This window comes from Streptomyces coelicoflavus (genome assembly GCF_003112555.1).
GTDB lineage: Bacteria > Actinomycetota > Actinomycetes > Streptomycetales > Streptomycetaceae > Streptomyces > Streptomyces coelicoflavus.
The window spans coordinates 287291-517976 of the sequence record NZ_BEWB01000008.1 but is presented as its reverse complement, the minus strand read 5'-3'; the positions used below and the strand labels follow the sequence as shown (position 1 = coordinate 517976).

The 230686-nt window shown below is 72.7% G+C and carries 140 protein-coding genes and 2 pseudogenes (2 of these 142 cut by a window edge); 86 read left to right on the top strand and 56 right to left on the bottom strand.

Annotated elements, in window-relative coordinates:
• The 11 genes in view from Sco07f_RS21710 to Sco07f_RS21660 are tightly spaced (at most 19 nt apart) and all read right to left on the bottom strand, a layout consistent with a single transcriptional unit that may run on beyond the window.
• Positions 1-730: the 5' portion of a sedoheptulose 7-phosphate cyclase gene (locus Sco07f_RS21710; protein ID WP_087788926.1), read on the bottom strand. 452 nt of this gene lie to the left of the window's left edge; the window shows 730 of its 1182 coding nt (coding positions 1-730); the start codon lies at positions 728-730; its stop codon lies beyond the left edge, outside the window.
• Between the two features lie 12 nt (positions 731-742).
• The gene (gene malQ, locus Sco07f_RS21705; RefSeq protein WP_108988844.1) at positions 743-2851 is read right to left on the bottom strand and encodes a 4-alpha-glucanotransferase; all 2109 of its coding nucleotides are present in this window, start codon (positions 2849-2851) and stop codon (positions 743-745) included.
• Complete coding sequence (locus tag Sco07f_RS41230) at positions 2848-5931, bottom strand: HAD-IIB family hydrolase (RefSeq protein ID WP_159106967.1); 3084 nt, start codon at positions 5929-5931, stop codon at positions 2848-2850. Before Sco07f_RS41230 ends, malQ begins: the two co-directional genes overlap by 4 nt.
• A gap of 17 nt (positions 5932-5948) precedes the next feature.
• The gene (locus Sco07f_RS21695) at positions 5949-6857 is read right to left on the bottom strand and encodes a carbohydrate kinase family protein (RefSeq protein WP_108988871.1); all 909 of its coding nucleotides are present in this window, start codon (positions 6855-6857) and stop codon (positions 5949-5951) included.
• Between the two features lie 14 nt (positions 6858-6871).
• Positions 6872-7993 (bottom strand): sugar phosphate nucleotidyltransferase, encoded by a 1122-nt coding sequence (locus Sco07f_RS21690; RefSeq protein WP_108988842.1) that lies wholly within the window; start codon positions 7991-7993, stop codon positions 6872-6874.
• Positions 7986-10061 carry a glycosyltransferase gene (locus tag Sco07f_RS21685; RefSeq protein WP_108988841.1) on the bottom strand — a complete coding sequence of 692 codons (2076 nt, stop codon included), beginning with the start codon at positions 10059-10061 and terminating at the stop codon, positions 7986-7988. The genes Sco07f_RS21690 and Sco07f_RS21685 overlap by 8 nt, the downstream gene beginning before the upstream one ends.
• A 19-nt stretch (positions 10062-10080) precedes the next feature.
• A complete protein-coding gene (locus Sco07f_RS21680) occupies positions 10081-11544 on the bottom strand; it encodes a hypothetical protein (protein ID WP_108988840.1) in 1464 nt (487 codons plus the stop codon).
• Positions 11545-11550: 6 nt separating this feature from the next.
• Positions 11551-12357, bottom strand: coding sequence for an ABC transporter permease (locus Sco07f_RS21675; RefSeq protein ID WP_087788920.1), 807 nt, complete (start codon positions 12355-12357; stop codon positions 11551-11553).
• The gene (locus Sco07f_RS21670) at positions 12354-13178 is read right to left on the bottom strand and encodes an ABC transporter permease (RefSeq protein ID WP_087788919.1); all 825 of its coding nucleotides are present in this window, start codon (positions 13176-13178) and stop codon (positions 12354-12356) included. Before Sco07f_RS21670 ends, Sco07f_RS21675 begins: the two co-directional genes overlap by 4 nt.
• Entirely contained in the window at positions 13175-14200 is a 1026-nt protein-coding gene (locus tag Sco07f_RS21665; RefSeq protein ID WP_108988839.1) for an ABC transporter ATP-binding protein, read from the bottom strand. The genes Sco07f_RS21670 and Sco07f_RS21665 overlap by 4 nt, the downstream gene beginning before the upstream one ends.
• On the bottom strand, positions 14197-15495 hold the full coding sequence (locus tag Sco07f_RS21660) for an aspartate aminotransferase family protein (protein ID WP_108988838.1): 1299 nt from the start codon (positions 15493-15495) through the stop codon (positions 14197-14199). The genes Sco07f_RS21665 and Sco07f_RS21660 overlap by 4 nt, the downstream gene beginning before the upstream one ends.
• A gap of 233 nt (positions 15496-15728) precedes the next feature.
• On the opposite strand from Sco07f_RS21660, the gene Sco07f_RS21655 reads away from it, so the two are divergent.
• Together Sco07f_RS21655 and rfbB are read left to right on the top strand one after the other, a co-directional pair.
• Positions 15729-16802, top strand: a complete 1074-nt coding sequence (locus Sco07f_RS21655; protein ID WP_108988837.1) for a glucose-1-phosphate thymidylyltransferase — start codon at positions 15729-15731, stop codon at positions 16800-16802.
• Between the two features lie 77 nt (positions 16803-16879).
• The gene (gene rfbB / locus Sco07f_RS21650; RefSeq protein WP_108988836.1) at positions 16880-17857 is read left to right on the top strand and encodes a dTDP-glucose 4,6-dehydratase; all 978 of its coding nucleotides are present in this window, start codon (positions 16880-16882) and stop codon (positions 17855-17857) included.
• A 17-nt stretch (positions 17858-17874) separates the two neighbouring features.
• Here the strand turns inward: rfbB and Sco07f_RS21645 are convergent, their stop codons facing one another.
• A complete protein-coding gene (locus tag Sco07f_RS21645) occupies positions 17875-18903 on the bottom strand; it encodes a LacI family DNA-binding transcriptional regulator (protein WP_007388257.1) in 1029 nt (342 codons plus the stop codon).
• Between the two features lie 404 nt (positions 18904-19307).
• Between Sco07f_RS21645 and Sco07f_RS21640 the strand changes: the two genes are divergently transcribed.
• The 12 genes and pseudogenes from Sco07f_RS21640 to Sco07f_RS21585 all read left to right on the top strand — a co-directional run bounded on the left by Sco07f_RS21640 (position 19308) and on the right by Sco07f_RS21585 (position 41113).
• Complete coding sequence (locus tag Sco07f_RS21640; protein ID WP_108988835.1) at positions 19308-20582, top strand: extracellular solute-binding protein; 1275 nt, start codon at positions 19308-19310, stop codon at positions 20580-20582.
• Positions 20583-20695: 113 nt separating this feature from the next.
• Positions 20696-21703 carry a carbohydrate ABC transporter permease gene (locus tag Sco07f_RS21635; protein ID WP_007388233.1) on the top strand — a complete coding sequence of 336 codons (1008 nt, stop codon included), beginning with the start codon at positions 20696-20698 and terminating at the stop codon, positions 21701-21703.
• A 22-nt stretch (positions 21704-21725) separates the two neighbouring features.
• On the top strand, positions 21726-22631 hold the full coding sequence (locus Sco07f_RS21630) for a sugar ABC transporter permease (protein ID WP_108988834.1): 906 nt from the start codon (positions 21726-21728) through the stop codon (positions 22629-22631).
• A gap of 76 nt (positions 22632-22707) precedes the next feature.
• On the top strand, positions 22708-24348 hold the full coding sequence (locus Sco07f_RS21625; protein WP_244942101.1) for a glycoside hydrolase family 13 protein: 1641 nt from the start codon (positions 22708-22710) through the stop codon (positions 24346-24348).
• Positions 24345-25412 carry a LacI family DNA-binding transcriptional regulator gene (locus tag Sco07f_RS21620; RefSeq protein ID WP_108988832.1) on the top strand — a complete coding sequence of 356 codons (1068 nt, stop codon included), beginning with the start codon at positions 24345-24347 and terminating at the stop codon, positions 25410-25412. The genes Sco07f_RS21625 and Sco07f_RS21620 overlap by 4 nt, the downstream gene beginning before the upstream one ends.
• Positions 25413-25733: 321 nt before the next feature.
• Positions 25734-27431: a carbohydrate-binding module family 20 domain-containing protein gene (locus Sco07f_RS21615; protein ID WP_087788912.1), complete on the top strand. Its 1698-nt coding sequence runs from the start codon at positions 25734-25736 to the stop codon at positions 27429-27431.
• A gap of 113 nt (positions 27432-27544) precedes the next feature.
• Positions 27545-30622: pseudogene (locus Sco07f_RS21610) on the top strand (alpha-amylase family glycosyl hydrolase); the annotation flags it as partial.
• A gap of 47 nt (positions 30623-30669) precedes the next feature.
• The gene (gene pulA / locus Sco07f_RS21605) at positions 30670-36015 is read left to right on the top strand and encodes a pullulanase-type alpha-1,6-glucosidase (RefSeq protein ID WP_108988831.1); all 5346 of its coding nucleotides are present in this window, start codon (positions 30670-30672) and stop codon (positions 36013-36015) included.
• A gap of 829 nt (positions 36016-36844) precedes the next feature.
• Positions 36845-37102 (top strand): annotated as a pseudogene (locus Sco07f_RS40675) (helix-turn-helix domain-containing protein); the annotation flags it as partial.
• 111 nt (positions 37103-37213) lie between these two features.
• Positions 37214-38230 (top strand): tyrosine-type recombinase/integrase, encoded by a 1017-nt coding sequence (locus Sco07f_RS40670; protein ID WP_306425765.1) that lies wholly within the window; start codon positions 37214-37216, stop codon positions 38228-38230.
• A gap of 49 nt (positions 38231-38279) precedes the next feature.
• On the top strand, positions 38280-40139 hold the full coding sequence (locus tag Sco07f_RS21590) for a gamma-glutamyltransferase family protein (protein WP_108988829.1): 1860 nt from the start codon (positions 38280-38282) through the stop codon (positions 40137-40139).
• 128 nt (positions 40140-40267) lie between these two features.
• Complete coding sequence (locus tag Sco07f_RS21585; RefSeq protein ID WP_054101389.1) at positions 40268-41113, top strand: inositol monophosphatase family protein; 846 nt, start codon at positions 40268-40270, stop codon at positions 41111-41113.
• 77 nt (positions 41114-41190) lie between these two features.
• Here Sco07f_RS21585 and Sco07f_RS21580 read toward each other — a convergent pair whose 3' ends face one another.
• Positions 41191-41871 carry an NAD(P)H oxidoreductase gene (locus Sco07f_RS21580; RefSeq protein ID WP_054101388.1) on the bottom strand — a complete coding sequence of 227 codons (681 nt, stop codon included), beginning with the start codon at positions 41869-41871 and terminating at the stop codon, positions 41191-41193.
• Between the two features lie 113 nt (positions 41872-41984).
• Between Sco07f_RS21580 and Sco07f_RS21575 the strand changes: the two genes are divergently transcribed.
• The 3 genes from Sco07f_RS21575 (at position 41985) to Sco07f_RS21565 (ending at position 44987) form a co-directional block, all read left to right on the top strand.
• The gene (locus Sco07f_RS21575; protein ID WP_434092080.1) at positions 41985-42917 is read left to right on the top strand and encodes an AraC family transcriptional regulator; all 933 of its coding nucleotides are present in this window, start codon (positions 41985-41987) and stop codon (positions 42915-42917) included.
• A 95-nt stretch (positions 42918-43012) separates the two neighbouring features.
• A complete protein-coding gene (locus Sco07f_RS21570) occupies positions 43013-44422 on the top strand; it encodes a phytoene desaturase family protein (protein WP_108988828.1) in 1410 nt (469 codons plus the stop codon).
• Between the two features lie 52 nt (positions 44423-44474).
• Positions 44475-44987 carry an O-acetyl-ADP-ribose deacetylase gene (locus tag Sco07f_RS21565; protein ID WP_108988827.1) on the top strand — a complete coding sequence of 171 codons (513 nt, stop codon included), beginning with the start codon at positions 44475-44477 and terminating at the stop codon, positions 44985-44987.
• Positions 44988-45086: 99 nt separating this feature from the next.
• Here the strand turns inward: Sco07f_RS21565 and Sco07f_RS21560 are convergent, their stop codons facing one another.
• Positions 45087-46265, bottom strand: coding sequence for a Cmx/CmrA family chloramphenicol efflux MFS transporter (locus Sco07f_RS21560; RefSeq protein WP_108988869.1), 1179 nt, complete (start codon positions 46263-46265; stop codon positions 45087-45089).
• 414 nt (positions 46266-46679) lie between these two features.
• Here Sco07f_RS21560 and Sco07f_RS21555 point away from each other — a divergent pair, with 414 nt between their 5' ends.
• From Sco07f_RS21555 to Sco07f_RS21535, 5 genes are all read left to right on the top strand, one after another.
• Positions 46680-48236, top strand: a complete 1557-nt coding sequence (locus Sco07f_RS21555; protein ID WP_167468168.1) for an ABC transporter substrate-binding protein — start codon at positions 46680-46682, stop codon at positions 48234-48236.
• 32 nt (positions 48237-48268) lie between these two features.
• The gene (locus Sco07f_RS21550) at positions 48269-49237 is read left to right on the top strand and encodes an ABC transporter permease (RefSeq protein ID WP_042821919.1); all 969 of its coding nucleotides are present in this window, start codon (positions 48269-48271) and stop codon (positions 49235-49237) included.
• Between the two features lie 5 nt (positions 49238-49242).
• Complete coding sequence (locus Sco07f_RS21545) at positions 49243-50130, top strand: ABC transporter permease (RefSeq protein ID WP_108988868.1); 888 nt, start codon at positions 49243-49245, stop codon at positions 50128-50130.
• Positions 50131-50234: 104 nt separating this feature from the next.
• The gene (locus tag Sco07f_RS21540) at positions 50235-51161 is read left to right on the top strand and encodes an ABC transporter ATP-binding protein (RefSeq protein WP_387916454.1); all 927 of its coding nucleotides are present in this window, start codon (positions 50235-50237) and stop codon (positions 51159-51161) included.
• Positions 51154-51822 (top strand): ABC transporter ATP-binding protein, encoded by a 669-nt coding sequence (locus Sco07f_RS21535; RefSeq protein WP_108988825.1) that lies wholly within the window; start codon positions 51154-51156, stop codon positions 51820-51822. The genes Sco07f_RS21540 and Sco07f_RS21535 overlap by 8 nt, the downstream gene beginning before the upstream one ends.
• Before the next feature lie 37 nt (positions 51823-51859).
• Here Sco07f_RS21535 and Sco07f_RS21530 read toward each other — a convergent pair whose 3' ends face one another.
• Positions 51860-53260, bottom strand: a complete 1401-nt coding sequence (locus Sco07f_RS21530; RefSeq protein WP_108988824.1) for an RICIN domain-containing protein — start codon at positions 53258-53260, stop codon at positions 51860-51862.
• Between the two features lie 281 nt (positions 53261-53541).
• Here Sco07f_RS21530 and Sco07f_RS21525 point away from each other — a divergent pair, with 281 nt between their 5' ends.
• Positions 53542-57459: a glycoside hydrolase family 2 TIM barrel-domain containing protein gene (locus Sco07f_RS21525; RefSeq protein WP_108988823.1), complete on the top strand. Its 3918-nt coding sequence runs from the start codon at positions 53542-53544 to the stop codon at positions 57457-57459.
• Between the two features lie 27 nt (positions 57460-57486).
• Here the strand turns inward: Sco07f_RS21525 and Sco07f_RS21520 are convergent, their stop codons facing one another.
• Positions 57487-57849, bottom strand: coding sequence for an ArsR/SmtB family transcription factor (locus tag Sco07f_RS21520; protein WP_007387945.1), 363 nt, complete (start codon positions 57847-57849; stop codon positions 57487-57489).
• Positions 57850-57934: 85 nt separating this feature from the next.
• Between Sco07f_RS21520 and Sco07f_RS21515 the strand changes: the two genes are divergently transcribed.
• The 4 genes from Sco07f_RS21515 (at position 57935) to Sco07f_RS21500 (ending at position 63049) form a co-directional block, all read left to right on the top strand.
• The gene (locus Sco07f_RS21515; protein ID WP_174855400.1) at positions 57935-59848 is read left to right on the top strand and encodes a heavy metal translocating P-type ATPase; all 1914 of its coding nucleotides are present in this window, start codon (positions 57935-57937) and stop codon (positions 59846-59848) included.
• Positions 59849-59927: 79 nt separating this feature from the next.
• A complete protein-coding gene (locus Sco07f_RS21510) occupies positions 59928-61412 on the top strand; it encodes an AlkA N-terminal domain-containing protein (protein ID WP_280524567.1) in 1485 nt (494 codons plus the stop codon).
• A 65-nt stretch (positions 61413-61477) separates the two neighbouring features.
• The gene (locus Sco07f_RS21505; RefSeq protein WP_108988821.1) at positions 61478-61969 is read left to right on the top strand and encodes a methylated-DNA--[protein]-cysteine S-methyltransferase; all 492 of its coding nucleotides are present in this window, start codon (positions 61478-61480) and stop codon (positions 61967-61969) included.
• 228 nt (positions 61970-62197) lie between these two features.
• Positions 62198-63049, top strand: a complete 852-nt coding sequence (locus Sco07f_RS21500; protein WP_108988820.1) for an LLM class flavin-dependent oxidoreductase — start codon at positions 62198-62200, stop codon at positions 63047-63049.
• A gap of 22 nt (positions 63050-63071) precedes the next feature.
• Here the strand turns inward: Sco07f_RS21500 and Sco07f_RS21495 are convergent, their stop codons facing one another.
• The gene (locus Sco07f_RS21495) at positions 63072-63797 is read right to left on the bottom strand and encodes an SIR2 family NAD-dependent protein deacylase (protein ID WP_108988819.1); all 726 of its coding nucleotides are present in this window, start codon (positions 63795-63797) and stop codon (positions 63072-63074) included.
• A 40-nt stretch (positions 63798-63837) separates the two neighbouring features.
• Entirely contained in the window at positions 63838-64332 is a 495-nt protein-coding gene (locus Sco07f_RS21490; RefSeq protein ID WP_108988818.1) for an NUDIX domain-containing protein, read from the bottom strand.
• 222 nt (positions 64333-64554) lie between these two features.
• On the opposite strand from Sco07f_RS21490, the gene Sco07f_RS21485 reads away from it, so the two are divergent.
• Positions 64555-65679, top strand: coding sequence for a glycerate kinase (locus Sco07f_RS21485; protein ID WP_174855399.1), 1125 nt, complete (start codon positions 64555-64557; stop codon positions 65677-65679).
• Between the two features lie 253 nt (positions 65680-65932).
• On the opposite strand, the gene pssA is transcribed toward Sco07f_RS21485, so the two are convergent.
• The 9 genes from pssA to Sco07f_RS21440 all read right to left on the bottom strand — a co-directional run bounded on the left by pssA (position 65933) and on the right by Sco07f_RS21440 (position 76770).
• Positions 65933-66751 carry a CDP-diacylglycerol--serine O-phosphatidyltransferase gene (pssA, locus tag Sco07f_RS21480; protein ID WP_007387957.1) on the bottom strand — a complete coding sequence of 273 codons (819 nt, stop codon included), beginning with the start codon at positions 66749-66751 and terminating at the stop codon, positions 65933-65935.
• 22 nt (positions 66752-66773) lie between these two features.
• A complete protein-coding gene (locus Sco07f_RS21475; RefSeq protein ID WP_108988816.1) occupies positions 66774-67430 on the bottom strand; it encodes a phosphatidylserine decarboxylase in 657 nt (218 codons plus the stop codon).
• A 170-nt stretch (positions 67431-67600) separates the two neighbouring features.
• The gene (locus Sco07f_RS21470; RefSeq protein WP_108988815.1) at positions 67601-68806 is read right to left on the bottom strand and encodes an acyl-CoA dehydrogenase family protein; all 1206 of its coding nucleotides are present in this window, start codon (positions 68804-68806) and stop codon (positions 67601-67603) included.
• 2 nt (positions 68807-68808) lie between these two features.
• The gene (locus Sco07f_RS21465; RefSeq protein ID WP_011030945.1) at positions 68809-69321 is read right to left on the bottom strand and encodes a MaoC family dehydratase; all 513 of its coding nucleotides are present in this window, start codon (positions 69319-69321) and stop codon (positions 68809-68811) included.
• Positions 69322-69326: 5 nt separating this feature from the next.
• Entirely contained in the window at positions 69327-70289 is a 963-nt protein-coding gene (locus Sco07f_RS21460) for an HpcH/HpaI aldolase/citrate lyase family protein (protein WP_054101988.1), read from the bottom strand.
• Positions 70286-72313, bottom strand: a complete 2028-nt coding sequence (locus tag Sco07f_RS21455) for a protein meaA (RefSeq protein WP_087788895.1) — start codon at positions 72311-72313, stop codon at positions 70286-70288. Before Sco07f_RS21455 ends, Sco07f_RS21460 begins: the two co-directional genes overlap by 4 nt.
• Positions 72314-72323: 10 nt before the next feature.
• Entirely contained in the window at positions 72324-73667 is a 1344-nt protein-coding gene (ccrA, locus tag Sco07f_RS21450) for a crotonyl-CoA carboxylase/reductase (protein ID WP_054101987.1), read from the bottom strand.
• Between the two features lie 345 nt (positions 73668-74012).
• Entirely contained in the window at positions 74013-74828 is an 816-nt protein-coding gene (locus Sco07f_RS21445) for a TetR family transcriptional regulator (RefSeq protein WP_042821942.1), read from the bottom strand.
• Between the two features lie 136 nt (positions 74829-74964).
• Entirely contained in the window at positions 74965-76770 is a 1806-nt protein-coding gene (locus tag Sco07f_RS21440; protein WP_108988814.1) for a 3-hydroxyacyl-CoA dehydrogenase family protein, read from the bottom strand.
• Between the two features lie 384 nt (positions 76771-77154).
• Here Sco07f_RS21440 and Sco07f_RS21435 point away from each other — a divergent pair, with 384 nt between their 5' ends.
• Complete coding sequence (locus Sco07f_RS21435; RefSeq protein WP_007387977.1) at positions 77155-77781, top strand: adenylosuccinate lyase; 627 nt, start codon at positions 77155-77157, stop codon at positions 77779-77781.
• 486 nt (positions 77782-78267) lie between these two features.
• Here the strand turns inward: Sco07f_RS21435 and Sco07f_RS21425 are convergent, their stop codons facing one another.
• The 4 genes from Sco07f_RS21425 to Sco07f_RS21410 form a co-directional block, all read right to left on the bottom strand.
• Positions 78268-78813 (bottom strand): GNAT family N-acetyltransferase, encoded by a 546-nt coding sequence (locus tag Sco07f_RS21425; protein ID WP_108988812.1) that lies wholly within the window; start codon positions 78811-78813, stop codon positions 78268-78270.
• Complete coding sequence (locus Sco07f_RS21420) at positions 78810-79208, bottom strand: RidA family protein (RefSeq protein ID WP_108988811.1); 399 nt, start codon at positions 79206-79208, stop codon at positions 78810-78812. The genes Sco07f_RS21425 and Sco07f_RS21420 overlap by 4 nt, the downstream gene beginning before the upstream one ends.
• Before the next feature lie 42 nt (positions 79209-79250).
• Positions 79251-80834, bottom strand: a complete 1584-nt coding sequence (locus tag Sco07f_RS21415) for an alpha/beta hydrolase (protein WP_108988810.1) — start codon at positions 80832-80834, stop codon at positions 79251-79253.
• Positions 80835-81048: 214 nt separating this feature from the next.
• Entirely contained in the window at positions 81049-82095 is a 1047-nt protein-coding gene (locus Sco07f_RS21410) for an Rv2578c family radical SAM protein (protein WP_108988809.1), read from the bottom strand.
• Positions 82096-82293: 198 nt separating this feature from the next.
• Here Sco07f_RS21410 and Sco07f_RS21405 point away from each other — a divergent pair, with 198 nt between their 5' ends.
• The 4 genes from Sco07f_RS21405 to Sco07f_RS21390 all read left to right on the top strand — a co-directional run bounded on the left by Sco07f_RS21405 (position 82294) and on the right by Sco07f_RS21390 (position 89030).
• Positions 82294-82737 carry an SRPBCC family protein gene (locus Sco07f_RS21405; protein WP_108988808.1) on the top strand — a complete coding sequence of 148 codons (444 nt, stop codon included), beginning with the start codon at positions 82294-82296 and terminating at the stop codon, positions 82735-82737.
• Positions 82738-82887: 150 nt separating this feature from the next.
• Positions 82888-85356 carry an MFS transporter gene (locus Sco07f_RS21400; protein WP_108988807.1) on the top strand — a complete coding sequence of 823 codons (2469 nt, stop codon included), beginning with the start codon at positions 82888-82890 and terminating at the stop codon, positions 85354-85356.
• A 145-nt stretch (positions 85357-85501) separates the two neighbouring features.
• Entirely contained in the window at positions 85502-88003 is a 2502-nt protein-coding gene (locus Sco07f_RS21395; protein ID WP_167468167.1) for an ATP-binding SpoIIE family protein phosphatase, read from the top strand.
• Between the two features lie 274 nt (positions 88004-88277).
• Positions 88278-89030 carry a class I SAM-dependent methyltransferase gene (locus Sco07f_RS21390; protein WP_108988805.1) on the top strand — a complete coding sequence of 251 codons (753 nt, stop codon included), beginning with the start codon at positions 88278-88280 and terminating at the stop codon, positions 89028-89030.
• Between the two features lie 243 nt (positions 89031-89273).
• Here Sco07f_RS21390 and Sco07f_RS21385 read toward each other — a convergent pair whose 3' ends face one another.
• Entirely contained in the window at positions 89274-90740 is a 1467-nt protein-coding gene (locus Sco07f_RS21385) for an MFS transporter (RefSeq protein ID WP_218030742.1), read from the bottom strand.
• 140 nt (positions 90741-90880) lie between these two features.
• Here Sco07f_RS21385 and Sco07f_RS21380 point away from each other — a divergent pair, with 140 nt between their 5' ends.
• The 6 genes from Sco07f_RS21380 (at position 90881) to Sco07f_RS21355 (ending at position 97587) form a co-directional block, all read left to right on the top strand.
• Entirely contained in the window at positions 90881-91618 is a 738-nt protein-coding gene (locus Sco07f_RS21380; RefSeq protein ID WP_108988804.1) for a TetR/AcrR family transcriptional regulator, read from the top strand.
• Between the two features lie 242 nt (positions 91619-91860).
• Positions 91861-92694 (top strand): M55 family metallopeptidase, encoded by an 834-nt coding sequence (locus tag Sco07f_RS21375; protein ID WP_007387982.1) that lies wholly within the window; start codon positions 91861-91863, stop codon positions 92692-92694.
• On the top strand, positions 92687-94018 hold the full coding sequence (locus Sco07f_RS21370) for a M20/M25/M40 family metallo-hydrolase (RefSeq protein ID WP_108988803.1): 1332 nt from the start codon (positions 92687-92689) through the stop codon (positions 94016-94018). The genes Sco07f_RS21375 and Sco07f_RS21370 overlap by 8 nt, the downstream gene beginning before the upstream one ends.
• An 87-nt stretch (positions 94019-94105) precedes the next feature.
• Positions 94106-96061: a S9 family peptidase gene (locus Sco07f_RS21365; RefSeq protein ID WP_244942091.1), complete on the top strand. Its 1956-nt coding sequence runs from the start codon at positions 94106-94108 to the stop codon at positions 96059-96061.
• Complete coding sequence (locus Sco07f_RS21360) at positions 96058-96990, top strand: S66 peptidase family protein (protein ID WP_108988802.1); 933 nt, start codon at positions 96058-96060, stop codon at positions 96988-96990. Before Sco07f_RS21365 ends, Sco07f_RS21360 begins: the two co-directional genes overlap by 4 nt.
• 18 nt (positions 96991-97008) lie before the next feature.
• Positions 97009-97587, top strand: a complete 579-nt coding sequence (locus tag Sco07f_RS21355) for a GNAT family N-acetyltransferase (protein WP_108988801.1) — start codon at positions 97009-97011, stop codon at positions 97585-97587.
• Here Sco07f_RS21355 and Sco07f_RS21350 read toward each other — a convergent pair.
• Entirely contained in the window at positions 97559-97906 is a 348-nt protein-coding gene (locus Sco07f_RS21350; RefSeq protein ID WP_042821946.1) for a DUF6204 family protein, read from the bottom strand. The two genes, Sco07f_RS21355 and Sco07f_RS21350, sit on opposite strands and share 29 nt — an antisense overlap.
• A 167-nt stretch (positions 97907-98073) precedes the next feature.
• On the opposite strand from Sco07f_RS21350, the gene Sco07f_RS21345 reads away from it, so the two are divergent.
• On the top strand, positions 98074-100122 hold the full coding sequence (locus tag Sco07f_RS21345; RefSeq protein ID WP_108988800.1) for a DUF5107 domain-containing protein: 2049 nt from the start codon (positions 98074-98076) through the stop codon (positions 100120-100122).
• A gap of 65 nt (positions 100123-100187) precedes the next feature.
• Here Sco07f_RS21345 and Sco07f_RS21340 read toward each other — a convergent pair whose 3' ends face one another.
• Positions 100188-100538, bottom strand: a complete 351-nt coding sequence (locus Sco07f_RS21340) for a VOC family protein (protein WP_087788883.1) — start codon at positions 100536-100538, stop codon at positions 100188-100190.
• 80 nt (positions 100539-100618) lie between these two features.
• On the opposite strand from Sco07f_RS21340, the gene Sco07f_RS21335 reads away from it, so the two are divergent.
• Positions 100619-101152: a phage holin family protein gene (locus Sco07f_RS21335; protein ID WP_107417648.1), complete on the top strand. Its 534-nt coding sequence runs from the start codon at positions 100619-100621 to the stop codon at positions 101150-101152.
• A gap of 88 nt (positions 101153-101240) precedes the next feature.
• Here the strand turns inward: Sco07f_RS21335 and Sco07f_RS21330 are convergent, their stop codons facing one another.
• Positions 101241-102203 (bottom strand): LLM class F420-dependent oxidoreductase, encoded by a 963-nt coding sequence (locus tag Sco07f_RS21330; RefSeq protein WP_007445584.1) that lies wholly within the window; start codon positions 102201-102203, stop codon positions 101241-101243.
• A 182-nt stretch (positions 102204-102385) separates the two neighbouring features.
• Here Sco07f_RS21330 and Sco07f_RS21325 point away from each other — a divergent pair, with 182 nt between their 5' ends.
• The 13 genes from Sco07f_RS21325 (at position 102386) to Sco07f_RS21265 (ending at position 112575) form a co-directional block, all read left to right on the top strand.
• Positions 102386-104278, top strand: coding sequence for an FAD-dependent oxidoreductase (locus Sco07f_RS21325; protein ID WP_108988799.1), 1893 nt, complete (start codon positions 102386-102388; stop codon positions 104276-104278).
• Positions 104275-106122 carry a transketolase gene (locus Sco07f_RS21320; RefSeq protein WP_087788881.1) on the top strand — a complete coding sequence of 616 codons (1848 nt, stop codon included), beginning with the start codon at positions 104275-104277 and terminating at the stop codon, positions 106120-106122. Before Sco07f_RS21325 ends, Sco07f_RS21320 begins: the two co-directional genes overlap by 4 nt.
• 128 nt (positions 106123-106250) lie before the next feature.
• Positions 106251-107156 carry a non-homologous end-joining DNA ligase gene (gene ligD, locus Sco07f_RS21315; protein WP_007445591.1) on the top strand — a complete coding sequence of 302 codons (906 nt, stop codon included), beginning with the start codon at positions 106251-106253 and terminating at the stop codon, positions 107154-107156.
• A gap of 99 nt (positions 107157-107255) precedes the next feature.
• On the top strand, positions 107256-107621 hold the full coding sequence (locus tag Sco07f_RS21310; protein WP_007445592.1) for a gas vesicle protein GvpO: 366 nt from the start codon (positions 107256-107258) through the stop codon (positions 107619-107621).
• Between the two features lie 68 nt (positions 107622-107689).
• Positions 107690-108127 carry a gas vesicle structural protein GvpA gene (locus Sco07f_RS21305; protein WP_007445593.1) on the top strand — a complete coding sequence of 146 codons (438 nt, stop codon included), beginning with the start codon at positions 107690-107692 and terminating at the stop codon, positions 108125-108127.
• Positions 108124-108897 (top strand): GvpL/GvpF family gas vesicle protein, encoded by a 774-nt coding sequence (locus Sco07f_RS21300; protein WP_108988798.1) that lies wholly within the window; start codon positions 108124-108126, stop codon positions 108895-108897. The genes Sco07f_RS21305 and Sco07f_RS21300 overlap by 4 nt, the downstream gene beginning before the upstream one ends.
• Positions 108898-108901: 4 nt before the next feature.
• Positions 108902-109165, top strand: coding sequence for a gas vesicle protein GvpG (locus Sco07f_RS21295; protein ID WP_108988797.1), 264 nt, complete (start codon positions 108902-108904; stop codon positions 109163-109165).
• The gene (locus Sco07f_RS21290; protein WP_108988796.1) at positions 109162-109815 is read left to right on the top strand and encodes a DNA primase; all 654 of its coding nucleotides are present in this window, start codon (positions 109162-109164) and stop codon (positions 109813-109815) included. Before Sco07f_RS21295 ends, Sco07f_RS21290 begins: the two co-directional genes overlap by 4 nt.
• Positions 109812-110921, top strand: a complete 1110-nt coding sequence (locus Sco07f_RS21285) for an SRPBCC family protein (protein WP_108988795.1) — start codon at positions 109812-109814, stop codon at positions 110919-110921. Before Sco07f_RS21290 ends, Sco07f_RS21285 begins: the two co-directional genes overlap by 4 nt.
• The gene (locus tag Sco07f_RS21280) at positions 110918-111244 is read left to right on the top strand and encodes a gas vesicle protein (RefSeq protein ID WP_007445598.1); all 327 of its coding nucleotides are present in this window, start codon (positions 110918-110920) and stop codon (positions 111242-111244) included. Before Sco07f_RS21285 ends, Sco07f_RS21280 begins: the two co-directional genes overlap by 4 nt.
• Positions 111241-112089, top strand: coding sequence for a GvpL/GvpF family gas vesicle protein (locus Sco07f_RS21275; protein ID WP_108988794.1), 849 nt, complete (start codon positions 111241-111243; stop codon positions 112087-112089). Before Sco07f_RS21280 ends, Sco07f_RS21275 begins: the two co-directional genes overlap by 4 nt.
• The gene (locus tag Sco07f_RS21270; protein ID WP_003972471.1) at positions 112086-112268 is read left to right on the top strand and encodes a gas vesicle protein; all 183 of its coding nucleotides are present in this window, start codon (positions 112086-112088) and stop codon (positions 112266-112268) included. The genes Sco07f_RS21275 and Sco07f_RS21270 overlap by 4 nt, the downstream gene beginning before the upstream one ends.
• A gap of 1 nt (position 112269) precedes the next feature.
• On the top strand, positions 112270-112575 hold the full coding sequence (locus Sco07f_RS21265) for a gas vesicle protein K (RefSeq protein ID WP_007445600.1): 306 nt from the start codon (positions 112270-112272) through the stop codon (positions 112573-112575).
• A gap of 64 nt (positions 112576-112639) precedes the next feature.
• Here the strand turns inward: Sco07f_RS21265 and Sco07f_RS21260 are convergent, their stop codons facing one another.
• From Sco07f_RS21260 to Sco07f_RS21250, 3 genes are all read right to left on the bottom strand, one after another.
• Complete coding sequence (locus tag Sco07f_RS21260) at positions 112640-112810, bottom strand: hypothetical protein (RefSeq protein WP_007445585.1); 171 nt, start codon at positions 112808-112810, stop codon at positions 112640-112642.
• 54 nt (positions 112811-112864) lie between these two features.
• Positions 112865-113686 (bottom strand): class I SAM-dependent methyltransferase, encoded by an 822-nt coding sequence (locus Sco07f_RS21255; protein WP_108988793.1) that lies wholly within the window; start codon positions 113684-113686, stop codon positions 112865-112867.
• An 89-nt stretch (positions 113687-113775) separates the two neighbouring features.
• A complete protein-coding gene (locus Sco07f_RS21250) occupies positions 113776-115281 on the bottom strand; it encodes a bifunctional phosphatase PAP2/diacylglycerol kinase family protein (protein WP_108988792.1) in 1506 nt (501 codons plus the stop codon).
• Between the two features lie 158 nt (positions 115282-115439).
• Here Sco07f_RS21250 and Sco07f_RS21245 point away from each other — a divergent pair, with 158 nt between their 5' ends.
• Positions 115440-117059, top strand: coding sequence for an ABC-F family ATP-binding cassette domain-containing protein (locus Sco07f_RS21245; RefSeq protein ID WP_108988791.1), 1620 nt, complete (start codon positions 115440-115442; stop codon positions 117057-117059).
• A 49-nt stretch (positions 117060-117108) separates the two neighbouring features.
• Here Sco07f_RS21245 and Sco07f_RS21240 read toward each other — a convergent pair whose 3' ends face one another.
• A complete protein-coding gene (locus Sco07f_RS21240; RefSeq protein WP_007445588.1) occupies positions 117109-118230 on the bottom strand; it encodes a baeRF2 domain-containing protein in 1122 nt (373 codons plus the stop codon).
• 62 nt (positions 118231-118292) lie between these two features.
• On the opposite strand from Sco07f_RS21240, the gene Sco07f_RS21235 reads away from it, so the two are divergent.
• Positions 118293-118571 carry a DUF6158 family protein gene (locus tag Sco07f_RS21235; RefSeq protein ID WP_054101968.1) on the top strand — a complete coding sequence of 93 codons (279 nt, stop codon included), beginning with the start codon at positions 118293-118295 and terminating at the stop codon, positions 118569-118571.
• A 173-nt stretch (positions 118572-118744) separates the two neighbouring features.
• Here the strand turns inward: Sco07f_RS21235 and Sco07f_RS21230 are convergent, their stop codons facing one another.
• Complete coding sequence (locus Sco07f_RS21230) at positions 118745-119287, bottom strand: type 1 glutamine amidotransferase domain-containing protein (protein WP_108988864.1); 543 nt, start codon at positions 119285-119287, stop codon at positions 118745-118747.
• Between the two features lie 40 nt (positions 119288-119327).
• Positions 119328-119726 carry a DUF2795 domain-containing protein gene (locus tag Sco07f_RS21225; protein ID WP_007445606.1) on the bottom strand — a complete coding sequence of 133 codons (399 nt, stop codon included), beginning with the start codon at positions 119724-119726 and terminating at the stop codon, positions 119328-119330.
• A 205-nt stretch (positions 119727-119931) separates the two neighbouring features.
• Between Sco07f_RS21225 and Sco07f_RS21220 the strand changes: the two genes are divergently transcribed.
• The 7 genes from Sco07f_RS21220 (at position 119932) to Sco07f_RS21190 (ending at position 128453) form a co-directional block, all read left to right on the top strand.
• The gene (locus tag Sco07f_RS21220; RefSeq protein WP_108988790.1) at positions 119932-122322 is read left to right on the top strand and encodes an ATP-binding cassette domain-containing protein; all 2391 of its coding nucleotides are present in this window, start codon (positions 119932-119934) and stop codon (positions 122320-122322) included.
• 69 nt (positions 122323-122391) lie between these two features.
• Positions 122392-122820, top strand: coding sequence for a helix-turn-helix transcriptional regulator (locus Sco07f_RS21215; protein WP_007445608.1), 429 nt, complete (start codon positions 122392-122394; stop codon positions 122818-122820).
• Between the two features lie 5 nt (positions 122821-122825).
• On the top strand, positions 122826-123242 hold the full coding sequence (locus Sco07f_RS21210) for a VOC family protein (RefSeq protein ID WP_007445609.1): 417 nt from the start codon (positions 122826-122828) through the stop codon (positions 123240-123242).
• 290 nt (positions 123243-123532) lie between these two features.
• The gene (locus Sco07f_RS21205) at positions 123533-124333 is read left to right on the top strand and encodes an RNA polymerase sigma factor SigF (RefSeq protein WP_007445611.1); all 801 of its coding nucleotides are present in this window, start codon (positions 123533-123535) and stop codon (positions 124331-124333) included.
• 139 nt (positions 124334-124472) lie between these two features.
• A complete protein-coding gene (locus Sco07f_RS21200) occupies positions 124473-125408 on the top strand; it encodes a hypothetical protein (RefSeq protein ID WP_108988789.1) in 936 nt (311 codons plus the stop codon).
• Between the two features lie 826 nt (positions 125409-126234).
• Positions 126235-127410: an aminotransferase class I/II-fold pyridoxal phosphate-dependent enzyme gene (locus tag Sco07f_RS21195; protein ID WP_244942090.1), complete on the top strand. Its 1176-nt coding sequence runs from the start codon at positions 126235-126237 to the stop codon at positions 127408-127410.
• Positions 127407-128453 carry an MBL fold metallo-hydrolase gene (locus Sco07f_RS21190; RefSeq protein ID WP_108988788.1) on the top strand — a complete coding sequence of 349 codons (1047 nt, stop codon included), beginning with the start codon at positions 127407-127409 and terminating at the stop codon, positions 128451-128453. The genes Sco07f_RS21195 and Sco07f_RS21190 overlap by 4 nt, the downstream gene beginning before the upstream one ends.
• Positions 128454-128489: 36 nt before the next feature.
• On the opposite strand, the gene Sco07f_RS21185 is transcribed toward Sco07f_RS21190, so the two are convergent.
• Both Sco07f_RS21185 and Sco07f_RS21180 read right to left on the bottom strand, forming a co-directional pair.
• The gene (locus Sco07f_RS21185) at positions 128490-129116 is read right to left on the bottom strand and encodes a DedA family protein (protein WP_087788867.1); all 627 of its coding nucleotides are present in this window, start codon (positions 129114-129116) and stop codon (positions 128490-128492) included.
• Positions 129113-129886, bottom strand: a complete 774-nt coding sequence (locus Sco07f_RS21180; protein ID WP_164138852.1) for an MBL fold metallo-hydrolase — start codon at positions 129884-129886, stop codon at positions 129113-129115. Before Sco07f_RS21180 ends, Sco07f_RS21185 begins: the two co-directional genes overlap by 4 nt.
• A gap of 94 nt (positions 129887-129980) precedes the next feature.
• On the opposite strand from Sco07f_RS21180, the gene Sco07f_RS21175 reads away from it, so the two are divergent.
• The 6 genes from Sco07f_RS21175 to Sco07f_RS21150 all read left to right on the top strand — a co-directional run bounded on the left by Sco07f_RS21175 (position 129981) and on the right by Sco07f_RS21150 (position 137579).
• On the top strand, positions 129981-130382 hold the full coding sequence (locus tag Sco07f_RS21175; protein WP_007445582.1) for a hypothetical protein: 402 nt from the start codon (positions 129981-129983) through the stop codon (positions 130380-130382).
• Positions 130383-130498: 116 nt separating this feature from the next.
• Positions 130499-132640 carry a phage holin family protein gene (locus Sco07f_RS21170; RefSeq protein WP_244942089.1) on the top strand — a complete coding sequence of 714 codons (2142 nt, stop codon included), beginning with the start codon at positions 130499-130501 and terminating at the stop codon, positions 132638-132640.
• Positions 132641-132721: 81 nt separating this feature from the next.
• On the top strand, positions 132722-134122 hold the full coding sequence (locus Sco07f_RS21165) for an amino acid permease (RefSeq protein WP_108988786.1): 1401 nt from the start codon (positions 132722-132724) through the stop codon (positions 134120-134122).
• 80 nt (positions 134123-134202) lie between these two features.
• Positions 134203-135264 carry an ATP-binding protein gene (locus Sco07f_RS21160; protein WP_007445630.1) on the top strand — a complete coding sequence of 354 codons (1062 nt, stop codon included), beginning with the start codon at positions 134203-134205 and terminating at the stop codon, positions 135262-135264.
• Positions 135261-137066: a vWA domain-containing protein gene (locus Sco07f_RS21155; RefSeq protein ID WP_108988785.1), complete on the top strand. Its 1806-nt coding sequence runs from the start codon at positions 135261-135263 to the stop codon at positions 137064-137066. Before Sco07f_RS21160 ends, Sco07f_RS21155 begins: the two co-directional genes overlap by 4 nt.
• Positions 137067-137153: 87 nt before the next feature.
• Entirely contained in the window at positions 137154-137579 is a 426-nt protein-coding gene (locus Sco07f_RS21150) for an OsmC family protein (protein ID WP_003972448.1), read from the top strand.
• 20 nt (positions 137580-137599) lie between these two features.
• On the opposite strand, the gene narI is transcribed toward Sco07f_RS21150, so the two are convergent.
• From narI to Sco07f_RS21120, 6 genes are all read right to left on the bottom strand, one after another.
• Entirely contained in the window at positions 137600-138322 is a 723-nt protein-coding gene (gene narI / locus Sco07f_RS21145; RefSeq protein WP_007445619.1) for a respiratory nitrate reductase subunit gamma, read from the bottom strand.
• On the bottom strand, positions 138319-138813 hold the full coding sequence (narJ, locus tag Sco07f_RS21140; protein ID WP_108988784.1) for a nitrate reductase molybdenum cofactor assembly chaperone: 495 nt from the start codon (positions 138811-138813) through the stop codon (positions 138319-138321). The genes narI and narJ overlap by 4 nt, the downstream gene beginning before the upstream one ends.
• Positions 138814-138817: 4 nt before the next feature.
• Complete coding sequence (narH, locus tag Sco07f_RS21135) at positions 138818-140413, bottom strand: nitrate reductase subunit beta (protein ID WP_108988783.1); 1596 nt, start codon at positions 140411-140413, stop codon at positions 138818-138820.
• Positions 140413-144108 carry a nitrate reductase subunit alpha gene (locus Sco07f_RS21130; RefSeq protein ID WP_108988782.1) on the bottom strand — a complete coding sequence of 1232 codons (3696 nt, stop codon included), beginning with the start codon at positions 144106-144108 and terminating at the stop codon, positions 140413-140415. The genes narH and Sco07f_RS21130 overlap by 1 nt, the downstream gene beginning before the upstream one ends.
• A gap of 154 nt (positions 144109-144262) precedes the next feature.
• The gene (locus tag Sco07f_RS21125) at positions 144263-145087 is read right to left on the bottom strand and encodes an SAM-dependent methyltransferase (protein ID WP_108988781.1); all 825 of its coding nucleotides are present in this window, start codon (positions 145085-145087) and stop codon (positions 144263-144265) included.
• Between the two features lie 72 nt (positions 145088-145159).
• Entirely contained in the window at positions 145160-146023 is an 864-nt protein-coding gene (locus tag Sco07f_RS21120; protein ID WP_087788859.1) for a Sco1979 family transcriptional regulator, read from the bottom strand.
• Between the two features lie 218 nt (positions 146024-146241).
• Between Sco07f_RS21120 and Sco07f_RS21115 the strand changes: the two genes are divergently transcribed.
• Positions 146242-146688 carry a hypothetical protein gene (locus Sco07f_RS21115; RefSeq protein WP_087788858.1) on the top strand — a complete coding sequence of 149 codons (447 nt, stop codon included), beginning with the start codon at positions 146242-146244 and terminating at the stop codon, positions 146686-146688.
• Here Sco07f_RS21115 and Sco07f_RS21110 read toward each other — a convergent pair.
• The 3 genes from Sco07f_RS21110 to Sco07f_RS41120 are packed head-to-tail and all read right to left on the bottom strand — an operon-like array spanning position 146660 to position 155600.
• Positions 146660-147820, bottom strand: a complete 1161-nt coding sequence (locus tag Sco07f_RS21110; RefSeq protein ID WP_108988780.1) for an alpha/beta fold hydrolase — start codon at positions 147818-147820, stop codon at positions 146660-146662. The two genes, Sco07f_RS21115 and Sco07f_RS21110, sit on opposite strands and share 29 nt — an antisense overlap.
• On the bottom strand, positions 147817-150345 hold the full coding sequence (locus tag Sco07f_RS21105) for a thioester reductase domain-containing protein (RefSeq protein WP_108988779.1): 2529 nt from the start codon (positions 150343-150345) through the stop codon (positions 147817-147819). Before Sco07f_RS21105 ends, Sco07f_RS21110 begins: the two co-directional genes overlap by 4 nt.
• Positions 150342-155600, bottom strand: a complete 5259-nt coding sequence (locus Sco07f_RS41120; RefSeq protein ID WP_108988778.1) for an HAD-IIIC family phosphatase — start codon at positions 155598-155600, stop codon at positions 150342-150344. Before Sco07f_RS41120 ends, Sco07f_RS21105 begins: the two co-directional genes overlap by 4 nt.
• A 1007-nt stretch (positions 155601-156607) precedes the next feature.
• On the opposite strand from Sco07f_RS41120, the gene Sco07f_RS39770 reads away from it, so the two are divergent.
• The 13 genes from Sco07f_RS39770 to fabD all read left to right on the top strand — a co-directional run bounded on the left by Sco07f_RS39770 (position 156608) and on the right by fabD (position 223061).
• Positions 156608-156778 carry a hypothetical protein gene (locus tag Sco07f_RS39770; protein ID WP_159106966.1) on the top strand — a complete coding sequence of 57 codons (171 nt, stop codon included), beginning with the start codon at positions 156608-156610 and terminating at the stop codon, positions 156776-156778.
• A gap of 63 nt (positions 156779-156841) precedes the next feature.
• Entirely contained in the window at positions 156842-157540 is a 699-nt protein-coding gene (locus Sco07f_RS21095; protein WP_108988863.1) for a 4'-phosphopantetheinyl transferase family protein, read from the top strand.
• Entirely contained in the window at positions 157537-166443 is an 8907-nt protein-coding gene (locus Sco07f_RS21090; RefSeq protein ID WP_108988777.1) for an SDR family NAD(P)-dependent oxidoreductase, read from the top strand. Before Sco07f_RS21095 ends, Sco07f_RS21090 begins: the two co-directional genes overlap by 4 nt.
• 15 nt (positions 166444-166458) lie before the next feature.
• Positions 166459-175485 carry a non-ribosomal peptide synthetase gene (locus tag Sco07f_RS21085; protein ID WP_108988776.1) on the top strand — a complete coding sequence of 3009 codons (9027 nt, stop codon included), beginning with the start codon at positions 166459-166461 and terminating at the stop codon, positions 175483-175485.
• Complete coding sequence (locus tag Sco07f_RS21080; protein WP_108988775.1) at positions 175482-177164, top strand: cytochrome P450; 1683 nt, start codon at positions 175482-175484, stop codon at positions 177162-177164. Before Sco07f_RS21085 ends, Sco07f_RS21080 begins: the two co-directional genes overlap by 4 nt.
• 264 nt (positions 177165-177428) lie before the next feature.
• The gene (locus tag Sco07f_RS21075) at positions 177429-178169 is read left to right on the top strand and encodes an SDR family NAD(P)-dependent oxidoreductase (protein ID WP_108988774.1); all 741 of its coding nucleotides are present in this window, start codon (positions 177429-177431) and stop codon (positions 178167-178169) included.
• A 55-nt stretch (positions 178170-178224) separates the two neighbouring features.
• On the top strand, positions 178225-179328 hold the full coding sequence (locus tag Sco07f_RS21070) for an SIS domain-containing protein (protein ID WP_159106965.1): 1104 nt from the start codon (positions 178225-178227) through the stop codon (positions 179326-179328).
• A gap of 64 nt (positions 179329-179392) precedes the next feature.
• Positions 179393-194104 carry an SDR family NAD(P)-dependent oxidoreductase gene (locus Sco07f_RS21065; RefSeq protein WP_244942087.1) on the top strand — a complete coding sequence of 4904 codons (14712 nt, stop codon included), beginning with the start codon at positions 179393-179395 and terminating at the stop codon, positions 194102-194104.
• A complete protein-coding gene (locus Sco07f_RS21060) occupies positions 194101-197577 on the top strand; it encodes an amino acid adenylation domain-containing protein (RefSeq protein WP_108988772.1) in 3477 nt (1158 codons plus the stop codon). Before Sco07f_RS21065 ends, Sco07f_RS21060 begins: the two co-directional genes overlap by 4 nt.
• Positions 197578-197642: 65 nt before the next feature.
• The gene (locus Sco07f_RS21055) at positions 197643-198776 is read left to right on the top strand and encodes an adenine nucleotide alpha hydrolase family protein (RefSeq protein ID WP_087788849.1); all 1134 of its coding nucleotides are present in this window, start codon (positions 197643-197645) and stop codon (positions 198774-198776) included.
• A 23-nt stretch (positions 198777-198799) separates the two neighbouring features.
• Positions 198800-201439 (top strand): type I polyketide synthase, encoded by a 2640-nt coding sequence (locus Sco07f_RS41115; RefSeq protein ID WP_108988771.1) that lies wholly within the window; start codon positions 198800-198802, stop codon positions 201437-201439.
• A gap of 65 nt (positions 201440-201504) precedes the next feature.
• Positions 201505-219744: a non-ribosomal peptide synthetase gene (locus Sco07f_RS21035; RefSeq protein WP_159106964.1), complete on the top strand. Its 18240-nt coding sequence runs from the start codon at positions 201505-201507 to the stop codon at positions 219742-219744.
• Entirely contained in the window at positions 219741-223061 is a 3321-nt protein-coding gene (fabD, locus tag Sco07f_RS21030) for an ACP S-malonyltransferase (protein ID WP_108988770.1), read from the top strand. Before Sco07f_RS21035 ends, fabD begins: the two co-directional genes overlap by 4 nt.
• A gap of 28 nt (positions 223062-223089) precedes the next feature.
• Here the strand turns inward: fabD and Sco07f_RS21025 are convergent, their stop codons facing one another.
• Positions 223090-223908 (bottom strand): helix-turn-helix domain-containing protein, encoded by an 819-nt coding sequence (locus Sco07f_RS21025; protein WP_108988769.1) that lies wholly within the window; start codon positions 223906-223908, stop codon positions 223090-223092.
• 125 nt (positions 223909-224033) lie between these two features.
• Between Sco07f_RS21025 and Sco07f_RS21020 the strand changes: the two genes are divergently transcribed.
• The 3 genes from Sco07f_RS21020 to Sco07f_RS21010 all read left to right on the top strand — a co-directional run bounded on the left by Sco07f_RS21020 (position 224034) and on the right by Sco07f_RS21010 (position 227057).
• Complete coding sequence (locus Sco07f_RS21020) at positions 224034-224339, top strand: 4a-hydroxytetrahydrobiopterin dehydratase (protein ID WP_007388966.1); 306 nt, start codon at positions 224034-224036, stop codon at positions 224337-224339.
• A 4-nt stretch (positions 224340-224343) separates the two neighbouring features.
• The gene (locus Sco07f_RS21015; RefSeq protein WP_108988768.1) at positions 224344-225084 is read left to right on the top strand and encodes a class I SAM-dependent methyltransferase; all 741 of its coding nucleotides are present in this window, start codon (positions 224344-224346) and stop codon (positions 225082-225084) included.
• A gap of 77 nt (positions 225085-225161) precedes the next feature.
• Positions 225162-227057, top strand: a complete 1896-nt coding sequence (locus tag Sco07f_RS21010; RefSeq protein WP_108988767.1) for a rhamnogalacturonan lyase — start codon at positions 225162-225164, stop codon at positions 227055-227057.
• A 3-nt stretch (positions 227058-227060) separates the two neighbouring features.
• On the opposite strand, the gene Sco07f_RS21005 is transcribed toward Sco07f_RS21010, so the two are convergent.
• The 3 genes from Sco07f_RS21005 to Sco07f_RS20995 form a co-directional block, all read right to left on the bottom strand.
• Positions 227061-227306 carry a hypothetical protein gene (locus tag Sco07f_RS21005; protein WP_087788843.1) on the bottom strand — a complete coding sequence of 82 codons (246 nt, stop codon included), beginning with the start codon at positions 227304-227306 and terminating at the stop codon, positions 227061-227063.
• Positions 227307-227505: 199 nt separating this feature from the next.
• On the bottom strand, positions 227506-230175 hold the full coding sequence (locus tag Sco07f_RS21000) for a cellulose binding domain-containing protein (RefSeq protein ID WP_108988766.1): 2670 nt from the start codon (positions 230173-230175) through the stop codon (positions 227506-227508).
• 252 nt (positions 230176-230427) lie between these two features.
• On the bottom strand, positions 230428-230686 hold the 3' portion of the coding sequence (locus Sco07f_RS20995; RefSeq protein WP_108988765.1) for a glycoside hydrolase family 48 protein. The gene runs 2663 nt beyond the window's last position; the window shows 259 of its 2922 coding nt (coding positions 2664-2922); its start codon lies beyond the right edge, outside the window; the stop codon is at positions 230428-230430.

Here is a 230686-nt window from a genome sequence, read left to right as displayed (position 1 = left end):
TCCGCAGCACATACTCCTCCAGCCGGCCGTCGGCGGACGGCCGGCCGAGGAAGACGTCCGGGTGATCCTCAAGGGTCCGCAGCAGCTCCTCGTCCAGGATCACCGCCATCTTCACGATCTCCGCGAGTCCGCAGCGGATCTCACGCGGGGGCAGCGTGGTGAGGAACGCGGGATCATTGATGGAGGCGTGAGCCGGGTGGTAGGCACCCAGCATGTTCTTCGTGCGCAGGGCGTTGACACCGGTCTTCACACCGACACCGACGTCCACCTGCCCCACCAGCGTCGTGTTGACCTTGACGTAGCGGACACCGCGCGCGTACATGGACGCGGCGAAGCCGACGACGTCTGCGACTATTCCGCCGCCCACCGCCAGCATCACCCCATGACGGTCGAGTCCGGCGGCCTTGGCGGTGGCGCAGACGTCCTCCGCGGCGGCGAGCGTCTTGTGCTGCTCGCCGGTCCGCAGCGTGTGGACACTCCAGTCCCCCGGATCGACATGGGCGTTGAGATAGGCGCGCAGCCGGTCACCGTGCAGTCCCTCGATCGTGGGGCTGACGAATGCGACGACCCTGCGGCCCATGAGTGCGCGCGCGAGGAGCGGATTCTCCTGGTCGAACACCCCTGTGGTGAGGTCCACGCGGTAGGCGGTGCCCTCGGGCGCCAGCAGGTCGAAGCCGGTGGCGTCCTCGCGCACGCCCGGCTCGACCGGGGCAAGAACCTGGCCTGACATCTCTCTCCTTGCTCAGTGGACTCGTGAACGGTGGGAAGGCGTGAACAACTCGGTGACTCTCCGGAGCAGCGGGTGGTCCGGCAGATCCTCCAGCGGGACCGGGCACCCGGTGGCGTCGGCCACGGGAAGCCTCCAGTTGGGGTGCACCGCGGCCGATGTCCCCGGCAGGTTCTGCGGCATCAGGTCCCCTGTTGCGTCCGGCAGCCACACACCGAGGAGCCGCGCCGGAGTACGCAGCAGAAAGGCGTGCAGTGCGACGAGGGCGGCATCCCGGTCCTCGGAATCGGCGCCGTCCGGCAGCAGGCCGAGCCGGGTCAGCTCCGCGAGCCAGCCATCGCGTTCGGCGGCGGCCTCGGCCTTCTCCTCCGTCTCGGGGCGGGTCAGCAGGCCGAGCCCGGCGCGCAGTTCCACATGCTCGCCGCTCAGCCACGCGGAGGTGGTCGGCAGGTCGTGGGTGGTGAGTGTGGCCAGGCACTCCTGACGCCACTGGTCGGGCGGAAGCGGTCCATGCCGGCCCTCCGACCCGCCGACGTACTCGAAGCGCTGCACGGAGGTGCCCAGCACGCCGAGGTCCGCCAGGTGCTCCCGGACGCCGGCCTCCACCGTGCCGAGGTCCTCCCCGATGACGGCGGCGCCGGCCCGGTTGGCCTCCAGCATCAGTGTGGCGAGCAGTGCGTCGGAGTCGTAGCGGACATAGGTGCCGGCGTCCGGCGCGCAGCCGTCGGGGATCCACCACAGCCGGAACAGGCCCATGACGTGGTCGACACGGAGCGCGCCGGCGTGCCGGAGCCCGGCGCGCAGCAGACCCGCCAGCGGGCGGTAGGCCGCGGCCGCCAGCGCGTCGGGCCGCCAGGGGGGTTGTCCCCAGTTCTGGCCGTGCGGGTTGAAGTCGTCCGGTGGCGCGCCCACGCTCATGCCGGCGGCGAGAAAGCGTTGGTACGCCCAGGCGTCCGCGCCGTGGGGCGAGACGCCGACAGCGAGATCGTGCACGAGCCCGATCGGCATGCCCGCGGTGTGGGCCTGGTGCTGGGCGTCGGCGAGCTGCTCGTCGGTGAGCCAGGCGAGCCACTGGTGGAAGCCGATGTCGTCGGCGAGTTCGGTGCGGGCTCGGGCGACTGCTGCCGAGCGTGGATCGCGCAGGTCGGCAGGCCACGTGTGCCAGTCGCCGGCGTGTACCTCCGCGAGGGCGCACCAGGTGGCGAAGTCGGTGAGTTCATCACCTTCGCGCTGGACGAAAGAGGCGAAGGAAGCGGCGCGGCCGGGACTGAGCGGCGCCGCCCCGTGGATGCCGCGCAGGGCACGCAGCTTGAGGGCGCGTACAGTCTCCCGGTCGATCAGGGACTGTCCCCGCAGCACCCTGTCGTTGAGGGCGCGCGCCTGTGCCACGCAGGCGTCGACGTCGCGACGCTCGGCCGGGTCCAGATACGAGTACTCGGGTATCGCCTCCACCCGCAGGTGCAGGGGATCGGGGAAGCGGCGTGAGCTGGGCCGGTAGGGCGACGGGTCGGTCAGCGGTCCCGGCTCGGCGGCGTGCAGGGGACCCAACTGGAGGAATCCGGCACCCAGCGCGCGCCCCGACCATGCGGCGAGGTCCGCCAGGTCTCCCAGGTCGCCCATGCCCCAGGAGCGTCGCGACAGCACGGAGTACAGCTGGACGAGGAAGCCCCAGTGTCGGCCCTCGGGGACCGCGAGCCGTGCCGGGGCCACCAGCAGGGCGCAGTCGCCGGCACCGGTCGGGCCCTGGACGTGCAGGGTGTGCAGTCCGGCGGGCAGCGGATCGTCGAGTGCGGCCCTTCCCGCACCGTTCTCCAGTTCCACGTGGCCCTCGGTGTCACGCGGCAGGCCGAGCGCCTCCAGCCGTACGGTCTCGGGCTGCCGGAGTACGACGCACGGGGGCAAAAGGCGGGTACGGGAGCGAAATTCGTGCCGGGCCAGGGCGTCCCGCGCCGCCGCGGGGGTGGCGGCGTCCACCCCGCAGGCGGCGAGAACGGCGACCAGGGTGTCGGGCGCGACGTCGACGCGGACACCGCGGTCGGTGGTGTAGGAGGTCGCCACGCCGTGGGCGCGGGCAAGGCGGACAAGGGCGTCGGCCATGGTCAAGTGCCCTTTCTGGGCGGTCATGCGTGACGTTCGGAGGGGGTGCGGCGGTTCTGCGCCCCGGGGGTGAAGAGCCGCTCCAGGACCACCGCAACCCCGTCCTCTTCGTTGGGCGGTGCGATCTCGTCGGCGGCGGTGAGCAGGGCCGGGTGGGCGTTGGCCACGGCGACGCCGTGCGCCGCCCAGGTGAGCAGGGGGACGTCGTTGGGCATGTCGCCGAAGGCGATGGTGTCGCTCGCGGCGCAGCCCAGCAGCCGGGCGGCGCGTTCGACCCCGGCGGCCTTGGTCGTACCCGGCGGCAGCACCTCTACCATGCCCTTCACGGAGTGGACGACCGTCACCTCGTCGCCGAACAGACTCTGGGTGAGCGCGGCCAGCCGGTCCTCGTCGACCTCGGGATGGTGCAGGATCAGCTTGTCGACGGGACTGTCCCACAACAGATCCCGGTCGGTGGTCACGTCCCAGCCGTGGCGCACACGTTGCCCGAAGCCTTCGGTCACCTTGAACCGGCTGTCCGGCGGCGCCGTGACGACGCCCAGCTCGACGGGACCGAGCCTCTCCTCCACGCCCGCCACGACGCGGCGTGCGAGCGTACGGCCGAGGGAGGCCGAGGACAGCAGCCGTCGCGAGCCGGCGTCGTACAGCTGGGCGCCCTGTCCGCAGACGGCCAGACCGCGGTATCCGAGGGCGTCGAGGATGTGCGCGCAGGCCGAGGCCGGGCGTCCGGTGGCCACGAGGTGGTGCGCTCCCGCGTCGGTCACCGCCGCGAGGGCGGCACGGGTTCGTGGAGAGACGGTCAGGTCGTCACGCAACAGGGTCCCGTCTAGATCGGTTGCGACCAGCCGGAACGGTGGCCGGCGTAGCGGCAGGGTGTCCCAGCGGACGTGACCGGAGGCCAGCGTGAGCATGACGGACAGGTCGCGCCCCGCCGGAGCGGCGTCGAGTACGGCCCGGAAGGAACCGGGCCGACCGTCCTGCGGAGACAGGGCGTGGAACACGGCGCCGGTGCCGGGGGGCACCGGCTCGTCGGACGCGAGGGCCTCCGCGGCGGTCTCGCCCGCGGCCGGCCGGGAGCCGCCCGAGACGGCGTCCGGTCCGGTGCGAGCGCCCCTCCGACCTTCCAGCACGGCCTCCACCCGAGCCACGTGCTCGTGCCGGTACGTCACCTCCCACCGGCCGTTCGCCGTACGTCGAACGGTGCCCCGGTCGTGAACCCGGGCGGTCAGGTCGGAGCGACCGGCCACCACGGCGTTGTGCAGCGCGGTGGTGAACTCGGCCTCCCGCCACGCGGCCTCGAAGAGTCGTTCACACGCCTGCGGATCCACCGCCCCGCCCGCGCGCTCCCACGCGCCGAGGTCCCCGCGGGTGAGCGCCGCCTCCCGGATCTCCTCGGGGTGCTGGTCCCAGGCGCTCGCGGGCAGGTCGTCGAACCAGCCGTACGCGATCGCCTCGCGCACGGGGAACGGCCGGACCCGGCCATGGAGAAGCCCCTCGAAGGCGTCCAGCCGGGTGCGCGCGGCGCGTTCCCAGGTGAACCTCCGGGCCAGGGCGCGCGAGTTGGCGGACAGCCGGGCATAGGTGGGGTCGGAACCGTCGACGTGCGCGGCGAAGACACCGACCGCCGTGCGGATCCGCGCGGCCAGGCCGCGGGCGAGCGCCGGGTCGTCGTCGCGGAACGAGCCGGGCACCGAGAAGCCCGTCGCCTCGGGATGTCCGCTCGGCAGAGCGTGCCGGAAGTGCCGGGTGACGTGCTGGTCGGTGGCGATCGGCACGGCTCCGCAGGCCATCGCCTCGGCCTGCGCGATGAGGAAGCCGTCCAATTCGAACTTGGACGGGTAGACGCAGAAGTCGGCGCACGCCGCCTCCTCGAAGAGGGTGTCCTCGTCCGCGAGATCCCACGCGAGCCGGAGCCGGTCGGGGTGGCGGTCGGCCACGGACTGGAAGTACGCGTTCGCCGCGGCGCCGTCTCCGGTGGAGCAGCGGAGGAGGAACCCGGCCTCCACTCCGTCGTCCAGCAGTTCCTCGACAGCCCGCATCAGTTCCAACTGGCCCTTGTGGTGCACCGCGTAGCGTGCCGCGTGGTAGAAGACCGGAAGTGCCGGATCGATACCCAGACGGCGCAGCACCTGGTGCCGGTCGACCGAGGCCGTGTCGCGCGCCAGCCAGGAGTCCGTGACGGCGCAGCCACCGGTGATCACGCGGTCGGCGCGCTGCCGCAGCGTCCGGGCCACCGGCAGCGTCTCGAAGAGCGCCTGCACGGGCGTGTCCCGGAATGTGCTGTAGTACGCGCGCTGTCCCGGCGACACGAAGTCGACCAGATCGGCGTGGGCGGCTATCAACGGGAACAGGCCGACGTGGTCGGGGCCGTACTCGACGTGCATCCGGGTCCCGGCCAGGCCGCGCGAGAGTACCGCCCGCGTCGAGCGCTCCTCGGGCGGCGGGCCGTCCAGCGCGTCCAGGTCCACGTCGGCCACGCCGAACAGCTTCAGCATCCGCGTCACCTGGGGCCGGTACACCTTCTGCCCGATCGGGGCATTCGCGGCGACGGTGCTGACCGTGTGGAGGAATGGATCGGGGGCGAGAACCGGGGGCAAGAGGTAGTGATAGGCGGGTTCGAAGGCGTGCACCACGGCGGGTTCGTCCTCCGACCGCAGGTACTCCTGGACGAACCGCAGTCCCTCGGCCTGGAACACCAGCGGCTTGAAGTGGGAGAGGTCCCTGCCCTCGACGCCCGGTGGCGGATACAGCCGGTCGGGCAGCAGGTCGAGATACGCGTTGGACAGGAAGTACACGTCCACGCCGTCCAGACGCAGCCGGTGCACCGTGGTCGTCACGTCCACGTCCAGGTCGGCCGGCCACGGGGCCCAGACCTCGGGATCGAGCGCCAGAGGCACCGTGCGGGTGCGGGTGAGGTGCGGCAGGTCCTCGATGCCGTGGGCGGCCCGCAGCCGGTCCACGTGCCCGTGTCCCGGCGTGACCAGCGAGACGCGGTGGCCGTGCGCGGCGTAACGGCGGGAGAGCTGCCACACCAGTGGAGACAGTCCGCCGCGCATCAGGCGTGGGTCGAAGCCGCCGCATTCGAAGGAGAAGGTGATGATGTGCACGTCGTGCGTTCCCGTCGTCAGCCGTCGGCCCCGGCGCGCGCACAGCCCGCCCGCAGCCCGTCCCGGTCGATGAACTCGGTGTGCGTGCCCGCGCTCGTGCATGCGAACGCTCCGGACACCGATCCGGCGAGCACGCAGTCGGCCACCGGCCTTCCCTGCGCGAGTGCGTACAGGAACGCGCTCACGAACGCGTCCCCGGCGCCGTTGCTGTCCACGACGGGACGCTCCGGTCGTACGGCGGGGTAGTGCCGCACGCTCGTGTCGCCGCGTTCGAGGACGTGGCAGCCGGCTGCCCCGTCGGTGGCGACGACGAGGCGCGCGCGGCCCCGGTCCAGGATGGAACGCAGTACCTCGTCGAGACGTTCGTGGACCGCGGCGGCGCTCATGAAGACGTAGTCGGAGGCGACGGCGTAGGCCAGGTGGTGCGGGTTGGCACCGTCCCAGTCGTGCAGGTCCGTGGAGCAGGGGACGCCGAGGCGGTGGATGTCGGCATACATGTCCAGCGTGACGCCCGTGATGGACAGGTGCACGTGCCGGGCCCGCTCCAGGAAGGGCAGGTAGAAGGCGCGGGGCAGCCGCAGGTCGGCCGGATGGCGGCCGTCGTAGAAGGAGAAGCGCCGCCCCTGCGCGTCGACGAGATTGACCCCGCGCGGAGTGCCGTGCGGCGAGACGACGTGACTGAAGTCGAGCCCGGACGTGGCGTACGCGGCGAGGATCTGGTGGCCTTGTGCGTCGGCGCCGAGGAAGTCGATGAACTTGGTGGTGAGCCCCAGGGCGTGCGTGCCGCGGGCGACGCCGTTGCCGGTGTGAGCCACGTAGTCACGCACCGGTGGTACGAACACGGAGTCGCCGGGCGGCACCCTGAGTTCTGGCACCCGGACGATGGTGTCCACACCGGCCCCGCCCGCCACCAGGATGTCGTACATGCTCGAGGAAACGGTCACGTCAGTACTCCTTCTGTCCGCGCTATGGGCTGGATCGTCCCGTTCTCCAGAACGACCGACGCATCGATGTCGGCGCCCGCGGGCACAGCGGCACCCGGAAGGACGACACTGCGACGCACCCTGGCGCCCGCACCGATCCGGACCGCGGGGAAGATCACACTGCGTTCCACCTGCCCCTCGTTGACCAGATCCTGGGGCACCCAGGACAAACGAACGCCGGGGGAGTCGGAGATCCAGGCGCGCCGCACGTCGGGGCGCACGGTGCACGGCATCCGGTCCGCCGGGAGACCGGCGCGCGGATGGTCCGCGAGGGCCAGGTGCGCCCGGTGGTACCGCTCGACGGTGCCGATGTCCGCCCAGTGCCCGTGCACTTCGTAGCCGCGGATGTCCTCGCCGGCGGCGAGCATGGCCGGGATGACGTCGCGGCTGATGTCGTGCTGCCAGTCGGTGCCCTCAAGCTGTTCGAGGTGGCGGTGGAGCACCTCGGCGTCGAAGACGCAGAACGCCGCGAACACCAGGTCGGAGGTGGGCTGCTCGGGCTTCTCGACGAACTGTGTGAGGCGGTTGTCCGCGTCGAAGTCGACCATCCCGAACAGGTGCACCCAACGTCGCTCGATGCGCTGGTAGGCGATGGTCAGGGCGGCTGCCGACGCCCTGTGCGAGGCGATGAGAGGGCCGTAGTCGAAGCGGTAGACGTGATCGGCGTGCAGCACGAGCACCTGTTCCGTGCCCGGGCCGAAGATGTAGGGCGCCTTGCGGATCAGAGCATCGGCCGTGCCCCGCTCCGGTGCCCCGGAGCGGGGCGGGAGGCGGCGTGGAAGGAGGCCGGCAGGCGCGTCCCGGTAGGCGGAGTCGTACGGCCCGAAGTGCACCCGCAGGCCGGGCCGGGCGTTCCACACCTGGTGCAGGTCGTCCATGAGCTGCCGCTCCTCGAACTGCGACAGCAGCAACACCTCGCCCAGCCCGGACCGGTGCGCATTGGCGAGGCTGAAGTCGATGAGCCGGCAGGCCCCGCCGTAGGGGATCAGCGGCTTGAGGCGGCCGGTGCCGAGCGGCCCCATGCGCCGGCCCTCCCCACCGGCGAGGAGGACGGCGCGTACCCCGGTACGGTCAGCCACGACGCACCTCGTCCCAGACCACGCGACCGGAGTCCAGGGTGAGCAGCAGCAGCGCGCCCGGCCCGGGTGCCGGACCCGTGAACGTGCCCGGGGCCGTGCGCTCCAGAGCGCGTACGCCGGGCCGCGCCCGCGGGCCGCTGTCGGAGGCCGGCGACACGACCTCGACCCGGACCGCCTGCGGGAGCCGGTAGAGCAGGGAGCCGTCCGGCGTGAGGCGGGCGCGCGTGCGCAGCCGAGTCAGATCGTCGGCGCCTATCACGCCCGGCCGGCCGCGCTCCGCGGCGCGCTCGCACGCGGCGAAGTCGGCGCGTGCCCAGGCCGCGTCGAACAACTGCCGGACCGCGGCGTCGTCCAGTGGCGCACGGCGCTCGTAGGCGTCCACATCACCGCGGGCAAGGGCCGCCTCCGCAGTGCGTGCCGGGTCCTCCACCAGGTCGAACCAGCCGTGCCGCAGGGCGAGCTCGGGATCGAGCCGAGGGGGTTCGCCCTGCCACAGCCGGGCGAACTCCGTCAGGTGCAGATCGGCGCAGTGGGCCCAGGTGAACACTCGGGCGACGGCGGACGCCCGCCGGGCCAGCTCCCGGTACCGCTCGGGTTCCTCCCGCCACAGGGCGGCCGCCTGACGGATGCGGGTGGCGAGAGCGGCGACCAGCAACTCGTCGTCCTCGGCGAACGAACGGTTCACGGCGAAGCCGGTGGCAGAGTCCGGAGGGTCCGCGTGTCCGAAGTGCGCCATGCCCCGCTGGTCCGTGGCGATCGGCACCGAGCCGACGGCCATGGCCTCGCACTGTGCGATGAGGAACGTGTCCATCTCGAACTTGGAGGGGAACAGGCAGAAGTCCGAGGCGGCCGCGTACCCGAACACCTGCCGCTCCGGGACCCGTTCCCACTCCAGGTGCAGCCTCCCCTTGTGCCGGGCGGCGACCTCGTGGAAGAACGGGTCGTCGATGCCGCTGCCGGAGATGCAGCGGATGACGAAGCTGGCCGCGAGTCCCTCGCTCAGCACCCGGTCGACGGCGCGGACCAGCTCCAGCTGACCCTTGTGGTGGACGGCGTAGCGGGCGTTGTGGAAGAAGGCCGGCAGGTCCGGGTCCAGGCCCAGCCCTTCGAGCACCTCGGCGCGGTCGACGTCGGCGGGGTCCCAGGCCAGCCACTGGTCCGAGATGGCGCAGCCGCCGACGAACATCTTGTGCGCGTTGCGGCGCACCACGTCGGCGATCGGCAGGCGTCCGAAGAGATCCTCGAACGGGGTGTCACGGAAACCGGCGTAGAAGTCCAGCTGGCCCGGCGAGAGAAAGTCGATCAGATCGGAGTGGTCGGCGGTCAGCTCGTAGACGGCGAGGTTGTCCGGCCCGTACTCGTAGTGCAGATGGGTGAGTTGCTGGTACTGGACCATGGCCGCGGGCGCGGCGACGGGCGGTTCGGGAGCACGCGCCGGAAGCGGAGCACCCAGCAGTTCGAGCAACCGCCGCACCTCGGGTCCGTACACTTTCTTCGCGATGGGCATGTTGCTCTGCACGTTGCTCACGACCAGTTTCGAAGGGTCGTCGCGCAGCGCCGCGGGCAGCAGGTAGTGGTAGTAGGGCTCGTGCGCGTGTACGAGCGCTTTCTCGTCACCGAACCAGGTACGCAGGAACCGCACAGCGTCCACCTGGAAGACCAGGGGCTTGAAGAAGACCAGGTCGCTGCCCTTGCTCTGGTACGGCGGGTAGAAGGTGTCCGGCAGCCGGTTCAGCCAGTCGTTGGCGAGGAAGTACAGGTCGACGCCGTCCAGGCGGATGCGGTGCGCGGTGGTGGTGAGCGCCAGCGCGGCCTCGGCGGGGAAGTCCCGCCACACGTCCGGGTCGAGCGGGACGGGCAGCGTGTACGCGTCCTCGTACGGCAGGTCCTCGACCTCGTAACGGGTGCGCAGGTCGTCGAGGCGCCCGTGGGCCGGGGTCACGATGGAGACCCGGTGGCCGCTCTGGGCGAACTTCTTCGACAGGTTCCACAGGTAGACGGACGTGCCGCCCTGGATGAAGGTGTGGTCGAAGCCGCAGCATTCGAAATACGTCTCGATGATGTGCATACGCGGTTCCAAAGCTCGGTCACTTCCTCGCGAACGCGGCGGCCGGCGCGAGCGCGCGGGCGTGACGCAGGTCGATCGCCGCGTGGTAGGGGCGGGCATGGGCCTGGTTGTAGGTGAGCTCGTGCAGCAGCCTGCGGACGTACAGCAGGCGGCGCAGCGGGTGGTCGGAGGCGGAACCGAGCAGCAGTCGTGTCACGTGCCGCCGCCACGCGTCGGCCGCCGCGAACACCTGCCGCAGCATCGCCCGCCGGGCTTCGGGCCAGTGCGGAGCACCGTCCAGAGAGCCGAGCATCGTCTCCAGCGAGTCCACGCCGAGTCGTCGCGCGGCCTCGAACGCCGCCTCGTCGGCCGCGAAGTACTCCAGAGCGCGCTCGAGAGCGACCAGGTCCTGCAGAGGCGACTGCCGGGGCCAGTCCGGGTCGTCGGGGCCGAGCGCCGGCGTGGACAGGTCGAGCACCGTCATGCGCCAGCCGGTTCCGGCCCTCGTGTCGCCGTCGGCCGCGCACAGCAGATGGGAGAGGTGCAGGTCACCGTGGCAGGGTCCGGATGCGGGAATGTTCCCGTCGTCGAACTCCGCCGCGAGCGCGGCGAGTTCTGTGTGCAGGGCGTCGAAGGCGGCCTCGTGCGCGGGCTTCGGCAGTGCCAGTCCGGTGCCGTGCCGGGCGAGACGGTCGGCGCGGTCCACCGCGTCGTCCAGGGCCTCGCGCACGGGATACTCGGCGGCGCCGCCCAGCCGGTGTGCCAGGTCCCGGTGGAAGTCGCCCAGGAACTCGCAGGCCCGGCGCAACCGTTCTTCCAGCGGCCCCAGGTGGGAGCGGACGACCTCCTCGACGGACGTGGTGCCCGAGAGCCGCGGCCACATCGAGCGGAGGTTCCCGCGCAGCGGGACGTCGATGCCCTCGCCCTGGACGTACTGGTAGATCACGCCGAGCGGAGTGCGGGACGTGCCGTCCGGCGCCACGTACGTGTAGTCGCCCACCCACTGAGGGGTGCGGCCGGTGCCGTTCATGCGGCGCAGCAGCTCCGGCTCGTGGATGGTCTCGTCCAGACGGCGGTACGTCTTGTGGATGCAGGCCGTGCCCGACACGTCCACCAGCGACAGCGCGTTGGAGGACCAGCCCTGCTCGAACGGCAGGCGCCGCACCCCGATCGGACCGCGCCCGGGTCCCCGGAACTCGACGGACCCGCCTCGCGCTGTAGGCAGCTTTCCGCCGGTCAGCGTACGGGTCACCGCGGCGACGTCGAATGCCTCGCTGCCGTGCGCCGCTTGGAAGCCGCCGCCGTCGGTTCCGCGCACCGGTACGAAGAACCGGCGACCTGACGCGGGACCGCCGACGGCCGCCACGATCAGGAGCAACGCCGCCCCGCCGAGTACCGCGTGATCGATCCGCTCGAAACGCTCGGCGGCGCGCGCGTCCTCGGGCATCCAGGGGGCGGCGCGCAGCAGCCCGTCCAGGCCCGCATCCGCTTCGGCACCGTGCATGTGCTCTCAACTCCCGGTCGTGTCGTGGATGGTCAGACCTCGCCGCCACACCGCGAGTGCGAGCGCGACCGCTCCCGCCGTCACCACTGGCAGCCACACCACCAGCCCGGTGTCGCCGGTCAGCAGATAGGTGCAGGGCACGTATGACGTGAAGGCGAAGGGCAGCACCCAGGTCAGCAGGGCTCGCAGGGTCGGGTGGTAGATGTCCAGCGGGTAGGAGGTGAACTCGGAGACCTGGTTGGCCGCGTACATGGCGGGCAGGCTGGTGACCGTCCAGAAGGACAGCGAGGCGAACAGGAGCTTCACCGCCGAGTGGATCAGCGCCCCGCACAGGACGAACAGCGGGGCCAGTGCCCACTGGGTGGCGGTCAGGTCCAGGTCGAGATGAGATCCGGACCAGCCCACGAGGGCCGCGCCGACGATCAGTTCGCCGAACCCGTCCGGGTGCAGGAACCGCTCGGAAAGCAGTGAGAACAGCGGGCTGACGGGCCGCACCAGGTGCCGGTAGAACTCACCGCGCTGCACCAGCTTGCGGCTCAGCTCCCACAGCTGGTCGGTGAAGAGATGGTCGAGGCCCCGCGGCAGCAGGGAGAAGCCCAGCAGGAACACCACCTCGTGGTACGACCAGCCGCCCACCACCGGCACCTGCCGGAACACCAGGCCGACCACGGCCGTCTGCACCCCGACCCGGACCAGGAACGCGCCGGCACCGAGCAGGAAGTCCAACCGGTAGGCGGTGAGCCGGTGCAGACCGACACCGCCCAGGAACCAGGACAGACGCGCGTACCGCGCCGCCGTGCTCCATGCGCTCATCCGCCGAGCACCTCCAGCCGGCCGAGTGCCGCCCGCCACAGCACGGCACACACGGCCCCGAGCCCCAGGACCCAGCCCACCTGCTGCACCAGGACCTGCAGTGCCCCGGCGGCGCCGTCGTAGCGGCCCAGGAGCAGCGTCAGCGGGCCGTCGACCATGCCCCGGAACGGCAGCCAACGGGCGAGGGCCGCCAGTGGCTGCGGCATCAGCGCGATCGGCACCAACTGCCCGGCGAAGAAGGCGACCACACTCTGCTTGACCATGCGGACGCCCCAGGTGTTCGTGGTGACGAAGCCGGTCATGCCGGTGAGCAGGTTGACGCAGAACGCGATGAGCACCGAGAACACGGTGGACAGCGCGAACAGGGCCACGTCGCCTGGACGCGGCACCGTGAGAGGTACCAGGAGGGCGAAGAGGACCAGGACCGGCACCGCGACGAGCACCGCGTTCGCCGCGACGACCGGCAGGCTGGCGAAGAACCGCACCAGCGGATAGCTGACAGGGCGCACCAGCATCACGGCCACGTCCCCGCGGTAGACCTCGGCGGCGACCTCGTCGTCCACCCGGTTGGTGTGCAGTACCTGGAGCACCTGCGCGACCAAGAGGTAGGTGGTGATGCCCGTGAGGGTGAAGCCGCCCGGCCCACCGTCCGCCGGAGTGTCCGCGTAGACGGCGCGCCACAGGAACACGGTGACGGCCGCGCCCGCGGCCGCGGTCATGCCGGTGATCACGAACATTGAGCGGTACTGCAGGAGTGACTGCAGCCCTCCTGTCGCGAACGGGAGGTAGGCCCGCACCGCGCGCATCGTGGGTGGCTTCACGCGGCGTCCACCTCACGGAGGGCCGCGTCACGTCGCTGCCCGTAAATCTGGCGCAGCACGTCCTCGAGGTCGGGCTCGGGCGCGTAGCAGTCGGCCAGGTCGAAGCGTTCCAGGAGGAAGGCGAGTACGCGGCGGGAGGTGAACTCCGTCGCGGGGTAGTCGACGTGGACGCGGCCGCCGTCGACCACCGTGGCCCGCACCCCGGGCAGTCCCTGCTCCACGATCGCGCAAGCGGCGTCCGGCGCGATCGGGTCGCGGTGGTCGAAGAGGACGGCACGCCGGTCGGCCGAGCGCAACAGGTCCTGGATGCTGCCCTGATGCACCACCCGGCCCCGGTCCACCACCAGGGCGCTGTCGCAGATGGCCGCGATGTCGGCGATGTCGTGACTGGTCAGTACGACGGTGGTGCCCAGCTCGCGGTGAGCGTGGTTGACCAGTTCGCGCACGGCCTCCTTGAGCACCATGTCGAGCCCGATCGTGGGTTCGTCCCAGAACACCACCGCCGGGTCGTGCAGCAGGCTCGCCGCGATCTCCGCGCGCATGCGCTGTCCGAGGCTCAGCTGCCGCACCGGTGTGGTCCCGAGCGCGTCGATGTCGAGGAGGTCGCGGTACAGGGCCAGGTTGCGCCGGTAGACGGGGTCCGGGATGTCGTAGATCCGCCGCAGGATGCGGAACGAGTCCGGCACGGACAGGTCCCACCACAGCTGGCTGCGCTGCCCGAAGACGACCCCGATGGACCGGGCGTTGCGCTGCCGGTGGCGATACGGCTCTATGCCGCGCACCCGGCAGTACCCCGCCGTGGGGGTCGTGATGCCGGTGAGCATCTTGATGGTGGTGGACTTGCCGGCGCCGTTCGCGCCGATGTAGGCGGTGCGTGAGCCGGCCGGGATCTCGAAGGAGACGCCGTCCACGGCGCGTACCACCCGGTGTCTGCGGGTGAAGAGGGTGGCGAGCGAGCCCGCCAGGCCCGGCCGCCGCTCCGGGATCTTGAACTCCTTGACCAGTTCGTGTGCGACGATCACGCGTCCACCGCCTGTTCGATCGCCTTCGCGAGCAGTCCGACACCCTCGTCCACCAGCGCCTCGTCGATCGTGAAGGGTGGTGCGATGCGCAGCACGTGCCCGCCGAGCGCGACCCGCAGCCCCAGATCCAGCGCGGTCGTGTACACGGAGCGCGCGAGTGCGGGGGAGGGGGTGCGGCTGGCCCGGTCGGTCACGAACTCCAGGCCCCACAGCAGCCCGAGCCCGCGCACCTCCCCGAGGTTCTCGAACCGGTCGTGCAGTGCTCGGAGCCGGTCACCGAGCACCTCGCCGAGACGGTCCACCTGTTCGATCAGGCGGTCCCGCTCGATGACCTCCAGGGTCGCGCGTGCGGCCGCTATCCCGAGCGGGTTGCTCGCATAGGTGGAGGCGTACGCACCCGGTGTCGCCGCGGCGGGATCGTGCAGCAGGTCGTGGCGGCCCGCGAGCACGGCGAAGGGGAAGCCGTTCGCCATGCCCTTCGACATGGCCACCAGATCCGGCTCCACCCCGACGCGGTCACTGGCCAGGAAGGCGCCGGTGCGACCGCCGCCCGTGAGCACCTCGTCGGCGACGAGCAGCACACCGCTTGACCGGCAGGCGTCGGCGATCTGGTCCCAGTAGCCGGCCGGCGGCACGATGACGCCGGCCGCGCCGAGCACCGGCTCGAAGACCAGGGCCGACGTGCTGGGCTTGTCGGTGATGTGGCGGCGTACCAGCGACGCGCAGCGCACACCGCAGGACGGGTACTCCAGGTCCAGCGGACACCGGTAGCAGTAGGGCGCGTAGCCGAGCACGCTGTTGCCCGCGAACGACTGGTGACCGATGTCCCAGTGCACGAGCATCCGTGCCCCCAGCGTTTTGCCGTGGAAGCCGTGCCGCAGCGCGCCGATCCGGTTGCGTCCCGGTGGTGCGGTCGCCTGTACGACGCGCAGGGCGGCCTCGACCACCTCGGCACCGGTGGAGAACAGCGCGTATGTGTCGAGGTGTTCGGGAAGCAGCCGGGCCAGGGTGTCGAGGAGCCGCGCCCGGTCGGGCGTGGCGGTGTCGTGCACGTTCCACAGCCGGTGTGCCTGGGCGGTGAGCGCCTCGACCACCTCGGGATGGGTGTGCCCGAGGGACTGCGTGAGGGTGCCGGCGGCGAAGTCGAGGTACTGGTTGCCGTCCAGGTCGGTCAGTACGGGGCCGCGTCCTTCGGCGAAGACCCGTCGTCCCGCGGTCGCCTCCTCGGAGGCTCCGGGTGCCAGGCGCAACTCCTCCCGCTCCAACTGGTCGAGCTGGTGGTGCTGGTGCCTCACGGCGGCTCCCTACGGTGTGAACTGAGCTGTGGAGCAAGGGTTTTGGTTGGTGAGGACTCCGAGTGAAACACCGTGGCGACGATCTCAGCAAGTCGTTTCTGAAAATTTCAGAAGCGCCTTGCACGGTGTTGCGAACTCTGCTTGAGTCGAAATGCGCCCCGCTCACCGAGCTGGACCGAGGAGGAGTCAGTGCGACCGCACTCACCGCAAGAACCGCCCCGCCGGAGGTCCGTGTGAAGGCCCTGCTCCTGGCAGGCGGGACGGGTAGCAGACTGCGTCCCTTCACCCACACCGGTGCCAAGCAGCTGATGCCGATAGCCAACCGGCCGGTTCTCTCCTACGCGCTCGACGCGCTGGCGGCCGCCGGAATCGCCGAGACGGGCATCGTCGTCGGCTCCCACGAGAGGGAGATCCGCCGGGTGGTCGGAGACGGCTCGGCCTTCGGCCTGCGGGTCACCTACCTGCGCCAGCACCGCCCCCTGGGCCTCGCCCATGCGGTGCGGATCGCCCGCGACTTCCTGGGCGACGACGACTTCCTCCTCTACCTCGGCGACAACTACCTGCCCGAAGGGGTCACCGGGTTCCTGCGGCGAGCCCGGACCGAACGGGCGGCGGCCCGGCTGCTGTTGACGCGGGTCGCCGACCCGACCGCCTTCGGTGTGGCCGAAGTCGAGGGAGGTGACGAAGGCAGGGTGCTGCGGCTGGAGGAGAAGCCCGAACACCCGCGCAGCGATCTGGCCCTCGTGGGCGTCTACGCCTTCACCGCCGCCGTGCACGAGGCGGTCCGGTCCATCTCCCCCTCCGCCCGCGGGGAACTGGAGATCACCCATGCCGTCCAGTGGATGATCGACCAGGGGCTTCCAGTGCGCGCGGAGACCACGGCGGCGCCCTGGCGGGACACCGGCAGCGTCGACGACATGCTGGAGGTCAACCGGCACGTCCTGGATACCGTGACCGGAGGCATCGAGGGCAAGGTCGACGCCGAGAGCACGGTACGCGGACGGGTCCTCGTCGCCGAGGGAGCCGTGGTGCGGGGCTCACGGATCACAGGTCCGGCGATCATCGGCGCCGGAACAGTGGTCACCGACTCCATGATCGGGCCCTATACCGCGGTCGGTGAGGACTGCCGCATCGAGGACAGCGCGATCGCCCACTCGGTTCTGCTGCCCGGGGCACGGATCGCGGGCGCCCCACGCATCGAGGACTCCCTCATAGGCCGCGGCGCGGTCGTCGTGGCGTCCCCGCGGCTGTCGCGCTCGCACAGGCTCGTCATCGGGGACGACAGCAGGGTCCACCTCACTTCGTGACAGCCTGCCGGCCGGAACGCACCGATGCGCCCCGCCACCGTCGACGACCACTCCAAGGACAAGGTGCACACGACCTCATGACCCGACGCATCCTCGTCACCGGCGGAGCCGGCTTCATCGGCTCCGCATACGTTCGTGCCCTGCTGGGGCCGGCCGGGCCACCGGGCATCGAGGTGACCGTGCTCGACGCCCTCACGTACGCCGGCAGCCTCACCCGCCTGGAATCCGTCACCGGCGACCCTCGGCTGTCCTTCGTACACGGCGACGTGCTGGATGCCCGTTCGGTGGAGCGGCTCGCCGCTCAACACGAGGACATCGTGCACTTCGCGGCCGAGTCCCACGTCGACCGGTCGATCGCCTCCGGCGCGGCCTTCACCCGCACCAACGTCATGGGCACCCAGACTCTCCTCGACGCCGTGCTCCGACAGGGCACCCGCACCTTCGTCCAGGTCTCCACCGACGAGGTGTACGGCGACCTGCCGGCCGGCGCCGCCACGGAGGACTCCCCGCTGAGCCCCAACTCGCCCTACGCGGCGTCCAAGGCCGCCGCCGACCACGTGGCACTGGCTCATCACCGCACGCACGGCCTGGACGTCCGGGTGACACGCTGTTCGAACAACTTCGGTGCCTACCAGCATCCCGAGAAGCTGATCCCGCGCTTTGTGGCGGCGCTGTTCAGCGGCGGCAAGGTCCCGGTCTACGGGGACGGGCTGCAGGTGCGGGACTGGCTGTCGGTCGACGACCACGTGCGGGGCATCGAACTCGTCCGCACGGCGGGCCGCGCCGGTCGCGTCTACAACATCGGTGGCGGTACCTCACTGACCAACCTCGACCTGACCCACCGGCTGCTCGAACTGTGCGGTGCCGGCCCCGACCGCATCGAGCACGTGGAGGACCGCAAGGGGCACGACCGCCGCTACGCGGTGGACCACACGCGTATCACCCAGGAACTCGGCTACCGACCGTCCGGCGATTTCGAGCGGGCGCTCGCGCGGACGGTGACCTGGTACCGCGAGCACCCGCACTGGTGGCGACCGCTGTACGAGTCAGCCTGACCGGTTCCCCGGAAGGATCAGCGGGGGCGGGTGATGGGCGCCGCGGTGGTCGAGCCGCGTACCACGAGCTCGGGCATGAACATGAACTCGGTGTGGGGCGCGGGGGTTCCGCCGATCTCCTCGAGAACCGCGCGGACGGCGGCCTGGCCCATGGCATGCACCGGCTGACGAATGGTGGTGAGGGGCGGGTCGGTGAAAGCGATCAGCGGAGAATCGTCGAAGCCGACCACGGAGACGTCCTGGGGGACCCGGCAGCCGGCTTGGCGGGCGGCTCGGATGGCGCCCAGCGCCATCATGTCGCTGGCGCAGACGATGGCCGTGCAACCTTGCGCAAGGAGCGCAGTACCCGCTGCCTGGCCCCCCTCCATGGTGAAGAGGGAGTGCTGCACAAGCTCCTCGCCCTGTTCCTCACTCAGGCCCAGATACCCGGACATCCCGGCCAGGAAGCCCGCGATCTTGCGTTGCACCGGGACGAACCGGCGCGGGCCGACGGCGAGGCCGATCCGCGTGTGGCCGAGCGAGGCGAGGTGCTGCACGGCCAAGCGCGTCGCGGCATGGTCGTCGGTGGATACGAAAGGGGCCTCGATGTGCGCCGAGAACCCGTTGACGAGCACGAACGGTATGCCCTGACCGCGGAGTTGGTCGTACCTCTGGGTGTCGGCGGTGGTGTCGGCGTGCAGCCCGGAGACGTAGATGATGCCGGAAACGCTGCGTTCCACCAGCATCTCGGTGAGTTCGTCCTCGGTCGAGCCGCCCGGAGTCTGGGTGGCGAGGACCGGCGTGTATCCCTGGCGCGTGAGCGCCTGGCCGATGACCTGGGCGAGCGCGGGGAAAATGGGATTGTCCAGCTCGGGGGTGATCAGGCCCACCAGGCCGGCGCTTCGGGTGCGCAACCGCGGCGGTCGCTCGTACCCGAGTACGTCGAGTGCCGCCATGACGGACTCGCGGGTGCCGGTGGCCACTCCTGGCTTGCCGTTGAGCACGCGACTGACGGTGGCTTCACTGACTCCCGCCTGGGCTGCGATGTCGGAGAGCCGCGCGGTCATGGACAGGGACTCTACCCGTTACCAGAGGGAAAGCCCACCAGCACCGGACGGCCACCGTGATGGTGTAGCCGGTGTCCTTGCGGAATACCTTGCAGCCCCGTGCGGCGCGAAGAGAGAAGCTGTTGGGCGGACCGGGCCCATCATCGTCTGTTTTGCGGTGATTCGCGTCACTGCATGCCAAGGATGCGCGGGACGTCAAGTATTCCGTCAGCAACTGATGGGTTACGAAGAAGTAACGATGGGCAGTTCTTGCAGAAAATTCGCGCAACGTCTTTCGCCAGTCTTTCTCCACTGTTACGTTCACGTCGCCCGGTGGCCGCGACGGCTCAGTCGGCAAGTCGGCCAGAGGTACGGACGGGACCGTTCCTCGCCCACTCACGGGCCTTCACCCTCTAGGAGATCTCATGCGGCGTGGCATAGTGACCACCGCGGTGGTGGCGTCCCTCGCACTCGCGGCGACGGCCTGCGGCGGAAGCGATGACGGGGGCAAGGCCTCCGGCCCCGTGACCATCACATGGTGGGACACGTCGAACGCCACCAACGAGGCGCCCACGTACAAGGCCCTGATCAAGGACTTCGAGAAGGCCAACCCGGACGTCAAGGTCAAATACGTCAACGTCCCCTTCGACCAGGCCCAGAACAAGTTCGACACGGCGGCCGGCGCCAGCGGCGCACCCGACGTGATTCGTGCCGAGGTCGGCTGGACCCCGGCCTTCGCGAAGAAGAGCTACCTGCTGCCGCTCGACGGCACCGTGGCGCTCGACGAGCAGGATAAGTTCCAGCCGAACCTGATGAAGCAGGCCCAGTACGAGGGCAAGACGTACGGTGTTCCGCTGCTCACCGACACGCTCGCGCTCGTGTACAACAAGGAGCTCTTCGAGAAGGCGGGCATCAGCGAGGCGCCCAAGACCTGGGACGAGCTGAAGAAGGCCGCCGCCACCGTCAAGGACAAGACCGGCGTCGACGGGTTCTTCGGTTCCGAGAAGGGCTACTACCTCGAGCCGTTCCTCCTGGGCGAGGGCACCGACACGGTCGACGCCGAGGCCAAGAAGATCACGGTGAACTCCGCCAAGGGACAGAAGGCGGCCGAGACCTGGCTGAGCCTGTTCAACGGCAAGGGCCTGCACAAGGCGGACGTCACGGCCGACTCGTACGCGCACCGCCAGGACGCGTTCGTCAACGGCAAGGTCGCCATGACCATCGAGGGTCCCTGGGAGATCACGAACTTCTACAAGGGCACCGCGTTCAAGGACAAGAACAACCTCGGTGTCGCCACCGTCCCGGCCGGTTCCACCGGCAAGGCGGCCGCTCCGACGGGCGGCCACAACCTGTCCGTCTACGCCGGATCCGACAAGGCCCACCAGGACGCGGCCCTGCAGTTCGTCAAGTGGATGACCTCCGCGAAGACGCAGGAGCAGATCGCCCTGAAGAACTCGACGCTGCCCACGCGCTCGGACGCGTACACCGAGAAGGTGACCGCCGACCCCGGCCTCGCCGGATTCCAGAAGGTGCTCTCCGCCGCCCAGCCGCGGCCCGAGCTGCCCGAGTACAGCTCGCTGTGGGGGCCGCTCGACCAGGAGCTGCCCAAGGCGGCCAGTGGCAAGAAGAGCCTCGACGCAGTCCTGTCCTCCGTCGAGGTCCAGTACGGCAAGCTCCTGCCCGACGGCTTCAGCAAGTGACGCGCTGATCGAGCGCTCCCCGATCAGGTGCCGCGGCCCCGCCCCAACAGCCCGCCCCGCGTGGCGGGCCGCGGCACCCGTTACACCCGCCCCAGACCAGAAGGTGTTTCCTCATGACTGTCGCCGTGGAGCGCCCGGCCGCACCCAGTGGTGACGACCGCGGCCGGCGTCCGGGCCTCATCACCCGTCTCAAGAGCGGCTACCAGAAGCACTGGTACGCCTACGCGATGATCGCCCCGGTCGTTGTCGTGCTCGCCGTCATCGTGCTGTATCCGCTGGTCCGGGGCTTCTATCTGACGCTGACGGACGCCACGAGCCTCAACTCCGCCCGCACCATCGGCGTCAACCACATCGACGCCACCTACAAGTTCATCGGCCTCGACAACTACGCCGACATCCTGTGGGGACCGACGGCGTACGACCGCTTCTGGTCCCACTTCATCTGGACCATCGTCTGGACGGCCGCCTGCGTCGCGCTGCACTACGGTCTCGGTCTCGGCCTGGCCCTGCTGCTCAACCAGAAGGGGCTGCGCGGCCGCACCGCCTACCGGATGATGCTCATCCTGCCGTGGGCCGTGCCGACGTTCGTCACCGTCTTCGCCTGGCGCTTCATGCTCGCCGATGCCGGCGTCGTCAACACGACGCTCGACGCGCTCGGGATGCCCTCGCCGGCCTGGCTGGAGGATCCGCTCTTCCAGCAGATCGCCGCCATCATGGTCAACACCTGGTGCGGTGTGCCCTTCATGATGGTCTCGCTCCTCGGCGGCCTGCAGTCGATCGACTCGACGCTGTACGAAGCAGCGGAGATGGACGGCGCGAACGCCTGGCAGCAGTTCCGCAACGTGACCCTGCCCGGGCTCAGGTCGGTCAGCTCCACGGTCGTGCTGCTCGGCGTGATCTGGACGTTCAACCAGTTCGCGATCATCTTCCTGCTCTTCGGCAACACCGCGCCGGACGCGCAGATCCTGGTCACCTGGGCCTACTACCTCGGCTTCGGACAGACTCCGCGAGACTACGCCCAGTCCGCGACGTACGGCGTCCTGCTGCTGTCCCTCCTCATCGTGTTCACCTCCGTCTACCGCCGCTGGCTGAACCGCAACGACGTGCAAGCCGCCATCTGACGCCGCAGGAGCAGCCACCATCATGAGCACCCAGACCCTTTCCACCTCACCGGCCCTGGACCCGGTCGAGACGTCCGTGCCGCGCAACGCTCCGCGCCGTGGCCGGCGCAGCCGCGGGGTTTCGGTGGCCACGCACGCCGTGCTGGTCGTCGCGAGCCTCGTCGCGCTGTTCCCGATCGGCTGGCTGGTGTTCCTCTCGCTCGGCCCGGGCAAGGACGACTACCTCCATCCCTCCCGCATCCTCGACACCGCGACCCTGAGCAACTACTCGTTCGTGCTCGAGCACACCAACTTCCTCAAGTGGCTGGGCAATACGCTCATCGTGTCCCTCGGCACCACCGTGATCGGGGTACTCGTGGCGGCGACCAGCGGATACGCCGTCTCACGGATGCGTTTCCCGGGCTACAAGAAGTTCATGTGGGTCCTGCTGATCACGCAGATGTTCCCCATCGCGGTCCTGATGGTCCCGATGTATGTGATCCTCTCGGACCTCCGCCTCATCGACACCTACGCGGCGCTCATCCTGGTCTATCTCACGACCGCGGTGCCGTACTGCGCCTGGCTGATGAAGGGCTACTTCGACACGATCCCCGTCGAGATCGACGAGGCCGGCCGGGTCGACGGACTCTCGCCGTTCGGCACGTTCTTCCGTCTGATCCTGCCACTGGCCCGCCCGGGCCTGGCCGTCGCTGGGTTCTACACCATGATCACGGCCTGGAGCGAGGTCGCGTTCGCCACCACGTTCATGCTCGACGACCAGAAGTACACCCTCGCCGTCGGCCTGCAGAGCTTCGTCAGCCAGCACGACGCGCAGCGTCAGTACATGGCCGCGACGGCCGTACTGATCGCCATCCCGATCTCCGCAGTCTTCTACCTCGTTCAGAAGAACCTGGTGACCGGTCTGACAGCCGGTGGCACCAAGGGCTGAGAACCCGCCCGCACCACTGACCCGTTGTCCGGCCCCTCACGTCTCAAGGGACATCATGAGCCAGTACCCGACCGACATGGCACCTGCCCGCGTCACCTCCACCCGCGAAGCCGCGGACTGGTGGCGAGACGCCGTCATCTACCAGGTCTACCCGCGCAGCTTCGCCGACAGCAACGGAGACGGCACCGGTGATCTCGAAGGCATCAGGCAGCGCCTCCCGTATCTGCGCGATCTCGGCGTGGACGCGGTCTGGCTGAGCCCGTTCTACGCCTCTCCGCAGGCGGACGGCGGCTACGACGTCGCCGACTACCGTGCCGTCGACCCCATGTTCGGCACTCTGCTGGACGCCGACGCGCTGATCCGCGACGCCCACACCCTGGACCTGCGCATCATCGTCGACCTGGTGCCGAACCACTCCTCGGACCAGCACGAGTGGTTCAGGCGCGCGGTCGCCGAGGGGCCCGGGTCGCCGCTGCGGGAGCGCTACCACTTCCGCCCCGGCAAGGGGGAGAACGGGGAACTGCCGCCCAACGACTGGGAGTCCATCTTCGGTGGCCCCGCCTGGACCCGGCTGCCGGACGGCGAGTGGTACCTGCACCTCTTCGCGCCCGAGCAGCCCGACCTCAACTGGGAACACCCCGCCGTCGCCGACGAGTTCCGCTCGATCCTGCGGTTCTGGCTGGACATGGGCGTCGACGGCTTCCGCATCGATGTCGCCCACGGCATGGTCAAGGCCGAGGGCCTGCCCGACCTCGGCGGAAGCGACCAGCTCAAGCTGCTCGGCACCGACGTCATGCCGTTCTTCGACCAGGACGGTGTCCACGACATCTACCGCGCCTGGCGCCTCATCCTCAACGAGTACGACCGGGACAGGATCTTCGTCGCCGAGGCATGGACCCCGACCGTCGAGCGCACCGCCAACTACGTCCGTCCCGACGAACTGCACCAGGCCTTCAACTTCCAGTACCTGGGCGCACCCTGGGACGCCGCCGAACTCCGCGCGATCATCGACAGCTCCCTCGACGCCATGCGACCCGTCGGCGCCCCGGCGACCTGGGTGCTGTCCAACCACGACGTCACCCGGCACGCCACCCGATACGCCAACCCGCCCGGCCTCGGCACGCAGATCCGCACTCCCGGTGACCGCGCGCTGGGCCTGCGTCGTGCCCGCGCCGCGACGCTGCTGATGCTCGCGCTGCCCGGCTCCGCCTACATCTACCAGGGCGAGGAACTCGGCCTGCCCGACGTCACCGACCTGCCCGACGAACTGCGCCAGGACCCGTCCTTCTTCCGGGCCCAGGGCCAGGACGGCTTCCGCGACGGCTGCCGGGTGCCGATCCCCTGGACCCGCGAGGGCTCCTCATACGGCTTCGGCGCCGGCGGCAGCTGGCTGCCGCAGCCGGCGGGCTGGGGCGAGCTGAGCGTCGAGGCGCAGACCGGCGTCGCCGGCTCCACTCTCGAGCTGTACCGCACCGCCCTCGCCGTGCGCCGCGAGCAGCCGGGCCTCGGCGCCGGCACCGACGTGGTCTGGCACGACGACGCCCCGACCGGAACCCTGAGGTTCGACCGGCCCGGCTTCGCGTGCACCGTCAATACGACGGGGAGCGCGGTCCGCATCGCGGCACCCGGCCGCGTACTGCTCGCATCGAGCCCGGTCAGGGCAAGCGGCGACGAGTTCGAACTGCCCGCCGACACGGCCGTCTGGTGGGAGGTATGACGGCCTTGCGGCCGCTTCGCGCAACCGAGACCGGCACGCTGCGCCTCCACGACATCGCGGCCCAGGCGGCGGTGAGTGAAGCCACCGTCAGCCGGGTGCTCAACGGCAAGCCCGGCGTCGCCTCCGGTACCCGGCAGAAGGTCCTCGCCGCGCTCGACGTGCTCGGCTACGAGCGGCCGACACGGCTGCGCCGGCGCAGCGCCGGACTCATCGGGTTGGTCATCCCCGAGCTGACCAACCCGATCTTCCCCGCGTTCGCCCAGGTCATCGAGCAGGTCCTCGCGGGATACGGGTACACCCCGGTGTTGTGCACCCAGATGCCGGGCGGGGCGACCGAGGACGAACTGGTCGAACAGCTGGAGGAGCGCGGTGTCAACGGCATCGTGTTCCTTTCCGGGCTGCACGCGGACACCACGGCGGACGCGTTGCGCTATGCCCGGCTCGCCGAGCGGAAGGTGCCGTTCGTCCTCATCAACGGGTTCAACGAACACGTCAACGCGCCGTTCGTGTCCCCGGACGACCGCTCGGCGGCGCGAATGGCCGTGCGGCACCTCGTGGATCTCGGACACGAGCGCATCGGCCTGGCCGTCGGGCCGACCCGTTTCGTACCGTCCCGGCGCAAGGCGGAGGGCTTCGTGGCCGCGCTGCACTCCTTCCTCGGTACGCCCGGTGACGAGGCCGGGAGGCTGATCCAGCGCACGCTGTTCAGTGTCGAGGGCGGCCATGCTGCCGCCGGCGCGCTGCTCGACCAGGGCTGCACCGGCATCGTCTGCGGCAGCGATCCGATGGCGCTCGGCGTCATCCGGGCGGTGCGCGAGCGAGGCCTAGACGTGCCGCGGGACGTGTCGGTGATCGGGTTCGACGACTCACCGCTGATCCCGTTCACCGATCCGCCGCTGACCACGGTGCGCCAGCCCGTACAGGCCATGGCGACCGCGGCGGTGGGAGCGCTCCTGGAAGAGATCGGCGGTACCCCGGTCCAGCGGACGGAGTACGTTTTCCAGCCCGAGCTGGTGGTGCGGGGCTCTACGGCGCAGGCGGCGCGGAGCCAGGCGCACGCCTAGATCCCTGAACGGGCCGGTGTGTACCGCTCCGGTCCGGGCCGGGCGCGTGTGGCCCGGTGCGGACCGGGCCACCGGCACCGGACCGGAAGCGTGGTTGAAGGTAACACCGTCGGAACTCTTGCGTAAGTCCTTGCAAGAAGAATTCCCCATTGAATGCGGCGGTTTGGCGAGAGTGGGGTCGAAGGGGTTGACCATGAAGGCGCCTCCCCATACGGTCGGCCCGCAACCATTTGCAGCAAGATTCATCGATGCGGTGGTTGACTCCATCCCCCCCACCAACCCCACGGGCATGGCGCGTTGCCCTTCGACTCAGGAGGAACCATGGCCAGAAAGTCCGTGGCTGCCGCACTCGCCGTCGTGGCGGGAGCCGCTGCCGCCGTCACGGTCCCGGCCCCGGCGCAGGCCGCGCCGGTCGGAGACAAGGACGTCACCGCGGTGATGTTCGAGTGGAACTTCGCATCGGTTGCCAAGGAGTGCACCGACACGCTCGGCCCCGCCGGCTACGGCTACGTCCACGTCTCACCGCCCAACGAGCGGGTGCAGGGCAGCCAGTGGTGGACCGCCTACCAGCCCGTCAGCTACAAGATCGCCACCCGGCTCGGTGACCGCGCCGCGTTCAAGAGCATGGTCGAGACCTGCCACGCGGCCGGAGTGAAGGTCGTGGCCGACACCGTCATCAACCACATGGCCAACTCCTCCGGCACGGGTACCGGCGGCTCCACGTACAGCAAGTACGACTACCCGGGCACCTACTCCGGCGCGGACATGGACGACTGCCGCACCGACATCACTGATTACCGGGACCGCTGGAACGTCCAGCACTGCGAGATGGGCAGTCTGCCCGACCTCGACACCGGCGAGGAGTACGTCCGAAAGACCATCGCAGGGTACCTGAACGACCTGCTCTCCCTGGGCGTCGACGGATTCCGCGTCGACGCCGCCAAGCACATCGCCGTCGACGACCTCAAGGACATCAAGTCGCGGCTCACCGACCCGAACGCGTACATGAAGCTGGAAACGATCGGAGCCCCGGGGGAGGCCGTGCAGCCCAGTGAGTACCTGGGCGTCGGCGACCCGCAGGAGTTCACGTACGCCTATGATCTCAAGCGGGTCTTCAGCGGCGAGAAGCTCGCGTACCTGAAGAACTTCGGGGAGGACTGGGGGTACCTGCCGAGCGACAAGGCGTCCGTGTTCGTGACCAACCACGACACCGAACGCAACGGCCGGACGCTCACCTACAAGGACGGCGCCACGTACACGCTCGCCCAGGTCTTCTCGCTGGCCTGGCCGTACGGTGCTCCGGACGTGCACTCCGGCTACTCCTTCACCGACACGGCGGCGGGCGGCCCCAACGGCGGTCAGGTGAACGCCTGCTACACCGACGGCTGGAAGTGCCAGCACGCCTGGCGCGAGGTCGCGAGCATGGTCGCCTGGCGCAACACCGCCCACGGCGAGGCCGTGACGGACTGGTGGGACAACGGGAACAACCAGATCGCCTTCGGCCGCGGATCCAAGGCGTACGTCGCCATCAACCACGAGGGCGGATCGCTGACCCGCACGTTCCAGACCTCCCTGCCCGCCGGTGACTACTGCGACGTGCAGAGCGGCAAGGGCGTCACGGTGAACTCCGCCGGCCAGTTCACGGCCACGCTCGGGGCGAACACCGCGCTGGCCCTGCACGTCGGTGCCAAGACCTGTGGTGGCGGCAGCACCGACCCCGAGCCGGCCGCCGGCGCCTCGTTCCGCGTGAACGCCACGACCAGCTGGGGCGAGAACATCTACGTCACCGGCGACAACACCCGGCTCGGCGACTGGAACCCCGACAACGCACTCAAGCTCGACCCGGCCGCCTACCCGGTCTGGAAGCTCGACGTCAGCCTCCCGGCCGGGACCTCCTTCGAGTACAAGTACCTGCGCAAGGACGCGAACGGCAAGGTCACCTGGGAGAGCGGCGCGAACCGCACCGCGACCGTCTCGTCGTCAGGCACCGTCGTGCTCGGCGACACCTGGCGCGACTGAACACCCGCACCTCCACGACCCACGGCCGCCCGGTGCCGCGCCTCGCCGCAGGCGCCGGGCGGCCGGACGTGCCCCGGATCCCAACCGACCGCACAGACGAGGAGCACACACGCGTGACCGGCTCTCTGCGAAGATCCGTTCTCACCACGGCGCTGGCGACCGTTCTGGCCACGGCCCTGCCCGCACCCGCGCACGCTGCGTCCGCACCCACGGCACCCGCGCCCCCACCCGACGCATGGCTGGCAGCGCAGCCCGCACGCCCTTCAGTGAGCAGGGAACAGTTCTACCTCCTCATGCCGGACCGCTTCGCGAACGCAGACCCGTCCAACGACCGAGGAGGCCTCAGCGGCGACCGCTACAGCACGGGCTACGACCCGACGGACAAGAACTTCTACCAGGGCGGCGACCTCAAGGGCATCACGCGCAGGCTCGACTACATCAAGGGACTAGGCACCACCGCGATCTGGCTCACGCCCGTGTTCCGCAACAAGACGGTGCTGGAACGGGGCGGCAAGAAGACCGCCTCCTATCATGGCTACGCCGTCACCGACTTCACCAGCGTCGACCCGCACTTCGGTTCGGAACGCGATCTCACCGACCTCATCTCCAAGGCCCATGCCAAGGGTATGAAGGTCTACTTCGACGTCATCACCAATCACACCGCCGACACCGTCGACTACGCGGAGAAGAAGTACGGCTACCGGAGCAAGGGCGCCTACCCGTACCTGGACGCGTCGGGCCGGCCCTTCGACGACGCCGAGGCCATGTCGAAGGTCGACCGGGACTCCTTCCCGTACACGCCGGAGAACACCGGCGAGATGGTTCCCGAGTGGCTGAACGACCCGACGATGTACCACAACCGCGGCGACTCGACCTTCGCCGGCGAGAGCGCGCTGTACGGCGACTTCTACGGCCTGGACGATCTGTGGACCGAGCGGCCCGAGGTCGTCCAGGGCATGGAGAAGATCTACGAGAAGTGGGTCGACGACTTCGACGTCGACGGTTTCCGCGTGGACACCGCCAAGAACGTCAACATGGAATTCTGGACGCAGTGGGCCACGGCACTCGACGCCTACGCCGCGAAGAAGGGCCGTGAGGACTTCTTCTTGTTCGCCGAGGCGTTCTCCGCCGACCCGGCCATCACCGCTCCCTACCTCACCGAGGGCCGCCTCGACGGAACTCTCGACTTCCCGCTCCAGTCCGCCATCCGCAACTATGCCTCACGAGGCGGCCCCGCCGGTGACCTGGCCACCGTCTTCGCGCAGGACTACCGGTACACCACGGACAAGACGAACGCGTACAGCCAGGTCACGTTTCTCGGCAGCCATGACATGGGCCGTATCGGCTTCTTCCTGAAGTCCGATCATCCGGGGGCCGGGGATGCGGAACTGTTGCGGCGGGACCGGCTGGCGCACGAGTTGATGTTCCTGTCGCGGGGCAACCCGGTGATCTACTCCGGTGACGAGCAGGGCTTCACCGGCGCCGGGGACGACGTCTACGGTCGTCAGTCGATGTTCGCGTCGAAGGTGGCGGACTACCTGGACGACGACGAGATCGGTACGGAGCGTACGCATGCGAGTGACGCGTATGACGTGCGGCATCCGCTGTACCGGTCGATCGCGGCGTTGTCGAAGCTGCGCAAGGCGAATCCGGCGTTGGCGGACGGGGTGCAGAAGGAGCTGTACGCGAAGGATTCCGTGTACGCGTTCTCGCGCACGGGGGGTGGCCGGGAGTATGTCGTCGCGGTCAACAACGCGAGTGCGGCGAAGACGGTCGAGCTGCCGGTGGAGAGTCGTGGGTCGGGCAAGTTCCGGTTCCTGTACGGCGGTTCGGGCAAGGTGCGGGCGAAGGACGGGCGCATCGAGGTGACGGTGCCGGCTTTGTCGTCGGTGGTGCTGCGTGCGCAGAACAAGCTGAAGCGGCCGTCGGTGCGGCCGTCGGTGTCGCTGGAGGTGCCGGAGGCGGGTGCCACGGGCACGGTGACGATCTCGGCGGATCCGGGGCGGACGGCGGGTGCGCGGGTCGTCCTGGCCGCCCAGGTGGGCAACGGCAGATGGCAGACTCTCGGTTCCGCCGACCACGCTCCGTACAAGTTCACGCAGAAGATCCCCGACTCGGTGGCAGCCGGGACGCCTCTGCGCTACAAGGCCGTGGTGGTCGACCGTGCCGGCCGCACCGCGAGCACACTCGCCGACACCGTGACGGGGCAGGCACCGACGCTGAAGAAGCCGACGGCCGAACGCCGCCACGTCGTCGTGCACTACCACCGCGCCGACGGCGACTACACCGGCCTGACGCTTCACACCGCGAACGGGACCACCGCCGACTTCTCGGGACGGGACGCCTACGGAGCGTTCGCATGGCTCAGCCCCGCGGAGGGGACCGGGAAGATCCGATTCACGGTCGAGCGTGACGGTAAACCCGAAGGCGCCGAGCGTGTCGTGGACGTCGCCGCGGCCGGTGAGGTATGGACGAAGGAGAACTCGGACCTCGTGGACGCCGTCCGTCCCGCGGACGCCTATTCACCTCAGGACACGACGAAGGCCGTCCTCCACTACCACCGTCCGGACGGCGACTACGCCGGCTGGGGCTTGCACACCTGGACCGGAGCCGCGAACCCGTCCGAGTGGAACGAACCGATCCAACCGGTACGCCGCGACGCCTACGGTCTCGTATTCGAAGTGCCTCTCAAAGCGGGTGCGCCTTCCCTGAGCTACGTCTTCCACAAGAAGGAAGAAAAGGACGTCCCGGCCGACGAGGCACTTGTCTTCTCCTTGTACGGCCACGAGGTGTGGCGCGTCGCGGGCGAGGCGCCCTATCTGACGCCGTCCCTCGGCGGTGCCTTCCCGATGGATCTCGATCCCGCGGCCTCCGCGGCCACTTGGATCGACGAGAACACCGTCGTGTGGCACGGCACCGGCACGGGCGTCGCCGCCCAGCAACTCGTCTACGCCGCGGACGGGGGTCTGACTCTGCGGGACGGCGTCCTGTCCGACGAAGGGCAGTGGCTACGTCTCGTCCCCACCGAGCTGAGCGCGGCTCAGCAGGCGGCGCACCCCGAACTCGCCGACACCACGGCGTTCTCCATCGACCCGCGCGACCGCGACCGCATCCCCGAAGCACGCCGGGCCAAGCAGCTCATCGCCACCCAACGTTCCGACAACGGAGCTCTGTTGGGTGCAACGAGCGTGACAGCACTGTTCTCCACGCCTCAGCAGGTCCAGAAGGGTTCGACCAGGTGAACCGCAGACATGGCGCGCACGGCGCCTCACGGAAGGCGGCCGCCGCAGCGGTCGCGGCGGCGCTGCTCGGCGCAGCGCTGCACACTGCCACGCCGGCTTCGGCGGCCCCGACACCGCCCAAGCCGCCCTCCGACGCGAAACTGGCCGCGGAGCCCGCACGCCATGATGTGACCCGCGAACAGTTCTACTTCGTCCTGCCCGACCGGTTCGCGAACGGGGACCGGTCCAACGACAGGGGAGGTCTCACCGGCAGCCGCTCGGTGACCGGATTCGACCCCACGGACAAGGGCTTCTACCAGGGCGGCGACCTCAAGGGCCTGACCCGGAAGCTCGACTACATCAAGGGCCTGGGCACCACCGCGATATGGATGGCGCCGATCTTCAAGAACAAACCGGTCCAGGGCAACGGCGAGAGCGCCGGATATCACGGCTACTGGATCACCGACTTCACCCGGGTCGACCCGCACTTCGGCACCAACCAGGACCTGAAGAACCTCGTCTCCAAGGCCCATGCCAAGGGTATGAAGGTCTACTTCGACGTCATCACCAACCACACCGCCGACGTCCTCACCAACACCGAGAAGAAGTACGGCTACCGGAGCAAGGGCGCCTACCCCTACCTCGACACCGAGGGCCGTCCGTTCGACGACACCGAGGAGACCGACCGCAAGGTCGACGAGGACTCGTTCCCCTACACGCCCCAGATCCCGGCTGCGGAGAAGACGGCCAAAGTCCCGGCGTGGCTGAACGACCCGACGATGTACCACAACCGCGGCGACTCCACCTTCGTCGGCGAGAGCGGCCTCTACGGCGACCACACCGGCCTGGACGATCTGTGGACCGAGCGGCCCGAGGTCGTCGAGGGCATGGAGAAGATCTACGAGAGGTGGGTCAAGGACTTCGACATCGACGGCTTCCGCGTGGACACCGTCCGCAACGTCGACATGAAGTTCTGGACGCAGTGGGCCACGGCCCTCGACGCCTACGCCGCCAAGCGGGGCCGGGACGACTTCTTCATCTTCGGTGAGACGCTCTCCGCCGACCCGTCCGTCATCGCCCCGTACGTGACCGAGGGCCGCCTCGACGCGACACTCGACTTCCCGCTCCAGAACGCCATCCGCGGCTACGCCTCGCAGGGCAAGCCGGCCTCCGGCCTGTCGGACGTCTTCGCACAGGACTACCGGTACACCACGGACAAGGCCAACGCATACAACGAGGTCACGTTTCTCGGCAATCACGACATGGGCCGCATCGGCTCCTTCCTGAAGTCCGATCACCCGGGGGCCGGGGACGCGGAACTGTTGCGGCGGGACCGGCTGGCGCACGAGTTGATGTTCCTGTCGCGGGGCAACCCGGTGATCTACTCCGGTGACGAGCAGGGCTTCACCGGCGCCGGCGGGGACAAGGACGCCCGCCAGACGATGTTCGCGTCGAAGGTGGCGGACTACCTGGACGACGACGAGATCGGTACGGAGCGTACGCATGCGAGTGACGCGTATGACGTGCGGCATCCGCTGTACCGGTCGATCGCGGCGTTGTCGAAGCTGCGCAAGGCGAATCCGGCGTTGGCGGACGGGGTGCAGAAGGAGCTGTACGCGAAGGATTCCGTGTACGCGTTCTCGCGCACGGGGGGTGGCCGGGAGTATGTCGTCGCGGTCAACAACGCGAGTGCGGCGAAGACGGTCGAGCTGCCGGTGGAGAGTCGTGGGTCGGGCAAGTTCCGGTTCCTGTACGGCGGTTCGGGCAAGGTGCGGGCGAAGGACGGGCGCATCGAGGTGACGGTGCCGGCTTTGTCGTCGGTGGTGCTGCGTGCGCAGAACAAGCTGAAGCGGCCGTCGGTGCGGCCGTCCGTGTCGCTGGAGGCGCCGGAGGCGGGTGCCACGGGCACGGTGACGATCTCGGCGGATCCGGGGCGGACGGCGGGTGCGCGGGTCGTCCTGGCCGCCCAGGTGGGCAACGGCAGATGGCAGACTCTCGGTTCCGCCGACCACGCTCCGTACAAGTTCACGCAGAAGATCCCCGACTCGGTGGCAGCCGGGACGCCTCTGCGCTACAAGGCCGTGGTGGTCGACCGTGCCGGCCGCACCGCGAGCACACTCGCCGACACCGTGACGGGGCAGGCACCGACGCCGAAGAAGCCGAGCGCCGTGGACCGCGCACACGCAGTCGTGCACTACAAGCGGGCGAACGGCGACTACGACAACGTCCTGCTCAAGTCCGGGGACACGGAAGCACGCTTCGTCGGCCGGGACGCCTACGGCGCCTTCGCCTGGGTGAGGGTTCCGGAGGGATCGGACTCGGTGACGTACACGATCGAGGACTCCGGCACGGCGGAGGGCGGCGAGCGCACCATCGACCTGGCGCAGACCGGTGAGGTCTGGGTCGAGCAGGGCAAGGAGGGCCAGGCGACCACCAAGCCGGACGGGGTGTACCCCTCCCCGGACAAGACGAAGGCGGTCATCCACGTCCACCGCTCCGACGGTGACTACGACGGATGGGGCCTGCACACCTGGACCGGCTCCGCCAAGGAGACGGACTGGACGAAGCCACTGCAGCCCGTCGGCAAGGATGCATACGGGGTCACCTTCGAGGTGCCGCTGTCCGACGGCGCGACCTCACTGAGCTACATCCTGCACAAGGGCGACGAAAAGGACATCCCCAGCGACCGGTCCCTGGACCTGGCCGTGTACGGCAACGAAGTCTGGCTGAACGCGGGGGAGAGCGGCTACTTGCTGCCCTCGGTCGGTTCGGCCCCGGACCTCGACATCACCAAGGCCCAGGCACAGTGGATCGACACCGACACCGTTGCCCTGCCCCCGTCCCTGAACGTCAAGGCCGCCGCGTCGACCCAGTTGGTGTACTCCCGCGACGGTGGCATCACCGTCGACGACGGCGCGCTCAGCAGCGAGGGGCGCTGGCTGCGGCTGCTGCCCGCACAGCTCACCGAGTCCCAGAAAGCCGCGTATCCCCACCTGAAGGCGTACACGGCGTACACGGTCGACCCACGTGACCGGGACCGAGTGCGTGACGCCCTCTTCGGGCAGCTCATCCTGACCCAACGCCTCGCGAACGGTGCTCTGGCCACCGCGACCGGCGTCCAGATCCAGGGTGTCCTCGACGACGTGTACGCGGGGAAGGCGAAACGGACGGTGTTCGGGCCGATGTTCAAGGGCCGCACCGCGTCCTTGACTGTCTGGGCACCGACGGCTCACAAGGTGTCCCTCGAACTCGACGGCAGAACCATCCCCATGCGCCGTGACGACGCGAGCGGTGCTTGGTCGGTGACCGGCCCCGCAGCCGCCTGGCGAGGCAAGGAGTACCGGTACGCGGTGACTGTGTGGGCACCCAGTGTCCAGAAGGTCGTCACCAACAAGGTCACCGACCCGTACTCCCTCGCCCTGACCACCGACTCCGAGCGCAGCCTCGTCGTCGACCTGGACGACCGCTCCCTCGCCCCGCGCGGCTGGGAGCACTACCGCAAGCCCGAGGCGGTCCCGCTGCGGGACGCGCAGATCCAGGAGCTGCACATCCGCGACTTCTCCGTCGCCGACCCGACGGCGGACGCGGACCACCGGGGCACCTACCTCGCCTTCACCGACGAGAAGAGCGACGGCTCCAAGCACTTGCGCGAGCTGGCCGAGGCCGGCACCTCCTACGTGCACCTGCTGCCCGCCTTCGACATCGCCACCATCCCCGAGAAGAAGTCCGAGCGGACGACGCCCGACTGCGACCTCGCCGCCTACCCGGCCGACTCCGACAAGCAGCAGGAGTGCGTGACGAAGGCCGCCGCCAAGGACGCCTTCAACTGGGGCTACGACCCGTACCACTACACGGTCCCCGAGGGCTCCTACGCCACCGACCCGGACGGCACCGGGCGCACCGTCGAGTTCCGCAAGATGGTCAAGGCCCTCAACGACGACGGCCTGCGCGTCGTCATGGACGTCGTCTACAACCACACGGCCGCGAGCGGCCAGGCCAAGACCAGCGTCCTCGACCGCATCGTGCCCGGCTACTACCAGCGGCTGCTCGCCGACGGATCGGTCGCCAACAGCACCTGCTGCTCCAACACCGCCACCGAGAACGCCATGATGGGCAAGCTCGTCGTCGACTCGGTCGTCACCTGGGCCAAGGAGTACAAGGTCGACGGCTTCCGCTTCGACCTCATGGGCCACCACCCGAAGTCCAACATCCTCGCGGTCCGCAAGGCGCTGGACGAGCTGACGCTCAAGAAGGACGGCGTCGACGGCAAGAAGATCATCCTGTACGGCGAGGGCTGGAACTTCGGCGAGGTCGCCGACGACGCCCGCTTCGTCCAGGCCACCCAGAAGAACATGGCCGGCACCGGCATCGCCACCTTCTCCGACCGGGCCCGCGACGCCGTGCGCGGCGGCGGCCCCTTCGACGAGGACCCCGGCGTCCAGGGCTTCGCCTCCGGCCTCTACACCGACCCCAACTCCTCGAAGGCCAACGGCACCGAGGCCGAGCAGAAGGCCCGCCTCCTGCACTACCAGGACCTGATCAAGGTCGGCCTGACCGGCAACCTCGCCGACTACGCCTTCACCGACACCGACGGCAAGGAGGTCAAGGGCTCCGAGGTCGACTACAACGGCGCCCCCGCCGGATACGCGGCGGCACCCGGCGACGCCCTCGCCTACGCCGACGCCCACGACAACGAGTCCCTCTTCGACGCGCTCGCCTTCAAGCTGCCCAAGGACACCTCCGCCGACGACCGGGCCCGCATGCAGGTCCTCGCCATGGCGACCGCCACCCTCTCGCAGGGCCCGGCGCTCTCCCAGGCGGGCACCGACCTGCTGCGCTCCAAGTCGCTGGACCGCAACTCCTACGACAGCGGCGACTGGTTCAACGCCCTGCACTGGAACTGCGCCGACGGCAACGGCTTCGGCCGCGGCCTGCCACCGGCCGCCGACAACCAGGACAAGTGGCCCTACGCCAAGCCCCTGCTGGACACCGTGCGGGTCGGCTGCCCGCAGATCAACGGCACCTCGGCGGCGTACCGGGACCTGCTGAGGATCCGCAGCGGCGAGAAGGACTTCTCCCTCGCCACGACCGCGCAGGTGCAGTCCCGGCTCTCCTTCCCGCTCTCCGGCGAGGACGAGACACCCGGGGTGATCACCATGAGCCTCGGCGACCTCGTCGTCGTCTTCAACGCCACGCCCGAGAAGCAGGAACAGCGCGTCGACGCGGCGGCCGGGACCGGCTACCGCCTGCACCCGGTGCAGGCGGCGGGCGCGGACCCGGTGGTGAAGGAGTCGGCGTACGCGGCGAAGACCGGCACCTTCACCGTGCCGGCCCGCACCGTCGCGGTCTTCACCGACAAGTGATGACAGAGGCGTCGCCGGAGACAGAGGGCGACACGTGACACAGGACTCTGCCCTGTTTGTTGCCGGAACCCGGCAACAAACAGGGCATTGTTCCGTGTGCGCTGGAAGCCCTTCCGGCCCACGACAGGCAACATGTTGCTGGTTTGATGCCTCGGTAGCGGCGGCAGATGTCCTCACTTGGGTCAGACCTGACGACCGTCGGCACCTGCATCGCGCCGCGAATCAGGAGGGACACCGCCCTCCTCCCGCGGTGCGAGCACGATGTCGAGACGCCATACCGCCCACCCGGCCCGGATCGGTCGGACCCGCATTCCGTCGTAACGGAGAATCAGCACGGCCATGTCGTCGTGTGTCTCTGGTGCCTGCTGGCGACGAGGTGATCGGCCAGTTCCCGCACGGCTCGGATGCCGTCCTCCAGGAAGAGGTGGCCGACTCCACAGGTCCGTCCGTCGGGGGTGTGATGACCGCGGCTGGACTGTGCCGCTCAAAGGACCTTGCCAAGAGTGGGAACGAGGCGAGGCCGCTGCTTCGTCACGAACGAGGGCCGCGGGCTGAAGAGCCCGTCACTGAAACGGTGTGCACTCTGGCGCTGGCCCTCGCGGTTCCGGTGGCGAAGGTTGCCTACATGGTGGGAGGTAACGGCGCAGCCCGGGACGTTTTCGTTGTCATGGAACCCGAGAACTGGCCGAACGTACTGATCGGCCAGGTCCTCACTGAGCTTCTTCGATGTGGCCACCGATCGGGTGATGGCCGTGAGCCGCAACGGGCGAGGCCCCCGGGCTGTTGATCGAGATGTCTGACGTCTCAATCACGCTGCTCGGGGGCCTCGTTGGTCATCTATCCTGCCGCACTCGACCTGCCTCATGCGCTCGTGGAGTGGGTGACCATGCTGATCGTCACCCGCGAGGGTGATCGGCGATGAAAGCTCCGCCCGTCGCATCGCGCGATGGTGGCGCTGGTCTATCTGCGAGAGCACACCACCCTGGCGAAGATCGCTGGCGGGTTCGGGATCAGCGAGTCCACCGCCCACGCCTACACCAGCAGGGTCATCGGTCTGCTCGCAGAACGGACGCCGGGTCTGCTAAAGGTGGACGCCAAGGCGTGGCTCCGGCGATCAAGTACCGACCAGGAGCGCGGCGAGTTCGTCGATCCACGGGACGGCTCCCTAACCGTCGCTGAATACGTCGAGCGGTACTGGATGCCGGGTGTGCGTGGTGAGGCCAAGACGCGCAAGGGCATCGATGAGCGGATTCGGCTACACGTGATACCGCACCTGGGCGATGCATCGCTGAACGAGGTGTCTGCGGCCGAGCTTCGTGCCTACATAGTCAGGCTCGAATCCTCGTGCTCGCCGCAGTACGCCCGCAGCATCCTCTCGACGCTGTCGAGCGTCCTGGAGACAGCGGTTGATGACAAGCGTCTTGCTCGGAACCCGATGAGGTCCAAGTCGGTCCGATGGCCGAAACTGCCTGATGAGCGTCGCGAGGCGTGGCCTGAGGCGCTGGCACGGAGCGTGCGTGATGAGATCAGCCAGAGGCACCGTATAGCGGTAATTCTTGGGTTGGGGTGCGGTCTGCGTCAGGGGGAAGTGTTTGGCCTGAGCATGGAGGACGTGGACCACGCGCGCGGAGTCCTCCACGTCCGACGTCAGGTGCAAATAGTCAATGGTCGGAAGTACTTTACCCTTCCAAAGGGTGGCAAAACCCGCGTTGCGGACATGCCGCGTTCCGTGGCCGACGAGTTGGTGAAGCATGCCAGGGCATACCCCGGTGACAAGGTCGAGCTTCCCTGGGGCGGTCCTGAATCGGACAGGGAGCGGAAGAAGTTCGGCCTCGTACTGACAACGAAGTACGGGAACGCGATCGCAGCCAACACGTGGAACACCGAGATCTGGAAGCCTGCTCTGGCCAGGGCAGGTGTCATCCCTCCGCGTGTCAAGGGGGCGAAACCTTGGCAGTGGCAAGCGGCGCCGAAGGATGGGTTCCATGTGTTGAGGCACACGTACGCATCCCTCGTGCTGGAGGCAGGAGAGTCGGTCGTCACCCTCGCCAAGTGGTTGGGGCATTCATCGCCGACCATCACGCTCGATCACTACGCGCACTTCATGCCGGAGGCGGGGAAGAAGGGGCGCAGGGCAATCGATAGCCTGCTGGGGGAGCGGGCGGAGGAGAGTTCCGGCCCAAACTCCCCAGATTCTCCCCAGGCCCGATCCTGAGTGGAGATGCGACCGTCCGACGCGCGTAAACAGCGAGGTGAGAGCCCGTATGTTCACCACCCGCCCCACCCTCCAGGGCACCTTCGGCATGGTGTCCTCCACCCACTGGCTGGCCTCGCAGTCGGCCATGGCGGTGCTGGAGGACGGCGGCAACGCCTACGACGCCGCCGTGGCCGGAGCCTTCGTGCTGCACGTCGTCGAGCCGCACCTCAACGGGCCCGCCGGAGAGGTGCCGATCCTGCTCGCGCCGGCGGGCGGCGAGGTGCGGGTGCTGTGCGGGCAGGGTGTGGCGCCGGCCGGGGCGACGGTGGCGCACTACAAGGGACTCGGACTCGAGCTCGTCCCCGGCACCGGACCGCTCGCCGCCGCCGTGCCCGGTGCCTTCGACGCCTGGCTGCTCCTGCTGCGCGACCACGGCACCAAGTCACTGGCCGACGTGCTGAAGTACGCCATCGACTACGCCGAGCACGGGCACGCGCCCGTGGAGCGCGTCGCGGAGACCGTCGAGACCGTCCGTGAACTGTTCGAGACGGAATGGACGACGTCCGCCGACGTCTACCTGCCGGACGGCCGCCCGACCCGCCCCGGCGAGCTGCTGCGCAACCCCGCCCTCGCCGCCACCTGGCAGCGGCTGCTCGCCGAGGCCTCCGGCGCCGGGGAACGGCAGGGGAGCCGGGAGTGGGACCGCGAGGCGGAGATCGACGCGGCGCGGGAGATCTGGCGCTCCGGCTTCATAGCCGAGGCCCTCGTCCGGCAGGCCGGGCGGCCCACCCTGGACACCAGCGGTGAGCGCCACACCGGCACCCTGACCGCCGCCGACCTCGCCGGCTGGTCCGCCCACTACGAGGCGCCCGCGACGTACGACTGGAACGGCTGGACCCTGTGCAAGGCCGGTCCCTGGAGCCAGGGCCCGGTCCTGCTCCAGCAGTTGGCGCTGCTCCCGCCCGAGCTGCCCGCTCACGGCTCCGCAGACTACGTCCACCTGCTGGTCGAGGGCTGCAAGCTCGCCATGGCCGACCGGGAGGCCTGGTACGGCGACGCGGACGGCGCCGACCGGTTGCCGCTCGACGAGCTGCTGTCGCCGGAGTACAACGCCGAGCGGCGGCAACTCGTCGGCGGCAAGGCGTCCTTCGAGCTGCGGCCCGGCGCACCCGGCGGGCGCGCCCCGCGGCTCAGCGCGCACGCCCTCGGCGCGGCCGTGGAGGGGGAGGGCCTCGACGCCCTGGGGGTCGGCGAGCCGACGGTCGCCAAGAGCCCGACGTCCCCGGTGCCGGGCGAACCGGACGTCGCCGCCGACGGGGGCACCCGCGGCGACACCTGCCACCTCGACATCGTGGACCGCTGGGGCAACATGGTCTCGGCCACGCCCAGCGGCGGCTGGCTCCAGTCCAACCCGGTCGTGCCCGAACTGGGCTTCCCGCTCGGCACCCGGCTCCAGATGACCTGGCTGGAGGAGGGCCTGCCCAACTCGCTCACGCCGGGCCGCCGCCCGCGCACCACGCTCACGCCGTCCATTGCCCTGCGCGACGGGGTGCCGGTCATGGCCTTCGGCACCCCCGGCGGCGACCAGCAGGACCAGTGGCAGACGCACTTCTTCCTGGCCGTCGCGCTGCGCGCGCGGGTGCGCGGCGGCCTCGACCTCCAGGGCGCGATCGACGCCCCGAACTGGCACAACGACAGCTTCCCCGGCTCCTTCTTCCCCCGCGGCATGCGGGCGGGCTCGGTCACCGTGGAGTCCCGCATGCCGGCGGAGGTCGTCGAGGAGCTGCGGCGCCGCGGGCACGACGTGACGGTGGGGGAGGCGTGGTCGGAGGGCCGTCTGTGCGCCGTCGCCCGCGACCCGGCCACGGGTGTGCTGTCGGCGGCGGCGAACCCGCGCGGCATGCAGGGCTACGCGGTGGGCCGCTGACCGGCGCCGCACGCCGGGCCGCGCGCCCGCCCCCGCCCCCGCACGCGCGCACCGGGTGTTCGTGTCGATTCCACCCGGAGTACACCATCCGGGTGGGGATTGTCAGTGGTGCGTGCTCTCATGGAGCCATGATCGAGAACAACGAAACCATCGACGAGTTTCTCGCCCGGCACACCGACGAGGTGGAGGCGGCCGTCCGCAAGGCCGCCGCCCAGGAGATCATGCCGCGCTGGCGCCGGCTCGCGGCACACGAGGTGGACCAGAAGGCCGGCCCGCACGACCTGGTCACCGACGCCGACCGCAGGGCCGAGCTGTACCTGACGGAGATCCTGGCCGGCCTGCTGCCGGGCTCGGTGGTGGTCGGCGAGGAGGCGGTGCACGCGAACCCGGCGTCGTACGGGGCGATACGCGGCGAAGCACCGGTGTGGATCATCGACCCGGTCGACGGGACCCGGCAGTTCGTGCGCGGCGAGGAGGGCTTCTGCACGCTGGTGGCCCTCGCCCGGCACGGCGTGGTGCACGCCTCCTGGACCTACGCCCCCGCCACCGACCGGCTCGCCACGGCCGTGCGCGGGAAGGGCGCCTTCCTGGACGGTGAGCGGCTGTACGCCGGGCCGCCCGAGCCCGGCCGCGAGCTGCGGGTGGCCACCTCCCACCCGGACTACACGACGGACGAGCAGAAGCGCGACCTGCTCGCCCTGCGCACCCCGGGCGTGGCTCCCCGCCCGTGCGGTTCGGCCGGCCTGGAGTACCTCGCGGTCGCCAGGGGCGAGTCCGACGCCACCGCCTTCTCCTGGGAGGCGGCGTGGGACCACGCGGCCGGTCTCCTGCTGGTCGAGGAGGCGGGCGGCTCCCACCTGACCCGCACGGGCGAGCCCTTCCGCATCACCGGGGGCAACGACCTGCCGTTCACGGCCGCCCGCGACACGGCCACGGCCCGGCGGATGGTGGCCCTGCTCTCGGGCGAGGCCTGATCTCCGGGGGCGGCGCCTCTGTACGAGACACGGACGACGGCGGTCCGCTCCGCCCCCGTGCCCGGGGGTGCCGGCCGTCAGGCCGCCAGCGACTCCGCGGCGAGGAACTTCTCCACGATCTCCCGCGCACGGCGGTCGAAGCCGGCGTACTGCGCCTCCCGTTCGGCGCCCGTGACCGCGTTGCCGACCAGCAGGTTGCCCTCGGCGTCGACGCGCTGCGGGCGGTCCTCGGCGTCGGTGAGCAGACCGACCACCGAGTGGGAGAAGCCGCAGTAGTAGGCGATGCCCTCGCTGAGGCTGGTCTCCAGCAGGGAGTGCATCGCCTCGGTGATCGGATCGTCGGCGGTGGCACCGGCCAGGCCCAGCCAGAGCATGCGCTTGCCCGCCAGGCGGGGCTTGCTGCGGCCGTAGGCGAAGCCGTAGTTCCACACCCGGTCGATCCAGCCCTTGAGGAGGGCGGGCACACTCTGCCAGTACACCGGGAAGACGGCGACGACGACGTCGGCGTCGAGAACGCGCCGCATGTGGGCCTGTGCCTCGTCCGAGTACGCCTTCTCCCGGTCGCCCCAGTCCGGCTGGTCCGCCGTGTTCATCCGCGGGTCGAAGCCCTCGGCGTGCAGGTCGAGCAGGTCGACACGGTATCCGGCGGCCACGAGCCGGTCGGCCGTACGACGGGCGGTGTGCGCGGTGAGGGAATCGGCGCGGTGGTGCGCGACCACCACGAGGGCGGTCCTGGCGTTGCCGCTGTGCTGCGTCACGGTGTCTCCCGGCTGGTCTCGGTCAGTGCGACGAGTCCAGTACAGCCGCGGCCGTGTAGATGATCCATGGGAGAAAGTCTCAGAAACATAAGAGATCGTCTAAGGTGACCGGTGTGGATCCCCTGAGTTCACTGCTGAGCGACATCCGGGCCGAGGGTTCGGTCGTCAGCCACGCCGTACTGACGGCGCCCTGGACCATCCGCTTCACCGACGGCGCGCCGCTCACCATGGTCAGCGTGCTGCGCGGCGGCGGCACCCTGCTGCTGCCCGACGGCACCCGCCGGGCGGTCGGCGTGGGCGACACGGCTCTCGTCCGCGGTCCCGCGCCGTTCCTTCTCGCCGACCGTCCGGCCACGGTCGACCGCCCGCACACCGAGTACGAGATCGCGTGCTTCACCACGGATCCCGAGTGCACCGCCCAGGAACTCGGCGGTATCCGCTGGGGCACCGATCCGGACGGGGCGACCGCGCTGATCGTGGGCGCGTACCGTGCCTCGGGCCACCGCCACGAGCGGCTGCTGCGCACCCTGCCCCCCGTCCTGGTCATCAACGAGGACGTCGAGGTCTGCACCTGGCTGGAGGCGGCCGCAGCCGACGCCGCGCGGCTCACGGCCGGTTCCCAGGCGTTGATGGACCGGCTCCTCGACTGGGCCCTGGTCTGCACGCTGCGCAACTGGTTCGACCAGGCCGGTGCCGACGCGCCCAGCTGGTACCGCGGCCTGGCCGACCCGGTCCTCGGCCCTGCCCTGCACGCCTTCCACGGCCGGCCCGCCGAGTCCTGGACGGTGGCTTCACTCGCCGGTCGGGCGGGCGTCTCCCGGGCGCTGTTCGCCAAGCGCTTCACCGAGCTGATGGGCCGCCCGCCCCTCGCCTACCTCACCGAATGCCGGATGGCCGACGCCGAGGCACTGCTGGCCGACAGCGACCTCAGCATCGCCCAGATCGCCAGGTCCGTCGGCTATGCCGACGCCTTCGGCTTCAGCGCCGCCTTCAAACGGCACAGGGGCCAGAGCCCCAGCACGTTCCGCGCCGCGGCGGCGGCCTGAACCCCGGCGCACCCGCGACCGCGCGCTGTCGGACCGCGGGCCTATCCTGATCCCGAGTGGCCATCGGCTGACGAAGGGGTCCGAAGGTGCCGTCGATGCTCGATGCCGTCGTAGTGGGTGCGGGGCCGAACGGACTGACCGCTGCCGTCGAGCTGGCCCGCCGGGGCTTCTCGGTCGCCGTGTTCGAGGCGCGGGACACCGTGGGCGGCGGAGCGCGCACCGAGGAGCTGACCCTGCCGGGCTTCCGCCACGACCCGTGCTCGGCCGCGCACCCGCTCGGCATCAGTTCCCCGGCCTTCCGCGGCCTCCCCCTGGAGCGGTACGGCCTTCAGTGGCTGCACCCCGAGCTGCCCATGGCGCACCCCTTCCCCGACGGCACGGCCGCCGTCCTGTCCCGGTCGGTCGGCGAGACGGCCGCCTCCTTCGGAGCGCGCGACGCGGGCACCTACCGCAGACTGGTCGAGCGCTTCCTGCCCAGGTGGGACACGCTCGCCCGCGACTTCATGTCCCTGCCGCTGACGGCGCTGCCCCGCGACCCGGTCACCCTCGCCCGGTTCGGACTGGTCGGCCTGCCCCCGTCGACCTGGCTGATGCGCCGCTTCCGCGACGAGAAGGCCAGGACCCTCTTCGCCGGGCTTGTCGCGCATGTGATGGCACCGCTCGGAGGCTTCGCCACCGGGGCCATAGGCCTGGTCTTCGCCCTCGCCGCGCACGCCCGGGGCTGGCCGGTGGCCCGCGGCGGCTCCCAGTCGATCTCCGACGCCCTCGCCGCGTACCTCCGCGACCTCGGCGGCACCGTCCACACCGACTACGAGGTCAAGCGCCTCGACGACCTGCCGCCCGCGCGGGCGTACGTCTTCGACACCTCGCCCACGGCCCTGGCGCGCATCGCGGGTCTCGGCCACCACTACGCGAACTACCGGTACGGCCCGGGCGTCTTCAAGATCGACTACGCGCTGGACGGCCCCGTGCCGTGGACGGCCGAGGAACCGCGCGGCGCGGGCACCGTGCAGATCGGCGCCGACAGCGCGGAGATCGGTGCCGCCCTGGACGCGGCCTCCGGCACCGACCGCGCCCCCGAGCGGCCGTTCCTCATCACCGTGCAGCCCAGCGTCGTCGACCCCGGCCGCGCCCCGGCCGGCCGGCACGTCTTCTGGGCGTACGGCCACGTCCCCAACGGCTGGACCGGCGACCTCACCGACGCGATCGAACGCCAACTGGAGCGCTTCGCCCCCGGCTTCCGCGACCGCGTCCTCGCCCGCGCCACCGCGGGACCGCCCGAACTCGCCGCCCGCAACGCCAACTACGTCGGCGGCGACATCTCCTCCGGTGCGGTCAACGGCCTCCAGCTCCTCCTGCGCCCCAAGCTCTCCCTCTTCCCCTACTCGACCCCGCACCCGGCCGTCTTCATCTGCTCGTCGGCCACGCCTCCGGGCCCCGGCGTGCACGGCATGTCGGGCCACAACGCGGCGAAGGCCGTGTGGCGAAGACTCCGCCAGACCTGACCCCGGAACGGAAGCGCGCCGAACCGAGCCGAACCGAGCGAGGAGCACTCCCATGCCCACCATCACGCTGGTCCGGGGCGACATCACCCGCCAGCACGCCGACGCGATCGTCAACGCCGCCAATTCCTCCCTCCTCGGCGGAGGCGGCGTCGACGGCGCCATCCACCGACGCGGCGGCCCCGCGATCCTCAAGGAGTGCCGCCGGCTCCGCGCGGGGCACCTGGGCAAGGGCCTGCCCACCGGCCGTGCGGTCGCCACCACCGCGGGCGACCTGGACGCGCGCTGGGTGATCCACACGGTCGGCCCGGTGCACCGCACCACCGAGGACCGCTCCGGCCTCCTCGCCTCCTGCTACCGCGAGGCCCTCCGCGTCGCCGACGAGTTGGGCGCCCGCGACGTCGCCTTTCCCGCCATCTCCACCGGCGTCTACCGCTGGCCGCTCGACGACGCGGCCCGCATCGCCGTGGAGACGGTGCGGGGAGCCGACACGTCCGTCGAGGAGGTCAGGTTCGTCCTCTTCGACGACCGGGCCCACGAGGCGTTCGCCGCGCAGGCCGCTCGTTGACGCTCCGGCCCGGCAGGACGGGGCGGAGGATCAGACGCAAGCGGCCGCGCACGCGCGCCGGTTGAGTCTCGCCGTGGCAGTCCCCGGCCTTCGCGGAGTTCACCCGAACAGGCGTTCAGGTGTCCCGGCCAGGGCCGCCCGCGCTCGTACCCCGACGGCCAGTGCCACGGCCACCAGCCCTGCGCTCACCCACAGCGGCCCCAGCTCACCGGCCGCCGTGCCGAGGGTCGCCCCGGCGAGGAGGGGGCCCGCGGCGGCGCCGGCGTTGAACGCGGCGGTGGCGTAGGAGCCGGCCATGGCCGGGGCGCCCGACGCCGCGTAGAGGACCCGGGTGATCAGCGTGGCGCCCAGGGCGAACGACAGGGTGCCCTGCACGAACACCAGGGTGAGGAGCGCGACGGGACGGTGGGCCAGTAGGGCCAGGGCGGGCCAGCCGAGGAGCAGCAGCGGGCCGGTGACCGCGGCGACCGCCCCGGGGCACCGGTCGGACAGCCGGCCGGCGACGGTGACACCGGCGAAGGACCCGGCGCCGAAGAGGACCAGCGCGACGGGGACCCAGAGTTCGCCCAGTCCCGCGGTGCCGGTGACGACGGGGGCGAGGAAGGTGAAGCTCGCGAAGGTCGCCGCGTTGACCAGGGCGCCGAGCAGCATGACCGGCAGCAGCCCCGGGTCGCGGAGGCGGGCCAGTTCCGTACGCAGCGGCGGCAGGGCGTCGGCCCCGTCTTGCCGTGCGGGGCGCTTGGGGACGCCGGTGAGGATGCCCAGCGCCGCGGGCAGACAGAGGGCGGCCACCGACCAGAACGTGGCCCGCCAGCCGAGCAGGGTGCCGAGCAGTGAACCACCGGGCACACCGGCGATCGTGGCCACCGTCGTGCCCGACAGCAGGACGGCGAGCGCACGGCCCTTCCGGTCCGCCGGGACCAGGGTGGCCGCCGTCGTCAGCGCCACGGCCAGGAAACCGGCGTTGGCCAGTGCCGCGACCACCCGGGTCGCGAAGAGGAACGCGAAGTCGGAGGCGAGGGCGCCCGCGGCGTGGGCGGTCAGGAAGACCAGAACGCAGCCGAGCAGACTCGACCTGCGGGGAAGGCCGCGGCCGAGCGCCGCCATGAGCGGGGCTCCGACGACCATGCCCACGGCGAAGGCCGAGGTGAGCGTTCCGGCGGTACCGACGGTGACGTCGAGGTCCGCGGCGATGTCCGGCACCAGTCCGGCGAGCATGAATTCGGAGGTGCCCATGGCGAAGACCGCCAGGGCGAGCAGATAGAGGGGGAGGGGCAGCATCGAGTCGGCTCCGGGGTGAGGAAAGTACGAGGAGGCATCTCGTCACCACCGCCGGCCCAGGAGGGTACGCCCGTCGGGCCGCGCGCGACACGGCGCGGCGACCGGGGTTACGGACTCAGTGGTTCTGGGGGCTGACGGCGTGACCGAAAGCCCCCACCCTGTCCGACACAGGACTCGTCATGACCCGCACGCTACCCGACCGGTCCGGGGCGGAGCACCCGGGTTTCGCCGACGCACGCTTCCCACCTGGCTTGACGCTTTATTGCGAGTGATGTGCAATAGCCGCGCATCGACAACAAGTGTGGGGGAGACATGACAGCCCGTCGGACCCGTCGGACCCGTTGGACCCGTTGGACCCGATCGCGCGGCCGGAGCGACCGGAGCCTTCCGATACGGAGTGCCGCCGCCGCGGTGGCGCTCGCCGCCGGTGCGGCCGCCTGCTCCGCACCCTCGGACGGGGGGAAGGACGGCGACGGCGGGGCGTCCGGGTCCGTCGTGATCGGGGTGGCCTCGGAGCCGGACACCCTCAGCCCGCTGCTCGGCTACGGCAAGGACGGAAACTCCAAGATCTTCGACGGGCTGCTCGCCCGCGACACCGACCTGGAACTGAGGCCGGCGCTCGCCACCGCCCTGCCCGAGATCACCGACGGCGGCCGGACCTACACGTACACCCTGCGCGACGGCGTGAAGTTCAGCGACGGCGAACCGCTGACGGCCGACGACGTGGTCTACACGTACCGCACCGTCCTCGACGAGAAGACCAACAACACGGCCCGCAGCGAGCTCGACGCGATCGAGGCCGTCCGCGCGAGCGGGGACGACACCGTCGTCTTCACCCTCAAGTACCCCTACGCGCCCTTCGCCGCCCGCACCGTCCTGCCCATCGTCCCCGAGCACATCGCGGGCGAACAGAACCCCGACACCGGCGACTTCAACACCGAGCCGGTCGGCACCGGGCCGTACGTGCTCACCAACTGGAGCAAGGGCGAGAAGCTCGCCTTCGAGGCCAACCCGCACTACTGGGGCGGCAAGCCCGCGGTGAAGTCGTTCACCATGGCCGTCGTCCCGGACGACAACGTGCGCGCCACCCGGCTGCGCTCCGGCGACCTCGACGGCGCGGTCCTGCCGCCCAACCTCGCCGCCACCTTCGAGAAGGACGACGGCAGGCGCACCTACCGGGCCAGGTCCTACGACTTCCGGGCCGTCACCCTGCCCACCGCCGGCAAGGTCACCGGCGACCGCGCGATCCGCAGGGCCCTGGACGCCGCCGTGGACCGGCGGGCCATGGTCGACAAGATCCTCGACGGCGCGGGCCGGCCGGCGTACGGGCCGCTGCCCGTCGACGACCCCTGGTACGAGCGCGGCGTCGAGCGCCCGCACGATCTCGCGAAGGCGAAGCGCATCCTGGACGAGGCCGGCTGGAAACCCGGCTCCGGCGGCGTCCGCGCCAAGGACGGACAGCGCGCGTCGTTCACCCTGTACTACCCCTCCGGCGACAAGGTCCGCCAGGACCACGCGCTCGCCTACGCCTCCGACGCCAAGAAGGCCGGCATCGAGGTGAAGGTCGAGGGCGCCACCTGGGAGGTGATCGAACCGCGGATGAAGACCGACGCGGTCCTCGCGGGCCTCGGCAGCGTCGGCGACCCCGACTTCGGCCTCTACACCCTGCTGCACTCCTCCCTCGCCGGCGACGGCTTCAACAACATGGCCCACTACGACAACCCGGCCGTCGACCAGGCGCTCGACACCGGGCGCCGCAGCCAGGACCCGGAGAAGCGCGCGGCCGCCTACGACAGGATCCAGCAGGCCCTCGTCGACGACCCCGGCTACACCTTCCTCACGCACATCGACCACCTCTACGTCCTCGCCGACCGCTGGGACGGGCTGACCACCCAACTGGAGCCGCACGAGCACGGCTTCGCCAGCGGGCCCTGGTGGAACATCGAGGACTGGCAGCCCAAGAAGTGACCGGAACCGTACGGCGGCTGCCCTGGGGCGCGATGGCACGCCTAGCGGGGCGGCGGGCGCTGTTCGCCGTGCCCGTCGTCCTCGTCGTCACCTTCGGCGTGTTCGCGATCGCCGCCGCCTCACCCTTCGACCCCGTCAAGGCGTACGCCGGCACCGCCGCGCTCGGCGCCGACCAGGAGACCCTGGACCGGCTGCGCGAGAACCTCGGCGTGGACCAGTCCTTCGTCGTCCGCTGGTGGCACTGGCTGACCGACGCCCTCACCGGCGACCTCGGCCACTCCAGCGTGCTGCGCCAGCCCGTGACCCAGGTCATCGGCGAACGCCTCGTCTGGTCCGCCCTGTTGTGCGCCGTCGCCTTCGCCGTCGCGGTCACCGTCGGCACGCTTCTCGGCGTGCTGGCCGCCCGGCGGCCCGGCTCGATGCCCGACCGGGCGATCACCTCCCTCGCGTACACCCTGGAGGCGGCGCCGGTCTTCTGGATCGCGCTGCTCGCCGTGTGGCTGTTCGCCCTCCAGTGGGACGTGCTGCCCGCCGGCGGTCTCACCGACACCGCCAGCGAACAGGTCACCGCCGGGCAGGTCGCGGGCCACATCGTGCTGCCCGCGGGGGTGCTGGCCGTCTCCCAACTGCCCTGGTTCACGCTCTACGTGCGCCAGGGCGTCGGCGACGCGCTCGCGGAGGACCCGGTGCGCGGCGCGCGGGCCCGCGGCCTGCGGGAGCGCACGGTCCTCCTCCAGCACGCCCTGCGCTCGGGACTGCTGCCCGTGCTCACCCTGATCGGCTCCCGGGTGCCCGAACTCATCACCGGGGCCCTGCTGGTGGAGAGCGTCTTCAGCTGGCCCGGCATCGCCGCCGCCACCGTCGAGGCGGCCACCGCCGTCGACTTCCCGCTGCTGGCCGCCCTGACCGTGCTCGCCACCGCCGCCGTACTCGCCGGTAACCTGCTCGCCGACCTGCTCTACGGACTCTTCGACCCGAGGGTGAAGCTCAATGAGATGTGATGGTCATGGCTGACGCCGCCGTCGAGAAGACCGGCACCGCGTGGCGGGCCGCCGGCGGCGACCGCCGCTCCACCCGCACCCTGCGCCTGCGCACCTCCGCCGCGCTGCTGACCGTCACCGTGCTCGCCGTGCTGCTCGTGCCGCCGCTGGTGCAGCTCGACCAGCAGGCCGTCGACCTGGCCGCCAAGCTGCGAGCCCCCGACTGGGCGCACCCCTTCGGCACCGACGACGTCGGCCGCGACCTGCTGCTGCGCTGCGTGTACGGCCTGCGCGTCTCCCTGCTCGTCGGGGTGGCGGCCGCCCTGACCGCGACGGTCGTCGGCACCGCCGTGGGCGCCGCCGCCGGGGCGTTCGGCGGCTGGGTCGACCGTGGCGTCATGCGGGTCGTCGACGCCCTGTCCTCCGTGCCCCACCTGCTGATGGGCATCTTCATCGTCGCCATGTTCCGGCCGGGCGTCTGGCCGGTGGTGGCCTCCGTCGCGCTCACCCACTGGCTGTCCACCGCCCGCATCGTCCGCGCCGAGGTGCTGTCCCTGCGCGCCCGCCCCCACATCGACGCGGCGGTCTCCGGCGGCGCCTCCCGGTGGCGGGTGACCGTACGGCATCTGCTGCCGGGCGTGCTGCCGCAGGCCGCGCTGGCCGCCGTACTGATGGTGCCGCACGCCATGTGGCACGAGTCGGCGCTGTCCTTCCTCGGGCTCGGTCTGCCCACCCACACGGCGAGCCTCGGCAACCTCATCCAGGAGGCGCGGGGTTCGCTGCTGGCCGGGCAGTGGTGGCCCACCCTCTTCCCCGGCCTGTTCATCATCGTGCCCACCCTCGCCGTCGCCGGACTCGCGGGCGCCTGGCGGGAGCGGATCAACCCGCGCAGGCGATCGGAGCTGATGCTGTGACCGAGCGAGCCCCCGTGCCGTCGGTGCCTCCCGTGCCGTCGGTGTCCCCCGTGCCGTCGGTGTCCCCCGTGCTGTCGGTGCACGGTCTGTCGGTGCGCTTCCGCATGCCGGGCGGGCGCCGCGTCGCCGCCGTCACCGACGCCCGCTTCGACGTGGCGGCCGGCGAGTGCCTGGCCCTGATCGGCGAGAGCGGCTGCGGCAAGTCCGTCCTCGCCTCCGCCCTGCTCGGGCTGCTGCCCGGCAACGCGCAGACCGCGGGCCGCGCGCTCCTCGGCGACCTGGACCTGCTCGCCGCCGACGAGCGGACCTTCGCCCGCACCGTGCGGGGCCGGCTGATCGGCCTCGTCCCGCAGAGCCCGGCCGCCCACCTCACCCCGGTCCGCACCGTGCGCTCGCAGCTGGAGGAGACGGTCGCGGAACTCACCGGCGTCCGCGGCGGACGCAGGGCCCTGCGCGAGGCCGCGGAGGCCGCCGCCGCACGCGCCGCGTTCCCGCCGGACCACCTCGACCGCCACCCGCACGAACTCTCCGGCGGCCTCGCCCAGCGTGCCGCCACCGCCCTCGCCCTCGTCGGCGACGCCCCGCTGCTGCTCGCCGACGAGCCGACCACGGGGCTCGACCGGGACCTGGTGGACCGCACGGTCGACGAGCTGAGGCGACATGTCGACAGGGGGGCGGGCCGTGCGCTGCTGATGATCACCCACGACCTGGCCGCCGCCGAGCGCGTCGCCGACCGCATCGCCGTCATGTACGCCGGCCGCATCGTCGAACTCGCCGACGCCCGTACCTTCTTCGGCGCCCCCGGCCCGCGTCACCCCTACAGCCGCGGTCTGCTCGACGCGCTGCCCGACCGTGCCTTCACCCCCGTCCCCGGCCTGCCGCCGGAACTCGGCGCCCTCCCCGACGGCTGCGCCTTCGCCGCCCGCTGCGACCGGGCCACCGACGCCTGCGCCGTCCTGCCCCCGCCGCACCGCGCGGTGGCCTGCCACCACCCGCACGCCGCGCTCACGGAGGCCGTCGACCGTGCTTGAACTGCTGACCGTCACCGCCGGATACGACAGGAGGGCGCCCGTGTTCCGGGACGTCTCCCTGTCCGTGGCGCCGGGGGAGGCCGTCGGACTGCTCGGTCCCAGCGGCTGCGGCAAGTCCACCCTCGCCCGCGTCGCCGCCCTGCTGCACCGCCCCGACGCGGGCGCGCTGCACCTCGACGGCACCCCGGTACGGCACTGGCGGCACCGCGCCCCGCGTGCCCTGCGCACCGCCTTCGGCGTCGTCTTCCAGCAGCCCCGTCTCGCCGCGGACCCCCGGCTCACCCTGGCCGACCTGGTCGCCGAGCCACTGCGCGCCACCGGACGCCGGGACGAGGCCGCCGGCCGGGTCGCCGAACTGGCCGCCGGCGTGGGACTGACCGCCGACCTGCTGACCAGGCGCCCGCACGAGGTCAGCGACGGCCAGTTGCAGCGCGCCTGCCTCGCCCGCGCCCTGGTGCTGCGCCCGCGCTGGCTGGTGTGCGACGAGATGACCGCGATGCTCGACGCCTCGACCACGGCCGCCCTGGTCCGCGTGGTGGAGGACTACCGGGCCGGCACCGGAGCGGGGCTGCTGGCCGTCGGCCACGACCGTGTCCTGCTGGACCGATGGTGCGACCGCACCGTGGACTGGGCCTCCCTGAACTCCCCGGCGGAGCACTGACCCCTTCCGCCCCGGGGCCGAGGACGGCCGGGGTGCGTCAGCGGGTGCTCCACTTCTGGTCGTCCTTGCCGTCGCACTCCCAGAGCTGGAGCCTCGCGCCGTTCCCGGTCTTCCCGTCCACGACGTCCACGCACTTGTTGGCCTGCACGTTGACCAGGTCCTTGGGCCCGGCCAGGATGAACTGCTGGGCCGGGTTGCCGCTGCACACCGCCACCTGGACCACCGTGCCGTTGGCCGTGCCGCCCCAGGTCGCGTCCATGCACAGGCCCAGCGACCGGATCGTGCCGTCGGGACGGAAGTCCCACTTCTGCCAGTTCTTGCCGGTGCAGTCCGCGATCTGAAGGGGCGCACCGTCCCGCCACTTGTGGCCCGCCACCTCGATGCAGCGGTTCGAGGCATGCCCGTAGATGGTGGTGCCGGGGGCGACGGTCTCCGGGGCCTCGGGCTCCGGCTTCTCCTTGTCGCCCCCGCCCGAGGACTCCTTCTCGGACTTGCCGGGCGCCGGTGCCTTCTCGCCTCCGCCGTCTCCGCCGCCCCCGTCGCCCCCGTCGTCCTCCGGCTCCCGCACGTCGGGTTCCCGCACCTTCGGCTGCTCCGCGGGTGCGGATTCGGCGCTGCTGGGCAGGGTTTCGGGGGTGGCGCTGGGGCTGGGGGCGAGTGCGGCTCCGGCCTGCTGGGTCCGCTCGGTGGCGCTGCTGCGGACCTGCGGCTTGTACGCGATCCAGATCATCACGAAGGCGATGGCCAGCGCCACGAAGATCCCGAAGAACGTCGCCAGCCAGCGCGGGAGGAACCCGCGCTGCACGTACGTGCCCTCGACGTCGGTCGGATCGACCCCGGAGCGCCGTACGGCCAGCGTGTACGGCCGCTCCTCCTTCGCTCCGAACCAGATGATCTGCTTCGGCTTCAGCGTCGTCTCCACGAACGCCGCACGCCCCGGCTCGATCTGCACGTTCGACGGGCGGATCTCGTACGACAGGTGGTCGCCGGTGTCGCTGCCCGCGACCGACGCCGTCACCTTCGTATTGCCGAGGTTGTCCACCGCCAGCCGGGGCCGGCCCCGGAACCGCCCCTTCACCGTGGGCGGCACCAGCTCGGCCCGGACCTCGGTGAACGAGGTGATCGTGAGGTTGCCCTCCGGGACGGTCACCGCGTCGGGGTGCTCCGTCGGCGTGATCCGCACGGCGTAGGGGTTCGGGCCCGCCACGGCGTCCGGTGTGCGCGGCGGGGCGAAGGTGAGCTCGACGGTGCCGGTGGTCCCCGGATACAGGCGCAGGGTCTGCGGCTCCACCGTCGTCCAGGGAGCCACGTCCCCGACGGGCTCGAACCGGTACTCGTCCACCACGTCACCGGTATTGCGCACGCGCAGGCGCACACGCGTACTGCTGCCGGGGTCCACCGTCGCGGACGCGGGCTCCAGGGAAGTCCACAGGTTCACGCCAGGACGTTACGTGGTGGGCGAGTCCCCGTCAGGGGCTCTCGGGGCAGTCTTGGTTGCCCCAAGGGTCAAGGTTCCCCGACCGGCCGTCCCGCGGACGCCACTGCCCATCAGGAACAAACAAACTCCGACGGGATAATTGATTCGGTTCTGTTCGAGTCCTAGGGTGACCCTGATCCAGTAGTCACCGCGTCACCGGCAGTTGAGATCCGCCCCACCTTCAACCGCCGTTCAAGCACCGTGCGTTGAGCCGCCCCCGAAGCCCACGGAAGGCCACGGTCATGCCGCACTCGCCCGCGTCCCCCACCCAGTCCCCGGCCCGCTCGCCCCGCCCGGTCGTCAGCCGCCGCCGCCTCCTGGAGGGCGGGGCCGCCGCCCTCGGCGCGCTCGCCCTCTCCGCGTCGCCCGTCACCGCGCGGGCGGCCGGACGCAGAGGGGCGGCCGACGAACCCCCGGAGTGGAACGACTTCGGCGTCTTCCGGCTCGGCACCCAGCCGCCGCACGCCACGCTCACGCCGTACGAGGACGTGAAGCAGGCCCTCGCCGGTGACCGCGCCCGCTCGCCCTACCGGCTGAGCCTGGACGGCACCTGGAAGTTCGCCTACGCCGACCGTCCCGAGGACCGGGACGCCGACTTCCACCGCACCGACGTGGACGACGGCGACTGGGAGACCATCCCGGTCCCGTCCGTGTGGCAGCTGCACGGCCACGACTTCCCCATCTACCTGAACATCACCTACCCGTACTGGGGCCCCAACGGCCGCGGTGAGGAGCCGCAGCCGCCCGCCGCGCCGACCCGCTACAACCCGGTCGGCCAGTACCGGCGCACGTTCACCGTTCCCCGCGACTGGAAGGGCCGGCGCACCTTCCTCCACTTCGAGGGCGTCAAGTCCGCGCACTACGTGTGGATCAACGGCGAACTGGTCGGCTACGACGAGGACTCCTACACGCCGTCCGAGTACGACGTCACCGACCACCTCAAGCCGGGCACCAACCAGATCGCCGTCGAGGTCTACCGCTACTCCGACGGCGACTGGATGGAGGACCAGGACATGATCCGGCTGAGCGGCATCTTCCGCTCGGTCCACCTCTACTCCACCCCGGCCGTGCACCTGCGCGACTTCAAGCTGGACACCCCGCTCGACGACACCTACACCGACGCCGAACTCGCCGTCACCGCGAGCGTGCGGGCGTACGGTGAGGGCGGCACCGGCCGCTACACCGTCGAGACCCAGCTCTACGACGCGCGCGGTCACGCCGTCTGGTCCCGGCCGTTGCAGCAGCCCGTCGAGGTCGGCGAGGCCCGCGCGGGCGAGGACGTCACGGTACGGGCCGCGAAGGCCGTGCCGAAGCCCAGGCTCTGGTCGGCCGAGCACCCGAACCTCTACACGGCCGTCCTGCGCCTGCGGGACCCGGCGGGCAAGGTGACCGAGACCCTGTCGCACCGGGTGGGCTTCCGCGAGTTCGCGCTCAAGGACGGACTGATGCGGATCAACGGCGAGCCGGTGTCCTTCCGCGGCACCAACCGCCACGAGATGCACCCCTCCCGCGGCACCGCGCTCACCCGCGAGGACATGGTCGAGGACATCGGAATCATCAAGCGGATGAACATGAACAGCGTCCGCACCTCGCACTACCCCGACAACCCGTACTGGCTGGAGCTGGCCGACGAGTACGGCCTCTACCTCGTCGACGAGACCAACCTGGAGACCCACGGCATCCGCGACGAGTACCCCGGCGACCACCCGGACTGGACCGCCGCCTGCGTGGCCCGCGCGCAGAACATGGTGCACCGCGACAAGAACCACGCCTCGGTCGTCATCTGGTCGCTGGGCAACGAGGCGGGCGGCGGCTCCACCTTCACCGCCATGCACGACTGGATCCGCTCCTACGACGACACCCGCGTCATCCAGTACGAGGGCGACGACCGCCCCGGCATCAGCGACATCCGCTCGGAGATGTACGACAGCCCGCAGCGCGTCGAGCAGCGCGCGAAGGACACCGCCGACACCCGGCCGTACGTCATGATCGAGTACGCCCACTCGATGGGCAACTCGACCGGCAACTTCAAGAAGTACTGGGACGTCGTGCGCGCCCACGACGTGCTCCAGGGCGGCTGGATCTGGGACTTCGTCGACCAGTCCCTCTACACGCCCGTCCCCGCCCGCACCCTGCTCACCGAGGCCGGGCCCGCCGGGCTGCGCGGCGAGATCCTCGCCACCCGCGGCACCCTCGACCGCGCCAAGGGCCTGTCCGGCATCACCGTCTTCGAACGCGACGACAGCCTGGACCTCACGGGTTCACTCACCCTGGAGGCCTGGGTCACGCCGGACGTGACGGGCTACCACCAGCCGATCATCGCCAAGGGCGACACCCAGTACGCGCTGAAGCAGAACGGCCGGACCCTGGAGTTCTTCATCCACTCCGCAGGCCAGTGGATCACCGCGAACTGGACCGTGCCGGACGACTGGACCGGCCGCGAACACCACCTCGCGGGCGTCTTCGACGCCGACGCCGGGACCCTGACCCTCCACGTCGACGGCACGGTACGGGCCACCCGCACCACCGACCGGCGGCCCAGCAGCAACACCGCGCCCCTCGCGCTCGCCTCCGACGCCGACAACCAGGTGCGCGAGTTCAGCGGCACCATCCGCCGGGCCCGCGTCTACGCCCGAGCCCTCGGCGCCGCCGAACTGGCCTCCGACGGCCGCGGCCCCGACGACGACGGCGTGCGGTTCTGGTTCGACGCCGCCACCGTGAAGAGCGAGAAGAAACGGCCCGGGGACAAGACGTTCCTCGCCTACGGCGGCGACTGGGGCGACAACCCCAACGACGGCGCCTTCGTCGCGGACGGCATCGTCACCGCCGACCGCCGCCACACCGGCAAGGCCGCCGAGGTCAAACGCGTCTACCAGGCCATCAACGCCGCCCGCACCCCCGGCGGCGGCCCCGGCGCGGTCACCCTCACCAACGAGTACCTCTTCACCCGCCTCCGCGACTTCGACGGCCACTGGGAACTCGTCGCCGACGGCAGGACCGTACGGCGCGGCAGGCTGACCCGGGACCAGCTGGACGTGGCACCGGGCTCGGAGAAGGACATCACGGTCCCCGTACGCCTGCCGCACGACCCGGACCCGGGGGCCGAGTACTTCCTGGAACTCTCCTTCACCACCAAGGAGTCCACCCCTTGGGCGAAGGCCGGATTCGAGGTGGCCCGGCAGCAGCTCCCCCTGGAGAGCGGCGCCCCCGCCCCGGCCCCGGCACGTCTGGAGAGCGTCCCGGCGCTGCGCCACGAGGACCGCGACGGCGAGGTGAGGGTCACCGGCAAGGGCTTCTCGGTCACCGTCGACAAGCGCACCGGCACCATCACCTCCTACGAGGCGAAGGGCACCCGCCTGATCACCTCCGGGCCGGTGCCCAACTTCTGGCGCGCACCCACCGACAACGACAAGGGCAACGGCCAGCACACCCGCAACCAGACCTGGCGCGACGCCGGCGCCCGCCGGAAGGTCACCGGCGTCGCCGTGCGGGCCCTCGGCGACCGGGCCGTCGAGATCAGGGTCACCGGCACGCTGCCCACCTCGGTCGAGTCCGCCTTCGGCACCACCTACACGGTGTTCGGCAACGGCGAGATCAAGGTCGACAACACCCTGCACCCGGGCGCCGCGAACCTGCCCTACCTTCCCGAGGTCGGCACGATGCTCTTCCTGCCGCGCCGCCTGGACCGGGTGCACTGGTACGGCCGCGGTCCCGAGGAGAACCACTGGGACCGCAACGACGGCACGGACGTCGGCCTGTACTCCGGCACCGTCGCCGAGCAGTGGACCCCGTACATCCGCCCCCAGGAGAACGGCAACAAGACCGACGTCCGCTGGATCGCGCTCACCGACCGCCACGGCGTGGGCCTGCTCGCCTCCGGCGAACCCCTGCTGGAGGCCAACGCCTCGTACTTCACGCCGGAGGACCTGTCGGCCGGCGTGCGGCACGACTACCAGCTCACCCCGAGGGACGAGGTCGTCCTGCGCCTGAACCACCGTCAGATGGGCGTCGGCGGCGACAACAGCTGGGGCGCGCACACCCACGACGAGTTCAAGCTCTTCGCCGACCGGGACTACGCGTACACCTACCGGCTGCGGCCCCTCACCGACGTCCGTGACGCGACGCGGGCCTCACGGCGGCGGACGGCGACGGAGCAGTAGAGGACGGAGGACAGGGGAGCGGCGCCGTCAGCCGGCGGCGTCGCTGATCCCCAGCCGCAGGTGCTCCACGTGGTAGACGGCCTGGTCGAGCAGCCCGGCGACGTGGTCGTCGTGCAGGGCGTACACCACGGAACGGCCCTTGCGCTCGCCGACCACCAGGCCCAGATTGCGCAGCAGCCGCAGCTGGTGCGAGCAGGCCGACTGCTCCATGCCGACCTCCGCCGCCAACTCGGTGGCGGGCAGCGGGCCTTCGCGCAGCCGGGCCAGGATCAGCAGCCGGGACGGGGTGGACAGGGCCTGGAGGGTCGTGGCCACCTTCGCGACGTTGTCCGCGTCCAGGCGCACCCGCTCGGCGGCGTCCTGCGCGGTGTTGGCGGCTCCGTGACCCATGCGGTCATCTTACGCACCCCCTGGCGGACCCCTCCGGAGGCACATGAACGGATGAACGAATGAATGAGTCTTCATGTGTTCCTGTATGGTGTGCCGCGTGTCCACCACCGTCGCCCCCGCTCCACAGGCCGCGCCCACCGCCCCGGCGCCGCCCCGCCGCCGCACCCGCGTCCTCGCCCTGCCCGAGGCCCGCTGGGCGCTCGTGTCCCTCGTCGCCTTCCTCGTGGCCCTGCCGCTCGACCTCGGCTCCGCGCCCGCCTGGACGTACGGCCCGCTGTACGTGGTCGCCTACGCCGCCGGCGGCTGGGAGCCCGCGCTCGAGGGACTGCGGGCGCTGCGCGAGAAGACCCTGGACGTCGACCTGCTGATGATCGTCGCGGCGCTCGGAGCCGCCGCCATCGGGCAGGTCCTCGACGGCGCCCTGCTCATCGTCATCTTCGCCACCTCCGGCGCCCTGGAGGCCCTGGCCACCGCCCGCACCGCCGACTCCGTGCGCGGCCTGCTCGACCTCGCTCCCACCACCGCGACCCGCCTGCGGGACGGCGGCGAGGAGACCGTCCCGACCGCCGACCTCGCCGTCGGCGACCTCGTCCTGGTCCGGCCCGGCGAGCGGATCGGCGCCGACGGCACGGTCACCGAGGGCACCGGGGAGGTCGACCAGGCCACCATCACCGGCGAGTCCCTGCCCGTCCTCAAGCGCCCCGGCGCCGACGTCTTCGCCGGCACCCTCAACGGCACCGGCGCGCTGCGCGTCCGCGTCGGGCGCGACCCGGCCGACTCGGTCATCGCCCGGATCGTCACCCTGGTCGAGGAGGCGTCCCGCACCAAGGCGCCGACCCAGCTGTTCATCGAGAAGATCGAGCAGCGCTACTCGGTCGGCGTGGTCGTCGCCACCCTCGCGGTCTTCGGCATCCCACTCGCCTTCGGCGCCGGCCTCACGGACGCCCTGCTGCGCGCCATGACCTTCATGATCGTCGCCTCGCCGTGCGCGGTCGTCCTGGCGACCATGCCGCCGCTGCTCTCGGCCATCGCCAACGCCGGCCGGCACGGCGTCCTGGTCAAGTCCGCGGTCGCCATGGAACGCCTCGGCGAGATCGACACCGCCGCCCTCGACAAGACCGGCACCCTCACCGAGGGCACCCCCGAGGTGACCGCGGTACGTCCCCTCGCCGACTCCGGCCTCGACGAGGACGCCCTCCTCGCCCTCGCCGCCGCGGCCGAGCACCCCAGCGAACACCCGCTGGCCCGCGCGATCGTGGCCGCCGCCCGCGCCCGGGGACTGCGCATCGCGCCCGCGGACGACTTCACGGCGGCTCCCGGCCGCGGGGTGACGGCCGTGGTCGACGGACACACGGTGCACGTCGGCCGCGCGGAGGCCCCCGACGGCGCCGAGACCACCGTCCGTGTCACCCGCGACGGCACCCTCCTGGGCACCCTCGCCCTCACCGACCGCCTCCGCGCCGACGCCGCCCCGGCCACCGCCGCGCTCACCGCCCTCACCGGCACCGCCCCCACCCTGCTCACCGGCGACCACGCGGCCGCCGCCGCCCGCGTGGCCAACGCGACCGGCATCACCGACGTCCACGCCGGACTGCTGCCCGAGGACAAGGTCGAGGCCGTACGGGAACGGGAGCGGGCCGGCCGCAAGGTGCTCTTCGTCGGCGACGGCGTCAACGACGCCCCCGCGCTGGCCGCCGCACACGCCGGTGTCGCCATGGGCCGGGCCGGCTCCGACCTGGCCCTGGAGACCGCCGACGCGGTCGTCGTGCGCGACGAGCTGACGACCGTGCCCGCCGTCGTGCGGCTCTCCCGGCGCGCCCGCCGGCTGGTCGTCCAGAACCTGGTCGTCGCCGGCGTCTTCATCACCGTCCTCGTCCTGTGGGACCTCGTCGGACACCTGCCGCTGCCGATCGGTGTCGCGGGCCACGAGGGCTCGACCGTGCTGGTCGGCCTGAACGGCCTGCGGCTGCTGCGCGAGTCGGCGTGGCGCCCGGAGTGATCCGCGAGAGCCCAGCAAGCGGCACGTGCATGTCGGATTCCCGCCAGCCCTCACCCGTCCCGGGGGCCATCCTGGACGCATGCAGACGGGAATGCACACCGACACCGAACGCTGTGTACGCGCCGTGCGGTCGAAGGACGCGCGCTTCGACGGCTGGTTCTTCACCGCGGTCCTGACCACCGGCATCTACTGCCGGCCCAGCTGCCCGGTGGTGCCGCCCAAGCCCGGGAACATGACCTTCTACCCGAGCGCGGCGGCCTGCCAGCAGGCCGGGTTCCGGGCGTGCAAACGCTGCCGCCCGGACACCAGCCCCGGCTCACCCGAGTGGAACCGGCGCGCCGACCTCACGGCCCGCGCCATGCGCCTGATCGCCGACGGCGTCGTGGACCGCGAGGGAGTCCCCGGCCTCGCCGCCCGCCTCGGCTACAGCACCCGGCAGATAGAGCGCCAGCTCCTTGCCGAACTGGGCGCCGGCCCCCTCGCTCTCGCCCGCGCGCAGCGCGCGCAGACCGCCCGGCTGCTGATCGAGACCACCCCGCTGCCCATGGCGGACATCGCCTTCGCGGCCGGCTTCTCCTCCATCCGCGCCTTCAACGACACGGTCCGCGAGGTCTACGCCCTCGCCCCGAGCGAACTGCGCACCCGCGCACCCAGGAGCCGCCCGGCCGCCGCGGCCCCCGGCACCCTCTCCCTCCGCCTCCCCTTCCGCACCCCGCTCAACCCCGACAACCTCTTCGGTCACCTCGCCGCCACCGCAGTACCCGGCGTGGAGGAGTGGCGGGACGGCGCGTACCGCCGCACCCTGCGCCTCCCGTACGGTCACGGCATCGTCGCCCTCACCCCCAAGCCCGACCACATCGCCTGCCGCCTCACCCTCACCGACCCGCGCGACCTGACCGTCGCCATCAGCCGCTGCCGGCGCCTGCTCGACCTGGACGCCGACCCGGTGGCGATCGACGACCAACTGCGCGCCGACCCGCTGCTCGCGCCGCTCGTCGACAAGGCCCCCGGCCGACGGGTGCCCCGCACGGTGGACGAGGCCGAGTTCGCCGTACGGGCCGTGCTCGGCCAGCAGGTCTCGACCGCCGCCGCCCGCACCCACGCCGCCCGCCTGGTCACCGCGCACGGCGACCCGGTGGACGACCCCGAGGGCGGCCTCACCCACCTCTTCCCGTCCACCGAGGCGCTGGCGGCGGTGGACCCGCAGACCCTGGCGATGCCCCGCACCCGCCGAGCCACCTTCACCACCCTGGTCGCCCACCTGGCCGACGGCTTGGTCAACCCGGGCGTCGAGAGCGACTGGGCCGAGACCCGCGCCCGCCTCCTCGACCTGCCCGGCTTCGGCCCCTGGACCGCCGACGTCATCGCCATGCGCGCCCTCGGCGACCCCGACGCCTTCCTCCCCACCGACCTCGGCATCCGCCGCGCCGCCGCGGAACTGGGCCTGCCCTCCACCCCGGCCGCGCTCACCGCCCGCGCGGCGGCCTGGCGGCCCTGGCGGGCGTACGCCGTCCAGTACCTGTGGGCGACCGACGACCACCCGATCAACTTCCTGCCCGTATGAGCCAGTACGAGCCAGTAGGAGCCCGTACGAGCCCGTTCGCCGTTCGAGGAGCCGGAGCGAAACCCGTGAAACAGCACACCGTGATCGACAGTCCCTACGGCGCACTCACCCTCGTCGCCGAGGACGGCGCCCTGTGCGGCCTCTACATGACCGACCAGCGCCACCGTCCGTCGGAGGAGACCTTCGGCGCCCGCGACGAACGCCCCTTCGCCGAGACCGAGGAGCAACTGGAGGCCTACTTCGCCGGTGAACTGAAGGACTTCACCCTCGGCCTGCGACTCAACGGCACCCCGTTCCAGCGCACGGTCTGGGCACAGCTCCGGAAGATCCCCTACGGCGAGACCCGCACCTACGGCGAACTCGCCGCCGCCCTCGGCAACCCGGCCGCCTCCCGCGCCGTGGGCCTCGCCAACGGCCGCAACCCGGTCGGCATCATCGTCCCCTGCCACCGCGTCGTCGGCGCCAGCGGCGGCCTCACCGGTTACGGCGGCGGCCTGGAGCGCAAGCGGCGGCTGCTGGACTTCGAACGCGGGGCCGGACCGGAGGCCCTGTTCTAGCCGGGCGGGAGGTCCGGACAGGCGGGACCACGTGGGCTCCGGGCGAAAACGCGTTGTCCGCGCGCCGCGGGGCCCGCTACGATCGCCGGACTTCGAAGACCAGGCTCTCCCGAACGATGCCGCAGATGGGGAGCAGGCCCGCGCACAGCAGCCCGGAGCCACGGAGGGGCGGCGCCACCGTTTCGGCACGCCCTCCGGAGGACTGCACCCATGCATCCCACACGCCCCATGCGTATCGGCCTCGGCCTTCCCGTCGACGACCCCGCCCTGCTGCTGAGCTGGGCACGGCGCGCCGACGCGCTCGCCTTCAGCACCCTCGGTCTGCTCGACCGGCTCGTCTACGACAACCCCGAGCCCCTGATCACCCTCGCGGCCCTCGCGGGCGCCACCTCCCGCATCCGCCTCCAGACCGAGGTGCTGATCGCGCCCGTCCACAACACCGCGCTGCTCGCCAAGCAGACGGCGACCCTCGACCGGCTGTCCGGCGGGCGCTTCACACTCGGCATCGGAGTCGGCGGGCGGGCCGACGACTGTCTCGCCGCCGGCATCGACCTCCACCGCCGGGGCCGACGCCTCGACGAGCAGATGCCCCTCCTGCGCCGGACCTGGCAGGGCGAGCCCTATGCCCGGGACGTCGGGCCCATCGGCCCCCGCCCCGCGACGTCCGGCGGGCCGGAGGTGCTGTTCGGCGGCTTCGCCCCGGCCGCCCTGGAACGGGTCGGCCGCTTCGGCGACGGTTTCCTCGGCGCCGCGCTGCCCGCCGCGCACATGGCCGGCCTGTTCCGCCGGGTCGAGGAGGTCTGGCGCGGGCATGACCGCCCCGGCCGGCCGCGCCTGGTCGCCCAGGCGAGCATCGCCCTCGGCCCGGACGACACCGTCGAACGGGCCCGTCGGGCGCTCCGCGACTACTACGCCTTCACCGGGCGTGCCGAGTACATGACCGAGGGCCTGCTCACCACCGCCCCCGAGATCCGCGCCGCCGTCGACGCCTTCCGGGACATCGGCGCCGACGAGGTCGTGCTGTACTGCTGGGCCTCGGACCCCGACCAGGTCGACCGCCTGGCGGACGCGGTGTTCTGACCGTCCCTCCCGGCCGGGCGGCTCAGCCCAGCCCGCGCAGCAGCTCGGGCAGCGCGGTGCCGATCGGCTCCCGGACGACCTCGTCGGCCAGGCCGTCGTACGGCGTCGGCTCCGCGTTGACGACGACCAGCCGGGCCCCGTGGTCGACGGCCACGCCGGCCAGCCCGGCGGCGGGCTGCACCTGGAGGCTGGTGCCGACGGCGACGAACACCTGGCACGCCTTGCTGATGGCGACCGCCTCGCCCAGCACCACCGGGTCGAGGCTCTCGCCGAACATCACGGTCGCCGGCTTCAGGACGGAGCCGCACTCCAGGCACGGCGGGTCGTCCTCACCGGCGTCGAGCCGGGCGAGGGCGTCCGCCATCGGCCCCCGGACCCGGCAGCCGGTGCACACGCAGGCGAGCGCGGTGCCGTGCAGCTCGAGGACCTTGCGGGCGGAGACCCCGGCGAGCTGGTGCAGGCCGTCCACGTTCTGGGTGATCACCCGGACCGGCACCCCGCGCAGCTCCAGCTCGGCCACCGCACGGTGCGCGGCGTTCGGCTCGGCGTGCAGCGCCGCGGTCTCGCGCCGCATCCGCCAGGAACGCCGCCTGATCTCCGGATCACCCATGTAGTACTCGTAGGTGACGAGCTTCTCGGCGTCCGGGTCGCGCCGCCACAGCCCGTTCGGACCGCGGTAGTCGGGGATGCCGGAGTCGGTCGAGACGCCGGCACCGCTGAGGATGGCGACGAGGGGCTTGCCGGTCATGCGGTCGAGGGTAGGGCGCCGGTGCGGGCCCGGCGAACGGTTATCGGTCCACCCGGACGCCGTCGACCAGCTCGGCCGTGCCGGAGCCGTCCCCGAGCACGTCCAGGGCCGCCAGCACCCGGCCGTGCAGCGCGGGCGGCAGCAGGCCGCCCAGGTCCTCGCGCGGCACCAGCCGCCAGGACAGCAGCTCATCCTCCTGCAACCGGATCGCCTTGAGGTCGTCCTCGGACAGGACCCCGCCGTCGTACAGGTACGCCACGATGGGCGGCCTGCCCGCACCGCGCACCCAGTCCACCGCGAGCAGGCGTCCGATCCGCACGTCGAGCCCGATCTCCTCGAGGGTCTCCCGCCACGCGCCCTGCCGCGGGGTCTCCCCGTCCCCGGACTCGATCGTCCCGCCGGGCAGCGCCCACCCCTCGCGGTAGTTGGGCTCGACGAGCAGCACCCGCCCCCCGGCGTCCCTGAAGACCGCGGCGGAGCCGGCCAGCACGCGGGGCAGACCGGCGATGTAGGTGGCGTAGTCAGGAGTGGTCATCCCGGAAGCGTAACGAGCCGGCGCCCGGTCCCGGGCAGTCGTGACGCGGCCTCGGGGAGTCCCGGGACGGGTGCACGGCCGGTTCCACGGTGTGGGCAGGGCATGACGGCGCGGGTGTCCTCCGGTTAGGGTCGCAGCGGCGCGACTGCCTTGACGTGCGCAAGGCTCGGAGAGCAAGGGGAGATCAAGGTGGCTGACGCTGCTGTGGACGGGGCCCGCCGGGTGCTCGTCGCCGCGGACAAGTTCAAGGGGTCGCTGACGGCCGTCGAGGTCGCCGAGCGCGTCGCGGCCGGACTGCGCCGTGTCGTGCCGGACGTCCTGGTCGAGGCGCTGCCCGTCGCCGACGGCGGCGACGGCACGGTGGCCGCCGCGGTCGCGGCCGGGTTCGAACGCCGGGAAGTGCGGGTCGCCGGGCCCCTCGGCGACGAGGTGACGGCGGCGTACGCGCTGCGCGACGGCACCGCGGTGGTGGAGATGGCCGAGGCCAGCGGCCTCCAGCGGCTCCCGGAAGGCGTCCTCGCGCCGCTGACGTCGTCCACGTACGGCTCGGGCGAGCTGCTGCGGGCCGCGCTGGACGCGGGGGCGCGGACGATCGTGTTCGGGGTCGGCGGCAGCGCCACCACCGACGGCGGCGCCGGGATGCTGGCCGCACTGGGCGCACGGTTCCTGGACGCGGACGGGGAGCCCGTCGGGCCGGGCGGGGGCGGCCTCGCGGGGCTGGCCTCGGCCGACCTGTCCGGTCTCGACCCGCGGCTGTCGGGCGTGGAACTGGTACTCGCCAGTGACGTCGACAATCCGCTGACGGGGCCGAAGGGCGCCCCGGCTGTCTACGGCCCGCAGAAGGGCGCCTCGCCGAACGACGTGACCGCCCTCGACGCCGCGCTCGCCCACTTCGCGAAGGTGCTGGAGGGGGCGGAGGGCGTGGGCGCGCGAGTCGCCGAGTACGCCGCGTCCCCCGGGGCGGGGGCGGCGGGCGGCATCGGCTTCGGCGCGATGCTGCTGGGCGCACGGTTCCGGCCCGGCATCGCCGTGATGCTGGACGTGCTGGGCTTCGCGCCGGCGCTGGAGCGGGCGGACCTGGTGATCACCGGGGAGGGCTCGCTGGACGAGCAGACCCTGCACGGGAAGGCGCCGGCGGGTGTCGCGGCGGCGGCCCGGGCCGCGGGCAAGGAGGTCGTCGCGGTGTGCGGGCGCCTCGCGCTGCCGGCGGAGACGCTGGGGCGGGCGGGGATCCGGCGGGCGTATCCGCTGACGGATGTGGAGCCGGACGTCGCGAAGTGCATCGCGGAGGCGGGGCCGATCCTGGAGCGGGTGGCGGAGGCCATCGCGCGGGACTTCGTCGCGTAGGGAGTCCCGCCCCCGCCGCCCCTTCCCATTCCCGACCCTGGGGGCTCTGCCCCCAGACCCCTGCTGTCGGCCCTGGACGGGCCTCGTCCTCAAACGCCGGACGGGCTGGAAACGTCACCTCTCTCCCCACCTAGTCGGGCGGTGGGTGGGCATAGGCCCGGGGGTCTGGGGGCGAAGCCCCCAGGGACGCCGGGCGCGCACAAACAGAAGGGCCCCGAACCCAACCCGGGTCCGGGGCCCACTCGGCGGAGCGCTACGGCAACTGCGCCGCCCGCGCCTCCCGCCGATTGTCACGGAAGTTGTTCACCCTGCGAGCGGTGGCGAACAGGGGAATCACCGCCCCCATCACCAACTGCAGCGCGCACCCCGTCTGCAACAGCAGCTGTCCGCTCGGCGCGTCGAACGCCCAGCCGGCCAGCAGCCCCATCGACAGGACGATCCACGCCAGCATCGCCACCGCGAGCCGCCCCCGCGGCTTCGGGTACTCGACCCGGCTCACCATCAGCCAGGCCGTGCCCAGGATCGCCAGCAGCGTCGCCACGAAGGGCAGCTCGAGCAGCACGATCGACACCACCGTCAGCGCCCCGAACGGCGACGGCATGCCCTGGAAGGTGCCGTCCTTGACGGTGACGCAGGAGAACCGCGCGAGCCGCAGCACCACCGCCAGCAGCACCACGATCGCCCCCACCGCCGCCACCCGCTGGTAGGCGTCGTCCGCGACCATGCCGTAGACGAGGACGAAGTACGCCGGTGCGAGGCCGAAGCTGATGAGGTCGGAGAGGTTGTCCAGCTCCGCGCCCATGGGCGAGGACCGCAGCTTGCGGGCGACCAGACCGTCGAACAGGTCGAAGATCGCCGCGCACAGCATCAGGATCACCGCGGTGGCCGCGCTGTGCCGGGCCATGCCCGACTCGTCGCTGCCCATGAGGTGCGGGATCAGGATGCCGGTGGTGGTGAAGTACACCGCCATGAAGCCGCACGTCGCGTTACCGAGCGTGAGCGTGTCCGCTATCGACAGGCGGAGCGAGAGCGGCATCTCCTCCTCGTCGTCCACCTCGTCGGCCTCCGGCACCCATCCGGCCTGGGTCTGTGGATCAATCACGGTCAATTCGAGTCACCCCAGCCACCGTCTTCTGGCCCACCTCGACATCCACCTCTACGCCCTCCGGCAGGTACAGGTCGACGCGGGAGCCGAAGCGGATCAGACCGACCCGCTCGCCCTGCTCGACCTTGGTGCCCTGCGGCACGTACGGGACGATGCGGCGGGCCACCGCGCCGGCGATCTGGATCATCTCGATGTCGCCGAGCTCGGTGTCGAAGTGCCACACGACGCGCTCGTTGTTCTCGCTCTCCTTGTTGAAAGCGGGAACGAAGCCGCCCGGTACGTGCTCGACCGACGTGACCGTGCCGGACAGCGGGGCGCGGTTGACGTGGACGTTGAGCGGGCTCATGAAGATCGCGACGCGGGTACGGCCGTCCTTCCACGGCATGATGCTCTGCACCACACCGTCGGCGGGCGAGATGACCCGGCCCCGGGTGATCTCGCGCTCGGGGTCGCGGAAGAACCACAGCATCCCCGCCGCGAGCGCGGTGGCGGGGGCGGCGACGGCCTTGGCGGCGCCGGAACGGCGGGCCCGCAGGAGGCTGACAGCTGCGGTGGCGACGGTCGGCAGAAGCCACGGCGAGGCTCCGCGCGCGAGGCGTACGCCGGCGAGGCTGTCGCGAGGTGCAGAGGTTTGGCTGTGGGGCATGGATGACCTTCGTAGCGGATGATGCCGCGCTATGACGGGGGACGGCGGCTTTCCGGCGATCGTAGCGGCTCCGCGCCGCAACTGGGTAAGCAAGGAAGCCGAGTCGGCGGCCGAACACTGCCTACGGGGTGTGACCTTCTTCTCCAAGAAAACACCCCGTATCCGGACATCTAACCCTGGAATCGATACTCTTCGAGCAGTCGGCGGCCGATGATCATTTTCTGGATCTCGGCGGTGCCTTCACCGATGAGCAGCATCGGCGCCTCGCGGTAGAGGCGCTCGATCTCGTACTCCTTGGAGAAGCCGTACCCGCCGTGGATCCGGAAGGCGTCCTCCACGACCTCCTTGCAGTACTCGGAGGCGAGGTACTTGGCCATCCCCGCTTCCAGGTCGTTTCGTTCGCCCGAGTCCTTTTTGCGTGCAGCGTTCACCATCATCGCATGCGCCGCCTCCACCTTGGTAGCCATCTCCGCGAGCTTGAACTGGATGGCCTGGTGCTGGGCGATCCGCTTGCCGAAAGTGTGACGCTGCTGGGCGTACCGGACACCGAGTTCGAAGGCACGCTGAGCGACGCCGCAGCCACGGGCCGCCACGTTCACGCGGCCCACCTCGACGCCGTCCATCATTTGGTAAAAACCTCGGCCGGTGACGCCGCCGAGGACCCGATTGGCCGGAATGCGCAGGCCGTCCATGATGAGCTCGGTGGTGTCGACGCCCTTGTAGCCCATCTTGTCGATCTTCCCGGGGATGGTCAGGCCCGGGCGGACCTCGCCGAAACCGGGCTCCTTCTCCACGAGGAAGGTCGTCATCGACTTGTGCGGGGCCGTGCCGTCCGGGTGACCCTCGTCACTCCTCACCAGGACGGCCACCAGCGAGGACGTACCGCCGTTCGTCAGCCACATCTTCTGGCCGTTCAGGACGTACTCCTCGCCGTCCCGCACCGCCTTCGAGGAGATCGCCGAGACGTCGGAGCCCAGCGCCGGCTCCGACATCGAGAAGGCGCCCCGGATGTCGCCCGCGGCCATGCGGGGCAGGAAGTGGTCCTTCTGCTCCTGCGTGCCGTGCTGCTTGAGCATGTACGCCACGATGAAGTGCGTGTTGATGATGCCGGACACCGACATCCAGCCCCGGGCGATCTCCTCCACGCACAGGGCGTACGTCAGGAGCGACTCGCCCAGGCCCCCGTACTCCTCGGGGATCATCAGCCCGAACAGGCCGAGTTCCTTGAGCCCGTCGACGATGTCCTGCGGGTACTCGTCCCGGTGCTCCAGCTCGGTGGCGACCGGGATGATCTCCTTGTCCACGAAGTCGCGGACGGTCGAGAGGATCTCCCGCTGGACGTCCGTGAGGCCGTGGGTCTGGGCGAGGCGGCTCATCTCTACTTCCCCTGTTCCTTCAGCTCGGGCCGGCCGGGCTGTTCGCCGCCGCGCTCCTTGGTGTACGTCTCGGTCGGCACCATCACCTTGCGGCGGAAGACGCAGACCAGGGTGCCGTCCTGCTTGTAGCCCTTGGTCTCGACGTGCACGATGCCGCGGTCGTTCTTCGACTTGGAGGGCCACTTGTCGAGCACGGTCGTCTGGCCGTAGACCGTGTCGCCGTGGAAGGTCGGCGCCACGTGCTTGAGCGACTCGATCTCCAGGTTGGCGATCGCCTTGCCGGAGACGTCCGGGACGGACATGCCGAGCAGGAGTGAGTAGATGTAGTTGCCGACCACCACGTTCTTGCCGAAGTCCGTCGTCTTCTCGGCGTAGTTGGCGTCCATGTGGAGCGGGTGGTGGTTCATGGTGAGCAGACAGAACAGGTGGTCGTCGTACTCCGTGACCGTCTTCCCCGGCCAGTGCTTGTACGTCGCCCCGACCTCGAACTCCTCGTAGGTGCGTCCGAACTGCATGGCGCTCAGCCCTCCGGGATCTCGAACTTGCTGGTGCGCCGCATGCCGGCCGCACGCCCCTTGCCGGAGACGACCAGCGCCATCTTGCGGCTGGCCTCGTCGATCATCTCGTCGCCGAGCATCGCCGAGCCCTTCTTGCCGCCCGCCTCGGACGTGTAGTAGTCGTACGCGTCCAGGATCAGCTCGGCGTGGTCGTAGTCCTCCTGGGAGGGCGAGAAGATCTCGTTGGACGCCTCGACCTGGCCCGGGTGCAGCACCCACTTGCCGTCGAAACCGAGGGCGGCGGCGCGCTGGGCGACCTCGCGGTAGCCGTCCACGTTGCGGATCTGGAGGTAGGGGCCGTCGATCGCCTGGAGGTTGTTGGCGCGGGCGGCCATGAGGATCTTCATCAGGATGAAGTGGTAGGCGTCCGCCGGGTAGCCGGGCGGCTGCTCGCCCACGACCAGGGACTTCATGTTGATGGACGCCATGAAGTCGGCCGGGCCGAAGATGATGGTCTCCACGCGCGGGCTCGCCTGGGCGATCTCGTTGACGTTGTTGAGACCCTGCGCGTTCTCGATCTGCGCCTCGATGCCGATGCGCCCGACCTCGAAGCCCATCGTCTTCTCGATCTGGGTGAGCAGGAGGTCCAGGGCGACGACCTGCTGGGCGTCCTGGACCTTCGGCAGCATGATGCAGTCCAGGTTCGGGCCGGCGCCCTCCACCACCGTCACGACGTCCCGGTACGTCCACTCGGTCGTCCAGTCGTTGACGCGCACGACGCGGGTCTTGCCGGTCCAGTCGCCCTCGTTGAGGAACTTGACGATGGTGTGCCGGGCCTCCGGCTTGGCGAGCGGCGCGCAGGCGTCCTCCAGGTCGAGGAAGACCTGGTCGGCGGGGAGGCCCTGGGCCTTCTCCAGGAAGCGGGGGTTGCTTCCCGGGACCGCCAGGCAGGAGCGCCGGGGGCGAAGACGGTTGACCGTGGTCATGCGGGGACCTCCAGGGGGTCGAGCTTGTTCGCGTACCGGATCTCGTCGACGATCCGGCCGATGATGCCGGTGATGTCGAAGTCCTTCGGGGTGAAGACCGCGGCCACTCCCGCGGCCCGCAGTTCCTCGGCGTCACCGTTCGGGATGATGCCACCGGCGATCACCGGGATGTCTGTGGCACCGGCCACACGGAGCCGTTCGAGTACGTCCGGCACGAGCTGGGCGTGCGAGCCGGACAGGATGGACAGGCCCACCGCGTGCACGTCCTCCGCGAGGGCGGCGTCCACGATCTGCTCGGGGGTGAGCCTGATGCCCTGGTAGACCACCTCGAACCCGGCGTCGCGGGCCCGCACGGCGATCTGCTCGGCGCCGTTGGAGTGGCCGTCCAGGCCGGGCTTGCCGACCAGGAAGCGGAGCTTGCCGACCTCCATCTCCTTGGCCGTCAGCTCCACCTTGCGGCGCACCTCGGACAGGGCCGAGCCCTCCTCGGCGGTGACCGCGACCGGCGCCGAGGACACGCCGGTCGGCGCGCGGAACTCGCCGAACACCTCGCGCAGCGCCCCCGCCCACTCGCCGGTGGTGGCGCCGGCCCGGGCGCACTCCAGGGTGGCCTCCATGAGGTTCCCGGTGCCGCGCGCGGCCTCCTTGAGCTTCTCCAGCGCCTTGCAGGGGCGCGGGTGGTTGAAGGGCGGCTGGTAGCGGGTGTCGCGCCAGTTCTGCAGCGAGGCGATGACGCGGGCCTCCACCGCCGGGTCGACCGTCTGGATCGCGGTGTCCAGGTCGGCGGTCAGCGGGTTGGGCTCGGTGCCCTCGAAGGCGTTGACACCGATGATCTTCTCCTCGCCGGACTCGATCCGGGCCCGGCGCTCGGCGTGCGAGGCGACCAGCTGTGACTTGAGGTAGCCGGACTCCACGGCGGCCATCGCGCCGCCCATCTCCTGGATGCGGTCGATCTCCGCGAACGCCGCCTCGACCAGCTCGTCGACCTTCGCCCCGACCACCTTCGAGCCCTCGAAGAGGTCCTCGTACTCCAGCAGGTCGCTCTCGTGGGCCAGCACCTGCTGGATGCGCAGCGACCACTGCTGGTCCCAGGGGCGCGGCAGGCCCAGCGCCTCGTTCCAGGCCGGCAACTGCACGGCACGCGCGCGTGCGTCCTTGGAGAGGGTGACCGCCAGCATCTCGAGCACGATCCGCTGGACGTTGTTCTCCGGCTGCGCCTCGGTCAGGCCCAGGGAGTTGACCTGGACGCCGTAGCGGAAGCGGCGGTGCTTCGGGTTCTCGATGCCGTAGCGCTCGCGGGTGACGCGGTCCCAGATGCGGCCGAAGGCGCGCATCTTGCACATCTCCTCGACGAAACGCACGCCCGCGTTCACGAAGAAGGAGATGCGGCCGACCACGTCGCCCATGCGCTCCTGCGGCACCTGACCGCTGTCGCGCACCGCGTCGAGGACGGCGATCGCGGTGGACATCGCGTACGCGATCTCCTGCACCGGCGTGGCGCCCGCCTCCTGGAGGTGGTAGCTGCAGATGTTGATCGGGTTCCACTTGGGCAGGTGGGAGACCGTGTACGCGATCATGTCCGTCGTCAGGCGCAGGGACGGGCCCGGCGGGAAGACGTGCGTCCCCCGGGACAGGTACTCCTTGACGATGTCGTTCTGGGTCGTGCCCTGGAGCTTGGTGATGTCCGCGCCCTGCTCCTCCGCGACGACCTGGTAGAGCGCCAGCAACCACATGGCCGTGGCGTTGATGGTCATCGAGGTGTTCATCTGCTCCAGCGGGATGTCCTGGAACAGCCGGCGCATGTCACCGAGGTGCGCGACCGGCACGCCGACCCGGCCGACCTCGCCGCGGGCGAGGACGTGGTCGGAGTCGTACCCGGTCTGGGTCGGCAGGTCGAACGCGACCGACAGACCCGTCTGCCCCTTGGCGAGGTTGCGCCGGTACAGCTCGTTGGACGCCTCGGCCGTGGAGTGACCGGCGTAGGTGCGCATGAGCCACGGCCGGTCCTTCTGACGCTCAGTCACGTGGCGCTCCTCAGATGTTCCGGAAGCGGTTGATGGCGTCGAGGTGCTGCGCGCGCTTCTCGTGGTCGCGCACGCCCAGGCCCTCCTCGGGCGCCAGGCACAGCACGCCGACCTTGCCCTGGTGCAGGTTGCGGTGGACGTCGTAGGCGGCCTGGCCGGTGTCCTCGAGGGAGTACACCTTGGAGAGCGTGGGGTGGATCTTGCCCTTGGCGATGAGGCGGTTGGCCTCCCAGGCCTCGCGGTAGTTGGCGAAGTGGGAGCCGATGATGCGCTTCAGGGACATCCACAGGTAGCGGTTGTCGTACTCGTGCATGTAGCCCGAGGTCGAGGCGCAGGTGGTGATGGTGCCGCCCTTGCGGGTGACGAAGACGGAGGCGCCGAAGGTCTCGCGGCCGGGGTGCTCGAAGACGATGTCGATGTCCTCGCCGCCGGTGAGTTCGCGGATGCGCTTGCCGAAGCGCTTCCACTCCTTGGGGTCCTGGGTGTGCTCGTCCTTCCAGAACTTGTAGCCCTCGGCGTTGCGGTCGATGATCGCGTCGGCGCCCATCGAACGGCAGATGTCCGCCTTCTGCTCGCTGGAGACGACGCAGATCGGGTTGGCGCCGCCGGCGAGGGCGAACTGGGTGGCGTAGGAGCCGAGTCCGCCGCTGGCGCCCCAGATGAGCACGTTGTCGCCCTGCTTCATACCGGCGCCGTTGCGGGAGACGAGCTGGCGGTACGCGGTGGAGTTGACCAGGCCGGGAGCCGCGGCCTCCTCCCAGCTGAGGTGGTCCGGCTTCGGCATCAGCTGGTTGGACTTGACCAGCGCGACCTCGGCGAGACCGCCGAAGTTGGTCTCGAAGCCCCAGATGCGCTGCTCGGGGTCGAGCATCGTGTCGTTATGGCCGTCGGAGGACTCCAGCTCGACGGAGAGGCAGTGCGCGACGACCTCGTCGCCCGCCTGCCAGGCGTTGACGCCGGGGCCGGTGCGCAGGACGACGCCGGCCAGGTCGGAGCCGATGATGTGGTACGGCAGGTCGTGGCGCTTGGTGAGCTCGCTGACCCGGCCGTAGCGCTCCAGGAACCCGAAGGTGGACAGCGGCTCGAAGATCGAGGTCCACACCGAGTTGTAGTTGACCGAGGAGGCCATGACGGCCACCAGGGCCTCGCCCGGGCCCAGCTCGGGCAGCGGCACCTCGTCCAGGTGGATCGACTTGCGGGGGTCCTTGTCCCGGGTCTCGAGGCCCGCGAACATCTCCGTCTCGTCCTTGTGGACGGTGATCGCGCGGTACGACTCGGGGAGCGGCAGAGCGGCGATGTCGGCCTTCGTGGAGTCGGGCGACTGGATCGCGTCCAGGATGTCCTTCACGGTCACGGTGTTGCCTCCGGCGGTGAGCGCCCTGAGGGAGGGGCGCTGAGGGGTACGTCGGTGCTGCTGAGGTGAGGGTGTGTGCCTGTGACGCAGGCGTTCGGGCGCGCAGGGGATGAGGTGCGGGGACAGCCCGAACACCTTCAACGTATGACACCGCGTGTCACCTCGCAAGGCACTGAGTGCCAGAAACTCTTCTCAGATGAAATCTTTACGGATCAGATGAGCGATGATCGATCGAATCATCTCCCGCCAGGGGTGAAAAAGGGGCACCGACATGCAAAAACGGCCACCCGGTGGGTGGCCGTCGTCACAGAGCGGAACAGCGTGGAAAGGCGGTGGAAAGAGCGGTCAGCGCTCCTTGAGCGCCTGCTCGATGGTGCGCATGACCTCGTGCAGCGGCGCGTCGGTGCGCGCCACCGTCACGAGCACCTCGCCCCGCACGGAGGCCGAGGAGGCCGCCGGCTGTGCGGTGGAGGCGGTGCCGCGCCCCGCCCCGATGCCGGTGCCGAAGGTCTTCCGCACGATCGCGAAGGCGTGGTCCAGCTCGGCCTCCACGTCGCCCTGCCCGTCGGCCCGCAGCCAGCGCCGCAGCACGTGGTTGTGCGCGGTGACCACGGCGGACGCGGCGACCTCCGCGAGCAGCGGGTCGTCGTTGGCGTCGTCGTCGTGCGCGTGCTCGTCGAAGTGGCCGAGCAGGTAGCGGGTGAACAGGCGCTCGTAACGGGCCACCGACGCGATCTCCGCCTCGCGCAGGGTGGGCACCTCGCGCGTCAGCTTGTAGCGGGCGACCGAGATCTCCGGCCGGGCCGCGTACATCTTCATGACTTCCTTGATGCCGCGGCACACCGTGTCGAGCGGGTGCTCGTGCGCGGGCGCCGCGTTGAGGACCGCCTCGGCGCGCACCAGGGTGTCGTCGTGGTCCGGGAAGATCGCCTCTTCCTTGGAGCGGAAGTGGCGGAAGAAGGTGCGGCGGGCGACCCCGGCGCGGGCCGCGATCTCGTCGACGGTGGTCGCCTCGTACCCCTTGGTCGCGAACAGCTCCATCGCCGCCGCCGCCAGTTCCCGGCGCATTTTGAGCCGCTGGGCGGCGGCCCGGCTGCCGGCCGTGCTCTCCGGAGCGTCGGACGTGGCTGAGGTACGTGAGGACTTGGCGGGCTGGGACATGACCCGAACGTACTGCATGTGGGCGCAATCATGCGCGTGACCGGGGATTCCCCCGCCCTCGCGGGGCGGGGGACAGCCGGCCGGATCGAGCAGTCCTCCCCAGTCCTCCTCGGACCTGAACCAGTCGCCCGGCCGTTCAGCGGCGGGCATGCTCGCGGAAGCCGCGGCCCGTCTTGCGGCCGAGGCAGCCCGCGGCCACCAGGTGCTCGAGCAGCGGTGCGGGGGCGAGTCCCGGGTCGCGGAACTCCCGGTGCAGGACCTTCTCGATGGCCAGCGACACGTCGAGTCCGACCACGTCGAGCAGTTCGAAGGGGCCCATCGGGTAGCCGCCGCCGAGCTTCATCGCGGCGTCGATGTCGTCGAGGGTCGCGTAGTGCTCCTGCACCATCTTGACCGCGTTGTTGAGGTACGGGAACAGCAGCGCGTTCACGACGAACCCGGCCCGGTCGCCGCAGTCCACGGCGTGCTTGCGCACCTTGGCGCAGACCTCGTGGACGGTGGCGTGCACGTCGTCGGCGGTCAGCACCGTGCGGACCACCTCGACCAGCTTCATCGCCGGCGCCGGGTTGAAGAAGTGCATGCCGATCACGTCCTGCGGGCGCGAGGTGGCACGGGCGCAGGCGACCACCGGCAGCGAGGACGTGGTCGTGGCCAGCACCGCGCCGGGCTTGCAGACCTTGTCCAGCGTGCCAAACAGCTGCCGCTTGACCTCCAGGTCCTCGGCGACGGCCTCCACGGCCAGGTCGACGTCGGCGAAGTCGTCGTAGCTGCCCGTCGGGGTGATCAGCTCCAGCGTCTGCGCGGCGGCCTCCGCGGTCATGCGTCCCTTGTCGACCGACCGGGACAGGGACTTCCCGATCCGGGCCTTGGCCGTCTGCGCCTTCTCCGCGCTGCGGGCGGCCAGCACCACCTCGTACCCGGCCTTGGCGAACACCTCCGCGATGCCGGACGCCATGGTTCCCGAACCGGCCACACCGACCGCGCGGACCGTCCGCCCGGCGACCGGGGCTCCGCCCGTGCCCGGGGTCAGCGCGTCCGGCACGACGACCGCGCTGCCGGGCGCCTCGTAGGTGTAGAAGCCGCGCCCCGCCTTGCGCCCCGTCAGGCCCGCCTCGCTGAGCTGCCTGAGGATCGGCGCCGGGGCGTGCAGACGGTCCCGGGACGCGGCGTACATGGCCTCCAGGACCGTGCGCGCGGTGTCCACGCCCACCAGGTCGAGCAGCGCCAGCGGCCCCATCGGCAGACCGCAGCCGAGCCGCATCGCGGCGTCGATGTCCTCGCGGGAGGCGTAGTTCGCCTCGTACATCGCGGCGGCCTGGTTGAGGTAGCCGAACAGCAGCCCGTCCGCGACGAAACCGGGCCGGTCCCCGACCGCGACCGGCTCCTTGCCCAGGTCGAGGGCGAGGTCGGTGACGGCCGTGACGGCGGCGGGCGCCGTCAGCACCGAGGAGACGACCTCGACCAGTCTCATCGCCGGCGCCGGGTTGAAGAAGTGCAGTCCGAGCACCCGCTCCGGGCGGGCCGAGTCCGCGGCCAGGCGCGTGACGGACAGAGCGTTGGTGCCGGTCGCCAGGATCGCCTCCGGGCGCACGATCCCGTCCAGCTCCCGGAAGACCCGCTGCTTGATCTCGTACGACTCCGGGACCACCTCGATCACCAGGTCGGCGTCGGCGGCCGCCCGCAGGTCGGTGGAGGTACGGACGCGGGCCAGGGCGGCGCCGCGCTCCTGTTCGGTCAGGCGGCCGCGCTCGACGGCACGGGCGGTGGAGGACTCCAGCGCGGCGACCGCCTTGACGGCCTGCGCCTCGCTGACGTCGATGCCGACGACGTCGCGGCCGGCCCCGGCCAGGACCTCGGCGATGCCGGTGCCCATGGTGCCGAGGCCGACGACGGCGACGGTCCGGAGCGGGGACAGGGGGGTGTCGGACAGGGGAGTGGCCATCGCGGGACTCCAGGAATGAGGGGTGACGACGGGAGCACGCCCGGGTGGGCCGTCGTGGCACACCGGGGGCGTGAGAAAGGAAGGAAAGGAGTGCGGGTGTTGCCGGGCTCGAACGGCGCACACGCCCGGTGCCGTCGCGGAGGGCGTGCACACGCCCGCCCGGCGGCCTGTGACCGGCCCTGTCCCGAGGCCGAGTCCTGATGCGGTACCCGAGGTACCGGACCGACTGCTCTCCCGGTGGTTGCGTCACCAGACCACCGTGAGGAGTTGCTGCGAGTGGATGACCCGCTCGTCTGAGGTTAACCCGCGGGTAACGAGCGCGCCAGCCCCCGGTGTTCGTGATGTACGTCCCACGGGTGGGGTGACGCGCCTAACCTCGGTGTCATGGACGAAGAGTTGCGGGTGCTCACCGAGCGCTTACGGGCCGAGTCGGCGGCGCCGGGGCCGACGGGGTCGGCGTCGGGGTCGGCGACGGGCACTCCGGGCGCCCCGGCGGCGTACGACCGTCTCGTGGCGACCGGGGACCACGACGAGCTGGCCGCGGTGCTCACCGAACCGGGACACCCGCTGTGGGCGCGGGAACTGGCCGCCTTCCGGCTGGGGGTCGCGGGGGACCGGCGGGCCTTCGAGTCACTGGTGCTGCTGCTCAACCACCGCGATCCGCCGCGCTGCGCCTCGGCCGCCCATGCCCTGGCCCGCCTCGGCGACCCGCGCACGGCCCGCGCCGCGGCCGCGCTCGCCACCAACGAACTGCGGGTCGCCTACGCCCTGCATCCGGTGCGGCTGCTGGTCGAGCTGCGGGCCCCCGAAGCGGTGCCCGCGCTGATCACCACGCTGCGGCGGAGGCTGCGCCCGCACGACCCGTACCGGCGCGTCGCGCTGGCCTGCGTCGAGGGCCTCGGCACCCTCGGCGACGACCGCGCCGCCCCCGTCCTGAACGACGCCCTCGCCCACCCGGCGCTGGCCGAGGCGGCGGTGCGGGCGCTGGCACGCATCCCGGGGCAGCGGTGAGGTGCGCCGGGGCGGGCCGGGGCAGCGGTGAGGTGCGCCGGGGCGGGCCGGGGCGCGGACGGATGGGGCCGGGGCGGCGCGCGACCGGTGCCGGGGGAGGCAGTGGTCGAGAGGCGCCGGTCTGCCGGTCTGCCGGTCGGCGCGGCACCGAGGAGCGTCTGACCGGTGCCGCGCGGCGGTGAGGGGCGTGCGACCAGTGCTCGGGCGGGCAGCGGTCGCACGCCACCGGCCGGCCGGTGGCCCGGCACAGCGCCGCGGAAGCCCCCGTCCGGTACCCGGGTGAGTGCCGGGGAGCCGTCCGACCGGCGCCGGGGCGGAAGCCGGGGGTTCGCCGACCGGTGCCGGGGAGGACGCCGGGGAACGCCCCGCCGGTGCCGGGATGCCGGGATGCCGGGATGCCGGGATGCCGGGATGCCGGGACGCCAGGATGCCGGGACGCCGGGGAACGGCCGGGCGGCGTCGTGCCGGTGACCGGGCGTCAGCCGTTCAGCCGCTCAGCGGGCGCGCGTACCGCACCTCGGGCACCGGAACCCCCTCCACCACGAAGGGCTCCTCGGCACCGTCGGGGGCGAACCCCGCCCGCTCGTAGAAGCGCCGGGCGCGGGTGTTGCCCTTGAGCACCCACAGGAGCATGCGCGCCTGCCCGGCGGTCTCGCACCGGCGTACCGACTCCCCAAGCAGGGCCTGTCCGACGCCCGCGCCGGACCGACCGGTGTCGACGTAGAGCGCGTACAACTCGGCGTCCGCGGTGCGCGCCTCGCCGTCCCGGTAGGGGCCGACGCAGGCCCAGCCGACGACCTCGCCGCTCTCGTCCTCGGCGACCAGGTGCACCACGCCGTCCGAAGTCCGCGCGAACAGGGCGCGGCGCCGCTCGGCGTCGGCGGTGACGTCCATGGCGTCGAGGTACGGCTGCGGCATCAGCCCCCGGTAGGCGGCCTGCCAGCCCCGGACGCGGATCCGGGACACGCGGCCGCAGTCCGCGAGGGCCATCTCCCGCACGCGGACCGGCAACCGTGCCGGCGGCAGGCTCACGGTGCCACGACCGCGAAGGCCTCGATCTCCATGAGGAACTCCGGCCGCACCAGCGCCGCCACCTGCACCGCCGAGGCGGCCGGCAGCCGGTCGTCGGGTATGTGCTCGGCGCGGGCCGCGCGGATCGCGCCCATGTGCGCCGAGTCCGTGACGAAGAAGGTCAGCTTCACCACGTCGTCGAAGGTCGCTCCGGCCGAGGCCAGACACCGGCGCAGGTTCTCGAACACCTGGCGGGCCTGGGCCGCGGGGTCGCCCTCGCCGACCACCTCGCCGTCCTCGTCCAGGGCGAGCTGCCCCGAGACGGCCACGAACCGCCCGGTGCCGAGGACGACATGGGTGTACTGCGCGGCGGGGGCGACGCCCTCGGGGGCGGTGATCCTGGTCAGCTCACTCATGCGTCCATCGTGGACCACGGCACTGACAACGCCGCCCCGGGGTCAGCCGCGGAAGCCGAGCAGCCCGTGCAGGGTCGAACCGCGTGAGGACGTCGAGGCCGCCTTGGACTCCAGCGGCGTCGGGTCCGGCAGCGCCGGGCACACCGCGTCCGCCTCGCCGCCGTCGCCGCGCGGCACGGTGCCGTCGGCGAGGTAGGCGGCCAGGTGCTGGTCCAGGCAGTCGTTGCCGCTCAGCGTGATGCCGTGGTTCCCGCCGCCCTCCTCGACCACGAGACGGGAGCCGCCCAGCAGGCGGTGCGCGGTGACACCGCCCTCGTAGGGGGTCGCCGCGTCACCGGTCGCCTGGAACAGCAGTACCGGGGGCAGCTCGTCGTTGGCCACGTCCACCGGCTCCCGGGACTCGGTGGGCCAGAAGGCGCACGGTGCGTTGTACCAGGCGTTGTTCCAGACCATGAAGGGTGCCTTCTCGTACAGGCCCCAGCTGTCGTCCCGCCAGTCGTCCCAGTCGCGCGGCCAGCTCGCGTCGCGGCACTCGACGGCGGTGTAGACGCTGTACCCGTTGTCCCCGGAGGCGTCCTGGGCACCGAAGTTCTCGTACGCCTCGACGAGCGGGCCGGTGTCCCCGTCGTTGGCGTACGCGGCGAACGCCTCGGCCAGGTAGGGCCAGTAGCCGTTGTAGTACCCGCCGGGCATGTAGGTGTCCTCCAGTTCGGAGGCGCCGACCTTCCCTCCCGCGGGCTTCTTCGCCAGCGCCGCCCGCATGGCGTACCACGCGGTCTCGACCCGCTCCGGGTCGGTGCCCAGCCCGTACGCCGCGTCGTGCTCGGCGATCCAGGCCAGGAACGCCCGGTGGCGGTCGTTGAAGGCGAGGTCCTGGTTGAGGTTGGCGTCGTACCAGACGTCGTCCGGGCCGACCACCGAGTCCAGCACCAGCCGCCGCACCCGGTCCGGGTGGAGCTTGGCGTAGACGGCGCCCAGGTAGGTGCCGTACGAGTAGCCGAAGTAGTTGAGCTTCTCCGCGCCGAGCGCCGCACGGATCGCGTCCAGGTCCCGCGCGGCGCTGACCGTGTCGATGTACGGCAGCACGTCCGCGTACTTGTCGCCGCATGCGTCGGCGAAGGCCTTCGCGCGCGTGAGGTTGGCCCGCTCGACGTCCGGCGTGTCCGGCAGCGAGTCGGGACGCACGGGGTCGAAGTGCCCCGGCAGGCAGTCCAGCGCCGGGCTGCTCTTCCCCACCCCGCGCGGGTCGAAGCCGACGACGTCGTACTGGGCGGCCACCTTCGAGGGCAGCGAGGAGGCCACGAACCCGGCGAGCGACAACCCGCTGCCGCCGGGGCCGCCGGGGTTCACCAGCAGGGGACCCTGGTACTTCTCGGCGGTGTGCGGGACGCGGGACAGTGCCAGCGTGATCTGCCTCCCGTGCGGACGCGCGTGGTCGAGCGGCACCTTCAGGGACGCGCACTGGAGCGTCGGGTAGTCCTCCGTGGCGCACTTCTTCCAGTGCAGGTCCGCGGCGGGCGCGGCGGCCGGCGCGGGCCGCGGGGTCTCCGCGTGGGCGGGGACGGCCGTGACGGTCCCGGCGGCGATGACGGCGGCGCCGCACAGCACGGCTGCGCGTTGTCTCATGGCGTTCTCCCAGGACTCCCAGGACGGAGAGGCGGCGGTCCGCGCGGGTCGCGGTCCTCGCCGGATCGTCCCGGGAAGCGCCTTCGGAAGAACGCGGGTTGTCCATAGTTGACCCAATCGGGCCGGAAGATGCCCCCCAATGCTTCGAGTCGGAGACCCCCGGCCGGCTCGCGGAACCGTCAGAGCCCGAGCCCGCCCGCGACCGTCAGGACTCTCAGATGAGCGAGAGCTGAACCGGCTCGGTGGCCGTGCACCCGTCCGGACGCGAGGGTTCCGGCCCCGCGATCCGGCGCGGCATCCCCGCGTGCGTGGGGCCGATGCCGTACTCGCGGGCCAGGTCGTGCACCTGGCGCGTGATCCGGCGCTGGTACCACTTCGGGGCGTAGGCGCCGTCCGCGTACAGCCGCTCGTACCGGCGGACCAGGTGGGGGTGGTGCTGTCCGAGCCAGGCCATGAACCACTCGCGGGCGCCCGGCCGCAGATGCAGCACCAGGGGCGTCACCGAGGTGGCGCCGGCGGCGGCGACGGCGCGCACCGTGGCCCTCAGCTGGGCCGGCTCGTCACCGAGGAAGGGGATGACCGGCGCCATCAGCACCCCGCAGCCGATGCCGCGCTCGCCGAGCGCCCGGACGACCTCCAGGCGGCGCTCCGGGGCCGGGGTGCCCGGTTCCACGGTGCGCCACAGCTCCGTGTCGGTGAAGCCGACCGAGACCGAGATGCCGACGTCCGTCACCCGCGCCGCCCGGGTCAGCAGGTCCAGGTCGCGCAGGATCAGCGTGCCCTTGGTCAGGATCGAGAAGGGGTTCGCCCGCTCGGTGAGGGCCTCGATGATGCCGGGCATCAGCCGGTAGCGGCCCTCCGCGCGCTGGTAGCAGTCGACGTTGGTGCCCATCGCCACGTGCTCGCCCTGCCAGCGGCGCGAGGCCAGCTGGCGGCGCAGCACCTCGGGCGCGTTCACCTTGACGACGATCTGGGAGTCGAAGCCGAGCCCCGTGTCGAGGTCCAGGTAGCTGTGGGTCTTGCGGGCGAAACAGTAGACGCACGCGTGCGTGCAGCCCCGGTAGGGGTTCACCGTCCACTCGAACGGCATCCGCGAGGCCCCCGGCACCCGGTTCAGGACCGAGCGGGCCCGCACCTCGTGGAAGGTGACGCCTCTGAACTCGGGCGTGTCGAACGTGCGGGTGACGACCGCCTCCGCGCCGAACAGCGCGGTGTCCGCCGCCCGGGCGTGGTCGGAGTCCGTGAGGTTCTCCCAGCGCATTTCGGCCTCCTCGGTAGCACTGCCCGACACAATAGAACACTTGTTCCCTTGATCGTGCGGACGAGTCGTGCGGACGAGTCGTGCGGACGAGCCGGCGGACGAGTCGCGCGGGGCCGCTTCACGCCCCCCGATTTGGTGGCCGCGCGGTGGGGTGGTTGGCTTGCCCCGAACCCGAGAACCAGGCCCTGGAGGAACCCGATGGCGCAGGTCGAGGCGACGACGGAGCGGATCGTCGCAGCGGACGCGGAGACGGTGTTCGACACCCTCGCCGACTACAGCGGCACCCGCGAGAAGCTGCTTCCCGAGCACTTCAGCGAGTACGAGGTCCGTGAGGGCGGCGACGGCGAGGGCACCCTCGTGCACTGGAAGCTCCAGGCCACGAGCAAGCGTGTCCGCGACTGTCTGCTGGAGGTCACCGAGCCCACCGACGGCGAGCTGGTCGAGAAGGACCGCAACTCCTCCATGGTCACCACCTGGCGGGTCACCCCGGCGGGCGAGGGCAAGGCCCGGGTCGTCGTCGTCACCACCTGGCAGGGCGCCGGCGGCGTCGGCGGCTTCTTCGAGAAGACCTTCGCGCCCAAGGGCCTCGCCCGGATCTACGACGCCATGCTCGCCAAGCTCGCCACCGAGGTCGAGAAGTAGCCAAACGGCAAGCGTGGGGCGCCCGTTGGGTGCCTCACCGGTTCGAGTGATCTCCGCGCGAACCCGTCGTGCTTCCGTAACTCGTCGCACTTGTTCGCAGTTGTCGCCTCAGGTGGCAAATGTGAGCAGGTGTGACGAGGGGAGCGGTACGTGGGCGGGATCACTCTGGTGCAGGATCCGGTGCAGGACGGACCGGTCGCCGCGGCCCAGGCGCCACCCGAACCACCCGCCACCGGACCGGAGCGGGAACCGGGGCGCGAACCGGGTGGGGAGCCGGACGCCGGGCTGAGCCCGCGCCGGGTGCGGCTGGTCTTCGTCGGGCTGATGCTGGCGCTGCTGCTCGCCGCCCTCGAGCAGATGATCGTCGCCACCGCGCTGCCGAAGATCGTCGGCGAGCTGCACGGTCTGGACCGGATGTCCTGGGCGATCACCGCGTACCTGCTCACCTCGACCGTCGGACTGCCGATCTACGGCAAGCTCGGCGACCTCTTCGGGCGCAAGGGCGTCTTCCAGTTCGCCATCCTGGTCTTCGTCGCCGGCTCCGCGCTCGCCGGACGCGCGCAGAGCATGGACCAGCTGATCGCCTTCCGCGCGGTGCAGGGCGTCGGCGCGGGCGGCCTGATGATCGGCGTGCAGGCGATCATCGCGGACATCGTGCCGCCCCGCGAGCGCGGCCGCTTCATGGGCCTGATCGGCGCCGCCTTCGGACTCGCTTCCGTCGCGGGCCCGTTGCTCGGCGGCTACTTCACCGACCACCTCTCCTGGCGCTGGTGCTTCTACATCAACGTGCCCTTCGGCCTGGTCACCATGGCCGTCGTCGCCGTCGTCCTCAAGCTGCCCAGGCCCAGGGTCAAACCGCGCCTGGACGTCCTCGGCGCCCTGCTGCTCGCCGCCGCCTCCACCTGCCTGGTGCTGCTCACCAGCTGGGGCGGCACCGAGTACGACTGGGGGTCGAGGACGATCCTCGGTCTCGCCGCCGGCGCGGTCGGGTCGACCCTGCTCTTCGTCGTCGCCGAGCGCTTCGCACCCGAACCGCTGATCCCGCTGCGCCTGTTCCGGGACTCCGTCTTCAACGTCACCGCCCTGGTCGGCCTCGTCGTCGGCGTCGCCCTGTTCGGCGCCGCCAGCTACCTGCCGACCTTCCTGCAAATGGTCGACGGCGCCAGCGCCACCGAGTCCGGCCTGCTGATGCTGCCGATGATGGGCGGCGTCGTCGTCGCCTCGATCGTCTCCGGGCAGCTCATCAGCCGCACCGGTCACTACCGGATCCACCCGATCCTCGGCAGCGCGCTGTCCGTCGTCGGCATGTGGCTGCTCTCCCGCCTCGACATCGACACGCCCCGGCTGCACTACAGCATCTGGATGGCCGTCCTCGGCGCCGGCATCGGCATGGTGATGCCCGTCCTAGTCCTCGCCGTCCAGAACTCCGTGCGCCCCACCGACCTGGGCACCGCCACCAGCGCCAACAACTACTTCCGGCAGATCGGCGGCAGCGTCGGCGCGGCCGTCTTCGGCACCCTCTTCGCGGGCCGGCTCACCGACGCCCTGGCCGACCGGGTCCCCGCCGACGCGGGCGCCGGGCTCCCCGACGCCGAGGCCATCACCCCCCAGCTCGTCCACTCCCTGCCCCCGGCGCTGCGCGACGCCTACATCGCGGCGTACGCCGACGCCATGCCGCGGATCTTCCTCTACCTGGTGCCGGTGCTCGTCCTCGGGCTCCTCATCGCCCTCTTCCTCAAGGAGAAACCCCTGGTGTCCCACAACGCCCCCGTCACCGAGCCGGAGACCGCACAGCAGGCGCAGTACACACCGCAGGCGCAGCCGGCCGCCCAGGTCCCGCCGGCCCGGTCGCCCTACACGGGCGGCATCCCCGTCTGCGGCACGGTGCAGCACCCCGACGGCACCGTCGTGCCGCGTGCGGCGCTCACCCTCATCGACGTCGGAGGACAGCAGATCGGCCGGGGCGCCAGCGGCGACGACGGACGGTACGCGCTGGCCACGCCCGGCTCCGGGGCGTACGTCCTGATCGCCGCGGCCGGCGGCCACCAGCCGCAGGCCGTCTCCGTGACCGTCGGCGAACGCCCGGTGGAACTGGACGTGGTCCTCGGCGGCGCCGGACGCCTGGCCGGCAGCGTCGTGACCGCCGACGGCAGCCCCGTGCGCGACGCGATCGTCACCCTCACCAACGTCCACGGCGAGGTCGTCTCCACCACCCGCAGCGGCCGCGAGGGCGGCTACGTCATCACGGATCTGGTGGCCGGCGAGTACACCCTCGCCGCCAGCGCCCCCGCCTTCCGCCCGGCCGCACTGCCGGTCAGCGTGCAGGCCGCCCGCGAGACCCGCCAGGACGTCGAACTGGCCGGCGGCGCCGTGCTGCGCGGCACCGTGCGGGCCAGTGGCGGACGCATCGTCGAGGACGCGCGCGTGACGCTGCTCGACGCGGCGGGCAACGTGGTGGACACCCTGACCACCGGGCCCGACGGCACGTTCCGGTTCGTCGACCTGTCGTCCGGCGAGTACACCGTCATCGCGGCCGGCTATCCGCCCGTCGCCACCGTCCTCCAGGTGGCCGGCGGCGGCCGCACCGAGCGCGACCTGCAACTCGGGCACGAGGACTGAGACCGGCCACCGGCGCGCGGGCGCGCGCCGGTGTGCTCGCGCGTCACCAATTCCCCCGTTGCCGCACATGGTCACCGGCCACCCCCGTACGGTGGTGACGGCGACACAGATCTTGCGGAGCCGTGGGCAGAGAGGGCCTGACGCCATGGACCATGGCACCGAGCGGGACGCACCTCCCGGCCGCCGGGCCGGACCCGGCACCGTGCCGGCCGACCCCGTGACGGGTCGTGTCCCGCTGGCCGTCGTCGTGGTCGACCGCGACGGGCTGGTCTCCCACTGGAGCCGGGGCGCACGGCGGCTGTTCGGCCTGCCCAAGGAAGCGGCGATCGGCCGCCCCGCCCCCGACCTGCTGCCCGTCTCGGGCGTGCTCCCGGGGGACGGTACCGGGGACGACGGCCCGACCCACGGCGCGCACCCGGACGACGACGGCCTCGGACCAGGACTGGAGTCCTCCCTCGACGGGCGGTTGTCCTACCCCGCGGCCGGCCGCGCCCGGCTGACCGTGCCGGCCGGCGACCGCGTCGACGTGCTCTGGTGGGCCTACCCCCTGGTGGGACCCGGGCCGGAGCGGCTGCTCGTGCTGGCCGCCGACGCGGACGGGCTGCGGCGGGACTACGCCGACGGGGCCGCCGCCGACGACGGCGCCGAGCCGGCCGTCGTAGAGCGGATCGCGCCCGGCTTCGCCCTGCACACCGACTTCCCCGGCGCCGAGGAACTCGCCCGCCGACTCCCCGAGATCCTGCCCAGCATGAGCGTCGGCGAGAGCGCCCGCATCGCCGCGCAGGTCCTCGAACTGGGCTATCCCGTCCTCGAGTTCAGCCGGCACGACCGGGTGCCCGTCACCCCCGACTGGGGCGTGCCGCGGCGTGCCGAGCGCCGGGCGCGCCGCGAGCGGGCGGCGCGGGCGCTGGCGGCCGGTGAGCCGGTGCCGGAGGAACTGCGGGACGAGGCCGAGGACCTGGAGTACACGGCGGTCCGCGAACGCCTGGAGTTCCTCAACGAGGTCAGCGGCGCGATCGGCACCTCGCTGGACCTCGCACAGACCATCGTCGAGGTCAGCCGGGCGGTCGTCCCGCGCTTCACCGACGTCGCCGGGACCTATCTGCGTGAACAGGTCGTCGCCGGTGAGGGTTTCCCCGACGGCGTGCCCGACACGACGACGATGTGGCACCGGGTCGCCCTGGAGCACACCGACGAGCCCGGCCGCTGGGACGACGTCGTACCCGTCGGCGAGGCGATGCCCTTCCCGGCGCACACCCCCTTCTTCCAGTGCATGACCAGTGGCGAACCGGTTCTGGTGCCCCGCATCACCGAGGAGATGGGCCACGCCATCGCCTCCCAGTTCGAGAAGCGGGACATCCGGCCGCTCATCACCGGCCGCTCCATGCTGCTGGTGCCCCTGAAGGCACGCCAGGTCGTCCTGGGCTTCATGATCCTGCTCCGGCACCCGGAGCGGCCCGTCTTCAACGACATGGACCGCGTCACCGGCGCCGAACTCGCCGCCCGCGCGGGGCTCGTCCTCGACAACGCCCGCATGTACACCCACCAGGAGAACGTCGCCGAGACGCTCCAGGACAGCATGCTGCCGCACATCCCGGCGCGCATGGCCGGCTGCGACATCGCCACCCGCTATCTGCCGGGCACGCTGCTGGGCCGGGTCGGCGGCGACTGGTTCGACTCGGTCAAGCTGCCCGGCGCCCGCACCGCCCTCGTCGTCGGCGACGTCATGGGCCACGGCCTGGGCTCCGCCGCGATGATGGGGCAACTGCGCACCGCCGTCCAGACCATGGCCGGCCTCGACCTGCCGCCCGCCCAGCTCCTGCGACACCTCGACGACCTCGCCCAGCGGCTCGGCGACACCCACCTCGCGACCTGCCTGTACGCCGTGTACGACCCCATCGCCGGTGAGCTGCACCTGGCCAACGCCGGCCACATCCCGCCCGTCCTGGTCCGCGCCGAGGACGGCTCCAGCGAGCTGATCGACCTGCCGACGGGGGCTCCGATCGGCGTCGGCGGGGTGCCCTTCGAGTCGGTGCGCGTGCCGGTGGCGCCCGGCGACCGGCTGGTGATGTGCACCGACGGCCTGGTGGAGGTGCGCGGCGAGGACATCGGCGTCGGCCTCGCCACCCTCTGCGAGTCCGCCGCCCACCCCGCCGCGTCCATGGACGACGCCTGCGACAGCATCATCCGCGCCCTGGGCATCCGCGGCGGACGCAAGGACGACGTCGCCCTGCTGATGGCCCGGCTGACCGGAATCGACCCCGACGCCGTCGCCGAGTGGCGCCTCGCCCGCGACCCGGCCGAGGTGGGCCGGGCCCGTGCGGCGGTCCGCGAGCAACTCCACGACTGGGGGCTGCCGAAGCTGGCCGGCCCGGCGGAGCTGATGGTCAGCGAACTCGTCACCAACGCCGTCCGCCACGCGCACGCCCGCCCCGTCGCCCTGCGGCTGGTCCGCGCCGACACGCTGCTGTGCGAGGTGGACGACGACGACCACGACCTGCCGGCCCTGAGGAGCGCGGGCCCCGAGGACGAGACCGGGCGCGGCCTGCGGGTCGTCAGCACCCTGGCCCGCGAGTGGGGCGCCAGCCGCACCAACGCGGGCAAGACGGTGTGGTTCGAACTCACGCTGCCCGCCCGGCGCCGCTAGCGCCGGACCACCGGGCCACCGGGCGGCGGTCCGGCGCCGCCGCTCGCGCGCCGCCTGCGTCGGCGTCGGCGGCGGCTCTTCGCGCACCGCTCGGCCCGTGCCCGAACGCGTCTGCCCCCGCTCACTCCCGTCGGACGGCCTGCGAACCCGTATCCGCCGGCGCGAACGAGAGGTGAAGGAATGCGCCGGGCGCTTGTGGCCGTGCGCCGGGCGCGATACACCGTACGGACCCGTCGTCGGCGGGTCGTACGTCGTCGCACCTGGGGAGACGGGCATGAGCGTGACGAGTCGGTACCGGGACGCCTGGGAGAGCTTCTGGCACGAGGCCTCCGGGGACCGGGGAGCGGTGTTCTGGGACGCGGAGCCGACCCTGACCGCCGGTCGCCACCTGGCCCACTTCGAGCCGCACCTGACCGAACCCGCCCTGCCCCTGATCGACCTGGGCTGCGGCAACGGCACCCAGACCCGCTACTTCGCCGAACGCTTCCCGCACGTGGTCGGCGCCGACCTCTCCGCCGCCGCCCTCGGACACGCCCGCCACGCCGACCCGGCCGGACTCGCCGCGTACCGGCAGCTGGACGCCGCCGACAAGGCGGAGTCCGAGACCCTGCACGCGGAACTGGGCGACGCGAACGTCTACGTCCGGGGCGTCCTGCACCAGTGCGAGCCCGACGACCGCCAGCCCCTGGCCGACGCCCTTGCCGTACTCCTCGGCGCACGCGGCCGCGCCTTCCTGGTCGAACCGTCCCAGGCGGCCAAGACCGTCCTGATGGGCCTGGCCCAGGGCCCCGCCGGTCCGCCCGACAAACTCGCCCCCGTACTCCGCCACGGCCTGACCCCCGCCGCCGTCCCCGACGAAGCGGTGCCCGAGTACCTCCGCGCGGCAGGCCTCACAGTCCTCGCGAGCGGCGAACTCCCCCTGTTCACCACGGAGTACACGCCGGACGGCACCCGCATCGAGCTGCCGTCGACGTGGATGGTGGCGGGGCGGGCGGGCGACCGGGCGGACGGCTCAAGTCTGGATTAACCGTCCGCACGCCTGAGTGGCGCTGCGCAATCAGTCAACGGCGGTCCTGACGCCCGGGGTACTGCACGCCCAGTACCGTCACGTGGGGCGCGAGTGCCGAGGCCAGGGGGCGGAAGCAGCCGGCCGGGCGCTCGTCGCGAGACCCTGCGGACAAGGAGCGGAACGGCGGCCGAACGCGGGGAGGTTCATGATCGGCGCCGGGGGATTGGCACCGATCATGGACCGTTCGGGGGCGGGCCCGCGTCAGCCCGCGCTGCGTACGCCGAGATCGTCGGTGTGCTGCGGCATCTCGACCGGCTCGGGCGCCGCCGTACCCGGCTTCTTGAGGGTGAACGCCAGCAGACCACCGATGACGGAGGCCGCGCCGCCGATCCACATCGCGGTGCGCAGACCGTCCGACACGTCCGCGACCGCGGGAGCGTCGCCGGACAGGCCGGCCGTGGCGACCGCGACGAGCACCGCGAGTCCGGCGGCTCCGCCGATCTGCTGCGAGGTGGTGGCCAGCGCCGAGGCCACCCCGGCCTCCTGCGGGGCCACGCCCGACGCGGCGCAGACGAACATCGCCGGGAAGGTGACGCCTCCGCCGATGCCCCAGATGATCAGGCCGGGAACCAGGGCCCAGAAGGAGGCGCCGGTCGACATCGCGATCGCCAGCACGATCATGCCGATGCCGTTCACCGCCATGCCGGTGAAGAGCGTGGCGCGCGGGCCCCAGGAGCCGAGCAGCAGGCCCGCCAGCTTCAGGGAGGCGCCCATCGAGATGATCGTCAGCGGCACGAAGGCGAGGCCGGCTTCCAGGGCGTCGTAACCGAGCACGCCCTGGAGGTAGTTGGTGAAGATGTAGTAGGAGCCGCCGAGGGCGCTCTGGAAGACCAGGATGATCAGGATGGCCGTCACCAGGCTGCGGTTGCCGAACAGCCGCAGGGGCACCAGCGGGTTGCTGGTCTTGTTCTCCACCAGCGTGAAGACGGCGAGGATCACGATACCGGCGACGATCGAGCCGGCACCGCGCACCGAGCCCCAGCCCGCCTCCGGGCCGCTGACCAGGCCGAGCACCAGCAGGGACGAACCGGCCGTGGTGAGGATCGCGCCCACGGCGTCGAAGCTGCCCCGGGCGTCCGAGCCGCGCTCGTCAGGGGCGAGCGTGCCGGGGGCGGCGGCCGCCGCGAACAGGGCGAGCGGCACGAGGACGAACAGGACCCACTCCCAGCCCCAGGCGTCGGTCAGGACACCACCGAGCAGCGCACCGGCGGCCAGGCCGCCACTGCCGCAGGCACCCCAGACCGCCAGCGCCTTGTTGCGCTCGGGGCCCTCGGCGAAGCGGGTGTTGATCAGAGTGAGCGTGGCCGGAGTGAGGAGGGCGGCGCCGAAGCCCTGGACCGCTCGCGCCATGATCAGCACGCCCGGGGATTCGGCGAAGCCCCCCAGGAGGCAGGACAGACCGAAGATCACAAGCCCGAGGATGAACATGCGGCGGGCTCCGAGACGGTCGACCGCACGGCCACCTAAGAGCAGGAACCCACCGAAGGCCACCGCGTAGGCGCTGACGACCCACTGCAGCGACTGGGTGCTGAAGCCCAGGGCGCTGCCGATTTCCGGAAGCGCGACGAACACGATGTTGTAGTCGACGGCGACGATGAACTGGGCGAACGCCAGCAGCGCGAGCATCAGCCCGGTGCGCCGCTGGGTCCCGGGGACGGTATCAACCACGGCTTGGCTTCCTTAGCTGGTTGTCATGAACGGATTGAGTGGTGTTGAGCGGCAGACAAGTTCTGCACGACGAGGCTTTACTACACGGTGTTCAATGTCTGCACGCCGTACTTTGACTCAACACTGTTAGGCTGTCAAACATGGGAGACGCGACGACGCAGAGCCGGAGGGCCCGACTGCGGGCAGAGGCCACGGCCGAGATCAAGGCGATTGCGCTCAAGCACATGGCGACCGACGGCCCGGCGGGCATCTCACTGCGCGCCATCGCCCGCGCCATGGGCATGACCGCGGGTGCCATCTACAGCTACTTCAGTAGTCGTGACGATCTGATCACCGCGCTCACCGCCGACGTCTACGACTCGTTGGCGAAGACACTCGAAGCCGCGCACCGGGACGCGTCCTCGGACCGTCCCGCGGACAAGGTGCTGGCCCATGCCCACGCCTACCGGGCGTGGGCGATCGCGCACCCCGAGGAGTTCCGTCTCATCTACGGCGACCCGGTACCGGGCTACAAGGCCCCCGAGGCCGGCGCCGCCCAGGAGGCCGAGCATCGCCTCTGCGCCGTGCTGCTCGAGCTGGTCGCCGACGCGTGGCCGCAGGCCGCCGCCGCGCAGGCGGGCTGCGACTACGACTGGTCCGACTTCCGCTCGAGCCTCGCCGCCATGGCCCAGGAGGCCTTCCCGGACCTGCCACCGGCGGCCGTGGCACTCTGCCTGCGCCTGTGGAGCCGGATGCACGGGCTGCTCACGCTGGAGGTCTACGGCCACCTGCGGCACCAGGTCCACGATCCCGGCAAGCTCTACGAGGCGGACATGTGCGACCTCGTCCGCACGCTCGGACTCGGCGGCCGGGACCGAGCGGCGCCCACGGCCGGCTGAGACGAACTGCCGTTGCCCGTGAGGCGGCACCGGCAGGCCAGGGCGTGGGCAAACCTTGCCCGTACACCGTTCGTACGATCGGCGGCTTTCCTGGGAAAGCGCTGGTCATGGACCGTACGAGGTACGTTCAGTGGTACAGACCACCGATAGTTGTCCACAGCCCTGGCCGAGGCGGCGGACAAGCGCGTACGGTTTCGAGCCATGAAGATCCACGTCACTGCTCTCCGAACGGACCGGGACTCGTGAAGCTCCTCATCAGTGCCGACATGGAAGGCGCCACCGGTGTCACCTGGCCGGCCGACGTGCTGCCGGGGACGCCGCAGTGGGAGCGGTGCCGGTCGATGTTCACCTCGGACGTGAACGCGGCCGTGCTGGGCTTCTTCGACGGCGGCGCCGACGAGGTGCTGGTCAACGAGGCGCACTGGTCCATGCGCAACCTCCTCCTGGAGCGGCTGGACGAGCGCACCGAGATGCTCACCGGCCGGCACAAGGCGCTGTCCATGGTGGAGGGCGTCCAGCACGGGGACGTGGACGGCATCGCGTTCGTCGGCTACCACGCGGGCGCCGGCATGGAGGGCGTCCTCGCGCACACCTACCTCGCCAACCAGCTCACCGGCGTCTGGCTGAACGACGTACGCGCCAGCGAGGGCCTGCTCAACGCGCATGTGGTCGCCGAGTACGGAGTGCCGGTGGTGCTGGTCACCGGGGACGACGTGGCGTGCGAGGACGCGCTCGGGTACGCCCCGGAGGCGCGGAAGGTCGCGGTCAAGGACCACGTGTCGCGGTACGCGGCCGTGTGCCGTACGCCGGCCAGGACCGCCGCCGACATCCGGGCCGCCGCCAAGGAGGCCACCGCGCTCGCCGTGCGGCACGAGCCGGTGAGCGGCGGTCCGTTCACCCTCGCCCTGGAGTTCGACGCCGAACACCTCGCGGCCGCTTCGACCGTCGTGCCCGGAGTGGCGCAGGTCGGGGAGCGCAAGGTGGCGTACACCCACGACACGATGTTCGAGGCGATCAGGACGTTCAAGGCGGTCACCACGATCGCCTCGGCGGCGGTGGAGGAGCAGTATGGCTGAGCACCCGGGCGCCGGACCCGACACCGGCGGGCAGGCGCTGGACGAGGTCGTCCGGTTCACCTCCGAGCTGATCCGCATCGACACCACCAACCGCGGCGGCGGAGACTGCCAGGAGCGTCCCGCCGCCGAGTACGCCGCCGCGCGGCTCGCCGAGGCCGGGATCGAACCGACGCTCCTGGAGCGGACCGAGGGCCGCACCAACGTCGTGGCCCGCATCGAGGGCACCGACCCGTCGGCCGACGCGCTGCTGGTCCACGGCCACCTGGACGTGGTGCCCGCCGAGGCCGCCGACTGGAGCGTGCACCCGTTCTCCGGGGAGATCCGCGACGGCGTCGTCTGGGGGCGCGGCGCGGTCGACATGAAGAACATGGACGCGATGATCCTCGCGGTCGTCCGCGACTGGGCCCGGCAGGGGGTGCGGCCCCGGCGGGACGTGGTGATCGCGTTCACCGCGGACGAGGAGGCCAGCGCCGAGGACGGCTCCGGCTTCCTCGCCGACCGGCACGCCGCCCTGTTCGAAGGGTGCACGGAGGGTGTCAGCGAGTCCGGGGCGTTCACCTTTCACGACGGCTCCGGGCGGCAGTTCTATCCCATCGCCGCCGGTGAGCGTGGCACGGGCTGGCTCAGGCTCACCGCGCACGGGCGGGCCGGGCACGGGTCCAAGGTGAACCGGGAGAACGCGGTCACCCGGCTCGCCGCCGCGATCACCCGCATCGGCGACCACGAGTGGCCGCTGCGCCTGACCCCGACCGTGCGCGCCGCCCTGACCGAGATCGCCGCCGTCCACGGCATCGAGACCGACCTGAGCGACGTCGACGCCCTGCTGGACAAGCTCGGCGAGGCCGGCAAGCTGGTCGAGGCCACCGTCCGCAACAGCGCCAACCCGACCATGCTGGACGCCGGGTACAAGGTCAACGTCATCCCGGGAGAGGCCGTCGCCCACGTCGACGGGCGGTTCCTGTACGGCGGCGAGGACGAGTTCCGCGACACCCTCGACCGGCTCACCGGGCCGGACGTGGACTGGGAGTTCGCCCACCGGGAGGTGGCGCTCCAGGCGCCGGTGGACTCGCCGACGTACGCCCGGATGCGTGCGGCGGTCGAGGAGTTCGCGCCCGAGGGGCACGTCGTGCCGTACTGCATGTCAGGGGGCACGGACGCCAAGCAGTTCTCGCGGCTCGGCATCACCGGTTACGGCTTCGCGCCGCTGAAGCTGCCGGAGGGCTTCGACTACCAGGCCCTCTTCCACGGCGTGGACGAACGGGTCCCGGTCGAGGCGCTGCACTTCGGGGTCCGCGTCCTGGACCGTTTCCTGCGCACGGCCTAGAGACCGGGGGCCCGGACCCCGCATCCCGGGAACGGGCGTCGCCCGGACAAGTACGGAGCTGGAGGAGAAGTGGGAGTGGAGGAGTCAGTGCCGACTCTTTCGTACGGATCGTGGCCCTCACCCGTCGACGCGGCCCTCGCCGCCGCGCACGACGGACGGCCCGACGACGTCGGCTTCGTCGGTGACGAGGTGTGGTGGACCGCGCCCCGCCCCACCGAGGGCGGGCGGCGCACCCTGGTGCGGCGGCACGCCGACGGCACCGAGGAGCCGGTGCTGCCCGCACCGTGGAACGTGCGCAGCCGCGTCATCGAGTACGGCGGCCGTCCGTGGGCCGCGGTCACGACCGGCACCGGCCCGCTCGTCGTCTTCGTGAACTTCGCCGACCAGCGGTTGTACGCCTTCACCCCGGGCGGTGGTGAACCACGCCCGCTGACCCCGCTGTCCGCGGTGGGCGGCGGCCTGCGCTGGATCGAACCGGACCCGCGCCCCGAGCGCGGCGAAGTGTGGTGCGTCCTTGAGGAGTTCACCGGCGAAGGCCCCACCGACCTGCGCCGGGTGCCGGTGGCGGTGCCGCTGGACGGCTCCGCGGCCGACGACCGGGCCGCCGTCCGCGAACTCGCCCCCGAACGGCACCGCTTCGTCACCGGACCCCGCCTCTCGCCCGACGGGCGCCGCGCGGCCTGGCTCGCCTGGGACCACCCCCGCATGCCCTGGGACGGCACCGAACTGATCGTCGCCGACGTCGGTCCCGAGAGCACCTTCCAGGACGCCCGGACCGTCGCGGGCGGGCCCGAGGAGTCGATCGCCCAGGTCGACTGGGCCCCGGACGGCACCCTGCTGTACGCCTCCGACCGCACCGGCTGGTGGAACCTGTACCGCGACGGGCAGCCCCTGTGCGCCCGCGAGGAGGAGTTCGGCGGGCCGCTGTGGAAGCTCGGGCAGCGCTGGTTCGCGCCCCTGGACAGCGGCCTGATCGCGGTCCTGCACGGCCGGGGCGCCGCCGTCCTCGGCGTACTCGACCCCGAGACCGGCGAGGTCGTCGACGCGGTGGGCCCCTGGACCGAGTTCGCGCCCGCCCTCGCCGCGCACGGCGAGCGGGCCGTCGGCGTCGGCGCCGGTGCACACAGCGGCTACGAGATCGTCGAACTGGACACCCGCACCGGCCGCGCCCGCGTGATCGGCGCCCCGCACAAGGACGCCACCGACCCGGCCTACTACCCCGAGCCGCAGATCCGCACCTTCCGGGGCCCCGGCGGACGCGAGGTCCACGCCCACCTCTACCCGCCGCACAACCCCGGCTGCCGCGCCCCGGACGGCGAACTGCCGCCGTACGTCATCTGGGTGCACGGCGGTCCCACCAGCCGCGCCCCGCTCGTCCTCGACCTCGAGATCGCCTACTTCACCTCCCGCGGCATCGGCGTCGCCGAGGTCAACTACGGGGGCTCCAGCGGGCACGGCCGGGAGTACCGCAACCGGCTGCACGAGCAGTGGGGCGTCGTCGACGTCGAGGACTGCGCCGCCGTGGCCGTCGCCCTCGCCGAGGAGGGCACCGCGGACCCGGAGCGGCTCGCCGTGCGCGGCGGCAGCGCGGGCGGCTGGACCTCCGCCGCGTCGCTGGCCACCACCGACGTCTACGCCTGCGGCACGATCCTCTACCCGATCCTCGACCTCACCGGCTGGGGCACCGGAGAGACCCACGACTTCGAGTCGCGGTACCTGGAGGGCCTGATCGGCCCGTACGCGGAGGTCCCGGACCGCTACGCCGAGCGTTCGCCCGCCGAGCACGCCGACAGCGTCACCGCCCCGTTCCTGCTCCTCCAGGGACTCGACGACGTGATCTGCCCGCCCGTGCAGTGCGAGCGGTTCCTCGCACGCATGGCGGGCCGCGGCGTACCGCACGCCTACCTCACCTTCGAGGGCGAAGGGCACGGATTCCGCCGGGCGGAGACCATGGTGCGTGCCCTGGAGGCCGAACTCTCCCTCTACGCACAGGTCTTCGGCCTGACCCCGCCCGGCGTGCCGGCCCTGGAGCTGACCCGGTGAGCCAGGTCGGAGAGCTGGTCCGACCGGCCCGGCTCGCCCCGGGCGCCCGGGTGGCCGTCGTCGCGCCCAGCGGACCCGTGCCCGAGGAGCGGCTCCAGGCGGGACTCGACGTGCTCCGCGGCTGGGACCTCGACCCGGTCGTGGCACCGCACGTGCTGGACCGGCACGGCACCTTCGACTACCTCGCGGGCACCGACGCCGACCGGGCCGCCGACCTCCAGGCCGCCTGGTGCGACCCGTCCGTGGACGCGGTGCTGTGCGCCCGCGGCGGGTACGGCACCCAGCGCATGGTCGACCTGCTCGACTGGGAGGCGATGCGCGCGGCCGGACCGAAGGTGTTCGTCGGCTTCAGCGACATCACCGTGCTGCACGAGGCGTTCGCCACCCGACTGGGCCTGGCCACCCTGCACGGCCCGATGGCGGCCGGGATCGACTTCGTCAAGAACTCCCGGGCGCAGGAACACCTGAGGGCCACCCTGTTCGCGCCCGAAAGGGTCCGCGTGATCGCCTCCAGCGGTACGCCACTGGTGCCGGGCCGGGCTCGCGGCGTCACCCTGGGCGGCTGCCTCGCCCTGCTCGCGGCCGAGCTGGGCACCTTGCACGCCCGGCCCTCGGCGCGCGGCGGACTGCTGTGCCTGGAGGACGTGGGCGAGGAGACGTACCGCGTCGACCGCTACCTCACCCAGTTGCTGCGCGCCGGCTGGCTGGACGGGGTCGCCGGAGTGCTGCTCGGTTCCTGGAAGGCGTGCGACCCCTACGAGCGGCTGCGGCCCCTGCTGGCCGACCGGCTCGGCGGCCTCGGGGTGCCGGTCGTCGAGGACTTCGGGTTCGGGCACTGCGAGGGCGCGCTGACGGTTCCGTTCGGCATACCGGCGGAACTCGACGCGGACGCGGGCACCTTGACCCTCGACCGGCCGGCGCTGCGCTGACCGTCGTAGGGTGACCCCATGCCGCACACCCCGACCCGCCACCTCGCCGAGGGCCCGCGCGTGGGCATCCGGTCCTTCACCTACGAGGACGGTGCCGAGTTCACCGCCCGGGCCCGGGAGAGCAAGGACCTGCACCAGCCCTGGCTCTTCCCGCCGGACAGCGCCCAGGCGTACGAGGCCTACGCGGGCCGGCTGATCGAGGACCGCACCAAGGCCGGGTTCCTGGTGTGCGAGAAGGACCCGGACACGGCCTCCGGGGGCGCACCCGGCAGCTCCATCGCCGGGTTCGTGAACATCAACAACATCGTCGAGGGCGGATTCCTCAGCGGCGCGCTCGGCTACGGCGCCTTCGCGCACGCGGCGGGCCGCGGGCTGATGCGCGAAGGGCTGGACCTCGTGGTGCGGTACGCGTTCGGACCCATGCGACTGCACCGGCTGGAGATCAACGTCCAGCCGGGCAACGCCGCCTCGATCGCGCTGGCCCGCGCCTGCGGCTTCCACCTGGAGGGCTTCTCGCCGAGGATGCTCTACATCGACGGCGCCTGGCGCGACCACCAGCGCTGGGCGATCACCGCCGAGTCCGTGACTTCCGGTTGATCTTCATCGTGTCCAGGTCCGTCACCGTGCACCGCAGATCGCGGAAGCCGTAGCCGAGACCGCGCAGCGCGCCCTCCGCCCGGTCCTGGGCGATCACGCCCGCCATCTCCTCGCCGTCCGCCGCGTCCGACACCACCACGTAACGCATCGAGAAGTGCTTCAGCGGAGCGGGCTCGTACGACAGCGAGCCCTCCTCGGTGAACCGCATGCTCGCCATCCCGTGCTCGTCCGCCTCGGCCAGCAACCGGGCACGGGCGTCCTCGGTCAGACCGTCCCAGGTTCCCCGGACGATCACCCGGTAGGTGTGCTGCTCAGCCACGGGCTGCTCACTCACGTGCCGTTCTCCTTCGCTTGCGGACGCGCCGACCGCCCGAGCCTAAACCCGGGCCCGCACCGCGCCCCAGCGGATCAAACGTGAGCCACGTCGCCCCGGCCAGGCCGACGGATCCTCTGTTCACACCGTCGGTGAGCGGCTTCCATGGGGCCGTGACGACGATCCGACGTGAGGTACTGACCCTGCCCGCCGCACCGCTGGGGCCGGACAACCCCCTGCCGCCGCTGCGCCCCCTGGACGAGGCCCACCGCATCGACGACCGGGACCGGGCGGACCTGCCGCGCGACATGGCCCGCCAGGTCGACTACGAACCGCTGCGCAGCCTGCTGCCCGCCCAGGTCCGGGACGGCTACGGACGCGGACGCGAACCGGGCGAGTTGGAGGCGCTCGTCATCGAGAACGACCGGCTGCGGGCCACCGTCCTGCCGGCCCTCGGCGGCCGCATCGGCTCCCTCCGCCACAAGCCCACCGACCGCGAACTCCTCTACGTCAACCCCGTCCTCCAGCCGGCCAACTTCGCCCTCAACGGCGCCTGGTTCTCCGGCGGCATCGAATGGAACATCGGCGCCACCGGCCACACCACCCTGTCCTGCTCACCCGTGCACGCCGCCCTCGTCCCCGCCCCCGACGGCGGCCGGATGCTGCGCCTGTGGGAGTGGGAGCGACTGCGCGACCTGCCCTTCCAGGTCGACCTGTGGCTGCCGGACGGCTCGGACTTCCTCTACGTCGGCGCCCGCATCCGCAACCCGCACGAGCGCCCGGCGCCCACCTACTGGTGGTCCAACATCGCCGTCCCCGAGGACCGCCGCGTCCTCGCCCCCGCCGACGAGGCCTGGCTCCCCCACTGCCCCAAAGGCGTGGGAGGCACCCCCATCGGCTACGAGCGCAGACTGCGCCGGGTTCCCGTCCCGGAGTACGACGGTATCGACCGGACGTACCCGCCGAACAGCACCTACGCCGCCGACTACTTCTACGAGGTGCCGGACGGCCGGCGCCGCTGGATCGCCGCCCTCGACGAGCACGGCCACGGGCTGGTGCAGACCTCGACCGACGTGCTGCGCGGCCGCAAGCTGTTCGTGTGGGGCACCGGGCCCGGCGGGCGCCGTTGGCAGGAGTGGCTCACCGAGCCCGGCACCGGCGGCTACTGCGAGATCCAGGCCGGGCTCGTCCGCACCCAGCTCGAACACGTCAAGCTGGAGGCCGAGAGCGAGGTCTCCTGGCTGGAGGCCTACGGACCGCTCGACACCCCGCCCGAGGGCGACTGGCACACCGTGCTGCGCGGGGCCGAGGACCGGCTCGAGGCCGCCCTGCCGCGGGCCGGTGTCGACGCCGCGTACGACGCCTGGCTGCCCTACGCCGACGCCGAGCCCGGCGAGCGCCTGGCCACCGGGTCGGGCTGGGGCGCCCTCGAAGTGCTGCGGGCCGGCTGGAAACTGCCCGGCACGCCCTTCGCCGAGGACACCCTCGGCGAGCAGCAGCGGCCCTGGCTGCACCTGCTGCGCGCCGGGTCGCTGCCCGAGCCGGAGCACCACGAACCGCCCGGCGGGACGCTGGTCGCCCGGCCCTGGCGGGACATGCTGGAGACGACCGCCGCCACACCGCTGGCCGAGTACCACCTCGGCGTGGCCCAGTGGCACGGTGACGACCGCGCCCAGGCGGTACGCAGCTGGGAACGCGGCCTCCAAAGCCTCCGAAGCCTCCAGGGCCGTCAGAGCCCTCGCAGCGGCAAGAGCCCCGAGACCGCCGCCCACCGCTGGCCGTTGCTGCGCTGCCTCGCCGTCGCCGACCAGGAGGACGGCCACCACGAGCGCGCCGCCGACCGGTACGCGGAGGCCTTCGACGACCTGTGCGCACGCCGACCGGGCGGTCCGGGCGGTGACGTGCGGTGGACGACCGTCGCCGCCGCGCTCGGCCGGGAGTCGATCGGGGCGCTGCTCGCGGCCGGGCGTACCGCGGACGCCCGTGCCGTGTGGGAGCGCCTGGAGCCCGCGACCCGGACCCGGGGCCGGTTCCGGCTGACCGAGGCCGAGTTGCTGGCCGCCGAGGGCCGGCGCGAGGAGGCGCGGGCCGTCTTCGACGACGGCTTCGAGGTCGCCGACCTGAGGGAGGGCGCCGAGAGCATCGGCCTGCTGTGGGCGCGGCTGGACGACGCGCCCCTCCCGGCCCGCTACGACTTCCGGATGCGACCGGACGGAGGGTGAGCCCCGCCCGCCCCCGCCCATCCCCGCCCGCCCCCGCCCACTTCGCCCGCACCCCCGGGACCCGTCTACTTCTGCTGCCGGTCCACGTACTCGTAGATCGCCCCGTCGGGGTGCCGGGCGATCAGGTTGCGGCCCACGGGGGTGGCGACCGGTCCGGCGATGATGTCCGCGCCCAGCGAGCTGAGCACGTGACGCGTCTCCTCGACGTCCGTCACGGCGATCGTCGCGGCCACCTTGCGCAACACCTCGAGTTGGGACTCGGGCCCGCTCATCAGCAGGAAGCAGCCGACGGCGGCGACTTCGACGCCGCCGCGTTCGAAACGGAGCGCGTCGCCGCCGGCCAGCCCCTCGTAGAAGGGGATCGCCTTGTCCAGGTCGTCGACGTAGATGCGCAGTGTGGCTCCCAGAATGTCCATACGGAGGAGCCTAGTTGCGCCCACCGGCCGAGCACCTCCGGTCCGGCCATGGAAGCCGGGCCCGCGGGTACCCGCAACACATGGAACGCATGGATCACTTGGAACACCTGGACAGGCAACTGGTCGACGAACTGGCGCAGGTGGCACGCGAGACCGTGCGCGACGAACTGCGCGAACAGACCCGCAGGCAGCGCCGCAAGGCCGCGCTGTACGCCGCGTCCGGCACCGCCGCCCTGTACGCGGGCGCCGCCGTCGCGCTGGCCGTGGGACTGGCACTCGCCCTCGTACTGCCCGGCTGGGCCGCCGCGCTGATCACGGCCGCCCTGCTGGGCGTCGCGGCCCACCTGCTGCGCGGCGCGGCCCGCCCGCACGCCTCCGGACCGGGCTCGGCCCACGGCTCCGGTCCCGGGCACGTCGTCGGCGGCGGCGCGCCCGGCGGGCCGCCGAGCGGCCTCGGCGGTGTGCCGTACCCGCCGATGCCGCCCGTCGCGCCCGGCGGTGTGGGCGGGGCGACCGGCGCCCCGGGCGCGGGCACGCCCGCACCGGGCGGCACCGGACCGGCGGCCCCGCGTCAGGACGACATCGACCCCGAGGCCCGGCGCGAGCGCGGCTGACCGGACGCGGACAGCGGACAGGGGTGCGCCCCGCACGGATGCACAGTCCGTGCGGGGCGCACCCCTGTCCGCCCGGCCGGGACGCGCGTCAGGCGCTCTGCGGGAGCTGCGGCAGCACCTTGGTGCGGTAGAGGTCGAAGAAGCCGCGCAGGTCCGGGCCGATCTGGTTGACGTAGACCCGGTCGAAGCCGGCGTCGGCGAACTGCTTCAGCTCCGCGACGTGCTCGTCGACGTCGTCGCCGCACACCCGGCTGTCGCGGACCATGTCCTCGGTGACCAGGGTCTGCGCCTGCTCGAAGTGTTTCGGCGAGGGCAGCACCTGGCCCAGCTCGCCGGGCAGCTGCTCATTGGCCCACAGCCGGTGCACCGTGCGTACGGCGGCGTCCCTGTCGGTGTCGTAGCAGACCTTCGTGCCTCCGCTGACCAGCTTGCCGCCGCCCCCGCCCTTGCGGTACTGCTCCACCATCGAGGCGTCCGGCATCATCGTGATGTAGCCGTCGCCGACCCGTGCCGCCAGCTTCGTCGCCGACGGACCGAAACCCGAGATGTCGATGGGGACCGGCTCGTCCGGCACCGTGTACAGGCGGGCGTTCTCCACCGTGTAGTGGGTGCCGTGGTGGTTGACCTCCTCGCCGGTGAGCAGCCGGCGGATGATCAGGATGGCCTCCTCGAGCATCTCCAGGCGTACGTGCGCGGCGGGCCAGGCGTCGCCGAAGATGTGCTCGTTCAGCGCCTCGCCGGTGCCGACGCCCAGCCGGAAGCGGCCGTCCGTCATCACCGCGCTGGTCGCCGCGGCCTGGGCCACCACCGCCGGGTGGATGCGCACGGTCGGGCAGGTCACCGCCGTCTCGATCGGCAGGGACACGGCGTCGGACAGTGCGCCGATCACCGACCAGACGAACGGACTCTGGCCCTGCTCACCGTTCCAGGGGTGATAGTGGTCGGAGATCCACAGCGCCTGGAATCCGGCCTGCTCGGCCATCCGCGCCTGCTCGATGAGCTCCGCGGGACCGTACTGCTCGCACGAGAGGAAATAGCCGTACTCGGGCATGAGGGGGTGCCTCCGGACAAGGGAGCGGGTGGGTCCGGGGCCGGGTACCCGGGCGCGGGGCCGGAAACCGGCGGCGCGGCGGCTTCCGGGAGTACGGGGCACGGCTTCCCGTGGACGTTTGGGCGCCCCGGCCAAGGGGACGCGGAAGGCCCACGAGGTATGCGACAGCCCGGAGGCGAACCGTGAGCCGACCCCGCATCGTGATCGTCGGTGCCGGCTTCGCCGGGTACCGGACGGCCCGCAGCCTGTCCCGGCTCACCCGGCACCAGGCCGACATCACCCTGCTCAACCCGACCGACTACTTCCTCTACCTGCCCCTGCTGCCCCAGGTCGCCGCCGGAATCCTGGAACCGCGCCGGGTCAGCGTGTCCCTGTCGGGCACCCTGCCGCACGTACGGCTGGTGCTCGGCGAGGCCGACGGCATCGACCTCGACGGACGGACCGTGCACTACACCGGCCCGGAGGGCGAGGAGGGCACCCTGCCCTACGACCGGCTGGTGCTCGCCGCCGGCAGCGTCAACAAGCTGCTGCCCATCCCCGGCGTCGCCGAGCACGCGCACGGCTTCCGCGGGCTGCCGGAGGCGCTCTACCTGCGCGACCACGTGACCCGGCAGGTGGAGCTCGCCGCGGCGGCGGACGACCGGGCGGAGTGCGCCGCGCGGTGCACGTTCGTCGTGGTCGGCGCGGGATACACCGGCACCGAGGTCGCCGCGCACGGCGCGATGTACACCGACGCGCAGGTGCGCAAGCACCCGATGCGCACCGGGATGCGGCCCCGCTGGATGCTGCTCGACGTGGCGCCCAGGGTCATGCCCGAGATGGACGAACGGCTCTCCGCGACCGCCGAGCGCGTACTGCGGCAGCGGGGCGTGGAGGTGCGGATGGGGACCTCCGTGAAGGAGGCCACGCACGACGGGGTGGTGCTGACCGACGGGTCGACCGTCGACACCCGCACTCTGGTGTGGTGCGTGGGCGTGCGGCCCGACCCGCTGGTGGAGTCGCTGGGGCTGCCCATGGAACGCGGCCGGCTGCTCGTCGACCCCCACCTCCAGGTGCCCGGGCGGCCCGAGCTGTTCGCCTGCGGTGACATGGCCGCCGTACCCGATCCGAACCAGCCGGGCCAGTACACGCCGATGACCGCCCAGCACGCCTGGCGGCACGGCAAGGTCTGTGCCCACAACGTCGTCGCGTCGCTCGGCCGGGGGCAGCGGAAGACCTACCGGCACCGTGACATGGGCTTCGTCGTGGACCTCGGCGGCGCCAAGGCCGCCGCCAACCCGTTCGGCCTGCCGATGTCCGGCCCGGCGGCGGGCGCGGTCACCCGCGGCTACCACCTCGCCGCGATGCCGGGCAACCGCGTCCGGGTCGCCGCCGACTGGCTGCTCGACGCGGTGCTGCCCCGCCAGGCCGTGCAGCTCGGCCTCGTACGCTCCTGGTCCGTACCGCTGGAGTCGTCGTCGCCCGAGGTCGCGCGAGTACCGGGGCGCCCCGAACGGACCGGTACGGGAACCGGGAGCGACCTCGGGAAGGCCCCCGGACAGGGCAGCTCCGAGCCGGACGGCGAGCGCGCGAAGACCCCTCCGAGCGAGCCGGCGACGACCCCTCCGAGCGAGCCGGCCAAGAACCGGCCGAGCAGCGAACCGGAGAGGAACCAGCCGAGCAGCGAGCCCGCCAAGAACCAGCCGAGCAGCGAGCCCGCCAAGAACCAGCCGGGCGGTGAGCCCGCCAAGAACCAGCCCGGTGGTGAACCGGCCAGGAACCAGCCGCACGCCGAGCCCGCCAAGAGGGGGCCGTCCGGCTCGCCCCGTGCGTCCGGCAGGCCCCGCCGCGCCGTCGAGGCCGCCGGGCCGCGCCCCGCCCGGGGAGGCTCGGGCAAACCGGGCAAGGTCTCCCGAGCCTCCGGAACGGGCTCCACCGGGAAACGGCCCACCGCCCCCTCCGGACCGAGCCGTTCCGCGCGCCCGCCCGCCGACCCCGGTCCCGAACCTCCGGCGAACCAGCCGCCCCCCGGACCCGACATCGCCCCCGGCCCCGTCAAGCGCACCGACGGCCGTGCCGTGGAAGGAGACTCATGAACACCGGTGAACTCGTCGACCTCGGACAGCAGTTGCGCGTCGACAGCGTACGGGCGGCCGCCGCCGCGGGCTCCGGGCACCCGACGTCGTCGATGTCCGCCGCGGACCTGATGGCCGTACTGCTGGCCAACCACCTCCGCTACGACTTCGCGCGCCCCGCCCACCCCGGCAACGACCGCTTCGTGCTCTCCAAGGGACACGCCTCGCCCCTGCTCTACTCCGCCTTCAAGGCGGCCGGCGCCATCGACGACGAGGAACTGCTCACCTTCCGCAAGCAGGGCAGCCGCCTGGAGGGCCACCCCACGCCCCAGCGGCTGCCGTGGGTCGAGACGGCCACCGGCTCGCTCGGCCAAGGGCTGCCCGTGGGCGTCGGCATCGCGCTGTCCGGCAAGCGGCTCGACCACGCCGACTACCGGGTGTGGGTGCTGTGCGGCGACAGCGAGATGGCCGAGGGTTCCGTGTGGGAGGCCGCCGAGCACGCCGGGCACGAGCACCTGGACAACCTCACCGTGATCGTCGACGTCAACCGGCTCGGCCAGCGCGGCCCCACCCGGCACGGCCACGACCTCGACGCCTACGCCCGCCGCTTCCGGGCCTTCGAGTGGCACACCATCGAGGTCGACGGCCACGACGTCGACGCCGTCGACCGCGCCTACGGCGAGGCCCTGTCCACCAAGGGCCAGCCCACCGCGATCATCGCCCGCACCCTCAAGGGCAAGGGCGTGCAGGCCGTGGAGGACCGCGAGGGCCAGCACGGCAAGCCGGTGCCCGATGCCGAGGAGGCCGTCGCCGAACTCGGCGGCCCCCGTGACCTCACGGTGCGGGTGCACGCGCCCGAGGACGCCCGGTCGCTGCGCTCGACGGGCACCGGGCAGACCGAGCTGCCCCGCTACGACAAGGGCGACGAGGTCGCCACCCGCAACGCCTTCGGGGAGGCGCTCGCCGCGGTCGGCACCGCGCGCGGCGACGTCGTCGCCCTCGACGGCGAGGTCGGCGACTCCACGCGGGCCGAGTTCTTCGCCAAGGAACACCCCGAGCGCTACTTCGAGTGCTACATCGCCGAGCAGCAGATGGTCGCCGCCGCGGTGGGGATGGCCGCGCGCGGCTGGGTCCCGTTCGCCACCACCTTCGCCGCCTTCCTGACCCGCGCCTACGACTTCGTGCGCATGGCCTCGATCAGCGGTGCCGGAATCAACCTCGTCGGCTCCCACGCGGGCGTCGCCATCGGCCAGGACGGGCCCAGCCAGATGGGCCTGGAGGACCTCGCCATGATGCGGGCCATCCACGGCTCGACCGTGCTCTACCCGTGCGACGCCAACCAGGCCGCGCGCCTCGTCGCCGAGATGGCCGGCCTGGAGGGCATCCGCTACCTGCGCACCTCGCGCGGCGAGAGCAAGGTGATCTACGGCCCCGACGAGGAGTTCCCGGTCGGCGGCAGCAAGGTGCTGCGCTCCTCCGACGCCGACCGGCTCACCGTCGTCGCGGCCGGCGTCACCCTGCACGAGGCGCTCGCCGCGGCCGACGCCCTCAAGGCGGACGGGATCCCGGTCCGGGTGATCGACCTGTACTCCGTCAAGCCCGTCGACCGGGCCACGCTGCGCGCGGCCGCCGAGGAGACCGGCTGCCTGGTGACCGTGGAGGACCACCGCCGGGAGGGCGGCATCGGTGACGCCGTCCTGGACGCGTTCACGGACGGACGCCCCGTGCCCCGGCTGGTGCGGCTCGCGGTCACGACGATGCCGGGTTCCGCGACCCCGGCGGAGGAACTGCACGGCGCCGGGATCGACGCCGAGTCCATCGAGGCGGCCGCACGGATGCTCGTGGAGCAGGCGATCGTTTCGTGAGTGGCAGTGGCAGTGGCAGTGGCAGTGGCAGTGGCAGTGGCAGTGGCAGTGGCAGTGGCAGTGGCAGCAGCGGTGGCGGTGGCGGTGGCAGCGGGGGCCGTGGGACGGGCGACGGCGGTTCCCGGACCGTGCGGGCCGGACGGCACACGGTGGAGGTCCACCGGCCGGACAAGGTGTTGTTCCCGGCCGGTGACGGCGGTGCCGAGGAGTACACCAAGGGCGACCTCGTCGACTACTACCGTGCCGTGGCCCCGTTCATGCTGCCGCATCTGCGGGGCCGCCCGCTGATGCTGGAGCGGCACCCGGACGGGATCGACGGGCCCCGTTTCATGCAGAAGAACACGCCGGAGCACTACCCGGAGTGGATCGCGCGCGTCGAGGTCGGCAAGGAGGGCGGCACGGTCTGCCACACCGTCTGCGACGACTCCGCCACCCTCGTCCACCTCGCCGACCAGGCCGCCCTCACCCTGCACCGCTGGCTGTCCCGGACCGGGCAGGTGGGCCGGCCGGACCGGATGGTCTTCGACCTCGATCCGGCCGGCGACGACTTCGAGGCGGTCCGGGCCGCGGCCCGGCTGCTGGGGGAACTGCTGGACGAGCTGAAGCTGCCCTCGGCGCCGATGACGACGGGCTCCCGGGGGCTGCACGTCGTCGTGCCGCTGGACGGCCGCCAGGACTTCGACGACGTACGGGACTTCGCGCGGGCCGTCGCCGACGCCCTGGCCGCGGACCACCCCGACCGGCTCACCACCGCAGCCCGCAAGAAGGACCGCGGCGACCGGCTGTACCTCGACATCCAGCGCAACGCCTACGCGCAGACCGCGGTAGCCCCCTTCACCGTCCGTGCCCGCCCCGGCGCGCCCGTGGCCATGCCCATCTCCTGGGACCAGCTGGACGACCCCGGCCTGCACGCCCGCCGCTGGACCGTCGCGGACGCCGTCGAACAGGCTCGCACCCGGCCCTGGGCAGGGACGATGAACCGCCCCCGCGCCCTGGGCCCCGCCCGGCGGCGGTTGAACGCCCTGCACGGCTGAGCGCCGCGTACGGCCGCGCGCCATGCACGGCTGAGCGGTCTGCGCAACCCGGCGAGGTTTGGCGAACACACATGCGGCCACCCGAGTGACGAGGTGGCCATGACCAACACCAAGAAGACGCCCGAATCGCAAGACTCGCACCAGAGTTCACGTGAGTCACAGGACTCCCGCGAGTCCCACACACCACAGAAGTCGCGTCGACCCAAGCCCATGGAGGTTCTGCGCGAGGCGCGCGCCCAGCTCGCGGAGCTCACCGGCATGACCGCCGAGTCCGTCTCCTCCTTCGAGCAGACCGAGGAGGGATGGGCACTGGAGGTCGAGGTCCTGGAACTGGAGCGGGTGCCCGACACCATGAGCCTGATGGCGAGCTACCAGGTGGAACTGGACGCCGAGGGGCAGCTCACGGGCTACCGGCGCGTACGGCGCTACGAGCGCGGCCGGGCCGACGCCCGCGGCAGCCGCTAGAGCGGCGCACCGCGCCACCCGTACACGCGAGGACACCACACCACCGACAAGATGGAGGAACAGCAGGCATGACTGTCGTACCGGCACAACAGTCCGGAGGCGGAGGCGGCAGCAGCGGCCTCTACGACGTGCTTGAGCTTGTTCTGGACAGGGGGCTCGTCATCGACGCGTTCGTGCGTGTCTCCCTGGTCGGCATCGAGATCCTGAAGATCGACGTCCGTGTCGTCGTCGCCAGCGTGGACACGTATCTGCGCTTCGCCGAGGCGTGCAACCGGCTCGACCTGGAGGCCGGGCCGCGCAAGGACCCGGGGCTGCCCGACCTGGTCGGCGAGATGACCGAGTCCGGCGCCCGCGGCAAGTCCAAGGGGGCGCTGTCCGGCGCCGCCGAGACCATCTCCGACGCGTTCAAGCAGGCCCGTGACGACGGCGGCTCCGAGCGCGAGCCCCAATCGCGTCCGCGCGCCCGCAAGGCCGCGCCCTCGCGCCGGAAGGAGGAGCAGGAGTGAGTACGTACGTCTACGGCATCACCGCCGCCACGCATCCCTCGCTTCCCGAGGGCACGGGCGGAGTCGGCGACCCGCCGCGCGGAGTGCGGATCCTCAAGGAGGGCGACCTGGCGGCCGTCGTCAGCGACGCCCCGGAGGGACTGCGCCCCAAGCGCAGGGAGCTGCTCGCCCACCAGAACGTGCTGAGCGAGGTCGGCGCGGAAGGCTGCGTGCTGCCCATGCGCTTCGGCAGCGTCGCCCCGGACGACCGGGCGGTCACCGGGGTGCTCGCCGAGCGCGCCGAGCACTACGCGGAACGCCTGGGGGCGCTGGACGGCCGGGTCGAGTACAACGTCAAGGCCACTCACGTCGAAGAGGCCGTGCTGCATCACGTGATGGCCCAGAACCCCGAGATCCGCGCCCTCGCGGAGTCCAACCGGCAGGCGGGGGGCGGAACGTACGAGACGAAGATCCAGCTCGGCGAGATGGTCGCGGCCGCGGTCAAGGGCAAGGAGGCCGAGGACGCGACCGCGCTGGAGCGAGCCCTGGAGCCGACCGCCGACGCCGTGAGCGTGGGCCCCGAGTCCACCGGCTGGCTGGCCAACGTCTCGTTCCTGGTGAAGCGGGAGGTCGCCGACGACTTCCTGGAGGCCGTCGAGCGGGCCCGCGGCGAGATGCCGCACCTCGAGGTCCGCGTGAACGGCCCGCTGCCGCCGTACAGCTTCGTCGAGCCCGGCCCCGCCGAACCCGCGGGCACGGCGGCCGGCGGGGCGGACGCGGGAGCGGGGTGACGACATGGGACTGATCTCGGAGGTGCTGCTGCTGCCGTTCGCACCGGTGCGCGGCAGCGGCTGGGCCATCAGACAGGTGCTGGAGGAGGCCCAGCGGATCTACTACGACCCCGCCACGGTACGGGCCGAACTTGCCCGCCTGGAAGAGCAGTTGGAGGCCGGCGAGATCACCGAGGAGGAGTTCGACCGACAGGAGGACGAGCTTCTGGACCGGCTGGAGATCGCTACGCGCACGAGCGCGGGATTGGGCAACGGGACGGCACCATGAATCGAACGGGACTGGGCCTCGCGATAGGGGCCGGCTATCTGCTGGGACGCACCAAGAAGCTGAAACTCGCGGTCGCCGTGGGCACCATGGTGGCCGGCAAGAAGATGAACCTGACCCCGAAGGGCATCGCCGAACTGGTCTCCGGACAATTGCAGAACAACCCCCAGTTCAAGGAGATCGGGGACCAGCTGCGCACGGATCTGCGGGGCGTGGGCAAGGCGGCCTCGGGCGCCATGGTCGAGCGGCAGATGGACGCGCTGGCCGACCGGCTGCGCGGGCGCACCGCCGAGGTGCGCGACCAGCTCTCCGGCGCGGCCCCCCAGGCGGCAGGCGTCGGATCCGACGACTCCCGCGACTCCCGCGACTTCGGGGACTCGGAGGACTCGGAGGATTCGGAGTACGAGGAGCCCGACGAGCCGCGCGAGGAGTCCGAGGAACGGCGCGCGCCACGGCGCGAGCGGCCGGCCAGGAAGGCTCCGCCCGAAGCGCGGAAGACGACCAGGAAGACGCCCGCGAAGACGCCTGCGAAGAAGGCCGCGGCCAAGGCCCCCGCGAGGAAGGCGGCGGCGAAGCGGGCCCAGCCCGCGAAGAAGGCGGCCGCCAAGAAGACGTCCGGTGCCCGTCAGCCGAAGGGCGGTGGTGAGCGATGAGCGACACCCTGGGATCCGCCGCCGAGGCGGGAGACGCCGCGAAGAAGAACCCGCTGGCCGACGTCGCGCAGAGCGAGGCGGCCGACCGACTGAAGGCCGAGGTGCAGGACTACCTCGCCGCCCAGGCCACCCGGCTGCTGACCGGCTTCGGCACCAAGCTCGGCGAGACCACCGGCAGGCTCAACGACATCGCCGAGGGCAACAGCCCCGGATTCGCCAAGCTCGCCCTCGACGGCGGGCGCAAGCTCGCCGAGGGCAAGAGCCCGATGCGGGCCGCCTTCGAGGTGGGCGCCGGCAAGGTCAAGGACAACGTGGTCGGCGCCTTCAAGAACCTCACCGGCGGCAAGGGCCACAAGAAGGGCGGCGGCGGTCAGAAGCCGACGGTCATCATCGAGTACGTCGACGTCGGCGTGCCGCTGCGCACGGCCTACGACCAGTGGACCCAGTACCAGGACTTCAGCACCTTCGCCAAGGGCGTCAAGAGCGCGAACCGCGCCGACGACACGACCTCCGACTGGCAGCTGAAGGTCTTCTGGTCCAACCGCAGCTGGAAGGCGACGACCACCGAGCAGGTGCCCGACGACCGGATCTCCTGGACGTCCGAGGGCGCCAAGGGCTCCACCAAGGGCGTGGTCAGCTTCCACGAGCTGGCCGACAGCCTGACCCGCGTGGTCCTGGTCATCGAGTACTACCCGAAGGGCCTGTTCGAGAAGACCGGCAACATCTGGCGCGCCCAGGGCCGCCGGGCCCGGCTCGACCTGAAGAACTACGTCCGTCACATCACCTTCAAGGGCGAGGCCGACGACGGCTGGCGCGGCGAGATCCGCGACGGCGAGGTCGTCCGCAGCCACGAGGACGCGGTGGCGGAGGAGGAAGAGCAGCAGGACCAGGACCAGGACCACGAGCAGGAGCCCCAGGGCGAGGCGGAGGCCGAGTACGACGAGGAACCCGAGGGCGAGTACGAGGAAGAGCCCGACGCTGAGTACGAGGAAGAGCCCGAGGGCGAGTACGAGAAGGAGCCCGAGGGCGAGTACGAGGAGGAACCGGAGGACGGGTACGCGTCCCGTGAGGAGTACGAGGACGCCGAGGGCGGGAGCCGTCGATGACCACCCCCAGCCGGCTGCCCGATCCCTACGGCCAGGGACAGAGCGCCAACCTCGCCGACATCCTGGAGCGGGTGCTCGACAAGGGAGTCGTGATCGCGGGCGACATCAAGATCAACCTGCTCGACATCGAGTTGCTGACCATCAAGCTGCGGCTCGTCGTCGCCTCCGTCGACAAGGCCAAGGAAATGGGTATCGACTGGTGGGAGAGCGACCCCGCACTGTCCTCGCGCGCCCGGCAGGACGAACTCACCCGGGAGAACGCGGCGCTCCGCGAACGCCTGCGTGAACTGGACCCGGGCCGCGTACCGAGGGAGGCACCGTGACCGGACTGCGCTACGTCTACGCCGTCTGCCGCCCCTTCGACGCGGCCCTCCAGTCCCAGCTCACCGGGGTGGCGGGCGATCCGCCCCGGCTGCTGGCGTACGGCGACCTGGTCGCCGTCGTCAGTCACGTGCCCGAGGCCGACTTCGGCGAGGAGGCACTGCGCACCCACCTGGAGGACCTGGACTGGCTGACCGCCACCGCCCGCGCCCACCAGCAGGTCGTCGACGCGCTCACCGCCGTGACCACCCCGCTGCCGCTCCGGCTGGCCACCGTCTTCCGGGACGACAGCGGCGTACGCCTGATGCTGGAGGAGCGCGCGGCGGCCTTCCGGCGCACGCTCGACCGGCTGGACGGGCGGGTGGAGTGGGGCGTGAAGGTGTTCGTCGAAACGGAGCGGACGGAGCGGGCGGGGGCCGGGGCCGAGCCGTCGGCCGCGCCGGACCGGCCCGCACCCAGGCCCGTCTCGGGCCGGGACTACCTGCGGCAGCGGCGTCGGCAGTCCCGGGCCGACGACGACCTGTGGAGCAGGGCCGAGGAGTTCGCCACGGGCCTGCACGCGGAGCTGTCCGGCCGGGCCGACGACGCGCGGTTGCACGCGCCGCAGAACCCGCGCCTTTCCGGAGCCGCCGGACGGAACGTCCTCAATGCCGCCTATCTGGTGCGCCGCGACGCTTCCGAGGAATTCGTGGAAAGGGTGGACCGTACGAAGGACGACGCCCCCGGAATTCGCGTGGAACTCACCGGACCGTGGGCGGCCTATTCCTTCGCCGGAGAGGAGACCGGTGCGGGAGCGGCCGACGGGAAGAAGGCGGGAGACGGGAAGAAAGCGGGGGAGGAATCATGACCGTCGTGGAACGCCGTGAGATTGCCCTGGTGGACCTGCTCGACCGGCTGCTGGCCGGCGGAGTCGTCATCACCGGCGACGTCACGCTGCGCATCGCGGACGTCGATCTCGTCCGGATCGACCTGAACGCGCTGATCAGCTCGGTCAACCGCAACGTCCCCTCACCGTTCGGGGACTGACATGACCGGACAGCCCGAACCTTCCGAGCCGGGCGGGCGCCGCCTGGACCTGGACCCCGACACGGTCGAGCGCGACCTGATCAAGCTGGTGCTGACGGTCGTCGAGCTGTTGCGCCAGCTCATGGAACGGCAGGCGCTGCGCCGCGTGGACGAGGGCGACCTGAGCGAGGACCAGGAGGAGCGGATCGGGCTCACCCTGATGCTCCTCGACGACCGCATGACCGAGCTGCGCGACCGCTACGGACTGCGGCCCGAGGACCTGAACCTGGACCTCGGGCCGCTGGGACCGCTGCTGCCCCGGGAGTGAACACTCTCCCGGGGCAGCAGCCTCGTCACCTGTGGTCTGTCACGTGCCGTTCGTCACCGGTCGTTCACCACCGGTACCAGCGGCCCCTGCCGCCGCCGGTCTTCGTCCCGCGGGCCAGAAAGCCGATCAGCCACAGGACCAGAACCGCCAGAGCGATCCACCAGAGAATCTTCACCGCGAACCCGACACCGAAAAGAACGATCGCGAGAAGCAGTACGAGCAGAAGCGGAACCATAATGTTGAACCTCCTGCCGTACTGGTTTCCCGAAATTCGTCGAACAGGCGTCGGTCATGCGTCCTTTCGGCACAGGATTTCTCCGTGCAGGACGCCGAACCAGCTTTCCGGTCGCCGTCCCCACTCCCGCCAGGCCGCCGAGACGGCGCGCAGTTCCTCCGGGGTCGCGTGACCCCCCTCGATGGCGCGTTCCGCGTACGCCGACGCCAGGGTGCGGTCCGCCCACAGGCCGCTCCACCACTCCCGCTCCCCGGGCGTGGCGAAGGTCCAGGTGGCCGAGGTCGCCGTGATGTCGGTGAACCCGGCCTCCAGCGCCCACGCCTTCAGCCGGCGCCCCGCGTCCGGCTCGCCCCCGTTGGCGCGGGCCACCCGCCGGTACAGGTCCAGCCAGTCGTCCATGCCCTCGGAGGCGGGGAACCACGTCATGGCGCCGTAGTCCGCATCACGGACGGCGACGATCCCGTTCGGCCGCGCTACCCGCTTCATCTCCCGCAGCGCCCGCACCGGGTCGCCCACGTGCTGGAGCACCTGGTGGGCGTGGACGACACAGAAGGTGTCGTCCGGGTAGTCCAGCGCGTGCACGTCCGCGACCGCGAAGTCGGTGTTGTCCAGCCCCCGCCCGGCAGCCGTGGCCCGGGCCCGTTCCACGATGTCGGGAGCCCGGTCCACCCCGGTGACATGGCCCTCCGGGACCCGTTCCGCCAGGTCCGCGGTGATGGTGCCGGGGCCGCAGCCGATGTCCAGGATCCGCATGTGCGGCCGCAGGGAGCCGAGCAGATAGGCGGCGGAGTTCTCGGCGGTGCGCCAGGTGTGCGAGCGGAGCACGGACTCGTGGTGCCCGTGCGTGTAGACGGCGGTCTCGTGCGGCTTCGGCATGGTGGATCCCCTCTCCCGACAGTGCGATCACGGTACGCCCGTCGGCCGCATGGTGAGATCCACGTTTTGACATATGGACTGACGGTGGGTCAGGAGAGCAGGCCGCCGCCGGGCAGCGGCCGGTACACCGTGAGCGCCTCCGGCAGCTTCTCCAGCGTCAGGTCGCCCTCGGTCTCCGTCAGCTCGCCGTCGTACGCCATCAGCGTGCCCGGCGCGACCCCCGACAGACGCAGCCGGGGCACCTGCACGGCCGCGTGCGCGGGGGAGCGGGTCAGCGGTCCCGCCAGGGCCGCCGAGAGCAGCCGCAGGGCCGGCCGGCGGCCCCCGTGCACCACCCGCACGTCCAACTGGCCGTCCGCGAGATCGAGCCGGCGGCCGGAGGCGAGACCCCGGCGGTGGTACGTGCCGTTGCCCGCGAACAGCATCCACAGCGGGCGCCTGCGGCCGCGCACCTCGGCCTCCAGCGGATGCCGGTCGGCGCGCAGCACCCGTACGGCCGCCAGCACCCCGGCCGGCCAGCCGCCGATCCGGGGCGACCAGCGCTCCCGCTCGTTGACCAGCTCCGGGTACACGCCGAGGCTGAAGGTGTTCAGGAAGACGCCGCGCCGCCCGCCGGAGGCGAACCGGCCCACGTCCACCCGCACCCCCTCGCCCCGCTCCAGGGCCCCGCACAGGTCCCGTACGTCCTCCACGCCCAGGTCGTAGGCGAAGTGGTTGAGCGTGCCGCCGGGCAGTACCGCCAGGGGCAGGTCGTGGCGGAGCGCGATCTCGGCCGCGGCGTTCACCGTGCCGTCGCCGCCGCAGACACCGAGCACCCGGGCGTGCCCGGCCGCCTTCTCGAGTTCCGCCCGGACGTCCCCCGGCTCGCACTCCACGACCTCCGCGTCGGGCAGCGCGTCGCACAGGGCCCGCACCCGCTCCGAGGTGCCCGAGCCGATGTTGGCGACCATGACGAGACCCTCGCCGCCGGGCAGTGCGGGCACCTCGGCACGCGGCCGGGCCGGCGGCGTGTGCTGCGCCCGCGTCGGCACCATCCCCCGCACGGCGAACGCGGCGCCCGCGCCGAGCGCCGCACCGGCCAGGACGTCGCTGGGGAAGTGGACGCCGGTGTACACCCGGGACAGGGCGACCGCGGCGGCCACCGGGGCCACCGCCGCACCCCACGCCGGCGACTCCAGCGCGACACCGGTCGCGAACGCGGCGGCCGACGCGGCGTGTCCCGACGGGAAGGACGTCGTGATCGGCTGCCGCTTCAGCTGCCGCACCAGCGGCACCGGGTCGAGCAGTGGCCGGGTCCGGCGCACCGAACGCTTGCCGAGAGTGTTGATCGTCAGCGAGGCCAGGCCCAGCGAGGCGAGTCCGCGGGCGGCGGCCCGCCGGGCCCTCGGGGTGCGCGAGGCGGCCAGCGCGGCGCCCACCGCGAACCACAGCACTCCGTGGTTGGCACCGCGGCTCAGCCGGGGCAGCAGGGGGTCCGCGCCGGGCCAGGTGCGGGCGGCGACGGCCTCGAACGCCCGCTGGTCCAGCCGCAGGAAGCCGTTGCGGAGGGGATGCGGGCCGGGCGTCGGGGCGGTGAGGTCTACGTCGGGACTCATGGGTCCCGCCTACCCTGCGGACGGCGTTTCCTGCCGTGGCCCGCGCCACGTGCCCCGGGCGCCCTGCCGTCCGGCCGAAGGCGGCCCCGCCGAGCGTTCCGGCGGGCGGCCGAAAACGGTTTGCCCGGGGCATGTCCGGAGCAGCACAATCCGGTCCCATGGGTCACCTCGAAGCCGCGCACCTGGAGTACTGCCTGCCCGACGGGAGGCCGCTCCTCGGCGACGTCTCGTTTCGGGTGGGGGAGGGGGCCGTCGTGGCCCTCGTCGGACCCAACGGCGCGGGCAAGACCACCCTGCTGCGCCTGCTGGCCGGCGAGCTGAAGCCGCACGGCGGCTCCGTCACGGTCAGCGGCGGCCTCGGTGTCATGCGCCAGTTCGTCGGCTCCGTACGCGACGAGACGACCGTGCGCGACCTGCTGGTGTCCGTGGCGCAGCCCCGGATCCGCGAGGCCGCGCGCGCCGTCGACGCCGCCGAGCACGCGATCATGACGGTCGACGACGAGGCCGCCCAGCTGGCGTACGCGCAGGCACTGTCCGACTGGGCGGAAGCGCGCGGGTACGAGGCCGAGACCCTGTGGGACATCTGCACCACCGCCGCGCTCGGGGTGCCGTACGAGAAAGCCCAGTGGCGGCAGGTGCGCACCCTCTCCGGCGGCGAGCAGAAACGCCTCGTCCTGGAGGCACTGCTGCGCGGCACCGACGAGGTGCTGCTCCTCGACGAGCCGGACAACTACCTCGACGTACCCGGCAAGCGCTGGCTGGAGGAGCGGCTCGCCGAGACCCGCAAGACCGTGCTGTTCGTCTCCCACGACCGCGAACTGCTCGCCCGCGCCGCCCAGAAGATCGTCTCCGTCGAGCCGGGACCCGCCGGCGCCGACGCCTGGGTGCACGGCGGCGGCTTCACCACCTTCCACGAGGCCCGCCGGGAACGCTTCGCCCGCTTCGAGGAACTGCGCCGCCGCTGGGACGAGAAGCACGCCCAGCTGAAGAAGCTCGTCCTGACGCTGCGTCAGGCGGCCGAGAACAGCCCGGACATGGCGTCCCGCTACCGTGCCGCCCAGACCAGGCTGCGCAAGTTCGAGGAGGTCGGGCCGCCGCCCGAGCCGCCGCGCGAGCAGGACATCAGGATGCGCCTGAAGGGCGGCCGCACCGGCGTCCGCGCCGTCACCTGCGCACAGCTCGAACTCACCGGCCTGATGAAACCCTTCGACCTGGAGGTCTTCTACGGCGAACGGGTCGCCGTCCTCGGCTCCAACGGCTCCGGCAAGTCGCACTTCCTGCGGCTGCTGGCCGGCGACGACGTGGCGCACACCGGGGACTGGAAGCTCGGTGCGCGTGTGCTGCCCGGTCACTTCGCGCAGACCCACGCCCACCCCGAACTGCTGGGCCGCACCCTCCTGGACATCCTGTGGACCGAGCACGCCCAGGACCGCGGCGCCGCCATGTCCCGGCTGCGCCGCTACGAACTGACCCAGCAGGCCGAGCAGTCCTTCGACCGGCTCTCCGGCGGCCAGCAGGCCCGCTTCCAGATCCTGCTGCTCGAACTCCAGGGCGTCACCGCCCTGCTCCTGGACGAGCCCACCGACAACCTCGACCTGGAATCGGCGGAAGCCCTCCAGGAGGGCCTGGAGGGCTTCGCGGGCACGGTCCTCGCGGTCACCCACGACCGCTGGTTCGCCCGCTCCTTCGACCGGTACCTGGTCTTCGGCAGCGACGGGCACGTGCGCGAGTCGGCGGAGCCGGTCTGGGACGAACGGCGGGTGGAGCGGGCGCGCTGAGCCGGATCGGGCCCGCTCAGCCGCCCCACCCGGGTCCGCGGCGGGTGGGTCACTTCCAGCGCAGCAACGCCCCCAGGCCGCCCACCGGCGCCTTCCGGTCGGTCTCCGGCGGCAGCACCGGCGTCACCGAGATCGCGGGCGCTCCGGTCATCACCGCCGAGCGCAGCAGGGCGTCGTCCGCCCGGGCCGACCAGGAGTTCTGCTCGCCCAGCGTCTTCAGCTCGGTACGGCGCACCGCCACCTGGTCGGCGTCCTCGCCGATCCACACCTCACGGTGCGTGTCGGGGGCGTCCGGGATGACCAGCAGCTCGTCGATGCGGTGCTCGCGCGCCGCCTCGACCAGCGCGGGCACGCCCTCCGCGGCGCCGGCCCGGCCCTCGTCGTCCGGCGAGCGGGCGGCCAGGAACCGGTCCAGGTCCTCCCGGGCGCGGCTGCGGACGTGGTCCTCGCGCAGCCCCTCCACCTCGTCGTCCAGCAGCCTGCTCCCGGCACCGCGCGAGGCCTCGGCGATGCGCTCCTGGAGACGCGACGGCAGCCGCTCGTGCACCGAACGCCGCTCCCGGTCGTCGCCCACCAGGACCAGCAGGTCGGCGCCCGTCTCCTCCTGGCACACCGCGAGGGCGTCCGCGATCTCCGCCGCGTTGTGCTCCCAGGTGTTCTCCACCCGGAGCTGGAAGTGGCGCTCCGACCAGTCCACGCTGCTCGTGCGGTGCAGCGGCCACTGCCGGCCGGTCACGCCGCCCGCGTCGGAGCTGCCCAGCGCACTGCGCAGCTCGAAGTCGGCGCCCTTGCGGTCGATGTACGCCACCACGCACACCGGGTCCTCGCCGGCCAGGTCGAGCAACGGCGTGACGTGCGGCAGCGGGGCCCAGTCGGCGGTGGTCCCGCCGTACGGGGGCCGGGCCAGCGGCGGATCGAGGACCACCTGTCCGGCACACGCGAACAGCGCCCGCCCGTGCGGGTCGGTGGCGTGCCGCAGCTCGTCCACCGCCTCCCGCACCGCCCGGCAGGTGGCGTCGTCGGCGCCCTGCTCCGCCAGCTCCCGGGCCACGGCGGCGGCCGTCAGCTCGCGCTCGTGGGGGGTGTCCTCCGTGTGCCGGGAAAGGTCGACGTAGACGGAGGCCCAGGGCCCCTGGTGTTCGTAGAGGGGGTGCAGAAACGCGAGATCCATGTGGCTGCCCTCCCGGGTGCCGCTCGGGGGTGGTAGTGCTGCGGGGCGGGTACCCGGGACGCATGAACGAACACGACACGCGGGACGACACCAGGACCGGAGTGGACCCGGGCCGCCTGGACGACCAGCAGCTGATGAAAGAGCTGGAGACCATCCACCGCACACGCCACGACACCCTCCTGTACGGGTCGAACGACGCGCTGCGGGCCCACAACGACCGCATGGCGGGGCTGGAGGGCGAGTGGCTGCGCCGCAACCCACGCCGCCCGGTGGCCCCGGGCCGTACCCGTGAGGGCGCCCGGGAACGCGGCTGCGGGCAGGCCGCCGCGCCCGGTGTCTGAGGGCCGGGCCGTCGGGCTGTCCGCAGGCCGTGGGGCGGTGTCCGGCGGCCGGTGACCGAGCGCGACGGCGGGCCACCCGCGATCCCTCGCCGGTGGCCCGACCGGGCAGGCGACGGCGGGCCACCCGCGATCCCTCGCCGGTGGCCCGCCCGCCGCCTGCCCGGTCGCCCGCCTCAGCCGGCCGCCTTGGCGAACTCCGCGAGATAGGTCGCGCAGAAGGCCTCGAGGTCGTCCGGCTTGCGGCTGGTGACCAGGACGTTGCTGCCTCCGTCGCAGACCTTGACCTGTTCGTCGACCCAGGTGGCCCCGGCGTTGCGCAGGTCGGTCCGCAGGCTGGGCCACGAGGTCAGGGTCCGGCCGCGGACGACGTCCGCCTCGACGAGCGTCCACGGCGCGTGGCAGATGGCGGCCACCGGCCGGCCCTGCGTGAAGAAGTCCTTGACGAAGGCCACGGCCTTCTCGTCGGTCCGCAGGAAGTCGGGGTTGGCCACTCCGCCGGGCAGGACGAGACCGCCGAACGCGTCGGCGGAGGTCTCGCCCACCACCTCGTCGACGGGGAACGTGTCCGCCTTGTCGAGGTGGTCGAAGCCCTGGATCTTCCCGGACTGCGTGGAGACGAGCACGGGCTCGTGACCCGCGTCCTTCGCCGCCTTCCACGGCTCGGTCAGCTCGACCTGCTCCACGCCCTCGGGCGCGGTGAGAAATGCGATGCGCATGGAGTTCGGGTTCCCTTCCTTCATGTACCGCTCGGATCCTTCACGTACCGCGCGGAGCGGACCGGCCGCCCTCGGTGAGGGCCACCGCCAGCTCCTGGACGTTGTCGTAGCGCGCCTTGTGCGGCAGCCGGTCCAGCTCCTCGACGAGGGCGTCCGGTGCATTGCCGCGGCGCAGTGTGCGGGTCAGTTCCCGCGGTCCCGCGGGGAAGCTGCCCCGGGTCAGGTTCCGGGCCAGCTCGAGCCGCAGGGCTTCCAGGTACGTCGGTCCGCGGCCCGGTGTGACGGGTCCGTACATGACGTCCGGATCGTCCTCGGCGGCAGGTTCCGGGTCGTTCCACTCCTCGCTGCGGGTGGGGTGCCCGGACCTGAGCAGACCCTGCAGTTCATGCTTCATCTCGTCGTCGCGGTGGACGCTCATCCGGTCGCTGCCTCGCTGCATGTCTCCCTCCAGATCCTCGGGGTGCCGACCGCGTACCCGGACACCGCGGGCCGACACGGATTCACCCGGACGGGTCCATTCCGATTTCCGGCGGATCCGCGGCGGATCAGTAATCGAGAAGCGCGGGCCGCCGCGCCCCCTCTAGCGTGTGACCACCGAGGCACTGAGGGCGTCACCCACCGAGCCCCCGACAGATGGAGACACGATGAGCAGCGCCAAGAGGCCGGGCACGCAGGGGCCCGGATCGCACGTCGCCGACAGCCACGACCTGATCCGTGTGCACGGCGCCCGCGAGAACAACCTCAAGGACGTCAGCATCGACCTTCCCAAGCGCCGCCTGACGGTGTTCACCGGAGTCTCCGGCTCGGGCAAGAGCTCGCTGGTGTTCAACACCGTCGCCGCCGAGTCGCAGCGACTGATCAACGAGACCTACAGCGCCTTCGTCCAGGGCTTCATGCCCACCCTCGCGCGGCCCGAGGTCGACGTCCTGGAGGGCCTCACCACCGCGATCATCGTGGACCAGCAGCGGATGGGCGCCGACCCCCGCTCCACCGTCGGCACCGCCACCGACGTCAACGCGATGCTGCGCATCCTCTTCAGCCGCCTCGGCAAGCCGCACATCGGCCCGCCCAGCGCCTACTCCTTCAACACCGCCTCGGTCCGGGCCAGCGGCGCGATCACCGTCGAGCGCGGCAACAAGAAGGCGGTGAAGGCGACCTTCCAGCGCACCGGCGGCATGTGCACCCACTGCGAGGGCCGCGGCACCGTCTCCGACATCGACCTCACCCAGCTCTACGACGACTCCAAGTCGCTCTCCGAGGGCGCGTTCACCATTCCCGGCTGGAAGTCGGACAGCCAGTGGACCGTGCAGGTGTACGCCCAGTCCGGCTTCGTCGACCCGGACAAGCCGATCCGCCGGTACACGAAGAAGGAACTGCACGACTTCCTGTACGGCGAGCCGGTCAAGGTGAAGGTCAACGGCGTCAACCTCACCTACGAAGGTCTCATCCCGAAGATCCAGAAGTCCTTCCTGTCCAAGGACAAGGAGGCGATGCAGCCGCACATCAGGGCCTTCGTGGAGCGGGCCGTCACCTTCACCACCTGCCCCGAGTGCGAGGGTACCCGGCTCAGCGAGGGCGCCCGCTCCTCGAAGATCAAGAAGATCAGCATCGCCGACGCCTGCGCGATGGAGATCCGGGACCTGGCGCAGTGGGTCCGCGACCTCGACGAACCCTCGGTGGCACCGCTGCTCACGGCCCTGCGGGACACCCTCGACTCCTTCGTGGAGATCGGCCTCGGCTACCTCTCGCTCGACCGGCCCGCGGGCACCCTGTCCGGCGGTGAGGCACAGCGCGTCAAGATGATCCGCCACCTCGGCTCGTCGCTCACCGACACCACGTACGTCTTCGACGAGCCCACCGTCGGACTGCACCCCCACGACATCCAGCGGATGAACGACCTGCTGCTGCGCCTGCGCGACAAGGGCAACACGGTCCTCGTCGTCGAGCACAAGCCGGAGGCCATCGCGATCGCCGACCACGTCGTCGACCTCGGCCCCGGCGCCGGGGCCGCGGGCGGCACCGTCTGCTTCGAGGGCACCGTCGAGGAACTGCGGGCCGCCGACACCGTCACCGGCCGCCACCTCGACGACCGGGCCGTCCTCAAGGAGTCGGTCCGCAAGCCCACCGGCGCCCTGGAGATCCGCGGCGCGAACACGCACAACCTCCAGGACGTCGACGTCGACGTCCCGCTCGGCGTGCTCTGCGTGGTCACCGGCGTGGCCGGCTCCGGCAAGAGTTCCCTGATCCACGGCTCGGTCCCGGCCGGCGCCGACGTCGTATCGGTCGACCAGAGCCCCATCAAGGGCTCGCGGCGCAGCAACCCGGCGACGTACACCGGACTGCTCGACCCGATCCGCAAGGCCTTCGCCAAGGCCAACGACGTGAAGCCGGCCCTGTTCAGCGCCAACTCCGAGGGCGCCTGCCCCACCTGCAACGGCGCCGGTGTCATCTACACCGACCTGGCGATGATGGCCGGCGTCGCCACCCCCTGCGAGGACTGCGAGGGCAAGCGGTTCCAGCCCTCCGTGCTGGAGTACCGCTTCGGCGGCCGGGACATCAGCGAGGTGCTCGCGATGTCGGTGGACCGGGCCGAGGAGTTCTTCGGCGCGGGGGAGGCACGGACGCCGGCCGCGCACAAGATCCTCCAGCGGCTCTCCGACGTCGGCCTCGGCTACCTCACCCTGGGCCAGCCGCTCACCACCCTCTCCGGCGGCGAGCGGCAGCGGCTCAAGCTGGCCACCCACATGAGCGAGAAGGGCGGTGTGTACGTCCTCGACGAGCCCACCACCGGCCTGCACCTCGCCGACGTGGAGCAACTGCTCGGCCTGCTCGACCGCCTCGTCGACGCCGGCAAGTCGGTCATCGTCATCGAGCACCACCAGGCCGTCATGGCCCACGCCGACTGGATCATCGACCTCGGCCCCGGCGCCGGTCACGACGGCGGCCGCATCGTCTTCGAGGGCACCCCCGCCGACCTCGTCGCCGACCGCTCCACCCTCACCGGCGAGCACCTCGCCGCCTACGTCGGCGCCTGACCCGGGCAACGCGGTCCACGGCGCCGGAAACACCACCCGGAGCGGCCGACGCTGTGGGATCGTGGTCCGGTGACGACGCTGGAGGACCTGGCCCGGCTGCGCCGGGCCCGCGACCTGATGGACCGCGAGTACGCCGAACCGCTCGACGTGCCGGCGCTGGCCCGCGTCGCCCTCATGTCCGCGGGCCACTTCTCGCGCAGCTTCCGCGCCGCCTACGGGGAGACGCCCTACAGCTACCTGATGACGCGCCGCATCGAGCGCGCCATGGCGCTGCTGCGGCGCGGCGACATGAGCGTCACCGAGGTCTGCTTCGCGGTCGGCTGTACCTCACTGGGGTCGTTCAGCTCGCGGTTCACCGAACTGGTCGGCGAGAGCCCCAGCGTCTACCGGGAACGCGACCACTCCGACGGGGCCGCCGTCCCGGCCTGCGTCGCCAAGGTCCACACCCGGCCGGTCAGGAACGGAGAAGCGACGCCCGCACCACCGTCCGTAGCGTGACCCGCATGGACATCAGCCTCGCGCAGTGCTTCATCGCCGTCGACGACCACGACAAGGCGCTCGCCTTCTACCGGGACGTGCTCGGCATGGAGGTCCGGGACGACGTCGCCCACGCGGGAATGCGCTGGGTGACCGTCGGCTTCCCGGCCCGGCCCGACGTCGACATCGTCCTCGAACCCCCGCTGGCGGACCCCAACGCCTCGGCCGCCGACAGGGAGGCGATGGCCGGGCTGCTGGCCAAGGGCCACCTGCGCGGCGTCGTCCTCGGCACCGACGACGTCGACGCGACCTTCGAGCACGTCCGCGCCGCGGGCGCCGAAGTCCTCCAGGAGCCGGTCGACCAGCCCTACGGCGTCCGCGACTGCGCCTTCCGCGATCCGGCCGGCAACATGCTGCGCTTCAGGCAGCCGCGTGGGAACTGACGAACCGGGTGTTTGCCGTGGGAGCCAGGGGGCAGGCGCAAGTTCAGTGCTTCGGACAGGAGGCACGTCCGTGGGAGCGGCGCCACGCCGCCTCGGACGCGTCCGAGCGGAGCCGGACGTCCTCCCACGGTGACCGCCCGACCCCAGGGCCGCGTCGTCGTCACGGTGCCGGCCGCATCGCGAGCCGGAGGCCGCCCGCCTCCCGGTCGTCCCCCGTGCGGACCGCACCGACCGGACTGCCGTCCGGCGCGACGGCGGGACCCCGCACTCCGAGGGAGTTGCGACGCACCATGCCGATCCACGCCACTGTGAAGCACCCGCACGACGACGCCCCCGACACGGCCGACGCGTTCCGTCGGCTCGCCACCCTTCCCGACGGTCCCGAACGCGACGCGGTCCGCGACCGGATCGTCGAGGCGTGGCTGCCCATGGCCGAACGACTGGCGGGACGGTTCCGCAGCCGCGGCGAGAGCTACGAGGACCTGCGTCAGGTCGCCTCCCTCGGCCTCGTCAAGGCCGTCGACCGCTACGACCCCGAGCGCGGCAACGCCTTCGAGAGCTACGCCGTGCCGACCATCACCGGCGAGATCAAGCGCCACTTCCGCGACCACATGTGGACCCTGCACGTCCCGCGCCGGGTCCAGGAACTGCGCAACCGCGTGCGCTTCGCCGGCCAGGACCTGTCCCAGACCATTCCGGGCCGCAGGCCCACCGTCGCCGAGATCGCCGAGCACGCCGACCTGAGCGAGGACGACGTCCGCACCGGTCTCGAGGCGCTGGAGAGCTTCACGGCGCTGTCCCTGGACGCCGAACTCCCCGGCAGCGAGGACGGCTACTCGCTGGGCGACGCGCTCGGCGCACCCGACCCGGCCCTGGACACGGTCGTCGACCGCGAGGCCGTCAAGGACCGGCTGGCCGCGCTGCCGCCGCGTGAACGCGCCATCCTCTACATGCGGTTCTTCGACGACATGACGCAGAGCCGCATCGCCGAGCAACTCGGCATCTCCCAGATGCACGTCTCCCGGCTGATCACCCGCTGCTGCGACCGGGTGCGGGAGCAGGTCCTGCGGGATCCGGGTCCGGGGGCGTGAAACCTCGGGCTCACCCGCCCGGACCCCCGGTTCGCGCGAACGGCGCACGGTGACGGGCGTCCCCGTGCCGTACGGGCTGTGATGGCCGAGGGGCGCGAGTGCCGTGCCCCCGCAGCCGTCGCTCGAAGGAGCCCGTCCCATGCGCCGCACCGCCCGAGCCCTGTCCGTCGCCGTCCTGGCCAGTGCCGCCCTCGGCGTCTGCGCGGGAGCGGGCGCGGCCGACCCGGGCGTACCGTCGCCCCCCGCCGGCACCGGGGCCGGGGAACCCGTGGCCCCGCCGGCCGCCGACGACCCGGCCGCCGTGCCTCCGCCGTCCGCCGAGGAGGCCGTCCCGCCGCCCGGCGGGCAGCCCGCCGCGCGGGTCAGTCCGGCGGACGCCGCCCCCGGTGACACCGTCACCGTCTCGGTCTCGTGCGGCCCGACCGGCGGGTCCGCGCCCCCGAGCCTCGACGCCACCTCGGCGGCCTTCGAGGAGGGCACCGTCGCGCTGCGCAAGGTGGCGGACGACGGGGGGACGGCGTCCGGGCCGACCTACCGCGGCACCGCGCGCATAGCCGCCGCCGGAGCACCGGAGGCGGACCCGGAAGACGCCGGAGACGCCGGAGATGCCGAGGCCCTCGGGGACGCCGCGGACGCCGCGGACGCCTGGACCGTCGACGGTGCCTGCCCGGACGCGTCCGGCGGCGAGGGCGGCGACCCGTGGAGCGCGACGATGAGTGTGCCGGGGGAGAGCGGTGCGGACGCGGGTGCGGGTGCCGGTGCCGGTGCCGCCCAGCCGGGGTGCCGGGAATCCGCCGTCCCGGGCACGGGGGCCGACACGCGGGGCACGCCCTGCGCGTCCGCCACCAAGCCCGCGTGCCCCGAACCCACCGCCGCCCGCGGCGGGTCCACGACGTGGGCCAAGCCCTGCGGCGGCGCGACGACGGCCGAACACGGGGTGCAGGCGGGCACCGGAGGGGCTTTCGGCGGCTCGACGACCGCTCTGGTCGCCGGCGGTGTCCTGATCGCGGGCGCGTGCGGAGCGGCCGCGCACCGGCTGCGGTTGCGGCTGCGCGGGGAGGACGGCGGGCGCTGACCCCGCGCGGCACCCGGCCCGGCTGTGACGCGCGCAACCGGAGCCGCAGCCATGGCGGAGCGGCACGGTGGGTACTGGGACCAACGAGCACGAGCGAGCAACAGGGCGCGGCACGGACAGGCGGCACAAAGGCGCGGAGGCACGCATGCGGCGCACGGACCCCGAGGACCCGGCCACGGCCCCTGACGGCTCGACCGCACCCTGCGGCGGCTCGGCCCCCGGCCCCGGCGGCGCGGGGACGGGAGCCGGCGGTGCGGCTGTCGGTCCCGGTGGCGCCGAGGGTCCCGGTGGCCCGGGCACGAGTCGTGACAGCTCGCCCACGGGTCCTGGCGGTTCGGCGGCAGGGCTCGCGGTCTCGGCAGCGGGGCTCGGCGGCTCGGCCACTGGGCCGAGGGGGCGCGGCCCCGCAGGCCGCGCCGACTCGGGGTCCGGACATGCCGACTCGGGGTCCGGACCCGCCGACGAGGGTTCCAGACGCGCCCAGTCAGGGCCGGGGCGCGACCCCTCGGTATCCGAACGCGCCGACTCGGGATCCGAACCCGCCGACGAGGGGCCCGGACGCGCCCAGTCAGGGCCGGGGCGCGCCCCCTCGGGATCCGAACGCGCCGACTCGGGATCCGAACGCGCCGACTCGGGATCCGAACCCGCCGACGAGGGGCCCAGACGCGCCCAGTCAGGACCGGGGCGCGGCCCCTCGGTATCCGGGTCTGCCGACCCGGGGTCCGGGCGCGCCCGCTCGGGGCAGGGGTCCGCCGACTCGGTATCCGGGTCCGCCGGGCACGGGCCCGTTCGCTATGGTCCGCACTTTCCCGAGGACGGGCTGCCCGTGCTGCCCGAGCTGGCCGCCGTGCTCGCCGCAGCCGCGGGCCGGGCGCGAGGGGAACCGGCCGGCGGGGCCCCCGCCCTCCTGGAGGCCGCGAGCGGCTACTGGGACCGGCGCGGTCTGACCACCGACCCCGGTCACCTCGCCGCCGCCCCCGGCGCGGGCGCCCTGCTGCTCGCGCTGACCGCCGCGCTGGGCGGCGACGTCCTGGTGCCCCGCCCCTGCGCCGCCTGGTGGGCACCGTACGCGCGACTGCTGGGCCGGCCCGTCTTCCACGTGCCGACGCCGGCCGAGTCCGGCGGGGTGCCCGACCCGTACGCGCTGCTGGAGACCGTCCGCCGGGTGCGGGCCGAGGGCGGCGATCCCCGTCTGCTCGTGCTGTCCGTCGCCGACGACCCGACCGGCACCGTCGCGCCGCCCGAGCTGCTGCACGAGACCGTCGAGGCCGCCGCCGCCGAGGGACTGCACCTGGTCAGCGACGAGACCTGGCGCGACACCCTGCACGACCCGCACGCCACCGTGGTCCTCAGCCCCGCCGAGATGCTGCCGGAGCGGGTCACCGTCGTCACCGACCTGGCCGGTGCGCTGCTCCCGCCCGCCTGGCCGGCCGCGGTCGCCCGCTTCCCGGCCTCCGCCGCCGGGAACGGCCTGCACGCGCGCGTGCTCGACGTGCTCACCGCGCTCGGCGCCCGCGTCGCCGCGCCCGTCGCCGCCGCGGCCGGGTACGCGCTCGACGAACCCGAGCCGGTCACCGCCCGCCGGGCGGCCGCCGTACGCCTGCACGCGCGCGTGGCCGCCGCCGCGCACGCGGCCGTCGTCGCCGCGGGCGCCACCGCCCGGCCCCCGCAGGCCGGCCGCCACCTGTACGCCGACCTCGGCCCGCTGCGCGACGCCCTCGGCGCCGAGGGCGTCGGCGACGCCCAGGAACTGGAGGACTTCCTCACCGTACGGCTCGGCATGCCCGCCCCCGGCGGCCACCGCTTCGGCGACGACCTGCCCGCCCTGCGCGTCCGGCTCGCCACCGGCCCCCTGCTCGACGCGGGCACGGACGAGCGGCGGGCGGAATGCCTCCTGTCCTCGGACCCGTTGGAACTGCCACACGTGCAGCGCGCGTTGACCGGCCTGAAGTCGGTCTTCGACGGTCTCCGCGACGCTCAGCGATGGGAGCCCCCTCGATGACGCACCAGCCCCGGTCGACCACGAGCACCCCCGCGTCCGCCTCTGCCAAGGACGTCGGCCCGGCCCCCGGCCACCCGCCGCCGGCCGCACCCCGCCCGCCCGCGGAGCACCGCGTGTGGCCGCGGACCTTCCACGACCGGCTGACCGCGCCGCTGCCCGGCCTGAAGGCCCTCGCCAGATTCGCCCGCGAGGGCGCGGTGAGACCAGGCCCCGCCGGGCTCGCCGACATCCCGCGGCTGCCCTGCGCGCCCGGCCCGCTGCCCCGCGTGGACGCCCGCACCGTCGCCGTCACCTGGGCCGGACACGCCAGCTGGGTGGTCCGGATCGGCGGCCTCACCGTGCTCACCGACCCGGTCTGGTCCCGCCGGATCCTCGGCACCCCGGCCCGGATCACGCCCGTCGGTGTCGCCTGGAGCGACCTGCCCCGCGTCGACGCCGTCGTCATCAGCCACAACCACTACGACCACCTGGACGCCCCCACCCTGCGCAGGCTCCCGCGCGACACCCCCGTACTCGTCCCCGCCGGGCTCGGCCGCTGGTTCCACCGCCGCCGCTTCACCCACGTCACCGAGCTGGACTGGTGGGAGGCGACCGAGCTGAACGGGGTCCGGTTCGACTTCGTCCCCGCCCACCACTGGTCCAAGCGCAGCCTCACCGACACCTGCCGCAGCCTGTGGGGCGGCTGGGTGCTCACCGACCCCGACGGCCGGCGCGTCTACTTCGCCGGCGACACGGGATACGGCCACTGGTTCACCCGGATCGGCCGCCGCTACCCCGGCATCGACCTCGCCCTGCTCCCCATCGGCGCCTACGACCCCCGCTGGTGGCTCAGCGACGTGCACTGCGACCCGGAGGAGGCGGTACGGGCCGCCCGGGACGTCGGGGCGCGCCACATGGCGCCGATGCACTGGGGCACGTTCGTGCTCTCCGCGGAGCCGGTGCTGGAGCCCCTCACCCGCGTACGCGACGCCTGGCAGCAGGCGGGCCTGCCCCGTGAACGCCTCTGGGACCTGCCGGTCGGCGGCTCCCGCGTGCTGGAGTGACGCCCCCGGCCCCCGTGTCCGCCGACCGCCGCGGGCCTACGCCTTCGCCGGTCCCCGCAGCCGCCGCCACACCCCCGGCGCCACGCTGACCAGCACGGTGAGCGCGATCGCCGCGGCCACGCCCTCCCACGGCTTGCTGAACAGGGCGCCGCTGAGGACGCCGATCAGCTGGTACGTCGCCGCCCAGGCCAGGCAGGCCGGCAGGTTGCCCCGGGCGAAACGGCGCAGCGGCCACTTCGCCAGCAGACAGGCCAGCATCACCGGGATCCGGCCGGCCGGCACCAGCCGGGACAGCACCAGCACCGCCACGTCGTGCTCGGCGAGTTTCTCCTGCGCCTGCTCAAGACGGTCCTCCGGCGCCCGGGACCGGATCGCCTCCAGCCAGCGCGAGCCGTTCTTGGAGCCCACCCCGCGCCGGCCCAGCCAGTACAGCGCCATGTCCCCGCAGAACGCGGCCAGCGACGCCGTCGCGAACACCATCAGCATGGCGAACGGCAGCGTCTGGTGCATCGCCACCACCGCCGCCGAACTGACCAGCGCGCCCGTCGGCACCACCGGCACCAGCGCCCCGATCAGCACCAGCAGGAACAGCGACGGATAGCCGAGCGCCTGCTGCGTCGGCTCCGTCGGTATGTCCAGCGTCGCGGCCCCCAGCCAGCTCACCGCGCGACCTCCACCCGCACACTCTCGCCGTGCCCCAGCCGGTGCACCGTCACCCCCGGCGCGCGCAGCGCCGACAGGCGCACGAACTCCTGGCCCGGCGTGTGGAACTCGTGGGGGCGCACGGCGTCCATCCCGATCGGCCAGTACGTGCCGTAGTGCACCGGCACCGCCGTGCGCGGCGCCAGCCGGGTCAGCGCCTCGGCCGCCCGCCCCGCGTCCAGGTGCTCCGCACCCAGGTAGGGGCCCCAGCCGCCCACCGGCAGCAGCGCCGCGTCGACCGGCCCGACCTCCTTCTCCATGCCGTCGAACAGACCGGTGTCCCCGGCGAAATACGTCCGCGCCTCGCCCTCGACGACATACCCGAGCGCGGGGGCGCGGTGCCGTCCGACCGGCAGCCGCCGCCCGTCGTGCCGCGCCGGCACCGCCCGTATCCGCAGGTCGCCGACGGCCGTCTCGTCGCCCGGAGCCACCTCGGTCAGCTCCAGGTGCCCGAGCCGGCGCAGCCCCGGCACCGCCCGGAGTGCGCCCCGGGGCACGAGCAGGCGCGTGCCCGGCGCGAGCCGCGCGAGCGACGGCACATGCAGGTGGTCGGCGTGCAGATGGGACACCAGGGCCACGTCCGCCCGCCAGGCGTCCGGCGGCGGCACCGCCCCCCGCCTGCGACGCAGGTGGGCGAGCCGGCGTGCGAACAGGGGATCGGTGAGCACGCGGACGTCCGAATCCTCGACCGTGCAGGTGGCGTGACCCCACCACGTGAGCTCCACCGGCACCTCTTTGCCTCCTTCGCGCGACTCCCCGAAGCCTACGTCCAGGAGTAGGGTCGGCGGCGAAAACGGGAGGTGACGGGAGGTGAGGGGGGACACCATGGGGCCGGTGCGGGTGACGGCGATCGCGAGTCTGACGCCACTGGAACAGCTGGACGACGACCCCTTCCTGGTCGACTCCCGCAGCCAGCACGCCATGTGCGCCCGCTGGGCCGCCGAGCACGGCTACGTCGTCGCCCGGCAGCTCCTGGTGCGCCGTCTGCGGCACGACCACGGCGCCCTGTGGGACGGGGTGCGCCCCGGGCACGACCTGTTCGTGGCGCCCAGCCGCCGGGTGCTGGAGAGCGCGCTGTCCTCCGTCGACGACTTCACCGCGGAGTGCGCGCGGCGCGGTGTCCGCGTCGAGACCGTGGGCCACGCCGAACCGTCCTACGACGCCCGGATGAAGGCCTGCGTGCACCGCAGGCTGTCCATGCCGACGGCCGGGTACGACGGCCGCTGACCGCCGCCCGGGGGTGTGAACCGGACCCGGGGGGACAAACGGGGACTCCGGAGCGTTGTGGCAGGGTGGGGACGGCCCGCACGGACGACGGGCCGGGGACGTGAGGTGTGCGGGACGTGAGCGGAGGCCGTTGGCGCCGGGTCGCCAGTCAGATCGGGCGGAGTGTCGCGGTGTGGGCCGTGTCCACCCTCACCATGCTCGTGCTCGCCGGGATCCTGCCCGACTTCCGGCTCCAGTCGCCCGACGGCGACAGCGCGACCGACATCGCCATGACCGCCGCGGTCGGCGCCGGCGCCTTCGGTCTGCTCTCCGCCCTGGTCTGGCCGCTCATGGTCCGCTTGCTGCTCCTGGTGCCGGCCCTCGTCCTCGGCCTGCTGGTCTTCTTCCTCAACGGCGGGCTGCTGCTCCTCGCGATCGACGTGAACCCGGCCGGGCGCGGTGGCGTCGCCCCAGAGACGGCGGTCGTGGTGGCCGCCGTCATGTCCGCCGTCGCCTCCGCCACCGGCGGCGCCCTGGCCGTGCGCGACGACGACGCCTACCGCCGCCGCCTCTACCGTCTCGCCGACCGCCGCCGCAGATCCGGGCCGCCCTGCCCGGCCGGGCCCGGCACCGTCTTCCTGCAACTGGACGGCGTCGGTCACGACGTCCTGCTCGACGCGGTCGACGGCGGCGCCATGCCCACCGTCGCCCGCTGGCTCGGCCGCGACGGCGCCTCCGCCACCCACCGGCTCGACCCCTGGCGCACCGACTGGTCCAGCCAGACCGGCGCCAGCCAGCTCGGCATCCTGCACGGCAGCAACCACGACGTCCCCGCCTTCCGCTGGTACGAGAAGGACAGCGGCGAGGTCATGGTCAGCAACCGACCGACCAGCGCCGCCGAACTCCAGTACCGCGCCGTCCGGCGCACCGGCGACGCCGGACTGCTCAGCCTCGACGGCGCCAGCCGCGGCAACCTGTTCGGCGGCGGCGCCGACGAACAGGCCCTCGTGCTGTCCATAGCCACCCGCCGCCGCAGCCGCGAGACCCGCTCCCGGGCCGGCTACTTCGCCTACTTTTCCGACCCGGCCAACGCCGTGCGCACCGCGATGTCCTTCGTCGCCGAGGTGTGCCGGGAGATCGGCCAGTCCACCCGCGCCCGCCTGCACAAGGTCCGCCCGCGTGTCTCCCGCGGCGGTCTCTACCCCTTCGTCCGCGCCTTCGCGACCGTCGTCGAGCGCGACGTCGTCGTCGCGGCGGTGATGGGCGACATGCTCGCCGGCCGCACGTCCGTCTACGCCGACCTGGTGGCCTACGACGAGGTCGCGCACCACTCCGGGCCCGGCAGCCGGGACGCCGCCAAGGTCCTCCGGCGGCTCGACCGGGCCCTCGCCCTGATCGAGAACGTCGTCGAACACGCCCCTCGCCCGTACCGGATCGTCGTCCTGTCCGACCACGGCCAGAGTCCGGGCGAGACCTTCCGCGCCCGCTACGGGCTGACCCTCGCCGACCTGGTGCGGGCCGGCTGCGGGCTGGCCGTGCCGCGCAGCGCCCGGCGCACCCGCAGCGGCGCCGAGGCGCGCAACACCGTACGGGCCGCCCTGCACCGCCCCGTGGAGGAGGGCGCCGAACAGCAGCGGCCCGCCGACACCCCCACCGGACGCCGCTCCGAGCCGATCGTGCTGGCCTCCGGCAACCTCGGTCTGGTCTCCTTCCCGGACGTCCCGCACCGGATGACCCGCGAGGAGATCGACGCCCGCCACCCCGCGCTGCTGACGACCCTCGCCAACCACCCCGGCATCGGCTTCCTGCTGGTGCGCAGCGAGAGGTACGGCGGGGTCGTGCTCGGCGCGCGCGGCGCCGAGGTGCCCCTGGACCGGCTGGACGAGGACCCCGGGCCGCTCGCGCCCTTCGGCCCCGGCGCCGCCGACGCCGTACGCCGCACCCACTCCTTCCCGCACACCGCCGACATCATGGTCAACTCCTTCCACGACCCGGCCGACGGCGAGGTCCTCGCCTTCGAGGAGCAGATCGGCTCCCACGGCGGACTCGGCGGCGCCCAGTCGAGCGCCTTCCTGCTGTCACCGACCGTGCTGTCCGCGCCGGCCGGCCAGGGTGAGGAGATCGTCGGCGCCGAGCAGGTCCACCGGGTGCTCCGCCACTGGCTGCGCGAGTCGAACGGCCCCCAGGTCCCGGTGGGGACGGAGGATCCACGGCCGAACGTCGTCGAAGGCGCACCTTTTCCCGTCGCGGACGGGTTCGTACAGGACAAAAGCGCCTGATTTGGAGCGAAGCGGGACTGTGCCGGACCATGGGCCGGTCCGGCGATCCCGGGCCCCGTTCCATGAGAGGCGCACCACCCCATGCACGTCACCGGGACCGTCCCCCCACCGGCTCCGGAACCGCAGGAGACCACTGCGGCGCCCGCATCCGAGAGCACCCGGCACGCCCGCCGCTTCGGGCTCCCCGTCGCCACCGCCCTGGTCATGGGCAACATCATCGGCGGCGGCATCTTCCTGCTCCCGGCCTCCGTAGCCCCCTTCGGCACCATCAGCCTGCTCGCCTTCGGCGTCCTGACCGTCGGCGCGATCGCGCTCGCGCTGGTCTTCGGCCGCCTCGCCGCCCGCGACCCGCGCACCGGCGGCCCCTACGTCTACGCCCGCGGAGCCTTCGGCGACTTCGCCGGTTTCCTCGCCGCCTGGGCGTACTGGATCACCACCTGGGTGTCCAACGCGGCCCTCGCCGTCGCCGCCGTCGGCTACCTCGACGTCCTGATCCCGGTGAACGACCACCGCTGGACCGCGTGCCTGGCCGCCCTCGTCATCCAGTGGCTGCCCGCGCTCGCCAACTTCGCCGGCACCCGCTGGGTCGGCGCCGTCCAGCTGATCTCCACCGTGCTGAAGTTCGCGCCGCTGCTGCTCGTCGCGGTCGGCGGGCTGTTCTTCTTCGACCCGGATAACCTCGGCCCCTTCAACGCGAGCGGCTCCAGCGGCATCGGCGCGGTGTCCGCGGCCGCCGCGATCCTGCTCTTCTCCTACCTGGGCGTGGAGTCCGCCGCCGTCAGTGCCGGCGAGGTCAAGGACCCTCGCCGCACGGTCGGCCGGGCCACGGTCATCGGCACCGCGGGCGCCGCCCTCGTCTACCTGCTCGGCACCCTCGCGGTCTTCGGCACTGTCGCCCACGACCGCCTGGTCACCTCCTCGGCGCCCTTCTCGGACGCCGTCAACGCCATGTTCGGCGGCGCCTGGGGCGGCTGGGCCGTCGCGCTGGCCGCGCTGGTCTCGATGACCGGCTGCCTCAACGGCTGGACCCTGCTCAGCGCCCAGACCCCGTACGCGGCTGCCAGGGACGGCCTCTTCCCGGCCGCGTTCGCGCGCAAGCGGCGCGGGGTGCCCACCGTCGGCGTCGGCGTCACCGTCGTCCTCGCCTCGCTGCTCACCGTCTACAACTACACGTCCGGCTCGGCCAAGGTCTTCGAGGTCCTGGTCCTCGTCACCACCTTCACGGCGACCGTGCCCTACCTGCTGGCCACGGCCGCCCAGCTGTTCCACCTGGTCTCCGGGCAGGGCGAGAAGGTCGACCGGGCCCGCCTGGTCCGGGACGGAGTCGTCGCGTCGGTCGCGGCGGCGTTCTCGCTGTGGCTGGTCGCGGGCGCGGGATACGCGGCGGTCTACCAGGGCGTGCTGTTCCTCTTCGCCGGCGTGCTCGTGTACGCGGTGATGGCGGCCCGCAGGCGCCGCGCGGAGACGTCCAGCGCCCCGTAATTCGGCTGCGCGGCACCCCGGCGGGCACGCACACTGGGCCGGTCACCTCCCGACCCCCTCTCCCGCCAAGGAGCCCCTGCGTGCAGGCAGCCGTCACCGTCACTCCCGCCCGCCTCCCGGAACTGCTGCTCGGCCTCGCCACCGTGCGGCCGGTGTTCCTGTGGGGCGCACCCGGCATCGGCAAGTCCTCCCTGGTGAGGAACTTCGCCGACTCGCTGGGCCTGGAGTGCGTGAGCCTGCTCGGCACCCAGCTCGCGCCCGAGGACCTGATCGGCGTCCCGCAGATCCGGGACGGCCGGTCGGTGTTCTGCCCGCCGGAGGCCATCGCCCGCGACGAGCCGTACTGCCTCTTCCTGGACGAGCTGAACGCGGCCACCCCGGACGTGCAGAAGGCGTTCTACTCGCTCATCCTCGACCGCCGCATCGGGAACTACGAACTCCCCAAGGGCTCCATCGTCATCGGCGCCGGAAACCGCGCCACCGACAACGCGCTGGCCCGCCCCATCGCCTCCGCGCTGGTCAACCGCCTCACCCACGTCCACCTGGACGCCTCCGCCAGGGACTGGCTGGTGTGGGCCGGGGAGAACGGCATCCACCCCTGGATCACCGACCACCTCACCGACCGCCCCGACCACCTGTGGTCCAAGCCGCCCAAGACGGAGGAGCCGTTCTCCACCCCGCGCTCCTGGCACATGCTCTCCGACGCCCTGCACTCCTTCGGCCGTGACCTCGACGAGGACACCCTGAAGGTCCTCGCGCACGGCACGCTCACCCCGGCCCACGCGACCGCCTTCTGCGGCTACGTCAAGATCGTCCGCAGCCGGTTCGGCATCGAGGCGATCCTCAAGGGCGAGGCCCGCTGGCCCAGCCGCCTCGAGGACCGAGATCTCCTCTACTACCTCGCCGAGTCCTTCCGGGGCCGCCTGGTCAAGGAACTGCCCGCGAGCAAGGAGCACATGTCGGCGAACGGCCGCCAGACCGCCTACCGCGCCAAGTCGCTGCTCGTGCAGCTCGCCGAGATCTCCGTCGAGGTGGCCCAGAGCGTCATCGCCTCCGACGCCGATGGCAACCCGCTGCTGCCCGCCTGGTTCCTGGTGGAGGCCGCCCGCGACATGCCCCGGCTGGTGGAGGCCCGCCGGTGAGCAGCGCCCGCAGGCAGAAGCAGCAGAAGAAGAAGGACCCGGCAGCCGAGGACTGCGCCAAGGGTGTGCAGCTGGTGTGGGCCAACCCGGCGCTCGCGGCCATGGAGGTCAAGCTGTGCCGGGAGGAGGAGTGCGAGGTCGCGCCCCGCCACGGACTCGCCCGCGTCAGCTCCAACGGCCGGGTCCACCTGAACCCCACCCGCCACGCCGAACCCGCCGACTGGGCCTGGGCCATCGCCCACGCCCTGATCCACCTCGGCTTCGGTCACGTACCCGCCGCCACCGGCGAACGCGTCCAGCCCGACCGCTACGACCTCGCCGCCCGCTGCACCGTCGTCAACCGCTTCCTCCTGACCTTCCCGGTCGGCCGCACCCCGGACCACCTGCCGCCGACGTACCCCGACGGCGACGAGGAGCGCATCGCCGCCGGCTGGCGCCGCGAGGGCGGCATCCCCGCCGCCTACGAGCACTGCGGCACCGCGGGCGGCGACCCCGACCAGCTGCTCTCCCCCTGGGACGGCTGGAACCTCCAGGTCCCCGACTGGCAGCTCGCCTTCGCCCACGCCCTCACCCGCACCATGTCCACCGCCCTCGACCTCGCGGGCGGCCGCCGCGACGCCATGCTCGGCGGCCCCACCCGACTCCAGCCCTGGCAGCAGGCCCTGAGCTGGTTCGTCTCCTCCTACCCGCTGCTCGGCGGCATCGCCTCCGGCATCACCCTCGTCGCCGACGCCGAACTGGCCCGCGCCCACGGCATCTCCGTCGCCGCCGTCAACGCCGAGGCGGGGGAGATCTACGTCAACCCGCTGCGCCGGTACGACGACGAGGAATGGCGCTTCATCCTCGCCCACGAGATGCTGCACGCCGCCCTGCGCCACGGCGACCGCTGCGGCACCCGCGACCCGTACCTGTTCAACGTGGCCTGCGACTACGTCATCAACGGCTGGCTCGTCGAGATGCAGGTCGGCACCATGCCCGAAGGCCTGCTGCACGACCCGGAGCTGGCCGGGCTGTCCGCCGAGGAGGTCTACGACCGCATCGCCGGCGACCTGCGCCGCATCCGCCGCCTGTCCACCCCGCGCGGCAAGGGCGTCGGCGACGTCCTCGGCGGCCCCCTGGGCCCACCCCGCGACCACGTCGACCTCGACGGCTTCTACCGCCGCGGTCTCACCCAGGGCCTCGACCTGCACCAGCAGCAGGAACGCGGCTTCCTGCCCGCCGGCCTGGTCGAGGAGATCCGCGTCCTCAGCCACCCGCCGCTGCCCTGGGACGCCCGGCTCGCCCGCTGGTTCGACGAGTTCGTGCCCCGCCCCGAGCCCGTACGGACCTACGCCCGCCCCTCCCGGCGTCAGGCCGCAACCCCCGGCATCCCGCGCGCCGGCCGGTACTTCCCTCCGGAGGAGATCGCCCGCTGCACCTTCGGCGTCGTCCTGGACACCTCCGGCTCCATGGACCGCACCCTGCTCGGCAAGGCGCTCGGCGCGATCGCCTCCTACGCCGAGACCCGCGACGTGCCCGCCGCCCGCGTCGTGTTCTGCGACGCCGCGCCGCACGACGCCGGGTACCTCCCGGTGACGGACATCGCCGGGAGGGTGCGGGTGCACGGCCGGGGCGGCACCGTTCTCCAGCCCGGCATCGACCTGCTGCTGCGCGCCGAGGACTTCCCGCCCACCGCGCCGGTCCTCGTCGTCACCGACGGCTGGTGCGACGTCCTGCGGGTGCGGCGCGAGCACGCCTACCTGATTCCGCAGGGCGCGCGGCTGCCGTTCACCGCCCGGGGGCCGGTCTTCCGGGTGAGCTGAGCCGGAGTGTGATCGGATGGGGGCGGGAACCCGGACACACGGGCTACCACCGCCCCAGTACAGCAAGCGAATTCGAGAGGACCCGCCGTGGCAACCACGCGCTCCGCACACACCGTCTGGGAAGGCAACCTGCTCGAGGGCAACGGTGTCGTCACCTTCGACTCGTCCGGCATCGGCGAGCAGCCGGTGTCGTGGCCGTCGCGCGCCGAGCAGGCGAACGGCAAGACCAGCCCGGAAGAGCTGATCGCCGCCGCCCACTCCAGCTGCTTCTCCATGGCGCTGTCGCACGGCCTGGCCGGCGCCGGCACCCCGCCCACCAAGCTCACCACCTCCGCCGACGTCACCTTCCAGCCCGGCGAGGGCATCAAGGGCATCCACCTCACCGTGGAGGGCACCGTCCCCGGCCTGGACAACGACGCGTTCGTCGCCGCCGCCGAGGACGCCAAGAAGAACTGCCCGGTCAGCCAGGCCCTGACCGGCACGACGATCACCCTGTCGGCCAAGCTGGCCTAGTCGGACAGTCGGACAGGGCGCTAGGAGCCCGCGCGCTCCCAGCCCCGCCGGTCCGGGCGCGGCCCCAGCTGCCTGGGGTCGCGCGACCGGTAGACCACGTACGGCCGGGTCAGGTACTGCAAGGGCGCGCTGAACATGTGCACCAGGCGGGTGTAGGGCACCAGGGCGATCAGCACCATCCCGACCACCGCGTGCACGTGGTACAGCACCGGCACGCCCTCCATCAGCTCCGTCTTCGGATTCAGCGTGAACAGACTGCGCGACCAGGGGGCGATGGTGCTGCGGTAGTCGTAGCCGTTGCCGGAGGTGTCGGAGAGCTTGGCGATCATGCCCAGCAGGAGGGCGCCGAGCAGGAAGACGTACATCAGTTTGTCGTTGGCCGTGGTGGCCCGGAACACGGGCGCGTTGGTGCGGCGCCGGTAGATCAGGATGCCGATCCCGGCGACCGCGAGGACCCCGGCGAAGGTGCCGCCGTAGAGCGAGAACAGGTGGTACGCGTGCTCGTTGATGCCGATGGCCTGTGTCCAGGACGCCGGAATGAACAGGCCGATCAGGTGACCGGCGAGCACGAAGAGGATGCCGTAGTGGAAGACCGGTGACGCGATGTTGAGCAGCTTCGACTCGTAGACCTGCGAGGAGCGCGTGGTCCAGCCGAAGCGGTCGTAGCGGTGCCGCCAGACCAGGCCCGCGATCAGCAGCGCGAAGGCGGCGTAGGGCAGGACGCCCCACAGGAAGACGTTCATCGGCGGGCTCCGGTGGGTGCGGGCGGCAGGGTGGCGCACACGGCGTCCAGGACGCACGCGTAGGGCGTGCCGAAGGCGGTGAGCCGGGAGCGCAGCTGGTCCAGGGCGTCACGGTGCTCGGTGAGCATCTCCATGTTCCCGGTGCGGGAGACGAACTCCAGGACCGCCGGCAGGAAGTCCGGCAGCTCCTCGCCGGTGAACTCCAGGCCGTGGGCGCGGTACAGCTCCTTGAAGCGGACCAGGGACATCCCCCGGTTGCGGGTGTCGCCGTCGGTCCACCAGCTCAGGTACAGGCTGTGCCGGTTCTTGAAGTCGAAGACCTCCACGTAGTGCGCCTGGAGTTCGCCCTGCTCGGTCGTCGCCGCGTGGTCGGTGAAGCCGCGCAGCTGCGGCGCAGCCTCGCGCAGCAGGGGCAGCCGGGCGCGGAAGTCGTCGTCGGGATACGTCAGACAGAGCGCCGCCGCCTGGTACAGCACCTCGAAGCCGGGCATCGGATCAGACCTCCCTCTCGTCGTCGGCGGTCTGCCGCCTGCGCAGGATGTGGAAGTTCTCCACCGGCACCAGCGGCAGCCGCTTGCGCCCCGAGTCCCTGCCGAACGGCCCGTCGCCGCCCATGCCCGGGCCGCCGTCGGTGTCCAGGCTGCACGTGTCCGGCAGCGCGGACGCCTCCAGCCGGTGCGCGTCCCCGACGGCCGCCGTCGGGATCACGTACCGCTCCTCGTACTTGGCGATCGCCAGCAGCCGGTACATCTCCCGGATCTCCTCGGGGCGCATGCCGACGCCCGCGCAGACGGCCGGATCGGGGTCCTCGCCGAGGTTGACCGACCGCATGTGCGCGCGCATCGCGGCCAGCTTCTCCAGCGACGCCCGCACCGGCCCGGTGTCACCGGCCGTGAACAGCTCGGCCAGGTACTCGAGTGGGATGCGCAGCGTGTCGATCGCGCCGAACAGGTTGTCCGCGTCCTCGCCGTCGTACCCGGTCTCCGTCAGCGCGTCCACGACCGGGGACAGCGGCGGGATGTACCAGACCATCGGCATCGTGCGGTACTCCGGATGCAGTGGCAGGGCCACCTTGTACTTGCTCACCAGCGCGTGCACGGGGGAGCGGCGGGCCGCCTCGATCCAGTCGAACGGGATCCCCGCCTCCTCGGCGGCCCGCCGCACCCCGGGGTCCTCCGGGTCGAGGAAGAGGCCCAACTGCGCCTCGTACAGGTCGCGTTCGTTCGGCGTCTCGGCGGCCTCGGTCACCTTGTCGGCGTCGTACAGGACCACGCCCAGGTACCGGAGCCGGCCCACACAGGTCTCCGAGCAGACGGTTGGCTGGCCGACCTCGATGCGCGGGTAGCAGAAGGTGCACTTCTCGGCCTTGCCGGTGCGGTGGTTGAAGTACACCTTCTTGTACGGGCAGCCCGTCACGCACATCCGCCAGCCCCGGCAGCGGTCCTGGTCGACCAGGACGATGCCGTCCTCCGAGCGCTTGTACATCGCCCCCGACGGGCACGACGCCACGCACGACGGGTTCAGGCAGTGTTCGCAGATGCGCGGCAGGTAGAACATGAACGTCTCTTCGTACGCGAACCGCACCTTCTCCGACGCCTGTTGGCGGGTGCGCTCCACCATCGGGTCCAGGTCGCCGTAGGCGGGCGCGCCGCCCAGGCTGTCGTCCCAGTTGGAGGACCAGCCGATCTTCATCGGCTTGCCGTCGAGCTGCGAGACCGGCCGGGCGACGGGGTAGTCGGTGCCGAGCGGGGCGTCGGTGAGGTTCTTGTAGTCGTACGTCCAGGGCTCGTAGTAGTCCTTGATCTCGGGGAGCCGCGGGTTGGAGAAGATCCCGGCGAGCTTCTTGAACCGGCCGCCCGCCTTCAGTTTCAGCGCTCCGCGCCGGTTCAGCTCCCAGCCGCCCCGCCACTTCTCCTGGTCCTCGTAGCGGCGCGGGTAGCCCTGTCCGGGGCGGGTCTCCACGTTGTTGAACCAGACGTACTCCATGCCCCGCCGGTTGGTCCACGCCTGCTTGCAGGTGACCGAGCAGGTGTGGCAGCCGATGCACTTGTCGAGGTTCATGACCATCGCGACCTGGGCCATCGGGCGCATCAGTACTCGACCTCCTGGGAACGGCGCCGGATCACGGTCACCTCGTCACGCTGGTTGCCCGTCGGGCCCAGGTAGTTGAACGCCCAGGACAACTGGGCGTAGCCGCCGATGAGATGGGTCGGTTTGAGGAGCAGCCGGGTGAGTGAGTTGTGGACGCCGCCGCGTTTCCCGGTGGTCTCCGTCAGCGGCACGTTGACCGTGCGTTCCTGGGCGTGGTGCATGAAGACCGTGCCGGGCGGCATGCGGTGCGAGACGATCGCGCGGGCCACAACCACGCCGTTGCGGTTGACCGCCTCGATCCAGTCGTCGTCCGCGACCCCGATGGCCGTCGCGTCCTCCAAGGACATCCAGATGGTCTGCCCGCCCCGGGACAGCGCCAGCATGAACAGGTTGTCCTGGTACTCGGAGTGGATGGACCACTTGTTGTGCGGGGTGAGGTACCGGACCGTCACCTCGCGGTGTCCGTCGGGACCCAGTTGAGGCTCGCCGAACAGCCGGTGCATGTCCAGCGGCGGCCGGTACACGGGCAGTGCCTCGCCCAGCTCGTGCATCCAGTCGTGGTCGACGAAGAAGTGCTGCCGGCCGGTGAGGGTGTGCCAGGGCTTGAGATGCTCGGTGTTGAGCGTGAACGCCGTGTAGCGCCGCCCGCCGGCCTCGCTGCCCGACCACTCCGGCGAGGTGATCACCGGCACGGGCGCCGCCTGGGTGTCGGCGTAGGTGATCCGCTTGCCCTCCTGCTCGGCGGCGAGGTGGGCCATCTCCTGCCCGGTCCTCTCCTCCAGGGTGTGGAACCCCTGGGTGGCCAGGCGTCCGTTGGTGGTGCCGGACAGGGCCAGGATGGTGTTGGCCGCCTTCACCGCCGTGTCCAGCGCCGGACGCCCGTCGGCCGGGCCGCCGCGCACCGTGCCGTTGAGGTCACGCAGCCGCGCCACCTCCTCGTCCGGCTTCAGGGTGATGCCCTTGGCGGGCAGCCCCTTGGCCTCCACCAGGGGGCCGAGCGCGGCGAACTTCGCGCCGACAGCCGTGTAGTCGCGCTCCACGACGACCAGGTTCGGCATGGTCCTCCCGGGCTCCGGCTCGCACTCCCCGCGCCGCCAGTCCCGTACGACACCGCCGGGCTGGGCGATCTCGCCCGGGGTGTCGTGCTGGAGCGGGGCCGCCACCAGGTCCTTGCGGACCCCGAGGTGGTCCTCGGCCAGCTCGCTCAGCTTCTCCGCGAGGACCTTGAAGGTGTCGAAGTCGGTGCGCGCCTGCCAGGGCGGGTTCACCGCCGGGGAGAAGGCGTGCACGTAGGGGTGCATGTCCGTGCTGGACAGGTCGTGCTTCTCGTACCAGGTCGCGGCCGGCAGCACCACGTCGGACAGGAGCGTGGACGAGGTGTGCCGGAAGTCCAGTGAGAGGAGCAGGTCGAGCTTTCCCTCGGGCGCCTCCTCGTGCCAGACCACGTCCCGGGGGCGCTCGCCGGGCGCCGCCTCCTCGGCCCGCAGCGAGGACTGGGTGCCCAGCAGGTGCTTGGTGAAGTACTCGGCGCCCTTGCCGGACGAGCCGAGCAGATTGGCCCGCCACAGGGTCACGATCCGCGGCCAGTTCTCGGGTGCGTCCGGGTCCTCGCCCGCGAACTTCAGGGTGCCCGCCCGCAGTTCGGCCACCGCGTTGGCGACCGGGTCGCCGAAGCTCTCGCCCAGCTCCAGCGGGTTGCGGTCGAAGGTCGGGTACGAGGGCATCCAGCCGGTGCGCGCCGACAGGGCGAGGCAGTCCGCGCCCGCCATCCCCGCCAGCCGCCCCTCGCCCAGCGGCGAGGCGAGGACGTCGGCGCGGAACCGGTCGTAGCGCCACTGGTCGGTGTGCAGGTACCAGTACCCGGTGCCGATCGCCTGGCGCGGCGGGCGCGACCAGTCCGACGCGGCGGCCAGCGACGCCCAGCCGGTCACCGGGCGGCACTTCTCCTGCCCCACGTAGTGCGCCCAGCCGCCGCCGTTGCGGCCCTGGCAGCCGGTGAGCTGGAGCAGGGCCAGGAAGCCCCGGTAGATCGTCTCGGAGTGGAACCAGTGGTTGGTGCCCGCGCCCATCAGGATCATGCAGCGGCCCTTGGAGCGTTCGGCGGTGCGCGCGAACTCCCGGGCGATGCGGACACAGGCCGCCGCCGGGACCGAGGTGTGCGTCTCCTGCCAGGCCGGGGTGGCGGGCGCGGCGGCGTCCTCGTACGAGGACGGCCAGTCGCCCGGGAGGTCCGGGCGGGCCACGCCGTACTGGGCCAGCATCAGGTCGAAGACCGTCGTCACCAGCGGCCCGGTCGCGCCGCCGAGGCGCGTCGCCGGCACCCCGCGGCGCAGGACGTCGCCGCGCCCCTGCCCGTGTGTGCCGCCCTCGGTGTCGAAGCGGGGGAGGAGCACTTCCACACCCGACGCCATCCCGTGGCCGTGCAGGCTGAGCCGGGGGCGTACGCCGCCCAGGTCCAGGTTCCACTTCCCCCGGTCGGCGTCGTTCCAGCGGAAGCCCAGCGAGCCGTTCGGCACCACCGCGCGGCCCGTCGCCTCGTCGAGGACGACCGTCTTCCAGCGGGCGTCGTCGCCGCCCTGCCCCAGGTCGGCGGCGCGCAGGAACTTGTCCGGCACGTACGCCCCGTCCCGCTCGGTCAGCGTCACCAGGAACGGCAGGTCGGTGAAGCGCCGCACGTAGTCGTCGAAGAACGGGGTGACGCGGTCGACGAAGAACTCCTTGAGCACCACGTGCCCCATCGCCATCGCCAGCGCGGCGTCGGTCCCGGGGTGCGGGTGCAGCCACTGGTCGGCGAACTTGGTGTTGTCGGCGTAGTCGGGCGAGACCACGACCACCTTCTGGCCCCGGTAGCGGGCCTCCGCCATCCAGTGCGCGTCCGGCGTGCGGGTCACCGGCACGTTCGTACCCCACATGATGAGGTACGCCGCGTCCCACCAGTCGCCCGACTCCGGCACGTCCGTCTGGTCGCCGAAGACCTGCGGGGACGCCACGGGCAGGTCGGCGTACCAGTCGTAGAACGACAGCATCGGGGCGCCGATGAGCGAGTGGAAGCGGGCGCCCGCCGCGTGCGACACCATCGACATCGCGGGGATGGGGGAGAAGCCCGCGATGCGGTCGGGGCCGTGGGTGCGGATCGTGTGCACGTGCGCGGCGGCGACCATCTCGACCGCCTCGTCCCAGCTCGCCCGGACCAGGCCGCCCTTGCCGCGCGCCCGCTGGTAGCGCCCGCGCCGCTCGGGATCGCCCTGGATGTCGGCCCACGCCAGCACCGGGTCCGTCAGCCGCGCCTTCGCCTCCCGGTACATCTCCAGGAGCACCCCGCGCACGTACGGGTAGCGCACCCGGGTGGGGGAGTAGGTGTACCAGGAGAACGCGGCGCCCCGGGGGCAGCCGCGCGGCTCGTACTCGGGACGGTCCGGGCCGACTGACGGATAGTCCGTGGCCTGGGTCTCCCAGGTGATGATGCCGTCCTTGACGAACACGTTCCACCGGCACGAACCCGTGCAGTTCACGCCGTGCGTCGACGTCACGACCTTGTCGTGGCTCCAGCGGTCCCGGTAGAAGGCGTCCGACTCCCGGCCGCCGACCAGTCCGATGCTGTGCAGGTCGGGTGCGGCGGTGCCCGGCCGGAAGAACCGTCCCGCGCGCAGCAGCGCCGCGCCCGGCTCGGTGGGCGGTGTCCGCGTGTCGGTCACGTGCGCTCCCTTGCTCACCCGGTGCCGGGTGCTCGCCGGGCCCTGGTTCTCGAACCTAGGGCCGGGCGCGGGAGCGCACCCGTTCGCGGCGCCCGTACGGGTCAGGGGGCGGGCCACCGGACGGCCGGGGCGGGGTGTGCGCGCACGGTCGGGGTCAGGGCTTGCGGGCCACCCCGGCGTACACCGGCACGATGCCCTCGGCCTGGGCGGCCACGTCCTCCGGGTCCGGCCGCCAGCCGGTGACCGGGATGACGCCGGGGCCCAGCAGCTCCAGACCGTCGAAGAAGCGCGCGAACTCGGTCAGGGAACGCGGGTGGAAGGGCGTGCCGCTGCGGCCGAACAGCTCCGCCGCCTTCCCCACCGCCTCGGGGTTCAGGTCGGGAGTGACCTGCGACAGGACCAGGAAGCTGCCCGGGGCGAGCACGTCGGTGTACCGCTTCAGCAGGCCGTGCACGTCGTCGCCGTCGGCCGCGTCGCCGAGGTAGTGCGTCAGGGCCACCAGCGACAGCGCGACCGGTCGACCGAAGTCCAGGGACTCGCCCGCGAGCCGCAGGATCAGGTCCGGGTCCCGGACGTCCGCGTGGACGTAGTCGGTGGAGCCCTCCGCCGACCCGTGCAGCAGCGCCTCGGCGTGCCTGAGGACGATCGGGTCGTTGTCGGCGTAGACGACCCGTGCCTCGGGAGCCACCGCCTGGGCCACCTGGTGCAGGTTCGGCTCGGTGGGGATGCCGGTGCCGATGTCCAGGAACTGGCGGATCCCGGCCTCGGCGAGGGCACGGACCGCCCGGTGCATGAACCGGCGGTTCGCGCGCGCCCCGCGTACCGCCGTGGCGTCCGCCGCGAGGATCCTGCGGGCCAGCTCCTCGTCCACCGGGTAGTTGTCCTTGCCGCCCAGCCACCAGTCGTAGACCCGGGCCGGGTGCGGCCGACTGGTGTCGACGGAGGCGGAAGCGGGCGGCACGGACTCGGAACCGGTCATGCGGTGTCGTCTCCTCAGGACTGCGTGGCAGGTCGTCGCAGGTCGTCGCCGGTCGTCTCCGGTCGTCTCCGGTCAGAACGTCTCGCGGTACTCGCGCAGGATCTTCTCGGTGCGCTGGGTCGAGGCGGCCCGCGCCGTCATGTGGTCCAGGACCTCGAGGTGGGCGGAGACCTCGGCGCGGGAGTCCAGGTACAGGGCGCCCGTCAGATACTCGGTGAAGACCATGTCGGGCAGCTCCGGTTCGGCGAACCGGAACAGGGTGAACGGCGCGTACGTCCCGGGGTGCGGACCGTCCTCGAACTCGGCGACCTGGAGCGTCACCCGGTCCCGGGACGCGAACTCCAGCAGCTTGTCCAGCTGCTCGCGCATCACCCGGCCGTGGATGCTCACCGGCCGCTTCAGCACCGTCTCGTCCATCACCACCCACAGGTGGGGCGGGTGGGGGCGCTCCAGCAGCCGCTGCCGCTCCATGCGCAGGGACACGTGCCGCTCCACCGCGTCCCCGCCCGCGTTGCCGATCGTCCCGGCCTCCAGGACCGCGCGCGCGTAGTCCTCGGTCTGCAACAGCCCGGGGACGAAGTGCGGCTCGTAGGAACGGACGATCCGCGCGGCCCCCTCCAGGCTCACGTACAGGCTGAACCAGTCCGGCAGCACGTCGTGGTACCGCTGCCACCAGCCCGGCTGGTTCGCCTCCTCGGCGAGCGCGACGAACGCCGCGACCTCGTCGGAGGCGACGCCGTACGCCGTCAGCAGTATCTGGACGTACGGTATTTTCAGCGCGACCTCGGCCATCTCCATGCGCCGCACGGTCGCCGGTGCCACCCGCAGCACCTTGGCGGCCTCCTCGCGCTTGAGGCCCGCCGTCTCCCGCAGTTCCTGAAGCCGTCTGCCGAGGACCACCTGGCCCACGGTGGGTGCGGCCCGCCGCTCGCTCACGCCACGCCTCCCCAACGCGCCCAAGTCACACCGCAGTCTGTCATGTTCCACCGCCGGTCTCACAGGGGCGGTCGTGGATCAACGTCATTACCTGCCGGGTAATCGACCGGGCACGGTCGGAACGGGATCGTGGAGTCACCGGGTTCCGGTCCGGCGCACTCCGGACCGGCACCCGGCTCCACGCAGCCCAGTCCCGACCCGACGGAGGGTGACTCGTCATGACCACGAACCAGCCGGCCGCACTCGCCCGCACCGCCGAACCGCAGCCGATGCTCCGCCGCCTCCTCGCCCTCGACGCGGCGGTGACCGGCGCCAACGCGTTCGCCTACCTGGCGTTCTCCGGGCCGCTGGGCCGCTTCCTCGGCGCCGGTTCGGGGCTGTTGCTCGGCCTCGGCGCGTTCCTCGCGGCGTACGCCGGGTGCGTGGCCCTGCTGGCCGCGCGCACCCGGCCGCCGGCCCTCGGGGTGCGGGCCGTCGTGGACGCCAACCTCGCCTGGGCGGCGGTGAGCTTCGTCGCCCTCGTCCTGTGGCTGACGCCCACGACGGCGGGCGCGGTGTGGACGGTGCTCCAGGCGCTCACCGTCGCCGGGTTCGCGCTGCTTCAGTACGCGGCGCTGAACGGGTCCTCGCGCGGCGTCATCGCGAAGAGCGGCTCCCCTCGCTGACCCGGTCCGCAGGCACGCCCTCCCGGGACGGTGCGGCAGACCGCTCGTCGAGGAAGTCGAGGATGTGGCCGAACACGTCGAGAGCGGCACCGCGGCCGATGAAGGGGTCGACGTGCCCGTAGCCCGGTACCTCGACGTAACGGACGTCGAGGTCCGGGCAGCGGCTGGACAGGACGTCGTAACAGAGCTCGTTCGAATCGTGGAAGGTCTTGTTGTCACTGCCGGAGAGCAGCAGGACCGGACAGTCGATGCGGTCCGCGCTGTCCAGGGCGTTCTCCGGCAGTCGGTCGTAGCCCTGACCGCCCGTGTTCCAGGGCATCGCCGTGTGGGCCAGTTCCATGCGCCGCAGGTGCGGCCCTATCCAGGTGGGCGCCGAACCGAACAGTTCGGCCAGCCTGCCGTGGGTCGTCTCGTGCAGGTTCTCGTGGACGTAGAGCGACGCGCCGGTTCCCCAGGCGGAGTTGTGCAGGATGTGGCAGGTGGGGTCGTCGCAGTCGCCGGCGGAGAGGGAAGCCAGCGCGAACATCGGCGTGTAGCGCGAGCGGAAGCCCACCTTGGTGAAGTCCACCGGGAGGTGGGTCCAGCGGGAGCGGCCCCACTCGCCCCCGAGGTGGCCGAGCAGCCGGGACCTCGCGGAGTACTTCGGCGTCATGAACACCCCCTGCGCCACCACGCCGGCGAGGCCCGGCACCAGGCCGCCGGTCATGCTCAGCGACAGCGACAGTGCTCCGAGGCAGTGGGCGACCACGAACAGCTGTCGCCCGCCGATCCGGTCGCGGATGTACGACACGGCGTCCGGGATGTCGTAGAGCGCCACGTCGTCGAACGTGTACCGGACGCGGCCCTCGTTGTGCGGCAGGCGGCAGCTGCCCCGCCAGTCCAGCAGCCACGGTTCGTAACCCGCGCCGAGCAGGGCGTCCACGAGGTTGCGGGTCTCGGGGAGCACGAACATGTCGGCCGAGGCGGTGAGACCGTGCAGGAGCAGGACCGCGGGACGGTCGGTGGGCTCCTGAGCGGTGGGGGAGTTGGCGGTCAGCCGGCACAGGCCGAGTTCCGTCCCGTCGGATGCGCGGAACGGGATCTGCTCGACGGTGACGCGGTCCAGCGGGGCGAAGAGCGGTCGTGGTGTCATCGAAGTTGCTTCCTGTCCTTTTCCCACTTCTTGAGCTTGGCCTGGTACCTGTCCTTGTCGAGGTCGATGGCGTCCGGGCGCAGGTCGAGCATCTCGGCGCCGGCGCGCAGCGTGGGCTCCAGCAGGCCTTGGCCCAGCTGGGAGCCGAACCAGGTCAGCCAGGCGAGCTTGGCGATCCGCTGCTCCCGCATCGACAGCTTCGGATTGACCCGGATACCGTCGATCTGCTCTCGCTTGTAGGACTTCTTGGGCACCTTCAACGTCCCGGCCAGGCTCGCCGGTTCGCCCTCGCGGCCGACGCGGACGGTGAGCGTGCGTGCCTGCTTCATGTAGTCGAAGCGGGCCCGGGCCGTCTTCCAGCCCTCCAGCCACCAGCCGTTTCCGTCGGAGTCGCGCAGGGCCAGGCGGTAACGCAGCAGGGGGTGGTCCAGGCTGTGGCGGTGAGGTACCCCCTCGTGGGGCCGGACCCAGATCTCGCCGTCGTCGACGGTCAGCGGTTCCGCGTGCAGCGAGGGACAGGAGACCGTGCCGCGCACGTCGATGGTGCGGTGCTGCACGAGTTGGTACATGCTGGCGATCGACAGGGTCAGCGCGAGGCTGCAGCGAGTGCTTGGCTCGGCGTCGACCGGGCCCACCTTGCCACGCATGGTCTCCCGGAACCACAGGTGCGGCGGGTCGTCACGACTGGGCAGGACCACCAGCCCGTCCCGGGCCATTCGCTCGTAGCTCTTCAGCCGTGCCTGCGCGTCGTAGCGGGCGGGCGGCGGCAGTTTGTGCCGGGCGACGAAGGCCTCGGTCCGCTCCCCGGTCGCCATCGGGGCCGAGACGCTCGCTTCGACGATCTTCTGGCCGGCGGGGTTGCGCAGCACCCGTGCCATGAACTCCAGTTCGGGGACCGGATCGGTCTCGCAGCGCTCCAGGAAGTCCTTGAGCCAGACGTCCCACGGCATCACCCGCACGTTCAGCCCGCCGAGTTCCTGATCGCGGACCATCTCGGTGAGCGTGTCCGGCCGCCCGGTGAGGTGGTAGTTCTGGCCCCAGGCGCTCGGCTCATTGATCACGGCGGTCGCGATCCGGCTCACCCAGTCCACCGGGGCCGAGTTCGAGTAGTCGATCTTGGGTGCGACGCGGTATCGGGAGATGGCGGAGAAGAGGCCCGTGTTGATGTCGTGCGGGTTGTAGGCGCCGGTGCGGGTGTGGCCGACGATGCCGCCGGGGCGCAGAAACGTCGCCTTCAGACCCCGGTCGCGGGCTCGCCTGAGCGCCGCCTCGGCCGCCCATTTCGACTTGTCGTACCCCGCCGTCAGCCGGTCCACGTGTGCCACCGGATCGTCCTCGCCCATCGAGGCGATGCCGATCTCGTTGAACACGGCGATCGACGAGATGTGGTGCAGCGGTTTGGGCCGTCCGGTCATCGCGAGTTCGGCGAGGGACAGGACGCCGAGGACGTTGGTCCGGCGCAGCGACGGATACCCGCGCAGGAAGTCCACGGCCGCCGCCACGCTGACCACCGAGTCGATGTCGTTCGCCAGCAGTTCCCACTGTTCGTCGGCCAGCCCGAGTCGGGGCCGCCGCAGGTCCCCGGGAAGGAGCGTGACCCGTCGTCTGATCTCGGCCGACCAAGGGAGGGAGAAGCCTGCGAGGGCCTCGGCGAGGCGCCGTTCCGCGTCCTGCACGTCGTCCCCGCGCACCAGGCAGACGACATGTGCGTCGCTGTGCCGCAGCAGGTCGAGCAGCATGTGGCCGCCCAGGAAGCCGGTGGCTCCGGTCAGCAGGACACGGCGGGGCGGGACCGGTTCCGGGTCGCCGCACCAGGGGAGCCGGTCGGCGGCCGCGAGGTCGGCCATGACGAGGGACAGGTCCTCGGCGTGGTCGTCGAGCGCGGGGAGTGTGCCGTCCGGCGCGACGGGACCGGCCGGCGTGAGGTCGGTGCCCGGCGATGCCGTCGTGGTGGCGGCCGCCGTGGTGGAGGTCGGGGCGGAGGCTGCCGGGGCGGAGGTGGTCGGAGTGGAGGCTGCCGGGGCGGAGGTGGCCGGAGCGGCCGGGAGCTCGAGAGCCGTGGTGGCCGTCGACGCCTCGGACGGGGGGCGTTGCGCCGGACTGCCCAGCCAGCGTTGAGCGAGGCGCCGGGGCCTGGCGTCGGCGAAGACGTCGTCCAGGCTGAGCCTGACGTTCAGCTCACGGTCGAGCACGGCGACGAGCCGAACGGCGTCCACCGAGGTGGCACCGGCGTCGAAGAGGTCGGTCTCGGTGTCGATCTCCTTGACGTCCAGCAGCGCGGCGGCCTTCGAGACGATGGCCCTGGCAAGCTGTTCGAGCCCCCAGGCCGGCGTGCCGTCGGCCCGGCCCCCGGCTTCGACGGCGCCGTCCACCGGCCGCGGGGCCGACGGCTGGAAACGTGCCAGCAGACCGGCGATCGCGGCGGCGCCGCGCGGACCGTTCTCGATCGACTCGCCCTCGTACTGGCGGTCCACGTCGTGATGGCGGACCGGTACCTCGCCACCCGTGTCGGTGGTGGGTTTCATGCGCTTGCCTCCACGGTCTCGTCTGTTGCGGTGTCCCATGAGCGGAAGTGCCGGAGACGGTCCACGGGGACCAGTGCCTCCACGCGCGGTGCTTCCGGGTCTCCGCCTCCCAAGGCGGCCACCAGGCGGCGTACGGGGACGTTGCGGGGGGTACGCTCGGCGGCCAGGCGCACGGTCGGGCAGCCCAGGGCCTCGGCCCGGTCCGCCAGCCAGCCGAGAACCCGCTCCTCGGCACCGCGGCCGAGCACCCGGCAGCTCATCATCCAGCCGGGGACCTCGAGCGTCCCGCCGTCGGCACGGAGCACGACGACGGCGATCAGCCCGTAGTCGCCGAACCTGTCCCGCGCCCGTACGGTCCACACCTCGCCCTCCTGCTGCCGGCGCGTCAGCTCCGCCTCGTCCACCGTCGAGGGGCGGAGATTGAACTGATTGGTCCGCCGGGCCAGTTGGAGGGCCCGTTCCCTCGTGTCGGTACCGAGGGGCCGGAAGTCCATTTCCAGGTTCAGCCGCTCCAGGAAGCCGGCGAAGGTGGTCCGGGAACGTTCCTCCGTACGCTTCCGGTCCTGCCGGTAGAAGTCCGCCCGCGTGGCGTCCTCCTGTGTCGCCGCACGCGGGGTGACCGGCCAGAGCCTGGTCAGGAAGTCCGCCAGGTCGTCTCCCGGCGGGCAGGTCACGCAGAGCACCTCGGGCAGGGCTGCCCTCATCCTGGCGATCTCGGCCGGGTTGTCGTCGAGGAACATGAACGTGTCCAGGCCGAGCCCCAGTTCGTCGGCGACCGTCTTGAGGCGCACGGGTTTCGGTGTCCAGCCGGCGGAGATCGCACTGAAGTGCTCGGCGCGCAGCAGACCGTCGGGCCGGTCGAGTACGGCACGTACGGTGGCCTCGTCGTTGTTGGAGACCAGCACCAGCAGGACACCCGCGGCACGCCACTGCAGCAGCCGCCGGGCAAGCCGGGCACGTCCCCCCAGGAGGCCGACGTGCTCCGGCCCGTCCTCCGCCGCGACGCCGTCCCAGAGAGTCTCGTCGGCGTCCACCGCGATCACCTTGGGCGGGGTGCGGCGGGAGGCCCGCACCAGATCGGCGAGGGCAAGCGCCACCGCGGCCTGGAACTCCGTCCTGAACGGCAGGTGCGCCAGCGCGTCCGTCTCGGCGTCGAACGGGTCGGCGAAATCGTCGCCGGCGAAGGTCTCCGGCCCCAGGACCGCGATGCCGGCCTGGTCACGGAGCCGGGACCGCACCTGCTCCTCCCAGTCGCGGAGCCGCTCCGCGGTCGACCGGGCCGGAAGGAAACCGACGATCACCGGCCGCCCCGTGCGGTCGGCCAACGAGCGCAGGGCTGCCGGATACTCCTCGCCCAGTTCGGCCAGCGACTCGTCACTGATGTCTCCGTAACGCCCCAGGTCGGCCGCGCGCAGCAGGATGAGGGATGCCTCGGTCGACGGATCGGAGAGAACGCCGGACGGGTCGTGCACGGCGGCCAGGACCTGGTGATACGGGCCTTCGGTGACGGTGAGTCCCGTTCCCTCGAGAGCGAGACCGAGCAGCGTGGACAGGTCGCCCAGGGCGAAGGTGGCGGCCAGGGCGACCGGCCGCGGTGCCGGCGAACGTGGCGGGGGTACGGGCCCCGCCGTCCGGGGCACCGGGAGCGCGTCCACCGTGCCCGCGCCCGCACGGCCGGTCACCTCGGCGACGAGGTCGAGGAAGTCCCGGCCGAACCGGGCGCAGCCGGCGCCGTCGAGGATGTCCAGGTTGTAGTCGAGCCGCATGTGACCCAGGTCCGGAGACACACTGATCATCAGATCGAGGTCGGAGTGGCCGGTGCCCGCGGGGAGCATCTCCAGCCCCGGCAGTCTCAGGCCGCGCGGTGGAAGGTAGTTGAAATACACCTCGACCAGTGGCGCGCCCTCGCGGTACAGCCCCTCCGCCACCAGCGTGGACATGGTGTCAGAGAAGGAAATCCCCTTCTCGAGATGCACGCCCAGACGGTCGTCGGTCCGGCGCAGCACCTCGGCCACCGACTCGCCCGGGGAGGCCTCGGCGGGGAACGGTATCGGTACGCCGAAGAACCCGACCGCGTCGAGCGCTTCCGCATGCATCCTGGTGTCCACCGGAACCGCCAGCACGAACCGGCTGCGATCCCGCAGACGGGCGAGGAACATGGTCAGCGTGCCCAGCCAGAAGGCCGCCGGGGTGATCCCGAGCCGTCCCGCCTCGGTTCCGACCCGTTCCGAGAGGCCCTCGGGGACCTCCACGAGTTCGGTCGCCGCACGGTACGACCGGGTCGCGGGTCGCGGCTTCGCGAGGGTCAAGTCCAGCCTGCGGACCCCGGAGAACCACTCGCGCGGCTGCGCGGCCGAGGCCTGTGGGCCGTCCGTCTCCCGCCGCGCCGGCTGTGCCCGCATCAGACCGGCGAGGTCGTCCAGGGAGGGCGCGGACGACAGCTGTTCACCGGAGAGTTCCGCGCCGATCTCCGCCGCCACCAGCGCGAGCGAGGCCAGATCGGACACCGCGTGGTGCGCGCCGTAGAGCAGCACCTGGCCACCCGACGGATACTCCAGCAGCTCGAACCGCCACAGTGGCGCAACGGCGAGGTCGAACGGTGGTTCCAGCAGCTCGCGCAGTCGCTGGTCCGGGTCCGTGTCCTCGTCGACGGGCGACCATCGCAGCAGCGTTCCGGGCAGGCTCCGCCCGACTTCCAGCTGGGGGCCGCGCTCCGGGTCCGCGACGATCGCCGTCCGCAGGGCCGCGTGCCGGGCGCCGAGGTTGCCCAGCAGCCCCGCCAGCCGCTCCCGGCCGACCGGAGTGACGAGCCGCACGGCGGAGCCGATGTTGTGGGCGACTCCCGGAGTGCCCAGCTGCTCCGTGCGCAACAGCCGTATGACGTCACGGGTCGCCGGGTACCGTACGGTTCCGTCGGCGCCCGGCACGGCCAGCGGCTCGGAGCCTGCCGCGCCGGCGCCCTTCCCCGGCGCGAGCCGTTCGCCGGCCGCCCTCGTGCCGGTCCGGCCGTCGAGGACCTGGTCGACGACGTCCAGGACGCTCGCCCCGCCGAGCAGCGCCGCCACCGGCAGCACCCGTCCGAAGTCGGCCTCCACCAGAGCCTGGGCGCGCATGGCGGTCACCGAGTCGATGCCGAGGCTGGTGAGCGGGGTGGAGACGTTCAGCCGGTCGGTGTCGAAACCCAGCAGCTCCGCGACATGGCCCCGGATCCGGGCCAGCACCCGCGTCCGGTGGTCGGCGTCCCCGGCCGGGGGGACGTCGGCCCGGGCCCCGGCCCCGGTGGGCGCGGTGGGCGTCGCGGCCTCGGCCGCGAGGGGCGTCGCGGGCAGCCGGGGCGCTCGGCCGAGCCAGTAGCTGCCCGGTTCGAACGCGGTCGCCGGAAGCGGTGCCATGCGGCGCGGTCCGGCGTGGAGACCGTGCCACGGCACCCGCGCACCACGCACCCACAGCGCGGCCAGTTCGTCCAGGACGTGGTCCTCGACGAGGCCGGCGAGGAAGGCGTCCCCCCGAGCGCCGGTCAGGACGGCGGTCAGCGGTCCCGCGTCCCCGTCGGCGTTGCCGCGATGCGAGGTCGCACCGCCCGCGGTGGCGGACGCCCCGCCGGACACGTGCTGTTCGAGGGCGTGCGCGAGCTGCCGGCGGTCGGCGGCGACCAGGGCGAGCCGCTCGGGCAGGTGCTCCCGGCAGAGCTGGGACGTGTAGGCGATGTCGGCAAGGCTCGCCGTGTCGTCGCCTTCGAGGAAGACGTGCAGACGGCGTACCGCCGCGCCCAGGCGCTCGGGAGTCCGCGCGGACACCAGGACGACCTGGGGCGAAGGGTCGGAGGCGCCCCGGTCGGCGCGGGCGGTCACCGGCGGTTCCTCGACGACGAGGCTGACGTGGCTGCCGCCGGCGGCCACGGAGTTGACGAGGGAGCGGCGAGGTGCGGTGCCGCGCGGTGCCCAGTCCGTGAGCCGGTCGGCGAGCCGGAGGGACGAACCCTCCAGGCCCAGACGCGGGTTGGGTGCTCCGACGTCGACGAGCGGTGCGACCCGGCCGTGCTGGAGCTGGAGGACGACCTTGGTGAGCTGGGCGATGCCGGAGGCCGCCTCCGGGTGTCCGAGGTTGGACTTCACGGAGCCGACATGGACGGTGTCGCGGACGTCGGCGAACACTTCGCGCAGGGCGCGCAGTTCGACCTCGTCGGAGAAGGCGGTGCCGTTGGCGGCGGACTCCACGTAGCCGATGGAGCCGGGGTCGGCGCCGGCGCGTTCCAGCGCCCGGCGCATGGTCGCCACCTGGGTGCGGTGGCTGGGCGACAGGAAACCGTTGGAGCGGCCACTGTGCAGTGAGGCGGTGCTCTTGACGACGGCGAGGACGGTGTCGCCGTCGCGCAGCGCCGCGTCCAGCGGCTTGAGCAGTACGGCGCCGACGGCCTCGGCGGGCAGGTAGCCGTCGCCGTCGCGGAAGCTGCGCGCGCCGGGGTGGGTGCCGAGCAGTTGCATCTCGCCGAGGGCCAGGTACTTGTCCTCGTGCACGGTCAGGTTGACCCCGCCCGCGACGGCCAGTTCGCACTCGCCGCGCAGCAGGTCGGTACAGGCCAGGTGCACGGCCATGGCGGACGAGGTGCACATGCTGTCCACGGCGAGGCTCGGGCCCTCCAGGCCGAAGAAGTGCGAGACGCGGTTGGCGATGAGGTTGTAGGAGGCGGACGAGGTGAGCGCCGCGAGCACCGGTTCGGAGGCGTCCGCCCGGTACATCTGGTAGGCGGCCCCGACGTAGACGCCGACGCTCCGCCGGTAGTGCCGTTCGATGACCTCCTGGGTGACGCCGCCCTGTTCGAGCAGGTGCCACACCGTCTCCAGGAACAGCCGCTGCTGCGGGTCCATCGCGGCGGCCTGGCGGGGCGAGATGCCGAAGTGGAGCGGGTCGAAGCGGTCGACTGCGTCCAGGAACCCGCCCCACTGGGCGGTACCGCCGGTGTCCCAGCGGTCGGCGGGGACCTCGGTGACGCAGTCCCGGCCCTCGCGCAGCACGGACCAGAAGCCGTCCAGGTCGTCGGCGTGCGGGTAGCGCCCCCCGATGCCGATGACGGCGATGTCCTGGCCGCGGTGCGTCTGCTCCTGCCGGACCGGTTCAGGTGAGGGGGCCGGGGTTGACGGGGGCTCGACGACGAGAGGGCGTAACGCCCGCGGGTGATCAGCGGCGAGGTGGCGGGCGGGACCGCGCACCGCCTGCCCCTTGGAAGTCTCGCTGAACGTGGTCGACTCGGTCATCGGTGTCCGTCCCAGAAAGAGCGTCAGGTCGGCGGTCGGGCCCGGTGGGGCACAGCCGGTGGAAATTAGCCGGAGTTGCGCGACGGGGCTTCACAAATGGCAGCGCACGGGTGGGCGGTTCGGCCAGGAACCGCGGTGCGGGCGGCAGGGCGGCGTGTTCACTTCGGGACGACGGCGGTCCAGAGAAGTCCGTCGTGGAGCAGGTAAATCGATAGGTGTTCGATGACACGGAGGAACGGGCTGCCGGCGGTCACCGGAGCGGGTGCGGTGCATCGCGGAATCCCACCGCGAGGAGTCCCCGTCGGTCCGGTGTCAGTGACCGGGCCGTACGAAGAACGTCCATGTCGACCGGCTCAGCGCGCTGCGGTCAACCCTTCACGTGCGACGGCTTTTCCAGTGCCGTGAGGGCCGTTGCGCGGTCCGTGGCGGCGTCTCCCGCGATGCGAGGCGCAGCAGGTCGCGACCGGCTTCGCGTCAGAAGTTGAATGATGGATTATGAGTGAAGAACGCGAAAAGGGCCGGTCTTTCACCACTCGCACTCGCGCTCGCACAACCCCCGCTTTACCTCGATCAGCATGGTTGGATTCACCCCCGAGAGTCTCGCAACCTTGATCGAATGGAAAGGGAGCCTAGATCATCCCCCGCAGGCCGTCAACCATGATCTGCCACCGCGAACACGGCACAGCCGGCCCGGTCGCCGACGGGTGGACGGCGCTCACGCAGCTCCGATCGGGCCGGTCAACGCGCTGGCTCGTGTGCTGTGGTGACGGGCCGTTGGGCAGCGGGTTCGGCCTGGAGGGGCGAACCGCGCGATCTTGGAAGGTGGTTGACGGTCGTGATCGGCCAACCTAAGCTCTCGATCCGAATGGGGGAAGCGAGATGGAAAGCCTCGGGGCCTATGGGTCGCGTGGGGCGGCATCTCCGTGATTGTCATCCTCTGTTTACTGATTCTTGGCAGTAACGATCCAAGGTGGCAATCCAGAGCACGTCCTATCGGGAACGCCACCATGCGCAAGGCAATCGAAACCGGGGGAAGAGGCGTGCGCTCGCACATAGTCGACCGTACCGAGCATGGCCGTGAATGCTTGAGTGAAGATTTCGCGGAACTCATTCGTGATCCATCTCTCGATCTCGACCGGTGTCGCCCTGCTCAATTACGCTTCTCGCTTGCCATCTGACAAGCGGCAGGGGTAACGGGGCACGGGGGAGCAGTGATCGAGGAGATACTTCCTGTCGACGTGATGTCCGCAGAGGCATTCGACGACGACGCGGACGTGCGTCTTTTCGCCGAGGAACGCGCGGCCGTCGCCAACGCCGTACCAGGGCGGCAACGGGAATTCGCGACGGTACGACGGTGCGCTCGTACCGCACTCGGTGAACTTGGAATTCCTCCGGTTCCGCTGCCGCCTGGGCGGCAGAGAGCCCCGCAATGGCCGGCCGGAGTGGTCGGCAGTATGACGCACTGCTCCGGATATCGCGCGGCCGCGGTGGCGCGGGCCAGCCGGCTGCACTCCGTGGGCATCGACGCCGAGGAGAGCGCCCCGCTCCCCGATGGCCTGCTCGACCTCGTCGCCCTGCCGCCCGAACGGGACCTCGTGGAACGGCTCGGCGCGCAGAGCGACGCGGTGGCGTGGGACCGATTGCTCTTCAGCTGCAAGGAGGCGGTCTACAAGGTCTGGTTCCCCCTCGCCCAGCGGATGCTGGGATTCGACGGGGCCCGGATCGACATCGATTCCCGCGGCTTCTTCTCCGCGCGGTTCCTGGTGCCTCCACCCCGGGCGGCCGGGGCTCCGGTACCCCGGCTCACGGGGCGCTGGCTGCACCGTGACGGGCTCATCCTGACAGCCATCGCTCTCCCCCTGTCCGTAAGCGGATCCCCGGTTCGCGCCACGCACACCCGGGCACCCTCGCGCGCCCTTCCTGGGACGGAAAAACGATGACCACATCCCTCACGTTCACCGAGTCCTTCACCGTCACCGCCGACAATCCGCTGCTTGCCGGGCACGTCGTGTACGGCCGCAGCCTGCTGCCCGGTGTCGGCTACGTGGACCTGGTGCTCCAGGTGCTCGCCCGGCACGGGCACCCCATGCCCGAGGTCGAGTTGCGCAACCTCACCATCCTCGCGCCCCTCGTCGCCGGGCCCGGTGAGGCCGTCCGAACCACCGTCGAGGGGCGCCCCGCGGCGGGCGGGGGATGCCGCGTCGAAGTGCGCAGCCGCCGCGCCCAGGACGCCACCGACGTCCTGCACGCAGTCGTCACCGCGCACCACCGCGGCCCGGTCGCCTTCACGGAGCGGCTCCCGCTGCCCGTGCAGGGGGCGAGCCGACGCACCACCATGGACGAGATCTACACCTGGTGCCGGGAGTACGACCTCCACCACTCGGGCCTGATGAAGCTCGGCGGCGCGGTCCACCACCGTTCCGGCGACTGGATCGCCGAGCTGGAGCTCGCGCCCGAACACCAGTCCTCCACCGGTGCGTTCCTCTTCCACCCCGCCCTCTTCGAGGCCGGGCTCCTCGGTGGCGGTGTCGCCCTGGGCATGCTGCACGGGGACAACGACGGCCCCGGCCTCTACCTCCCGTTGATGTTCGACCGGTTCCGCGCGGCCGGGCCGCTCGGCGGTCGCTGCTACGTCCGGGTGCCCGCCGACTCCGTCCGTCGCGACGACGAACTCATCCGCCTGGTCGTGGAGTTCTACGACGAGTCCGGCCGGAAGGTCGCCGAGGTCGGGCAGTTCGTCGCCAAGCGCATCAGGGCGGCCGGCGCGCTCGACGTCCGTGGCGACGTCCCCACCGCCCAGGGCGGGGTGCCCGCTGCGGCTGTGGCTGCGACTGCAACTGCGGTTGAGGCTGCGGCTCCGGTGGTGGGTTCCGTGTCCGTTGCCGCTGTGTTGCGGGAGTTGGTGGGTTCTCGGCTGGGTGTGCCGGTGGACTCGGTGGATGCGGGTTTGGGGTATTACGAGTTGGGGTTGGGGTCGGCCGATCTGCTGGCTCTGGTAGGTGAGTTGGAGGGTCGGCTGTCGGTGGAGCTGTCGCCGACGGTGATGTTCGAGTATCGGACGATCGCGGAGCTGGCGGCGTGGTTGGAGCCTCAGGTGCCCGCCAGTGTCCTCGCCGTGGCTCCCGTTGCGCAGGCTCCCGTCACGCAGGATCCCGTCGCGCGGGCTGCGGCTCCGGTGGTGGGTTCCGTGTCCGTTGCCGCTGTGTTGCGGGAGTTGGTGGGTGCTCGGCTGGGTGTGCCGGTGGACTCGGTGGATGCGGGGTTGGGGTATTACGAGTTGGGGTTGGGGTCGGCCGATCTGCTGGCTCTGGTAGGTGAGTTGGAGGGGCGGCTGTCGGTGGAGCTGTCGCCGACGGTGATGTTCGAGTATCGGACGATCGCGGAGCTGGCGGCGTGGTTGGAGCCTCAGGTGCCCGCCGGTGTCCTCGCCGCGGCTCCCGCCGCGCAGGCTCCTGTCCCGCAGGCTCCCGCCCCGCAGGCTGCGGCGGTCGCTCCTGCCGCGCCGACCGCTCTCGCGCCGACCGCGCCCGCCGCGCCGACCGCGCCCGCCGCGCCCGTCGAGCCTGCCGTCCTCGCACGCGCTTCCGCGGCTGAGGCCCCGGTCGGCAGGGCCCCGGTCCCGGATGCCGCGGGCACCGCCGATGACCTCTCCGCCGTACGTACCGCCCTCACCGAAGAGGTGGCGGCCCTTCTAGGGGTGCACCCCACCGATGTGCACCCCGACGCGGAGCTCAGCGAGTTCGGGCTGGATCTGGGCGGGCGTGCGCGGCTCGCCGAGCGGGTGACCGAGCTGTACGGGCCGGCCCTGGTTCCGGGCGACCTGGACGAGCACCGCACGTTGCAGGCGATGGCATCCCATCTCGTCGGCGTCCACGGCGTCCACGGCGTCCGGAACACGTCCGCCGCGCGGGGCGATTCGCCCAACACTCCCGTGCCGCGGACCCACCCACTGCTCGGGCGGACCGTGCCCGGCGGCGCGGCGGACGAGGTGGCCTACGAGACCCGCTTCGACGGCTCGGAACCGTACCTGCGCGACCACCAGGTCCGCGGCGGCCGGGTGCTGCCGGGGGTCGCACAGCTGGAGATGGCGCGCGTGGCGGTCGCCCGGGCGCTGGGCCGGGAGGACACCGCCGCCGTCCGGCTGACCGACGTGGTGTGGCTCCGGGCCGCCGTGTACGGCCCCGACGGGCTGACGCTGCAAGTGCGCGTCCGCACCGGCGGGGAGGGCTCCACGTACGAGGTCCTCGCCGTCGGAGCCGACGGCGGCACCACCCTGTGCGGACAGGGCCGGGCGGTCCTGTCCGAGGATGCCACCGGGCGCACCCTGCCCCTCGACGAGCTGCGGGCCGCGTGCACCGGGGCGACGTACTCCGGCGAGCACGTCTACGGCCTCTACGCAGGCCTGGGCCTGGAGTACGGTCCCTCCCAGCGGTCCCTCACCGAACTGCGCACCGGCAGGGACGCCGAGGGCGGCCGGCAGGTCCTCGCCGAGCTGCGCCTGCCGGAGGCGGCCGAACCGCTGCACGGCGGCCTGATGCACCCGAGCATCCTCGACGGCGCCCTCCAGGCCACCATGGGCCTGTGGCTGGGCGACGGCGGTTCGGCGGCGCTCGCCCTGCCGTTCGCGCTCGACCGCGCCGAAGCCGTCGCCGTCACCCCCGCCACCGCGTACGCGTGGATCCGTCACCGGCCCGGCAGCGGCACCGACCGTGCCTCGGCCCGGCTGGACGTCACCGTCGTCGACGAGCAGGGCCAGGTGTGCGCGGAGCTGACCGGGCTCTCCAGCCGCCCGCTGCCCGGCGCCGAGACGGCAGGCGCTGCCGAGACCGCCGGGACTGCCGAGACGGCCGGCGCTGCCGAGACCGCCGGAAACGAGGAGACCGCCGCGGCATCGGTCGGTGCGGGGACCGCGGCCCCCGGTGATGTGGCGGTCATCGGCGTCAGCGGTCGCTATCCGCAGGCAGCGGATCTGGAGGAGTTCTGGGAGAACCTGCGTACGGGCCGGGACTGCATCCGCGAGGTTCCCGCCGACCGCTGGAACGACGAGCGGTACGCCGGGGCGGGCGCCGGCCGCTGGGGCGGTTTCCTCGACGACATCGACCGGTTCGACCCGCTGTTCTTCCAGATCTCCCTGCTGGAGGCCGACTACCTCGACCCGCAGGAGCGGCTGTTCCTTCAGTGCGCCCACCACACCCTGGAGGACGCCGGATACACCGCGCAGCGGCTTTCGCACGATGCGAAGGTCGGGGTGTTCGTCGGCGTGATGTACCAGGAGTACCAGCTCCTCGGCGCGCAGGCGCAGGAGCGCGGCGAGCCCGCGGCCCTGTGGGGCAGCGCCTCCACGGTCGCCAACCGGGTGTCGTACTTCTACGACTTCCACGGCCCGAGCCTGGCCGTGGACACCATGTGCTCGTCCTCCCTGACCGCCATCCACCTGGCCTGCGAGGCCATCCGCAGCGGCCAGTGCGACACCGCGCTCGCGGGCGGCGTCAACCTCACCCCGCACCCCAACAAGTACCTGGTGCTCGGGCAGCGCAAGTTCCTCTCCAGCGACGGCCGGTGCCGCAGCTTCGGCGAGGGCGGTGACGGCTACGTACCCGGCGAGGGTGTCGGCGCCGTCCTGCTCAAGCCGCTGGAGCGGGCCGTCGCCGACGGCGACCGGATCCTCGGGGTGATCAAGGGCACGGCGGTGAACCACGGTGGTCGCACTTCCGGTTACTCGGTGCCCACCCCGGTGGCCCAGGGCGAGGTCATCGCCGACGCACTCGGTGCCGCGGGCGTCGACCCGCGGTCCCTGAGCTATCTCGAAGCGCACGGCACCGGTACGTCCCTCGGTGACCCGATCGAGGTCAGCGGTCTGACACAGGCCTTCCGCCGCGCGGGCGGCGCACCCGGGCAGCTCGCCATCGGTTCCGTGAAGTCCAACATCGGGCACCTGGAGTCCGCCGCCGGCATCGCCGCCCTCACCAAGGTGCTGCTCCAGCTGCGCCACGGTGAACTCGTGCCGAGCCTGCACGCCGCGAACCTCAACCCGCACATCGACTTCGACCGCACGCCCCTGCGCGTCCAGCGCGCACTCGAGCCCTGGCACCGGCCCGTCGTGGACGGCGAAGATGGCGAACGCCGTACGCTGCCGCGGATCGCCGGAGTCTCGAGCTTCGGCGGCGGCGGTTCCAACGCCCACGTCGTCGTCGCCGAGTACCAGCCACCGGCCCGCCCGGCGCCCACCCCCGGCGACGGCCGCCCCGCGCTGCTGGTGCTCTCCGCCAAGAGCGAGGCCCAGCTCGCCGAACTGGCCCGCCGCCTGCACGCCCGGCTCGGCGAGGCGACCGACGCCGACCTGCCCGCGATCGCCTGGACCCTTCAGACCGGACGCATGGCGCTGGAGGAACGCCTCGCCTTCGCGGTCTCCTCCCTCGCCCAGGCCCGTGAGCGGCTCGCGGCCTTCAGCACCGACCCCGCCGCTCAGGGCCCCTGGCACCGCGGCACCGTCCGCCCGGACCGGCCCGCCGACGCCCCGGCGGTGCGTGCCGCGCTGGACGCATGGACGCGGCAGGGCTCCCCCGAGGACCTCCTCGCGGAGTGGGCCGACGGCGCCGACGTCGCATGGGAACACGCCTGGCCGGCCGGCGGCGCCGTGCGCCGCATCGGCCTGCCCGGCTATCCCTTCGCCCGCGAACGCTGCTGGTTCGACATCGACACCGAGGGCGCACCCCAACGTCCCGCGCGCGGGGACGCCCCGGCGGCCGACGGCGCCGACGCCTCCGACGTGGTGCTGCTGCGGCCCGAGTGGACCGACCGTGTCCCCGCACCGGCCGTGCCCGGCGAACCCTTCACCGACCGGCACGTCGTGATGCTCGGCCGGTTCACCGCCGCCGACCGCGACACCCTGCGAGCCGCCCTGCCCACCGGGACCGAGTGCACCGTCCTCGACCTCGCCGACGGCCCCCTGGACCGGCAGTACGCCGATGCCGTGCGGCAGGTGTTCACGCTGACCCGGCGGCTCCTGGAGCAGGGCGTGCGCCGGCCCACGCTGCTCCAGTTGGCGCTCGTCGGCGCCGACGACCGGCCGGCGTGCTTCAGCGGCCTGGCGGGGCTCCTGCGCACGGCCCACCTGGAGAACCCCAAGCTGCACACCCAGTACCTCGAGTACCTGGACGGAGCCCCGCCCGCCACCGTCGCCGCCCGCCTCGCCGCCGAGGCCACCGCCGACCCCGAGCCCGAGGTGCGCCACCGGGACGGCCGGCGCCAGGTCCGCCGCCTCACCGAGGTCGCCGCCACCCGGCCCTCACCGGCACCCTGGCGGGAGGGCGGCGTCTACCTCATCACCGGCGGCACTGGCGGACTCGGTCTGATCACCGCCCGGGACATCGCCGCCACCGTCGACCGCGCCACCGTGGTCCTCACCGGACGCTCCCCGCTGACCGACGAGCGCCGCGCCGCGCTGGACACCCTGCGTGCCGCGGGCCTGACCGTCCAGTACGCCAGCGTCGACGTCACCGACCGGGCCGCCCTGGCCGCCCTCCTGACCCGCGTCGCCGACGAGCACGGCCCGCTGACCGGCGTGCTCCACGCCGCCGGCGTCGTCGAGGACAACTTCGTCGTCCGCAAGAGCCCCGGAGAGCTCGACCGGGTCCTCGCCCCCAAGGTCGCCGGAACCGTCCACCTCGACGAGCTGACCCGCGACCAGCCGCTGGACCTGTTCGTCTGCTTCTCCTCGATCGCCGGCGCCTTCGGCAACCCCGGCCAGAGCGACTACGCCGCCGCCAACGCCTTCATGGACGCCTACGCCGCCCACCGCGACCGGCTCGTCGGCGCGGGCCTGCGCAAGGGCCGCACCGTGTCCGTCAACTGGCCCCTGTGGGACGAGGGCGGCATGGGCGCCGAGGGCACCGTCCGCGAGCAGCTGCGCGCCGCTGGGCTCGCCCCGCTCGACACCGAACGCGGCCTGGCCGCCCTGCACCAGGCCGTGGCCGGTGCCGCGGGCGGCGTCACGGAAGGCAGGCTGCTCGTGGTGGCGGGCGACCGCGAGGCGCTGCTGACCCGGCTGACGGAGCGCGCGGGGTTGGCGACACCGCAGCCCGCGTCGCCCCAGCCCGCGTCGCCCCAGCCCGCGTCGCCCCAGTCCGCGTCGGCCCAGCCTGCAGCGCCCCAGCCCGCAGCGCCCGAGCCCGCGTCCGCCCGGTCCGCGGCCGCCCCGGCACCGGAAGCTCCCGCGCCCGCCACAGTCACCGGCGGCGGGTCGGTACGGTCCGTCGAGGACCGTGCCGTGGCCCACCTCAGGCGCGTGCTGGCCTCCGCGCTCAAGCTCGGGCCCGAGCGGCTGGACCCCGACACACCGCTCGAGCGGTTCGGCATGGACTCCGTGCTCGCCGTGACCATGGTCCAGCCCCTGGAGGAGACCTTCGGGCCGCTGTCGCGCACGCTGCTGTTCGAGGTGCGGACCGTGCGCGGGCTGGCGCGGTACCTCGCGGACGAGCACGCACAGGCGCTGCGCGCACTCGTCGGCGAGGCGGCGCCCGAGGCCGCCCGGCCGCGGTCCGCCGTACCCGAGGCCGCCGGGGCGCGGACCACCGCACCCGATGTCGCCGGGGCGCGGACCACCGCACCCGTGACGGCCCGGTCGCACACCACCGCCCCCGCCCCGGTCACGCCGGCGGTGGCGGGCCGGGACATCGCCGTCATCGGTATCGGGGGGCGCTACCCGCAGGCCGACGACCTGGACGGCTTCTGGTCCGTGCTGCGCGAGGGCCGGGACTGCGTCACCGAGGTCCCCGCCGACCGCTGGAAGACCGAAGGCGACGCCCGGTACGGCGCCTTCCTCGACGGCGTGGACCGGTTCGACCCACTGCACTTCGGCATCTCGCCCCGCGAGGCCGCCGCGATGGACCCGCAGCAGCGGCTGTTCCTGGAGACGGTGTGGCACCTGCTCGAACAGGGCGGTGTCACCCAGGAGGTCATAGAGCGGCGCTACGACCGGCGCGTCGGCGTGTACGTCGGGGCCGCCTACCAGATGTACCGGGCGGACGCCTCCGAACCGGTGCTCGCGGCGCTCACCTCGTCCGCCTCCTACAACCTCATCGCCAACCGCGTCTCGCACTTCTTCGGCCTGGAGGGCCCGAGCCTCGCCGTGGACAGCATGTGCACCTCGTCGGCGATGGCCGTGCACCTGGCCTGCGCCGACCTGCTGCGCGGCGAGTGCGAACTGGCCGTCGCGGGCGGGGTCAACCTGACCGTGCACGAGGACAAGTACGTCGCGCTCTCCGAGATGCAACTGCTCGGCACCCACCCCGGCGCGCGCAGCTTCCGCGACGGCGACGGCTACCTGCCCGCCGAGGCCGTCGGCGCCGTACTGCTCAAGCCGCTGGACGCGGCGCTGCGCGACGGCGACACCGTCCTCGCGGTCGTCAAGAGCACCGCCTCGCTGCACGCGGGCCGCTCCAACGGCTTCATGACGCCCAGCCACCGCACCCAGGTGGCGACCATGCGGCGGGCGCTGGAACGCGCCGGCGCCGACCCCGGCTCCATCGGCTACGTGGAGTCCGCCGCCAACGGCACCGCCTTCTCCGACGAGGTCGAACTGCGCGCCCTGCGCGAGGTGTTCACCGGTGTCACCACCCCGGTCCCGGTCGGCGCCGTGAAGTCGAACCTCGGACATCCCGAGGCGGCCTCCGGCATCGCCCAGCTCACCAAGGTCGTCCTCCAGCTCCAGCACGGCCAGATCGCACCGCTGGTCGAGGCCGGTACCGCCAATCCCCGGCTGGACCTGGACGGTTCGCCGCTGGAGCTGTGCGACCGGCTCACCGACTGGGAGCCGCGCGGCGGCACGGACACCGGCGGCCCGTCCCGGCCCCGCCGCGCCCTCATCAACTGCGTCGCGGCGGGCGGCTCCCACGTCAGCCTGGTCGTGGAGGCACCACCGGCCGCCGCCGAGGCCCGGACCGTCACCCCGGACACCGCGCCGCAGCTCGTCGTCGTCTCCGCCCGGACCGAGGAACGCCTGCGCACGGCGGTCTCCCGCCTGCTCGACCACCTGGCGGACCTGCCCGCCGAGGACGGCGCCGACTCCGGCGTGAGTCTCGCGGACATCGCGTACACCACACAGCTGGGCCGCGAACCGCTGGCCGAGCGGCTCGCCGTGGTCGCCGCCGACCGGGCCGAACTGGCCCGTGCGCTCGGCGAACACCTGGCGGGCACCCCCACCACCGTGCCCGTGTACCGGGGCAACGCCGACGACGACGCCGGGCCCTGGACCTCCGTCCTGTCCGGCGCCCGGAGCAAGGCCTTCCTCACCGGGCTCGCCGAGGACCGGGCCCTGGAGGAACTGGCCGCCCTGTGGGTGCGCGGAGTCCGGGTGCCCTGGAGCGCGCTGCACACCGGGCGACGCCGGATGGTGCACCTGCCCGCCACCGCGTTCGAGGCGGGCAGCTACTGGGTGGGACGCGACCCGCAGGCGGCCGTGCCGGAGGCGAGGGCGCAGGGACCCGTGCCGCCCGCCGGCGCGGTCACCGACGCCGAGCAGGCCATGGCACAGGCCTGGGCCGACGTCCTCCAGGTCGACGCGGCCACGCTGACCGGACGGACCGACTTCTTCTCGCTCGGCGGCAACTCGCTGCTGGCCACCCGGCTGATCAACCTGCTCAAGGAGCGGGCGGGTGTCGAGCTTCCGGTCGAAGCGGTCTTCGCCGCTCCCCGCCTCTCCGACATGGCTCGGGAACTGGGCGACCGGCTCCTCGTGGCCGGGGACACGAGCACGCCCGAGCTGGATCTGATCCTCGAGAGCATCGTCCTCGTCGAGCACATGGACGACGAGGAGCTGGACGCGCTGGACACCGAGAGCTGAGGCAGAGGGACGACGATGGGCACCACCAGTCAGGACACCGGCCTTGATCTCATCCGGCGGATCCGCTCCCTGCCGGAGAAGCGGCAGCGCGCCCTGATCGCGCTGCTGCGCAAACAGGGCGTCGACCTCTCCGCGCTCGAGAGCATCCCCCGGCTGCCCCGGACCGACGGCACACCGGTGCCGCTGTCCTTCACCCAGCAGCGGCTGTGGTTCCTCGCCCAGCTGGACGGCACCAGCGCCGCCTACAACATCCCGATGGCGATGCGGCTGCGCGGCCGCCTCGACCGCCCCGCGCTGCTGCGTGCCCTGGCGGCGGTCGTCCAGCGGCACGAGGTGCTGCGCACCCGGTTCGCCGACGACGGCGGCGTACCGCGCCAGGTCATCGGTGACGGCGGCGACTTCACGGTCGCCGAGGAGGAGCTGACCGACCCGGAGCGGCTCGCCGCGATCTGCCGCGAGGAGGCCGCCGCCCCCTTCGACCTGGAGCGCGGGCCGCTGATCCGGGTACGGCTGCTGCGGCGGTCGGAGCAGGAGCACCACCTGCTCGTCACCACGCACCACAGCGTGTCCGACGGCTGGTCGGTCGGCGTGTTCTTCCGCGACCTCGTCGCCCTGTACGAGGCGTTCGCCGCGGGCCGCCCCGACCCGCTGGAGCCGCTGCCCGTGCAGTACGCCGACTACGCGCACTGGCAGCGCGAGCGGCTCGCCGGTGAACTGCACGGCCGTCAGACGGACTACTGGAAGCGCCAACTGGCCGGTGTCGACCCGCGGCTGACGCTGCCCACCGACCGGGAACGCCCGCGGGTGAAGACCTACACGGGCGCCAAGGAGAACTTCACCTGCCCGCCGGAACTGCTGAACGCCCTGCGTGACGTCGCCAAGGTCCACGAAGCCACGCTCTACATGACCCTGCTGGCCGCCTACACCGTCGTCCTCAACCGCTGCACCCGCCAGACGGACATCGCCGTCGGCACGGTCGTCGCAGGCCGCGGGCGGCGCGAGGTCGAGGATCTCGTCGGCTTCTTCGCCAACACCCTGGTGATGCGCGCGGATCTCGCGGACGACCCGGAATTCCGCGAACTGCTGGCCCGGGTGAAGAAGACCGCGCTGGAGGCCTACGCCCATCAGGACGTTCCGTTCGAGGCCGTCGTGGAGGCCCTGGACACCGAGCGCAGCCTCGCCCATTCACCCGTCTTCCAGACGATGTTCGTCCTCCAAGAGGCGCAGACCCGACGGGACGTCACTCTCGGCGGACTCGAGGTGTCCCCGGTCGACTTCGACCTGAGCTTCACCAAGTTCGACCTGACGCTCGACCTGAGGGAGTCCCCCGACGGACTGGTCGGCACCGTCGAGTACAACCCCGACCTGTACGACCGCGCGACCATCCGGCGCTTCATCGGCCACTACACCCGGCTGCTGGCCGCCGTCGCCGACGATCCGGAGCAGCCCGTCTCCCGGCTCGCCATGATCGACGCCGCGGAGCGTCACCAGGTGGTCGAGGTGTTCAACGACACCGAGCGCCCCTTCAGCGACGACCGGTGCCTGCACGAACTCTTCGAGGAGCAGGTGGCCCGGCACCCCGGGCGCACCGCGCTGGTCACCACCGACCGCTCATGGACGTACGCCGAACTCGACGCCTGGGCCGAACGCGTCGCGCGCGGCCTGCGCCGGCACGGTGTCGGGCCGGACACGCTGGTCGGACTGCACGCCGAGCGTTCCGCCGAAATGGTCGCCGGCATCATGGGCGCCCTGAAGGCCGGCGGCGCCTACATGCCGATCGAGCCGTCCTACCCGGCCGCCCGCCGGACGGACCTCGTGGACCGCTCCGGGGTCGCCGTGGTCCTCACCCAGCCGCACCTGGACGCCGAACCACTGCACGGCGTCGAGCACCTGCTCGTCCTGCACCCCGACGGCACCCTGCGCGACCGGACGGGCACCGACGTCCCCGAGACGCGGGACCCGGACGACCCCCCGGCCGAACCCGGCGTCCACGCCGGTCACTTGGCGTACGTCATCCACACCTCAGGCTCCACGGGACGCCCCAAGGGCGTGATGATCGAGCACCGGGCCGCGGTGAACCGCATCGAGTGGATGCAGAACGAGTACCGGCTCACCGGCGACGACGTCGTCCTCCAGAAGACCCCGTACAGCTTCGACGTGTCCGTCTGGGAGTTCTTCTGGCCGCTGCTCGCCGGCGCCCGTCTCGCGATCGCCGCGCCCGGCGGTCACCGCGACCCGGCCTACCTGCTCTCCGCCGTCCGCGCGTTCGGCGTGACCACCCTGCACTTCGTGCCGTCGATGCTGCGCAGCGTCGTCCAGGAGCCGGACTGGGCGCGGTGCACGACCGTACGACAGGTGTTCTGCAGCGGCGAGGCACTGCCCCCGGACCTGTGCGTACGCCACTACGAGCAGCACACCGCGCCACTGCACAACCTGTACGGGCCCACCGAGGCGGCCGTCGACGTCAGCCACTGGACCGTCCCCGCCGACGGCACGCCCCGCGTCGTCCCCATCGGCAGGCCGATCCAGAACATCCGGCTGCACGTGCTCGACGAGGCTCTCGCGCCGCAGGGCGTCGGCTGCGTCGGCGAGCTGTACATCGCCGGCGCGGGGCTGGCCCGCGGCTACCTGCACCAGCCGGAGCTGACCCGCGAACGGTTCGTGCCCGACCCGTTCGGCACTTCCCCCGACGCCCGCATGTACCGCACCGGTGACCTGGTGCGCCGACTGCCCGACGGCGACCTGGAGTTCCTCGGCCGCGTCGACGACCAGGTCAAGGTGCGCGGCTTCCGCATCGAGCCCGGCGAGATCGAGCACCGGCTCACGGAACACCCCTCGGTCGCCTCCTCGGCCGTCCTGGTCCGTGAGGACCAGCCCGGCAGCCCCCGCCTGGTCGCCTACGTGGTACCGGAACCCGGGCACGCCCTCGCCGACCACCGCGCCGACCTGATCCGGCACCTCGAAGGCGCCCTGCCCGAGTACATGGTGCCGAGCGCGTACGTCGAACTCGCCGCCCTGCCGGTGACCGCGCACGGCAAGCTCGACCGCCGTGCCCTGCCCGCCCCCGGCATCGACGCGTTCGCCCAGCGGGCCTACGTCGCACCCGCCACCGACACCGAACGCCACCTGGCCGAGGTCTGCGCCGAACTCCTGGGCTTCGACGCCGACCGGGTCAGCGCCGAGGACAACTTCTTCGCCCTCGGCGGCCATTCCCTGATGATCACGGTGCTGGTGGCGCGGCTGAAGGACAGCGGCCTGCACATCAGCGTCCAGGACGTCTTCACCGCGACCACGCTGGCCGATCTGGCGGCGCGCATCGACGCGACCGGGTCGGCGCCCGCGCACACCGTCCCGGCCAACCGGATCCCGGAGCACTGCGAGCGCCTCACCCCCGACCTGCTACCGCTGATCGACCTGACACAGGAGCAGATCGACACCGTCGTGGCCGCCGTGCCCGGCGGGGCGGCCGGCGTCCAGGACGTCTACCCGCTGCTGCCCACCCAGGAGGGCATCCTCTTCCACCACCTGATGGACCCGGACAACGACCCGTATCTCGTCTCCACCCTCTACCGGGCCGACGACGAGGAGGCCTGTGCCCGGTTCGTCGCCGCGCTGCAGCGCATCGTCGACCGCCACGACGTGATGCGCACCGCCGTTCTCACCGCCGGCCTGCCCGAACCGGTCCAGGTCGTGCACCGGGCCGCGCGGATCCCCGTGGAGCGGATCGCGCTCGACGCCGGCCGGGACTTCGAGGAGCAGGCGAGGGAGCTGCTCGCGCGCCAGGAGCGGATGAGCCTCGACAGCGCGCCGCTGCTGCGCCTGGTCGTCGCCGAGGAGCCGCACTCGCGGCGGCGCTACCTCCTCCTGACCGCCCACCACCTCATCGAGGACGCCACCTCCCTGCGGCTGATCCTCGCGGAGCTGGCCGCGCACATGGCGGGCCGCGCCGACCTGCTCGCCGCCCCGCCGCCCTACCGCGACTTCGTCTCCCACACCCTGGCCAGGCACACCGCGGACGACACGGTGGCCCACTTCCGGGCGGCCCTCGAGGGCGTGACGGAACCCACGGCACCGTTCGGCCTCACCGACGTGCACGGCAACGGCCGGCGGGTCGGCCGGCTGCGCCGAGCGCTGCCCGAGCCCCTCGCCCGCGACCTGCGCGCCCAGGCCCAGCGTCTGCGAGTGAGCCCGGCCTGTCTCTTCCACGCGGCGTACGCCTGCTTCGTCGCCGCCACCAGCGGACGCGACGACGTCGTGTTCGGTGCCGTGATGTCCGGGCGTCTTCAGGGCGTGCCCGGGGTGGAGCGCATGCTCGGCAACTTCATCAACACGCTTCCCCTGCGCACCCGGCTGGCCGGCCGGACCGTGCGCGAGCTGGTCGCGGACGTCGACACCGGGCTGCGGGAGCTGATCGCACGGGAGCAGAGCCCCCTGAGCCTGGTCCAGCGGTGCAGCGGCATGGACGGCGACGCCCCGCTGTTCAGCGCCGTGGTCAACTTCCGTCACTTCGAGGCGGGGCAGGACGAGGCGCTGCCACGCATCGACGACCACGGGGTGCGCTTCCTCGCGGCCGTGGACGCCATCAACTACCCCGTGACGGTGTCGCTCGACGACTTCGGCACCGAACTGTCGCTGGACGTCCAGGTCGAGGAGACGGTCACCTGCGAGGCGGTGGCCGACTGCCTCGAAACCGCGCTGGCGGGTCTGGTCGACGCCCTCGCCACGGACGACGGGGCCGCAACCGCCGCGCTCGACGTCAACGTCCTGCCTGCGGGCGACCGGCAGCGCCTGGCCGAGTGGAACGACACCGCGACACCCCTCCCGTACGAGACGCTGCCTGCCGCGTTCGAGGCGCAGGCCGCCCGTACTCCGGACCGCACGGCGCTGATCTTCGAGGGCCGCACCCTGTCCTACGAGGAGCTGAACACCCGTGCCAACCGGCTCGCGCACTGGCTGATCGAGCGGGGCGCCGGGCCCGGGCAGCGGGTCGCGATCCGGATGCCGCGCTCGTTCGACCTGGTGGTCGCCGTCTACGCCGTGGTGAAGACCGGAGCGGCGTACCTCCCCATGGAGACCGACCTTCCCGACGAGCGCGTGCAGCAGGTGCTCGCCGACAGCGAGCCGCTGCTCGTCCTGGAGGAGCTGCCGGACACCACCGGCGGCCGGGACGACGATCCCCGGCCCCGGGTGACCAGGGACGACGCCGCGTACGTGCTCTACACCTCGGGTTCCACGGGCAGGCCGAAGGGTGTGGTGATCCCGCACCGCGCGGGCCTGAACTGGACCGCGTGGAAGCAGAGCCACTACGGCATGAGCGGCGAGGACCGGATGCTGCTGAAGACGTCGGTGGGGTTCGACGTCTCGGTGCCCGAGCTGTTCTGGCCGCTCCAGGTCGGCGCGGCCGTGGTGGTCGCCCGTCCCGACGGACAGAAGGACCCGGAGTACCTCGCCCGGTTGATCCGCGAGGAGCGGGTCACCGACCTCCACTTCGTCCCGTCCATGCTGGCCGAGTTCCTGTCCGAACCGACCGCGGAACTCTGCACCGGCCTGCGCCGCGTCGAGACCGCGGGCGAGGCGCTGCCGGTCGAGCTCGCCGAACGGTTCGCTCGCGTGCTGCCGGACACCGAACTGCACAACCTGTACGGGCCCACCGAGGGCGGTCCCCTCACCGCCTGCCGCTACCGGGCCGAGCCCGGAGCGGCCGCCGTGCCCATCGGCCCTCCGGTGTGGAACACCCGGGTGTACGTGCTGGACGAGGCGCTGCGGCAGGTGCCGCTCGGAGTACCGGGCGAGCTGTACGCCACCGGCGACGGCACGGCCTGCGGCTATCTGAACCGGCCGGACCTGACCGCCGAGCGGTTCGTGGCCAGCCCGTTCGACCCCGGAACCCGCATGTACCGCACCGGTGACCTGGTGCGATGGCGTGCGGAGGGCACGCTCGACTACCTGGGCCGGGTCGACGACCAGGTCAAGGTGCGCGGCTTCCGCGTGGAACCCGGCGAAGTGGCGAACGCACTGCTCACGCACCCCTCGGTGCACCGTGCCGTGGTCCTCCCGCAGGGGAGCGGCGCCGCCCGCACGCTCGCCGCCTACGTGAGCCCGACTCCCGGGTGGCTGCACACCGCCGACCGGGAGGAGAACGCCGCCCACCTCGAACGGTGGCGGCAGGACCGCGACGACCGGTACGCGCACGGCACCGCGCCGGCCGACCGGGAACGCGTCGACGCCGTGGCCCGTCAACTGGAGCGCATACGCCCGAAGCGGGTGCTGGAGATCGGCTGCGGCGGGGGCGAGCTGCTCCTGCGCTACGCCGCGGACTGCGCTTCGGTGTGCGCGCTCGAACCGTCGGCCACGGCTCTCGAGGCGGCCCGCCGCGGCGTGGCCGAACGGGGCTGGTCGCACGTCACCCTGGTCCAGGGGGACGCCCTGTCCGTGCCGGAGGCGCCGGGCGGGAAGTTCGACACGATCGTGCTCAACTCGGTGGTGCGGCACTTCCCGAACGAGGGGTACCTGGAGGACGTACTCGCCCTCCTGGTCCCGCTCCTGGAGGACGGCGGCAGCATCCTCGTCGGTGACGTCCGGAACCTGGATCTGTTCACCGCCCAGCTCTGCGCGGCCGAGTCGGACCGTACCGATCCCGGCGCCCCCGTCGAGGAGACGGCCGCCCGGGTGCGGCTCGGCCGGCGCCAGGAGCGGGAACTGCTGGTCAGCCCGACGTACTTCGCGCGGCTGCCGGAGCGTCTGCCCGAGCTGGGGTCGGCCGACCTCGTCCTCGCGCGGGGCGGGGGAAGCGGCGAGGCGCTCGCCTACCGCTACGACGTGATCCTGCGCAAGGAGGCCGCCCCGGCCGCCACCCTGCCGTGGCTGGAGGCAGCCTCCCCGGCGGAGCTGCGCACCCTTCTGGACGGCGAGGTCCCCGACCGGTTCGGGGTGAGCGGCCTGACGAACCCCCGTGTCACCGACGCCGTACGCCTCGGCGCGGAGCTCGGGCACCGGCCGCACCCCCGAGCGGCCGAGCCGCCCGTGCCCCGCTCGCGGACGGCGGACGACGCCGGGGAGCTGGAAGCCGTCCTCCGGCACGCCGAGGAGCTCGGCTTCCACGTGGCGGCCACCTGGTCGCAGGACCGGCTCGACGGCGTCGACCTGGTGCTCGGCCGGGACGAACTGCCCCGCGTACGGGCGCGTCACCCCTATCGGGCAGCCGCCGCCACCAACCATCCGCAGCTGGGAGGCAGGGGCCCTTCGCTGGCCCGCACCCTCAAGGAGCACCTCTCCGCGCAGCTTCCGCACTACATGGTGCCCGGCGTGTTCGTGGTCCTCGACGAACTGCCGGTCACACCGAACGGCAAGGTGGACAAGCGGGCCCTGCCCGCCCCGGACGAGGCCGACGTGACCAAGGAGCAGTACGTCGCCCCGCGGACCGAGGCACAGCGCACGCTGTGCCGGATCGTCGCCGACGTCCTCGGGCTCACCCGGGTCGGGCTCCAGGACAACTTCTTCGATCTCGGCGGACACTCCCTGCTCGCGACCCGGCTCACCCTGCGGATCAGGAAGGAGACCGGCGCCGAGCTTCCGCTCCAGCTGATCTTCAGCGGGGCCACCGTCGAGGAGATGTCCACCGTCCTGGAGCGGCCGGCGGAGCGGGAGAGCCGACCGTCGGCCCCGGCCGGCCGGGCACAGGCCGACGAGCCGGGGGAGCGGGAACCGGCGCCCCTCACCCTCCAGCAGCGCGACCTGTGGTTCCTCGACCGGCCCGCACACCTGGGAACGGCGCACGACAACGTCCAGCTGGCGTTCCGGATCAACGGCTCCCTCGACCGCGAGGCCTACGCGCGCGCCGTGGAAGGGCTGGTGGAACGGCACGCGGTCCTGCGCACCGGTTACGTCCGGCTCGACGGCACCGTGACCCAGAACGTCCGTCCCGCCGACGGCTTCGCGGTACGGCAGGCGACCGTCGACGAGGACGCGGTCACGCAGTGGCTGCGCGCCGAACGGCTGCGCCCCTTCACGCCGGAGGGCCCGTACGCGATCCGCGCACACCTGCTCACCGTCTCCGACGACCGGCACATCGGGGTGCTGACCCGGCCCTGGGGCGTCTTCGACGGCTGGTCGGTGAACGTCGTACTGGCGGACCTGCTCGAGCTGTACCGCGCCTTCAGCAGGGGGAGGACACCGGAGTTGCCCGAACTGCCGCTGTCCTACGCCGGGTTCGCCCGCTGGCAGGCCCGCGCGACCGACGCCGCCGAACTCTCCCGCCAGGAGGACTACTGGCGGCGGCGACTGGCCGGACTGCCGGCCCGTCTGCCGCTGCGCACCGACTACGAGCGCTGCCCGGTCAAGACGTACCAGGGCTCGTCGGTGGATCTCCGGATCTCCGCCGAACTGCTCGAACGGCTGCGCCGGCTGAGCCAGGAGCAGGGGGTCACGCTCTACATGACCCTGCTGTCGGCCTACGCCGTGCTGCTGGGCGACCACATGGACGGCAGCGAACTGGCCGTCGGGACCGCGGTGTCGAACCGGCCGCGAAGCGAACTGGAGCGCGTGGTCGGATACTTCGTCAACTTCCTGACGCTCCGGCTCGACGTGCCCGCGGACCGGTCCTTCCCCGACGTCCTGGCACAGACCCGGCGCGTCACCACCGAGGCGCACGAACACAAGGACCTGCCGTTCCCCGACCTCGTCCGCGCCCTGGCGCCTGCCCCCGAGCCGGGCTGCTCCCCGCTGTTCCAGGTGATGTTCAACCTGCTCCCCGCCGCCGCCCCCGGAGCCGGCGGTGACGGAACCGACCTGGAGGTGCTGCCCGTCCGTTCCGAGACGACGACCACGAAGTACGACCTCAACCTCGTCGTGGAGGAGACGGCGTCGGGGCTGCTGGGTCACCTGGAGTTCAGCACCGACCTCTTCTCCCCGCGGACCGCCGAGCGCATGGCCCGCGCCTACGAGCGGTTGCTGGCGGAGATCGCGGCGTCCCCGCGGTCGGACGTGGCCCACCTGCGCGCCGCCGCTGCGACGACGCCGGACTCGGCGGGGGCGCCCCGATGACCAATCCCTTCGACCGACCGGACACCGACTACCTCGTCCTCGTCAACGACCGGCGAGAGCACTCGCTGTGGCCGTCGACGATCGACGTCCCGGCCGGCTGGACCGTGGCCTTCGGACCGGCGGGGCGGCCGGACTGCCTGGAGTTCACCGCGACGGCCCGGACGGATCCGCCCGCGGCGGGCCCGTGCCCGGTCGAGCACCGGACGGCACGGCCGGCACCCGCACCACCCGACGTGTCGGACCCGCAGGACGCGGCCCGGCACGAAAGCAGCAAAAGGAGAGACACCAACATGACGGCGAGCACTCCCACGGTTTCGGCGCCGCCCCCCACCATGACGGGGCACCCGCTGTTCGGGTCGCTGATGGACCTCCAGAAGGACACGCTCGGCACCTACCTCAAGGCGCTGCGCGACCACGGTGACGTGGTCCGGTTCACCGTGGGTCCGCCGGGAATGCGGGCGGAGTTCTACGGGGTGTTCTCGGCGGACGGCGCTCAGCAGGTGCTGGCGTCCTCGGCGCAGACGTTCTCCAAGGAGAACCGGTTCCTCGGTGAGCTGCGGCAGTCCTTCGGCAACGGGCTGCTCACCAGCATGGGGGACGAGTACCTGCGCCAGCGCCGGATGCTCCAGTCGTTGTTCACACCACGTCAGGTGAACGAGTACGGCTCGGAGATCACCCAGGAGACCGGCAGCCTCGTCGAGCGGTGGCGGACCGCGCCGGACGCGACCGTCGACGTGGCGGAGGAGATGACGGGGCACACGCTGCGGACGATCTCGCGCATCCTCTTCGGCCGGAAGAACGACGTGGACGCGATGGTTCCCACGGTTCAGCGCAACTTCCCGCTGATCAACGCCTACGCGGTCAAGCGGGCCTTCGCCCCGGTCAACCTGTCCCGCAAGGTGCCCACGCCGGGCAATCTGCGCGCCGCCAAGGCGCACCGCGAGCTGTACGCGGTGTGCGACGAGATCATCTCCGCCCGCCGGGCCGAGGAGTCGGCCGGCTCGACCGGCAGGAACGACATGCTCAGCCTGCTGGCGCGGGCGCACGACGACGACGGGAATCCGATCAGTGCGGAGGAGACCCGCAACCAGGTCCTCGTCTTCCTCGTCACCGGCCACGAGTCCACCGCCACCACACTGGGCCTCACCCTGCACCTCCTCGCCCGCCACCCCGAGGCGCAGGCCCGCGCCCACCAGGAGGTCGACAGCGTCCTGAGCGGCCGTGAGCCCGTCGCCGAGGACCTGGAGAAGCTTCCCTACCTGACGCGGGTGCTCAAGGAGACGCTCCGCCTCTACCCCGCCGCGCCGGCCCAGGGCCGCATCACCACCGAGGACGTGCGGGTCGGCTCGTACACCATCCCGGCGGGCGCCGACGTGGTGGTCAGCTCCGGTGTCGTCCAGCGCCGTCCCGACATCTGGGAGGACCCCGAGGCGTTCGACCCGGACCGGTTCCTGCCGGAGCACGAGGCCGCGCGCCCGCGCTACGCGTGGTTCCCGTTCGGCGGTGGGCCGAGGGCGTGCATCGGCCAGCACCTGGCCATGCTGAACGCCACCCTCACGCTGAGCGTGCTGCTCAAGAACTACTCGTTCACCGCCGTCGACACCGACATCCCGCTGAACACCGGAATCACCCTGCGGGCCACCGGCCAGGTCCGCTGCCGGCTGACGCCGAGAACCTGACCGAACGGGCGGCACTCATTTCCCGGATGATGTGCCGTCCCTGGGTCCGCTCTTGCTGGAGCGAATGCAATCGGGCTAGGCTGAGCGAGATCTCTGAAATGGGGCGCCCCATTTTCTGTAGGCAGTCTCCGTCGGCCGGCTGATGTCCGGCCGGTATTCCTACCCCTGGAAGCATCCCGCGGTCGATTTCTCGCCGGGGTCGAAGCAGGATCAGGCAATTTTCTTTTCCCGGTATGTCCGTCGATGCGTACAGGAGACATGAGGATGCACAAAGAATTCGCGGTGGTGACCGGCGGTACCAAGGGGATCGGGCTCGCCCTGAGCGGCCGCCTGGTGTCGCTGGGGTACCGGGTCGTGGCGCTGTACCGGAGCGACAAGGAGGCCGCCGCCGCGGCCGAGCGCGAGTTCGGGGAGCCCTTCCGGAGCGTTCAGGCCGACCTGTCGGACCGCGACGCGGTGGTCGCCGTGGCGGACGAGCTGCTCGCGGCGTACGGAGCGCCGAAGGTGCTGGTCAACAACGCCGGCCGGAACATCGACCGTCCCTTCCTCGACATGTCGTTCGACGACTGGGACCAGGTGATCGCGGCCAACCTGTCCGCGCCGTTCTACCTCACGCGGGCACTCGCGCCGGGGATGCTCGAGGCGGGCGGTGGATCGGTGGTGAACGTCGCGGCCACCACGGGGATCCGCCCGCGGCTCGACGGGCTGAACTACTGCGCCAGCAAGGCGGGCCTCCTGCACTTCACCAAATGCCTCGCGATGGAACTCGCTCCGACCGTCCGGGTCAACTCGCTCATTCCCGGAATGATCGACACCGAGGAAATGCGCACGCGATTCCGGACGGACGAACCGCAGTACCGCGACAAGCTGCTCGACGAGATCCCGCAGCGACGCATCGGAGATGTCGACATGATGGCCGACGCGTTGGAATTCCTGGTCGGTGAGAAATCTTCATACGTCACCGGTCAGAAGTTGATCGTGGACGGCGGACAGTTCATGTGGTGACTCCGACGTGAGCGAGAAGGCATCCACTCCCATTTTCCGAGAAGAGGCTGTGTACGTGCGTACTCGAATGGACCGGTACGAGGAGTTTCTCTCCGAGGGCTACCGGAAGGGCTTCACGAAGGCCGATGAATACTCGCTGGACGAGCTGTCCGACAGCCTGCGCGACCGTATCGCCGCAGGCCACTTCAAGCGTGTGGTCTTCACCGGCATGGGGTGCTCGGCGATCGTCTCCGACGTCGTGCGCGCCTTCTTCATCTCGACGGGCACCGAGGTGGAGTTCCACGTCTTCAACGACTACGACCACGCCTACCTGCTGCCGTCCTCCGTCATCGACGACGACCGGACCCTGATCATCCTGAGCTCCTACAGCGGTCACTCCCTGGAGCCCGCCCGGGCCTTCCACGCACTCGCGCACGCCCACGACCGGATGGTCCTGCTGACCTCCGGCGGGCGCCTGGCCGAGCTGGGCCGGGAGGCCGGCGTGTCCATCCTCCGCTGGGAGCTGAGCGAGCCCGACCGCGAGTACCCCCTGTTCCACGTGGGGCAGTACTTCGCCATCCTGCTGGACGTCTTCTTCCGGCTGGGCCTGGTCGCACGGGACTTCGGCGACGAGGTGCGGGCGCTCCCGGACCACCTGGCCCACGACTTCACCGACGTGCACCGGGAACTGGCGCGCACGGCGGCCCTGCGGAGCCGGGACGCCAACATCATCATGATCGCCCCGCCGGTGTGGCACGAGAGCCTGCTCAAGCTGGCCAAGATGCACCTCAACGAGATCGCCATGGTGCCGGCCACCCGCAACTACTTCCACGAGTTCTGCCACAGCGAGGTGGCGACCCTGTCGGACCCGACGCGCAAGCACAGCGTGCTGATCTTCGCCGACGCGGACGACGACGAGTACACGCAGGCGAAGCGGAAGAACCTGATCGGCCTGCTCACGAGCGACCGCCCGGAGAACCGGAACATCGAGGTCGTCGAGATACCCATGGCCGAACCCACCTTCATGCGGAAGTACTTCACCGCCCTGGAGCTCGTCCAGCACCTCACGCTGGCCCTCGGCCGCGCCCACGAGACACGGTCCCGCAACCTCATCTCCGAGGCCGCCGGAAACCCCTGGTACCACGGCGACACCATCCTCGCGGAAGCGGCCGCCCACTAGTCCGCCCCGAGCCGGAGCACCGTCTTCCCCAAGTGAGCGCAGGAAAATAAGGAGTGTTGGGTCAGTGAACAACCCGGTTCCGGTGGTCGCCGATACGGACGTCGCCATCATCGGCATGGCCGGGCGCCTTCCCGGCGCCGACGACCTGGACTCCTTCTGGCGCCTGCTGAGCGAGGGCCGCGAGGGCATCACCCGCTTCAGCCGCGAGGAACTGGCGGCGGCGGGGGTGCCCACCCGGCTGCTGGACGACCCGGAGTACGTCCCCGCCCACGGGATCATCCCCGACGTCGACCTGTTCGACACGGGGTACTTCGAGTTCACCCCGGCCGAGGCCGCGATCACCGACCCGCAGCACCGGATCCTGCTCACGGCCGGCCACACCGCCCTGGAACACGCCGGCTACGACCCCGCCCGCTACGACGGACTGATCAGCGTCTACGCCGGCGCGGCCATCAACACCTACCTCCAGCAGCAGGTCCTGCCGCACGTCGACCAGACCACCACCTCCCGGCACTTCGCGGTGATGGTCGGCAACGACAAGGACTTCCTGGCCACCCGGCTGTCGTACAAACTCGACCTCAAAGGCCCCAGCTACGCCGTCCAGACCGCCTGCTCCACCTCCCTCGTCGCCCTCCACCTGGCCTGCCAGGGCCTCGTCAACGGCGAGTGCGACATGGCGCTGGCCGGCGGTGTCACCGTGAAACTGCCGCAGGCCAAGGGGTACCTGTACGAGGAGGGCGCGATCCTGTCCCGGGACGGGCACGTGCGCACCTTCGACGCGGACGCCAGCGGCACCGTCCTCGGCAACGGCGTCGGTGTCCTGGTCCTCAAGCTCCTGCGGGACGCCGTCGCGGACCGGGACACCATCCACGCCGTCATCAAGGGCACGGCCACCAACAACGACGGATCCGGCAAGGTGAGCTTCGCCGCGCCCGGCGCCGCCGGCCAGACCGCCGTCATCCGCGAGGCGCACACCGTCTCCGGCGTCGACCCCCGCACCATCGGCTACGTCGAGGCACACGGCACCGCCACCCGCCTCGGCGACCCGGTCGAGGTCTCGGCGCTGACCCGGGCGTTCCGGGAGGCCACCGCCGACACCGGGTTCTGCGCCATCGGCTCCGTGAAGTCCAACATCGGCCACCTGGACGCCGCCGCCGGTGTCGCGGGCGTGATCAAGACGGTGCTGATGATGAAGCACCGGACGCTGGTACCGACCGTCAACCACACCACCCCCAACCCGGCCATCGACTTCGCCGCCGGCCCCTTCAAGGTGAGCACCGACACCACGCCGTGGACGGGGGACGGCCCGCTGCGCGCCGGCGTCAGCTCCTTCGGCATCGGCGGCACCAACGCCCACGCGGTCCTCCAGGAGGCCCCGCCCGCCCCCGCCACCGGCGACGCACACCGCGCGCGGCAGCTGCTGGTGGTGTCCGCCCGCACCACGACCGCACTGGCCACGGCCGCCGGGAACCTGGCCGCCCACCTCGAAGGCGACGACCCGGCCGCACTCGCCGACATCGCCTACACGCTGGCCGTCGGCCGCCGCGCCCACGAGTACCGGCTCGCCGTCACCGGCACCGACCGCGCCACCCTCGCCCGGGCACTGCGCGACGCCCCGTCCCCCGAGCGGCCCGCGCCCGGCGAGGTCTCCTTCGTCTTCGCCGACGACGTCCCGGACGCGGCGGACCTGGCCGACCGGTGGGCCGCCGCCGAGCCCGCCTTCGCCCGGCACCACGAGGCCGCACTGGCCGCGGGCGCCGACCGGCTCGGCGAGCGGGGACGGGCGTTCGCCGTGCAGTACGCCCTCGGCAAGCTCTGGCTCGGCTGGGGCCTCACCCCGGTCGCGGTGCACGGCGACGGGCTCGCGGCCCGGGCCGCCGCCTGCGTGACCGGGGCACTGCGGCTCGAGGAGGCGCTGACCGGCGACGGCCCGGTACCGCCCGCCGCCCGCGCACGCATCCCCGTGCGCGGCGCCCACGACGAGGTCCGCGGTGTCGCCCTCGGCATCACCGACGGCCCCTGGGACGGCGTGGCCCGCGCCTGGCAGGCCGGCGCCGACGTCGACTGGGCCGCCTGGTTCGAGGGCGAGGAGCGCGGCCGCGTCCCGCTCCCGACCTACCCCTTCGAGGGCCGCCGCTGCTGGCTGACCGGCCCGGACACCGGCGCACCCGCCGAGCCGGTCACCGGCCCCGGCCCGCACCCCATGCTGGACGAGAACGTGTCCACCCTGGACACCCTCGCCTACCGCAGCTCCCGCACCGGCACCGAGTTCTACCTCGCCGACCACCGCGTCGGCACGGAGCCCGTCCTGCCCGCCGCCGGGCAACTGGAACTGGCCCGCGCGGCCGGCGAACTCTCCCTCGGCGGACCGGTCCGGCTGCGCGGAGTCTCCTTCGAGCAGCTGCTCTCCTACGCCACCGGACCGCGCACCGCACTGGTCCAGCTGTGGCGCGAGCGCGACACGGTCGGGTTCGAACTCACCGCCGACGAGCGGGTGGTCGCGGCCGGTGAGATCCACCCCGGAACCGCCGAGCGCCCGGCACCGGCCGACCCGGCCGCCGTCGCCGCCCGCTGCGCCGAACCGGTCGCCCACACCGACTGCTACGACATCCTGCGCGCCCACGGCCTGGACTACGGCCCCCGCATGCGGGCCCTCACCGAGGTCCGCCTCGGCGACGGGGAGGCCCTCGGCACCCTCGAACTGCCCGACGGTGCCTCGCTCGACGGTGTGCTGCTCAACCCCGCCCTCCTGGACGGCGCCCTGCACGCCCTGGTCGTGCTGCTGGCCCGCGCCTACGGCGAGCGCGCCGACGGCTTCCTGCCACTGGCCCTGGGCGAACTCACCGTGCACGCCCCCGTCACCGGGCCCTGCCACGTCCACGTCGAGACCGGCCGGCTGGGGGAGCGGACCGCGCACGCCGACCTCACCGTCGTGGACAGCCACGGCCAGGTCCTGGCCCGCCTGCACGACCTCGCCGTGCGCGTCCTCGGCAAGCCCCGCGAGTCGGCCCTGCTGTCCCGCCGCTGGACCGCCGCGCCCGCCGAGCCCACCGGAGCGCCCCTCGGCGACACGGCCGCCGTCGTCACCGCCGACCCGGCGCGCGGCGCACAGCTCGCCGCGCACCTCACCGCCCTGGGGATCGGCACGGTCGGCCGCGACCTCGACCCGGCCACCGCGCCGGACGTCGTCCTCGTCGACGAACCGACCCCCGAACAGGCGCTCCACGTCGTCCGCACGCTCCTCGCCGCCCGCCCCACCGCACCCGTGCGCCTCCTGCTGCTGCACCGCCACGACACCGACGGCCCACGCCCCGAACGCGCCGCACTCGCCGCCTTCGCCCGCACCGTCCGCGCGGAGCACCCCCTCCTCGAAGCGCAGGCCGTCGGCCTCGCCGAGGACGCGGCCGAGGCCGACGCGCTCGCCGGGGAACTGGCCGGCCACGGCCGCGACCCGGAGGTCACCCACACCGGACGGGACCGCCGCGTCCCGCGGGCCGAACCGGTCCAGGCAGCCGCCGGCCCGGCGACCGTCCGCGACGGCGGCGTGTACGTCGTGACGGGCGGCGCCGGCGGACTGGGCCGCGCCGTCGCCGGCCGGCTGCTCTCCCGGGCCGACGCCCGCGTGGTCCTGCTGGGCCGCGGCGAACGGCCCGCCGACCTCGACGAGCGCCTGGTCTACCGCAGCGTCGACGTGTCCGACCCGGACGCCCTGACCGCCCGGCTCGACTCCGTCCGCGAGGAGTTCGGACCGCTCAACGGTGTCGTCCACGCCGCCGGCGTGCTGCGCGACGGCTTCGCCCTGACCAAGTCCGCCGAGGACTTCGCCGCCGTCCTCGCCCCCAAGACGGCCGGACTGCGCGCCCTGGACGCGGCCACCGCCGACGACCCGCTCGACTTCTTCGTCGCCTTCTCCTCCATCGCCGCCCACATCGGCAACCCCGGGCAGACCGACTACGCGTACGCCAACGCCTACCTGGAGGCCTACGCCGAACGGCACGGCCGGATCACCGCGATCGCCTGGCCGATGTGGGCCGAGGGCGGGATGCGCCAGAGCGCCGACGCCGCCGCCGACATCGCCGCCCGCACCGGCTTCGGCGTACTGCCGACGGAGGCCGGCCTCGCCCTGTTCGAGCGGGCCCTCGGCACCCCCGGCGCGCTCGTCGCGGCCTACGGAGACCTCCGCGCCATCACCACCGCGCTCACCGCACCCGTCGCCCGGGCGGCCCGCACCGCCACGGCCACCGCACCCGCCGACGGCGCCGGCCCGCGCGACGAGGCCCTGCGGCTGCTGCGCGAACTCATCGCCGCCGAGACCGGCCTGGACCCGGCGGAACTGGCCGAGGACGCCCCGTTCGACCGGCTCGGCATCGACTCGCTGATGATCGCCAAGCTCAACCGCGAGCTGGACCGGCACTTCGACGCCCTGTCCAAGACCCTGTTCTTCGAGTACGCCACCCCGGGCGAACTCGCCGACTACTTCGCCGAGCACCACGCGGCCGAACTGACCGGCGGCACACCGGCGGCCGCACCCGTCACGCCCGCATCCGTCACGCCGGCGGCCGAGGACACCGCCGCGCGCCCGTCGCGCGCCCCGCGCCGCACCGCACGGCCGGGCGCCGTCGAACCCGCCGGAGTCGCCGAGGACGACAGCGACGCCATCGCCGTCATCGGCCTGGCCGGCCGCTACCCGTCCGCCGACGACCCCGACGAGCTCTGGACCACCCTGGCCGAGGGCCGCGACGCCATCACCGAGATCCCCGCGGAGCGCTGGGACAGCAGCCGCTGGTACGACCCGGACCCGGCGGCTCCCGGCCTCGCCCACACCCGCTGGGGCGGATTCCTGCGCGACGTCGACCGCTTCGACCCGCTCTTCTTCGGCATCTCCCCGCGTCAGGCCGAACTGATGGACCCCCAGGAGCGCCTCTTCCTGCAGAACGCCTGGCACGTACTGGAGGACGCCGGCTACCGCCGCTCCGACCTGGCCGGCCGGCCCGTCGGCGTGTACGTCGGCGTGATGTACGGCGAGTACCAGTTCCACGGTGCCCTGGACGCCCTGCGCGGCGGACGGCCGCTCACCGGCTCGTCCTTCGCCACCATCGCCAACCGGGTCAGCCACGCCCTGAACCTGTCCGGACCGAGCATGGCGCTGGACACCATGTGCTCCTCCTCGCTCACCGCGATCCACCTGGCCTGCGAGAGCCTGCGCCGGGGCGAGAGCGAACTGGCCATCGCCGGGGGCGTCAACGTCTCCGTCCACCCGTACAAGTTCGCCTTCCTCAGCCAGGGCCGCTTCCTGTCCTCCGACGGACGCTGCCGGGCCTTCGGCGCGGGCGGCGACGGCTATGTGCCCGGCGAAGGCGTCGGCGCCGTCCTGCTCAAGCCCTACCGCAAGGCGCTGGCCGACGGGGACCGCATCCACGGCCTGGTCCTGGGCAGCGCCATCAACCACGGCGCCCGGACCAACGGGTACAGCGTGCCCAACCCGCGCGCCCAGCAGCACGCGATCACCACCGCGCTGGAGCGGGCCGGCGTCACCCCGGAGGACATCGGTTACGTCGAGGCGCACGGCACCGGCACCGCCCTGGGCGACCCGATCGAGCTGACCGGCCTCACCCACGCCTACCGGTCCGCCGGGGCCGCGCACGGCACCTGGCCGATCGGCTCGGTCAAGTCCAACATCGGACACCTGGAGTCCGCGGCCGGCATCGCGGGACTCACCAAGGTGCTGCTGCAGTTCCGGCACCGCACCCTGGTGCCCTCGCTGCACTCGGCCGAACTGAACCCCAACATCGACTTCGGGCGTTCCCCGTTCCACGTCCAGCGCGAGCTGTCCGCCTGGCCCGACGGGGACCGGCCGCGCCGGGCCGGCCTCAGCTCCTTCGGCGCGGGCGGCGCCAACGCGCACCTCGTCCTGGAGGAGTCCCCGAACCCCGACCCGGTCACCGACGTACCGGCGGGCGAGCAGCGCACCGGCGAACCCGTGCTGTTCCTCCTCTCCGCCCGCGACGAGGAACGGCTGCGCGCCTACGCCGAGTCGGCCGCCCACTTCGTCCGCACCGAGCACGTGCCGCTCGCCGACCTGTGCTTCACCTCGCAGGTGGGCCGCGAATCCCTCGACGCCCGGCTCGCGGTCGCCGTCACCGAAGGCGGCGAACTCGTCGCCGCCCTGCGCCGGTTCGCCGACGGCGGCCCGGCCCCCGACCTCGCCGACGCGGGTCCGCCGACCGAGCCGGCCCGCCGCTGGCTGGGCGGCGCCGACGTGGACTGGGCGGCCTGGCACGCCGGCCGGCCCGGGCCCGCCCCGCGCCGGGTGCGCGCCCCGCGGTACCCGTTCGCCGAGGAGCGCTACTGGATCCCGCTCGACCCCGACCTGGGCACGGCCGCACCGCATCCGCTGGTCGACGCCAACGAGTCCACCGTCACCGAGGTCCGCTTCCGCAAGACCCTGCGCGCACGCGACCCCCTGCTGCGCGATCACGTGATCGAGGGGCGGCCGCTGCTCGCGGGCGCGGCGACGCTGGAGTTCGTCCGCGCCGCCGCCGCGCTCGCCGAGCCCGGCACCCGGCACGCCCTGCGCGAGGTGGTGTGGGGCCGCGCCGTCGAACTCGTCGACGCGGACCTCGAGTTGTACGTCTCCTTCCGCCCGGACGGAGCCGGGCTCGCCTTCGAGGTGTACAGCGGGAACGGTGCCGACCGCACCACCCACGCCCGCGGCGGCGCCGTCCCGGCCCCCACCGCCCCCGATGCCGCCGAGGACCTCGCCGCGCTGCGCGCCCGGCTGTCCGTCGTACGCGACGGGCCCACCGCGTACACCGAGTACGCGGCCGCCGGCTTCGCGTACGGCCCCTCCTTCCAGGTCATCGACGAGATCCGGACCGGGGCCGGCGAGGCGCTGGTCCGGCTGACCCGGAACGGTGCCGCCCCGGACACCCAGCTGCCCCCGGCACTCCTCGACGGAGCCCTGCGGGCCTGCCACTGGACCGGCCGGACCACCGCGCCGCGCGCCGGTGAACTCGCCGTCCCCTTCAGCCTCGGCGCGCTGGACTCCTTCGCCCCGTTGCCCGAGGTCTGCCACGCACACGCCCGGCAGGCCGGCGAGTCGGCGGGCGTGCGCCGCTTCGACCTGACCGTGTACGACGACCGGGGCCACGTGCTCGCCTCCGTACGCGACTTCGCGGGCCGGCTGCCCGGCGCCCGGGCGGCGCTTTCCGGCCCTGCGCCCGCCGCGCCCGCCGCGTCCGTCGCGCCCACCGCGCCCGAGCCCGCATCCGGCGAATCCCGTCTCTACGAGCCGTACTGGCGCCCCGCCGCCGACCCGGAGCCGGCGGACGCCGCCGGGACCCTCGCCCTGCTCGGCCGCCACCCTGAGCTGGAGTCCGAGCTGGCCGCGACCGGCGCGTGGCGGCGTGTCGTCGCCGTCGGCGAGGACACCGGCCGGCTCGCCACCCTCGCCGACGAGGACGGGCTCGACCTGGCCGTCGTGCTCGGCGACGCGGACGACGGCTCGCCCGCCGACCGGCTCGACCGCGCCTGCGACCCCGTCCTGGACGTGCTCGACGCGGCCCGCACCGGCGCGCTGCCCGGCCGGGTGCGGTGCCTGGTGCTGCACACGCAGAACGCCGGAGAGGACCGGCCCGAGTGGGCCGCCCTGGCAGGGTTCGCCCGCTCCACGGGACCCGTCGCGCCGCGCCTGGAACTGCTGACCCTCGGCGTGGACATGGCGGCTCCGGCCGCCGACGTCGCCCGGGCCGTGGCGGTGGAACTGCGCGCCGCACCCCGCGCCGCCGGCCTGGAGGCCCGCCGTACGGCCTCCGGCGAGCGGCAGGTACGGGCCCTGCGCCCGCTCACCGGCCCGGCCCCGCGCCGGGCGAGCACCGCGGCCGACCCGTCCCTGCGCGACGGGGGCGTGTACGTGGTGACCGGCGGCGCCGGTGCCATCGGCCGCGTCCTCGCCGAGTATCTGGCCCGCACCCACGCGGCCAAACTGGTGCTGATCGGCCGGTCCGAGCCCGACGAGCGGACCCGCGCCTGGCACCGCACGCTGACCGGCCTCGGCGGCGAGGTGCTCGCGCTGCGCGCCGACGTGGCCCGGGCCGACGAACTCGACGCGGCGCTGGCCGCCGCCCGGGACCGGTTCGGCGCCCTGCACGGCGTGTTCCACCTGGCGGGCGTCGCCGACGAGGGCCGCGCCGACGGCGACCGGGAGCGCTTCGCCCGGCTGCTCGGTGCCAAGACGCACGGCCTGGTCCACCTGGACCGGCTGACCCGGGAGGACCCCCTCGACCTTTTCGTGGTCTTCTCCTCCGTCTCCTCGCTCATCGGGGACTTCGGAGCGGCCGGCTACGCCACCGCCAACCGCTTCGCCGACCTCTACACGGTGCTCCGCGACCGCCGGGTGCGCCGTGGCGAGGGACACGGCCACAGCCTGTCCCTGGCCTGGCCGCTCTGGGCGGTCGGCGGGGTCGACGGGCTCGTCCGCGAGGAGGAACTGGCCGCGTACACCCGCCGCAGCGGGATGCGGGCGCTCACCGCGGAAGCGGGCCTCGACCTCCTCGCCCGCTCCTTCACCGCCGGTGCCTCGTGGCTCGTGCCCGCCTGGGGCGACCCGGCGGCCGTCGACGCCGCCCTGACGGGTGCACCCGAACCGTCCCGGTCCGTCGCGCCGGCGCCCGTCGTGACCGACAGCGCGGGCCGGCTCCGGGACCGGCTGGTGGAGCACCTGCGCGAGGTCCTCGCCGGTGTGCTCAAGCTGCCCGCCGGGCGGCTCGACAGCCGGGTCCCGCTGGACGACTACGGCCTGGACTCGGTACTGGTCATGGAGTCCAACTCACTGCTGGGCAAGGACTTCCCGGGCCTGCGCGGCACCGTCTTCTTCGAGTTCCGGACCGTCGACGAGCTGGCCGGCCACATCCTCACCGAGCAGGCCGAGGCCGTCACCCGGCTGTTCCCCGAGGAGACCGAGCCGCCGCGGCAGGAGACACCGCCGTCGGGGCAGCAACCCGGCGCGCTTCCCACGCCCACTCCCACGCCCGCGCCCGCCCCGGTACCGCACACCCCGGCCGCCCGCCCGGACGCCGACGAACCGATCGCCATCATCGGCATCAGCGGCCGCTACCCCCAGGCGGACACCCTGGAGGAGTTCTGGCGCAACCTCGCCGAGGGCCGCGACTGCGTCACCGAGGTCCCCGCGGACCGCTGGGACGCCGACGCCCTCTACGACGCGGACCCGGCCGCTCCGGGCCGCAGTTACGGCCGTTGGGGCGGCTTCCTGTCGGACGTCGACTCCTTCGACTCGCTGTTCTTCCAGATCGCGCCCAAGCAGGCCCGCACGATGGACCCGCAGGAGCGGCTCTTCCTGGAGACGGCCTGGTCGGCGCTGGAGGACGCCGGTTACCCGCCGTCGCGGATCCCGGCGCCCCGCCACGGCGGCCAGGGCCACGACGTCGGCGTGTTCGTCGGCGTCATGTGGGACGACTACGCGATCCTCGCCGCCGCCGAGTCGGCCCGCGGCAACCACCAGGTCGTGCTGGCCAACCGTTCCGCCATCGCCAACCAGGTCTCCTACTTCGGCGACTTCCGCGGCCCGAGCATGGTGATCGACACCGCCTGCTCGGCGTCCCTGGTCGCCGTGCACCAGGCCTGCGAGAGCATCCGCCGGGGCGAGTGCGCGTACGCCGTCGCCGGCGGCGTCAACGTCGCCGTGCACCCCGACAAGTACGTGCACCTCAGCCACAAGACCATGCTGTCCACCGACGGCCGCTGCCGGGCCTTCGGCGCGGACGGTACCGGGTACGTGCCCGGCGAGGGCGTCGGCGCGGTCGTGCTCAAGCGGCTGTCGGACGCGGTCCGCGACGGCGACACCGTGCACGCCGTGATCCGTGCCGACGCCGTCAACCACGGAGGCCGCACCAGCGGCTACACCGTGCCCAACCCGCAGGCCCAGCAGGCGCTCGTGGAACAGGCGCTGGCCGGTGCGGGCATCGACGCCCGCACCATCGGCTGCGTCGAGGCGCACGGCACCGGCACCGCCCTGGGCGACCCGATCGAGCACACCGCGCTGGCCCAGGCCTTCGCCCGGCACACCGGCGACACGGGATTCTGCGCGCTCGGCTCGGTGAAGTCCGCGATCGGCCACCTGGAGGGCGCCGCCGGGATCGCCGGGCTCACCAAGGCCGTCCTGCAACTGCGCCACGGCACACTGCTGCCCACCCTGCACGCCGAGGAGCTCAACCCGGTCATCGACTTCGAGAACTCGCCGTTCACCGTGCAGCGGGAGACGGCCCCGTGGCCGCGCGCGTACGACGGCGACGGCCGTCCGCTGCCGCGCCGCGCCGCCGTCAGCTCGTTCGGGGCGGGCGGCACCAACGCCCACGTCGTCGTGGAGGAGTACCTGGCCCCCGAGCCGGCCCCGGCCGGGCCCGAGCGGGCGGAGCTGATCGTCCTGTCCGCCCGCGACGAGGACCGGCTGCGCGCCCGCGCGGCGGACCTGGGCCGCGTCCTCTCCCAGCCGGGCGCCCCGAGGCTGACCGACGTCGCCCACACCCTGCGCGTGGGCCGCGACCCCCTCGCCGTACGGCTGGCGTTCGTCGCCGCCGACCTCGCGGACGCCGCCGGCAGGCTCGCCGCCGTCGGCCGTGGCGAGGGCGGCCAGTGGCTGCACCGGGGCCGGGTGGAGCAGCACCCGCCGCTGGCCGGGCTGCTGACCGACGGCGTCGGCGGCGAGGACTTCCTCGCCCACCAGATCGCGGCCGGCGCCGACGACCTCCTCGGCCGGCTGTGGGTCTCGGGCGTCAGCGTCGACTGGGATTTGCTGCACCGCCTGCGTCCCGCCGAGCGCCGCCGCGTGCCCCTGCCGACGTACCCCTTCGAGCGGGTGCGGCACTGGCTCGACACCACGCCCGCCCCCGCCCCTGCCCCCGCGGAGGGCCCGCGCCGGTGGGAGCGCCGGCTCGCCGCCGACGAGCCGGTGCTGCGCGACCACGTGGTCGACGGGCGGCCCGTCCTGCCCGGCGTCGGCCACCTGGACCTGGTCGCCGAGGCGAGCGGGGGACTGGCCGGGCGGGCCTGCGCGGACGTCCGCTGGGTCGTCCCGCTGGCCCCGAGCGGCCCCGAGGAGACGGTGGCGGTGACCTTCGACGGCGACCGGTACGAGATCCGCGGCGCCGACGACGCCGTACGCTCCTACGGCCGCCTCGCCGCCGCCCCGCCCGCACCCGCCGCCCTCGACGTCACCGCGTTGCGCGCCCGCCTGGACGAAGGCCCGGGCGAGGCCTCCTTCTACCGTGCGCTGGCCGGGCAGGGACTGCCCTACGGGCCGTTCTTCCGCCGCGTGAGGCAGGTGTGGACCGGCCGGGACGAGGTGCTCGGCCGGATCGGCGAGCCCACCGGTGACGACCCGGCGCACGCCCTGCACCCGGGCGTCCTGGACGCCGCCCTGCACACCGTCGCCGCCCTGCTGGTCCGCCGCCGGGGCGAACACGCCCGGCCGATGCTGCCGTTCGCGGCCGACCGCGTCGAGGTGTTCGGCGCCGTCCCCACGACCGGCTGGTCCCACGTCAGGGAGACCGGAACCGACCGCTGCGAGGTGCTGCTCTGCGACGACGCCGGAGCGGTGCGGGTCCGGTTCGAGGGCCTGACCTACCGCGAGGCCAAGCCGTCCGCGGTGGTCGTGCACCGGCCCGTGTGGACCGCCCGGCCCGCCGAGGAGCGAGCCGCGGCCGCCCGCGGCGTGCTGCTGGTCGGGGAGCGGCTGGACACCGAGCCCGCCGTCGGCATCGCCCGCGCCCACCACGGCGCCGACGTACGACGGCTCCCGGTGGGCCCCGACGGCCTCTCGGACTCCGAACTCGACCGTGCCCTGACCGGGCCCGGCGCACCGGACCTGGTCTACTTCCTCGCCACGGCTCCCGGCCGCGAGCCGGCCGGCCGCACCGAGCTGCGCGCCCTGACCGACCGGGGCCCGGTCGCCCTGTACCGGCTGGTGCGGGCGCTGGACCGGCACGGCCTGCTGGAGCGCGAGACGCGCCTGAAGGTCGTCACCACCGGCGTCCACCCGCTGGAGGCGGGCGACGCATCCTCCCCGTGGGCCGCCGGGACCGCCGGCCTGGCCGCCGTCGCGGCCAAGGAGTTCCCCGCGCTGCGCGTGGCGCTCGTCGACGTACGCGCGGCGGAGGCCGCCCAGGCGGCCGGCGCGATCGTCGCCGAGCCGTTCCCGGCCCGGCCGGTGCCGGTGTCGCTGCGTGCGGGCGTCCGCCGGGTGCGAGCCCTGGAACGGGTCGAACTGCCAGCCGCCGCACCCCGGTTCCGCCCGGGCGGCGTCTACCTGGTCGTCGGCGGGTTCGGGGCCGTCGGCCGGGACACCTGCCGGCACCTGGCCCGCGCCTACGGAGCGAAGCTGGTCGTGGTCGGCCGCTCCCCGCTCGACGAGACCCGGCGGCAGACCGTCGCGGAGCTGGAGAAGGCGGGCGCCGAGGTCCGCTACCTGGCCCTCGACGCCACCGACCCGGGGGAGCTGAAGGAGGCCGTCGATCTCGCCGTACGGGAGTTCGGCGCCCTGCACGGGGTGATCAACGCCGCGATGGTGCTGGTCAACCAAGTGCTGAGGGAGCTGCCGGAGGACGGGCTGCGGGCCGCCCTGGAGTCCAAGACCGACGCGACCTGGAGCCTGCTGCGGGCGGTGCGCGAGGTGCCGCTGGACTTCGCACTCCTCTACTCGTCCGGCGTGGCCTTCGAGGGCAACCACGGCCAGGCCGGCTACGCCGCCGGCTGCACCTTCGCCGACGCCTTCGCCCTGCACGCCGCCCGTACCCTGCCCTTCCCGGTGCGGGTCCTCAACCTCGGCTACTGGCACGCGGGCGGCGACCCGGAGCGGGAGCGGGTGCTGCGCCGCTTCGGCGCCGCTGGCATCCGGCCGCTGAGCGCCGAGCAGGGCATGACCGTCGTCGAGCGGACCCTCGCGGCCGGGCTGTCCCAGGTGTTCGCCCTGGACGCCGACCGGCCCATCCTGGACAACCTCGGTATCGACCCCGACCGCACCCTGCGCGTGCTGCCGGGCGGTGCGCGGGGCCCGCTGCCCGAGGTCCGCTTCCCCGGCGCCCCCGGGGAGGACCGTGAACTGGTCGCGCACCAGCGTGCGGTGGCCGAGGCGGAGGAGCTGGCGCTGCGCCTGCTGGCGTCGGTGCTCGACCGGGCGGGACTGTTCGGCGCGGGCGAGGCCTCCCGGGAGGAACTCGCCGCCCACCTGGGCGTGGTGCCCGAGCACGCCGCGCTGTTCCGGGCGCAGCTGGACATGCTGGCCGAGGCGGACTGGCTGACCGCCACGGACGGGGACCGTCTGCGTCCGACCCGCCGCAGGACCACCCCCGAGCATGAACTCGGCGCCGCCTTCACGCAGTTGGCGGAGCGCCATCCGTCCCTCGCGCCGGTCGTCACGCTCCTCGGTGACTGCCTGACCGCACTGCCCGACGTACTCACCGGCCGCCGCCCCGCCATGGAGGTCCTCTTCCCCGACGGCTCCGCCGAGCGGGTGGCCGCCGTCTACCGGGGCGACCCGGTCACCGACCGCTGCAACGAGGAGGTGGCGCGGCTCGTCGTCGAGCAGGTCGAGGCACGCCGGGCGGCCGATCCCGCCGCTCCGGTGCGGATCCTGGAGATCGGCGCCGGCACGGGCGGCACCACGGCGGCCGTGCTCGCCGCCCTCGCCCCCTGCGGCGACGGCGTCGAGTACGTCTTCACCGACGTCTCCCCGGCCTTCGTCCGCAAGGCCAGGAACCGCTTCGGCACGCGGTACCCCTTCGCCCGCTTCGAGACGCTGGACATCGAGGCGGACGCGGCCGGGCAGGGCGTGACCCCAGGCGTCCACGACGTGGTGCTCGCCACCAACGTGCTGCACGCCACCCGGCGGCTGTCCGACACGCTGACCGGGGCCAAGCGGCTGCTGCGGCGGGGCGGTGCCCTGCTGCTGGTGGAGGGCACGCGGGCGCGGCACCAACTGGCGCTCGTCTTCGGCCTGACGACCGGCTGGTGGCTGTTCTCGGACCCGGAGCAGCGCATGCCCCGCTCCCCGCTGGCCAGCGAGCGCCAGTGGCGTGACGCGCTGGCCGCGTGCGGCTTCACCGACATCAGCGCCGCCGCCCCGACGACGGAGGCCGGGCCGGCCTTCCAGAGCGTCCTCGCCGCCGTCAGCGACGGCGTGGTGCCCGGCCCCGGGCAGGCTCCGGCGGCCGGGCGCGAGCCGGCACGGACCTCGGGACCGGCCACCGCGCCCGCTTCCCCCGCGGCTCCGGTCGCCCTCGCCTCCCCGGCCACCGCGGCCTCCCCGGCTTCCCCGGCCACCCCGGCCTCTCAGGACGACACCCTGCGCCAGGTGACGGACGTCTTCGCCCGCGTCCTGGAGATGACCCGCGACCAGCTCGACCCCGACCTCACCTTCGAGAACTACGGGGTGGACTCGCTGGTGGTCCTGGAGCTGACCCGCGCCCTGGAAGCCGTCTACGGCCCTCAGCCGGCGACCCTGCTGTTCGAGCGGATCACCATCCGTCAGCTGGCCGGGCACTTCGGCCCCCGGGCGCACAGCCCGGAGGCCCCCGGCGCCCCCGCCACCACCGCCGTCGCCGCCCAGCCCACCACCCCCCAGCCCACCACCCCCGCAGGGCCCGGACCCGCCCCGGCCGGCGACGCCGAGCGTCTGGTCGCGGGCCTGTCCGACGCAGCCGTCGACGAGCTGCTGGCCGAACTGCTCCCCCAGCGCGGGGAGTCCGAAGGAGGCCGACGATGACTGCCGAGCCGTTCAGCTGTGTCGTGATCGGTGAGGAGACCCTCCTCGTCGAGTGCACCAGGCTGCTCGTGGCCCGCGGACACACGGTGGCCGCCGTGGTGTCACCCGCCAGCGAGCTGCTCGACTGGGCCGGGGAGGAGGGGCTGCCCGCCGTACCGTTCGGCGCGGACCTCGCCGAGCGGTTGGCCCCGCTGCGCTTCGACTACCTGTTCAGCATCGCCAACCTCCGGATGCTCCCGGAGGAGGTGCTCGCCCTGCCCGCTCGGCTGCCCGTCAACTTCCACGACGGTCCGCTGCCCAGGCACGCGGGTCTCTTCGCCACCAGCTGGGCCATCCTCGACGGCGACAAGCAGCACGGCGTCACCTGGCACGTGATGCACCTGGAGGCCGACGCCGGCGACGTGCTCAAGCAGCGCACGGTGCCCGTCGACCCGGCGGCCACCGTGCACGACCTCGACGTCGCCTGCTTCGAGGCGGGCGTCGAGTCCTTCGCCGAACTCGTCGACGAACTGGCCGCCGGCACGGTCGTCCGCACGCCGCAGGACCTGGACCTGCGTACCTACCACGGCCGGTACGACGGCCTGCCCCGAGGCGGCGTGTTCGACTGGCGCAGGCCCGCCGCCGAACTGGACGCACTGGTGCGGGCCACCGCGTTCGGGCGCCGCCGCAACGACCTCGGCACGGCGCTGCTCGTCCACGGCGACGACCTGCTGGCGGTCCGCGCCGTGGAGGTCACCGACCGGCCCTCCACCGCCGAACCCGGCACCGTCGTCGACGCCGGCCCCGACGCCCTCACCGTGGCCACCGGCGACCAGGACGTCCGCCTCACCGACCTCGCCACCCTGGCCGGGGAACGACTCGACCCCGTCGCCCTGGCCGGGGCACTCGACGGCCGCTTCCCGCAGCCGACCGACGCGGCCGTCGCCGAACTCGCGGAGGCCGCCCGCGCCGCCCACCGCCAGGAGCGCCGCTGGCTGCGCACCCTGCGGTCGCTGCGACCGGTCCTCCCGCCGAGGTTCGGCCCGAGGAACCCGGTGGCCCGCCCGGCGGGCCCGGTCGTGCTGCCCGAGGCCCTGCGCGAGCGGGGAACCGAGCCCGAGCGGCCCGCCCTCGCCGCCGCCCTGGCCTTCCTCGTCCGGCTCACCCGTGGCGACGAGCGGCATGTCGCCGTGTCCGTCCCGCGGACGGCCTCCCCGGCCGCCTCCGGCATCCTCGCGCCCGACGTGCCCCTGCACGTCCCGGAAGGTCTGCCCGACCTGACCCTCTCCGGCCTCACCGAACTGATCGGCACCGCGCTCGACGGACTCCGGGACCGCCCGCCGTACCGGCGTGACCTGCCCCTTCGTCACCCGGAGCTGACCGGTGCCGCCCGCACCGGGCTGCCCGTCGCCGTCGTACTGCCCGGTGGCGCGGCCGAACCGGGCGACCGGCCGCTGACCGTCCGCGTCGGCGCCGACGGAGCCGTCGGCTTCCACGCGGGTGCCGGACTGACCGCGGACCACGAGCGCTGGCTCGCCGGCCACTTCGCCGCCTTCCTCGACGCCCTCGCCGCCGATCCCCGCCGCCCCCTCGGCACCGCCGACCTGCTCGTACCCGAGGAGCGGGAACAGCTGCTCGGCCGGTGGAACGACACCGACGAGGACTATCCGCGCGAGGCGACCGTGACCCGGCTGGTCACCGACATCGCCTGCGCGGCACCGGACACCACCGCCGTCCGCTTCCAGGACCGTGCCCTCACCTACGGCGAACTCGACGAGGCCGCCGACCGGCTGGCCCGGCACCTCGCCGGCCTCGGCGCGGGCCCCGGCACGGTCGTCGGCGTCCATCTGGAGCGCTCGCCCGAACTGCTGGTCGGCCTGCTCGCCGTCCTGCGCACCGGCGCCGCCTACGTGCCGATCGACCCGATCTACCCACCCGCCCGGATCGACCACATGCTCCAGGACTCCGGCGCCCGCCTGGTCGTGACCGACGAGACGCTGGGCGGCACTCTGACGGAGTTCCCGGTGACCCCGGTACCGGTCACCAGCGCGCTCACCGCCGGGCCGGCGGCGGCCCCGCTCGACCGCTCCGACCCGGACGCCCCCGCCTACGTGATCTACACCTCCGGCTCCACCGGCCTGCCCAAGGGCGTCCAGGTCGGCCACCGGGCGCTGGTCAACTTCCTGTGGACCATGGCCCGCAGGCCCGGCTTCGGCTCCCGGGACTCGCTGCTCGCGCTGACCACCGTGTGCTTCGACATCGCGGGTCTGGAGCTGTACCTGCCGCTGGTGCGGGGCGGCACCGTGGAGGTCCTCCCGGCCGCCGAGGCCGCCGACGGCGTCGCCCTGCGCGAGCGCGTGGAACGCTCCGCGCCCACCGTCCTCCAGGCCACCCCGACCACCTGGCAGATGCTGCTCGCCGCCGGCTGGACGGGCGATCCGGCACTGCGGGCGCTGTGCGGAGGCGAACCGCTTCCCCCAGAGCTGGCCGCTCGACTCGCGCCCCGGGTCGGCGCGTTGTTCAACATGTACGGCCCGACCGAGACCACCATCTGGTCCACCGTGGACCGGGTGCCGCCCGGCGAGGCGGCCACCATCGGCCGGCCCGTCGGCAACACCCGCTGCCACGTCCTCGACGAGCGCGGTGTCCCCGTCCCGCCCGGCATCCCCGGCGAGCTGTACCTGTCCGGCGACGGTGTCGCCGACGGCTACCTCGGCCGGCCCGAGCTGACCGCCGAACGCTTCGTCACCGCTCCCGGCGACGGCACCGGCCGCGCCTACCGCACCGGCGACCTGGTACGCCACCTGCCCGACGGCCGCCTGGAGTACCTGGAGCGGATCGACGGCCAGATCAAGCTGAACGGCTACCGGATCGAACTCGGCGAGGTGGAGTCCGCCCTGCGCCGGCTGCCCGGCGTCACCGTCGCCGTCGCCGTCGTCCGTGAGGACCGGCCCGGGGAACGCCGCCTGGCCGGCTACCTGGTCGGCCCGGCAGACCCGCTCGACGCCGCCGCACTGCGCGCCGCCCTCGGCGAGCGACTGCCCGCCTACATGGTCCCCTCCGCCCTCGTCGCCCTGCCCCGGCTGCCGCTCACCCCGAACGGCAAGGTCGACCGCAAGGCCCTGCCCAAGCCCGGCGTCGGCCGCGTCGCCGGCGGCGGGGCCGACATCCGCACCGACCTGGAGCGGCGCATCGCCCAGGTCTGGTGCGAGGCGCTCGGCCTGGAGCGGGTCGGTGCCGAGGACAACTTCTTCGACGTCGGCGGCGATTCGCTGCGCCTGACGTCCGTGGTGGCGACCCTGCGCGAGAGGCTGGACCTCCGGGTCACCCGCCTCGACATGTTCGGCCATCCGACCGTACGGGCCATGGCCGCCCATGCGGGCCGGGCCGACGACGCCGGCCGTCCCGCCGAGCCCGCCGGGTCCCGGCCCCGGCGCTCCCGCGACACGGCGGCGCTCGCCCGTCGCCGCGACCGCAGGGGGCGGCGCCCGTGACCGGCCGGCCCGACGCCACCACGCCCACAGCACAACCCGATCCGTCCGTATCACCAGGGGGTTCCGTGTCCAGTTGCCAGGTCTGCTCGCTCAAGGCCGGTCATCCGGGAGTGGTTCTCGACGACCAGGGGGTGTGCAACCTGTGCAACCTGGACTTCGCCGAGGACCTGCTCGTCAACTACCGGTACACCAGCGAGGTGTTCACCGAGTTCCAGCAGGCGCCGCCCGGCACCGGCGAGTACGACTGCCTGTTCATGTACAGCGGCGGCAAGGACAGCACGTACATGCTGGACAAGTTCGCCAACGAGTACGGCAAGCGGGTGCTGGCCTTCACCTTCGACGTGCCCTTCGAGAGCGAGCACGCCGCCCAGAACATCGCACTGGCCCGGGAGAAGATCCCGGCGACGTTCGTCCTCGACGCCGACGACGACAACATCAAGCTGATGATGCGCGAGGTGTTCAACCGTCCCGCGCCGAAGAAGCCCGGCAAGTACCTCGACGAGAAGCTGCCCTGCGTCTCCTGCCGCACCTTCTTCGTGCTGCGCGCGATCCTCATGGCGTACCGCCAGAAGATCCCGTACATCGCGCTCTGCGCCGACCCGCAGCAGATCCTCACCATGGAGTCCAACGTCCGGGAGATCGTGCGCGACTTCTACAAGACGTTCGGCGAGCGCCTCGTCGACACGCTCTTCGGCGGGCAGCTGGAGGAGCTGCTCTTCGACGACGACGAGAACCTGCCGAAGATCGTCTTCCCGTTCATCGCCATGCGGCACGAGTACGACCCCGACCGCATCGTCGAGGAACTGCGCGCCAAGGGCCTCTACCAGTCGTCGCCGATGGAGACCCACTGCACGCTCTTCCCGCTGCTGAACTACTACTCGTACTCGAACTTCGACTGCATGTTCTACAAGCTCAACGCGTCCAGCCACGTGCGGTCCGTCAAGCGCAACGCCTCCTACGACCGCAACACCTTCAGCATCAAGTTCCCGCGCTCGCTCGACCTCGCCGACGTGGAGGACCGGCTCGGCAAGGTCGTCAAGGAGATCGCGGCGGGCGAGGGCGACCGCGACGAGCAGGAGCGCAGCCTCGTCGACCTCTTCCAGCGCATGGACGCCTCCGAGGACGCCGCACGCTTCGTCGCCCGCAGCTTCCTCGACATGCGATCCGTCGCCGCCGACCTCGGCATCCGGCTGAGCTGACACCGAGCAGGAGAACCCACACCATGACGCTTTCCGACTCCGACGTCGCCATCATCGGCATGGCCTGCCGCTTCCCGGGCGCCGACTCCGTCGACCGCTTCTGGGACGTCCTCAGCCAGGGCCGCGAGACACTGACCCGGTACACCGACGAGGAACTCCTCGCCGCCGGCGTCCCCGCCGCCCGGCTGGCCGACCCGCGCTACGTGAAGGCCGCCCAGACCGTCCCCGGCACCGACCTGTTCGACTCCGGGCTGTTCCAGTTCACCCAGGACGAGGCCGAGATCCTCGACCCGCAGCACCGGGTCTTCCTGGAGTGCTCCCTGGAAGCCCTGGAGCGGGCCGGCTACGACCCCGAGCGCACCGACGCCCAGATCGGCGTCTACGCCGGCGCCGGCATGAACACCTACCTGCTGCACAACCTGGGCGAGCGCTACCGGGCCGCGTCCTCCGTGGACCACTACCGGCTGATGCTCGCCAACGACAAGGACTTCCTCGCCACCCGGGTGTCGTACAAGCTCAACCTGACCGGCCCCAGCGTCAACGTCAACACCGCCTGCTCCACCTCGCTGGTCGCGCTGCACACCGCCTGCCTCGCGCTGATCGGCGGCGAGTGCGACATGGCCCTGGTGGGCGCGGTCCACCTCAACCCGCCGGGCCAGGGGTACCAGTACCAGGAAGGCATGATCTTCTCGCCCGACGGCCACTGCCGCGCCTTCGACGCCGAGGCCCGCGGCACCGTGATCGGCAGCGGCGCCGGAGCGGTCGTCCTCAAGCGGCTGAAGGAGGCGCTCGCCGACGGCGACTGGATCCACGCCGTCGTCAAGGGCTCGGCCATCAACAACGACGGCTCCGGCAAGACCGGTTACACCGCGCCCAGCATCTCCGGGCAGGCCGCCGTCGTCGCCGACGCCCAGGAGGTCGCCGACGTCGAGCCGGAGACCATCGGCTACGTCGAGGCGCACGGCACCGGCACGCCGCTCGGCGACCCCATCGAGGTCGCCGCGCTCACCGAGGCCTTCCGCGAAGGCACCGACCGGTCCGGGTACTGCGCGCTCGGCTCGGTGAAGACCAACATCGGGCACCTGGACACGGCCGCCGGCATGGCCGGCCTGATCAAGACCGCGCTGATGCTGGAGCACCGCACCCTGGTGCCCAGCCTGCACTTCAGCGAGCCCAACCCGGACATCGACTTCGCGGCCGGCCCGTTCTTCGTCAACACCGAGAAGACCGAGTGGAAGAGCGTCACGGGCCCACTGCGCGCCGGCGTCAGCTCCTTCGGCATCGGCGGTACGAACGCCCATGTGATCCTGGAGGAGGGCCCGGCCCGCGGTCGGGCCCCGCAGGAGGACCGGCCGGAGCTGCTGGTCCTCTCCGCCCGCTCCGAGGACGCCCTCGAACAGGCCGCCACCGCGCTGGCCCGCCACCTTCGGGCCCACCCCGGCCTGGACCCGGCCGCCGTCGCCCAGACCCTCGGCCTCGGCCGCCGCGCCCACACCCACCGGCTGGCCCTGGTCGCGGACGGCACCCGCTCCGCCGCCATGGCACTCGCCCTCGGCAACGACGAGCGCATCCGCCGTGGCGCGGGCGGACGCGAGCCGAGCGCCCCCGTCCTCGTCCTGACCGGCACCGGCGCCGACCCGGCCGACGCGGCCGGACTGTACGGGTCGGTGCCCGCCTACCGGGACGCCGCCGACGCCTGTGCCACGGCCCTCGGGCGCCCCGGCGAGGCCGAGGCCCTCCTCGCCGAGGACGGCGCCGTCGCCGCCTGCTGCCACGAGTACGCCCTCGCCACCGCCCTCACCGCCTGGGGCGTGGCACCGGCCGGCCTCGCCGCCACCGGCACCGGCCTCGCCACGGCCGCCGCGCTCACCGAGGCCCTCCCGCTCGCCGACGCCCTCGCCCTGGCCCGCGGCACCGCGCCCCACCGCGTCGACCCGCCCCGGCTGCCCGTCGTGTCGCCGCGCACCGGCAGCTGGATGACCGAGGACGAGGGCCGCGACCCCGCCGTCTGGACCGGCCCGGCCGACGCGACGGCGTCCTGGGACGCGCTGCTCGACGGCACCGGGCGGCACGTGGTCCGCCTCACCCCACCGGACGGCGAACCGGGAGGCCTCACCCACCTGCTCACCCTCGCCGCCGACCAGTGGGTGCTCGGCGCCACCCTCGACTTCACCGCCGTGCACACCGGCCGGGACATCCGCCGGGTGCCCCTGCCCACCCACCGCTTCGAGCGACGGCGTCACTGGGTGGAGCCCGGCGAGCACGGCACCCGGCCCGAGACGGCAGCGGCCGGGGACCGGCTGATCGCCCGCTTCGACCCGGCCGACCCCGAACACAACGTCGAACTGATCCGCGACCACCTCACCGAGTCGATCGGCAAGGTCCTCGGCGGCCGGCACCTCGCCGCGCCCGACACCAACCTCTTCGACCTGGGCCTGGACTCCCTGGTACTCATCGAGGTCGTCGCCAAGCTCGCCGAGGAACTGGGCTTCGAGGTGCAGGCCACCTCCTTCGTCGAGTTCCCCACCATCCGGTCCTTCGTGGACAACCTCGCCGAGCTGATGGGCCTCGCCCCCGGCACGGCCCCGGGCGGCGACGCCCCGGCGCCGCGCACCTCCCGGCGGGCCCAGCGCGCGGCCGCCCGCCACACCGGCCAGGCCTGACCTCCTCCCGGCGGCGACGCCCCGGCCCCCAGCGGCCGACCGAAGACCTGTGAGAGAGAGCAACTGTGGACGACAAGCGAAAGCTGCTGCTGGACCTGCTGGCCCGGGCCTCCGCCCCGGCCCCGGCGAGCGACGGCGTGGCGATCGTGGGCGTGGCCGGCCGCTACCCGCTGGCCGGGACCCCCGCCGAGCTGTGGGACAACCTGGCCGCGGGCCGGTCCGGCATCCGTGAGGTGCCCGCCGACCGCTGGGACGCCGACGCCCACCACGACCCGGCGGGAGTGCGCGGCAGCTACAGCAAATGGGCCGGATTCATCGACGACGTCGACAAGTTCGACCCGCTCTTCTTCCAGATATCGCCGGCCGACGCGGAGGCGATGGACCCGCAGGAACGGCTGTTCCTCCAGACCGCCGCGGCAGTCCTGGACGACGCCGGCCACCCGGCCGCCGACCTGGCCGCCCGGGGCCCGGTCGGCGTCTTCGCCGGCGTCATGAACAACAACTACGAGTGGATGGGCGGCGAGGCCACCGCCCTCGGCGTCCGCACCGACGCGCACTCCAACCACTGGTCGATCGCCAACCGGGTCTCGTACACCTTCGACTTCACCGGCCCGAGTCTCGCCGTCGACACCGCCTGCTCGGCTTCGCTCACCGCGATCCACCTGGCCTGCGAGAGCATCAGGTCGGGGGAGTGCCACAGCGCGATCGCCGGCGGCGTCAACCTGATCCTGCACCCGATGCACCTGCGCATGCTGGCCGACCGCGGGATGATCTCGCGCGGTGACCGGCTCAAGAGCTTCGGTGCGGACGCCGACGGGTTCGTCGACGGCGAGGGCGTGGGCGCCGTACTGCTGCGGCCCCTGAAGGACGCCGTCGCCGACGGCGACCGCGTCCTCGGTGTGATCCGCGGCTCCGCCATCAACGCGGGCGGCAAGACCGGCGGTTACACCGTGCCGAGCGCCGCCGCGCAGGCCGAGGTGATCCGCGCCGCCCTGCACCGCGCCCAGGCCGAGCCGTCCAGCGTCGGCTACGTGGAGGCCCACGGCACCGGCACCCCGCTCGGCGACCCCATCGAGATCGCCGGGCTCGTGGAGGCCTTCGGCGGGCGCGTCGACGCGGCCGAGCGGGCCGGGCGGCCCACGGTCGCGGTCGGCTCCGTCAAGTCCAACATCGGCCACCTGGAGTCGGCGGCCGGCGTCGCGGGCCTGACCAAGGTGCTGTTCCAGCTGCGCCACCGCACGCTGGTGCCCTCGCTGAACTCCGCCCGGCGCAATCCCGCCATCGACTTCGGCACCACACCCTTCGAGGTGCAGCAGACCCTGCGGCCCTGGGAGCCCGCCGGGGAGGACGGAGACCTGCCGCTGCGCGCGGTCGTCAGCTCCTTCGGCGGGGGCGGCGCCAACGCCTGCCTGGTCGTGGACGAGTACCGCACACCACCGGCCGAGCCCGTCGCCCCGGACGACCAGCTCCTCGTCCTGTCCGCCAAGAGCGAGGACCGGCTGCGCGCGTACGCCACCGAACTCGCCGCGTTCCTGCGCGCCACCGCGGGTGCGCAACCGGCGGGCGCCGGACGGGACGCCCTGGGCGACGCCCAGCGGCTGTGCCTGCGCCTGGCCGCGGAAACCGTCGGCGTGGCCGCGGAGGACCTCGACCTCGGCACCGACCTCGCCGACTGCGGCTTCGGCGTGCCCGAACGCGCCCGTCTGGAAGCGTCGCTGACGGTGGCGCTGGACGGCACCCTGCCCGCGACGGTGCCCACCGCACGGACGCTGGGCGCGATGGCGCAGGCGGTGGCCGGGGTGGTGGCCGGGGTGGAGGCCGGGGCCGACGGTGCCGCCGGGTCTGCCCGTGACGCGGTCGCGGGGACGGCGGGTGACGGTGTCCCGGGCGCCTCCCGACCGGCCGAGGGTCCGCTCCGCCTCGCCGACGTCGCCCACACCCTCCAGTCCGGCCGTACCCCGCACGAGTTCCGGCTGGCCCTGGCCGTCGGTTCGGTGGCCGACGCCGCCGCGCTGCTGGAGGCGTACGCCGAGGGCACGGCCGGCGCCGGGATCGCCACCGGCCGGGCCACCCGGGCACGGGTCGTCCTCACCGGCACCGAGGCCGACGCCCTGGAGGCCGCGCTGTCCCGGCGGGACCTGGTGGCGGTGGCCGAGCACTGGCTGGCCGGCGCCGACGTCGACTGGTCCCGGGTGACCCCCGCCGCGGCCCGCCGGACCGAGCTGCCGACGTACCCCTTCGCCCGCAAGCGCTACTGGATCCCCGAGCCCCCGGCCCGTACCGCCCTCGCACAGTCGGCCGGGCCCGACGACGCCGCCGCGGAGCAGCTCCCCGGCTTCTACCGGCCCTTGTGGGTGCGCGACGACGCACCCGCGCCCGGCCCCGCCCCGCGCCCGGGCCGCGTCGTCGCCCTGGTGACCGAGGCCTCCGCCTGGCTCGCCGAGGCGATCTCGGCCCGCATCCCCGAGAGCCGTCCGGAGCAGGTCCGCATCGACGAACTCCCCCCGTCCGCCTGGCTGGAGCGGACCGACGGAGCCGACCTGGTGCTCCACCTCGGCGGCGTCGGCACCGGCATCGCCGAGGGCCTGGGCGCCGACCTCGCCGCGGAGCAGCTGCGCACCGGCACCCTCTCCCTGTTCCACCTGGTCCGCTCGACCGGCGCCGCGCGCGTCGTCGTGGTCACCAGCGACGTCCACCCGGTCGCGGGCGGCACCGTCGCCAACCCCTTCGCCGCGGGCATGCACGGCCTGCTCCAGGTGGTCACCAGGGAACGCCCCGAACTCCGGGTCGCCGGGCTCGACTTCGCCTCGGCCGACCTCACGGACGAGGACGCGACCGCCGCCCTGGCCGACGCGATCCTCGCCGCGCCCACCGACGCCACCGGCCGCACCGTCGCCCTGCGCGGCGGCGCCCGCTACGTCCGCCGCCTCGGCCGCGTCGCCCTGCCCGCGCCCGGCCCCGTCTTCCGGGACGGCGGCGTCTACCTGCTCGTCGGCGGCACCGGCGGCATCGCCCAGGAACTCAGCCGACACCTCGCCGAGCGCCACCGGGCCCGGCTGGTGTGGTTCAGCCGAGGTGACCTGGGCCCCGAACAGCGCGCCGCCGCCGAGGAGATCCGCGCCCTCGGCGGCGACGTCGCCCACGTCCGCGGCGACGCCTGCGCCACCGCCGACCTCGCCGCCGCCGTCGCCGAGGCGCACCGCCGCTTCGGCGCCCTGCACGGGGTCGTGCACGCCGCGATGGTGTTCGACAACCACGCCCTGGCCGATCTCGACGAGGAGACCTTCACCGCCGCGACCCGCGTCAAGACCCGGGGCGCCGCCGCGCTCGCCGCCGCCGTCGACGGCCAGGACCTCGACTTCCTGGTCTACTTCTCCTCCGCCGGCTCCTTCGGCAGCTTCGCCGGCAACGGCGCCTACATCTGCGCCTCCGCCACCGAGGACGCCTACGCGCGGTTCCTGCGCGACCGGCTGCCGTATCCGGTGACCGTCGTCAACCAGGGCTACTGGGGCCCGGTCGGCTCCGGCGCCCAGCCCGGACTCGCCGACATCTTCGCCGGGCTCGGCATCAGCGGCTTCAGCCCCGCCGCGGGCATCGCCGCCGTCCACCGCATCCTCGGCAGCGGGCTGCCGCAGGTCATGCCGATCAGCGCCGGGCGCCGGGCCCTGGAGGCCATGGGCCACGACCCGGCCCTGGACGGCGAGGTCCTCGGCGGCGGCCACCCGGCCGCCCTGGCCGCCGCGGCCGGACACCTCGGCACCGGCACCGCCGCCGGCCCGGCCGCCCGCCGCGTCCTCACCGGGTACGAGGAGCTGGAGGCCGTCTCCGCGCCCATGCTGCTCGGCGTCTACCAGCGCATGGGAGCCTTCCGGCGCTCCGGCGAACGGCACGGCGCGGAGGAGCTGCGCGGCCGCCTCGGCATCCTCGACCGCTTCCGGCGGCTGCACGAGGCCCTGCTCAACATCCTGGCCGACGCCGGCTTCCTGACCCGCGACGGCGACCTGGTCGCCGCCGCCCCGGCGGTCGACGGCGTAGACGCGAACGCGCACGCGGACCGGTGGGAGGCGGAGTTCGACCGGATCGCGGCGGCCTACCCGGACATCGAGCCGACGGTCACCCTCAACCGCCTGTTCCTCCAGGCGTACCCGCGCATCCTGCGCGGCGAGGTGGGCGCCACCGAGATCATGTTCCCCGGCTCGTCGATGAAGCTGGTGCAGAACTTCTACAAGGGCAACCCGCTCACCGACTCGTTCAACCTCCTGGTCCACGACACGGTCCGCCACTTCCTGGATCTGCGCCTGCCGCGGCTGCCGCGGGGCCGCACGGTCGAGGTCGTGGAACTGGGCGCCGGCACCGGCGCCACCAGCGAGCGGGTGCTGCCCGCGCTGGCCGCGCACCCGGGGCGCGTCGGATACACCTTCACCGACATCTCGCCGCGCTTCCTGGAGCACGGCCGGGAACGCTTCGCCGAACGCTACGACTTCGCCCGTTTCCAGGTGCTCAACCTCGAACGCGGCCTGACGGAACAGGGGTTCGAGCCGGCCTGCGCCGACCTCGTCGTCGCCACCAACGTCGTGCACGCCACCAGCGACCTGCGGGCCACCCTGCGCAAGGCCAAGGCGCTGCTGCGCCCCGGAGGCTGGCTGGTCCTCAACGAACTGACCTCCGTACGACCGCTGCTGACCATCGGCGGCGGTGTCCTGGAAGGCTGGTGGGCCTTCGAGGACGGCGACCTGCGCATGCCCGACTCCCCGCTCGCCTCGCCGCAGGGCTGGACCCGGCTTCTGCACGAGGAGGGATACGCCCCGGTCCACGCGCTGGGCGCCGGCGACCCGGCGCTGGGCCAGACCGTCCTGGTGGCGGAGAGCGACGGGGTCCTGCCGACCGCGCCCGCGCCCACGGCAGGCCCGGCCACCCTCACCGCCTCCGCGCCCGTCTCCGCCTCCGCCTCCGCTCCCGCCCCGCTTCCCTCGGGTGCGACGGCCTCCACCGACGTCCTGACCGAGCGCCTGCGCGACCTCGTCGAGCGGGTGCTCAAGCTGGACGAGCGCATCGACCCCGGCCGCCCGCTGGCCGACTACGGCTTCGACTCGCTCAGCGGCATGAAGATCGTCGCCGCCGTGGACGAGGAGTTCGGTGTCGCCGTACCGCTCGGCGACTTCTTCGAGCAGCCGACCCTGCGCGAGCTGACGGCCCACCTGGCCGCCAACTGGCTCGCCGGGGCCGCGGCCGGGACCGCCCTGCCCGAGGCACCCGGGACTCCCGCCCCGACATCCACCGCACCCGTCCCGGCGCCCACCGCACCCGTCCCGGCCACCCTCCCGGCCGTCCCGCCCGCCGTCTCCCCGGTCTCCGAGGCCGCGGCCCGAGTCCTGCGCCCCCGCACCGGCGGCGAGGAGAGCCGCCACCCCCTGTCCGAGGGCCAGCGCGCCCTCTGGGTCATCGAACAGATCGCGCCCGGCACCTACGCCTACAACCTGCCCCTCGCCCTCTGGCTCGACCGCAGCCTCGACGTGCTCGCCCTGCGGGCCGTCCTCCAGGACCTCGTCGACCGGCACGCCGAGCTGCGGGCCACCGTCCACGCCGGTGACGAGGAGCCGTACGCCCGGATCGCGACCGAGCCCGAACTCCCCTTCCAGCAGGTCTTCCTGACCGCCAGGAGCGACGCCGAGCTGCGCGACCGGATGCGCGCCGACCTGCGCCGCCCCTTCGAGCTCGCCGCCGGCCCCCTCGTCCGCGCCACCCTCTACACCCTGGGCGACGGCCGCAACGCGCTGCTGCTGACCTTCCACCACCTGGTCTTCGACGGCGTCTCCATCGCCCTGCTCCTGCGCGAGCTGGAAAGCGGCTACCGCGCGCTCCTCGAAGGCCGTGACCTGTCCACCGAGCGCCCGGCCCGCGACTACGCCGACTTCACCGCCTGGCAGCGCGAGCTGCTCGCCGGGGCCGAGGGACGGCGGCTGCGCGCGTACTGGACCGAACGGCTGCGCGGGCGCAGGACCACCGTGCCGCTGCCGCTGGACCGGCCCCGCCCGGCCGTACCCGGCTTCCACGGTGCCAGCCTGGACGGGCACATCCCCGCCGAGGTCGCCGACCGGGCCCGCGCGCTCGCCGGCGCCGAGCAGACGTCCCTGTTCGGGGTCGTCCTCGCCGCCTGGTTCACGCTGCTGCACCGCTACGGCGACCAGGCCGACATCGCCGTGGGCACGCCGACGGCCGGACGCCCCGCGAGCGGCTTCGACGACACGTTCGGCTACTTCATGAACATGGTGGTGCTGGCCGAACACGTCGACGGCGCCGAGGAGTTCCGCGGGCTGGTCCGCCGCGTCCACCGCACCGTGCTGGACGCCCTGGAACACAGCGCGTACCCGCTGATCACCCTGGCCGACGACCTCCGCCGCGCGGACCCCGAGGCCGGCGCCCCCTTCAACGTCGCCTTCTACTTCCAGAACTGGACCCGCACCGCCCGCCGCGACGCGTCCGGCGACACCGTGGTGCTCGGCCCGGTCGAAGGGGTGCACCAGGAGGGCGAGTTCGACCTGACCCTGGAGGTCGTCGAGGAGGAGCGGGGGTGCCGCTACACGCTCAAGTACGACCCCGACCTCTTCGACGAGGAGACCGTGGCGCGCCTCGGCACCCACTTCGCCACCCTCCTCGCCGCCGCCGTCGAGGGCCCCGGCAGCCCGGTGGCCGACCTGGAGCTGCTCACGGAGGACGAGCGGGCCCGCGTCGCCCCGCCCGCCCCCGTCGACTACCCGGCCGACACCCTGGTCTGGGAACTGGTGCGACGGCAGGCCGACGCCCGGCCCGACGCGGTCGCGGTCCGCCACGCCGGCACCGAACTGACGTACCGCGCACTCGTCCGGCGCGTGGACGCCCTCGCCGCCCGGCTCGCCGCCGCCGGAGCGGGCCGCGGCCGGACCGTCGGGGTGCTGCTCCCGCGCGACCAGGACCTGCCGGTGGCGCTCCTCGCCGTCCAGGCCTCCGGCGCCGCCTACGTACCGCTCGACCCCGCCTACCCGCAGGACCGGCTCGCCTACATGGCCGAGGACGCCGGGCTGCACCTGCTGCTCACCCACTCCGCCTCGGACGTCGCCCTCGCGGCCGTGCCCCGGCTGGTCGTCGACACCACCGAGCAGCCGCCGGCCCTGCCCTCGCCCGGCCCGGCAGGCCCGTCCGACGCCGCGTACGTCATCTACACCTCGGGCTCCACGGGCCGTCCCAAGGGCGTCCGGGTGCCGCACCGGGCGCTGACCAACTTCCTGTGGTCGATGGCCCGCGAACCCGGCTTCGGGCCCGGCGACACCCTGCTGGCCCTCACCACCGTCTGCTTCGACATCTCCGGCCTGGAGCTGTACCTGCCGTTGGTCGCCGGCGGCACGGTGGAGGTGCTCGCCGCCGAGGACGCCCGCGACGGGCTGCGGCTGCGCGAGGCCCTCGAACGGGCCCGCCCCACGGTCGTGCAGGCCACCCCGGCCACCTGGAGCATGCTGCTGGCCGCCGGCTGGCAGGGCGACCCCGCGCTGAAGGTGCTGTGCGGCGGCGAGGCGCTGCCCGCCGACCTGGCCGAGGCCCTCCTCGCGGGCAACGGGCAGGTGTGGAACCTCTACGGTCCCACCGAGACCACCATCTGGTCGGCGGCGAGCCGCCTGGCTCCGGGCGGCCGGGTCACCCTGGGCGCCCCGATCGCCAACACGTCGCTGCACGTCCTCGACAGCGCGGGCAGGCCCGTCCCCACCGCCGTCGCCGGGGAGCTGTACATCGGCGGCGACGGCGTGGCAGACGGCTACCTCGGCCGCCCCGACCTGACGACCCGGCGTTTCCTGCCCGACCCGTTCGCCGCGCGCGCCGAGGCCCGCATGTACCGCACGGGCGACCTCGTACGACGGCTCGCCGACGGCACGATCGAGTACCTCGGCCGGCTCGACTCCCAGGTCAAGGTGCGCGGCTACCGGGTCGAGCTGGAGGAGATCGAGGCGACCCTGCGCCGGCTCGACGGCGTCCGCGAGGCCGTCGTCGTGGCCCGTGGACAGGCGGCCGGCTCGCACACCCTGCTCGCCTGCTACGTCCTCGAGGACGGCGCGGCCGAGCCGGACCGCGACCGGCTGGCGGCCTGGCTGCCCGACCACATGGTGCCCGACGCCCTGGTCCGGGTGACCGGCTTCCCGCGCACCCTGAACGGGAAGACCGACCGCACCGCACTGGCCGCGCTGCCCCTGGCCGACCTGCGCGCCCGCGTCGGTGCCGGGTCCCCGCCCGCGGTCCACTCCGGCGCCTCGGCAGGCTCCGCCGACGGCCGCACGCAGGCCCTCGTCGCCGAGCTGGCGCGCATGGTCGCCGCCCTGGTGGACGCGCGCCCCGAGGACATCGGCGCGCACACGCCGCTCGGCGAGGCCGGCATGAACTCCGTCGGATTCACCGCGCTCAGCGCCGAGCTGCGCAAGGCGTACGGCATCACCGAGTACCCCACCCTCTTCTACCGCCGCGGCACCCTGCACGCGCTCGCCGAGCACCTGTGGGAGCAGCACGCGACCACGCTGGCGGCCCACTTCGGCACGGCCCCGCGGACACCCGCCACCGAACTCGACGCCACGGCCGAGCCGTCGACGGCCCCCACCGGGTCCGGGACGTCCGGGGCCCCTGCCGGGACCGGCACCCCGGTGGCCCCCGCCGACCGCGAGGTCGCCGTCATCGGCATGGCCGGGCGACTGCCCGGATCCATGGACCTCGGGGAGTTCTGGGACCACCTCGCCGCCGGCGACGACCTGGTCGGCGAGATCCCCGCCGACCGCTGGGACTGGCGCGACCACCCGCGCTCGCGCTCCCGCTGGGGCGGCTTCGCCCCGGACGTGGACCGGTTCGACGCCGCGTTCTTCGGCATCTCGCCCCGAGAGGCCGAACTGATGGACCCGCAGCAGCGGTTGCTGCTCGAAACCGTCTGGCAGGCCGTCGAGGACGCCGGGTACCGCCCCTCCGAGCTGGCCGGGAAGCGGGTCGGCGTGTTCATCGCCGTCACCAACTCCGACTACCACGAGGTGCAGCGGGCCGCCGGACGCGCCACCGAGGGCCACACCCTCACCGGCGCCGCCCTGTCGATCGTCCCGAACCGGGTGTCGTACCTGCTCGACCTGCGCGGTCCCAGCATCGCCGTCGACACCGCCTGCTCCGGCTCCCTCACCGCCGTCCACCAGGCCTGCGCCGCCCTGCGCGACGGCACCTGCGACCTGGCCATCGCGGGCGGCGTCAGCCTCATCCTGGACCCGGGCGTCTACGAGGCGCTCAGCCAGGGCGAGATGCTCAGTCCCGACGGCCGCTGCAAGGCCTTCGACAGCCGCGCCGACGGCTACGTGCGCGGCGAGGGCGCGGGCGTCGTCCTGCTCAAGCCGCACGAGCGTGCCGAACGCGACGGCGACGCCGTACACGCCGTGATCAAGTCCGTCGCCCTCAACCACGGCGGCCGGACCACCTCGCTCACCGCCCCCGACCCCGACGCCCAGGCCGACCTGCTGGTCGAGGCGTACCGGGCGGCCGGCGTCCACCCCGACACCGTCGGCTACATCGAGGCGCACGGCACCGGCACCGCCCTGGGCGACCCGATCGAGACCACCGGTCTGAGCACCGCCTTCCGGCGGCTGCGGGACGGGCAGGACGCGCCCGGCGGGACCGCCCCGTGCGCCATCGGCTCGGTCAAGACGAACATCGGCCACCTGGAGGCCGCCGCGGGTGTCGCCGGACTCTTCAAGGCGGTCCTGTCGATGCGGCACGGCACCATCCCGGCCAGCCTGCACTTCCGCGAGCAGAACCCCTATCTGGAACTCGACGGCGGCCCCTTCGAGGTCGCCGGAACCGCCCGGCCCTGGCCGCGCCCCCGGGACGCGCACGGAACCGAACTGCCTCGCCGGGGCGGCGTCAGCTCCTTCGGCTTCGGCGGGGCGGGCGCGCACATCGTGTTGGAGGAACCCCGCATGCCGGACAACCGCGACGAGCCCGCGGCCCAGCAGGTCTTCGTGCTCTCGGCCCGCGACGGCGACGCGCTCCGGCGCTCGGCCGCCCGCCTCGCCGACCACCTCGGACGCCAGGACGTCCCGGCCGGGGACCTCGCCCACACCCTGCAGACGGGCCGGGAGCCGATGCCGCACCGGCTCGCCGTCGTCGCCGACGGCACCGCGGCCCTGCGCGCCGAACTCACCGCGCACCTGGCCGGGCGCCCCTCCGCCGTGCGCACCGCCCAGGTGTCGGCCCCTCCGGCGGGCGACCCCGTCTCCCCGGACCGGCACGACCTCGACGCCCTGGCCGCCGCCTGGCTGCACGGCGCCGACGTCGACTGGCGGACCCTGCACGCGGGCACCGTCCGGCGCCGCGTCCACCTGCCCGCCTACCCGTTCGCCGGGCCCCGGCACTGGGTCGCCCCCGGCGAGCGCCCCGCGGAGCCGGGCCCCCGTCTGCACCCCACCCTCCTGGATGCCAACGTCTCCACCTTCGGCGAGCAGCGGTTCACCAAGACGCTGACGGGTGAGGAGTTCTTCCTGCGCGACCACGTCGTCGGCGGCGACCTGGTGCTGCCCGGCGTCGCCCACCTGGAGATGGGCCGCCTGTCGGGCGAACTCGCCGCCGGGGGAGCCCCGGTGCGCGGCGTCGACGACCTCGTGTGGGCGGCGCCGGTCCGGCTCGCCTCCGGCCACACCGGGCACCCGCTGCTGGTCCGCGTCACCGGCGACCGCTCCCGCGCCGCCTTCGAGGTGCGCGGCACCGCCGAGGACGCGCCGGTGCACGCCGGCGGCACCCTGCGCTTCGACGACCCCGGCCCCCGGCCCGCGCCCGTCGACCCGGCGGACGTACGCGCCCGCTGCACCCGCGTCGAGGCGGGCACCGACTGCTACGACGGCTTCGTACGGCTCGGCTTCGCGTACGGTCCCGCCTTCCGGGTGATCGAGGAGATCGCCCAGGGCCCCGGCGAAGCACTGGCGACGCTGCGCCTGCCGGAACCGCAGCGCGCGGACGCCGGCGCCTACGCCTTCCACCCGTCGCTGCTGGACGCCGCCCTGCAGACCGCGGGCCGGCTCGTCCCGGGCGCTGGGGACCCGGCGGGCCCCGCACCGTACCTGCCGTTCTCCCTGGGCTCGGCCCGGCTGCACGCCCCCCTGCCCGAGCGGGGTTACGCGTACGCCACGCCGGCCCGGCGCCCCGCCCCGGCGGGCTCCCTCGCCTTCGACGTCGCCCTGCTCGACGAGAACGGTCAGGTGGCCGCCACGCTGGAGTCCTTCACCCTGAGGGCGGTGCGCCCGACGGACGCCACGCGAGCGGCGGACACCGCCTCCGCGCACGGGACGGGGACCGTGCCCGCCGCCGACGTCGTCCACGCCTTCGAGCCCGTCTGGACGGCCGCGCCCGCTCCGCACGGTCAACTCCCGGCGGCCGCACGGGTCCTGCTGCTGGACCCCGACTCCGCCGACGCCGCCGACGTGGCCGCCGCCCTCACGGCGGCGGGCGCCGATGTCCGCCGTGTCCCGCTCGGCAGCAGCGACAGCGACAGCGACAGCGACAGTGACAGCGGTGGCGGCAGCGGCAGCGGCTTCGACGCCGAGGCCGCCGTGCGCGCCGCCGGAGCCGGCCCCGTCCACGTCGTCCACCTGGCCGGAGGCGACCGCACCGCCCGCGACTCCGTGGAACACGGCTTCCACGCGGCCCTGGCCCTCCTGCGGGCCTGGCAGCGCGAACGCCGTGACGCGCTGCGCTACCTGTACGTCCACCCCGAGCCGGCCCCGTCGCCCGCCCAGCCGGCGATGGCCGCCTTCGCGCGCACCGTGCGCCTGGAGCAGCCGTCGGTCGCCCTCGGCGTGCTGGCCGTCGCTCCGGGCCGCCCGCTCGCCGAGGCCGTCGTCGCCGAACTCGGCACGGACGGCGGCCCCCAGGTGCGCGAGGACACGGCGGGCCGGGCCCGCCCGGCCTGGCGGGGAGTGAGCCTCCCGCCCGCGCCGGGCACCGCGTTCACCGGTGCCGGCGCGCACATCGTCACCGGCGGCACCGGCGCCCTGGGCCTCCTCGTCGCCGAGCACATCGCCGCCGCGCGGCGGGCCGCCGGTGTCACCGGCGGCGGCATCGTGCTCGCCGCGCGCACCGCCCCCGGCCCCGGGACCCGGGCCCGCGTGGACGCCCTCGGCGCCCGGGTGGTGCTCGCCGACGTCACCGACCCGGCCGCCGTACGCGACCTGGTGGCCGAGGCCCGCCGGACGCACGGCTCGGTCTCCGGAGTCGTGCACGCGGCCGGCGTCCTGCGGGACGGCCTCATACGCACCAAGCAGCGTGCGGACGCGGACGCCGTCCTCGCCGCGAAGGTGCACGGCACCGTACTGCTCGACGAGGCGACGGCGGACGAACCGCTGGACTACTTCGTCACGTTCTCCTCGGCGGCCGCGGCCTTCGGCAACGCCGGTCAGAGCGACTACGCCTTCGCCAACGCCTTCCTCGACCACTTCGCCGAGGAGCGCGAGCGGCGTCGCCGGGAAGGCGCCCGGCACGGCAGGACCCTCGCGGCCGCCTGGCCCGTGTGGGCCGAGGGCGGGATGCGCGTCGACGCCGACGCCGAGGCCTACATGGAGCGTGCGCTCGGCCTGCGCCCGCTGCGCACCGCCCCCGCCCTGACGGCCCTGGACCGTGCCCTCGCCCACACCGCGCCCCGCCTGCTCCTGGCCGCCGGCGACCCCGACCGCATCCTCCAGGCCCTCGAAGGCGCCGAGCCGCACAAGGACGCGTCCGCCGCCGCGCCCGGATCGCACGAGCGCGCGGAGGAACTGGTCCTGAGGCTGCTCGCCGAGGAGCTGAAACTGCCCGAGGCGGAGATCGCCGTCGCCGAGCCCTTCGACCGGTACGGCGTGGACTCGCTCATCACCATGAGTCTCATCCGCCGCCTGGAGGAACACGTCGGCCCGCTGTCGAAGACCCTGCTCTTCGAGTACGTGACCGTCCGCGACCTCGCCGGCCACCTGGCCGGGGCCCACCCCGGCGCGTTCCCGGCCACCGCCCCCGAAACCACCGCTGCCGAAACCCCTGCCCCCGAAACCCCTGCCCGCGAGACCACCGCCCCCGCGGCGACGGTGCGTCCGACGCAGCCGGCCGAGCAGGCCGCGCCCGCCGCACCCGCTCAGCGGGACGACGCCATCGCCATCATCGGCGTCGCGGGCCGCTACCCCCAGGCCGACGACGTCACCGAGTACTGGCGCAACCTGCGCGCCGGCCGGGACAGCGTCGAGGAGATCCCCGCCGACCGCTGGGACCACGGCCGGTTCTACGACCCGGACAAGTCCGCCACGGGCAAGACCTACGGCAAATGGGGCGGCTTCGTACCCGGCGCCGACCGCTTCGACCCGCTGTTCTTCCGGATGTCGCAGATCGAGGCGGAGCACACCGACCCGCAGGAGCGGGTGTTCCTGGAGACCGTCTGGCACCTGATGGAGGACGCCGGATACACCCGCGAGCAACTGCGCGGCGCCCGCACCGGCGTGTTCGTCGGCATGATGTACGGCCACTACCAGCTGTACGGCGTCCAGGAGGCGCTGCACGGCGAGGGCTTCGCGACCTCCTCGTCGTACGCCTCGGTGGCCAACAGGGTGTCGTACTTCTTCGACTTCACCGGACCCAGCGTCGGCCTGGACACCATGTGCTCCTCGTCGCTGGTCACCATCCACCAGGCCTGCCTCGCCATCCGCAACGGCGACTGCGACGTCGCCGTGGCCGGCGGGGTCAACATCTCCAGCCACCCGGTCAAGTTCCTCCAGCTCGCCCAGCGCGGCTTCCTCGCCGAGGACGGGCGCTGCCGCAGCTTCGGCGAGGGCGGCACCGGGTACGTGCCCGCCGAGGGCTCGGGCGCCGTCCTGCTCAAGCGCCTGGACGCGGCCCTCGCCGACGGCGACCGGATCCTCGCCGTGGTGAAGGCGTCCGCCGTCAACCACGGCGGCGCGGGCGCCGGTTACAGCGTCCCCAACCCCAAGGCCCAGGGCGAGCTGGTGCGCACGGCGCTGGAGCGGGGCGGGCTCGCGCCCGCCGACCTCGACTACCTGGAGGCGCACGGCACCGGCACGGCGCTCGGCGACCCGGTGGAGATCACCGGCATGCTGCGGGCCTTCGGCGAGGAGCCGCCCGAGCGGCTGCCGATCGGCTCGGTCAAGTCCAACATCGGGCACGCCGAGTCGGCGGCCGGCATCGCCGCGATCACCAAGGTGCTGCTCCAGATGCGGCACGGCGAGCTGGTGCCGTCCCTGCACGCGGACCGGCTCAATCCGAACATCGACTTCACGGCGACCCCGTTCGAGGTCCAGCGCGAGCGGGCGCCCTGGCCCCGCCGCGTCCTGGCGGACGGCCGGGTCCGGCCGAGGACGGCGGGCGTGAGCTCCTTCGGCGCGGGCGGCACGAACGCCCACATCATCCTCCAGGAGTACGTCGGCGACGGCGCCGTTGCCGACGCCGGCCCGGCAGGTCCCCAACTGGCGGTGCTCTCCGCGCGGGACGCCGGCCGGCTCACCGCGCAGGCCCGGCGGCTCGCCGGCCACCTGCGCGCCGGGGACGACACCGCCGTGACCCCCGCGCAGGTCGCCTGGACCCTGCAGACGGGCCGGGAGGCGATGGCCCACCGGCTGGCCGTGCTCTTCCACGACCTGCCCGAACTGTGCGCCCGCCTGGACGAGTTCGCGGCAGGCGACACCCCGGACGGCAGCTGGACCGGCGTGGTCGACCCGCGCCGGCCCGCCGCGGGCGAGCCGCTCCCCGCCGAACCCGCCGCGTACGGCACCGCCTGGACCGGCGGCCAGCAGGTCGACTGGCCCGCCCTGCACCCCGGAGGCCGGCCCGCCCGGGTGGCGCTGCCCGGCTACCCCTTCGAGGGCGACCGGGTCTGGCTGGCCGCGGCCGACGCCGAACTGACCGCCCTCGGTGCCGGACGCGACGCGCACGGTGTCGGACGCGACGCGCTCGGTGGCGGCCGGGGTGGGCACGGCGCCGACCTCGACGCGCCCGACGCGGGCCACGGCGCCCGCGGCGACCGGCACGACCCCGAGGGACTGCTGTTGACCCGGCAGTGGCGCCCCGCCCCGGCCGGGCCCCGTTCGGCCCCGCCCGCCCTGACCGCCGTACTCGCCGCACCCGGTACCGAGGCGCTGGCCGCCCGGCTCGCGGCGGTGCTGCCGGCCGCCGAGGTGCTCACCGCCGACCGGATCGACGCCGAACTCACCGACGCCGGGACCCGCTGGGACCGCTTCGACGCCGTCGTCGACCTGGCCGGCTGCACCGGACCCGTGCTGCCGCCGCCGCACACCGCACTGCCCTCCTGGCTGCGCTGGCTCCAGCACCTGGTCGACCTCGGCCGCCGCGACCTGCGCGCCCTGCTCGTCTCGCGCGGCGCGCCCGCCCTCGGCGGAGCGGCCCGGGTGGGTCTGTACCGGATGCTTCAGAGCGAGTACCGCCACGTCCGCTCCCGCCACGTGGAGACCGACGGCGCAGCGACCGACGAGCAGCTGTGCCGCTGGATCACCGAGGAGCTGTCCGCCGACGGCGAGCCCGCCGAGGTCGCCTACCGCGGGGGAGTGCGCCACCTGGCGACGCTCGCCGAGCCCCCGCGGGCAGAGCGCGCCGGGCTCGGCTTCCCGGCGGACCACGTGCTGTGGGTGACCGGTGGCACGCGCGGCCTCGGGCTGCTCACCGCACGCCACTTCGTCTCCCGGTACGGCGTGCGCAAGCTGGTCCTCACCGGCCGCGAGGAGCTGCCGCCGCGCGCGGACTGGGCCGCGCACATCGCCGAGGACGGCCCGCTGGGCCGCAAGCTGCGCCCGCTGGCCGAACTGGCCGCCCAGGGCGTCGAACTCGAAGCCGTCGCGGTCCCTCTGGACGAGAAGGAGGCGCTCGCCAAGGTCCTCGCCGACGTCAGGCTGCGGCTGGGCCCGGTCGGCGGCGTGATCCACAGCGCGGGCTTCACCGACTTCGAGAACCCGGCGTTCGTCCGCAAGCCGCAGACCGGCGTCGCCCGTGTCCTCGCGCCGAAGGTGTTCGGCCTGGACGCCCTGCTGGAGTGCTTCCGGGACGAGCCGCTCGGTCTGTTCGTGCTGTACTCGTCGGTCGCCGCCGCCGTTCCCGCCCTCGCGGTCGGCCAGAGCGACTATGCGATGGCCAACGCCTACCTGGACGCGGTGGCCGAGGCACGCCCGTACGGTCTGCCGCTGCTCAGCGTGCAGTGGCCGAGCTGGAAGGACACCGGTATGGGGGAGGCCCGCAGCGCCGCCTACCAGGCATCCGGCCTCGCCTCGCTCACCGACGCGCAGGGGCTGGCCCTGCTCGACCGGGCACTGGAGAGCGGCGCCCGCGTCGTGATGCCCGTACTGGCGCGCCCCGGCGCCGAGTTCAGTGCCGAACGCCTGACGGCCCGGCGCCTGGACGCCGCGCCCGCCGCACCGGCCGCCGCGCCCGCCGCACCGTCCGCGGCAGCGGCCGCCGCGCCACGGTCAGCGGTCGGTGCGGGCGCGGACGTGCGCGCCGCCGTCGAGGCGGTGGCCTCCTGGCTGCTCGACCGGCTCGCCGCGGAACTGCGCTTCGACCGTGCCAAGCTGGCCGGGGACGTCCCGGTCCATGACTACGGCATGGACTCGATCATGGTCTCCCAGCTCGTCCAGACCGTGGCCCAGCGCCTGGACGTCTCGGTCGACCCGTCGGCCCTGCTGGAACACCCGACGGTGGACGGCTTCGCCTCGTATCTCGGTGAGGAGCACCGGACGGAGCTGCTCGCGCAATTCGGCGACACGGAGACCGGCGACACGGAGACCGGCGGCACGGCCCCCGAGGCGCGGACAGGTGCCGAGGTACCGCCGGTGACCGCGGCCCCGGCACCCGTCTGGGCCTTCGACGCCCCCTCCACCGCCCCCGCCCCCGCCCCCGCGTCCGCGTCCGCCCCGCGAGCCGGCGACGTGGCCGTGGTCGGCCTCTCCTGCCGCTTCCCCGACGCCGACTCCGCCGACGCCTACTGGGAGCTGCTGCGGGACGGCCGTAGCGCGCTGCGTCCTCTCCCGGACTCCCGCTTCGGCCGCTCCCTCGGCTACCACGCCGGACTGCTGCCGGAGGTGCTGCGGTTCGCGCCCGAGCGGTTCCTGCTGTCCGAGGCGGACGTCAAGGCGATGGACCCGCAGGCGCTGCTCCTGCTGGAGGAGGTCGACAGGGCGGTGCACCACGCCGGTTACCACCCGGCGGACCTCAAGGGCCGCAGGGTCGGCGTGTACGTCGGCGGCCGGGCCACCCACACCCCCGACCCGGCGGCCCTGGAGCTGGCCAAGAACCCGGTCGTGGTCACCGGCCAGAACTACCTCGCGGCCAACATCTCCCAGTTCTTCGACTTCCAGGGCCCGAGCCTGGTGGTGGACACCGCCTGCTCCTCCGCCCTGGTGGCGATGGAGACGGCCGTCCAGGCCCTGCGCGCGAGTACCGTCGAGTCGGCCGTCGTCGCCGGTGTGAGCCTGCTCGCGGACGACCGTGCGCACCGGGTGTTCGGGCAGCGCGGGCTGCTCAACCCCGGCCCGGAGTTCCACGCGTTCGACGGCCGGGCGGCCGGCCTGGTCCTCGGCGAGGGCGTCGGCGTCGTCGTCCTCAAGCCGCTGGACCGGGCCCAGGCGGACGGCGACCGGGTGCTCGCCGTACTGGAGGGCATCGCGGTCAACAACGACGGCCGCACCGCCGGACCCGCCACCCCCAACCTGAGGGCGCAGAAGGACGTGATGGCCGAGGCGCTGGCGCTCAGCGGCCGCGCGCCGCGCGACGTCGGCTGGGTGGAGACCAACGCCTCCGGCTCGACCGTCACCGACCTGCTCGAACTGAAGGCGATCGAGGGCGTCTACGGCGCCGGCCCGGACCGTTCCACGCCGCTCGCGCTCGGATCGGTGAAGCCGAACATCGGTCATCCGCTGGCCGCGGAGGGCATCGCCGCGTTCATCAAGGTCGCCCTGATGCTCCACCACCGGCAGCAGGTCCCGTTCCGTTCCGGACAGCAGCCCCTGCCGCACTTCGACCTGGACGCCTCCGCGATGTACTTCCCGAGAGAGCCCCACCCGTGGTCCGCGGGCGCGGACCGGGCCGCGCTCAACTGCTTCGCCGACGGCGGCACCAACGCCCACCTGCTGCTCGCCCCGGCCCCGGCGGACCACCACCCCGCCCGGTCGGCGCTGCCGCAGCCCTCGTCGGAGCACACGGTCGTCATCCGGGGCACCGCCTCCGAGGCGCCCGGCGCACCCGCACCGTCGGCGGCGGCCGACCTGTTCTGGGACACGTACCGATGACCGCGGCCAACGGGACGCTCCCCGCGACCGAGGCGCCCACGGGGCGCCTGCCCGTGGTCTTCATGTTCTCCGGGCAGGGCTCGCAGTACTACCGCATGGGCCAGGAGCTCCACGAGTCCGACGAGGTGTTCCGCACGGCCCTGCTGCGGTACGACGCCGTCGCCGCCGGGCTGCTGGGGGAGTCGGTCCTGGCCCGGATCCTCGACCCGGAGCGGCGCAAGAACGAGCCCTTCGTCGACACACGGCTCACCCACCCGGCGATCGTCATGATCGAACTCGCGCTGGCCGAGACCCTGCGCGCGAAGGGCATCGAGCCGGACTACCTGCTCGGCTCCAGCCTCGGCGAGTACGCGGCCGCGGTCGTCTCCGGCAGCATCGACGCCGAGACGTGCCTGCGGCTGCTGGTCCGGCAGGCGGACGGCCTGCACGCGGGCCCGCGCGGCGGGATGCTCGCGGTCATCACCCGCCCGGACGGCCGCGACCGGCTCCCCGCGCTGCCCGGCTGCGAGGTCGCCGCCCGCAACTACCCCGGTCACATCGTGGTCGCGGGCGCCGACGCGGACCTGGACCGGGCCGAGGCCACCCTGCGCGCGGCCGACGTGCTGCACCAGCGGGTGCCGGTCGAGTACGCCTACCACTCCAGCCTGATGGACGGCGTCCTCGCCGAGTGCCGGGCCGCCTTCGACGGGGTGACCTTCGCCCCACCGCGCATCCCCTGGGTGTCGTGCGTGGACGGACGGCTCGTCGAGCGGCCCGGCGCCGGCCACTTCTGGCAGGTCGCCCGCAGACCCATCGAGTTCGAGCGGGCCATGGCCGCGATGCGGGCCCGCGGCGACTTCCTCTACCTCGACCTGGGCCCCTCGGGCACCCTGCACAACTTCGTCCGCGGCAATCTCCCGGCGGGCGACCGCTCCCGTTCGCTGCCGCTGCTCAGCCCGTTCGGCCACGACCCACGGTCCCTGGAACGGGCCCGGGCACTGGCGGCACCGGCATCGTCCCCCTCCACCACCGCGGTCACACCTACACGTCCGACTCCGGTGACAGCGAAGACGGCAAGGAAGGCACACGGCATGAAGGTCTACGGTTTCCCAGGTCAGGGGTCCCAGCAGCGGGGGATGGGCAAGGAGCTGTTCACCAGGTACCCGCGGGAGACCGCGATCGCCGACCGCGTGCTCGGCTACTCGATCGAGGAACTCTGCGTCCACGACCCGGAGCGCCGCCTGGGCCGTACCGAGTACACCCAGCCGGCGCTCTACGTCGTCAGCGCCCTGACCCACCTCGACCGGCTCGCCGAGGACGCCGAGCCGGCCGACTACCTGATCGGCCACAGCCTGGGCGAGTACGCCGCCCTGTTCGCCGCCGGCGTCTTCGACTTCGAGACCGGGCTGCGGTTGGTGCAGCGGCGCGGCGCCCTGATGGCGGAGGCCGGCGGTGGCGGGATGGCCGCGGTGGTCGGCTGCGACGAGGCGACCGTGCTGCGGGTCCTCGCCGACTCCGGCATCGACGAGCTCGACCTGGCCAACTACAACGCGCCCGACCAGTTCGTCCTGTCCGGTCCGGCCGAGCGCGTCGACGCCGCCCGCGACGCCTTCGAGTCGGCCGGTGTCCGCGCGGTCCGGCTCAACGTCAGCGCACCCTTCCACTCCCGCCACATGCGTGACACCGCCACGGAGTTCGCCCGCTTCCTGGACGGCTTCACCCTGCGCGACCCGGCCGTCCCGGTGCTGGCCAACGTGGACGCGCAGCCGTACGCCCCCGGCACCGTCAAGGCGACCCTGACCGCGCAGATCGCCTCCCCGGTCCGCTGGACCGACACGGTGCGCCGGCTGATGGGCCACGGCGACTTCGAGTTCGTCGAGCTGGGCCCGGGCCGGGTCCTGACCAATCTGGTCGCCAAGATCAGGAAGAACGCGGAGCCGCTGCCCGCGCCGGTGGTGGAGGAGCGGCCCGTCGAGCCGCTGCCCGCGCCGGTGGTGGAGGAGCGGTCCGGAGAGCCACTGGCCGCACCCCGGCCGCCGTCCGCCGCACAGCCCGTGTCCTCTGCCGCCCCGACGGCCGACTCCCTCGGCGCCGCGACCTTCCGCGAGCGGTACGGCCTGCGGCGCGCGTACCTGCTGGGCGCCCTGTACGGCGGCATCTCCGGCCGCGAGATGCTGGGCGCGGCGGCCAAGGCCGGGCTGCTCGGCTTCCTGGGGACCGGTGGCCTGCCCCTCGACGAGGTGGACGACAGGCTGCGCGACCTGGCCGGGGAGCTGGGCCTGGGCGGCTCCTTCGGCGTCAACCTGCTGTACCGGCACGGAGCCCCCGAGGAGGAGTCGGCCCTGGTGGACCTGCTCCTGCGGCACGGCCTCGACCTGGTCGAGGCGTCCGGCTTCCCGCTGATCACTCCCGCGCTGGTCCGCTTCCGCCTCAAGGGCGGCCGGATCATCGCCAAGGTGTCCCGCACGGACGTGGCCGCCGAGTTCCTCGCCCCGCCGCCGGAGCGGCTGGTGGCCCGGCTGCTGGAGGCGGGCGAGGTCACCGCGGAGGAGGCCCGCGCCGCGGCCGGCCGGCCGATGGCGGACGACCTGTGTGTGGAGGCCGACGGCGGCTGGCTGAGCGGCACGGCCGATCTGCTCACCCTGCTGCCCGCCGTGCTGCGGCTGCGCGACACGACCGCGACGGGCGGCCACCGGGTGCACGTGGGGTGCGCGGGCGGCATCGGCACGCCCGAGGCGGCCGGGGCCGCGTTCCTGCTCGGCGCCGAATTCGTCCTGACCGGCTCGGTCAACCAGTGCTCCGTGGAAGCCGCCACCAGCGCGGAGGTGAAGGACATCATCCAGGAGGCCCGCGAGTACGACGTGGACACCGCGCCCTGGGCCGAGCTGTTCGACCTCGGCGTCCAGGCCCGCTACCTCAAGCGGGGGCTGTTCTTCCCGGCCCGCGCGTCGCGGCTGCACGAGCTGTGGCGCCGGCACGGTTCGCTCGCCGAACTGGACGACGAGACCAGGACCCAGGTCCTCGACCGGTACCTGGGTGGCGAGGCTCCCGCCCCCGCAGCGGCGGGCAGCACGCCCGAGCAGCAGCTGGCGGCCGTGTTCCGCGGCTACTTCACGCGCGGATTCCGCCTCGCCGTGAGCGGTGACCAGCGGTCCCGGGTGGACTACCTGGTGCACTGCGGCCCCGCGATGGGCGCCTTCAACCAGGTGGTCGCGGACACCGGGCTGCACCCGTGGCGAGCCCGCACGGTGGAGGCGATCGCCGACACCCTGATGGACGGCGCGGCCGACCACCTCTCCGCCCGCCTGCGCGGCTTCGGCCGAGCGCAGAACGGGTGACCGTCTGCGCCGCTTGTCCGAAGCGGCGTCAGGGAAGCAGCGTGTGAAGGTACTTGACCGTCGCCGGGTCGGCCGGGAGCAGCGTCTCGATGGCCAGCTCGGCGACGGTCACGTCCATCGGGGTGTTGAAGGTGGAGATGGACGAGATGAACGACAGGACGTGCCCCTCGTGCTCGATCTGCATCGGCAGCGCGAAGTACGGCACCGGCTCGGCCGGCTCCTCGCCCGGCGCCTTGTCCGGCACCGGATACGCCGCCACCTCCTCGTACAGCGCCCGCAGCGGCTCCGAGCGGTGCAGGGCGATCTGCCGCCCCATCTGCTCCAGCAGGTGCCCGCGCCACTCGCGCAGGTTGCGGATCCGCGGTGCCAGGCCCTCGGGGTGCAGCGTCAGCCGGATCGCGTTCAGCGGCGGGGCGAGCAGGTGCTCCGCGACACCGTCCATGAGCATCGTGATCCCCCGGTTGGCCGCCAGTACCCGGTACGTCCCGTCGACGACCAGCGCCGGATACGGCTCGTAGCCCCGGATCAGCCGCTCCATGCCCTCGCGCAGGGCGCCCAGCGCGGGGTCGTCCAACGGGGTCTCCGGGTAGCGCGGGGCGTAACCGGCCGCGAGCAGCAGCGCGTTGCGCTCGCGCACGGGGATGTCCAGGTGCTCGGCGAGGCGCAGCACCATCTCCTCGCTCGGCCGGGAACGGCCCGTCTCGACGAAGCTGATGTGCCGCGCGGAGGAGTCGGCGCGCAGCGCCAGCTCGAGCTGGCTGACCCGCCGCCGCTCCCGCCATGCCCGCAGCAGCGGGCCCACGCCCCGGTCGGCGGCGGGGGCGGTACCGGTCACGAGTGCGGTCATGCCCCGAACGGTAGCCGACGGTGGGCCGCGCCGGAGCGGCCCCGCTGTGGCAGGCTGAAACGGACCCGACCCCCCCCGGGAACCAGGACCCGGCCCCGAGCACCACCAGCGAAGGAGCGCCGTACATGCCCGTCGAACCGCTGTCGCCGCAGGAGATCGAGGAGCGGCTGGCCGAGCTGCCCGGCTGGTCCCTCGAGGACGGCCGCCTCACCCGCTCCTACCGGCTCGCCTCCCACTTCGCGGCGGCCGCGATGGTCGTCCATATCGCGCAGACGCAGGAGGAACTGGACCACCACTCCGACCTGACCCTCGGCTACAACACGGTCGCCCTCGCCGTACACACCCACAGCGCGGGCGGCGCCGTCACCGAGAAGGACGTCGAGCTCGCCCGCAAGGTGGAGGACCTGGCCGCCGGTCACGGGGCACACTGACGGTGTGCTCGACTACGACAAGGAAGCGGAGCGGTACGACGAGTCCCGCGGCGGCGAGCCCCGGGCCGCGGCGGCCGCGCGCGCCGTACTGAGCCTGGTGCCCCGGCAGGCCCGCCGCCTGCTCGACGTGGGGTGCGGCACCGGCATCGTCACCCGGCGGGTCGCCGCCGGACGCGACGGCCTCCGGGTGAGCGGGGTCGACCTCGTCCCCGCCATGGCCCGTCGCGCCGCCGCCCGGCTGCCCGGTGCCGTCGCGCTCGCCGACAGCCGCCGGCTCCCCTTCGCGGACGGGGAGTTCGACGCCGTCACCAGTGTGTGGCTGCTGCACCTCGCGGGCGGCGACGGGAACGCGCGGGCGATCGTCGGCGAGTGCGCCCGCGTGCTGCGGCCGGGCGGGGTGTACGTGACCACGGTGGACAAGGGCGCCTCCCACAACGTGGGCAGCGACATCGACGCCGTGCTCGCCGCCCGCCCGCCCAGCACCGCGCACGACGCCGCCCACCTGGTGGCGGCGTACGCCCGCGAGCACGGTCTGGTCTCCGCCGGCGGGGCCCGCTTCACCGGCCACGGCCAGGGCCGCAGCCCCCGCCGGACGGTCGCGGACCTGCGGCGCGGCTGGTTCGTCACGCTGCCGCCGGGCGAACCGCTCGCGGAGGAGTTCGCCACCCGCCTGGCCGCCCTGCCGGACCAGGACCGGCCCCGGGCCGACCCGGTCTTCACCCTCGCGGCGTTCACGAAACCCTAGGACGAGGGGCGGCAACCCGCCCGCCCCGGGCGGCGACTGAGAGGCGGAACCCGTCCGCCCCTCAGGAGGTCCGTCCCGTGAGGCACCCCCACACCCGCCCCCACGCCCCCCGCACCCACCGCAGACGCCCCCTCGCCGTGGCCGCCGCCCTCGCCGCCGCCGGGCTCCTCGGCGCCGGCCTGACCACGCTGGCCCCCGACACCGCCCACGCCGCCACCGCACGCCAGGTCGAGGCCCTCGACCGGGGCGTCGTCAGCGTCCACACCGGCGACGGCAACCTGGTCGGCTGGCGCTGGCTGGGCACCGACCCGGACAACGTCGCGTTCAACGTCTACCGGGCCGGTACGAAGGTCAACTCCAGCCCGGTCACCGGCTCCACCACCTACTTCCACGCCGGCGCCCCCTCGCACGCCGACTACACCGTCCGCGCGGTCGTGAACGGCACCGAGCAGGGCGACTCCGTCCACGCCATCCAGTTCCGCGCCGGCTACAAGGACGTACCGATCAGCCCGCCCTCCGGCGGCACCACCCCCGACGGCGTCTCCTACACCTACGAGGCCAACGATGCCTCCGTCGGCGACCTCGACGGCGACGGGGCCCTCGACCTCGTCCTCAAGTGGCAGCCGACCAACGCCAAGGACAACTCCCAGTCCGGCTACACCGGCAACACGATCGTCGACGGCATACGCCTCGACGGCACCCGCCTGTGGCGCGTCGACCTGGGCCGCAACATCCGCTCCGGCGCCCACTACACCCAGTTCCAGGTGTACGACTACGACGGCGACGGCCGGGCCGAGGTCGCCATGAAGACCGCCGACGGCACCAGGGACGGCGGCGGCGCGGTCATCGGCAGCTCTTCCGCCGACCACCGCAACTCCAGCGGCTACGTCCTGTCGGGCCCCGAGTACCTCACCATGTTCAACGGCCGGACCGGCAGGGCCATGGGCACCGTCGACTACGTCCCCGCCCGGGGCTCGGTCTCCTCCTGGGGCGACTCCTACGGCAACCGCGTCGACCGCTTCCTGGCCGGCACGGCCTACCTGGACGGCGTCCGCCCCTCCGTGATCATGGCGCGCGGCTACTACACGCGCACGGTGATCGCCGCCTGGGACTGGCGGGACGGCCGGTTCACCCGCCGCTGGACCTTCGACACCAACCCCTCCACCAACAGCGGCAGGGGCTACGACGGCCAGGGCAACCACCAGCTCTCCGTCGCGGACGTCGACGGCGACGGCCGGGACGAGATCGTCTACGGCGCGATGGCCGTCGACGACAACGGCTACGCCCTGTGGACCACCAGGAACGGCCACGGCGACGCCATGCACGTCGGCGACCTCGACCCGTCCCGTGCGGGCCTGGAGGAGTTCAAGGTCGACGAGGACGGCTCGAAGCCCTCGTCGTACATGGCGGACGCGCGCACGGGCCAGATCCTGTGGTCGACCGGCGCGAGCGGCGACAACGGGCGCGGTGTCTCCGGCGACATCTGGTCGGGCAGCGCGGGCGCCGAGTCCTGGTCGTCGGCGGAGAGCGGCATCCGCAACCCCAGGGGCACGGTGGTGAACGGCCGCAAGCCCTCCAGCGCCAACTTCCTGTCCTGGTGGGACGGCGACACCGTCCGCGAACTCCTGGACGGCACCCGCATCGACAAGTACGGCCCCTCCGGCGACACCCGCCTCCTCACCGGCTCCGGCGTCGCCTCCAACAACGGCACCAAGGCCACACCGGTCCTGGCCGGAGACATCCTCGGCGACTGGCGCGAGGAGGTCGTCTGGCGCACGTCGAACAACACGGCGCTGCGCATCTACTCCACCCCGTACGACACGGACACCCGCATCACCACCCTCCTCCACGACACCCAGTACCGCACCGCCCTGGCCTGGCAGAACACCGCCTACAACCAGCCCCCGCACCCGAGCTTCTTCCTGGGCAACGGCATGCCGACGGCTCCGCGCCCGTCGGTCTACACGCCCTGACCCTCACGCGGCCTCGTCCACCGGCGGGGGCTTCCCGCCGGTGACCACCGTCCTGACCCACCTCTGCGTCAGCCGCGTCCGGGAGGCGAGCACCTCCACCGGTACGCCCCGCCGGTACGCGGCGCGCAGAGCGGCGTCCCGGAAGCGCTGGAGCCTCCTCTTCGCGGCCTTGCCCGTGACCGTCCGGTCCAGCAGCACCGCCAGCCCGAGCAGCAGCCGCCCTGCCGGACCCTCCCACCTTCGCGCCATGCGACGCCCCCTGTCCTCGCCGACTCCCACTGACACAACGGTCGAAGAAGCGCAGCAACGCCACAAGGGCGCGAAACGGGCGCACTGGTGCCCCCGTCCCCGCCCCCGAGCAAGAACCGCACGGCGATCGTCGCCGTGGCCGCCGCCGTGGCGGCCACGGCCGTCGCGGCAGCCGTCACGGCGAACTCAACCGGCTCCCTCACACAGCGGTCGTGCACGTGTGGCCGGCGGCGGTGAACCGTTGCGGCTCCGCGTTGGTCCCCGACCAGCTTCCCGTGAAGCCGAAGGTCACCGAGGCGCCGGGTGCCACGCCGGCGTTCCAGGCGACGTTCTTCGCCGTCACCGTGGCGCCGGTGCGGGTGTGTTCGGCGTTCCACATCCGGGTCACCCTCTGGTCGCCGGGGAACGACCAGTCGAGGGACCAGCCGTTCCAGGCCGACGTGCCGGTGTTGGTGAGCCGGACGTCCGCCTGGAAGCCGCCCGACCACTGGTTGGTGACCGTGTACTCCACCTCGCAGGCTCCGGTGGGCGTCGGGTCGGGGCCCGGCCCCGGATCGGTGCCGTCCCCTCCTCCTGCCGTGTCGCCGTAGATGACCCCCCGGCCGTTGGTCGCCACGTACACCCGGCCGTAGACCCGCGGGTCGCCGGTGATGGCGGCGCCGGTCCAGCCCCACTGGTGGGCGTCGTCGTTGACGCGGGTCCAGGTCGATCCCGCGTCGGTGGAGCGGAAGATGCCGCGGACGCCGCCGATCTCCGCGCTGGTGAAGAGGGTCTGGTAGGTGGCGTCCGGGGCAGCCTTGCCGAAGCCGACGGTGTCCGCCGCGTCGACCCCCGGCAGCTTGGTGAAGGTCCTGCCGCCGTCCGTCGAGTGCCACAGTCCGTAGGGACCGTCCGCCGCCCCGCCGGCCAGCCAGACGTCGCCCTCCCCGCCCGGCAGCGCCTTGAAGCGGACGCTGTCACCGGCGGGCAGCCCGGTCGCCGCCGAGGCGGTGAAGGTCGCGCCGCCGTCCGTACTGACGTAGAACTTTCCGAACTTGAAGCCGTAGAAGGTCGCCGGGTCCACCCGGTCGGACTCGACGACCGCGCCCGCCGGGATGCCCGACGACGCCTGCCAGGACGTGCCGAAGCCCGTCGTGTACTGCACGCCCGTGCCCTCCGGGCTCCACACGAAGCGGCTGCCGTCCGCGCCCGCCGCGACCGTGCCGCCGCCGCTGACCCCGGACGGGTCGGTGCCGCCGAACCAGTTGGCGCCGTTGTCCGTGGAGAAGGCGACGTGCGGGCCCGAGTCGAGGTTGCCCGCCCGGACGACGACGTCCGGCTTCTTCTCCGCGAAGTCCAGGCTCGTCGTGGAGGTGAAGTTCGGCGAGGTGTACATCATCGACGGGACCTCGGTCAGGCTCGTGTGCCGGAAGCCGCCGATGTCACCCAGGGCGCTGAGCAGCGGAGCGCCGGACGGGGGCGAGGCCAGGTCGTTGACCGCCGTCTCCTCCAGGCCGCGCACCATGGGCTCGATGGCGAACGTGCCGCCCTCGTCGTCCCAGTTCGTCAGGTTCTCCGTGCCGTAGATCGTGGCGCCCGTGCCGTACATCATCCGGTCCGAGTCGAACGGGTCGATCTCCAGCGCCTCCGTCATCCAGCCCAGCTTCGGCGTCTGCTCGGGCGGCGCCGGGTTCGCGCCCCAGGTGAGCCACGGGGACGACGACACGTCCATCGTGTAGCGGTTCTCGCGGTCCGGGTACGAGGTGTAGTTCCACGCCTGGGACCACGTGGCTCCGCTGTCCGTCGAGCGGAAGATCTGCGTGTCCGGCCACCACGAGCTGTACGCGGTCGCCATCACCGTGCCCGGACGCTGCCGGTCGACGGTCAGGCCGCTGAAGCCGTAGTACGTGTCCGCCTCCGCGGCCGGGCTGATGTCCGTCCAGGTGCCCGTCGCCGTCGCGTACCGGTACAACCGCCCCTTGCCGCCGTCGTACGGGCCGCCCGTGTCGCTGTAGGCCAGGTAGAGGTAGCCGTTCTCCGCGTCCAGCACGCCCTTGTGGGCCAGGTAGCCCGTGGGCTGGCCGGCCAGCCGCTCCCAGGTCGTGCCCGCGTCCGTCGAGCGGTAGACCGCGTTCTCCTTGTCGGCGACCCCCACGTACACCGTCTTCGTGGCCGTACCCGCACGGCCCGTCGACTCGTCGAAGGTGACCCAGGTGATGCCCTGGTTGTCGGAGGCGTAGCCGGTCGTGTCGCTCGGGTCCTGCGCGTAGTTGCCCGGGTTGGGGAAGGCCGTCACCTCGGACCAGGTGGCGCCCGCGTCGGTGGACCGCCACAGGCCGTGGCCGCTGGGTGCGCCCAGGTACAGCACGTCGTTGTCGTGCGGGTCGACGGCCAGGCGCTCACCCATGCCGCGGCCAGGCATGTTGCCGCCCAGCTTGAACGGCAGGTCCGTCTTCTCCCAGCTCGCGCCCCGGTCGGCCGAGCGCAGCACCGCGCCGTTGGCCGGGTCCCAGTCGTTGGTGTACGTGCCGACCGCCGCGTACACCCGGTCGGGGTCGACGGAGTCGGAGGCGACGCTGACCACGCCCGTGTGGCCCCAGTCGTCCCAGCCGACGTGGTCGAGGAGCGGCGTCCAGGTGTGGGACGACTCCTGCCAGCGGTAGGCGCCGCCGATGTCGGTGCGGGCGTAGGCCAGGTCCTTCTCGGTCCGGTTGAAGACGATGCCGGGCACGAAGCCGCCGCCGTCGATGCGGGCGTTCTTCCAGGTGTAGCTGTCGGCGGCGACGGCCGCCCGCGGCGCCGGCCCGGCGGCCAGTGCCGTGGGCGGACTGCCCGCCAGCAGGCCGGCCGCGAGGGCCAGCAGAACGGTGAGGATCCGGGTTCTTCGCACGGTGGGGAACCGTCCTTCCGTCAGGAACAGAACACATGCGAGGACCGGGCGGCCCAGGCGTGGGCAGGGGCCGCCCGGTCGGTTGGTCCCGTCGTCCGGTGACGAGACCGAGTACACGGAGCCGTCAAGCGCCCCGAGGAAGGAAGCGGTGCTCACCACGCCCCTGCAAGGGGCGCGGGGAACTGCGCGACCAGCCACACACGGCCGGCAGCCGAAAACGAACCGCCCGACCCGCGGAGCGCTTCGCGGGGGCTATTCCAGTAGCTCCGCGTACGAACCCATGGCGAGGGCTATGTCCGCCTGGGCCCAGAACCGGTGGTACGTGAACGTGGGCGCGGCACCGCCCTGGAGGTAGCTCTCGATCTTCGACCAGGCCGGGTCGTCCTGGTAGAAGGAACGGATCGAGGCGAAGGTCGACGACTCGTCGATCGTGTCGCCGTTCGGCATGGTGCCGCTCCAGCCGCTCGGGACGTAGATCCCGTCGTCGAAGCGGTTGTAGTCGGCGCGGGTC

Bases quoted from the DNA above. Each gene is read 5' to 3' on its own strand.
- malQ (WP_108988844.1), bottom strand. From the start codon at position 2,851: ATGACCGCCCAGAAAGGGCACTTGACCATGGCCGACGCCCTTGTCCGC.
- Sco07f_RS21695 (WP_108988871.1), bottom strand. From the start codon at position 6,857: ATGTACGACATCCTGGTGGCGGGCGGGGCCGGTGTGGACACCATCGTC.
- Sco07f_RS21685 (WP_108988841.1), bottom strand. From the start codon at position 10,061: ATGCACATCATCGAGACGTATTTCGAATGCTGCGGCTTCGACCACACC.
- Sco07f_RS21680 (WP_108988840.1), bottom strand. From the start codon at position 11,544: ATGCACGGTGCCGAAGCGGATGCGGGCCTGGACGGGCTGCTGCGCGCC.
- Sco07f_RS21675 (WP_087788920.1), bottom strand. From the start codon at position 12,357: ATGAGCGCATGGAGCACGGCGGCGCGGTACGCGCGTCTGTCCTGGTTC.
- rfbB (WP_108988836.1), top strand. From the start codon at position 16,880: ATGACCCGACGCATCCTCGTCACCGGCGGAGCCGGCTTCATCGGCTCC.
- Sco07f_RS21645 (WP_007388257.1), bottom strand. From the start codon at position 18,903: ATGACCGCGCGGCTCTCCGACATCGCAGCCCAGGCGGGAGTCAGTGAA.
- Sco07f_RS21640 (WP_108988835.1), top strand. From the start codon at position 19,308: ATGCGGCGTGGCATAGTGACCACCGCGGTGGTGGCGTCCCTCGCACTC.
- Sco07f_RS21635 (WP_007388233.1), top strand. From the start codon at position 20,696: ATGACTGTCGCCGTGGAGCGCCCGGCCGCACCCAGTGGTGACGACCGC.
- Sco07f_RS21630 (WP_108988834.1), top strand. From the start codon at position 21,726: ATGAGCACCCAGACCCTTTCCACCTCACCGGCCCTGGACCCGGTCGAG.
- Sco07f_RS21625 (WP_244942101.1), top strand. From the start codon at position 22,708: ATGGCACCTGCCCGCGTCACCTCCACCCGCGAAGCCGCGGACTGGTGG.
- Sco07f_RS21620 (WP_108988832.1), top strand. From the start codon at position 24,345: ATGACGGCCTTGCGGCCGCTTCGCGCAACCGAGACCGGCACGCTGCGC.
- Sco07f_RS21615 (WP_087788912.1), top strand. From the start codon at position 25,734: ATGGCCAGAAAGTCCGTGGCTGCCGCACTCGCCGTCGTGGCGGGAGCC.
- Sco07f_RS40670 (WP_306425765.1), top strand. From the start codon at position 37,214: ATGCCGGGTGTGCGTGGTGAGGCCAAGACGCGCAAGGGCATCGATGAG.
- Sco07f_RS21590 (WP_108988829.1), top strand. From the start codon at position 38,280: ATGTTCACCACCCGCCCCACCCTCCAGGGCACCTTCGGCATGGTGTCC.
- Sco07f_RS21585 (WP_054101389.1), top strand. From the start codon at position 40,268: ATGATCGAGAACAACGAAACCATCGACGAGTTTCTCGCCCGGCACACC.
- Sco07f_RS21570 (WP_108988828.1), top strand. From the start codon at position 43,013: ATGCTCGATGCCGTCGTAGTGGGTGCGGGGCCGAACGGACTGACCGCT.
- Sco07f_RS21565 (WP_108988827.1), top strand. From the start codon at position 44,475: ATGCCCACCATCACGCTGGTCCGGGGCGACATCACCCGCCAGCACGCC.
- Sco07f_RS21550 (WP_042821919.1), top strand. From the start codon at position 48,269: ATGGCACGCCTAGCGGGGCGGCGGGCGCTGTTCGCCGTGCCCGTCGTC.
- Sco07f_RS21545 (WP_108988868.1), top strand. From the start codon at position 49,243: ATGGCTGACGCCGCCGTCGAGAAGACCGGCACCGCGTGGCGGGCCGCC.
- Sco07f_RS21540 (WP_387916454.1), top strand. From the start codon at position 50,235: ATGCCGGGCGGGCGCCGCGTCGCCGCCGTCACCGACGCCCGCTTCGAC.
- Sco07f_RS21525 (WP_108988823.1), top strand. From the start codon at position 53,542: ATGCCGCACTCGCCCGCGTCCCCCACCCAGTCCCCGGCCCGCTCGCCC.
- Sco07f_RS21520 (WP_007387945.1), bottom strand. From the start codon at position 57,849: ATGGGTCACGGAGCCGCCAACACCGCGCAGGACGCCGCCGAGCGGGTG.
- Sco07f_RS21515 (WP_174855400.1), top strand. From the start codon at position 57,935: ATGGTGTGCCGCGTGTCCACCACCGTCGCCCCCGCTCCACAGGCCGCG.
- Sco07f_RS21510 (WP_280524567.1), top strand. From the start codon at position 59,928: ATGCAGACGGGAATGCACACCGACACCGAACGCTGTGTACGCGCCGTG.
- Sco07f_RS21500 (WP_108988820.1), top strand. From the start codon at position 62,198: ATGCGTATCGGCCTCGGCCTTCCCGTCGACGACCCCGCCCTGCTGCTG.
- Sco07f_RS21495 (WP_108988819.1), bottom strand. From the start codon at position 63,797: ATGACCGGCAAGCCCCTCGTCGCCATCCTCAGCGGTGCCGGCGTCTCG.
- Sco07f_RS21490 (WP_108988818.1), bottom strand. From the start codon at position 64,332: ATGACCACTCCTGACTACGCCACCTACATCGCCGGTCTGCCCCGCGTG.
- Sco07f_RS21475 (WP_108988816.1), bottom strand. From the start codon at position 67,430: ATGCCCCACAGCCAAACCTCTGCACCTCGCGACAGCCTCGCCGGCGTA.
- Sco07f_RS21470 (WP_108988815.1), bottom strand. From the start codon at position 68,806: ATGAGCCGCCTCGCCCAGACCCACGGCCTCACGGACGTCCAGCGGGAG.
- Sco07f_RS21465 (WP_011030945.1), bottom strand. From the start codon at position 69,321: ATGCAGTTCGGACGCACCTACGAGGAGTTCGAGGTCGGGGCGACGTAC.
- Sco07f_RS21460 (WP_054101988.1), bottom strand. From the start codon at position 70,289: ATGACCACGGTCAACCGTCTTCGCCCCCGGCGCTCCTGCCTGGCGGTC.
- Sco07f_RS21445 (WP_042821942.1), bottom strand. From the start codon at position 74,828: ATGTCCCAGCCCGCCAAGTCCTCACGTACCTCAGCCACGTCCGACGCT.
- Sco07f_RS21440 (WP_108988814.1), bottom strand. From the start codon at position 76,770: ATGGCCACTCCCCTGTCCGACACCCCCCTGTCCCCGCTCCGGACCGTC.
- Sco07f_RS21435 (WP_007387977.1), top strand. From the start codon at position 77,155: ATGGACGAAGAGTTGCGGGTGCTCACCGAGCGCTTACGGGCCGAGTCG.
- Sco07f_RS21420 (WP_108988811.1), bottom strand. From the start codon at position 79,208: ATGAGTGAGCTGACCAGGATCACCGCCCCCGAGGGCGTCGCCCCCGCC.
- Sco07f_RS21415 (WP_108988810.1), bottom strand. From the start codon at position 80,834: ATGAGACAACGCGCAGCCGTGCTGTGCGGCGCCGCCGTCATCGCCGCC.
- Sco07f_RS21410 (WP_108988809.1), bottom strand. From the start codon at position 82,095: ATGCGCTGGGAGAACCTCACGGACTCCGACCACGCCCGGGCGGCGGAC.
- Sco07f_RS21405 (WP_108988808.1), top strand. From the start codon at position 82,294: ATGGCGCAGGTCGAGGCGACGACGGAGCGGATCGTCGCAGCGGACGCG.
- Sco07f_RS21395 (WP_167468167.1), top strand. From the start codon at position 85,502: ATGGACCATGGCACCGAGCGGGACGCACCTCCCGGCCGCCGGGCCGGA.
- Sco07f_RS21390 (WP_108988805.1), top strand. From the start codon at position 88,278: ATGAGCGTGACGAGTCGGTACCGGGACGCCTGGGAGAGCTTCTGGCAC.
- Sco07f_RS21380 (WP_108988804.1), top strand. From the start codon at position 90,881: ATGGGAGACGCGACGACGCAGAGCCGGAGGGCCCGACTGCGGGCAGAG.
- Sco07f_RS21370 (WP_108988803.1), top strand. From the start codon at position 92,687: ATGGCTGAGCACCCGGGCGCCGGACCCGACACCGGCGGGCAGGCGCTG.
- Sco07f_RS21355 (WP_108988801.1), top strand. From the start codon at position 97,009: ATGCCGCACACCCCGACCCGCCACCTCGCCGAGGGCCCGCGCGTGGGC.
- Sco07f_RS21340 (WP_087788883.1), bottom strand. From the start codon at position 100,538: ATGGACATTCTGGGAGCCACACTGCGCATCTACGTCGACGACCTGGAC.
- Sco07f_RS21335 (WP_107417648.1), top strand. From the start codon at position 100,619: ATGGAACGCATGGATCACTTGGAACACCTGGACAGGCAACTGGTCGAC.
- Sco07f_RS21330 (WP_007445584.1), bottom strand. From the start codon at position 102,203: ATGCCCGAGTACGGCTATTTCCTCTCGTGCGAGCAGTACGGTCCCGCG.
- Sco07f_RS21320 (WP_087788881.1), top strand. From the start codon at position 104,275: ATGAACACCGGTGAACTCGTCGACCTCGGACAGCAGTTGCGCGTCGAC.
- Sco07f_RS21310 (WP_007445592.1), top strand. From the start codon at position 107,256: ATGACCAACACCAAGAAGACGCCCGAATCGCAAGACTCGCACCAGAGT.
- Sco07f_RS21305 (WP_007445593.1), top strand. From the start codon at position 107,690: ATGACTGTCGTACCGGCACAACAGTCCGGAGGCGGAGGCGGCAGCAGC.
- Sco07f_RS21295 (WP_108988797.1), top strand. From the start codon at position 108,902: ATGGGACTGATCTCGGAGGTGCTGCTGCTGCCGTTCGCACCGGTGCGC.
- Sco07f_RS21290 (WP_108988796.1), top strand. From the start codon at position 109,162: ATGAATCGAACGGGACTGGGCCTCGCGATAGGGGCCGGCTATCTGCTG.
- Sco07f_RS21285 (WP_108988795.1), top strand. From the start codon at position 109,812: ATGAGCGACACCCTGGGATCCGCCGCCGAGGCGGGAGACGCCGCGAAG.
- Sco07f_RS21280 (WP_007445598.1), top strand. From the start codon at position 110,918: ATGACCACCCCCAGCCGGCTGCCCGATCCCTACGGCCAGGGACAGAGC.
- Sco07f_RS21270 (WP_003972471.1), top strand. From the start codon at position 112,086: ATGACCGTCGTGGAACGCCGTGAGATTGCCCTGGTGGACCTGCTCGAC.
- Sco07f_RS21265 (WP_007445600.1), top strand. From the start codon at position 112,270: ATGACCGGACAGCCCGAACCTTCCGAGCCGGGCGGGCGCCGCCTGGAC.
- Sco07f_RS21260 (WP_007445585.1), bottom strand. From the start codon at position 112,810: ATGGTTCCGCTTCTGCTCGTACTGCTTCTCGCGATCGTTCTTTTCGGT.
- Sco07f_RS21255 (WP_108988793.1), bottom strand. From the start codon at position 113,686: ATGCCGAAGCCGCACGAGACCGCCGTCTACACGCACGGGCACCACGAG.
- Sco07f_RS21250 (WP_108988792.1), bottom strand. From the start codon at position 115,281: ATGAGTCCCGACGTAGACCTCACCGCCCCGACGCCCGGCCCGCATCCC.
- Sco07f_RS21245 (WP_108988791.1), top strand. From the start codon at position 115,440: ATGGGTCACCTCGAAGCCGCGCACCTGGAGTACTGCCTGCCCGACGGG.
- Sco07f_RS21240 (WP_007445588.1), bottom strand. From the start codon at position 118,230: ATGGATCTCGCGTTTCTGCACCCCCTCTACGAACACCAGGGGCCCTGG.
- Sco07f_RS21235 (WP_054101968.1), top strand. From the start codon at position 118,293: ATGAACGAACACGACACGCGGGACGACACCAGGACCGGAGTGGACCCG.
- Sco07f_RS21230 (WP_108988864.1), bottom strand. From the start codon at position 119,287: ATGCGCATCGCATTTCTCACCGCGCCCGAGGGCGTGGAGCAGGTCGAG.
- Sco07f_RS21225 (WP_007445606.1), bottom strand. From the start codon at position 119,726: ATGCAGCGAGGCAGCGACCGGATGAGCGTCCACCGCGACGACGAGATG.
- Sco07f_RS21220 (WP_108988790.1), top strand. From the start codon at position 119,932: ATGAGCAGCGCCAAGAGGCCGGGCACGCAGGGGCCCGGATCGCACGTC.
- Sco07f_RS21210 (WP_007445609.1), top strand. From the start codon at position 122,826: ATGGACATCAGCCTCGCGCAGTGCTTCATCGCCGTCGACGACCACGAC.
- Sco07f_RS21205 (WP_007445611.1), top strand. From the start codon at position 123,533: ATGCCGATCCACGCCACTGTGAAGCACCCGCACGACGACGCCCCCGAC.
- Sco07f_RS21200 (WP_108988789.1), top strand. From the start codon at position 124,473: ATGCGCCGCACCGCCCGAGCCCTGTCCGTCGCCGTCCTGGCCAGTGCC.
- Sco07f_RS21190 (WP_108988788.1), top strand. From the start codon at position 127,407: ATGACGCACCAGCCCCGGTCGACCACGAGCACCCCCGCGTCCGCCTCT.
- Sco07f_RS21175 (WP_007445582.1), top strand. From the start codon at position 129,981: ATGGGGCCGGTGCGGGTGACGGCGATCGCGAGTCTGACGCCACTGGAA.
- Sco07f_RS21165 (WP_108988786.1), top strand. From the start codon at position 132,722: ATGCACGTCACCGGGACCGTCCCCCCACCGGCTCCGGAACCGCAGGAG.
- narI (WP_007445619.1), bottom strand. From the start codon at position 138,322: ATGAACGTCTTCCTGTGGGGCGTCCTGCCCTACGCCGCCTTCGCGCTG.
- narJ (WP_108988784.1), bottom strand. From the start codon at position 138,813: ATGCCCGGCTTCGAGGTGCTGTACCAGGCGGCGGCGCTCTGTCTGACG.
- narH (WP_108988783.1), bottom strand. From the start codon at position 140,413: ATGCGCCCGATGGCCCAGGTCGCGATGGTCATGAACCTCGACAAGTGC.
- Sco07f_RS21125 (WP_108988781.1), bottom strand. From the start codon at position 145,087: ATGACCGGTTCCGAGTCCGTGCCGCCCGCTTCCGCCTCCGTCGACACC.
- Sco07f_RS21115 (WP_087788858.1), top strand. From the start codon at position 146,242: ATGACCACGAACCAGCCGGCCGCACTCGCCCGCACCGCCGAACCGCAG.
- Sco07f_RS21110 (WP_108988780.1), bottom strand. From the start codon at position 147,820: ATGACACCACGACCGCTCTTCGCCCCGCTGGACCGCGTCACCGTCGAG.
- Sco07f_RS21105 (WP_108988779.1), bottom strand. From the start codon at position 150,345: ATGAAACCCACCACCGACACGGGTGGCGAGGTACCGGTCCGCCATCAC.
- Sco07f_RS41120 (WP_108988778.1), bottom strand. From the start codon at position 155,600: ATGACCGAGTCGACCACGTTCAGCGAGACTTCCAAGGGGCAGGCGGTG.
- Sco07f_RS39770 (WP_159106966.1), top strand. From the start codon at position 156,608: ATGCGCAAGGCAATCGAAACCGGGGGAAGAGGCGTGCGCTCGCACATA.
- Sco07f_RS21095 (WP_108988863.1), top strand. From the start codon at position 156,842: ATGTCCGCAGAGGCATTCGACGACGACGCGGACGTGCGTCTTTTCGCC.
- Sco07f_RS21090 (WP_108988777.1), top strand. From the start codon at position 157,537: ATGACCACATCCCTCACGTTCACCGAGTCCTTCACCGTCACCGCCGAC.
- Sco07f_RS21085 (WP_108988776.1), top strand. From the start codon at position 166,459: ATGGGCACCACCAGTCAGGACACCGGCCTTGATCTCATCCGGCGGATC.
- Sco07f_RS21080 (WP_108988775.1), top strand. From the start codon at position 175,482: ATGACCAATCCCTTCGACCGACCGGACACCGACTACCTCGTCCTCGTC.
- Sco07f_RS21075 (WP_108988774.1), top strand. From the start codon at position 177,429: ATGCACAAAGAATTCGCGGTGGTGACCGGCGGTACCAAGGGGATCGGG.
- Sco07f_RS21060 (WP_108988772.1), top strand. From the start codon at position 194,101: ATGACTGCCGAGCCGTTCAGCTGTGTCGTGATCGGTGAGGAGACCCTC.
- Sco07f_RS41115 (WP_108988771.1), top strand. From the start codon at position 198,800: ATGACGCTTTCCGACTCCGACGTCGCCATCATCGGCATGGCCTGCCGC.
- fabD (WP_108988770.1), top strand. From the start codon at position 219,741: ATGACCGCGGCCAACGGGACGCTCCCCGCGACCGAGGCGCCCACGGGG.
- Sco07f_RS21025 (WP_108988769.1), bottom strand. From the start codon at position 223,908: ATGACCGCACTCGTGACCGGTACCGCCCCCGCCGCCGACCGGGGCGTG.
- Sco07f_RS21020 (WP_007388966.1), top strand. From the start codon at position 224,034: ATGCCCGTCGAACCGCTGTCGCCGCAGGAGATCGAGGAGCGGCTGGCC.
- Sco07f_RS21005 (WP_087788843.1), bottom strand. From the start codon at position 227,306: ATGGCGCGAAGGTGGGAGGGTCCGGCAGGGCGGCTGCTGCTCGGGCTG.